The 230,686-nt window shown below is 41.3% G+C and carries 199 protein-coding genes, 3 tRNA genes and 2 pseudogenes (2 of these 204 running past the window's edge); 87 read left to right on the forward strand and 117 right to left on the reverse strand.

All coding sequences use genetic code 11. From position 1 onward, the window contains the following. Together MgSA37_RS16475 and MgSA37_RS16480 are read right to left on the reverse strand one after the other, a co-directional pair. Positions 1-188, reverse strand: the 5' portion of a protein-coding gene (locus MgSA37_RS16475; protein WP_002996718.1) for a DUF2795 domain-containing protein. It extends 34 nt beyond the left edge of the window; the window shows 188 of its 222 coding nt (coding positions 1-188); the start codon lies at positions 186-188; its stop codon lies beyond the left edge, outside the window. Positions 189-355: 167 nt separating this feature from the next. Continuing rightward, positions 356-904, reverse strand: coding sequence for a cob(I)yrinic acid a,c-diamide adenosyltransferase (locus tag MgSA37_RS16480; protein ID WP_096353437.1), 549 nt, complete (start codon positions 902-904; stop codon positions 356-358). Between the two features lie 251 nt (positions 905-1,155). Between MgSA37_RS16480 and MgSA37_RS16485 the strand changes: the two genes are divergently transcribed. Further along, positions 1,156-2,142 carry a chitinase gene (locus MgSA37_RS16485; protein ID WP_096353438.1) on the forward strand — a complete coding sequence of 329 codons (987 nt, stop codon included), beginning with the start codon at positions 1,156-1,158 and terminating at the stop codon, positions 2,140-2,142. 65 nt (positions 2,143-2,207) lie between these two features. Here the strand turns inward: MgSA37_RS16485 and MgSA37_RS16490 are convergent, their stop codons facing one another. Continuing rightward, positions 2,208-2,606, reverse strand: coding sequence for a hypothetical protein (locus MgSA37_RS16490; RefSeq protein ID WP_096353440.1), 399 nt, complete (start codon positions 2,604-2,606; stop codon positions 2,208-2,210). A gap of 206 nt (positions 2,607-2,812) precedes the next feature. On the opposite strand from MgSA37_RS16490, the gene MgSA37_RS16495 reads away from it, so the two are divergent. Then, positions 2,813-3,436, forward strand: coding sequence for a hypothetical protein (locus tag MgSA37_RS16495; RefSeq protein WP_157750605.1), 624 nt, complete (start codon positions 2,813-2,815; stop codon positions 3,434-3,436). A gap of 128 nt (positions 3,437-3,564) precedes the next feature. Here the strand turns inward: MgSA37_RS16495 and MgSA37_RS16500 are convergent, their stop codons facing one another. From MgSA37_RS16500 to MgSA37_RS16515, 4 genes are all read right to left on the reverse strand, one after another. Further along, positions 3,565-4,290 carry an ABC transporter ATP-binding protein gene (locus MgSA37_RS16500; RefSeq protein WP_096353443.1) on the reverse strand — a complete coding sequence of 242 codons (726 nt, stop codon included), beginning with the start codon at positions 4,288-4,290 and terminating at the stop codon, positions 3,565-3,567. Positions 4,291-4,545: 255 nt separating this feature from the next. Next, positions 4,546-4,857 carry an Asp-tRNA(Asn)/Glu-tRNA(Gln) amidotransferase subunit GatC gene (gatC, locus tag MgSA37_RS16505; RefSeq protein ID WP_096353445.1) on the reverse strand — a complete coding sequence of 104 codons (312 nt, stop codon included), beginning with the start codon at positions 4,855-4,857 and terminating at the stop codon, positions 4,546-4,548. After that, a complete protein-coding gene (locus tag MgSA37_RS16510; protein WP_096353447.1) occupies positions 4,857-5,585 on the reverse strand; it encodes a lysophospholipid acyltransferase family protein in 729 nt (242 codons plus the stop codon). Before MgSA37_RS16510 ends, gatC begins: the two co-directional genes overlap by 1 nt. A 66-nt stretch (positions 5,586-5,651) precedes the next feature. Continuing rightward, complete coding sequence (locus tag MgSA37_RS16515) at positions 5,652-6,404, reverse strand: lysophospholipid acyltransferase family protein (protein WP_096353449.1); 753 nt, start codon at positions 6,402-6,404, stop codon at positions 5,652-5,654. A gap of 37 nt (positions 6,405-6,441) precedes the next feature. Between MgSA37_RS16515 and trpS the strand changes: the two genes are divergently transcribed. The 9 genes from trpS (at position 6,442) to MgSA37_RS16560 (ending at position 16,719) form a co-directional block, all read left to right on the forward strand. Then, the gene (gene trpS / locus MgSA37_RS16520; protein WP_096353451.1) at positions 6,442-7,437 is read left to right on the forward strand and encodes a tryptophan--tRNA ligase; all 996 of its coding nucleotides are present in this window, start codon (positions 6,442-6,444) and stop codon (positions 7,435-7,437) included. A 221-nt stretch (positions 7,438-7,658) separates the two neighbouring features. After that, complete coding sequence (locus MgSA37_RS16525) at positions 7,659-8,273, forward strand: deoxynucleoside kinase (protein WP_096353453.1); 615 nt, start codon at positions 7,659-7,661, stop codon at positions 8,271-8,273. Positions 8,274-8,341: 68 nt separating this feature from the next. Further along, complete coding sequence (gene kdsB, locus MgSA37_RS16530) at positions 8,342-9,073, forward strand: 3-deoxy-manno-octulosonate cytidylyltransferase (RefSeq protein WP_096353454.1); 732 nt, start codon at positions 8,342-8,344, stop codon at positions 9,071-9,073. Positions 9,074-9,091: 18 nt separating this feature from the next. Then, positions 9,092-10,195 carry a hypothetical protein gene (locus tag MgSA37_RS16535; RefSeq protein ID WP_096353456.1) on the forward strand — a complete coding sequence of 368 codons (1,104 nt, stop codon included), beginning with the start codon at positions 9,092-9,094 and terminating at the stop codon, positions 10,193-10,195. Between the two features lie 37 nt (positions 10,196-10,232). Continuing rightward, the gene (locus tag MgSA37_RS16540) at positions 10,233-10,832 is read left to right on the forward strand and encodes a hypothetical protein (RefSeq protein ID WP_096353457.1); all 600 of its coding nucleotides are present in this window, start codon (positions 10,233-10,235) and stop codon (positions 10,830-10,832) included. Positions 10,833-10,862: 30 nt separating this feature from the next. Beyond that, positions 10,863-11,510 (forward strand): hypothetical protein, encoded by a 648-nt coding sequence (locus MgSA37_RS16545; protein WP_096353459.1) that lies wholly within the window; start codon positions 10,863-10,865, stop codon positions 11,508-11,510. 177 nt (positions 11,511-11,687) lie between these two features. Continuing rightward, positions 11,688-13,298: a CTP synthase gene (locus MgSA37_RS16550; RefSeq protein WP_096353461.1), complete on the forward strand. Its 1,611-nt coding sequence runs from the start codon at positions 11,688-11,690 to the stop codon at positions 13,296-13,298. A 21-nt stretch (positions 13,299-13,319) separates the two neighbouring features. Then, positions 13,320-15,152, forward strand: a complete 1,833-nt coding sequence (gene yidC, locus MgSA37_RS16555; protein ID WP_096353463.1) for a membrane protein insertase YidC — start codon at positions 13,320-13,322, stop codon at positions 15,150-15,152. 202 nt (positions 15,153-15,354) lie between these two features. Then, the gene (locus MgSA37_RS16560; RefSeq protein WP_096353465.1) at positions 15,355-16,719 is read left to right on the forward strand and encodes an exonuclease domain-containing protein; all 1,365 of its coding nucleotides are present in this window, start codon (positions 15,355-15,357) and stop codon (positions 16,717-16,719) included. 195 nt (positions 16,720-16,914) lie between these two features. Here MgSA37_RS16560 and pyrF read toward each other — a convergent pair whose 3' ends face one another. Next, entirely contained in the window at positions 16,915-17,757 is an 843-nt protein-coding gene (gene pyrF, locus MgSA37_RS16565) for an orotidine-5'-phosphate decarboxylase (RefSeq protein ID WP_096353466.1), read from the reverse strand. A 401-nt stretch (positions 17,758-18,158) separates the two neighbouring features. Here pyrF and rho point away from each other — a divergent pair, with 401 nt between their 5' ends. The 3 genes from rho to purS all read left to right on the forward strand — a co-directional run bounded on the left by rho (position 18,159) and on the right by purS (position 20,921). After that, positions 18,159-19,775, forward strand: a complete 1,617-nt coding sequence (gene rho / locus MgSA37_RS16570; RefSeq protein WP_096353468.1) for a transcription termination factor Rho — start codon at positions 18,159-18,161, stop codon at positions 19,773-19,775. Between the two features lie 101 nt (positions 19,776-19,876). Further along, positions 19,877-20,632, forward strand: a complete 756-nt coding sequence (gene pssA / locus MgSA37_RS16575) for a CDP-diacylglycerol--serine O-phosphatidyltransferase (protein WP_096353469.1) — start codon at positions 19,877-19,879, stop codon at positions 20,630-20,632. A 31-nt stretch (positions 20,633-20,663) separates the two neighbouring features. Beyond that, the gene (gene purS, locus MgSA37_RS16580; RefSeq protein WP_096353471.1) at positions 20,664-20,921 is read left to right on the forward strand and encodes a phosphoribosylformylglycinamidine synthase subunit PurS; all 258 of its coding nucleotides are present in this window, start codon (positions 20,664-20,666) and stop codon (positions 20,919-20,921) included. Positions 20,922-21,008: 87 nt separating this feature from the next. Here purS and MgSA37_RS16585 read toward each other — a convergent pair whose 3' ends face one another. Next, the gene (locus MgSA37_RS16585; RefSeq protein ID WP_096353473.1) at positions 21,009-21,386 is read right to left on the reverse strand and encodes an Hpt domain-containing protein; all 378 of its coding nucleotides are present in this window, start codon (positions 21,384-21,386) and stop codon (positions 21,009-21,011) included. A gap of 40 nt (positions 21,387-21,426) precedes the next feature. After that, a complete protein-coding gene (folK, locus tag MgSA37_RS16590; protein WP_096353474.1) occupies positions 21,427-21,888 on the reverse strand; it encodes a 2-amino-4-hydroxy-6-hydroxymethyldihydropteridine diphosphokinase in 462 nt (153 codons plus the stop codon). Positions 21,889-21,974: 86 nt separating this feature from the next. On the opposite strand from folK, the gene sppA reads away from it, so the two are divergent. Beyond that, a complete protein-coding gene (gene sppA / locus MgSA37_RS16595) occupies positions 21,975-23,741 on the forward strand; it encodes a signal peptide peptidase SppA (protein ID WP_096353476.1) in 1,767 nt (588 codons plus the stop codon). Positions 23,742-23,914: 173 nt separating this feature from the next. Next, positions 23,915-26,440 carry a hybrid sensor histidine kinase/response regulator gene (locus tag MgSA37_RS16600; protein WP_096353477.1) on the forward strand — a complete coding sequence of 842 codons (2,526 nt, stop codon included), beginning with the start codon at positions 23,915-23,917 and terminating at the stop codon, positions 26,438-26,440. 13 nt (positions 26,441-26,453) lie between these two features. On the opposite strand, the gene MgSA37_RS16605 is transcribed toward MgSA37_RS16600, so the two are convergent. The 3 genes from MgSA37_RS16605 to MgSA37_RS16620 all read right to left on the reverse strand — a co-directional run bounded on the left by MgSA37_RS16605 (position 26,454) and on the right by MgSA37_RS16620 (position 28,918). After that, on the reverse strand, positions 26,454-27,782 hold the full coding sequence (locus tag MgSA37_RS16605) for a sigma-54-dependent transcriptional regulator (protein ID WP_096353479.1): 1,329 nt from the start codon (positions 27,780-27,782) through the stop codon (positions 26,454-26,456). Positions 27,783-27,868: 86 nt separating this feature from the next. Further along, on the reverse strand, positions 27,869-28,177 hold the full coding sequence (locus tag MgSA37_RS16610) for a hypothetical protein (protein ID WP_096353480.1): 309 nt from the start codon (positions 28,175-28,177) through the stop codon (positions 27,869-27,871). A gap of 357 nt (positions 28,178-28,534) precedes the next feature. Beyond that, positions 28,535-28,918: a helix-turn-helix domain-containing protein gene (locus MgSA37_RS16620; protein ID WP_096353482.1), complete on the reverse strand. Its 384-nt coding sequence runs from the start codon at positions 28,916-28,918 to the stop codon at positions 28,535-28,537. Positions 28,919-29,049: 131 nt separating this feature from the next. Between MgSA37_RS16620 and MgSA37_RS16625 the strand changes: the two genes are divergently transcribed. The 7 genes from MgSA37_RS16625 to MgSA37_RS16655 all read left to right on the forward strand — a co-directional run bounded on the left by MgSA37_RS16625 (position 29,050) and on the right by MgSA37_RS16655 (position 34,666). Beyond that, positions 29,050-30,723, forward strand: a complete 1,674-nt coding sequence (locus MgSA37_RS16625) for a DNA polymerase/3'-5' exonuclease PolX (protein ID WP_096353484.1) — start codon at positions 29,050-29,052, stop codon at positions 30,721-30,723. Positions 30,724-30,913: 190 nt separating this feature from the next. Next, positions 30,914-31,099: a hypothetical protein gene (locus tag MgSA37_RS16630; RefSeq protein ID WP_096353485.1), complete on the forward strand. Its 186-nt coding sequence runs from the start codon at positions 30,914-30,916 to the stop codon at positions 31,097-31,099. After that, positions 31,099-31,896 carry a bifunctional heptose 7-phosphate kinase/heptose 1-phosphate adenyltransferase gene (locus MgSA37_RS16635; RefSeq protein ID WP_157750606.1) on the forward strand — a complete coding sequence of 266 codons (798 nt, stop codon included), beginning with the start codon at positions 31,099-31,101 and terminating at the stop codon, positions 31,894-31,896. Before MgSA37_RS16630 ends, MgSA37_RS16635 begins: the two co-directional genes overlap by 1 nt. Before the next feature lie 162 nt (positions 31,897-32,058). After that, positions 32,059-32,613, forward strand: coding sequence for a D-sedoheptulose 7-phosphate isomerase (locus tag MgSA37_RS16640; RefSeq protein ID WP_096353488.1), 555 nt, complete (start codon positions 32,059-32,061; stop codon positions 32,611-32,613). 9 nt (positions 32,614-32,622) lie between these two features. Further along, positions 32,623-32,985, forward strand: a complete 363-nt coding sequence (locus tag MgSA37_RS16645) for an adenylyltransferase/cytidyltransferase family protein (RefSeq protein WP_232010662.1) — start codon at positions 32,623-32,625, stop codon at positions 32,983-32,985. Between the two features lie 133 nt (positions 32,986-33,118). Further along, positions 33,119-34,081, forward strand: a complete 963-nt coding sequence (locus MgSA37_RS16650) for a glycosyltransferase family 9 protein (RefSeq protein ID WP_096353490.1) — start codon at positions 33,119-33,121, stop codon at positions 34,079-34,081. A 105-nt stretch (positions 34,082-34,186) separates the two neighbouring features. Beyond that, positions 34,187-34,666 (forward strand): SixA phosphatase family protein, encoded by a 480-nt coding sequence (locus MgSA37_RS16655; protein ID WP_157750607.1) that lies wholly within the window; start codon positions 34,187-34,189, stop codon positions 34,664-34,666. A gap of 235 nt (positions 34,667-34,901) precedes the next feature. Here MgSA37_RS16655 and dprA read toward each other — a convergent pair whose 3' ends face one another. Next, positions 34,902-35,999: a DNA-processing protein DprA gene (gene dprA / locus MgSA37_RS16660; protein ID WP_096353493.1), complete on the reverse strand. Its 1,098-nt coding sequence runs from the start codon at positions 35,997-35,999 to the stop codon at positions 34,902-34,904. Positions 36,000-36,430: 431 nt separating this feature from the next. Here dprA and MgSA37_RS16665 point away from each other — a divergent pair, with 431 nt between their 5' ends. From MgSA37_RS16665 to MgSA37_RS16675, 3 genes are all read left to right on the forward strand, one after another. Then, on the forward strand, positions 36,431-36,808 hold the full coding sequence (locus tag MgSA37_RS16665) for a BlaI/MecI/CopY family transcriptional regulator (protein WP_096353494.1): 378 nt from the start codon (positions 36,431-36,433) through the stop codon (positions 36,806-36,808). Continuing rightward, positions 36,805-38,745: a M56 family metallopeptidase gene (locus tag MgSA37_RS16670; RefSeq protein WP_096353495.1), complete on the forward strand. Its 1,941-nt coding sequence runs from the start codon at positions 36,805-36,807 to the stop codon at positions 38,743-38,745. The genes MgSA37_RS16665 and MgSA37_RS16670 overlap by 4 nt, the downstream gene beginning before the upstream one ends. A gap of 207 nt (positions 38,746-38,952) precedes the next feature. After that, complete coding sequence (locus tag MgSA37_RS16675) at positions 38,953-39,606, forward strand: hypothetical protein (RefSeq protein ID WP_096353497.1); 654 nt, start codon at positions 38,953-38,955, stop codon at positions 39,604-39,606. A gap of 54 nt (positions 39,607-39,660) precedes the next feature. Here the strand turns inward: MgSA37_RS16675 and rsmG are convergent. The 3 genes and pseudogenes from rsmG to MgSA37_RS16690 all read right to left on the reverse strand — a co-directional run bounded on the left by rsmG (position 39,661) and on the right by MgSA37_RS16690 (position 41,993). Further along, positions 39,661-40,286, reverse strand: a pseudogene (gene rsmG, locus MgSA37_RS16680) (16S rRNA (guanine(527)-N(7))-methyltransferase RsmG). Continuing rightward, complete coding sequence (locus MgSA37_RS16685) at positions 40,276-40,881, reverse strand: RNA polymerase sigma factor (protein WP_096353498.1); 606 nt, start codon at positions 40,879-40,881, stop codon at positions 40,276-40,278. Before MgSA37_RS16685 ends, rsmG begins: the two are co-directional and overlap by 11 nt. Beyond that, entirely contained in the window at positions 40,872-41,993 is a 1,122-nt protein-coding gene (locus MgSA37_RS16690; protein WP_232010663.1) for a glycosyltransferase, read from the reverse strand. Before MgSA37_RS16690 ends, MgSA37_RS16685 begins: the two co-directional genes overlap by 10 nt. Before the next feature lie 996 nt (positions 41,994-42,989). On the opposite strand from MgSA37_RS16690, the gene MgSA37_RS16695 reads away from it, so the two are divergent. Next, on the forward strand, positions 42,990-43,559 hold the full coding sequence (locus tag MgSA37_RS16695) for a hypothetical protein (RefSeq protein ID WP_157750608.1): 570 nt from the start codon (positions 42,990-42,992) through the stop codon (positions 43,557-43,559). A 33-nt stretch (positions 43,560-43,592) separates the two neighbouring features. On the opposite strand, the gene MgSA37_RS16700 is transcribed toward MgSA37_RS16695, so the two are convergent. After that, positions 43,593-44,444: a hypothetical protein gene (locus tag MgSA37_RS16700; RefSeq protein WP_096353502.1), complete on the reverse strand. Its 852-nt coding sequence runs from the start codon at positions 44,442-44,444 to the stop codon at positions 43,593-43,595. Positions 44,445-45,071: 627 nt separating this feature from the next. Between MgSA37_RS16700 and tgt the strand changes: the two genes are divergently transcribed. The 6 genes from tgt to MgSA37_RS29135 all read left to right on the forward strand — a co-directional run bounded on the left by tgt (position 45,072) and on the right by MgSA37_RS29135 (position 50,331). Next, positions 45,072-46,202, forward strand: coding sequence for a tRNA guanosine(34) transglycosylase Tgt (tgt, locus tag MgSA37_RS16705; RefSeq protein WP_096353503.1), 1,131 nt, complete (start codon positions 45,072-45,074; stop codon positions 46,200-46,202). After that, positions 46,203-47,309 carry an LptF/LptG family permease gene (locus MgSA37_RS16710; protein WP_172885333.1) on the forward strand — a complete coding sequence of 369 codons (1,107 nt, stop codon included), beginning with the start codon at positions 46,203-46,205 and terminating at the stop codon, positions 47,307-47,309. It abuts the gene before it with no gap. Next, the gene (locus MgSA37_RS16715) at positions 47,309-48,226 is read left to right on the forward strand and encodes a DMT family transporter (protein ID WP_096353505.1); all 918 of its coding nucleotides are present in this window, start codon (positions 47,309-47,311) and stop codon (positions 48,224-48,226) included. The genes MgSA37_RS16710 and MgSA37_RS16715 overlap by 1 nt, the downstream gene beginning before the upstream one ends. Positions 48,227-49,165: 939 nt before the next feature. Beyond that, positions 49,166-49,444, forward strand: a complete 279-nt coding sequence (locus MgSA37_RS16725) for a hypothetical protein (protein WP_096353508.1) — start codon at positions 49,166-49,168, stop codon at positions 49,442-49,444. A 3-nt stretch (positions 49,445-49,447) separates the two neighbouring features. Then, entirely contained in the window at positions 49,448-49,960 is a 513-nt protein-coding gene (locus MgSA37_RS29130) for an NAD(P)-dependent oxidoreductase (protein WP_232010664.1), read from the forward strand. Beyond that, entirely contained in the window at positions 49,897-50,331 is a 435-nt protein-coding gene (locus tag MgSA37_RS29135; protein ID WP_232010665.1) for an NAD-binding protein, read from the forward strand. The genes MgSA37_RS29130 and MgSA37_RS29135 overlap by 64 nt, the downstream gene beginning before the upstream one ends. An 83-nt stretch (positions 50,332-50,414) precedes the next feature. Here the strand turns inward: MgSA37_RS29135 and ispE are convergent, their stop codons facing one another. Continuing rightward, positions 50,415-51,218 (reverse strand): 4-(cytidine 5'-diphospho)-2-C-methyl-D-erythritol kinase, encoded by an 804-nt coding sequence (ispE, locus tag MgSA37_RS16735; protein WP_096353510.1) that lies wholly within the window; start codon positions 51,216-51,218, stop codon positions 50,415-50,417. A gap of 335 nt (positions 51,219-51,553) precedes the next feature. Between ispE and MgSA37_RS16740 the strand changes: the two are divergent. The 8 genes and pseudogenes from MgSA37_RS16740 to MgSA37_RS16775 all read left to right on the forward strand — a co-directional run bounded on the left by MgSA37_RS16740 (position 51,554) and on the right by MgSA37_RS16775 (position 59,685). Beyond that, a pseudogene (locus MgSA37_RS16740) lies at positions 51,554-52,379 on the forward strand (thymidylate synthase). A gap of 30 nt (positions 52,380-52,409) precedes the next feature. Next, positions 52,410-52,601, forward strand: a complete 192-nt coding sequence (locus MgSA37_RS29140) for a hypothetical protein (protein WP_096353511.1) — start codon at positions 52,410-52,412, stop codon at positions 52,599-52,601. Next, positions 52,598-52,978 carry a type II toxin-antitoxin system death-on-curing family toxin gene (locus MgSA37_RS16750; protein WP_096353513.1) on the forward strand — a complete coding sequence of 127 codons (381 nt, stop codon included), beginning with the start codon at positions 52,598-52,600 and terminating at the stop codon, positions 52,976-52,978. The genes MgSA37_RS29140 and MgSA37_RS16750 overlap by 4 nt, the downstream gene beginning before the upstream one ends. A gap of 6 nt (positions 52,979-52,984) precedes the next feature. After that, positions 52,985-53,464 (forward strand): dihydrofolate reductase, encoded by a 480-nt coding sequence (locus tag MgSA37_RS16755; RefSeq protein WP_096353514.1) that lies wholly within the window; start codon positions 52,985-52,987, stop codon positions 53,462-53,464. 266 nt (positions 53,465-53,730) lie between these two features. Next, a complete protein-coding gene (gene secDF / locus MgSA37_RS16760; RefSeq protein ID WP_096353516.1) occupies positions 53,731-56,724 on the forward strand; it encodes a protein translocase subunit SecDF in 2,994 nt (997 codons plus the stop codon). A gap of 83 nt (positions 56,725-56,807) precedes the next feature. Further along, entirely contained in the window at positions 56,808-58,124 is a 1,317-nt protein-coding gene (locus tag MgSA37_RS16765) for an NAD(P)/FAD-dependent oxidoreductase (RefSeq protein ID WP_096357549.1), read from the forward strand. Positions 58,125-58,218: 94 nt separating this feature from the next. Beyond that, complete coding sequence (locus MgSA37_RS16770; RefSeq protein ID WP_096353517.1) at positions 58,219-58,815, forward strand: hypothetical protein; 597 nt, start codon at positions 58,219-58,221, stop codon at positions 58,813-58,815. 27 nt (positions 58,816-58,842) lie between these two features. Next, positions 58,843-59,685 carry a hydroxymethylglutaryl-CoA lyase gene (locus MgSA37_RS16775; protein ID WP_096353519.1) on the forward strand — a complete coding sequence of 281 codons (843 nt, stop codon included), beginning with the start codon at positions 58,843-58,845 and terminating at the stop codon, positions 59,683-59,685. Positions 59,686-59,699: 14 nt separating this feature from the next. Here the strand turns inward: MgSA37_RS16775 and MgSA37_RS16780 are convergent, their stop codons facing one another. The 4 genes from MgSA37_RS16780 to fbaA form a co-directional block, all read right to left on the reverse strand. After that, positions 59,700-59,912, reverse strand: a complete 213-nt coding sequence (locus MgSA37_RS16780) for a type II toxin-antitoxin system HicB family antitoxin (protein WP_096353521.1) — start codon at positions 59,910-59,912, stop codon at positions 59,700-59,702. Continuing rightward, positions 59,902-60,162 carry a type II toxin-antitoxin system HicA family toxin gene (locus tag MgSA37_RS16785; RefSeq protein ID WP_096353522.1) on the reverse strand — a complete coding sequence of 87 codons (261 nt, stop codon included), beginning with the start codon at positions 60,160-60,162 and terminating at the stop codon, positions 59,902-59,904. Before MgSA37_RS16785 ends, MgSA37_RS16780 begins: the two co-directional genes overlap by 11 nt. Beyond that, complete coding sequence (locus MgSA37_RS16790) at positions 60,155-60,583, reverse strand: GNAT family N-acetyltransferase (protein WP_096353524.1); 429 nt, start codon at positions 60,581-60,583, stop codon at positions 60,155-60,157. The genes MgSA37_RS16785 and MgSA37_RS16790 overlap by 8 nt, the downstream gene beginning before the upstream one ends. 101 nt (positions 60,584-60,684) lie before the next feature. Further along, positions 60,685-61,764: a class II fructose-bisphosphate aldolase gene (fbaA, locus tag MgSA37_RS16795; RefSeq protein WP_096353525.1), complete on the reverse strand. Its 1,080-nt coding sequence runs from the start codon at positions 61,762-61,764 to the stop codon at positions 60,685-60,687. A gap of 313 nt (positions 61,765-62,077) precedes the next feature. Here fbaA and accD point away from each other — a divergent pair, with 313 nt between their 5' ends. After that, entirely contained in the window at positions 62,078-62,923 is an 846-nt protein-coding gene (accD, locus tag MgSA37_RS16800) for an acetyl-CoA carboxylase, carboxyltransferase subunit beta (protein ID WP_096353527.1), read from the forward strand. A 183-nt stretch (positions 62,924-63,106) separates the two neighbouring features. On the opposite strand, the gene MgSA37_RS16805 is transcribed toward accD, so the two are convergent. From MgSA37_RS16805 to glmM, 4 genes are all read right to left on the reverse strand, one after another. Continuing rightward, complete coding sequence (locus MgSA37_RS16805) at positions 63,107-63,340, reverse strand: hypothetical protein (protein WP_096353528.1); 234 nt, start codon at positions 63,338-63,340, stop codon at positions 63,107-63,109. 103 nt (positions 63,341-63,443) lie between these two features. Continuing rightward, positions 63,444-63,740 (reverse strand): hypothetical protein, encoded by a 297-nt coding sequence (locus MgSA37_RS16810; RefSeq protein ID WP_096353530.1) that lies wholly within the window; start codon positions 63,738-63,740, stop codon positions 63,444-63,446. Between the two features lie 90 nt (positions 63,741-63,830). Further along, positions 63,831-64,967 carry a cysteine desulfurase family protein gene (locus tag MgSA37_RS16815; RefSeq protein ID WP_096353531.1) on the reverse strand — a complete coding sequence of 379 codons (1,137 nt, stop codon included), beginning with the start codon at positions 64,965-64,967 and terminating at the stop codon, positions 63,831-63,833. 144 nt (positions 64,968-65,111) lie between these two features. Then, a complete protein-coding gene (glmM, locus tag MgSA37_RS16820) occupies positions 65,112-66,494 on the reverse strand; it encodes a phosphoglucosamine mutase (RefSeq protein ID WP_096353533.1) in 1,383 nt (460 codons plus the stop codon). 184 nt (positions 66,495-66,678) lie between these two features. Between glmM and MgSA37_RS16825 the strand changes: the two genes are divergently transcribed. Next, positions 66,679-67,251, forward strand: coding sequence for a phosphatase PAP2 family protein (locus tag MgSA37_RS16825; protein ID WP_096357551.1), 573 nt, complete (start codon positions 66,679-66,681; stop codon positions 67,249-67,251). Positions 67,252-67,307: 56 nt separating this feature from the next. On the opposite strand, the gene MgSA37_RS16830 is transcribed toward MgSA37_RS16825, so the two are convergent. From MgSA37_RS16830 to MgSA37_RS16875, 11 genes are all read right to left on the reverse strand, one after another. Further along, entirely contained in the window at positions 67,308-67,757 is a 450-nt protein-coding gene (locus tag MgSA37_RS16830; RefSeq protein WP_096353535.1) for a MarR family winged helix-turn-helix transcriptional regulator, read from the reverse strand. 29 nt (positions 67,758-67,786) lie between these two features. Next, positions 67,787-67,948 (reverse strand): DUF5522 domain-containing protein, encoded by a 162-nt coding sequence (locus MgSA37_RS28595; RefSeq protein ID WP_172885334.1) that lies wholly within the window; start codon positions 67,946-67,948, stop codon positions 67,787-67,789. A gap of 2 nt (positions 67,949-67,950) precedes the next feature. Next, complete coding sequence (locus MgSA37_RS16835; RefSeq protein WP_096353536.1) at positions 67,951-68,889, reverse strand: MBL fold metallo-hydrolase; 939 nt, start codon at positions 68,887-68,889, stop codon at positions 67,951-67,953. 115 nt (positions 68,890-69,004) lie between these two features. Further along, positions 69,005-69,598 carry a dephospho-CoA kinase gene (coaE, locus tag MgSA37_RS16840; protein ID WP_096353538.1) on the reverse strand — a complete coding sequence of 198 codons (594 nt, stop codon included), beginning with the start codon at positions 69,596-69,598 and terminating at the stop codon, positions 69,005-69,007. Beyond that, a complete protein-coding gene (locus MgSA37_RS16845) occupies positions 69,598-70,545 on the reverse strand; it encodes a YbbR-like domain-containing protein (protein ID WP_096353540.1) in 948 nt (315 codons plus the stop codon). Before MgSA37_RS16845 ends, coaE begins: the two co-directional genes overlap by 1 nt. A gap of 86 nt (positions 70,546-70,631) precedes the next feature. Next, a complete protein-coding gene (gene yajC / locus MgSA37_RS16850) occupies positions 70,632-70,955 on the reverse strand; it encodes a preprotein translocase subunit YajC (RefSeq protein WP_096353541.1) in 324 nt (107 codons plus the stop codon). Positions 70,956-70,970: 15 nt separating this feature from the next. After that, positions 70,971-71,387 carry a DUF1573 domain-containing protein gene (locus MgSA37_RS16855; protein ID WP_096353543.1) on the reverse strand — a complete coding sequence of 139 codons (417 nt, stop codon included), beginning with the start codon at positions 71,385-71,387 and terminating at the stop codon, positions 70,971-70,973. Between the two features lie 5 nt (positions 71,388-71,392). Further along, positions 71,393-72,340 (reverse strand): transcription antitermination factor NusB, encoded by a 948-nt coding sequence (gene nusB, locus MgSA37_RS16860; protein ID WP_096353544.1) that lies wholly within the window; start codon positions 72,338-72,340, stop codon positions 71,393-71,395. 50 nt (positions 72,341-72,390) lie between these two features. Further along, positions 72,391-73,476, reverse strand: coding sequence for a Glu/Leu/Phe/Val family dehydrogenase (locus MgSA37_RS16865; RefSeq protein WP_096353546.1), 1,086 nt, complete (start codon positions 73,474-73,476; stop codon positions 72,391-72,393). A gap of 170 nt (positions 73,477-73,646) precedes the next feature. Beyond that, the gene (locus MgSA37_RS16870) at positions 73,647-74,057 is read right to left on the reverse strand and encodes a putative toxin-antitoxin system toxin component, PIN family (RefSeq protein WP_096353547.1); all 411 of its coding nucleotides are present in this window, start codon (positions 74,055-74,057) and stop codon (positions 73,647-73,649) included. A gap of 3 nt (positions 74,058-74,060) precedes the next feature. Beyond that, the gene (locus tag MgSA37_RS16875) at positions 74,061-74,273 is read right to left on the reverse strand and encodes a hypothetical protein (RefSeq protein WP_096353549.1); all 213 of its coding nucleotides are present in this window, start codon (positions 74,271-74,273) and stop codon (positions 74,061-74,063) included. 208 nt (positions 74,274-74,481) lie between these two features. Between MgSA37_RS16875 and MgSA37_RS16880 the strand changes: the two genes are divergently transcribed. The 5 genes from MgSA37_RS16880 to MgSA37_RS29770 all read left to right on the forward strand — a co-directional run bounded on the left by MgSA37_RS16880 (position 74,482) and on the right by MgSA37_RS29770 (position 79,446). Further along, positions 74,482-76,269: an ABC transporter ATP-binding protein gene (locus MgSA37_RS16880; protein ID WP_096353550.1), complete on the forward strand. Its 1,788-nt coding sequence runs from the start codon at positions 74,482-74,484 to the stop codon at positions 76,267-76,269. A 119-nt stretch (positions 76,270-76,388) separates the two neighbouring features. After that, positions 76,389-76,727 (forward strand): DUF3276 family protein, encoded by a 339-nt coding sequence (locus MgSA37_RS16885; protein WP_096353552.1) that lies wholly within the window; start codon positions 76,389-76,391, stop codon positions 76,725-76,727. Positions 76,728-76,969: 242 nt separating this feature from the next. After that, the gene (ychF, locus tag MgSA37_RS16895; RefSeq protein WP_096353555.1) at positions 76,970-78,073 is read left to right on the forward strand and encodes a redox-regulated ATPase YchF; all 1,104 of its coding nucleotides are present in this window, start codon (positions 76,970-76,972) and stop codon (positions 78,071-78,073) included. Positions 78,074-78,217: 144 nt separating this feature from the next. Further along, entirely contained in the window at positions 78,218-79,108 is an 891-nt protein-coding gene (locus MgSA37_RS16900; protein ID WP_096353556.1) for an IS4 family transposase, read from the forward strand. A 53-nt stretch (positions 79,109-79,161) separates the two neighbouring features. Further along, on the forward strand, positions 79,162-79,446 hold the full coding sequence (locus tag MgSA37_RS29770; RefSeq protein WP_311732891.1) for a hypothetical protein: 285 nt from the start codon (positions 79,162-79,164) through the stop codon (positions 79,444-79,446). 159 nt (positions 79,447-79,605) lie between these two features. On the opposite strand, the gene MgSA37_RS29150 is transcribed toward MgSA37_RS29770, so the two are convergent. The 6 genes from MgSA37_RS29150 to MgSA37_RS16930 all read right to left on the reverse strand — a co-directional run bounded on the left by MgSA37_RS29150 (position 79,606) and on the right by MgSA37_RS16930 (position 85,937). Then, complete coding sequence (locus tag MgSA37_RS29150; protein ID WP_232010667.1) at positions 79,606-80,166, reverse strand: SMP-30/gluconolactonase/LRE family protein; 561 nt, start codon at positions 80,164-80,166, stop codon at positions 79,606-79,608. Then, complete coding sequence (locus tag MgSA37_RS29155; protein ID WP_232010668.1) at positions 80,111-80,485, reverse strand: SMP-30/gluconolactonase/LRE family protein; 375 nt, start codon at positions 80,483-80,485, stop codon at positions 80,111-80,113. The genes MgSA37_RS29150 and MgSA37_RS29155 overlap by 56 nt, the downstream gene beginning before the upstream one ends. Positions 80,486-80,546: 61 nt before the next feature. Continuing rightward, positions 80,547-82,061 (reverse strand): alpha-isopropylmalate synthase regulatory domain-containing protein, encoded by a 1,515-nt coding sequence (locus MgSA37_RS16915; RefSeq protein ID WP_096353560.1) that lies wholly within the window; start codon positions 82,059-82,061, stop codon positions 80,547-80,549. A 35-nt stretch (positions 82,062-82,096) separates the two neighbouring features. Continuing rightward, complete coding sequence (gene leuD, locus MgSA37_RS16920; RefSeq protein WP_096353562.1) at positions 82,097-82,693, reverse strand: 3-isopropylmalate dehydratase small subunit; 597 nt, start codon at positions 82,691-82,693, stop codon at positions 82,097-82,099. A gap of 38 nt (positions 82,694-82,731) precedes the next feature. Continuing rightward, positions 82,732-84,135: a 3-isopropylmalate dehydratase large subunit gene (gene leuC, locus MgSA37_RS16925; protein WP_096353564.1), complete on the reverse strand. Its 1,404-nt coding sequence runs from the start codon at positions 84,133-84,135 to the stop codon at positions 82,732-82,734. A 443-nt stretch (positions 84,136-84,578) separates the two neighbouring features. Then, complete coding sequence (locus tag MgSA37_RS16930; protein ID WP_232010669.1) at positions 84,579-85,937, reverse strand: sugar porter family MFS transporter; 1,359 nt, start codon at positions 85,935-85,937, stop codon at positions 84,579-84,581. Between the two features lie 445 nt (positions 85,938-86,382). On the opposite strand from MgSA37_RS16930, the gene MgSA37_RS16935 reads away from it, so the two are divergent. Further along, complete coding sequence (locus MgSA37_RS16935) at positions 86,383-87,747, forward strand: glycoside hydrolase family 27 protein (protein WP_197706014.1); 1,365 nt, start codon at positions 86,383-86,385, stop codon at positions 87,745-87,747. On the opposite strand, the gene MgSA37_RS16940 is transcribed toward MgSA37_RS16935, so the two are convergent. The 9 genes from MgSA37_RS16940 to MgSA37_RS16980 all read right to left on the reverse strand — a co-directional run bounded on the left by MgSA37_RS16940 (position 87,739) and on the right by MgSA37_RS16980 (position 107,945). Further along, the gene (locus MgSA37_RS16940; protein ID WP_197706015.1) at positions 87,739-88,761 is read right to left on the reverse strand and encodes an aldose epimerase family protein; all 1,023 of its coding nucleotides are present in this window, start codon (positions 88,759-88,761) and stop codon (positions 87,739-87,741) included. The two genes, MgSA37_RS16935 and MgSA37_RS16940, sit on opposite strands and share 9 nt — an antisense overlap. Before the next feature lie 90 nt (positions 88,762-88,851). Continuing rightward, complete coding sequence (locus MgSA37_RS16945; protein WP_096353569.1) at positions 88,852-90,180, reverse strand: vanadium-dependent haloperoxidase; 1,329 nt, start codon at positions 90,178-90,180, stop codon at positions 88,852-88,854. A gap of 2 nt (positions 90,181-90,182) precedes the next feature. After that, positions 90,183-93,581, reverse strand: a complete 3,399-nt coding sequence (locus tag MgSA37_RS16950; RefSeq protein ID WP_197706016.1) for a VCBS repeat-containing protein — start codon at positions 93,579-93,581, stop codon at positions 90,183-90,185. A 30-nt stretch (positions 93,582-93,611) separates the two neighbouring features. Next, positions 93,612-95,435 (reverse strand): glycoside hydrolase family 35 protein, encoded by a 1,824-nt coding sequence (locus MgSA37_RS16955; RefSeq protein ID WP_096353570.1) that lies wholly within the window; start codon positions 95,433-95,435, stop codon positions 93,612-93,614. A 31-nt stretch (positions 95,436-95,466) separates the two neighbouring features. Beyond that, positions 95,467-96,972, reverse strand: coding sequence for a glycoside hydrolase (locus tag MgSA37_RS16960; protein WP_096353572.1), 1,506 nt, complete (start codon positions 96,970-96,972; stop codon positions 95,467-95,469). A 93-nt stretch (positions 96,973-97,065) separates the two neighbouring features. Beyond that, on the reverse strand, positions 97,066-98,487 hold the full coding sequence (locus tag MgSA37_RS16965) for an RICIN domain-containing protein (protein ID WP_172885335.1): 1,422 nt from the start codon (positions 98,485-98,487) through the stop codon (positions 97,066-97,068). Positions 98,488-98,659: 172 nt separating this feature from the next. Next, complete coding sequence (locus MgSA37_RS16970; protein WP_096353575.1) at positions 98,660-100,342, reverse strand: RagB/SusD family nutrient uptake outer membrane protein; 1,683 nt, start codon at positions 100,340-100,342, stop codon at positions 98,660-98,662. Between the two features lie 11 nt (positions 100,343-100,353). After that, complete coding sequence (locus tag MgSA37_RS16975) at positions 100,354-103,545, reverse strand: SusC/RagA family TonB-linked outer membrane protein (protein WP_096353576.1); 3,192 nt, start codon at positions 103,543-103,545, stop codon at positions 100,354-100,356. Between the two features lie 278 nt (positions 103,546-103,823). Beyond that, positions 103,824-107,945 carry a hybrid sensor histidine kinase/response regulator gene (locus MgSA37_RS16980; RefSeq protein ID WP_172885336.1) on the reverse strand — a complete coding sequence of 1,374 codons (4,122 nt, stop codon included), beginning with the start codon at positions 107,943-107,945 and terminating at the stop codon, positions 103,824-103,826. A 337-nt stretch (positions 107,946-108,282) separates the two neighbouring features. On the opposite strand from MgSA37_RS16980, the gene MgSA37_RS16985 reads away from it, so the two are divergent. Continuing rightward, positions 108,283-108,354 (forward strand) — tRNA-Arg (locus tag MgSA37_RS16985). Positions 108,355-108,421: 67 nt separating this feature from the next. Here MgSA37_RS16985 and uxuA read toward each other — a convergent pair. Then, positions 108,422-109,612 (reverse strand): mannonate dehydratase, encoded by a 1,191-nt coding sequence (gene uxuA, locus MgSA37_RS16990; RefSeq protein ID WP_232010670.1) that lies wholly within the window; start codon positions 109,610-109,612, stop codon positions 108,422-108,424. 544 nt (positions 109,613-110,156) lie between these two features. Between uxuA and MgSA37_RS17000 the strand changes: the two genes are divergently transcribed. From MgSA37_RS17000 to MgSA37_RS17010, 3 genes are all read left to right on the forward strand, one after another. After that, positions 110,157-110,987 carry a helix-turn-helix domain-containing protein gene (locus tag MgSA37_RS17000; protein ID WP_096353581.1) on the forward strand — a complete coding sequence of 277 codons (831 nt, stop codon included), beginning with the start codon at positions 110,157-110,159 and terminating at the stop codon, positions 110,985-110,987. Positions 110,988-111,049: 62 nt separating this feature from the next. Beyond that, positions 111,050-111,499: an SRPBCC family protein gene (locus tag MgSA37_RS17005; RefSeq protein ID WP_096353583.1), complete on the forward strand. Its 450-nt coding sequence runs from the start codon at positions 111,050-111,052 to the stop codon at positions 111,497-111,499. Between the two features lie 6 nt (positions 111,500-111,505). After that, positions 111,506-111,952, forward strand: coding sequence for an SRPBCC family protein (locus MgSA37_RS17010; RefSeq protein WP_096353584.1), 447 nt, complete (start codon positions 111,506-111,508; stop codon positions 111,950-111,952). Between the two features lie 51 nt (positions 111,953-112,003). Here MgSA37_RS17010 and MgSA37_RS17015 read toward each other — a convergent pair whose 3' ends face one another. Further along, positions 112,004-113,275, reverse strand: coding sequence for a BamA/TamA family outer membrane protein (locus MgSA37_RS17015; RefSeq protein WP_096353586.1), 1,272 nt, complete (start codon positions 113,273-113,275; stop codon positions 112,004-112,006). Positions 113,276-113,617: 342 nt separating this feature from the next. Between MgSA37_RS17015 and MgSA37_RS17020 the strand changes: the two genes are divergently transcribed. Next, positions 113,618-114,832, forward strand: coding sequence for an MFS transporter (locus MgSA37_RS17020; protein WP_096353587.1), 1,215 nt, complete (start codon positions 113,618-113,620; stop codon positions 114,830-114,832). 390 nt (positions 114,833-115,222) lie between these two features. Here the strand turns inward: MgSA37_RS17020 and MgSA37_RS17025 are convergent, their stop codons facing one another. Both MgSA37_RS17025 and MgSA37_RS17030 read right to left on the reverse strand, forming a co-directional pair. Beyond that, positions 115,223-117,580 carry an ABC transporter permease gene (locus tag MgSA37_RS17025; protein ID WP_096353589.1) on the reverse strand — a complete coding sequence of 786 codons (2,358 nt, stop codon included), beginning with the start codon at positions 117,578-117,580 and terminating at the stop codon, positions 115,223-115,225. A 211-nt stretch (positions 117,581-117,791) separates the two neighbouring features. Next, entirely contained in the window at positions 117,792-120,200 is a 2,409-nt protein-coding gene (locus MgSA37_RS17030) for an ABC transporter permease (protein ID WP_096353590.1), read from the reverse strand. A 1,598-nt stretch (positions 120,201-121,798) separates the two neighbouring features. Here MgSA37_RS17030 and MgSA37_RS17045 point away from each other — a divergent pair. The 4 genes from MgSA37_RS17045 to MgSA37_RS17060 all read left to right on the forward strand — a co-directional run bounded on the left by MgSA37_RS17045 (position 121,799) and on the right by MgSA37_RS17060 (position 127,817). Beyond that, the gene (locus tag MgSA37_RS17045) at positions 121,799-122,161 is read left to right on the forward strand and encodes a BlaI/MecI/CopY family transcriptional regulator (protein ID WP_096353596.1); all 363 of its coding nucleotides are present in this window, start codon (positions 121,799-121,801) and stop codon (positions 122,159-122,161) included. After that, a complete protein-coding gene (locus MgSA37_RS17050; RefSeq protein WP_096353597.1) occupies positions 122,158-124,833 on the forward strand; it encodes a M56 family metallopeptidase in 2,676 nt (891 codons plus the stop codon). Before MgSA37_RS17045 ends, MgSA37_RS17050 begins: the two co-directional genes overlap by 4 nt. Positions 124,834-124,983: 150 nt before the next feature. Next, the gene (locus tag MgSA37_RS17055; RefSeq protein ID WP_096353599.1) at positions 124,984-126,588 is read left to right on the forward strand and encodes a hypothetical protein; all 1,605 of its coding nucleotides are present in this window, start codon (positions 124,984-124,986) and stop codon (positions 126,586-126,588) included. Between the two features lie 149 nt (positions 126,589-126,737). Beyond that, positions 126,738-127,817, forward strand: coding sequence for a hypothetical protein (locus MgSA37_RS17060; RefSeq protein ID WP_157750610.1), 1,080 nt, complete (start codon positions 126,738-126,740; stop codon positions 127,815-127,817). 170 nt (positions 127,818-127,987) lie between these two features. On the opposite strand, the gene MgSA37_RS17065 is transcribed toward MgSA37_RS17060, so the two are convergent. The 4 genes from MgSA37_RS17065 to MgSA37_RS17080 all read right to left on the reverse strand — a co-directional run bounded on the left by MgSA37_RS17065 (position 127,988) and on the right by MgSA37_RS17080 (position 130,735). Beyond that, entirely contained in the window at positions 127,988-129,010 is a 1,023-nt protein-coding gene (locus MgSA37_RS17065; protein ID WP_096353602.1) for a hypothetical protein, read from the reverse strand. 310 nt (positions 129,011-129,320) lie between these two features. Beyond that, positions 129,321-129,743, reverse strand: coding sequence for an Hsp20/alpha crystallin family protein (locus tag MgSA37_RS17070; protein WP_096353603.1), 423 nt, complete (start codon positions 129,741-129,743; stop codon positions 129,321-129,323). A 120-nt stretch (positions 129,744-129,863) separates the two neighbouring features. Further along, positions 129,864-130,169 (reverse strand): hypothetical protein, encoded by a 306-nt coding sequence (locus MgSA37_RS17075; RefSeq protein WP_157750611.1) that lies wholly within the window; start codon positions 130,167-130,169, stop codon positions 129,864-129,866. Positions 130,170-130,186: 17 nt separating this feature from the next. Then, positions 130,187-130,735, reverse strand: coding sequence for an RNA polymerase sigma factor (locus tag MgSA37_RS17080; RefSeq protein WP_096357559.1), 549 nt, complete (start codon positions 130,733-130,735; stop codon positions 130,187-130,189). Positions 130,736-130,836: 101 nt separating this feature from the next. Here MgSA37_RS17080 and MgSA37_RS17085 point away from each other — a divergent pair, with 101 nt between their 5' ends. Then, a complete protein-coding gene (locus MgSA37_RS17085) occupies positions 130,837-131,580 on the forward strand; it encodes a YdcF family protein (protein ID WP_096353606.1) in 744 nt (247 codons plus the stop codon). Positions 131,581-131,802: 222 nt separating this feature from the next. Here the strand turns inward: MgSA37_RS17085 and MgSA37_RS17090 are convergent, their stop codons facing one another. After that, positions 131,803-132,903, reverse strand: coding sequence for a PAS domain S-box protein (locus MgSA37_RS17090; protein ID WP_096353608.1), 1,101 nt, complete (start codon positions 132,901-132,903; stop codon positions 131,803-131,805). Between the two features lie 372 nt (positions 132,904-133,275). Here MgSA37_RS17090 and MgSA37_RS17095 point away from each other — a divergent pair, with 372 nt between their 5' ends. Both MgSA37_RS17095 and MgSA37_RS17100 read left to right on the forward strand, forming a co-directional pair. Continuing rightward, a complete protein-coding gene (locus tag MgSA37_RS17095) occupies positions 133,276-133,995 on the forward strand; it encodes a peptidase (RefSeq protein WP_096353609.1) in 720 nt (239 codons plus the stop codon). 140 nt (positions 133,996-134,135) lie between these two features. Continuing rightward, the gene (locus MgSA37_RS17100) at positions 134,136-134,981 is read left to right on the forward strand and encodes a transglutaminase-like domain-containing protein (RefSeq protein ID WP_096353611.1); all 846 of its coding nucleotides are present in this window, start codon (positions 134,136-134,138) and stop codon (positions 134,979-134,981) included. A gap of 59 nt (positions 134,982-135,040) precedes the next feature. Here MgSA37_RS17100 and MgSA37_RS28290 read toward each other — a convergent pair. After that, positions 135,041-135,111, reverse strand: a tRNA-Cys gene (locus tag MgSA37_RS28290). A 294-nt stretch (positions 135,112-135,405) separates the two neighbouring features. Here MgSA37_RS28290 and MgSA37_RS17105 point away from each other — a divergent pair. Next, positions 135,406-135,939: a hypothetical protein gene (locus MgSA37_RS17105; protein WP_172885337.1), complete on the forward strand. Its 534-nt coding sequence runs from the start codon at positions 135,406-135,408 to the stop codon at positions 135,937-135,939. 627 nt (positions 135,940-136,566) lie between these two features. Here MgSA37_RS17105 and tamL (MgSA37_RS17110) read toward each other — a convergent pair. Beyond that, positions 136,567-138,993, reverse strand: coding sequence for a translocation and assembly module lipoprotein TamL (gene tamL / locus MgSA37_RS17110; RefSeq protein WP_096353614.1), 2,427 nt, complete (start codon positions 138,991-138,993; stop codon positions 136,567-136,569). On the opposite strand from tamL (MgSA37_RS17110), the gene MgSA37_RS17115 reads away from it, so the two are divergent. From MgSA37_RS17115 to MgSA37_RS17125, 3 genes are all read left to right on the forward strand, one after another. Further along, positions 138,984-139,748, forward strand: coding sequence for a TrmH family RNA methyltransferase (locus MgSA37_RS17115; RefSeq protein ID WP_096353615.1), 765 nt, complete (start codon positions 138,984-138,986; stop codon positions 139,746-139,748). The two genes, tamL (MgSA37_RS17110) and MgSA37_RS17115, sit on opposite strands and share 10 nt — an antisense overlap. 30 nt (positions 139,749-139,778) lie before the next feature. Then, positions 139,779-139,849, forward strand: a tRNA-Cys gene (locus tag MgSA37_RS17120). A 31-nt stretch (positions 139,850-139,880) separates the two neighbouring features. After that, entirely contained in the window at positions 139,881-140,057 is a 177-nt protein-coding gene (locus tag MgSA37_RS17125; protein WP_096353617.1) for a spore protein, read from the forward strand. 176 nt (positions 140,058-140,233) lie between these two features. Here MgSA37_RS17125 and MgSA37_RS17130 read toward each other — a convergent pair whose 3' ends face one another. The 3 genes from MgSA37_RS17130 to MgSA37_RS17140 form a co-directional block, all read right to left on the reverse strand. Beyond that, the gene (locus MgSA37_RS17130) at positions 140,234-141,217 is read right to left on the reverse strand and encodes an ISAon1 family transposase (protein WP_096353619.1); all 984 of its coding nucleotides are present in this window, start codon (positions 141,215-141,217) and stop codon (positions 140,234-140,236) included. Continuing rightward, positions 141,210-141,566 (reverse strand): ISAon1 family transposase N-terminal region protein, encoded by a 357-nt coding sequence (locus tag MgSA37_RS17135; RefSeq protein ID WP_197705996.1) that lies wholly within the window; start codon positions 141,564-141,566, stop codon positions 141,210-141,212. The genes MgSA37_RS17130 and MgSA37_RS17135 overlap by 8 nt, the downstream gene beginning before the upstream one ends. Positions 141,567-141,692: 126 nt before the next feature. Beyond that, positions 141,693-142,736 (reverse strand): quinone-dependent dihydroorotate dehydrogenase, encoded by a 1,044-nt coding sequence (locus tag MgSA37_RS17140; protein ID WP_096353620.1) that lies wholly within the window; start codon positions 142,734-142,736, stop codon positions 141,693-141,695. Between the two features lie 161 nt (positions 142,737-142,897). Between MgSA37_RS17140 and MgSA37_RS17145 the strand changes: the two genes are divergently transcribed. The 7 genes from MgSA37_RS17145 (at position 142,898) to MgSA37_RS17175 (ending at position 157,860) form a co-directional block, all read left to right on the forward strand. Continuing rightward, positions 142,898-143,659 carry an SGNH/GDSL hydrolase family protein gene (locus tag MgSA37_RS17145; protein WP_172885338.1) on the forward strand — a complete coding sequence of 254 codons (762 nt, stop codon included), beginning with the start codon at positions 142,898-142,900 and terminating at the stop codon, positions 143,657-143,659. A gap of 204 nt (positions 143,660-143,863) precedes the next feature. Further along, a complete protein-coding gene (locus MgSA37_RS17150) occupies positions 143,864-145,789 on the forward strand; it encodes an ABC-F family ATP-binding cassette domain-containing protein (protein WP_096353622.1) in 1,926 nt (641 codons plus the stop codon). Between the two features lie 3 nt (positions 145,790-145,792). Continuing rightward, a complete protein-coding gene (locus MgSA37_RS17155; protein ID WP_096353623.1) occupies positions 145,793-147,169 on the forward strand; it encodes a type IX secretion system plug protein in 1,377 nt (458 codons plus the stop codon). 201 nt (positions 147,170-147,370) lie between these two features. Next, positions 147,371-152,506, forward strand: coding sequence for a translocation/assembly module TamB domain-containing protein (locus MgSA37_RS17160; RefSeq protein WP_096353625.1), 5,136 nt, complete (start codon positions 147,371-147,373; stop codon positions 152,504-152,506). Between the two features lies 1 nt (position 152,507). Then, complete coding sequence (gene tamL, locus MgSA37_RS17165) at positions 152,508-154,766, forward strand: translocation and assembly module lipoprotein TamL (RefSeq protein ID WP_157750612.1); 2,259 nt, start codon at positions 152,508-152,510, stop codon at positions 154,764-154,766. Positions 154,767-154,996: 230 nt separating this feature from the next. Next, positions 154,997-157,270: a PAS domain-containing protein gene (locus tag MgSA37_RS17170; protein WP_096353628.1), complete on the forward strand. Its 2,274-nt coding sequence runs from the start codon at positions 154,997-154,999 to the stop codon at positions 157,268-157,270. A 104-nt stretch (positions 157,271-157,374) separates the two neighbouring features. Next, the gene (locus MgSA37_RS17175; protein ID WP_096357563.1) at positions 157,375-157,860 is read left to right on the forward strand and encodes an aspartyl protease family protein; all 486 of its coding nucleotides are present in this window, start codon (positions 157,375-157,377) and stop codon (positions 157,858-157,860) included. A 45-nt stretch (positions 157,861-157,905) separates the two neighbouring features. On the opposite strand, the gene gyrB is transcribed toward MgSA37_RS17175, so the two are convergent. Beyond that, positions 157,906-159,864, reverse strand: coding sequence for a DNA topoisomerase (ATP-hydrolyzing) subunit B (gyrB, locus tag MgSA37_RS17180; protein ID WP_096353629.1), 1,959 nt, complete (start codon positions 159,862-159,864; stop codon positions 157,906-157,908). 443 nt (positions 159,865-160,307) lie between these two features. Between gyrB and MgSA37_RS17190 the strand changes: the two genes are divergently transcribed. Further along, positions 160,308-160,895: an OmpH family outer membrane protein gene (locus tag MgSA37_RS17190; RefSeq protein WP_096353632.1), complete on the forward strand. Its 588-nt coding sequence runs from the start codon at positions 160,308-160,310 to the stop codon at positions 160,893-160,895. Between the two features lie 91 nt (positions 160,896-160,986). Then, on the forward strand, positions 160,987-161,466 hold the full coding sequence (locus MgSA37_RS17195) for a nucleoside deaminase (protein ID WP_096353634.1): 480 nt from the start codon (positions 160,987-160,989) through the stop codon (positions 161,464-161,466). An 18-nt stretch (positions 161,467-161,484) separates the two neighbouring features. Here MgSA37_RS17195 and MgSA37_RS17200 read toward each other — a convergent pair whose 3' ends face one another. The 3 genes from MgSA37_RS17200 to MgSA37_RS17210 form a co-directional block, all read right to left on the reverse strand. Beyond that, on the reverse strand, positions 161,485-162,888 hold the full coding sequence (locus tag MgSA37_RS17200; RefSeq protein WP_096353635.1) for an undecaprenyl-phosphate glucose phosphotransferase: 1,404 nt from the start codon (positions 162,886-162,888) through the stop codon (positions 161,485-161,487). Positions 162,889-163,071: 183 nt separating this feature from the next. After that, on the reverse strand, positions 163,072-163,290 hold the full coding sequence (locus MgSA37_RS17205) for a hypothetical protein (RefSeq protein WP_096353637.1): 219 nt from the start codon (positions 163,288-163,290) through the stop codon (positions 163,072-163,074). 207 nt (positions 163,291-163,497) lie between these two features. After that, positions 163,498-163,890, reverse strand: coding sequence for an RNA-binding S4 domain-containing protein (locus tag MgSA37_RS17210; protein WP_096353638.1), 393 nt, complete (start codon positions 163,888-163,890; stop codon positions 163,498-163,500). A gap of 113 nt (positions 163,891-164,003) precedes the next feature. Between MgSA37_RS17210 and MgSA37_RS17215 the strand changes: the two genes are divergently transcribed. The 7 genes from MgSA37_RS17215 to MgSA37_RS17245 all read left to right on the forward strand — a co-directional run bounded on the left by MgSA37_RS17215 (position 164,004) and on the right by MgSA37_RS17245 (position 170,676). Further along, positions 164,004-164,819: a 2,3,4,5-tetrahydropyridine-2,6-dicarboxylate N-succinyltransferase gene (locus MgSA37_RS17215; RefSeq protein ID WP_096353640.1), complete on the forward strand. Its 816-nt coding sequence runs from the start codon at positions 164,004-164,006 to the stop codon at positions 164,817-164,819. Between the two features lie 88 nt (positions 164,820-164,907). Then, the gene (locus tag MgSA37_RS17220; RefSeq protein WP_096353642.1) at positions 164,908-165,936 is read left to right on the forward strand and encodes a glycosyltransferase family 9 protein; all 1,029 of its coding nucleotides are present in this window, start codon (positions 164,908-164,910) and stop codon (positions 165,934-165,936) included. Further along, positions 165,929-166,495, forward strand: coding sequence for an L-threonylcarbamoyladenylate synthase (locus MgSA37_RS17225; protein ID WP_096353644.1), 567 nt, complete (start codon positions 165,929-165,931; stop codon positions 166,493-166,495). Before MgSA37_RS17220 ends, MgSA37_RS17225 begins: the two co-directional genes overlap by 8 nt. 92 nt (positions 166,496-166,587) lie before the next feature. After that, entirely contained in the window at positions 166,588-167,997 is a 1,410-nt protein-coding gene (locus MgSA37_RS17230; protein ID WP_096353645.1) for a CCA tRNA nucleotidyltransferase, read from the forward strand. Positions 167,998-168,156: 159 nt separating this feature from the next. After that, the gene (locus tag MgSA37_RS17235) at positions 168,157-168,810 is read left to right on the forward strand and encodes an IS1096 element passenger TnpR family protein (protein WP_096353647.1); all 654 of its coding nucleotides are present in this window, start codon (positions 168,157-168,159) and stop codon (positions 168,808-168,810) included. 116 nt (positions 168,811-168,926) lie between these two features. Further along, positions 168,927-169,847 (forward strand): tRNA (adenosine(37)-N6)-dimethylallyltransferase MiaA, encoded by a 921-nt coding sequence (miaA, locus tag MgSA37_RS17240; RefSeq protein ID WP_172885339.1) that lies wholly within the window; start codon positions 168,927-168,929, stop codon positions 169,845-169,847. Positions 169,848-169,863: 16 nt separating this feature from the next. After that, positions 169,864-170,676, forward strand: coding sequence for a nitrilase-related carbon-nitrogen hydrolase (locus MgSA37_RS17245; protein WP_096353650.1), 813 nt, complete (start codon positions 169,864-169,866; stop codon positions 170,674-170,676). 300 nt (positions 170,677-170,976) lie between these two features. Here MgSA37_RS17245 and rfbA read toward each other — a convergent pair whose 3' ends face one another. From rfbA to MgSA37_RS17260, 3 genes are all read right to left on the reverse strand, one after another. Next, positions 170,977-171,837: a glucose-1-phosphate thymidylyltransferase RfbA gene (gene rfbA, locus MgSA37_RS17250; RefSeq protein ID WP_096353651.1), complete on the reverse strand. Its 861-nt coding sequence runs from the start codon at positions 171,835-171,837 to the stop codon at positions 170,977-170,979. Positions 171,838-171,845: 8 nt separating this feature from the next. Next, positions 171,846-172,706 carry a dTDP-4-dehydrorhamnose reductase gene (gene rfbD / locus MgSA37_RS17255; protein ID WP_096353653.1) on the reverse strand — a complete coding sequence of 287 codons (861 nt, stop codon included), beginning with the start codon at positions 172,704-172,706 and terminating at the stop codon, positions 171,846-171,848. A gap of 433 nt (positions 172,707-173,139) precedes the next feature. Beyond that, a complete protein-coding gene (locus MgSA37_RS17260) occupies positions 173,140-173,697 on the reverse strand; it encodes a WcaF family extracellular polysaccharide biosynthesis acetyltransferase (RefSeq protein ID WP_096353654.1) in 558 nt (185 codons plus the stop codon). A 740-nt stretch (positions 173,698-174,437) separates the two neighbouring features. On the opposite strand from MgSA37_RS17260, the gene MgSA37_RS17265 reads away from it, so the two are divergent. Continuing rightward, the gene (locus MgSA37_RS17265) at positions 174,438-176,342 is read left to right on the forward strand and encodes a glycosyl hydrolase family 28-related protein (protein ID WP_096353656.1); all 1,905 of its coding nucleotides are present in this window, start codon (positions 174,438-174,440) and stop codon (positions 176,340-176,342) included. Positions 176,343-176,449: 107 nt separating this feature from the next. Here the strand turns inward: MgSA37_RS17265 and MgSA37_RS17270 are convergent, their stop codons facing one another. From MgSA37_RS17270 to fcl, 20 genes are all read right to left on the reverse strand, one after another. Continuing rightward, positions 176,450-177,556, reverse strand: coding sequence for an acyltransferase family protein (locus tag MgSA37_RS17270; protein WP_096353657.1), 1,107 nt, complete (start codon positions 177,554-177,556; stop codon positions 176,450-176,452). A 127-nt stretch (positions 177,557-177,683) separates the two neighbouring features. Further along, positions 177,684-178,880 (reverse strand): glycosyltransferase, encoded by a 1,197-nt coding sequence (locus MgSA37_RS17275; RefSeq protein WP_096353659.1) that lies wholly within the window; start codon positions 178,878-178,880, stop codon positions 177,684-177,686. Positions 178,881-178,908: 28 nt separating this feature from the next. Beyond that, positions 178,909-179,940 (reverse strand): glycosyltransferase, encoded by a 1,032-nt coding sequence (locus MgSA37_RS17280; protein WP_157750613.1) that lies wholly within the window; start codon positions 179,938-179,940, stop codon positions 178,909-178,911. 148 nt (positions 179,941-180,088) lie between these two features. Then, positions 180,089-181,456 carry a hypothetical protein gene (locus tag MgSA37_RS17285; RefSeq protein WP_096353662.1) on the reverse strand — a complete coding sequence of 456 codons (1,368 nt, stop codon included), beginning with the start codon at positions 181,454-181,456 and terminating at the stop codon, positions 180,089-180,091. 14 nt (positions 181,457-181,470) lie between these two features. Beyond that, a complete protein-coding gene (locus MgSA37_RS17290) occupies positions 181,471-182,715 on the reverse strand; it encodes a glycosyltransferase family 4 protein (RefSeq protein WP_096353663.1) in 1,245 nt (414 codons plus the stop codon). A 10-nt stretch (positions 182,716-182,725) separates the two neighbouring features. Beyond that, complete coding sequence (locus MgSA37_RS17295; RefSeq protein WP_157750614.1) at positions 182,726-183,418, reverse strand: type 2 periplasmic-binding domain-containing protein; 693 nt, start codon at positions 183,416-183,418, stop codon at positions 182,726-182,728. A gap of 107 nt (positions 183,419-183,525) precedes the next feature. Further along, positions 183,526-183,861, reverse strand: a complete 336-nt coding sequence (locus MgSA37_RS17300; protein WP_096353666.1) for a hypothetical protein — start codon at positions 183,859-183,861, stop codon at positions 183,526-183,528. 1 nt (position 183,862) lies between these two features. After that, a complete protein-coding gene (locus MgSA37_RS17305) occupies positions 183,863-184,435 on the reverse strand; it encodes an acyltransferase (protein ID WP_096353668.1) in 573 nt (190 codons plus the stop codon). Next, positions 184,432-184,872: an acyltransferase gene (locus MgSA37_RS29565; RefSeq protein WP_311732888.1), complete on the reverse strand. Its 441-nt coding sequence runs from the start codon at positions 184,870-184,872 to the stop codon at positions 184,432-184,434. The genes MgSA37_RS17305 and MgSA37_RS29565 overlap by 4 nt, the downstream gene beginning before the upstream one ends. A gap of 180 nt (positions 184,873-185,052) precedes the next feature. After that, complete coding sequence (locus MgSA37_RS17315) at positions 185,053-185,823, reverse strand: glycosyltransferase family 2 protein (RefSeq protein ID WP_096353671.1); 771 nt, start codon at positions 185,821-185,823, stop codon at positions 185,053-185,055. A 61-nt stretch (positions 185,824-185,884) separates the two neighbouring features. Beyond that, complete coding sequence (locus MgSA37_RS17320) at positions 185,885-186,619, reverse strand: sulfotransferase (protein WP_096353672.1); 735 nt, start codon at positions 186,617-186,619, stop codon at positions 185,885-185,887. Then, on the reverse strand, positions 186,612-187,712 hold the full coding sequence (locus MgSA37_RS17325; protein ID WP_096353674.1) for a glycosyltransferase family 8 protein: 1,101 nt from the start codon (positions 187,710-187,712) through the stop codon (positions 186,612-186,614). Before MgSA37_RS17325 ends, MgSA37_RS17320 begins: the two co-directional genes overlap by 8 nt. Further along, positions 187,678-188,967: a lipopolysaccharide biosynthesis protein gene (locus MgSA37_RS17330; protein ID WP_157750615.1), complete on the reverse strand. Its 1,290-nt coding sequence runs from the start codon at positions 188,965-188,967 to the stop codon at positions 187,678-187,680. Before MgSA37_RS17330 ends, MgSA37_RS17325 begins: the two co-directional genes overlap by 35 nt. Before the next feature lie 76 nt (positions 188,968-189,043). Then, the gene (locus MgSA37_RS17335; protein ID WP_096353677.1) at positions 189,044-190,783 is read right to left on the reverse strand and encodes a GumC family protein; all 1,740 of its coding nucleotides are present in this window, start codon (positions 190,781-190,783) and stop codon (positions 189,044-189,046) included. A gap of 128 nt (positions 190,784-190,911) precedes the next feature. Next, positions 190,912-191,442: a Wzz/FepE/Etk N-terminal domain-containing protein gene (locus tag MgSA37_RS17340; protein ID WP_096353679.1), complete on the reverse strand. Its 531-nt coding sequence runs from the start codon at positions 191,440-191,442 to the stop codon at positions 190,912-190,914. Positions 191,443-191,448: 6 nt separating this feature from the next. Then, positions 191,449-192,237, reverse strand: a complete 789-nt coding sequence (locus MgSA37_RS17345) for a polysaccharide biosynthesis/export family protein (protein WP_096353680.1) — start codon at positions 192,235-192,237, stop codon at positions 191,449-191,451. Between the two features lie 540 nt (positions 192,238-192,777). Further along, a complete protein-coding gene (gene gmd / locus MgSA37_RS17350; RefSeq protein WP_096353682.1) occupies positions 192,778-193,893 on the reverse strand; it encodes a GDP-mannose 4,6-dehydratase in 1,116 nt (371 codons plus the stop codon). 401 nt (positions 193,894-194,294) lie between these two features. Continuing rightward, a complete protein-coding gene (gene rfbC, locus MgSA37_RS17355) occupies positions 194,295-194,849 on the reverse strand; it encodes a dTDP-4-dehydrorhamnose 3,5-epimerase (protein WP_096353683.1) in 555 nt (184 codons plus the stop codon). A 17-nt stretch (positions 194,850-194,866) separates the two neighbouring features. After that, positions 194,867-195,919: a dTDP-glucose 4,6-dehydratase gene (rfbB, locus tag MgSA37_RS17360; RefSeq protein ID WP_096353685.1), complete on the reverse strand. Its 1,053-nt coding sequence runs from the start codon at positions 195,917-195,919 to the stop codon at positions 194,867-194,869. Between the two features lie 40 nt (positions 195,920-195,959). After that, on the reverse strand, positions 195,960-196,901 hold the full coding sequence (gene fcl, locus MgSA37_RS17365; RefSeq protein WP_096353687.1) for a GDP-L-fucose synthase: 942 nt from the start codon (positions 196,899-196,901) through the stop codon (positions 195,960-195,962). 384 nt (positions 196,902-197,285) lie between these two features. On the opposite strand from fcl, the gene MgSA37_RS17370 reads away from it, so the two are divergent. After that, positions 197,286-198,581, forward strand: a complete 1,296-nt coding sequence (locus tag MgSA37_RS17370) for a cation:proton antiporter (RefSeq protein WP_096353689.1) — start codon at positions 197,286-197,288, stop codon at positions 198,579-198,581. Positions 198,582-198,642: 61 nt separating this feature from the next. Here MgSA37_RS17370 and MgSA37_RS17375 read toward each other — a convergent pair whose 3' ends face one another. The 4 genes from MgSA37_RS17375 to MgSA37_RS28295 all read right to left on the reverse strand — a co-directional run bounded on the left by MgSA37_RS17375 (position 198,643) and on the right by MgSA37_RS28295 (position 202,963). Beyond that, the gene (locus tag MgSA37_RS17375; RefSeq protein WP_096353690.1) at positions 198,643-199,902 is read right to left on the reverse strand and encodes a WcaI family glycosyltransferase; all 1,260 of its coding nucleotides are present in this window, start codon (positions 199,900-199,902) and stop codon (positions 198,643-198,645) included. Then, positions 199,895-201,010, reverse strand: coding sequence for a GDP-mannose 4,6-dehydratase (gene gmd / locus MgSA37_RS17380; RefSeq protein ID WP_096353692.1), 1,116 nt, complete (start codon positions 201,008-201,010; stop codon positions 199,895-199,897). The genes MgSA37_RS17375 and gmd (MgSA37_RS17380) overlap by 8 nt, the downstream gene beginning before the upstream one ends. A gap of 26 nt (positions 201,011-201,036) precedes the next feature. Further along, positions 201,037-201,921 carry a sulfotransferase family protein gene (locus tag MgSA37_RS17385; protein WP_096353693.1) on the reverse strand — a complete coding sequence of 295 codons (885 nt, stop codon included), beginning with the start codon at positions 201,919-201,921 and terminating at the stop codon, positions 201,037-201,039. A gap of 346 nt (positions 201,922-202,267) precedes the next feature. Further along, positions 202,268-202,963 (reverse strand): glycosyltransferase family 4 protein, encoded by a 696-nt coding sequence (locus MgSA37_RS28295; RefSeq protein ID WP_157750616.1) that lies wholly within the window; start codon positions 202,961-202,963, stop codon positions 202,268-202,270. 1,616 nt (positions 202,964-204,579) lie between these two features. Here MgSA37_RS28295 and MgSA37_RS17400 point away from each other — a divergent pair. Further along, positions 204,580-206,505 (forward strand): alpha-amylase family protein, encoded by a 1,926-nt coding sequence (locus tag MgSA37_RS17400; protein ID WP_096353698.1) that lies wholly within the window; start codon positions 204,580-204,582, stop codon positions 206,503-206,505. 170 nt (positions 206,506-206,675) lie between these two features. Here the strand turns inward: MgSA37_RS17400 and MgSA37_RS17405 are convergent, their stop codons facing one another. The 12 genes from MgSA37_RS17405 to MgSA37_RS17460 form a co-directional block, all read right to left on the reverse strand. Continuing rightward, positions 206,676-207,986, reverse strand: a complete 1,311-nt coding sequence (locus tag MgSA37_RS17405) for a flippase (protein ID WP_096353699.1) — start codon at positions 207,984-207,986, stop codon at positions 206,676-206,678. Positions 207,987-208,383: 397 nt separating this feature from the next. Next, positions 208,384-209,274 (reverse strand): sulfotransferase domain-containing protein, encoded by an 891-nt coding sequence (locus tag MgSA37_RS17410; RefSeq protein ID WP_096353701.1) that lies wholly within the window; start codon positions 209,272-209,274, stop codon positions 208,384-208,386. 120 nt (positions 209,275-209,394) lie between these two features. Further along, positions 209,395-210,831, reverse strand: a complete 1,437-nt coding sequence (locus MgSA37_RS17415) for an O-antigen polymerase (protein ID WP_096353702.1) — start codon at positions 210,829-210,831, stop codon at positions 209,395-209,397. Between the two features lie 116 nt (positions 210,832-210,947). Continuing rightward, positions 210,948-213,395: a GumC family protein gene (locus MgSA37_RS17420; RefSeq protein ID WP_096353704.1), complete on the reverse strand. Its 2,448-nt coding sequence runs from the start codon at positions 213,393-213,395 to the stop codon at positions 210,948-210,950. A gap of 24 nt (positions 213,396-213,419) precedes the next feature. Further along, the gene (locus tag MgSA37_RS17425; RefSeq protein WP_096353705.1) at positions 213,420-214,223 is read right to left on the reverse strand and encodes a polysaccharide biosynthesis/export family protein; all 804 of its coding nucleotides are present in this window, start codon (positions 214,221-214,223) and stop codon (positions 213,420-213,422) included. A 30-nt stretch (positions 214,224-214,253) separates the two neighbouring features. Further along, a complete protein-coding gene (gene cysN / locus MgSA37_RS17430) occupies positions 214,254-215,498 on the reverse strand; it encodes a sulfate adenylyltransferase subunit CysN (RefSeq protein WP_096353707.1) in 1,245 nt (414 codons plus the stop codon). A gap of 96 nt (positions 215,499-215,594) precedes the next feature. Beyond that, a complete protein-coding gene (gene cysD, locus MgSA37_RS17435; protein ID WP_096353709.1) occupies positions 215,595-216,503 on the reverse strand; it encodes a sulfate adenylyltransferase subunit CysD in 909 nt (302 codons plus the stop codon). Positions 216,504-216,507: 4 nt separating this feature from the next. Then, complete coding sequence (cysC, locus tag MgSA37_RS17440) at positions 216,508-217,110, reverse strand: adenylyl-sulfate kinase (RefSeq protein ID WP_096353710.1); 603 nt, start codon at positions 217,108-217,110, stop codon at positions 216,508-216,510. Between the two features lie 105 nt (positions 217,111-217,215). Continuing rightward, positions 217,216-218,022, reverse strand: a complete 807-nt coding sequence (gene cysQ / locus MgSA37_RS17445; protein WP_096353712.1) for a 3'(2'),5'-bisphosphate nucleotidase CysQ — start codon at positions 218,020-218,022, stop codon at positions 217,216-217,218. A gap of 462 nt (positions 218,023-218,484) precedes the next feature. After that, positions 218,485-219,588 (reverse strand): acyltransferase family protein, encoded by a 1,104-nt coding sequence (locus MgSA37_RS17450; RefSeq protein WP_096353713.1) that lies wholly within the window; start codon positions 219,586-219,588, stop codon positions 218,485-218,487. Between the two features lie 110 nt (positions 219,589-219,698). Further along, positions 219,699-220,010, reverse strand: a complete 312-nt coding sequence (locus tag MgSA37_RS17455; protein ID WP_096353715.1) for a DUF3467 domain-containing protein — start codon at positions 220,008-220,010, stop codon at positions 219,699-219,701. Positions 220,011-220,126: 116 nt separating this feature from the next. Then, positions 220,127-221,434 (reverse strand): nucleotide sugar dehydrogenase, encoded by a 1,308-nt coding sequence (locus tag MgSA37_RS17460; protein WP_096353716.1) that lies wholly within the window; start codon positions 221,432-221,434, stop codon positions 220,127-220,129. Between the two features lie 753 nt (positions 221,435-222,187). Here MgSA37_RS17460 and MgSA37_RS17465 point away from each other — a divergent pair. After that, positions 222,188-223,618, forward strand: coding sequence for an AAA family ATPase (locus MgSA37_RS17465; RefSeq protein ID WP_096353718.1), 1,431 nt, complete (start codon positions 222,188-222,190; stop codon positions 223,616-223,618). 308 nt (positions 223,619-223,926) lie between these two features. After that, complete coding sequence (locus MgSA37_RS17470) at positions 223,927-225,288, forward strand: hypothetical protein (RefSeq protein WP_157750617.1); 1,362 nt, start codon at positions 223,927-223,929, stop codon at positions 225,286-225,288. A 114-nt stretch (positions 225,289-225,402) separates the two neighbouring features. On the opposite strand, the gene MgSA37_RS17475 is transcribed toward MgSA37_RS17470, so the two are convergent. The 4 genes from MgSA37_RS17475 to MgSA37_RS17490 all read right to left on the reverse strand — a co-directional run bounded on the left by MgSA37_RS17475 (position 225,403) and on the right by MgSA37_RS17490 (position 228,358). After that, a complete protein-coding gene (locus MgSA37_RS17475; protein ID WP_096353721.1) occupies positions 225,403-226,143 on the reverse strand; it encodes an abortive infection system antitoxin AbiGi family protein in 741 nt (246 codons plus the stop codon). Between the two features lie 320 nt (positions 226,144-226,463). Beyond that, positions 226,464-226,802, reverse strand: a complete 339-nt coding sequence (locus MgSA37_RS17480; protein ID WP_096353722.1) for a hypothetical protein — start codon at positions 226,800-226,802, stop codon at positions 226,464-226,466. Next, entirely contained in the window at positions 226,795-227,472 is a 678-nt protein-coding gene (locus MgSA37_RS17485) for a hypothetical protein (RefSeq protein ID WP_096353724.1), read from the reverse strand. The genes MgSA37_RS17480 and MgSA37_RS17485 overlap by 8 nt, the downstream gene beginning before the upstream one ends. A 283-nt stretch (positions 227,473-227,755) precedes the next feature. Beyond that, a complete protein-coding gene (locus tag MgSA37_RS17490) occupies positions 227,756-228,358 on the reverse strand; it encodes a DUF4145 domain-containing protein (RefSeq protein ID WP_096353726.1) in 603 nt (200 codons plus the stop codon). A 452-nt stretch (positions 228,359-228,810) separates the two neighbouring features. On the opposite strand from MgSA37_RS17490, the gene MgSA37_RS17500 reads away from it, so the two are divergent. Further along, on the forward strand, positions 228,811-229,356 hold the full coding sequence (locus tag MgSA37_RS17500) for an REP-associated tyrosine transposase (protein ID WP_096353730.1): 546 nt from the start codon (positions 228,811-228,813) through the stop codon (positions 229,354-229,356). Positions 229,357-229,380: 24 nt separating this feature from the next. On the opposite strand, the gene MgSA37_RS17505 is transcribed toward MgSA37_RS17500, so the two are convergent. The 3 genes in view from MgSA37_RS17505 to MgSA37_RS17515 are tightly spaced (at most 5 nt apart) and all read right to left on the reverse strand, a layout consistent with a single transcriptional unit that may run on beyond the window. After that, the gene (locus MgSA37_RS17505; protein WP_096353732.1) at positions 229,381-229,905 is read right to left on the reverse strand and encodes a hypothetical protein; all 525 of its coding nucleotides are present in this window, start codon (positions 229,903-229,905) and stop codon (positions 229,381-229,383) included. Next, positions 229,898-230,680, reverse strand: coding sequence for a TIR domain-containing protein (locus MgSA37_RS17510; protein WP_096353734.1), 783 nt, complete (start codon positions 230,678-230,680; stop codon positions 229,898-229,900). The genes MgSA37_RS17505 and MgSA37_RS17510 overlap by 8 nt, the downstream gene beginning before the upstream one ends. A 5-nt stretch (positions 230,681-230,685) precedes the next feature. Next, a protein-coding gene (locus tag MgSA37_RS17515; RefSeq protein WP_096353736.1) for a toll/interleukin-1 receptor domain-containing protein crosses the window boundary here: on the reverse strand, position 230,686 shows a 1-nt sliver of it. Its footprint extends 557 nt past the window's final position; only 1 of the gene's 558 nt is visible here; the start codon falls outside the window, past its right edge — the gene reads right to left on this strand; its stop codon straddles the right edge of the window (only 1 of its three bases is visible, at position 230,686).

Consider the following 230,686-nt stretch of genomic DNA (forward strand, 5'->3'; position numbering starts at 1 on the left):
TTTGTAGGGTAATCAGGCCATATCTCTTCGATATTCTCATATGGCTCACCGTCATCCTCCAATGCCTGCAAGTTTTCAATAACCTCAACAGGCGCTCCGGAACGGATCGCGTAATCAATCAATTCATCTTTTGTTGCGGGCCATGGCGCATCTTCTAGGTGCGATGCAAGTTCAAGTGTCCAATACATATGTTCTTATTTAGTGTTATCAGGTAAATTTACTTTTTCGCAAAAGTATAATATTTTTTATTTGATTATCAAATTTTTCATTAATATGATTTGATTTTTTTTGGCCATACAGCTATCACTGCCGGTTTTATTTTTTTTGGCAGCAACTTCCGGTTTTTCCAAACTAATCAAACTCTCGGTATCCACTGATTTTCAGGAACTTTACTTTCGTTACCAATCTTTCTTGCCAGGGTAAACAGATAGTCGCTCAGCCTGTTAAGGTAAATGGTTACCTTTTCATCCACCGTGCTCTCTCCGGCAAGGTGAACGGTTATCCTTTCGGCCCTCCTGCATACACAACGCGCAATATGGCAATAAGATATGGCATTACTCCCGCCGGGTAAAATAAAATGACGCAATTCAGGCAATTGCCCGTTCATCGTATCCATTTCCTTCTCAAGCAATTCAATATCCTCCGCATGCAGATCGGGGATGATCATCCTTGATTTCTCCGGATCAGATGCCAACGATGACCCAATGGTAAATAACCTGTCCTGTACCTGTTTCAATATATCCTTATGGTGAACGGCAATTTCCTGGTCGATAATAAGCCCCACATAGGAATTCAGCTCATCTACGGTTCCATAACTTTCAATCCGGATATGCGATTTCGGGACCCTCGTGCCCCCTATTAATGAGGTAAAACCCTTGTCGCCTGTTTTGGTATATATTTTCATTGTATTTCGGATGTCGGAATTTCGTCCCGATAGCTATCGGGATCGGATTTAGCTTTAGAATTATTTAAATTACAGAAACGCTCAAAATCTACTTAATGCTGATTTTGACTTTCGAATTTATTGTTTTGATTTGGCATTTTGATTGTTCATTTTCGAAATATATTATTCAAACATATAAACAGTGTGTTAATTATAGCGTTATTATTTATAATACATTCCGAAATCGAACATCCGACATCCGAAATTAAAAAATGAGACCAATCCTATTATCATCCAAAATAAGTATTATCGTTTTATCAGTTACGCTATTAAGTTTAAAATGCGATAAACCGGCAAATGCAGACGCAGGTCTAACGGCCAATAAAACTTCGGTTGCCGCCATGATCACCGAAAAGCAATTCAATGATTTATTCCCCATGCGGGATAAGTTTTATACTTACGCCGCCTTTATAAAAGCCGTTAAGGACCTGGCCCTGGTAAAAATAAAAGTAGTAAAACGCACGGGGAATACCTACCAGTTTACCCGTACAGATAAAAGCACAGGTAAATCAACCGTTATACGCCAGGATGAGGACTTTGATGAAGATTGGGCAAAAAAGAAGCCAGATAGCACGTATTTGATAGATTATGGATCTTTTTGTGCCGAAAAGGACCTGGCCACCAATAAAAAAGAATTAGCTGCTTTTTTTGCACAAATAGCCCACGAAACCCGGCATGGCGAAGACGGGCAATACAATGACGGCTTGATGTATCTTTATGAAAACGATACTTCAAACAGCTATACAGCGCCAAATGACGTGTACCCGGCCGTTACAGGTAAAAAATATTACGGCCGCGGCCCGATGCAGCTGAGCTATAATGGTAATTACGGCTATGCCTCCGACTGTATTTTTGGAAATAAACATGTTCTGCTCAATAATCCGCAACTGGTAACCGGCGATGCGGTAGTTGCTTTTAAAACAGCGATATATTTTTGGATGACGCCCCAGGCCTTAAAACCTTCGGCGCATGATGTAATGATCGGCAAATGGCAGCCCAATGCGACAGATAAAGCTGCCGGCCGCGTTCCGGGCTTCGGGATGACCATCAACATCGTTAACGGCAATGTGGAATGTAACCAGGGCGAAAACAATTATGGGATGAAAGACCGCATCGGTTTTTACCGGCATTTTTTACAAAAACTCGGCGTAAGCGACCCCAATTGCGCATGCTCCTGCGGGAAGATGAAACCGTATTGATTTCGGATTTCAGATGTTCGATTTCGGAATTTAAATGAAGAGTCTCCATTTCATCTGCTACCCACTTAATTTGTTTTGTAAACAACTTTAACACCGTTAACGGACTGTTCCATTATAAAAGTTCTTAGACGTTTATCGTAACTGATTTCAATGTTGTTGTCTGTTAACCATTTGAAATTTATTGAGGCTGGGTATAGCCTTGCTTTGCCATGATCATCGTCAACTGTAAAGGTATTACCAACTACCGTTGTATCAAATGCACTTTTACAGTCTACAAGACTAACCTGGTATGAGTCACCAACCGTTGCGCCACCTTCCCTTAAAAACAAAATCGCCTTTTTAGTATGTATTTTATTAGCGCTTTCCTTTATTAACTTATTTGACTCATCATCGCCCAAAGTAAGGCAGGAACTTAATACACTCATCAAAATGAATATTGAAAGGGTACCAATGAATCGCTCCATTTATGAATTGAGGTTTAATGTTTAACGCAATAAATCTACATTTTCATGTAGCAATAAACTGAAGTGGTCAAAAATAATGATATTAAAGTTTGAGTTCGACTTTTGTGCAGGTCAAAGTATTCAGTTTTTGTAGTAACAATTGCTTTATTACCGTTTTGTTGGTTTATTTACATTGATTAATGCTTTTTATAAAAACGATTTGTTTAATGGAAAATTACCCCTTTGATACTACCGGCCTTACCAGCGATACGATTGACCTGTTCAATGATACCTATATGGCGCTAAAGGCCAAATTCGATATCCAGGTAACCGGTAACATTGATTTCCAGCTGGAACAGTTTGAAGTATTCAGCCAGTACGATGACGTAAACATCAGGGGTTCCTATGCCCTCAAGCATGAAAACGGCAACGACTGCTACGTTATTTTTGTGGAAGCACATTCCAGCGTAATGGGTAAAAATCAAAGATTTCATTATTATCAATACCAAACCTGGGCAGTAGCCTATGTGAAAAGCGATTTTGACCGCGTATTAATCAGGCGTGAAACGCTTACTGACAAAATTATTGAATTGGTACACCCTGTCGAGCTGGATTTTGAGGAAGACAAAGCCTTTAGTGATACCTTTTATGTGCTGGTGAATGACCGCGACAAGGCGACACGCAGCATTGACCGCAATTTCCGCAACGCCGTGATGGACATCCGGGAAGATGGTTTTGTGGTAGAAATTATGGGGCATACGCTGATCGCGGGTAGTCAGGACCCTGTAATGCCAGGGATGGCCGTACACCTGGCCGAGTTTGCTGAGAGGGTTTGTAAATCGTGCTCGTAACCTGACCTAATTGATGATTTGCAACTTTGGTAAGAGATTGATGGCTGAAATTTACTAAAAGTAACATTGAGTGGTTGATGAACAACTTAATCCACCTAATCCAACCCAATCAACCTATCAACCAAACCCTATTCAGCCACAACCTTACTCCTATCCACTTTATGGATATTTTCATTCGGATAATCGTTTTCTATTAATCCATCACGCATCCGGACGATGCGGTGCGCATGCAAAGCGATATCCTCTTCGTGTGTTACTAAAATGATGGTATTGCCTTTAGCGTGGATGTCTTCTATCAGCCCCATTATTTCAATGGAGGTTTTGGTATCCAGGTTACCTGTAGGCTCATCCGCTAATATAATGGACGGATTATTGATAAGCGCCCGGGCAACGGCTACACGCTGGCGCTGACCGCCCGAAAGTTCATTAGGTTTATGGTCTACGCGGTTACCTAAACCAACGTTCTCGAGGTTTTTCCGGGCGCGGGCCTGCCTGTCGGCTTTATTGACGCCTGCATAAACCAATGGCAGGGCAACATTGTCTAAAGCCGTATTGCGCGGGAGCAGGTTAAAGGTTTGAAACACGAAGCCGATCTCTTTGTTTCTTACTTCTGCCAGCTCGTTATCCGTCATATGGCTCACATCGATACCGTTGAGGATATATTCACCTTTAGTAGGTGTATCCAGGCAACCCAGAATATTCATCAGGGTTGATTTCCCGGAGCCCGAAGGACCCATTAAAGCCACAAATTCACCTTTTTTGATAGTTAACGAAACTGATTTAAGGGCATGGATAATCTCCGTACCAATAACGTATTTACGCCCGATATCTTTTAAGATGATCAAAGGCTCCATGGTCTTTTTAGATGAAGTATCCTTTGAGGTAATTAGTGGCTCCATATTTTTCTTGGTTTGACGCTAACTGCCGGATTTTGTTACAGATTATTTTGAGGAAGTCCGAAACCTGCCTGCCGGCAGGCAGGGTCAGTAAAGACCGAAAGTCCGGAAGATTTATTTTGTCTTTTGCGTAAATATTATTGCAATTAAAAGCATTGCCTGCGAAATATTGCTCAAGCCTATTCTTTTTTCTTTTCAGTCTTTCGGACTTTACTAACTTTCGGACTTTTCAGACTTCAAATCAATCACTTTAGCCACCAAAAAATATTCTTCGTCGTGTTTTGGAGCATTTAATAAAGCCTCTTCATGGGTAATCTCCTGCTTAACTACATCTTCACGCATGTTATTCACTTCCGATGTCATATACACCAGAGGATCAACGCCCGTGGTATCTATTTCGTTCAGTTTATCCATAAAACCGAGGATCTTGTTCATATCCTCAATCATGTGCAATTTTTCTTCACCGGTAAGTTCAAGCCGCGCCAGGTGGGCTATTTTTTCAACGGTTTCTTCGTCAATGGTCATTATACTCCAAGTTTTTGTTTAATCACTTCATAAACCTCATCGCGTAACGCATCTGCATCATCCAGTGTTAAATGAGCTGTTTCAATGGGTTTGTGCACAAATATATCACAAATGCCGGGCCTGCTGCCATATTTACTGCCGGTATTCCATAAAACTTTCCAGGTATTAAGCGAAGTTACAGGCAATACAGGAACTTTCAATTCAATTGCCAGCCTGAAAGCGCCATTTTTAAACGTGCCCAGTTTTGGCGGATATTCGAGCGGGATAGTTGCTTCCGGAAAAATAACCACACTTACGCCGTCTTTCAGTTTTTCGCCTGCCTTTTTAAATGCTTTAAACGAGGAAATTTTACTGTCACGGTTTACGGTAATATCAATTGTCCGGAAAAAGAAGCCAAGTACGATATTTTCCCTGAGTTCTTCCTTGCCGATGAAGGAATGGTTATTTTTTGCAGCAATGCAAATGGCCGAAATATCAAGGTTGGAAGTATGGTTGCCGCAAATTATATAAGTTCGGCTCCAGTCAATCTGTCCCTCATATTTCACCCTGAAAAATATTCCCGAAACAAGTGTACTCGACTTAATGATAAAACGCCTGAACCCGTTGATATATTTATATCGTTCGGTCCTGCGCGACAGGTAAAATAAAACGGGCCAAACCAAAAGGAAAAAAAAAGCGACGCTATACCGGTAAAATTGGGTATGGATTCTTTTCAATAAGATTTTCATGGCTCCCAAAAATAGCAAAAAGTTGCGTAGACACGCAAAACTTTGCGTGTAAGCAGAAAATCATATTCATGCAATCTCCAACGCCATATACCCCAGCTGTAATTGCCGGCCGATGATGCCGTAAACCTCATCACGCAGCGCGTCCGCATCGGCCGGGGCAAGATGTGCCGTTTCTATCGGCCTGTGCACATGGTAATGGCAAATACCGGGCTTTGTGCCATATTTGGTGCCATCGTCCCAAAGTTTCTTCCATGTATCTGAGGTCGACACAGGTATAATCGGGATCTTTAAATCAATAGCTAATTTAAACGGCCCGTTCTTAAATTCATGCAGGGTTGGGGGATAATTATCGGCGATGCCCCCCTCGGGGAAAATAATGAGCGTATAGCCGTTATTGAGCCTTTCGGCGGCCATTTTAAACGCCCTGTAGGATGACATTTTACTTTCGCGGTTTACCGGGATATCCACCGTTCTGAAAAACAGGCCGGTCACCAACCCGTCCTTTAATGTTTCTTTACCCATAAAGCAGCAATTGCTTTTTACTAATACGCACATGGCAGCAATATCAAGGTTTGAGGTATGATTGGGGCACACAATGTAGGTTTTGCTCCAGTCGATGGGTTCCTCGTATTCATACTTAAAAAGAAAGCCTGCAAAGCCGGAACTTAAAAAACCCCAGGCGCGCCTTAGTTTATTCATGCCGTAATAACGCGATGGATTGCGCGAAAAATAATACAGCATGGGCCAGCATAAAAAATAGGTAAAGGCCACGCTGGCGACATATAAATAGACGTGGATTTTCTTCAATAGTATTTTCATCTCCCTCAAAAATATAAAAAATCCTTACTTTCGCGCCATGGAAACTGTTGTTAGTGGGATCCGTTCAACCGGAAAACTACATTTGGGAAATTACTACGGAGCGATACAAAACTTTGTAAAAATGCAGCATGAGTATAACTGCTATTTTTTTATAGCCGACCTGCATTCATTAACCACCCACCCTACCCCTGCCGATCTTCATGGTAATATTAAACAGGTGCTGGTTGAATACCTTGCAGCCGGCATCAACCCTGAAACTGCGACAATCTATTTACAATCAGATGTCCCCGAAATATCCGAGCTTTATTTATACATGAACATGAACGCCTACCTGGGCGAGCTGGAACGGGCCACGTCATTTAAAGACAAGGTTAGGGCAAACCCCGATAACGTAAATGCCGGCCTTTTAACATACCCGGTTTTAATGGCCGCGGATATCATCATCCACAAAGCTACTAAAGTACCGGTAGGTAAAGACCAGGAACAGCATTTAGAGATGGCGCGCACCTTTGCCAACCGATTTAACAGGTTGTACAGTAAGGAAGTTTTTCCGGAGCCCTATGCCTTTAATTACAGCGAGAACCTGGTAAAAATTCCGGGCCTGGATGGCGCCGGCAAAATGGGAAAATCAGAAGGTGAAGGAAACGCTGTTTTTTTATCCGATTCGCCGGAAGTGATCCGTAAAAAGGTAATGCGCGCCGTTACAGACAGCGGCCCGACTGCCGAAAACCAGGAAAAACCGGTTGAAATACAAAACCTTTTCGATATTATGAAAGTGGTATCAACGCCGGATACCTACACCCATTTCGATAATTTGTACAACAGCTGCCAGGTACGTTACGGCGACCTGAAGAAACAACTGGCCGAGGATATTATTATAGCGACCACCCCTATCCGCGAAAAAATAAGCGATATTGCCAATGATGCGCCTTACTTACGGCAGGTAGCCAAACACGGCGCCATTAAAGCCCGTGAAAGCGCCCAACGTACCCTGAAAGAAGTACGGGAAACTATTGGTTTCAGGAGCTTCTGAGGGAGTTCATAGTTCATGGTTCATAGTTCATAGTGGCTGCCGGTTGATATTTGACAGCGTATTTTCAGTTCGTTGTTGATAGTTCATGCTCCATAATGTATATTAGGCGGAGTTTTATCATGATTTAGTTACACTAATGGTTGGCTACGACTTAAGAACTCCCGCTATGAACTATGAACCATGAACTATGAACGAAAACAACTATTAACGATCAACTAAAAATGCACATTGCTATTGTAGGAAACATAGGCGCCGGTAAAACTACGCTGACCGAATTGCTGGCCAAGAATTATGGCTGGGACCCTTTGTATGAGGCTGTTGACAACAATCCCTACCTGGAAGATTTTTACAGCGACATGAAACGCTGGAGCTTTAACCTGCAGATCTACTTTTTAAATGCCCGTTACCGCCAGATCATGGATATCCAGAAAAGCGGTCAGGACCTGATCCAGGACAGAACCATTTACGAAGATGCTTATATTTTTGCCGAGAACCTGCACGATATGGGCCTGATGACGACGCGTGATTACCAGAACTACCAGGCGATATTTGATAATGTTATCGAAAACATAAAACCACCAGATCTGCTCATCTACCTCAAAGCTTCGGTACCTACGCTGGTAAATAATATCCAGCGCCGCGGCCGAGAATATGAATCAGGCATCCGGCTGGATTATTTATCCAAACTGAACGATAAATACCAGAAATGGATAAATGGTTATAAACTGGGCAAACTGCTGATCATCGATAAAGACAATATTGATTTTGCCAATAAAACCGAGGACCTGGCTACGATTGTACAAATGGTGGAGCGGGAAATACATGGGTTGTTTTAATTTTAGAAGTACGATTTACGATTTACGATTTAACAGCAATCGTAAATCGTAAATCTAAAATCGTAAATATGAAGATCCTCGGCATCATCCCCGCCCGCTATGCATCCACCCGTTTCCCGGGTAAACCCTTGGTTGATATTGCCGGCAAAAGCATGATCCAAAGGGTTTATGAGCAGGCAAAAAAATGTGCGCATTTAGCTGAAGTGGTTGTTGCTACCGACGACGAACGCATTTATAAGCATGTGCATGATTTTGGCGGCGTGGCCATTATCACCTCGCCTGATCACCAGAGCGGTACCGACCGCTGCGCCGAAGTGGCGCTGAAGCATCAGCAATATGATGTAATCATTAACATCCAGGGCGATGAACCTTTTATCGACCCGGAACAGATCAGCAAACTGGCAGCTTGTTTTAACGATAAGGATACCCAGATCGCTACGCTGATTAAAAAAGTGCTTAGCGCTGAAGAATTGTTCAACAGCAATTCGCCAAAGGTGGTACTGAATAAATTATCTGAAGCGGTTTATTTTTCCCGCTCTCCCCTGCCGCATATCCGCGGGCAGGAGCCGCAAAACTGGCTCAGCCATTTTACTTATTTTAAGCATATTGGTATTTACGGTTACCGGGCGGATGTTTTGCAGGAAATCACCAAACTACCTGTATCGTCCCTGGAAAAAGCCGAAAGTCTTGAGCAATTGCGCTGGATTGAAAACGGCTATCATATAAAAGTTGCGGAAACTGAGCTGGAGACGTTTGCTGTGGATACGCCGGAAGATTTGGAAAAGCTAAAATTTAACTAACCCAAAACCAACCTTATTGTGAAGATAATAATTACAAAAACGTTAATTTTTATTGCGGTAACTACTTTTGCGTTTACCGTTAAGGCCCAGAGTGATTATGTAATAACCGTTGGAGGTGATTCGATCTCCTGTAAAATCATCGCTCCTGCTTTTGGCCCCATTAAATATCAAAGCGCCGCAATGGATGCACCGAAAAGGATCAAGTCTGATGAAATAAAAGAATATTATCTTTCGGGAGACCGTCAATTATATCGGGCTGTTTTTATCAATTATGACAAAAGGGCTACCTATTTAAATGTTATTGAAAATGGAAAAATCAGCTTGTACGAGGTAATCAATACCACTTATAGTAGCATGACTATGGCATCAATAACGACTAAAGTTTGGTATATCGGTAAAGGTACAAATTACGTTAAAGATTTTAAAAGCAATGGCCTGTTTAATAGCAGAAGCAGGAATGAACGAAAGGACGGTTTTGCTGAAATGTTGGAGGATAACAAAAACATTTACGATAAATATCGAACCGAAGATAAATTCAGTTTTGAACAAATTAGAAACCTTATCCATCTATATAATACAGGTAAACCATTGGGACAATACGCCCAGGACTACTTTATCAAAAAAACAAAAGACACTATTTTTTGTGAAATAGAACTAAGTAAGCATTACAATAACAGCAGGTACAGGTTAAATAAAAAGGACAGATTTACTAATATGGATACCTCTGTTACAGAGTATTTTATAGGCGATAACAATGTTACCGTCGTAAAAAAAATTATTCCTGGTGAAAAAGCAAGTGTTTATGTTAGGCAGATTAAAAAAGGAAGAATAAACCTATATGAACAAATGCCAATCGGCAACCATGAAGCAGCAACATCATATATGTATGCCAATAAGGGCGATGGCCCCTTAATATTGATCAATGCAACCAGATCAGTTCAGGCTGATGCAGGAGAGACAAATAAGGAACAAAAAGCATTTCTTGAATTGTTTGCAGATAATCTGACACTACGAAAAGAGTTGATTGAAACGATGAAGCATGATTATAACATTGACACAATTACTGACTATATTAGTCGTTACAATCTGGCCTACTTAAACAATACTTCATCCAACAGATAAACAGTTTCTGATAAAAATTATCTAAACCGTAGCAACCATGAACCTGAAAACTATCCTTTTTACCATCCTGTCGCTTGCGGCATTGTCATTAAAAGCGCAGAACCCTGACCGCGTGATTACCGACAAACACGACACCATACACTGCAAACTTTCGCGGGGGTGGATGGGGGTAGTTAAATATAAAACGGATAAGGGCGATCCTATTAAAATAGAATTGGGTAATGTGCGGGAATTCTATTCTGAAAACAAAAAAATGTGGGTGAGGAGGGTTTATATTACCAGTTCACGAATCCCATGTTTTGTTGACGTACTGGTAGCGGGCAAACTAAATCTATACGAAATGAGCGGCAAGCTTGCCTTTTATGACGGCTCGCTCACCTACGCCCGTGTAAACCCGATGTCTACGTCGTACGTGCCACCAACCAAAACCCAAAATTTCGTAGCAAAAACAACCGATACAGCCGAAGTGGTAATGGACGATGATATTTCGCGCGGCAAAAACAAGGAACTGCTTGATGCAAAATTTGTCCCCATTATCCAGGACAATAAAGATGTTTACAGCCGCTATCAGGCAGAAGGCCACATCAGTTTTGGTGAACTCAAAAAACTGGTTGAGATGTACAACGCGGGCAAGTGAATTTAACCAATCCTAAAGAGATAATTGCAAATGAAACCTTTTAACACCTTATTTATTACCTTCAGTTTGATAATTTCATTTTGCTGTGCATTCGGGCAGAATAAATTTGCTAAAATAAGTTATAAAGACGATTCTCCGTTTACAGGCTATATTATCAACGAAAAAGGAGACACCGTAAAATGCGAGTTTAAAAAACCAGCTTTAGGCCCCTTAAGATACAAACCGGTTAATTCAACAGACAAGTTCAAAAAACCGTCTCCTGATGCAGTAAAAGAGTATTTTTCAACTTATGATTCCTGTACTTATGTAGCCCTTTATGCTGACACCAATTCCTCCGATATGACTTATTTAAAAAGACTTGAGAATGGATTATTGTGTCTTTATGAGCAAGTCGTCATCGTTAACCGAGATATTTATATGAACGGCTATTATTATGGCAGCAGTAACAACATTTACGTTTACGTCAACAAAGATAATGGCACGTTAAGAGAAATAAAATCGAATACCTTGAACATTGCCGGTGAAAGCAGAAAAAAACGAAAAGCATACCTGCTCAGCCTGATTGCCGACGATGCCGACCTGGCGAAACAATTTGATGCCGAACAGGATTACGACATCAAAACGCTGAGACATTATATTCATGCTTATAATGTATTCAAATCAGCTGCGGCTAAATGATCAATGAAAATTAATTAACCAGCATTTTCAAATTTTCAAATCCTCAAATTTTCACATTAAGACCCTTTTTCCACATTTAAAACTTCTTCGTTCTAAGCCCAAAATTTTTCTTACTTTTGTATCCCGTACACAAACAATTTGTTTCGGCCCAAATGCCGGTTCAAAAGCAAAAAAATCATGACTAAATACATTTTTGTTACGGGCGGCGTTACCTCGTCGTTAGGGAAAGGCATTATATCAGCCTCCCTTGCAAAACTCCTTCAATCGCGCGGTTACCGCGTAACCATTCAAAAGTTCGACCCCTATATCAATATCGATCCGGGTACATTAAACCCATACGAGCATGGCGAATGCTATGTTACTGAAGACGGCGCCGAAACCGATTTGGACCTTGGCCACTACGAGCGCTTTTTAAATACCCCTACTTCGCAATCCAACAACATTACTACGGGTCGCATATATCAGAATGTGATCAACCGCGAACGCCAGGGGGATTTTTTGGGTAAAACCGTACAGGTTGTACCGCATATTACGGACGAGATTAAAAGGAATATCCGCCTGCTGGGCGAAAGCGGTGAATATGATATCGTGATCACTGAATTGGGTGGAACAGTTGGTGACATTGAGTCGCTGCCCTATATTGAAGCGGTTAGGCAGTTCAGGTGGGAAATTGGCTCGGGTAATTCCCTGGTGATCCACTTGACATTAATACCGTTCCTGGCGGCCGCCGGCGAATTGAAAACCAAACCAACACAGCACTCTGTAAAAATGCTGCTGGAGTATGGGATCCAGCCGGATATCCTGGTTTGCCGTACAGAGCATCACCTCAATATGGACATCCGTAAAAAGATAGCTTTATTTTGCAATGTAAATATCAACGCGGTAATTGAATCTATCGATGCATCCACCATTTATGATGTGCCATTACTGATGCTGAAAGAGCAGTTGGACAAAACCGTTTTAACTAAATTAAAACTCCCCAACAAAAACGAGCCGGACCTTGAAAACTGGAAAGACTTTTTGGGCCGCCTGAAAAACCCTACCTCCGAAGTTCGTATTGGCCTTGTAGGGAAATATGTAGAACTACCTGATGCCTATAAATCCATCAGCGAGTCGTTTATACACGCAGGCGCTAAAAACGAGTGCAAGGTAAAAGTTGAATATATCCCTTCGGAAATGCTAACACCCGGTAACGCGGTTGAAAGGCTGAAAGGCCTGCACGGTGTTTTGGTAGCGCCCGGTTTTGGCGAGCGTGGTTTTGAAGGCAAAATAGAAGCCATCCGTTATGTGCGCGAAAACAATATCCCCTTCTTTGGGATTTGCCTGGGCATGCAATGCGCGGTGGTTGAATTTGCCCGCAATGTACTGGGGCTGAAGGATGCCAGCAGCACTGAAATGAACCCCGAAACACCACACCCGGTAATCGGGATGATGGAGGACCAGAAGAAAATTGTTAATAAAGGCGGTACTATGCGTTTAGGCGCTTATGTATGCGATTTGAAAAAAGGCAGCAAAGCCGAAAAATTTTATGGCAAACCCAGGATCAGCGAACGCCACAGGCATCGCTATGAATTTAATAATGCCTACTTAAAGGAATACGAAAATGCCGGTTTAACGCCGTCAGGATTTAACCCGGAGAACAACCTGGTTGAAATAGTTGAGCTTAAAAATCATCCGTTTTTTATTGGTTCGCAATTCCATCCCGAATTAAAATCAACAGTTGCAAATCCGCATCCACTTTTTATTAACTTTGTCGCCGCTTCGCTGGCCTATGCCCGTAAGCAATAAAAATAGAACGAAAATATAGTAATGGATAAAAATACGTTTACAGGCTTATTCCTGATCATGATCATAATGGGAGCTTCCATTTTCTTCATGAAACCTAATGATGCTGATATAAAGAAAGAAGCCATCCGCATGCACGCCGATTCGGCGAAAAAAGGGCTGCTGCCAAAAACAGCTATTGCCGCAACGAAAGCTGCCGACACAACAAAAGCAGCAGCGAATGTTAAAGTGGATTCGGCAATTTTAAAAAGCCCCTTCGGCGCCGCAACAGTAGGTACCGACAAATTGATCACACTTGAAAACAAGGACATCATTGTAAAGCTGACCACACATGGCGGCCGCGTTTATTCGGTTGAATTAAAAGACTACAAAACTTTCAATAAAAAACCGCTTGTATTGTTTGAAGGCGACAAGAACCATTTCGGTTTGAATTTTACCGCAGGTAATAACAGCATCAATACTGATAACCTTTATTTTACCCCAAGTGCCAACGCGCTCATCGTTTCCGGTAAAGATTCCAGCACGGTTACCATGCGTTTGAGTTATAGCGCAACGCAATATATTGATTACATCTATTCACTTAAAGGGGAAGGCTATAAATTAGGTTTAACTATAAAACCAACCGGGTTAGACCAGGTTGCCAATACAAACACCATCAATGTTAACTGGGCCGCAAGTATGCGCAAACAAGAAAAGGATATGGACCAGGAACGCAGGTATTCCACCATATTCTTTATGAATACAGATGAAGGTGTTGATTATTTGAGCGAAACCAAAGATGATAAAACCGATGTGAATGACAAAAAGCTGCAATGGGTATCCTACCAGGCGCATTTTTTCTCTGACGTGCTGATCGCAAAAAAAGGTTTTGATAAATCAAGCCTGTCTATCAGTACCGATGTAACAGATACTACACACTCAAGGCAAATGAGCGCCGCGCTTACCGTTAGCAAAAATACCGACGGTACCTACCCGCTTGAATTTTATTTTGGCCCGGTTAAATATAATTTCCTTAAAACACAGGGCTATCACCTGGAAAAACAGGTGTATATGGGCTGGGGATTCCTGGCGTATATCAACCGTTTTTCGGTGTTACCGGTATTTAATTTTTTGAGCCAGTTTACCAGTAATTATGGTTTGATCATCCTGGCTTTAACCCTTATCCTTAAACTGGTTTTATCTCCGCTTACTTATAAGTCGTACTTATCAATGGCTAAGATGCGGGTATTAAAGCCGGAGATGGACGAAATTAAGGGAAAAGTTGGCGAAGATAATCCTACCCTTTTACAACAGGAATACCTGAAACTGTACAAAAAAGCGGGTGTTAACCCACTGGGAGGCTGTTTACCACTGGTGATCCAAATGCCGATCGTATTTGCCTTCTTCCGGTTTTTCCCAAGCTTGTTTGAGTTACGCGGACAGGGATTTTTATGGATGCACGATCTCTCTACGTATGATGCGCTGATCACCTTCCCTACCATTCCTTTTATCGGCAACCACTTAAGTATCATGTGTTTGCTGATGACGATCTCTACACTGATCTATACTTATTTCAATAACCAGATCTCGGGCGCAACCGGGCAAATGAAATATATCGGATACATCACCCCGGTTATTTTCCTTGGCGCGCTGAACAGCTACCCATCAGGTTTGAATTATTATTACTTCCTGGCTAACATGCTTACCTTTTTACAGCAATACATTATCCGTTTGATGGTTGACGATAAAAAGATTCATGCCCAGATCCAGGAAAACAAAAAGAAACCAGAAGTTAAAAAGAAACAAAGCGGTTTCCAGGCACGCATGGAAGAAATGATGCGCCAGAAACAACAATTGCCGCCGGCGAAGAAGAAATAATTCTTTGGAGTCAATGGTCGATAGTCCATAGACCATGGTAAAAAATAGAATAATAAAGGCTGAAATCGTTAAACGGTTTCAGCCTTTGTTATTCTATCCGGTTTAACCACCTTATTTTTTTGCTATCGACCATGGTCCATGGACCATGGACAAAAAAACAAATCACTAAAAATATTAGTATTATTTTACTACATTTACCCCCATGTATGCTATTGTTGATATCGAGACTACCGGGGGGCATGCCAGCGCCAATGGCATTACTGAAATAGCTATATGCATACACAATGGTAAAAAGGTTATTGAACGCTATTCAACCCTGGTTAACCCGCGCAGGGAGATCCCGGTTTATATCAGCGCCCTAACCGGCATCACCAATGAAATGGTGCAAAATGCGCCGCCTTTTGAGGATGTGGCGCACGATGTATATCACCTGTTGAACAATAAAATTTTTGTTGCCCACAATGTAAATTTCGATCATTCCTTTGTGCGTTACCATTTGGCGGCAGCAGGTTATGAACTGAATTGCAGTAAACTTTGCACCGTAAGACTGGGGCGTAAAATAATACCCGGGCTTCCCTCCTACAGTCTTGGCAAACTATGCCGGCATTTGGGAATCGATAATGAGAGCCGTCACCGCGCTGCGGGGGATGCAGAAGCGACTTCTCAGCTATTTTCGTTATTGCTGCAGAAGGATATCAATAACCATATCCCGCAGGCATTAAAGCAAAATTCCAAAGAACAAGTTTTGCCGCCAAACTTACCCCGAAAGGACGTGGATGCTTTGCCATCATCGCCGGGTATCTATTATTTTCACGATGAAAAAGGGAAAGTTATTTATGTTGGCAAAGCAAAAAACTTAAAAAAACGGGTAAGCAGCCATTTCGCCGGCAATAACCCCGGCCCGCAACGGCAGGAGTTTTTACGGAATATCTGCCATATCTCTTTTCAGCTTTGTGGTACCGAGTTAATTGCTTTTGTATTGGAAGCTGTGGAAATCAAGCGCCTTTGGCCCAGGTATAACCGTTCCTTAAAGCGGTTTGAGCAGGCTTACTCCTTATATGCTTTTGAAGACCAGCGCGGCTACCTGCGACTGGCTGTGGATAAGCACAGAAAAATGACCGGCTCCATTTACAGTTGCAACACGCTATTTGAAGCGCGTAGTGTAATACTGCAATTGATCGATACCTTTGAGCTTTGCCCGAAACTTTGCTTTATTCAAACCAATACAGAACCTTGTATAGGAGTAAACCGCGAAAAATGTGCGTGCGAAGGCATTGAACCACCCGAAGCCTATAACAAAAGAGTAAATGCTGCCATTGATGAATTAAATAACGCCCTGCCCACCTTCGCTATCAGGGATGCAGGCCGTACGGATGAGGAACATAGCTGCCTGCTGATTGAAAAGGGCAAATTTTATGGCATGGGGTTCATCTCCCACTACTTCGATGTCGACAACCTGCAGCAATTAAAAAATCACCTCACCCCCTATCCCGGTAATGATTACATCAAAGGGATGGTGGCCAATTATGCAACCAAGTTTCCGGAACGGAAAGTGGTTTTTGGATAACGCAGGAAAAACTTATCCGAAAAAGAAACAATACTTAATCGCAAGGAAGTGTTAGATTGGTTTGGCGGACTCGAACGTTTTGTTGATCATCATAAAACGATGATAGATGAGTTACTAGTTCGCAAACGCTTGAAAATATAAAATCAGTATCAGACTTACGAAGTTTTTGAAAACTTCGTAAGTCTTTCATAAGGATTAAATAATCCCTGCCTTTTCCAACTCATTTTCCATCTGCAGCTGGATCTTCAGCGCTTCGGCCCCTGCCGCTTCGGCAAAGTCTTTGCCGTTGGAGGCATATATAATAGACCGTGAGGCGTTTACAATCAACCCGCAATCCTTTGTCATACCGTAGCGACAAACCTCTTCCAGGTTACCTCCCTGTGCGCCTACGCCCGGCACCAGTAAAAAATTATCAGGTGCAAATTTGCGGATATTGGTAAACTCGGTGCTTTTGGTAGCGCCCACGACAAACATCATCCTGTCGGCCCCTGCCCAGGTATTGGCTTTTTGAATAACAGTTTCGTACAAAAAGCCCTGGTTGGTTTCCAGGTATTGAAAATCTTTACTCCCTGCCGATGAGGTGAGCGCCAGCAGGATGACCCATTTGCCGGGATATGATAAATAGGAGTTCACTGTATCTTGCCCCATATAAGGCGACACAGTAATGGCATCAAAGCTCATCCCCGAAGCATCTTCATTAAAAAATGCTTTGGCGTACATATCAGACGTATTGCCTATGTCACCGCGCTTGGCATCAATAATATTAAGGCAATCCTGGGGCAGATATTTCCAGGTATCAATTAAGCTTTGCAGACCTTTTATCCCACGTGCTTCATAAAAAGCTGCATTGGGTTTATAAGAAATGCACAGATCCTGCGTTGCATCAATGATCCGTTTGTTAAATTCAAATACCGGGTCGGGGTATTCTTTTAAAAACGCTGGTATTTTTTCGATGTCGGTATCAAGACCTACACACAGAAAAGATTTTTTTGTTTGATCTGTTCTATTAGCTGCTTTCGGGAAATCATCAGGGAAGATTGTTTTATTCGAGGCACAAAAAAACTAAAAATAAAACTAAGTGTTGAGCTTAAAATGATATTTTTTAAATAATTTGAATTTTTTAAATAATTTGAGTAGAATTGCAATGTTTTCCGTTGAATTTTTCTTGCACTAAAGAAACAATTTAAAACTCCAGGTTATTTTATTAATTATTTACATGGGTTTAGATGTTGCATAAACAAGTTGCAAATAAAATCTTTCATATAAAAACATCCTCCATGTATATCAATATTAAAAGGATTTGCTAATACAAATAAAATTCTTTCTTAACGCCGGGCAGCTTAACAAAAAGCTTAACTGCCCTATAATACCAGTGAAAAATACAAAAGCATCACAAAAGATATTCTAATTAAAAATCTCCTTGAACTATAATATATAATATGTTTGATACAAACGAATTGAACGACAAACTCGTTTCAGAGTTGCGCGATATTGCCAGAAACTTAGGTATTGGTGAAGCTGACGACCTTAGGAAGGCTCAACTCATCAGTCGGATTGTTGAACAGGAACAGCTGATAGAAGCAGCCCGTGCACAACAAAGTACCGTAAATACCATTTATACTCCCAAAGGAGCTGAACCCGCCGAGAGTACCGAAAAAACACGTAAAAGAATACGCACCGTAAAAACAAGCAACAAGCCCCGCATAGAAGTGCCTTTGGATGATACCAATTTATTTGATGAGCCAGATGATGACGTTTCTGCTGACGAGGATAGCGAAGTGCCGTTAATGAACGGTGACGATGCCGAAGCTGCGCAGGACGGTGATGCTGCCGCGAAAGCAGATGATACCATAACAGAAGGACGCAACCCTAAATTTGAACGCAGGGTAAATAACCAAACCAGCCAGCAAAAAAGCCAGGAGCCACCCATTAACCTTGATTTTGACAATGTAATTGTAAATGAAGGTGTTTTGGAAATTATGCCCGACGGATATGGTTTTTTAAGGTCATCAGATTATAACTATCTTACTTCTCCGGATGACATTTATGTTTCGCAATCACAGATAAAGCTATTTGGTTTAAAAACCGGTGATACTGTTCGCGGAAGCATCAGGCCTCCTAAAGAAGGTGAAAAATATTTCCCTTTGGTACGGGTTGAAGCCATTAACAGCCGTATCCCTGCCGAAGTTCGCGACCGCGTGCCATTTGACCACTTAACACCGCTTTTCCCTTCCGAGAAATTGAGCCTGTTTACTGATCCGGGTAATTACTCAACCCGTATTATGGACCTTTTCTCACCAATTGGTAAAGGACAACGCGGTTTGATTGTCGCCCAGCCTAAAACAGGTAAAACCATGCTGTTAAAGGATGTGGCCAATGCCATCGCCAAAAACCATCCCGAAGTTTACCTCATCATCCTTTTGATTGATGAACGCCCGGAAGAAGTAACAGATATGGCCCGCAGTGTACGTGCGGAGGTTGTATCATCAACCTTTGATGAACCGGCTGAACGCCACGTTAAAATTGCCAATATCGTTTTGGAAAAAGCAAAACGTATGGTAGAGTGCGGTCATGACGTGGTTATTTTGCTCGACTCGATCACCCGTCTTGCCCGTGCTTACAATACCGTAGCCCCGGCATCCGGTAAGATATTATCTGGTGGTGTTGATGCTAATGCCCTGCACAAACCGAAACGCTTTTTCGGTGCTGCCCGTAATATTGAAGACGGTGGCTCATTAACCATCATAGCAACAGCGTTGACAGAAACGGGCTCAAAAATGGATGAAGTAATTTTCGAAGAGTTTAAAGGTACCGGTAACATGGAACTTCAGCTCGACCGTAAATTATCCAACAAACGGATCTTCCCGGCTATTGACATTACCGCCTCAAGCACACGCCGCGATGATTTACTGCTCGACCGCGAAACCCTGCAACGGATCTGGATTTTACGTAACCACCTTGCGGATATGAATTCGCAGGAAGCAATGGAATTTTTACAGTCGCAGATAAGAGGTACAAAAACAAACGAAGAATTTCTTATCTCGATGAATTCGTAATAATTTAGTATTTATGAAGTTTTAATTAAGGTAACACTAAATTTAGAACTTCATAAATACTACAGAATTACTTCAACAAACATTGCTACCTTCATGCCGGAATGAAGAATCGAGTTAAAAAACACTTACCAAATGCAATAACCTGCGCAAACCTGTTTAGCGGCTGTGTGGGTATTGTATTAGCTTTTAAAGGTGAACTGGTTGCAGCTGCCTACGCTATATTTTTGTCGGCTATATTTGATTTTTTTGACGGACTGGCCTCCAGGGTACTCAAATCATTTTCGGGTATTGGCAAGGATCTTGATTCATTAGCAGATATGGTGAGTTTCGGGGTTTTACCCGCCGTTATCATGTACCAGATATTTTTACAGGCCCCCCAAATCGCTCAAATTAGCGGATGGTTAAACTTTATCGCTTTTTTAATCCCTGTTTTTTCGGCTTTACGGCTTGCTAAATTTAATGTAGATACCCGCCAGGCCGAGAATTTTATTGGTTTGCCCACACCTGCAAATGCGATATTGATTGCCTCTTTCCCCATGATCATTGAGCATCATGATCGTTTTTACGAACCTTTTTTATCAAATCCGTATGCACTACCAATTTTTGTGATTGTTATGTGCACGCTGTTAGTTTTAGAAATGCCTATGATGTCGTTAAAATTTAAAAACAGCGACTTTAATCAAAATATTTATCGGTATTTATTACTGTTATTCTCGGCTATTCTGATACTATTTTTTAAATTTGCAGCAGTTCCGGTGATCATATTGATCTATGTCATCTTATCCATTATCCAATTCAAATTTGCCAATGAGCCTATGGTCGGTGTCGCCCAAAAAGAAACAAAAATTCACCGATAATAGATTCGTTCGCTATTAAAACTTATAATTGATGAAAAAATTCCAGGCTGAAATAGATGTAATGCCGAAAAAAGAAATACTTGACCCACAGGGGAAAGCTGTAACAGGAAGCATGAAAAACCTTGGGTTAGCTGAAATACACAATGTACGCATCGGCAAACACATCACCCTTGAGATAGAAGCCGACAGCGCCGAAACTGCTCACAGCAAAGTTGACCTTGCCTGCAAAAATCTTCTTGCAAACCTAATCATGGAAAGCTATAGCTTTAGTGTATCGGAAGTTGCGTGATAGAGATTGGTTAATCAGAGGTTAGAGATTAGTTGGAATTTCAATCAATCTTTACAATTTGGCATTTTTCTGCCTAATCTCCAATCACTATAATTGAGTTTCTTTTTCTGCCTTTATTTTGGCGAGAGAAATCAAGTTTTCTGCAAGGATTGCCTGTACTTCGCTGAATTTTTGTTTTAACAGCTCAGGGTCCTGCGCACCGCCCTTTGCCATAATCTCAACTTCCTGGATAGTAGCCTGGCTGATCGGCATTCCAAAAAAACCCAGATTTGGTTTCAATTTATGTGAAGCTGAAGCCACAGTTGTCCAATCACCGGCGGCAATACCGGTAGCAATCATCTGCAATAATTCGGGGGTTTGCTGCATGAACATTTCAATTGATTCAACGATAAACTCGTTGCTCCCGTCAGCAATATCCAGCAAAAAAGAAAGGTCGAGGTCCTGTGGTATAGAATTATGAGACATAAAAGGGTTTATAAACTTCAAAATTATATCTTTTTTACGTTCAATTCATCAATAAGTTCGAATTTAAGTTGTAAAATATTTTTTTTAATACCGGGTGCATCGTGTCCGCTGCTATTTCTGCCAGCGGTTCAAGCGTAAACCTTCGTTTTTGCAACTCAGGATGTGGAATAATAAGCCCGGGGTCATTTATTATTTGCTGATCATACAATAATATATCAATATCAATCGTACGCGACCCCCATTTTTCCTCCCGCCGCCGTCCGAGTCTATTTTCAATATTTAATACCTTTTCAAGAACCTCATTTGGATTAAACGCTGTTTTTAATAATATCACCTGGTTCAGGTAATCAGGCGCATCGGTTTTTCCCCATGATTGCGTTTCATAAACCGACGACTTTTTTAACACAGGGGCTATTACAGATTCTATTTGATCAATAGCTTGTTTCATAAACAACTGCCTGTCTCCCAGGTTACTCCCCAACAATAAAAAAACCTCATGCATGTTGTAACAAATATTATAGACAGTGCTCTTAATGTTATCAGTTGCGAATTACTAAGTTTGCATAGTTAAAAGATTTAAAACACTTAATGAAACAATTCTTCAAATTTGTGCTGGCCAGCATGGTAGCGATAATTATTTCGGGTATCATTTTCGTAATCCTTATTATTGCAATCATAGCATCCTCAAGCGATAAAACGGTTGAGGTTGACGCTAATTCAGTTTTACATATCCAGTTCACCAAATCGATTGCTGAACGCACCCCGGAAAACCCGCTTAAAGATTTACCGTTTTTAGGATTGGACCAGGACGAATCAATAGGCCTTAACGATATCCTTTCGAACATCAAAAAAGCAAAAAACGACGCTAATATTAAAGGCATATTCCTGGATGAAACTGAAATACCTATAGGGCAGGCCACAGCCGAAGAAATCCGTAATGCACTGATCGACTTTAAAAAATCCGGCAAATTCATCATAGCTTACTCTGAAATATATACGCAGGGTTTTTATTACCTTGCTTCGGTAGCCGATAAGGTTTATTTAAACCCCAAAGGGATATTCCTCTTCCATGGATTTAACCAGCAGATCACCTTCATGAAAGGGGCACTTGACAAGTTGGGTATTGAAGCGCAGATTATTAAAGTAGGAACATATAAAAGCGCAGTTGAGCCATTTTTCCTTACCAAAATGAGCGATGCCAACCGTTTACAGGTAAACTCCTATTTAGGTTCGCTCTACAATAATTTTTTAGCAGGCATTGGCAAAAGCCGGAAGATTAGCAAAGACACTTTATTTAGCTATGCAAACAACCTGAAAATACGTTTTCCGGAAGATGCACTTAATTTCAAATTGGTAGATGGGTTGAAATACAAGGACGAAGTTTTAAATGAACTTAAAAAACGTACAGGTATTGAAACTAAAGATGACCTGAAAATAGTTGAGCTTTCTGATTATTCAAAAAGCATTCCTAACGGAGACGATCGTAAAAAGGAGTCCAAAAATCAGATCGCAATCATCTACGCATCCGGAGAAATTAACGGTGGAAATGGTGACGACAATACCATAGGTTCCGAAACGGTGTCAAAGGCGTTGCGCGAAGCGCGCCTTGACAATAAAGTTAAAGCCGTTGTTTTAAGGGTTAATTCGCCAGGAGGAAGCTCGCTGGCATCAGATGTGATCTGGCGCGAAGTAATGCTTACAAAAAAGGCAAAACCGATGATCGTATCCATGGGTGATTACGCGGCATCTGGTGGTTATTATATTGCTTGCGCAGCAGATTCCATTTTTGCTGAACCAAATACGATAACCGGCTCTATAGGTATTTTTGCCGTTTTACCCAACATGCAAAAGTTTTTTAATGACAAGTTGGGCATTACTTTCGATGGCGTAAAAACCGGCAAATATGCCGACCTTGGCGATGTTTCGAGGCCATTAACTGCTGAAGAACGGGCAATATTGCAAAACCAGGTGGACCATGGTTATGATGATTTTACCAAAGCAGTTGCCAGCGGCCGTCACAAAAGCCAGACCTATATTAATAGTATTGGACAAGGCCGTGTTTGGACCGGCGAACAAGCCATCACAAATGGGCTGGTTGACCGCCTGGGTAATATCAACGATGCCATCAAATCGGCAGCGAATATGGCCAAAATCAAAAACTATAAACTAAAGGCTTACCCTGACCAAAAAAGCTTTCTAAATAAATTCGGTTTGGATATGAGCGCCAAAATGAGGGCTCACTTTGTAAAATCCGAACTGGGTGAGAATTACAAATATTACGACCAGATTAAAAGCGTTACCCAAATGATGCGCACCCCCCAGGCCAGGTTGCCTTATGATATTGAGATAAATTAATTTTTTGCGATATATTTTGATTGGAGAGCCGTATACTAATTAGCATACGGCTTTTATTGTTTTACCTTACTGCGCTTTTATTTAATTAATACAACACCTTTGTCTTAAGAAGAAAATTTCCAAACACATAATTGCTCTTTTTGCGTTTAGATGTAAAACAAAACCACGAATAAATGCATGTAAGCAAGTTTTTCGGGTCAGTAAAGGGCAAAATAATTACAGCTTCAATATTGGCATGTTTTGCTGTTTTGATGGCCTGGGTCACCAGTAAAAGCTCCTTTCAGGCTTTGTTGGTTGCCTTTGAAGATGTTTCGGCCCCGAATGAGAAGTTACGGATCATCAATGAACTCTCGAGGAATGTCGTCCAGGTGGGGCAATCTCAGGAAATACCGGATATCAACAATCCTGACCGCTTTTATCGTTTCTTCAATGAAACAAAAAAGCTTAGCCGCAAGATTGATACCCTGAAAAATCTTTACGCAAACTCACCTGATCAGATAAAAAGACTCAATATCCTGAAAAAGCTTTTACATGACAGGGATAGGCTTTTTATAAACTATTTAAAGGTTAGGAATGAGCTGGTTAGCAATAAAACCTTTCACGCACAAATGCATTCTTTAAATGACATGGTAAGTAAAAAGGCCGGCCTTACAGATAGCATGGTTACCACGACCGAAAAAAAAACATCCACCACTACAATTTACCCTATTACAAAGGCCACGGATGAAAGTCATTCAAATGGCTTTTTCAGTAAGCTATTCAGGAGAAAAAAAGAGAGCCGGGAGAATAAGAATAGCGGCATCCCCTACCAGGTGGTAGATGAAGAATCATCTGTAAAACACGACACCCTTTCGAGGGCCGTAAAAGACAGTATGCTTAAAGAATTTGGTGCAACTATTCATCATTTGGAAGCTATCCAGCAAAGAAAAAGTCTTTCGTTTTTAAGCAGGGAAGCTATTTTGTTGAAATCAAGCTCGAAGGTGATGCATCAAATCCTGACGATCCTCAGGCAGGTTGAGACAGACGGGCTGACACAATCAACATTAAGCAACCGGCTTGCAAAAAACATGGTGGATAGCAGTATTAGGCGTATTAGTTTAATTATGCTGGCATTTTTTGTGGCAACTACTTTATTATTGTACCTCACTTTAACAGATATATCAAAGATTAACCGGTACCGCAAACAAATAGAACTGGCCAAAGAGGAAGCAGAATATCACAGCCTTGCCAAACAACGGTTTTTGTCAAATATGAGCCATGAGATCCGAACCCCCCTGCAGTCTATCATCGGCTTTGCTGAGAAAATGAACAAACAAAAAACCGGTACTGAAAGCGGCGATATTGATGCTATCTACAAATCCTCGGCGCATTTAATGCAAATTGTAAACGAAGTGCTTGATTACAACCGGATTGTATCCGGAAAATTCACTTTTACCAACCAGGTATTTAATTTAATGGAATTGCTGGACGAAGTAACCTCAGTTATGCAACTGCAGGCCGAAAAAAAGCATATTGAACTAAAAGCGGCCTATGATGCTCCTGTTTCTGCATTTGTAAATGGCGATCCTTTCAGATTAAAACAAATACTCTACAACTTACTGGGCAACGCGATAAAATTTACGCCGGAAGGTAAAGTTTTGTTGTCAGTTAAAGGCACCCCCGGTGATAATTCCATACATTATAATTTCGATATTTCGGATACAGGAATTGGCCTTTCAGACCAGGACATTGAACGGATATTTAATGAGTTTGAACAGGCAGATAACAATAACAAGCATAAATATTCAGGATCAGGGCTCGGGCTCCCTATAACCAAAGAACTTATTGAAATGCTGGGGGGCAACATCAGCGTTAAAAGCCGGTTAGGTAAAGGAAGTATGTTTTCTTTCGACCTTAAATATGAAAAAGCCTTAAAGCCGGAGACTATGGCCCGGGGGAAAACAGTACCAGTACAAACGCCCGACCGGGACATCATCTGGCTGGTTGACGATGACCCTTTTATGCTTGAATTATATGCCGGTATATTTGACAGATACCATAAGTGTTACCGCTGCTTTACTTCGCCGTTTGAGCTTTTGAATGCTGCTCCTGGCAGTGAAGTAAATTATATATTGATGGATATCAGAATGCCTGAAATGAACGGCATTGAACTTTGCAGTTTATTGCGCGCCAAACTTCCTGCAACTGTAAAATTATTTGCAGTAACTGCCCAGGCCCTACCCGAAGAACGTTCTTTGATTTTAAAGCAAGGCTTTGATGGCTTGCTTATGAAACCCTTCAGAGCGCATGATTTAATTAACATGATAACAAAAGGCGGGCAAGTTGCTGACGATAAAATTTCAATTGCCGGTATTGATATGAGCCTGGTTGAAAAAATGACCTTTGGCGATCCGAAACAAACCTTTAGTGTACTAAACAGGTTCGCGGAAGACAGCCTTAATGATATCGAACAACTTAATGATGCTATTGAAATAAAAGACAGCGAAACCGTTTTATTGATAACCCACCGTATCGCCGGCAGAACTGCCCAGGTAGGCGCCAAAGTATTGGCGGGAAATTTCAGGATTGCTGAAATGGATCTGGAAAAAGATAAAAAACTAACAGCAAATAAAATCAATCACCTCGTCGCTCTTACAGACAAACTACAAGAACTGGCCAGTGCTGTTAAAGAAACAAACAAACTTGAAACTCCTGCCTAAGCCTTTTTCAGTGTCAGGTATCGAGCCCGTACCGTTCGATTTTTGAATAGAGCGTTTTTCGGTCGATATTAAGCAGTTTGGCGGCTTTTGATTTATTGTATTTTACTTTTTGCAGGGTACTCTGAATCAAATTTTTCTCGTTTACCTCGTTTTGTGCCTTAAGATCCGTCGTTGCCACCTGGGCAAGATGATGGGTAATGCTGAATAACATTTCATCGGGCAACGTTTCTATACCGGCAATTTGTTCGGTACTCAGCAAAACCATGCGTTTAATTACGTTTTTAAGTTCACGTAAATTACCGGGCCAGTCATAATTATAAAAAGCAGTTTTAACTTCTGCAGCTATATCGTTTAAATCTCTCCCAAGTTCCAGGTTAGCCTGCCCGATAAAATGCCTTATAAATAAATCAAGTTCGTCTCTGCGGTCTCGTACAGGGGACAATTGTATCTTAAATTCATTTATCCGGTGATAAAGGTCCTGTCTGAAATTTCCTGCGCTTACGCTATTTAACAAATCATCATTTGTAGCTGTAATAAACCTAACATCAATGGGAATAGTCCGTCCCCCTCCTATTGGCTGTACTACTCTTTCCTGCAGGGCACGCAGCAGTTTTACCTGCACATCATAACTAAGGTTTCCCACCTCATCTAAAAAAAGCGTTCCGCCTTCTGCAATTTCAAAAAGTCCTTTTTTATCTGCGGCGGCACCTGTAAAAGCACCTTTTACATGCCCGAATAACTCACTTACCGCCAAATCATTGGATAGTGTACCACAGTCAATAGCAACAAACGGCTTGGCGGCTCTTTTGCTTCGGCTATGAATAACCCTTGCCACATATTCTTTACCTGTACCGCTTTCGCCCTGAATCAATACCGACATATTGGTTGGTGCAACAAGGCCGATATATTCATGAAGCTTAGCTGCATATTTGCTGTCGCTTTTTATAAATGCGATGTTTTCACCCGGCGAATACACCGGCTTTTTACCACCCAGGGCAATGTCCATTATCATCAATAACTCGTCGGGGTTTACCGGTTTGATGATATAATCCAAAGCTCCCGATCTAATAGCATTGATAGCCGTACGCACATCATTAAAGCTGGTCATGATAATTGCCGGAGTAGTCTGCCCGTTTTCCCGTACCTTTTTTAACAGATCCAGGCCGGTGCCATCGGGCAAACGATAGTCGAGCAGAAGCAAATCAAATAGTTCTTTTTCGACTAATTTGAATCCCTCTTTGGTGTTTTGAGTCGACTGCACCTGATGCCCGTGCTTATGTAAAAAACCGCGCAGCATCTGCGAAAACGTCAAATCGTCTTCAACAAGCAATATTTTTGCCATAATATGTTAATCATAGATATGGCAAAAATACAAAAGCCGGAGCTAAATCCGGCTTTTGTATTAATATATGATGATTTGGGCAATTATTATTGCACTATTTTCCCATCCTTATCAAGTTTGATCACCTGGGTCTGGGTATCTTTTTTAACAGTTATTTCATAATACCCGGTACTCCCGGATTTAACATAAAAAGCTTCAGTTGGCGTCCACTGTTTCACCGGATCAGTGGTTAAAGTGGTTTTTACTGCCGGCGGAAGTTCATCCAGTTTTATAGGTGTTTTTTGGGCGGTGTCCGCTACAGCAATAGTAGTAATTGATCTTTTGTTTTGAGTTGAGGGGCCAGCTTTCACCATGGTGAAACCTGCAATACCTAATGCCGCTACGGCTAAAATCATTTTTTCATGGTTATAATGTTTTGTTTTATAGTAACCCTATTAAACACAACCATGCCAAGTTGACTATCAATGCCGTATTTATCATGAAATCAAATACTTACAAACTGACCAAACAAAACAAAACTGTTGATTTATTCCACACGTTGAGGGGAACAGCAACAATTATTGAAATATCGCTGTTGATTGATTTCCCAAAAATATTAAATTATGACTGGCCGTCCGTCCGGGAAAGGTTTAGAGAAGCAAATATTTAAAAAAGCTGTAGTCACACTCAGAGTCGTAAGCCAACCTTCGATACATGAGCTGACCAAATAAAAATGCATTCTTAAATCGGTTTGGGTCAAAGGTTCGAAAAAACTAAACATTTTCTAAAATGACCTTGGGATCTAAATTCAGTTTCCGATACAATGCCTTTAAAAATAAAACATCAGGCTGACGTTCACCTGTCAATATCTGTGATAATTTAGGCTTACCTATACCTAACTTACCGGCCAATTTAGCCTGAGAGAGCTTATTTTCGAACATAAATAGCTCGACTACTTCAGATAAAGATGTCGGCTGTTTAACAGGCTTAAGGTGTAAAACTTCATCTTCGTATTTCTCAGCAGCAATTGTCATTGCCTGCAAATGTTCGATTTCTTCTTCAGAAAGATTTGCTTCACCCTTATTCATTAGGTCATAAATAGCCAGCATCGCGCCATGATAGTTTTTATTCGAATCTATTAAGAATTCATTTTTCATCTCGATGTTTTTTAAGGCTGCCCAAATTGCTCAAGTCACAAAAATAGCGGAATAATTATTATCGTATAAAATAACATTCACAAAACATCCCCATTCCATCCCTCTTTTGTATTTTTGCGCTTCAATCAATTATGGAAAACAAACCCATAGCCCGAAAGCTTCGCCTGTTATCGCAACTGATGGAACTGCATGAGGTAAATCCCTTTAAGGTAAAGTCGATGGCGAATGCTGCTTTTAAGGTAGATAAACTCCCCTTCTCCGCTAAAAATAAAACCACCGAAGATCTTGAAAAAATTGATGGCATTGGTAAAAGCACTGCCGCTAAAATAACTGAATTGCTGGAAACCGGCACCATGGCCGAGCTGGAAGAAATGCTGGATAAAACCCCGGCTGGTGTGGTGGAAATGATGGGCATTAAAGGCATTGGCCCTAAAAAGGTAGCGATCATCTGGCGCGACCTGGCCATAGAAAACCTTGGCGAATTATACTATGCCTGTAACGAAAACCGCCTGGTTGAGGCTAAAGGCTTTGGTTTAAAAACACAGGACGAGATCCGTAAGGTTATTGAGTTTAATATGGCCAGCAATGGCAAGTTCCTTTACGCCAAAATTGAAGAGGAAGCCAAAAATCTGCTGGATAAAATCAAAGCAATTTTACCGGATTCTTTAATTGAATTTGGCGGCGAATTCAGGCGTTGCTGCGAGATCATTAATAACCTGGTAATTGTTTTGGGTGATAATGACATGGATACCGCATTTAATTCAATTGCGGAATCTGGTATTATTCTCCAACCCATAGTCACCGGAAAACAGCTTAGCGGCGAGCTTGAAAATGGCTTGAAAATCGAATTGTTTTTTGTAGAAAAGCGTTATTTCTATCATGAATTATTTGTTCAAACAGGCGATACAGAACATATAAATGCAGTTTTAGCCCTTGCCGGTGATGTAATTGATCACCCGGAAAGTGAAGAAGTGATCTACAAAACTGCGGGCCTTGAATATATTCCGCCTGAGTTAAGAGAAGGAACAACCTTCATCGAGAAAGCTAAAAACAAGGCCCTACCTATATTGATCCAACTACCCGACCTGAAAGGATCGTTACATAACCACAGCACCTGGAGCGATGGCATCAACACCGTTGAAGAAATGGCGCTTTATTGCCGTGACGAACTGAACCTGGAATACCTGGGCATGTGCGACCACAGCAAAAGCGCTTTTTATGCTAAAGGTTTAAGTATTGAACAGGTGATCAACCAGCAGGAAGAAATTGATCACCTGAATAAAAAGCTGAACGGCTTTCATATTTTTAAAGGAATAGAATCGGATATATTATATGATGGTTCGCTGGATTACCCTGAAGAGATTTTAAAACGCTTTGATTTTATCGTAGCTTCCGTGCACTCCATCCTTAAAATGGATGAGGAAAAAGCAACTTCGCGCCTCATCAAAGCGATTGAAAACCCATATACTACTATATTGGGCCACCCAACAGGAAGGCTGTTACTGAGCCGCAGCGGCTACCCAATCAACTATAAAAAAGTAATTGATGCCTGCGCCGATAATAATGTAGTGATAGAAATAAATGCCAACCCGCTGCGTTTAGACCTCGACTGGCGCTGGCACCAATATGCCCTCGAAAAAGGCGTTTGGCTATCCATCAACCCGGATGCACACCGCAAGGAAGGCTTTTTGGATATGTATTATGGTATATTAGCCGGAAGAAAAGGCGGTTTATACAAAGAAAAATGCCTGAATGCATTATCATTGCAGGAGATAGCCTCTTTTTTTGCAAAAAAGAGGCAGTGATTGGAGATCAGTGATTAGAGATTAGCCCGAAAGTCAGTAAAGTCCGGAAGTCCGAAAGAAGCTGCAACTGACGTTTCGGCAATAATAACCTAATAAGTTATATAGAAGGAATAAAGAATATTGGAACGATCTGCATACCCTGCCACGCCAATGAACTAATGAACTAATGAACAAATGAACTAATGAACTAATGAACTTAATAAGTAAAGTACGTTCCATACAAGCAGCACAAAAAAGACCATCGGTACTGGTAATCGGCGATTTGATGGTTGATCATTATATATGGGGTTCGGCAACCAGGTTATCGCCTGAGGCGCCTGTGCCTGTAGTAAATGTAAAAAAAGAATCGACCACGCTGGGGGGGCAGGTAACGTAGTGCAAAACCTGGTGGCTTTGGGAGCACAGGTATCGGTTGCCGGCGTTATCGGTATTGATGCCTCCGGCAGGCAACTGATTGAAATAATGGCAGGCGAGGGTGTTAAAACTGACACGATTGTTGAAGATGGTTCACGTTCCACCACCATAAAAACCCGCATATTGGTGGGCAGTCATCAATTGGTGAGGGTTGACAGGGAAGTTACTGAACCTATTGCTGCTGAACTGGAAGAAAAACTGATTGCCGGCATTGTCGCAAATATTAATAGCGCAGATATTGTATTGTTATCAGATTATAACAAGGGATTGTTTGCGCCCGGACTTACTCAACGAATTATAAATATTGCCAATGAGCATCAAAAGAAAGTAGTAATTGATCCAAAAGGATTGAATTATGAGAAATATAAAGGTGCCTTCATTATCAAGCCAAACCGTAAGGAACTGGCGGAAGCTGCCAAAACAGAGAAAATAAGCAACCTTGCCGACCTGGAAAATGCAGCGAAAACCATTTTCCTGCAAACAGGTACCGATTACCTCATTGTAACGCTGTCTGAAGAAGGTATGGCGATTATTACCGAGCAAAGCAGTAAACTAATGCCCGTAAAGGCTACCGAAGTTTTTGATGTAACCGGCGCAGGTGATACCGTAATTGCCGTAATTGCCTATTTTACAGCGCTTGGCTTATCCGTTGAAGAAGCCTGCGAACTTGCCAACCACGCCGCAGCAAATGTAGTAAAGCATGTGGGCAGCGCAACAACTACTATTGATGAGATCATCAAAGATATGGAAGGGTATTAGGTTATTGGGTCATTAGGTCATTGCAATGATGGTGATGAAGTGTCCGTCCGTTATACATACGGCCACTTTGGGACAGAGCGGACGGGCTTCATTGGGTCATTAGGTCATTAAAAAATAAATCCGATCCGCCCATTGGCGGACGAAATCCGAAATTCTACTAACATGGTTATAAAAGAATTAAAAGATCATCAGCAGGTAATCCAAAAAGTGATTGACCATTTGGGTGGTGATATTGAAGCAGCTTGTATGATGATCACTGCTGTAATTCAAAAGGGCAATAAGGTGTTGCTGGCAGGCAATGGCGGCAGCGCTGCTGATGCACAACACATTGCAGCGGAATTGAGCGGAAGGTTTGTGAAAGAACGACGCGCTTTACCCGGTATCGCTTTAACAGTTGATACTTCTGCCCTAACCGCTATTGCCAATGATTACGGTTACGAACACGTATTTTCGCGGCAGGTAGAAGCGCTGGCGCAACCCGGTGACCTGTTTATCGGCATTTCAACAAGCGGCAACAGCCAGGGTATTTTAAATGCTTTTGAAGCAGCTACCAAACTGGGTTGCAAAACTTTAGGCTTATCCGGCAGGGATGGCGGCAAGATGAATGACCTATGCGAATTAAACATTGTAGTCCCATCGAATATCACCGCCAGGATACAGGAAATGCATATTTTAATTGGGCATATCCTGTGCAAGGCGGTTGATGATTTATTTTAGATTGATTTTATGCGCACCGATATAGAAAACACCCTTTTAAATAAGATATTGGATCTTCCCTCTATCAAAAACCATGTGCTTACCTGGCAGGCTGAAGGGCAAAAGGTTGTTTTTACCAACGGCGTTTTCGACCTGCTGCACATTGGCCATCTTACTTATATGGCAAAGGCAGCGGAGTTGGGCGACAAACTGATCATCGGCCTAAACTCGGATGCTTCGGTAAAGCGTATTAAAGGTGATGACCGGCCTGTAAACGACCAGAATAGCCGTGCAGCACTATTGGCAGCTTTATTTTTGTTGACGCGATCACCATTTTTGAGGAAAATACCCCTGCAGATCTCATCAAAACATTACTGCCTGATATACTGGTAAAAGGCGCTGATTATGCTATTGAAAATATTGTGGGCGCCAAAGAAGTACTGGCCAACGGTGGCGAAGTAAAAACCATCAATTTTGTAGAGGGCTATTCATCCACCTCTATCATCAATAAAATCAGGAACAGGACATGAAGATTTTGGTGATCAGGTTCAGTTCAATGGGCGATATCATTTACACAACGCCCGTAGTGCGCTGCCTTAAGAAGCAATTACCTAATGCCGAAATTCACTTTTTAACCAAACCCGCGTTTAAATACATCTATGATAACAACCCCTATGTGGATAAATTGCTGTTATTAAAGGATAAGCTTGCCGGTACTATTAATGAGATAAAAGCAGAAAAATACGATTATATCATTGATCTGCATAATAACCTGCGTACAACGCTGATCAAATTCAATGTGCGGGTTAAATCATCCACCTATAAAAAACAGCGGATACAAAAGTGGCTGAGTTTAAAATTCAAACTAAAACTGGTACCGCCGGTGCATTTGGTCGACCGTTATTTAAAAACGGTTGCATTTTTAGGGGTTAAAAATGATGAACAGCCCATTGATTATTATATCAAAGCCGATCATAAATTAAGTAAATTACTGCCGCCATCCTACCGGGATGGCTATATTGCTTTCATTATAGGGGCCACGCATTTTACCAAAAGAATGCCCAACAGCAAGATCATCAGCATATGCAATCAGCTAAAGCACCCGGTTGTTTTGCTTGGCGGAAATGACGTGAAAGCAAATGGCGATGAAATTGCCGCTCAGTCAGATAATGTTTATAATGCCTGTGGCATCACTACCCTTGACGAATCCGTATTCCTGGTATCAAAGGCAAAAAGTGTGATAGGTTTCGATACCGGATTAACCCATATTGCCGAAGCATTTGATGTTCCTATTGCTTCTGTTTGGGGTGGCACGGTGCCCGAACTATTAGGTGTTCAGCCATATAAAGTAAAAGAAGTGCTGATTGCCGGGATCGATCTTGATTGTCGCCCATGCTCCAGGTTCGGGTTGGAAAAATGTCCGCTCGGGCATTTTAAGTGCATGAATGATATGCCTGAGAGGCCTATTGTTGATTTTGCCGACCGGTAAATACCCTTGCCCGCAAAAACTATCCATCTATCTGTACGTTAATAATAAAGCGCGAAGTATATTTAAATAAATCTTCGGTAATTGGGCTTATTTTATTTATTTTACATGATGAAAAAATTGATCCTGATACGGCATGCCAAAGCGGAAAAAGATTCGTTCGGGAAGGATTTTGACAGGCCCCTAAAATACCCAGGTATCCAGGATGCAAGGTTTATGGCCGATCGTCTTAAAGAAAAGGCGATTATACCCCAACTTATCGTAACCAGCCCGGCTTTACGTACCAAAACCACTGCTGAAATATTTGCCGATACTTTTCATTTGCCCGATCCAACTACCAAAAAATCAATTTACGAAGCCAGCAGGGAAGCCTGGTTGAAAGTAATCAACGGATTGCCAGATGAATATGATACCATAGCCGTTGTGGGGCATAATCCCGGCGTTGCCGAAATTTTGAGATATTTAACCGGCGAAGGCAGGGAAGTGCATACTTCTACCACGGCCCTGGTTGAATTTGACATTGATAATTGGGCTGAAGTAACCGGGGATACTGGTAAACTGGTTTTTTATAGTTCGCCAAAGGAGTAGGCATTGGGTCATTGGGTCATTAAGTCATTACAAGGTGGCAATCATGTGTCCGTCCCAAGTTCAGCCAGCCACCTTGTGGACAGGTCCGACCGCACTCTAATCACCCTGTCATTGCGAGCGTAGCGTGGCAATCTCTTCGTTGATAGGTAAACGGTAGTGCAATAGCGACGAGTTTGCTTCGTCGTTCCTCCTTGCAATGACAAATTAGAACTAATCTCTAACCTCCAGTCTCTAATTAACTAATGCAATACGTTTTCCCAGGCAACGACCTGATATACCCCTGCATTTCCATGTTTAAAAGGTTCATTGCAAGTAAGCTTGTAGGTAAATTGGCTTTTATGGTGAGGTCGTCAATAGCAACAGGTGTGCTGCTTTGTTTCAAAATATCAAATATCAATTGCTCTTCCGCCGAAAGATCTATCGGCAGCATAAATTGTTCCGCTGGTTTCAGGTTATCTGCTTTTTCCCATCCCAGGCTATATGCCAGGTCTGCCACACAGGTAAGCAGTGCTGCTTTATTATTACGGATCAGGAAGTTACATCCCTCGGAGTAATCGTCTCCTACCCTGCCCGGGAAGGCAAACACATCCCGGTTATAGGAGTTGGCAATTTCCGCTGTAATTAATGCGCCACCTTTTATCCCGGCTTCAATCACCACCGTTGCATCTGCCATGCCGGCAACAATGCGGTTGCGTTGCGGGAAGTTTTCCCTGTCGGGGATGGTGCCCGATAGGTATTCAGATAATAATCCGCCGTTATCAAGCATTTTTTCGGCTGTTGCCCTGTTCTGGCTCGGATACATCCTGTCGAGCCCATGCCCCAGTACGCCTACGGTCGGTACATTCAGCTTTACGCACTCTTTGTGCGCTGTAACATCAATCCCCAAAGCCAAACCGCTTACTATGAGTATATTGTATTGCTTTAGCTCTTCTACCAGCTCACGGCACAGGTGTTTGCCATATTCGGTGGCGTTACGGGTGCCAACAATACTTATAACATGCTGCATGTTTAAATTGGCATTCCCCTTCGAGAATAACAAAATCGGCGAATCATTGCAGTTTTTCAGGCGTTTGGGATACCTGCCATCCGTATAAAAAATAATATCTATCCCGTTCTTTTCCACAAATTTTAATTCTGCTTCGGCTTTGGTAAGCGATTCCTTAAAGTTAAGCTGGCTGATGGTCTTCTCGCCGATACCCGGTACACGCAGCAATTTATAGTTAGGTGCGTTAAAAACATTTTCGGCATCGCCAAAATGACTAACCAATAGTTTTGCCAGTGATGGGCCTATATTATTTAAAAGCGTTAACGCAACCTGGTGCAATTGTGACATAAGTAAAGATATATGGCACTAAAATATAAAAATCCTAAGAATTTTAGCAAAAAAAAGCATCCAAATGCCCTTAAAGTAACCAAAAGAACATTTGAGTGAAATTGCCGTGTAAAGGCGGCTCCTGACGGAGCCTACAATTTCAGATGGACAATTCTATAAACAGGCGACTCCTAACGGAGTTAACCAAACGCCTCACCAATTGGATATTGGCTTCAGCGAAGCCACCTGTTTATAGAAAAATGGCTAAAAAGGTTTACGGCTCCGTTAGGAGCCTCCTCCTACCGACCGTTTTGAAGCGACTTTTAATACGTTTGCCTCGAGGAAAATTCCTTATCTTTTTATTGTTCATTCATTTTCAGAAAAAACTATAAAAATAGTTTGCAAACTATAAAAATAGTTTTACCTTTACTTAACTATAAAAATAGTTTGCTATGCATATTAAAGAATTAACAAAAGCCGAAGAGCAGGTAATGCAAATTTTATGGCAATTAAAGGAAGCCATTGTGAAAGACATCATTGAGGAAATGCCTGAACCAAAGCCTGCCTATAACACCGTTTCAACCGTGGTAAGGGTATTGGAGGGCAAAGGATTTATCGACCATAAAGCCTATGGCAACTCCCACGTTTACTTTCCGGCGGTGCAGGAGGCTGATTATAAAAAGTTTACGTTTGATAAGATGATGAAAAACTATTTCAACAACTCTTACCAAAGCCTGGTATCCTTTATTGCCGATGAAAAAAAGCTTGACCTGAATGAACTTGATGAATTAACCCAATTGTTAAACAACCTTAAAAACGAAAGATCATGAACTGGCTGCAATACCTGCTGGAGGCTAATTTATACCTGGGTGTATTTTACCTTGTTTATTGTTTGCTTTTAAACAGGGAAACCTATTACCTGTTTAACCGCGCTTATTTGCTGTTTAGCTGCGTAATCTCCTTTGTTTTACCGCTGGTGCAGCTGGGCTTCCTGCGGCGCGACCAATCTGTTCAAACTGTGTCGTACGTTATTGCTGCACACGGCGCCAATAACTATGATAAAGCGGCACAATTTGCCTGGGCAGATTATTTTACTTTGCAAAACTGTGTGTTGGGCGTATACCTGTTGGGTGCAGTTATTTTTACTGTCCTGCTCATCATTAAACTTACCCGTTTGTTCAGGCTTACCCGAAGCAGGTCGGCTATGGTTGATAAGCAGTATAAACTGGTGCATATTAATGACTCCAACTCGGCTTTCTCGTTTTTTAATTACCTGTTCATCGGCACAAAAGCAATGGATGCGGAGATTATTATCCGGCATGAGCTGGTGCATATCCGCCAAAAGCATTCATTTGATATTATCCTGCTTGAACTTTTACGGATCATTAATTGGTTTAACCCGCTCATTTACCTGCTGCAAAACAGCCTGAAAACCGTACACGAATACATTGCCGACGAACAAACAGCATCCTACAAAACCAATCCCCTCGCCTATTCCACCTTCCTGGTAAACAATGCATATGGCATCGGCGGGCCATCTGTTACGCATTCATTTTTCAATTATAACCTTTTAAAAAAGAGAATCATTATGCTTAATCAAAAACGATCGGGTAGTTTGGCAAGGCTAAAATACCTGTTAACGGTGCCCGTATGCGCCGGGCTGCTCTGTGTTTCCACACTGGGGTTCAGTAAAACGTACGGCTGGGTGGTATTGGCGCCAAAAATGTCGTCCGCCATCAATTCAGTCCAAAAAGTAAAAACCCTGAAATTAACAGAGGGCGACATTGTGGGTTACGGTGATAAAATGACCGTACATGGCAAGCTTTACACAGTAAATAACGTTACCGATGCTGACGAGGCTTATTTGCTGAAAACCTATAAAATAAAGCTTGAAGTGGTAGAGATTAAGGGTAAACCAGGGCAGGCAACTCTATTTTTTCCTTCAACAGGGACAAAAGACACCGATAAAAATTCATCGGGCGTAACTTCCAAAGGTTATAAGTACAGGCAGGCAGGCTATGTGGTCAACAACAAATCAGATATCCTGGTCATCATTACCGAAAAAAATGGTGAAGAAAGAGGGTATTACCGAAACTCCCTCACCCCGGCACAGGTACATTTTTTGAAGGAAAAATATGGTTATACCTACCCGAAAATGGCAATTTTTGCGAAGCTCCCTCCCCCTCCTCCCAGGCCAGTTGCTCCCGTAGCTAAACAAGCCAAACTTACGCTGCCAACAGTAAAGGCTGATGTTACAATTGTTGAACCTGTTGCACCGGTGAAGCAAAAATTAGCGCTGCCTGGTAAACCTGAAAAGCCTGCACCACCAGTAAAGGCTGAAATTACCATTAATGAGCCGGTTGCTCCCGTTCAGGTTAAATTGATGCCACCACCACCGCCAATGGCACCGTACATGCCTTTAACCAATGCGTATGCCGCGCTCGAAAAATACATTGCTAAACATGTAAGATACCCGGCGGTTGCGCGTGAAAATAAAGTAACGGGTAGTGCTGTTATACAATTTGATTTAAACGCTGATCATAAAATAACAAATGTTGCCCTTATCAAGGGAATAGGAAACCGCTGCGATGAAGAGGCAATGAGGGTATTAAATGAATATAACGACGCTATTGACGCAAAGACGGGCACCTATAAAGTTGCCGTAACTTTTTTAATTGATGGCCTGCCGGCGCCTAAACCTGCCAGCGAAACATTAAGCAACGACCCGTCATTTATCGGCGAAGTGGTGGTAGAGACCTATTTATAGTTAAAATAAATCAGTGTAATCACCCACAACCATCGGTGCAATCATATTTAAATAATCGGTGTAATCATGTTTTAACATAAATCACCTGCTTGGTTTCAAAAAACTCCTCATCAAAGTAATCTTTGAGGTAATATTGCTGAACGGCTAAACCCGCTTCGGCAATTTCCTGTTCAAGGTCTTCAGAAATAATTTAATAAGTTTGAGCTTATGATCGACAATATACCAGGTTTTAACCAGCCGAGGCTCACTATGGCTTTTATTAAGGCCGATGTAACTGAAATACAGGAGGCGCTGATAAATTGGCAAACCCCACTTGTTAAGAGGAATAATAATTCACTTTCTTCAGAAGAAGTAACCGGCGATTTTAATTCAGCCTATGAAAAGCTTTTCCCAATGACAAGCGGGGAAATTAGAAGATACCTTCTTCTGCCCACCACAAGCCAATGGGTGGGCTTTATTGATAATATATGGACAGGAACTGATCGAACTTGTCCCTGGGTGTTGGCTGAACGATTAAAAACAGAATATATACACTTGGTTTATAACAATACTTCCGCGGAGAGTTTGGTAGATTATCATAGTTTTATGGCGGCCGAATTAAAAACAATCAGAACTGTGGGCGTAATAAAAGAAAATGGCTGGAAATTTCAGCAATACGGAAAGCCATTAAAATTTGAACAGACAGAAAATTATAATAACAGAATTGTTAAATCCCGGTTTACTTTTGATCAACTATGTCAATTTTTGAATTATTTTGGCATTAATGCGTTTGATATTAACTTTTACATGCCTGAAAAATCTGCGATTTTAATCAAAAAGATGGGGCCTTATTTTCCTGCTACGAGGGAAATTAGCCAATAGTATGGTTGGCCCGTTTGCTAAAGTTATGAGGTTTCCTGAATGGGTGATCACCCTTTAACATAAAACATAAATCACCTGCTTGGTTTCAAAAAACTCCTCATCAAAGTAATCTTTGAGGTAATATTGCTGAACGGTTAAACCCGATTCGGCAATTTCCTGTTCAAGGTCTCCCCCTTTTAAATACAGGATCCCGTTAGGTAAAATATTTTTGGATTGCTTGTTAAACTTGCCTTTTACCCAGGGATAAAACTCCTTTAAGCGGGTAACCGCCCTCGATACTACAAAATCAAACTTTTCATCCACCTGCTCGGCCCGCCGGTGCGATGCCCGTACATTGGTTAGCCCCAGGGCTTTGGCCACTTCCTGCACTACTTTTATTTTTTGCCGATAGAATCAACCAAATAAAACTCCGTGTCCGGAAATAATATGGCTAAAGGGATGCCCGGAAAACCGCCGCCGGTACCTACATCCAGCACCTTTTCGCCGGGTAAAAAAGGCATTACTTTGGCTATGCCCAATGAGTGCAGCACATGGCGCTCATACAGCTGCTCAATATCCTTGCGCGAGATTACATTGATCTGGTCGTTCCAGAACTGGTATAATCCGGGTAAGCGATTAAATTGCTCAAGCTGCTGAGCCGTTAGGGATGGAAAATATTTGGTGATCAGATCAGATGTCATCCCTGTTAAAGCGGTTGATGATATTGCCAAGCAAATACCTGGCCCTGAACAACTGCGCCTTAACGGTACCTAAAGGCAAATCCAGCTGCTGGGCAATTTCTTCGTAGGATAATTCGTCAAAATAACGCAGGGTGATGAGGTTACGGTAACGCGATGGCAAACTTTCAATCAGTAATTTAAGCTCCTGGGTTTGTTGTTTTTTAATGGATGTTTCTTCCGGATTTAACACATCGGCTTTTATCTGGAGTTGTTTTTCCTCGCCGTCGTCATCCATCATCCCGTGGATCGACATGGTATTCAACTTTTTTTTCCTGATAAAATCGATACAGTTATTGGTAGCAACCCTGAATAACCAGGTGCTGAAAGCGTAGTCGGGTTGGTATTTGTCGAGTTTTTCAAAGGCTTTGGCAAAGGTTTCAACGGTAAGGTCCATCGCATCTTCCTTATTGTTCACCATCTTCAGCACCATAAAATAAATGGAATCTTTGTAACGGTGCATCAGGTCGGCATAAGCTTTCTGATCGCCCTGGCGCGCTCTTACAACAAGGTGAAAATCGTTCTTAGCATTCTCTGTAAAATTCGAATTTATTTCCATTTAGTAGTTTTTATAAAAGTGCCGATAAGGCCGAAAGTGTTTAAGTAAAGGTAATAAATCATATCTAAAAATGGCAAATACCATATTAAATCCCTGCCACTTAAACGCTTAAATAGTTTGTTATAAACAATAACCTGAAAAATCAATCTAAACATAAACAAACCTGCGGCTAACAGGGGCTCAAAGTTGAAAACTAAGCATAATGTTAATAAAATATAGAACAGGAAACCGCTTAATGCATCCAAACTCAACATGCGTTTATGCCTGGCCTTATAAATTTTACCCACGCCAAAGTGCCTCTTTTTTTGCCTGAACCAGGCCGACCAGCTGTCCTTTGCATCGGTATACACAAAGGAATCTTCATGGATCTCAATCACCGTATTATCAGGCGTAGCATTTTGGTTTACAAACAGGTCGTCGTCGCCGGATAGGACGTGCATGTGCGCCGCAAAGCCCTTGGCCCCAAAAAACAAAGTCTTGGTATAGGCCAAATTCCTGCCGATGCCCATGTAAGCATCGCCATTAATGGCTGATGAAAGGTAATTAATAGCCGTTTTCAGGGTCTCGAACCGGATAAAGGCATTTAAAAAACCTTTAGCTTTAATATAAGGCGAGTAACCCAGCACAAGTTGCGCATCAGGGTTGGTAAAGTTGGCTGCCATACGGGCTATCCAATCTGCCGATGCCGGCGCACAATCTGCATCAGTAAATAAAAGGTGTTCGTTTTTTGCTGCTTTGATGCCTAAAGTAAGGGCAAACTTTTTGCCGGTTTTAAAGCGCACGTGCTCGGTAATGGTAACTACCTTTAAACGGGAGTAGCTTTTTTCAAACTCTTCCAGCACCAGGTCCGATTTATCATACGAGCAATCATTCACTACTACAACTTCAAAATCGGGGTAGTTTTGATTCAATATGGCAGGCAGGTTTTCGCTTAAGTTCCTGGCCTCATTACGCGCGCTGATGATCACCGAAACGGGTATGCCCGCGGGCTGCAGCTGCTCCATGGGTTTATATTCGGTTAGCCTGCTTTGGTTATTTACAAGAAAATATAACTGAACAATAAATGCTAACTGGAATAAAATGAATAGTGCTTCTTGAATATACGTTTCCAAACCCCTGGTATTTATAAGGTTGCAAAGTTGTTAAAAATTGTTGGAATGTGGGACGGTTGCCATGTTGAAAAGTTGTAATGTTGAAAAGTTGAGGATGTGGATGTTGGAAGGTTGGACGGTTGTATTGTTTTATTGTTGGGAGGTTTTATTGTTGGGAGGTTTTATTGTTTTATTGTTGGGCAGTTATACCCAGCAACCGGCTTTGGACTAAAGACTCAAGACTTTAGACTTTAGACTTAAAACAAGGGCGTTACCCCATTGGTAGAAATGGGGTCGCGTCGTTCGCTCATACGCCAAAGGCCTTAAGCGCGGGCCGGTATCCGCTTCCACCGCTAACGCAAGCGCTGTTAAAGCCATAAATGTCGCCAAATTAAAAGTGGTACCCAAAACGCATTTTGGGTATCATATTTTTGGCCAATTCCGAAGGCTAAACGCGTTTCGGGTACCAATTTTTCGCCCAATTCCGAAGGCTAAACGCGTTTTGGGTACCAATTTTTTGCCCAATTCCGTAGGCTAAACGCGTTTTGGGTGTCAGGGCAAAATCGACGTTTTATTTAATAAAATATTGCTAATCAACAAAATATGAAAAACACGTCAAAGAACAGTTGTAAAAAGCGGAAAAATCACGCTATAATTTTTTATGCTAAAAAAAATGAGAAAGATGTTTTTTGGGATAGACCCCAATATAACGATTTTTTGGGAGATAAGCAAATTTAACCAGGCTGATACGGAAAATTATAGCTCAAAATTATAACAGTAATTATAGCCGATCCCCTTTGCCCCGAACGTTAACGGCTATGCCAAATGGCATGATAAAGCCCGCCAACTAAACAGCAAACTCCCCAACGCATGCTTCATCGTTGACGATACCCTGGAGCGCACCGCAACAGATGCAGAACGAGAAATGGGCATTGATTTGGCGGATAGGTGGATTGGGGGGGGGATATTTTAACTGAGACAAACAAAAATTTGATTTTGATTTTGTTAACTTTCCAAATGATTTTGGATATCAATAATTTTGGCTCTTTTTCGTCGGAAGTTTGGGGTACTGTATCGGAGTGGGCGATGGTTGGAGTTACAAGCTTGACAGCATTTTACTTATTTAAGACGCTCAAATCTCAACAAGACGTTCAGCGCACTCAAAATGAGTTATTTAAAATTGAAAGCTTAAGGTTTAAGGAAAGCATCAAACCAATATTAAAGTATTCCGGATATATTGATAAAGGGAAACTTAGTGATGAAAATAAAAAGATCTTGACAATAGAAGTGATGAACGAAGCAAACAGCACAGCGTTAAATATTTCAAAGATTGTTTCTGAAAATAAACAGACCCATCAAATTTTTATCCCCAAAGGCTTTTCTGATATACGCGATCATTTAGTTAAAGGTGACAGCCCTATAATGTTTCACTTTTTGATTGAGGCCGATTCACGGAAATCTAATTTTCTTGTGTTTAATGTAACTTATCAGGATATTTCAGGAACGAAGTATAAACAAGGAGTTTTTTGCATTTGCGATCACTACGGACTGGAAATCCACCCTTATTTACCGGAAATGGAAATGTAATATCTTATCTAGTAAGTATTTAAGAGATGCGAACTATTGTTTTTTAACAATCCTTTCCAACTCAAAGATGTTCCCACTACCATCGCGACCTTTTAAGTAATTCCAATTATTGTTTATATTAAATTGCAATGTTTTCCAGTTACCGGTTGCTGTTGGTGGAGACATAATTATAACCAACATATTTAAGTTACTTAGATAGTATTGGATATTGTATGTATCAACAGGCTTGTTATTTTTTAAAAAAAACAGGCTTTGGTTGTTTATTTCAATCTTATCTCCAAGTGAGAAATCCTCCACCTCTAAAGTAACGTTTCCATATTGGTAAGTTTTATATTTCCATTCTCCGTACAAGATACTTAAAGAATTATAATTTGTATATTTATCTAACATATCTTTTATGTCATTTTTCTCGCTCTTAATAATTTGTAATTGATGGTTTAAAGTGACGTTTTCCTGATTTGTTAGACTTTCATCACTAATCACCTTAATCAGATTTTCATTTAAAGATTTGTATTTGGACCTTAACTGGATATATTTTTCGACACCAATAGACCCATCCTTCTGAATCTTTAACGTCCAATCGACTCCCCATTTATTAATCCATACACCAAACGCTTGTATAATATTTCTTAAAAAGGGGAAAATAAAAGTGTAAAATAAAGCTATTGCCAAAGGCCATATTAAGTTATTTGTTAAACTGATATTTTTCTCAATCAAATCAAAATAAGACTTATATCCGTCAAGGTTTAAGTCCTTAATTTTATAAAACACAAGGCCAACGACAATACGCCAGTTAGCTACTAACCAAGCGATTAAGAAAGATGAAATTAGCGGACTTGAAAGCCGTTCTCTTAGCTCTTTTAAAAAATCAGATATTTTTTCCAACGGATAAAGTTTTACCGAAGGTAATTAAATCCATTCGTTGTGACAAGTAACCCCTGCTTACAAGTAGCCCTTGATTTGATGTGCAGAGATTGCTTCGTGCCTCGCAATGAGCGGGTGGAGAGTGAACATTGTCTGAACTCGAATTTATAGAATTTAAGAATTTATCGAATTCTGTTAATTCTTTAATTCCATAAATTCCGGTTCAGACAAAAGGCAATGAGCGCGTGGCAATACGCCGCCAAACATCCTACAATCCTTTAACGGCGAAGCCTTCTTGAACGCCATTAAAAACAAACAATATGTGAAAAATCCTACGAATCCGGGTTCAGACAAAAGGACGATGAGCAAACATGTACCCAGTTTGTCATTTCGACGAGGAACGAGGAGAAATCTATACATATGCATTCCAACATGCACGGCGTATAGGCGCATGTATAGATTTCTCTCTATCGAAATGACAAAAGGGGGCTATGCCGAATCAAGCTTACCCTGTCCGCCCGGCCATTTACTGTCGCATCGTGTGACGGACGGACACTAATACAGCAACATACCCATCTGCCTACAAAAAACATTCTTACGGACTTTACTGACTTTTCGGACTTTCGGACTACATTTGCATCCTTAATAATGAAATTCAACTTAACAGCACAGGATCCGCATTCAAAAGCCCGGGCGGGTGAGCTCATCACCGATCACGGCACCATACAAACGCCTATATTTATGCCTGTGGGTACCGCAGGCACGGTAAAAGCCGTTCACCAGCGCGAATTACGGGATGATATTAAAGCACAGATCATCCTGGGCAATACCTACCACCTTTATTTAAGGCCGGGACTGGATACGATTGAAAAAGCCGGTGGCCTGCATAAATTTAACGGCTGGGAGAAGCCGATATTGACCGACAGCGGCGGCTACCAGGTATATTCGCTCACGGATGTGCGTAAAATTAAGGAAGAAGGCGTTACCTTCCGCTCGCATATTGATGGATCGAAACACCTGTTTACGCCGGAAAACGTGATGGATATCCAGCGCATCATCGGCGCCGATATCATCATGGCTTTTGACGAATGTACACCCTACCCCTGCGATTACAACTACGCCAAACGGTCAATCGAGATGACGCACCGCTGGCTAAAACGCTGCTGCGACCGCTTTGACAGTACCGAACCAAAGTATGGTTACAGCCAGACGTTGTTCCCTATTGTGCAGGGCTCGGTGTATAAAGATTTGCGGATACGCTCAGCCGAATTTATCGCATCCATGGACCGCGAAGGCAATGCCATAGGCGGTTTATCTGTTGGCGAACCGGCAGAAGAGATGTACGCCATGACAGAAATTGTTTGCAATATATTACCGGAGCAAAAACCGCGTTATCTAATGGGCGTAGGTACGCCTGTTAACATATTGGAAAATATAGCCCTGGGAATTGATATGTTTGATTGTGTAATGCCGACGCGGAATGCGCGTAACGGCATGCTTTTTACAAAAAACGGTATCATCAACATTAAAAATGAAAAATGGAAGAACGATTTTTCGGCCATTGAAGAAGACAGCGACCTGTTTTCGGATACCGCTTACTCAAAATCGTATTTACGCCATTTAATTCATTCGGGCGAAATGTTGGGCGCACAAATTGCTACCTTGCATAACCTCCATTTTTATTTATGGCTGGTAACCGAAGCACGGAATAAGATCATAGCAGGCGAATTTTATAACTGGAAAAACATCATGGTAAACCGCCTGGGGCAACGACTATAAATGAAGGCATTTTTTTACAGGCATATCAAGGTAATTGACCGGTATATCATCAAAAAATACCTGGGCACTTTTGTATTTACGCTGGGCATCTTCCTGGTGGTAATGGTAATTTTTGATGTTTCCGAGCATTTGGATAACTTCCTCAAATACCATTCTTCCCTGCATGATATTGTTTTTAAATACTATGCCGGGTTTATCCCTTTTTACCTGAATTTCCTGTCGCCGCTCATCAACTTTTTAGCAGTAATTTACTTTACTTCCAAAATGGCCAACCAAACGGAAATTGTGCCGATTTTGAGCGGCAAGGTAAGTTTCAACCGTTTTTTAAGGCCCTATTTTATATGCGCGGGGTTGATATTTACGGTATCCTTTTTAGCCAACATTTTCCTTATTCCCTATACCAATAAGCTGAAGATCTCGTTCGAAAACTCGCATTCTTTTAACGGTGATGATCCAACAAAAAGCGAGGTGCATATCCAGCTGGATAAGCATACCTATGTGTATGTGCAATCGTACGATAACAGCATCCACACCGGCTACCAGTTTGTGATGGAGAAATTTGATGGCGATGATTTAAAGGAAAAACTGGTTGCCAATACCGTAGTTTATGATTCGTTGAAACGTAAATGGACCATTACAGGCTATACCATCAGGTATATTAACGGGTTAAAAGAGAAGTGGGTTGATGGCATCACCAAAAAAATTGATACCGTTTTGGATATGCGCCCAACAGATTTTATTGTATACGATAACCAATTTACCGCCATGTCGACCAGCGACCTGGCCCGGAATATTACCAAGGAAAAGATAAGGGGCACCGGGCAAATCAAAGAAATGCGGTATGATTATGACCAGCGTTTTGTATATCCTTTTTCGGCTTTTGTGCTTACATTGATAGCCGTTTCCATATCGTCAAGAAAGGTGCGCGGAGGGATAGGACTGCCCCTGGGGATCGGTATCTTCCTTTGTTTTACCTATATTGTGGTGGACCGGTTCGCCTTTGTATTTGCCGTTAAAGGCGATATGCCCGCCATCATTGCGGTATGTATCCCGAATGGGATCTTCGGCCTCGTCGGCTTATATTTACTTAAACAAGCACCCAAATAATGCAACCGGCAGGTGCCCAAAAAATAGTAAATAAAAACCTGTTGCTACTGCACGGAACAGTGATCATATGGGGCTTTACAGGCACCCTTGGCAAGCTCATTTCCATACCCGCAACAGGCCTTGTATGGTACCGCGTACTCATCGCATCGGTATCCTTATTACTCTATTTTATCGCCGTAAAAAAGGACTTCAGGGTGAGTAAAATTACCTTGTTAAAGTTTGTTGCCAACGGCGCGCTGGTAGGTGCGCACTGGATATTATTCTTCGCCTCCATCAAATTATCTACCGTTGCGGTAACACTGGTTTGCCTGTCATCCATCACTTTATTCACTGCCATATTTGAGCCGGTCATCAACAAAAAGAAAATTTCGAGGCTCGAAATTATGGCAGGCGTATTGATCATAACAGGCATCATCCTGATCTTTAAATTTGAAACCAATTACACTAAGGGCATCATCGCAGGCTTACTGAGCGCGGTGTTTGCAAGCCTTTTTGCCATCATCAACTCCAAACTGGTGAAGGACCACCAGGCCCCGGTGATTGCATTTTACGAACTATCGGGCGCCTTTTTATGGATCACTATTTACTTATTTGCATCCTCGGGGTTCAACCAAAAAATGGTTCCGGATACTGCCGATATCGGTTACCTGTTTTTGCTGGGCACCATCTGCACCTCCCTTGCCTATGTTGCCGGGGTATACGTTATGCGCGAACTTTCTGCCTTCAGAGTAGCCCTCATCACCAATCTTGAACCCGTGTACGGCATCCTGATCGCCTTCTTTTTCTTTGGCGATCTGAACAAAATGACCGCCGGTTTTTGGGCGGGTGCGGTCATTATTTTATCAACCATACTGCTGTACCCGGTCACCCAAAAGCAGCTCAACAAGCGCAGGCAGCGCAGGATAGCTAAGGCATAGCCGCCAGACCAATCGCTTTACATTCACATTTTCATTCCTGATCCGGCCTGCGATTGATCGCACCTGCAGCATTTCTTCCCCGGGGTAGGGCATGGCGCCACGTCAAATCGAGGCATTTTAAAGCCCTGTAACGAATTTTAACTTTCAATCACACTCCATCATTCCCAACTAAAAAATCGCTCAATTCAGGGGCTTTTTACCTGTCGGTCTAAGTGTATCAAACACAGAAATAAAAAATACTAAAGCATGGTGCTCTTCGGCAAAATACCAGGGAAAATTTCACTGTTTACAACATTTAACGGTTCTTATATGAATTCATCAAGCAACTGTAAATCAAATAAATAATATCTTTATAGAAAGTAATAATTTAACATTATAAAATTATCGGAATTATAAAATGCTAATTTTTTTGGCAAAATAAAATATTTACCGGATTTTTGTATTTTAAGTATCTATTTATCAATTATATAAATTATATTATATCAAGCATTAATTTACATGTAGTATTTTTTGAAAAACTGGCAGGCAAAGTGTACTGGTATGCCTCATTCCGGAAAAATTGAGAATTAAAAATTTTGCGGGGATCGTATACAAAATACTTTTTTGACGAAAAAAACAACCTTCCTGAGCGTGGCAAAACAGGCTCTGGGGCATTCCCGCTTCCCCACTCCTGCCCCCCTGAAATAATTGCATAAAAATTAAAGCCCGGCCCGGAGATGACCTGATGAAAAATGAATTCAAGAATTAACCACACAGCGATTGCCAATCATCCTGAATAGTGTGAGGTACTTTTATTATTGCCGCCTATTGTGCCAGATCCATCCACGACGGGCAGCTACCCTATCCGGGTCAATTTTCAAATTAAAAATACGGCGAGCAATTGTATTTTATTCGTGGGATAAAAAACGGATATTGTACTAAATGTAAAAACGAAATACCATGCGCATTAAAACAATCGTTATTATCCTGATCGCCGTTTTGCTTACCATAGTGATAATGCAAAATACGGACGAGGTTTGGTTCAAGATTTTATTTTTCAAAATCCACGTTTCAAAGCTCAGTGTAATGCTGCTTGTGGCAGTGGTGGCGTTTATTTTGGGATGGCTGGTTGGGCGCCCTAAAAGGGTGATCCGCCTGGGTGACACCATGGGCAGCCACGATCCGGACGACGACGAACCCGGTACACTAAGTAAGGAAGACAGGGAATACATCAACTAACTAATGGATACAAAAATTGGATTTATAGGCCTGGGGCATATGGGTACCCCAATGGCTAAACACCTGCTGAACGCAGGCTATCATTTGCAGGTTTACAATCGCACTTTATCAAAAATTGATGAGTTGGGCGAAGGGGCAATTACCAAATGCAAATCCCCTGCCGATGCTGCCGATGGCGCCTCAATGGTGATTACTATGCTGTCGGAAGACGAGGTGTTAAAAGAAACGGTTTTGGGCGAAAATGGGATTCTGAAAAAACTACCGAAAGGCGCCGTCCATATCTCAATGAGCACTATCGCTCCGGACACCGCGCAGCTGCTGTCAGACGCTCACAAAGCAGCCGGGAACAGCTACCTGGCGTCACCCGTTTTGGCAGACCAGAAGCAGCAGCCGCTAAGAAATTATGGATTTGTGTATCGGGAGACCAGTACGCAAAAGACCTGGCAAAACCAGTGCTGGAAAACCTTGGCCAGGGCATTGTTGATTTTGGCGAAGGTGCGGGCGCCAATGTGGTAAAGATCGCCGGTAATTTTATGATCATGGCATCAATGGAAATGATGGCAGAGGCTTATACCCTGGCAGAGAAAAGCGGTGTGGACCGTTTAAAGGTGGCGGAGTTTTTTGGCGCTACCTTGTTCAATGCTCCCATCTTTCAAAACTACGGAAAGCTCATTGCCAGCAAACAATATGAACCGGTTGGCTTCAAGTCGAAATTAGGCCTCAAGGACGCACGCCTGGCATTTAAATTATCGCAGCAAACAGAAACCCCCATGCCGGTAGTGAACACTGTGCACAACCGCTTATTAAGCGCAGTTGCCAAAGGCTGGGGCGAAACAGATTGGGTAGAAGGCGTAGGACGCGGCGTTTGTGAAGATGCAGGGGTGTAAAGAATTTACGAATTACGAATTCAGATTTACGATTTAAGGTTTTCGCGAAGGCTATTTGCAAATCGTAATTCGTAAATCTAAAATTATAAATCAGTAAACACCTGGTTGTGGCTCTTCAATTCCCCGAGATCCGGTGTTTCATTAAAGATCGCGAAAACGGAAGCACCGCTGCCACTCATGCTGGCGTATATCGCGCCGGCTTCGTACAGGGCAGCCTTCACCCCTCTTATAACCGGGTGGTTTTTAAAAACCGAGATTTCAAAGTCGTTTTTGATGTGCTGCTTCCATTCCGTTACCGGAAGTTCGATCAGTTCCATTAACGATGTTTTTACGGGCGCAGGTTTTACACCTCCGTAAGCTTCTCCTGTTGACACGTGGACCGGTGGCATCACCAGCACAATTTTGTATGCAGAAAGATCAAGTTTGATGGGTTCAAATTCGTCGCCCTTATCGAAAGCGAACACCGGTTTATTTTTGATAAAGAAGGCACAGTCGGCGCCTAGTTGCCTGGCGTAGGCAATCATCCGGTCGTCATTTAACCCCAAACTAAAATAATCATTGAGCAGTTTAATGAAAAAAGCGGCGTCGGCAGAGCCCCCTCCGAGCCCCGCTCCAATTGGAATATGTTTATGCAGGTGAATTTTTATGGGCGGCAGGTCGAAATCTTTTTTGAGCAAATGGTAACCCTTTATGCAAAGGTTATCCTCTACCCTGCCGGGTATTTCTAATCCCGATGACTCAAAACTTAGCTTATCTGATTTAATGATCTCCAGCGCATCGTTTATTTTGATGGGATAGAAAATGGTTTCCAGGTTGTGGTAACCGTCTGGACGGCGCTCCGTAACGTTAAGGCCGATATTTATTTTTGCGTTGGGGAATGATATCATGTGTTGCAAAGGTAGCAACCAATTTATTAATTTCCGTAGGGGCGATCCCTTGTGGTCGCCCCTAATGGGTTATATCATGCTGTTGATTGGGTAACCACAGTAGATCGGGTAACCACAAGGGTTACCCCTACGTTGCAGGCCGTTCAAGAGCCGCCATGTTTAAAACGATTAACAAAGCCCTATTTTTGCACATCGGTAGGATACCAGCATTAGTTTATTTTTATTTGTATTTTCTTAGGTTAAAAATGTTGTAAACGTTATAAAGGTTGCAGAGGTTAATTCTTTCCAACCAATTACAACCTTTACAACTTATTACAACTCTTACAACAACCACCATGAAACAATACCTCGATCTGATGAGCCATGTAATGCAGAACGGCGCGCAAAAGCACGACCGCACCGGCACAGGCACCCTCAGTGTTTTCGGCTACCAGATGCGTTTTAACCTGCAGGAAGGCTTCCCGATGGTGACGACAAAAAAACTGCACCTTAAATCTATTATTCATGAATTGATCTGGTTTTAAGCGGCGATACCAATATCAAATATTTAAAAGATAACGGTGTTCGCATCTGGGACGAGTGGGCAGATGCGGACGGTAACCTCGGCCCTGTTTACGGGTACCAGTGGCGGTCGTGGCCAAAACCGGACGGCGGACACATCGACCAGATCAGCCAGGTAGTAAACCAGATCAAAACCAACCCCGACTCGCGAAGGATGATGGTATCTGCCTGGAACGTTGCAGATGTAAACCAGATGGCTTTGCCGCCATGCCATAGTTTGTTCCAATTTTACGTGGAGCCCCCGCCCCCGGCCCCCTGAAGGGGGAGCAAAAAGGTAAGTTGTCATGTCAGTTGTATCAAAGAAGTGCTGACATATTTTTGGGGGTACCGTTCAACATTGCTTCATACGCACTGCTTACCATGATGATGGCACAGGTATGCGACCTTGACTACGGCGACTTTGTACATACCTTTGGCGATGCCCATATTTACAACAATCACCTGGAACAGGCAACACTACAACTAAGCCGCGAACCAAGGGCATTACCCACCATGAAGATAAACCCTGAGGTGAAAGATATTTTTGCCTTTAAGTTTGAGGATTTTACGTTGGAGAACTATGATCCATGGCCGCATATAAAGGCGGTAGTTGCGGTTTGATGTATTTGATAAGATTTTGTAAATTTGTATATGACAACGATACAATTGAAAACTGAGATACAAAAGAAATTAGATCAAGTTGATGAGGATGTATTACTACAAGATATACTAAGCTATATAGAGCAAGTTCAACATAAATCGCCCAGTCAATTGAAACGATACAAAAATTTCAAAAAGATCCTTGAAGAGGATGATAAACTTTTTGAAAGACTTGCCAAATGATCGATCTGAATGAAGTTTTAGATTTCCACAATGAGCTAATTGATAAACATGGTGGGGCTAACGGAATAAGAGATAAAAACCTGTTGCTTTCTGCGTTGGCCAGGCCCTATATGACTTTCAATCAGCAAGAGTTATATTCCACTCCCTCATTAAAGGCCGCCGCGATTTTTGAAAGCATTGTTATCAATCATCCATTTATGGACGGCAATAAACGCACTGCCTTTTTATTGCTAAGATTAATTTTGCAAGATTATGATTACGATATATCAGCCGGAGAAGATGATAAGTATGAAATGACTATATCGGCGAGTATGGGTAATTTAAGATTTGAAGGGATAGTCAGTTGGATTGAAGAAAGACTTATAATTAACAAATAATAATCAATGATAGTTTCCATCGTCGTCGCTATTTCAGAAAACCATGTTATCGGCAAAGACAATAAATTGCTTTGGTACCTGCCAAACGATTTAAAGCACTTTAAAGAGATCACCAGCGGCCATACCGTGATCATGGGCCGGAAAACCTATGAATCGGTTGGGAAGCCACTTCCCAGGCGCCGGAACATTATCATTACCCGGCAGGCAATTTCGATTGATGGTTGCGAAGTAGTAAATTCCATTGAAGCTGCCCTGGCGTTGTGCGCGGACGAAGAAGAAGTGTTTATTGTTGGCGGCGCCGAGATCTACAAACAGTCGATGCATTTAACCGACCGGATCTATCTTACCATTGTGCACAAAGATTTTGAAGGTGACAGCTTTTTCCCGGAGATAAATAAAAGTGAATGGAAAGAGGTTTCCAGCGAAGACCACCAGCCTGATGAGAAGAATCATTTACCTTACTCTTTTATCACACTTGAACGATGAGGTAAAAGGTGAAAGGCAAAAGGTAAAAGGCAAAACATGCATTGACTAATATTTTATTCGGCGGTAGGCAACGATGAGATGGTTAACATCAGTCAATTTTATGACTGAAATTCAATTAGTTACGAAAAAAAGCTTTCGCCTTTCGCCTTTCACCTTTCACCTTCCCACTTATTTCAATTAAAAATTTCATGCTTACATATTTTTATTAGATTTGCCGTCTTATTTAAAAGGCTTATAAACTAATTAATTACATATTTTGATTCAAAATGCAAGGTAAAGGGGTTGTTAAATTTTTCGCCATATTACTGGCAATCGTATGCTTATACCAGCTTTCATTTACTTGGGTAGCCCATAAAGTTAAGGATGACGCGAAGGTATATGCCAAGGGTGATACTACAAAAGAGAAGGCTTACCTGGATTCTATCGCAACGCAACCGGTATATCCCATACTAAAACACGATTATCAATACGTTAGCCAACGGGCACTTGCCTTAGGGTTGGATCTTGAGGGTGGTATGAGTGTTACCATGCAGATCTCCCTGGATGAGTTGGTTAAAAAGCTATCTAACGATAATACCGATGTTTACTTTAACCAGGCGATAGCACAGGCCAATAAGGATATCATCACCAGCCAGACGGATTACATCACACTTTTTGTGAGTGATTATGAAAAGATAAACCCCCAGGGTAAACTGGCTACTATCTTTTCAACAAAAGACAACCAGGACCGCATTAAATTTAATGCGACCAATAGCGAAGTAGAAACGTACCTGAAAGACAATGCAAAATCTGCTGTTACACAGTCCTTCACTATCCTGAACACCCGTATCGACCAGTTTGGGGTTGCTAATGCCAACATTCAGCAAACCAGTGCCGATCGGATCCTGATTGAATTGCCAGGCGTTAAAGAGCCGGAACGTGTTCGCAAGCTTTTGTCAGGAACTGCAAAAATGGAGTTCTACCAAACTTATGACAACAGCCAGGTTACGCCGCTGCTATCAAATTTAAACAGCATCATCGCTGCTGAAAATAAAGCAAGCAAAAAAGACACCGCAAAAACAGCCGCTGCTGCAAAAACGGATACAACTAAAAAGTTAGCCTCGGCAAAAGCTGATACAACTAAAGAAAAAGGCGCTTTGGCTTTATTAAATAAAGTTCAAAAAAGCGGGGCCAAAGATACTTCATCATTGAGCAGTAAAACTAAGGGCAGCGACCTGTACCCATTATTCGATGTTTTAAAACCGATGATGTACCAGGGGCAAAACGGACAAACTGAAATAGCACCGGGTCCTGTTGTCGGTCGTGCCGATGTAAAAGATACGGCTAAGGTTGACAAATACCTGCGCAGCGTAGCTGTTAAGTCGGCTATTCCGCAAAGCATGAAATTTCTTTGGGGTGTAAAGCCGATGGCCAAAACCAAAACGTTTGAGCTTTATGCAGTAAAACTGGTGGGCGCCAACAATGGCCCTGTTTTAACAGGCGAGGTGATCACAGATGCATTCAAAGATGTTGACCAGAAAGGCAGCCCGGAAGTGCGCATGATCATGAACTCTGACGGTGCCGAAAAATGGAGCGAGATAACCACTGAAGCTTGTAAAGACCCCAACAATCACCAATCTATTGCGATTGTACTGGATGATAACGTATATTCTGCACCCCGTGTAGATAATCCTATCCCCGGCGGAGTTTCCTCTATCTCAGGTAATTTTACTACCGAAGAAGCAGGAGATTTAGCCAACGTATTAAAAGCAGGCCGCTTACCTGCGCCGGCGCACATTGTTGCCGAAGCAGTTGTAGGCCCGTCATTAGGTAAAGAAGCTGTAAACGCAGGTTTATTATCAAACATTGTAGGTTTACTGGTAGTAATGGTGTTTATGATCGCCTACTACAACCGTGCAGGTACCGTTGCTGTTGTTGCGGTATTAATCAACATCTTCTTCCTGATGGGTGTTTTAACCAGCCTTGGCGCAGTGTTAACCATGCCTGGCGTTGCAGGTATCGTACTAACCTTTGGTTTATCGGTAGATGCCAACGTACTGATCTATGAGCGTGTACGTGAAGAGCTGGCGCTGGGTAAATCGCTCAAAATAGCCGTTGCCGATGGCTTTAAACATGCATTATCGTCCATCCTCGATTCAAACATCAGTACCTTCCTTACCGGTTTGATCCTTTATGTATTCGGAACAGGAACTATCCAGGGTTTTGCAATCACCTTAATGATCGGTATCATCACTTCACTATTCTGTTCATTACTGATCTCGAGGATCATCCTTGAGTATATGATAGAAAAAGGCTGGGATGTTAAATTTTCCAATCCATGGAGTTCACATACCTTTAAAAACGCAAATTACGCTTTCGTAAAAAACCGTTTTAAATATTATATCTTCTCTGGTTCTTTTATTTTACTGGGTATAGGATCAATGGTAACCAGGGGCTTCAACTACGGCGTTGACTTTGTGGGTGGCCGTACTTACGTCATCAGGTTTGATGATAAAAACGTTGGTGTGGAACAGGTTCGTACCATCATTGATAAAAACTTTGGCTCGGGTAACGAGGTTAAAACCTTCGGTTCTGACATAAGCGTTACCACTAAATACGACATCAATGATAATGCGCCTGACGCGGACGCAAAAGTGGAGACAGCGGTGATTAAAGCACTTGATTCAACCCCGCAAACCCATATTACTGCGGCAAATATCAGGAGCCAGCAAAAGGTTGCGCCGACGATTGCCAACGGATTAAAGAAATCTGCAACTTTAACAGTGTTATTCGCCATCATCATCATTTCGGGTTACATATTTATCCGGTTCCGTAAATGGCAATTCAGTTTGGGCGCTATGATAGCAACCGCGCACGATGCGTTGATGGTATTATCGTTCTTCTCTATATTTAAAGATGTGCTGCCATTTTCGCTGGATATCGACCAATCCTTTATTGCGGCGATATTGACGGTAATAGGTTATTCTATCAATGATACAGTGGTTGTATTTGACCGTATCCGCGAATTCCTTAACCTGCACCATGCCAAAACTGATGATCCGAAAGCGGTTATCAACGATGCTATCAATAACACCCTAAGCCGTACTATTATAACTGCGCTTACCGTGCTAATGATATTGTTGGTATTATTCATCTTTGGTGGTGATGTTATCCGTGGCTTCTCTTTCGCCTTGCTGATCGGGGTATGTTTCGGTACTTACTCTTCTATTTGCGTGGCTACACCGGTTATCATCGATTTCGGTAAGAAAGATCTCAGATAGAAAAAATCAAAAATTTATATCAAGGCCCCAAAGAACATTTGGGGCCTTTTTTGTTTTATCCTATCAGATCAAAACAAAAAGATATGAATTTAAAAGATGGATCAAAGTTCCCAAGAGTAGTTATCATAGGCGGCGGCTTTGGCGGCCTGCAGGTTGCTAAAAAGCTGGGAGATAAACCGGTTGAAGTTTTAATGGTTGATAAACACAACTACCACACGTTTCAACCACTGCTTTACCAGGTAGCGACCGGCAGCCTTGAAGCCGACTCCATAGCATTTTCATTAAGAAAAAACTTTTCGGATCAAAAAAACTTCCGGTACAGGAATGCTGAAGTAACTAAGATAAACCCAGAAAAAAACACCATTGATACCACTATTGGCGAATTACCTTACGATTACCTGGTAATAGCTACCGGCTCAACCACCAATTTTTTCGGCAATAAGGATATCGAGCATTTTGCTATGCCCATGAAATCTATTCCCGAAGCGCTTAACCTGCGTTCGCTCATCCTGCAAAATATTGAGGAAGCGGTTTTGCTTAACACAAAGGAGGATAGGGAACCCTATCTTAATTTTGTACTGGTGGGCGCAGGCCCAACGGGCGTTGAACTTGCCGGTGCACTTGCTGAGCTGCGCAATAACATCCTAACCTGCGATTACCCCGAGTTAGAAAAAGAACATATGAGCGTTTACCTGGTTGATTTTTTACCGCGGGTACTGGGCGCAATGTCTCAGGAAGCCTCAAAAGGCGCAACTGATTTTTTAACCAAAATGGGCGTTGACGTACTCACAGGGGTAAAGGTAGAGAGTTATGACGGCTCCGTGATTAAATTTGAAGGTGGCAGAAGCATACGGACCAAAAACGTGATATGGTCTGCTGGAGTAATGGGCGTTGTGCCAGCGGGGATAAATAAAAATATTATTGAAAGGGGCAACAGGATCAGGACGGACAGTGTTTGCAGGGTTGCCGGCTTTTCGAATGTTTTTGCCATTGGCGACGTTGCCGCCATGATTACCGATGAAACGCCTAAGGGACACCCGGGTGTAGCACAGGTGGCGATACAAATGGGTAACCACACAGCTAAAACCATTATACAGCTCATCAATAATGAACCAACAGAGCCATTCAAATATTTCGATAAGGGATCATTAGCCACCATAGGCAGGAACAAAGCGGTAGCCGACCTCGGTAAACTTAAGTTCCAGGGTTTTTTTGCCTGGATGATCTGGATGTTCGTGCACCTGATTTCCCTTTTGGGATTCCGTAATAAGATCGTAGTTTTTATAAACTGGGTGGGTAGTTATCTTACCTATAACGGGGGAGCACGGTTGATCATCAGGCGCTATGTAACGGAAGCAATACCCGAAAAAACAGCCTATTTGCCAAAAACAGATGGATAGGCTGTGCCCGTTTTGCATTTATTAGCGATATTTGATTCCGTGAGTGCCGTTTCTGCACAATCTGTTATATTCGTCCAATAATCGCTACCGTATCATGAAAAATTTAATCTTTTGTTTTGCGCTTGTAATGTTTGCAATAACATCGGTTTTTGCTGAAAATATTACTAATTCCAATACGTCCGTCAGCCCCGATTCCGTTAAATTGACGATTGAAGGCAATTATGCCTTTTACCAGGGTAAGGTAAAAGTGGATAGCCTCCCTGAAGGCCTGATGTATATCAGGGCGGTACAGTTTATGGCTGCAAAAAACTTCCAGCAAAACTATGGCTACCAGGAAGAAGGGAAAATGATTTACTTCACCACCCAGGACCTTAATGTGAACGCTGTTTATGTGGGCGACGATGACGATGCCCTGAATCCCTACACCGTTCAGTTTTCAATAACCCTTGACCTGAAAAATGGAAGCTACCGGTATACTATTAATAATGTTGTATTTTTTCGCCCCGAGGGTAATGGCAATAAAAGAGAAACGCTGTTTGATATGTACCTTAAAGCAACCAATACCAATTCACGACGAATAGCAAAGGATGCACGAAAACTGCTCGATTCCTTCGAAAAATATTTAAATGCGCTTACCGGCGAATTATATGACGGGATTGAACAAAAACCCTCGATATATTCAAAATTCTAAATCGAAATAAATTAAATGCTCCCAAAAATGCAGATCACTGAATGCCCGCGTGATGCCATGCAGGGTATTCACCGGTTCATTCCGACTGAAATAAAGGCTGCTTATATCAATTTACTGCTTCAGGTGGGCTTTGATACAATTGATTTCGGAAGTTTTGTTTCCGCTAAGGCCATACCGCAGATGCAGGATACCACCGGGGTGATGCGAAAACTTGATTTGAACAACTCAAGGTCGAAATTGCTTGCCATAGTTGCCAACTACCGCGGTGCAGAAGAAGCTGCGCAGCATCCCGAAATAAGCTACCTGGGCTTCCCATTTTCCATATCCGAAACATTTCAGCAACGCAACGCCAATTCGGGAATTGATAAAGCTTTTCAAACTGTACAAAACATACAGGAACTATGCGGTAAAACAAATAAAAAACTGCGGATTTATTTATCGATGGGTTTTGGGAACCCTTATGGGGATGAATGGAGCATTGAAATCCTTTTAAAGTGGACAGAAAAGCTAATTGCTTTAGGTATCGGGCATATCTATGCCGCAGATACTATCGGCATCGCCACGCCCCCACAAATCGCCGAAATAATGCAAAACCTGAATGGATTTACCAATATGCAGTTCGGGATGCACCTGCATTCAACGCCTGATACCTGGAAAGAAAAAGTCGAAGCTGCTTATAACAACGGTTGCCGAATGTTTGACACTGCGCTTAAAGGGTATGGCGGCTGCCCGATGGCCAAAGACGAGCTTACAGGCAATATTGCAACCGAAAACCTGATTGGATACCTTAAATCTCAAAACGAGCACCTTGAGCTTAATTTGGATAAACTCAGTGAAGCAATGGAATATTCGGGGAAGGTGTTTGGGTGATTAAGAAGGCCTGATTAAGCGTACATTAATTTCCCTTTTGGTAAAGGAATCTCTCTCCCTAAATCCTTTGCAGTTTGTATCCACTGCTCTATGACAACTTCAATGTTTACCAGCGCTTCCGTATAGTCAGATCCATCAGCCATACAACCTGAAAGTTCAGGGACTTCGGCGATCACAGCATTATCCTCTTTACTCCAATACAAAATTATTTCATATTTATTTTCCATCGGTAATCATTTTATATTTTAAAATAATTTGCCTTACTTGCTTAACCTGATAAGGTTTCGCTTTGCCCCCTATTGGTTGTATATTGATAATTTCTTCTATTCCATCTTTATAAAATATCCTATGGCTTCCTCCGGTCGTCCTTTCTATAAAATCAAAATGATATAAAATATTTCTTAAATCATCAAAGCTAAAATTGTTATCCGCATTGCCGGATAATAATTTCAATTGCAGCTTTTCAAATTTACCCATTTTTTATCATTTTAAAGTGCCTTATCCCCGCTTCTTCAAATTCATCGCCAATTTTTACGAAGTTGAATTTTTCATAAAGCGGCACAGCCTGTATTTGGGCGTGCATATAAACATAGGCAGCATCGGTCGGAAGATCAGCTAAAACAGCTTTTACCAGCTCCTGCCCTACGCCTTTTCCGCGAAACTTTGCCAATACGGCAAAACGTTCAAGCTTATACCCTTTGTCAGTTTTGCGCCAGCGGCAGGCCCCGGCAGGTTCGCCGTCAACAGTAGCCAAAAAATGGGTGGATTCATCTTCAAACTCCCATTCCAGTTCGGGCGGGCAGTTCTGCTCAACAACAAATACCTCCCTGCGTATAGCAAAAACATTTTCCAGGTCGGCCGGGGCAGTTACTCTGCTTACTTGTGTCGTATGTTGCATGTTCAGAAAAGTGAATGGTTGATTAAGTTGACTTGGAGAGGGGTTGCATCATTTACAACTCAATCAACCTAATCCAACTCAATCAACCAAAAACTAATTTATTATAACTTATCGTTCACGTTAAGGCAATTCAAATCGCCAAAGGCAACTGTTAATCGCTTAACAAACGTTTCTTCGCCTTTGCGTAACCAAACGCGCGGATCGTAATATTTTTTATTCGGTGAATCTTCGCCCTCAGGGTTACCGATCTGGCTTTGCAGGTAAGCTTCTTTTGATTTATAATAATCTTTTATGCCTTCCCAGTATGCCCATTGCATATCGGTATCGATATTCATTTTGATGGCACCGTAAGAAATTGCTTCCCTGATCTCTTCCTGGCTTGAGCCCGAACCACCGTGGAATACGAAATTGATGGGCTTTTCTGCATCAAGGTTGAATTTTTTCTTTACATATTCCTGCGAATTGTGCAAAATTACCGGTTGAAGCTTTACGTTGCCTGGTTTGTAAACACCATGAACGTTACCAAATGCAGCTGCAACGGTAAAACGATGGCTTACTTTTGATAGTTCTTCGTATGAGTAGGCAACATCTTCAGGCTGGGTATATAAACGGGAGCTGTCAACATCTGAATTATCAACGCCGTCTTCTTCGCCGCCGGTAACGCCTAATTCAATCTCCAGTGTCATTCCCATTTTTGCCATACGGGCAAGGTATTTGGCAGAGATTTCGATATTTTCGTGTAAAGGCTCTTCTGAAAGGTCGAGCATATGCGATGAAAATAAAGGCTTTCCGGTTTCAGCAAAAAACTTTTCGCCATAATCAAGCAAACCATCTATCCACGGTAAAAACTTCATAGCAGCGTGGTCAGTGTGCAATATAACAGCGATACCATAATGTTCAGCCAAAAGATGAACGTGCCTGGCAGCCGATACTGCACCCAAAATACAAGCCTGTAGTTTCGAATTATCTAACGATTTGCCCGCATAAAACTGCGCGCCACCATTTGATAACTGGATAATTACCGGTGAATTAACTGCTTTTGCAGTTTCCATAACCGCGTTGATGGTATTTGTACCAATAACGTTTACAGCCGGCAAAGCAAACTGGTGCTTTTTTGCGGCCTCAAATAGCTCTTGCACCTGTTCGCCGTGAAGAACTCCTTTTATATTTTTTAAACTCATTTAGCTTTAAATTGCGTTTGCGAATTTAGCTAATTATCTGATTACGAAAACAAATAGTTCACATTTTAGAGTTTTACGATTTAGCCCCGTCAAATTGCACTAAGTAGCAAAAACAAAGCTTAAAATAACCCTAAAATTTTAATATTGATAATTCAGTCCGAAAGTCGGGAAAGTCAGAAAGTCCGAAAGAAATAGCACCATTTGTTTAAACCCAAAGAGACCTACTGATCTTTCCCCACTTTCGGACTAAAAATAACCTCATATCTAAAATATTTCGTTTCTTTGTATCCAATTGAAAGAGTTAGACATTGATATGGCTTGGTTTAAACGTGAAATCAAAGGGATAATTACGACCACTGAGGAAAAGAAAGAAACCCCTGACGGAATCTGGAATAAATGCCCCGAATGTAAAAAACCTCTTCACTATTCTGAGCAGGTTGAAAATCAATATGTATGCCACTATTGCGGCTATCATATGCGCATCGGCTCCAAGGAGTACTTCTCGATATTGTTTGACAATAACGAGTTTACTGAACTGGATGCAAACCTGATATCGGGCGATCCGCTCCATTTTGAAGACACTAAAAAATACACCGAACGCCTGGTGGAAACCATGAAAAAAACCGGCTTGAAAGATGCTATCCGCTCCGCACACGGAACGATGGGCGGTCAGCCATTGGTTATTGCCTGCATGGATTTTAACTTCATAGGCGGTTCAATGGGATCCGTTGTTGGCGAAAAAATTGCGCGTTGTATTGATTACAGTATTGAGCACAGAGTGCCCTTTTTAATGATTTCCAAATCTGGCGGCGCCAGGATGATGGAAGCGGCCTTTTCGTTAATGCAAATGGCTAAAACTTCGGCTAAACTGGCTTTACTGGCACAGGCTAAGATTCCTTATATCTCTTTATTAACTGACCCTACAACCGGTGGGGTTACTGCTTCTTATGCCATGCTGGGCGATATCAATATCGCTGAACCCGGTTCATTAATTGGTTTTGCCGGCCCAAGGGTTATTAAAGAAACCATTAAGAAAGATTTACCCAAAGGTTTCCAAACCGCTGAATTCGTTCAGGAACATGGTTTCCTTGACTTTATAGTCGATCGCAGGGAAATGAAGGAACGGCTATCTTCGTTTTTGAAGATGATGGTGAGTTAGAGATTAGTTAATTAGTGATCAGAGATTAGAGTTTGGCCCTGCCAAAAGAGCATTCAGCGCTTGTTTTTCTCTCTATATAACTTAGATTATTTTTGTCGGGACCTCAATTGCAGCGTCTTTCGGACTTCCAGACTTTACTGACTTCCGTACTAATCTCTAACCTCCAATTAAACAATCTCTAATTTACTTAAAAACACCGGCAACCGAACTGGTGTCTCCGTCAGCGCCTTCGCTCAATTTATCATAATTGGGTCCGTTAACGGTTTTTTTACCGCCTTTGTAGTTTTTTGAACGTCCATCTGTTGCCACATATGCACCGTTTTCGTCCGTCTTGTTGATTTTACTTGCATCTTCTTCAGATGTGTGCTCAGTTTCCGGCTGCCCCTTGTTTACTGACTCATTTTCGTATATTTTCATAATCGGGTATTTTTAAATAAATATCGACAGAAAGGTCATCGGTAGCGATCACCTTTCTGTCGTAAAACATAAGTTTGTTTAATTGAAATTTAACACCCTGTGGTTACCCTTCGGTACCTGGCTCATGACCAATCATTCGGCCCGTAGTGCGGCCCTGTTTACGGCTTACAAAATCAGTTTTTGCATTGCCGTATGATGGAAATTCATGTGGACGTGGCGGAGTAACGTCTATTTGCTCACTGTAGGAGGCATCGTTACCGCCCTGTTGCTCCTGTAACTCAGTTTGATGAGGGTAGCCAGAACCTTCCTGGTGCGACTGTCTTTCGCCGGGATTTTCTTGAGGAATATCATTTCCTTTACGTTCCTTGTTTTTCCGCGAATTTTTATTACTTGATTCCATTGTTTTATTAATTTATAATTAATCAAACAACAAAATTCATGCCTATTTTTAATTTATACAAAAAAATGGTAGTAAAGTATCTTTAATCAACTATGCATTTACCAAACAAAGTTCGCGTAATTTGGCGACGGTAAAATCAATTTCCTCTTTGGTGTTGTATTTCGAAAAAGAAAACCTTACCGAGGGCCTGGACGGGTTTGCCCCAATAGCGCCAAGAACATGCGACCCAATGTCTGTACCTGAACTACAGGCACTGCCCCCTGATGCCGAAATTCCGGCAATATCAAGGTTAAATAGTAGCATATCGGCCATTTCCATTTCGGGGAAGGAAACATTCAGCACGGTATATAAACTTTTAGCAGGGTCAGTTTCGCCGTTAAAGCTGATGCCCGGCACATTTTCGGTCAACTGGTTGATCATATAGGTTTTTAAGCCCTGGATATGGTCCTGGTGCTGTCCCATTTCAGCGTACGCTATTTCAAGCGCCTTAGCCAGGCCTACAATGCCGTAAAGGTTCTCGGTCCCGCCACGCATGTTACGTTCCTGCGAGCCGCCGTAAATCATTGGTTTTATCTTAATCTTATGGTTCACATGCAAAAACCCTACACCTTTAGGGCCATGCAGCTTATGGGCAGCACATACCATAAAATGCAGCTTTAGCTTGCTCAGGTCGTGGGCATAGTGGCCCATGGTCTGTACCGTGTCGCAATGGAAAACTGCGTTATATTGCTCACAAATATCCCCTACGCGGGCTATATCAGTCAGCGTACCTATTTCATTATTGGCGTGCATCAAGGACACAAAACTACGCTCATTATCCTGGAGTAATGTTTCCAGTTGCTGCAGGTCAATATTGCCCCTGCTGTCGGTATCAACAAAACTTAGCTTAATAATTCCATTTTTTTGCATAGCTTCCAGCGTATGGATAACTGCATGGTGTTCCAAACGGCTGGTAATAGCGTGCTTAATTTGTTTGTCGATAATACCACAGCGTATCGCGGTATTATCCGCCTCGGTGCCGCCGCTGGTAAAAAATATTTCAGCCGGAGAACAATGTAACAGGTTAGCGATGGTCTTACGCGACCTTTCAATCAAAGTCCTTGCCTCCCGGCCATGACCGTGTATCGAAGACGGGTTACCATAAGTATTTTCCATTACCGCATACATTTGCTTCAATACTTCGGCATCAAGCGGTGTGGTAGCGGCATTATCTAAATAAACACGCATTTTGTAGTTTTTAGTCCGAAAGTCGGAAAGCCCGAAAGTCCGGAAGATGATTTTACATATCTTAGTTATTAGTGGGTAGATCTTATAGCCTTTATTCGCCCGTTCTTTTTACTTTCGGACTTTACTGACTTCCGGACTTTCCGACTAATTTAATATCTCTTTTATATCGGCTATAATCTTATTAGCTAAGTTATTCGCCACTGTTTCTGAATTACCTTCAGAGTAGATCCGGATAATAGGCTCTGTATTTGACCTCCGCAAATGTACCCATTCTTTATCAAATTCTATTTTCAAGCCGTCAATAGTGCTGTATGGTTGTTTTTTGTATTTGTCTTCCACTTTTAGCAGCAGGGCATCAATATCCATGTCAGGTGTGAGGGTGATCTTGTTTTTGGAAATGAAATATCCCGGGTAGGTGCTTCTTAAATTTGAAACAGATCTGCCAAACTTTGCCAGGTGGGTAAGAAATAAGGCAATACCAACAAGCGCGTCCCGGCCATAATGTAATTCAGGATAGATCACTCCCCCATTACCTTCGCCGCCAATAATGGCATTCACTTCCTTCATTTTAGTAACCACATTCACTTCGCCTACCGCTGCAGCATGGTATTCACAACCCGCTTTTTCGGTAACATCGCGCAACGCGCGGGTGGATGACAAGTTGGATACCGTATTGCCAGGGGTATGCTTTAATACGTAATCAGCAACGGCAACCAGCGTATATTCCTCGCCAAACATATTGCCATCCTCGCAAACAAAACAAAGGCGGTCAACGTCTGGGTCGACCGCTATACCCAGATCGGCCCTCTTTTGCAGCACCTCTTTTGATAGCGCGGTAAGGTTTTCGGGCAAAGGCTCCGGGTTATGCGGAAAAATACCATCAGGTTCGCAAAACAGTTCATAAACGGTTTTAACACCCAAAGCCTTTAATAAAGCCGGAACAAATATCCCACCGGTTGAGTTAACGCAATCAATAACAATTTTAAAGTCAGCTTTTGCAATGGCTTCAACATCAACCAGCGGCAAAGCAAGGATCTGATCGATATGCTCTTTAAGATAATTTTTATCAGTATAAACCTTTCCAAGGTCGTTTACTTCAGCGTATTTAAAATCACTGTTTTCGGCAATTTCAAGTACCGCTTTGCCTTCCGCATCATTTATAAATTCGCCATCAGCATTCAAAAGCTTAAGCGCGTTCCATTGTTTTGGATTATGGCTGGCAGTTAAAATAATGCCGCCTGCAGCTTTTTCTGCCGGTACAGCTATTTCAACGGTTGGTGTGGTTGAAAGGCCAAGGTCAATAACATCTATTCCTAAACCCTGTAAAGTGCCTATCACCAGGTTGTTTACCATGTCGCCCGAAATGCGGGCATCGCGGCCAAGAACAATTTTTTTTATACCTGTTTTGTTTATAGCCCAGGTGCCATAAGCCGAAGTAAATTTCACAATATCCAACGGGGTTAAGCCTTCACCCACTGTACCACCGATGGTACCCCTAATGCCCGAGATTGATTTAATTAATGTCAAAGCGTAAATGTTTTATACCGCAAAAATAAAAATATTTAACCGAAGCAACATATAAGTTGCATTGTTTTAGGCCGCTATTTATTATTTATATTTGGCGCTGTTTAATGTATATTTTCTTTTTTTCTGTTACTTACAACGTTTTGACACCAGCATAGCTGATTGTTTAAAAAATATTAAAAAAACAATGCCTGATTTTCTTTTGCAGCTTGACCGGCATTTATTTTATTTCATTAACCACGACCTGGCAAACCCTTTTTTCGATTGGATAATGCCATGGCTGCGCAATCCTCCAACCTGGATACCGCTTTATATTTTCATTATTGCATTTTGTATATGGAAGTATAAAAAAACCGGTCTTATCATTGTCGTCTTAATGGCGCTGTCGGCAGGATTTGCCGACTTTACCAGCGCCCGCATAGTTAAGCCGCTTGTGCACCGGCTTCGCCCCTGCCAGGATCCGATTGTATCAAAAACCGATATCTTGCGGGTACCTTGTGGCACGGGCCTCAGCTTCCCTTCTACCCATGCCACAGACCATTTCGCAATGGCATTTTTTATTATCTTGTTGTTTTGTAAAAAATGGCGATGGATTTGGTTTTGGGGAATTTTATGGGCTGGCTTAATATCGTTTGCCCAGGTGTACGTGGGCGTGCACTTCCCTATAGATGTTTTTTGCGGGGCTATTTATGGAGCGTTCGTGGGATGGCTTTTTGCAATGTTGTTTAAGAAATTGCAGCCAGATTTCAACCTGTTATAATTCTATCACCCGAAATAAAAAGTCGTAATTCGTAATTCTAAATTCGTAAATCACCATCATCCTCTTAATTTATCCAGCAAATCGCTTAAATGGGTAGCTTCTTCTTCGGTAAGGTTTTTTTGCAGGTAATCCTTCGCTTTGAATTCTTCGTCCATCGTATTCAAGATTTCGAGCCCGGTATCGCTTATACGTATATCAACTGCACGGCGATCCTTATTATTGGTACAGCGCGATACAAAGCCTTTTTGAACCAGCCGATCAACAATACGCGATGCATCCGACATCTTATCAATCATGCGCTCCTTTAATAAATTTATGGTAGCGGGGTTTGGGTATTGCCCGCGAAGAATCCTCAATATATTAAATTGCTGTTGTGTAAGGTTATGCTTTTCGAATTTACAGCGAAATAAATTGCTCAACCAGCCTTCTGTATAGGCTATATTGATAACCAGTTTATGGTAGTTATCTTCAAATTTGTTGCTTTGTATTTCGTCGTCTATCTTCATAACATATAGCCCCTATACTGCAAATATCTTTATTTATTTTTAACATTTTTAGATTGCACTGTTTTTCCATAATCCCACGGACAGTGCAGGCATTTGTTTTTGCAGCAATATCCGCGCTTTAAATGGTATTCGCGTGTAAAAACAAAGTTACCATCGGCGTTTATATAAAAATCAACATTTTCAACCAGCATTGCTATAATAGTTTCACAAAAATATCATTTCCGAATTGCTTTTTTAAATATTGGCCGTTACCGTGTAAGGTCCATATTTGTTGCGGATCGGTTTGTTTAATTGTTAAAAGGATGTCATTCCAATCCACATGATCCGAAATAAATAAGGTATCCTGCTCATTTGCCTGCAGGTTTTTCCAACCTGAGGCAAATAAACGTTTTACACCTGTGGCACGTATATAGGCATCAAAGGTAAAGGGTGGTACTATATATACAAATTCTTCCTGGTTCTTCATCAGTTTTCGGCTGTAATGCTCACATTTACCCGGCGGAAAGCCCATTTTCTCATAAATCGCATTAATGGGTGCAATCTTATAGTGTACCAATATCTTTTTTTGAGGCGCATATTGATTGATCATGCTGATCAGCCGCTGGCTTTTGCCAAGCCCATAGGCCCCCAAAAGGATATTTATTTTGATCTCATTAAGTTTTTTTATTTCGCTAACAGGATCGGGGTGTGTTATTTCAGGGTTTGCAAAGGTGCTTTCAGTGATTAAAACATCGGTTTTTACCCATTCAAGCGGCTCGCAGGTATTATCGGGCTGTAGTTTGTAATCGCCGGTATATAAATATTTAACCCCTTCATACTCCATTAAAACCTGTGCCGAGCCAAGCATATGCCCTGCCGGCACCAGCGTAATTTTGACATTGCCGACAAAGAATGACTGGTCATAAGCAATGATATGGCTTTTAACAGCGGCATTTTTACCATAACGTAGCTGCATAAAACCATAAGTAGCCGCCGTGCAGTACACCATATGATTATTGCTTTTAGCATGATCGGCATGGGCATGCGAAATAACAGCATTTTTTACCGGCAAAATCGGATCGATATAAAAATCACCGTATTTGCAGTAAAGGCCGTTTGTATCGAAATAAACAAAATCTTCCCTTATGTTCATTGGTTCATTAGTTCATTAGTTCATTAGTGGACATTGTTTATTTATCAGGGTGATTAAAGGGAGTTTCAAATTAACAGAGGAGCCAGCCAATACGTAAAACCAATGAACCATTGAACTAATGAACCAATGAACAAATTTTTTCATGCAACGCCAAAACCTGGGGTATTACTAACTCGCTACCGTCGTTCTTTATTACAAAGTCGGCTAATCCGGATTTCTCTTCTTCGGAGAACTGGTAGCTTTCGCGTTTTTTAATTTCTTCGCGGGTAAGCCCGTCCCTTTTTATCACACGTTCTACCCTGCTTTCAAATGGAGCCTGTACCATGATATTATAGTCGCACATTTTAAACGATGCACTTTCAAATAATAGGGCTGCTTCCTTCAAAACATAAGGCACATTGCTAATTGTTTTAACCCATGCATCAAAAGCCCTGAAAGTTGCGGGGTGAACAATAGCATTTAACCTGGCCAACTGCTTGTCATTATTAAAAACAATAGCTGCAATATGTTTACGGTTTAAAGTTCCATCGCTAAAATAGGACTCATTACCAAAAGCCGCCTTAATTTCAGTTATCAGTTGCTGATCGGCCACCATTACTCTTTTGGCCGCATCATCTGCATAAAAAACGGGAATGCCCAAAATTTCAAAAATTTTGCTTACTGTGGTCTTTCCGCTGCCGATGTTGCCTGTTATGCCGATTTTGAGCATTATTCCTTGACGATAAAATCAATATTCCGTGGTTCGATCTTTATGATATGGCAGTAATCCGGGATCTTTGAAAACACTACAGGTAATGTCTTATAGCCGTTTTTTTTCCAGAGATCAAGGTCCGCTGTCGCTTCAAAAAAATCCTCGTCAACTTCTGCGTACCTGCTTAATGAAGTTGTAAAAGTTACCTTAACTTTTTGAGGAAATATCTTCACCTCGCCTATATTCCGGCCGTTTAAAACCCTAACGGGTATCTCCAAAACCTTTTCGGTGAATTCATCAACAGGGATACTGGCTTGTATGTTTTTGGGGTATAAGCTCAAATTCCCTTCTTTAACCGGTTGCATGTTTATACGGGTAACAACACTTTCATCAATGCTGTCCAACTTTAAAGTATCCGTATTCCATGATGTTATTTTATCGATAACACTCGCCGGGCCGTTGATGATCACATAAGCCGGGTTAAGGGTGACCGGCCCTGATTGAAAAAACTGGCGCTGGTATCTTACCGCACTTATCAAATGCACCGGTACCCTTTTCTCCTTCCTGTTAGAAAAATCAAAATAAAGCGTATCAGGATTAAAAGCGATTATTTGCTGGTCACTTTCCCTTTTACTGTTGATCTGGTCTTTCTGCGAGCTTAACACCACATAGCTTTTACTCTCCAGTGTGTGAAGGTCAATGGTAATGGCTTTATAGGCGGAGTTCATTTTTGAAAACAGCATATCCCAACCTGTGCCATTGATGGTAACATTAACCGTATCGGACTGCAGCGGCCTGAATGCGCGTTTTTGAGGGGTATTCCTGAATTCCAGCACCTCTTTTACCACGTAAGGCTTGGGGTTTGACAAAACAGTTATTATCCATGCAGCAAAAGCCAATACCAGGCATGTAAAAAATGCCGATAATCTTCTTCGCTCTGTTACAGATAATTTTATTATTGCCATTTTTTAGGGTAAAAAGTAAAAGGTGAAAGGTGAAAGGTTAACAGCGTTCAAACCTTTTGCCTTTCACCTTTCTCCTTTAACCTAAATCAGGATTTAGTAACAACCGGCGGTGCATTTAATGCTCTCGATGCCTCCAAAGATATCGCAGATTTATCAAAGCGAATCTTTCCGTTATCAATTTCTATCAAAAAAGTGGTATCGTTAATTTCCAGTATCCGGCCATGGATTCCCGCAGTGGTTACCACCTTATCGCCCTTTTTCAATTCAGTTACAAATTTCTTCTGGTCTTTTGATTTTTTTACCTGAGGCCGGATCATAAAGAAATAAAACACCAGTGCGATCAATCCAAAAACAATTATTTGTTGTGTTCCAAAACCGCCTGCGGCCTGTAATAAAATAGTAGCTATCATTTTTTTATATTATTTTTAATTTACAAGTACTTCGCCAATTAAATGCACCACGTTTTGCGCGGGAACTGTGTTGGCTGTTATCGTGATCATTTTATCCTGGAGACCCATTTTACCCTTACTGTCAAACCTAACGTGAATGGTACCGCTTTCTCCCGGTTTGATGGGGGCGCTGGGCCAGGTGGGCTTGGTGCATCCGCACGAAGCATAACCATCCGTTATGATCAATGGCGAACTCCCGGTATTGGTGAATTTAAAATCGTAGGTAACAATATCCGCCACCTTGATCTTGCCAAAATCATGTGTTTGCTTTTCAAACTTCATCACAGGGGCATTCCCTGCATTGCCGGTAGTACTGGCCGATGATTTTTCGACGTGATTACAGGCCGAAAACAATATTACGGCCGACATTAAGCTAAAAAAAAGATTCTTCATTGTTGCTATTCAATTAATCCCCTGCCTATTTTATTTATTTTATTTTGAGTTTTTAATTCGGATAAAATCTTGTCTAAGATACCGTTAATAAACGAATTACTTTTCGGTGTACTAAACTCCTTCGAGATCTCCAGGTACTCATTTATAGTAACTTTTACCGGTATCGACGAAAAATTCATAAATTCTGCCAGCGCCATTTTCATCAGCAAAGTATCTATCATGGCTATCCTGTCGGGCTCCCAGTTTTGCGTTTTATTAGTGATCAACAGCTGGTATTCGTCGTTATGCCTGATAGTTTCCTCAAAAAGGTTTACTATAAACTCCCGGTCTTCTTCCCAATCGCCGGTAACTTCGGCCAGTTTATTTTGCTCATCAATGTCAAAAGCAAAGTTTTTAAAGGTTTTTGCAATTAAGGCCTGTAAAACATCTTTATCAACCGGCCAAAAAATAAACATATCCTCAAAAACCTGCTCGGCTAATGACGATTTTAAGATCACTTTTTTGAAGATGAATTTGATGATGTCTTTGTCAGAATGCAGCGTGTCACCTGTTTTTTTCAGGTACTCTTTGTATTCTTCGGAGTTTTTCAGCACAATAAACAACGACTTAATTAACTCAGGCTCAAAATCCCAGGCAATCTTATACTTTTTTAACGCTGTTAAAAACTCTTTATTTTTTTGGAGGGAAAGAATAAACCTGTTACTTAATATTTTAACATCTGCATTAAGGTCTTCGGCTGTAGGGAGGTGTTTATTTGCCCTTTCTTCAGCGTCTGTTGATGCATAGGCTGTGACTTCAGAAATTAATGACAGCATCCAGATATACATTTCATATACCTTATCAATGCTTTGTAATAGGTTTTTTTCGTGTTGTTTTAAATCTCCGCTATGCGACTGGCTATAGGCATATAATGATTGTAAAACTTTTACCCTGAGGTGTCTGCGATTTAACATGTTGTAAGAACGATTTAGCCCGGCCCAATCATGGGCACAGGTATTATTAATTAATAGGTTGATTTAACTTTTTTGATATCTGCAATTCTTTTTTCAGCAATTTTATTTGCTGCTTCAGTAGTTGAAATGTTTTCGGCTTTTGAAAGCTTTAAAACATTCCGGGTAGCTTCATATATATTTTCCGTTAGCTGCATGGTACGCTTCTTGCTAAAACCCATTAATTCTGAGTAACAATTTATTATTCCGCCGGCATTGATCACATAATCAGGGGCAAACAAAACACCTCTGTCCAATAACATCCGGCCATGCACCGTTTCATCCTGCAATTGGTTGTTTGCCGATCCGGCAATGATATTACATTTTAATTTTTTTATTGTTTCACTATTTATCGTAGCCCCTAAAGCACAGGGCGCATAAATATCTGCATCAATATCAAAAATTGAATTGTTGGATACCGCCTGGGCGCCATATTTTTTTGCGATCTGCCCTACCGCGTCCTCATTTATATCACTCGCATAAACCTTCGCGTTTTCGTCCCGCAGCAGTTTAATCAATTTTTCACCGACGTGGCCCGTACCCTGTACTATAATTGACTTGCCGGTTAAACTATCATTACCGTAATATTCCTTTACACAAGCTTTTATGCCCATAAAAACGCCTAAAGCAGTGATGGGTGAAGGATCACCGCTCCCGCCGATGGTTTCTGGCACGCCGGTAACATACTGTGTTTCCATCCGGATATATTCCATATCCCTTGGGTTGGTGCCCACATCTTCGGCGGTTATAAATTCGCCGTTCAGGTTTTTTATAAAACGCCCGAATTTACGCAGCAATGCTTCAGATTTATCCTTATGAGAATCGCCAATGATGACAGCTTTTCCACCGCCCAGGTTAAGCCCTGCAATGGATGATTTATAGGTCATCGCTTTGGATAACCTCAAAACGTCTTGCAAAGCGTCCTTTTCAGTTTTATATGCCCACATACGTGTTCCGCCAAGCGCAGGCCCAAGCGTGGTATCATGAATCGCTATAATCGCCCGCAGACCTGTTTCAGGGTCGCTGCAATAAACGATCTTTTTGTGACCGTATGCCTCAAGCTGGCTAAATATTGAATCTTCGGATATAGATGCAGGCATCAAATATGAAAAATATGTTTGTTCCGGGTATCCGACAAAAGTATGTGTTTTTTTTATAGCGACAAAGAGAATTGTTTTTTATGACGAGGGCGGCACTATGGAAGGATAAAAATGTTCAAAGAAAAAACGGTTTCAGGTTATTGATAATGATAAAGTTTAATTAGAGCCTCTTATATAGTTCGGATGATTTCCAAAAATCTGTCTATCGTGATAGCTGTAAGGGATGGAAAAGGGATTTTTTGTAAAACATCAAAATGTTTATCTTCTGTAATAATGTAATCAGCCTTTCCGGCTATAGCACAATCACAGTATTTATTATCGTCAGCGTCGGCGCTGATTAACTGCCATTGATAATGAGGATAAGTATAGTGCACGTTTGCTAATTCTGTTAATAGCGTTATTAGTGTATGAGCTGTAACAACGCCATATTTATCTTGTATTATCTCTTCGTATTCGAGTATAATATCAACGCTTACTGCAAGATGGAATTTACCTGATATTAAAGATTTATAAATTTCATGATATGGTGAGCGGGAGGTCAAACACATCACGAAGATATTACAGTCAATTACAACGGTCATGGTTTAAGCTATTTTCCGAAAATGTTCCTTTTTCCATTTTTCAAAAATGGAATCAGAGTAACCTTTCTCGTCAAATGCTTTATCGGCCTCCATGGTTACTTTATCAGCAAGATAGGCGATAAGTAATGACTTAATTTCCTGTAGTTCTTCCTCGGACTGATCATTCCTGAACAATTTGAGGATTTCCAATTGTGTATTATTGAGTGCAACTGGCATATAATGTTTTTATCAAAGATAAAAAAAACGTTTCAACTATAAAAATCTACTGTTCCCCGTTACAGATTCATACAAATAAAATGACTTTATCCTAATTAAACCTCCGCATTTCAGCTTGCTGACTTTACTACTTCTTTGTACTTTTGATCTTTCGGACTTCCGGTCCCTGCCTGCTGGCAGGCAGGTTTTGGACTTTCGGACTAAAAACATGAAAGACCTCGCTTACTTAAATAAATTCTTTTACAAATATATCTGGCGGCTGATACCGGGCGTAATTTTCGTTATTATTTCCAATATTTTCGGGGTATTGCCGGCACAGGTTATCCGGATAGCGTTTGACCTGGTGACCGAAAACATTAACACCTACCAGCTATTTTCGGGTTTTCACCGGCAGGATATGATCTACCAGATCTTTGGTTCTAGTTTATTGTTATTCGGGATCCTGGTTTTGGTACTGGCTTTATTGCGCGGCCTGTTTTTGTTTTTTATGCGGCAAACTATTATCGTGATGTCGCGCCATATTGAGTACGATCTTAAAAACGAGATCTATCATCACTACCAGGAATTATCGCTGGCCTTTTACCGTCGTCATAATACCGGTGACCTAATGAACAGGGTAACCGAAGACGTAAGCCGGGTACGTATGTACCTTGGCCCCGGCATTATGTACACCATCAACACAGTAGTGCTATTTATAATGGTTATCTATGCAATGCTTACTGTTAATGTAAGGCTTGCTGTATTCTCTGTTCTGCCATTGCCCATCCTGGCCGTGCTGATCTATTATGTGAATAATATCATCCACTACCGGAGCGAGAAAATACAGGAGCGGCTATCGGGCCTTTCAAGTTTTGTGCAGGAAAACTTTTCGGGAATAAGGATCATTAAATCCTACGTGAGGGAAACATTTGTGCGCAAAAGCTTTGCTGCCGAGAGCGAAAACTACAAAACCCACTCGATGGAACTGGTAAAGGTACAGGCGCTGTTTTACCCCCTTATGCTGATGTTGGTTGGCTTAAGCAATATTATTACCGTATACATCGGCGGCATCGAGGTAATGAAGGGTAACATTACTTCGGGCAATATTGCCGAGTTTATCGTTTACCTTAACCTGCTTACTTTCCCTGTTATATCATTGGGCTGGGTTACCTCGCTTATCCAGCGGGCGGCGGCATCGCAAAAAAGGATCAACGAGTTTTTGCAGGAAAAATCCGAGATCATCTCCCCTAACGTTGTAAAACAAAACATCAAGGGCAAAATAGAATTCAGCAATGTTTCGTTCACTTACCCTGATACCGGCATTAAAGCATTAAAAAATCTTTCCTTTACAGTAAACCCCGGCGAGATGGTTGCCATTATCGGGCGCACGGGTTCCGGGAAATCAACCATTGCCAATTTGATCCTGCGGATGTATGATTGCACCGGCGGCGAGGTGTTGGTTGATGGTCACCCAATAACATCACTTAACCTGGAAGGTTACCGCTCGCAAATTGGCGTTGTGCCGCAAGACGTTTTTCTTTTTTCGGATACTATTGCCCACAATATTGCTTTCAGCGCTGATGTGCTGGATATGGCGCGCGTTGAACAGGCGGCCAGGGATGCTGCTGTTTACAGTAATATTATGGAACTTGAAAAAGGATTTGATACACTGATAGGCGAACGCGGCATTACACTGTCCGGTGGCCAAAAGCAGCGGGTGTCCATTGCAAGGGCAATTGCAAAACAGCCGCAGATCCTTATTTTTGACGATTGCCTTTCGGCAGTAGACACCCGTACCGAAGAAGAGATCCTTAACAACCTGGGCCGGAATATGCAGGGCAAAACAAGCATTATTATTGCACACCGTATTTCCACCATAAAAAATGCAGATAAAATATTGGTGATGGATAAAGGTGAGATTATTGAACAGGGGCACCATCAATATTTAATGGACAAAAAAGGCATATATTTTGAATTATACGAAAAGCAATTGCTTGAGGAAGAGGAAAACGTATGAAAAACCGTTCGAAATAAAAATAAAAGGCCTAAAAAGCTCAATAATATTCGATTTGATACTTGTACTTTGAAAATTTATTTATATTTATGCCAACCAAAAACTAGTTAGAGCAATTTTATATGGGAGAATTTGACAACAGAGAGCGTGAAGAGGTTTTTTCAAAGAAGGTAAGAGCCGGGAAGAGAACTTATTTTTTTGACGTAAAGGCCACCAGATCAAACGATTATTACGTTACTATTACTGAAAGTAAAAAGCGTTTGGAAGATGGTGTTTTTATTAAACACAAGATTTTTTTATACAAGGAGGATTTTGAAAAGTTTGCGGAAGGCTTAATGGGCACCATTGATTACATCAAGGCAAACCAGGACGTAGTTGAAAAACGCTACGAATTTAATGAAGCACCGGAAGTAGCGAATACAACTGCGACTACCGATGATGATTTTTCTTTTGAAATATGAACCAAACAATCTAAACTAATTACTAAGTGAAAGCCTGCCATAAGCAGGCTTTTTTGTTGAATGTTATGCCCCTGCGTGCTGAGCTTTAAATTTTCAATTTACAGGCCATTTTTTATTTTATCTTTGCGCAAAATTGAAGAATGGTTGATTGGGTTGAATAAGTTGATTGAGTTGTTATATTTAATTGACTATTCTTCTACTAACTTAATCAACCGCTCACAAAATCAACTTAATCAACCAATATGGGTTTACAATGTGGTATAGTAGGTTTGCCGAATGTGGGCAAATCAACACTTTTTAATTGCTTATCGAACGCCAAAGCACAGGCGGCGAATTTTCCGTTTTGTACTATCGAGCCAAATGTAGGAGTGATCACCGTTCCGGACGAACGACTGAACAAACTGGTTGAAATAGTAAAACCCAAAAACACGGTTCCCAACGTAATTGAAATTGTTGACATAGCAGGGTTGGTGAAAGGCGCCAGCAAGGGCGAAGGACTGGGCAACCAGTTTTTAGCAAATATCCGGTCAACCAATGCCATTATACATGTGCTGCGTTGTTTTGATAATGATAACGTGATCCATGTGGATGGATCTGTCGACCCTATCCGCGACAAAGAGATCATTGATACAGAACTGCAACTAAAAGATCTCGATTCGATCGAAAAAAAGATCCAGAAGGTGGAGAAGATGGCCAAAACCGGCGGTGACAAAGAAGCGAAAAAGACTTTTGATGTTTTAACTGTTTACAAAAACCACTTGCTGGCAGGCAAGTCTGCGCGTACTGCCCCGGTTGCAGAAGAAGATACAGAATATATTGCCGATATCTGGCTGCTTACCGCAAAACCGGTGATGTACGTTTGTAATGTTGACGAGGCTTCTGTAAATACCGGCAATGCTTATGTAGACAGGGTTAAAGCTGCCGTGAAGGAAGAAAATGCGGAAGTGCTGATCATTTCGGCACAAATTGAATCGGAAATTGCACAAATGGATACATACGAGGAACGCCAGATGTTTTTGGAAGACCTTGGCCTTGCCGAATCAGGCGTAAACAAACTCATCAAAGCTGCTTATAAACTGCTTAACCTGGCCACTTATTTTACTGCCGGTGTTCAGGAAGTAAGGGCCTGGACCATTACGCAGGGGTTTACTGCACCACAAGCAGCGGGTGTTATCCATACCGATTTTGAAAAAGGCTTCATCCGCGCCGAAGTGATCAAATATGAAGACTTTGTAAAATACAACGGATCAGATGCTGCCATCAAAGAAGCCGGTAAACTGGGCGTTGAAGGAAAAACCTATGTCGTGCAGGATGGAGACATTATGCATTTCAGGTTTAACGTTTAGCCCCCTGGCCCCCTAAAGGGGGAAATTGAATATCGAACGCCGAATAATGAACTATGAATCACTGTTGTCCGGTAAAAATAAAAAAACAGGGGCGTAAGCCCCTGCATAGTTTAATTTTGAATTACCACACTCAAAAATTAGACGATGAGCAAAAGTACATTTTTTACCGGACAGCCGGTGTTCAATCAATTACTTTCCAACATTTCGCGATCAACCGTTACTACGCTGGCAAAAAAGCACAATGCCGACCATTATTGTAAGAAATTTAAAGCATTTGATCATTTGGTTACGATGCTTTTCTGCTGTTTTCATCATTGTACATCGCTTAGAGAGCTTATAACGGGGATGCAGGCAAACGCCCACCGGCTTCATCACCTGGGGATGAAGCATACTCCGCGCAGGAGTACGCTTGCCGATGCCAATGAGCGGCGTACAGCAGATTTTTTTCAGGACATGTATCATAAGTTATTCCGACATCATTTCGGGGTTTTACCGGACAGCCTGCCTAAGGGGCGTATCCGGGATAACATATTCATCGTGGATTCGACGACTATAACCTTATTTTCCGATGTTTTTAAGGCCTGTGGCAACGCGAATGCTAACGGAAGAAAGAAGGGTGGCGTTAAAGCCCATATACTGATCAGGGCTAAGGATGACATGCCACATTTTGTGCATATTACAGAAGCTGCAGTCAACGACAAAACGATTATGCCCAAACTAAGTCTGCCTAAAGGTTCAATACTGGTCATGGACAAAGGCTATAACAGTTATTTACCTATGGCCAACTGGACCAAACAGGGAGTGACATGGGTAACCAGGTTGAATAAAAGAGCCCGCTGGGAGTGTGTAGAAGAACGGCCGGTGGATGAAAAAATGGCTGCTAGCGGTGTTCGCAGGGACCGGTATATCTTATTAGGCAATCCGGAAAAAGCAAAAAAAGTACCCTTGCAGCCAGCACGGCTCATTACTTATTATGATGAAAAAACGGGCAAAGAGTTTGAGTTTCTCACTAATAATAAAGAGTTGGCGCTTTAACCATTGCAGGCATTTACAAAAGAAGATGGCAGATAGAAATACTTTTCAGGCGAATCAAGCAAAACTTCCAATTGAGTAATTTCCTGGGTGACAATCAAAATGCCATTAAAATCCAGCTTTGGTGCACACTGATTGCCGACCTTTTGGTCAAAATAGTTAAGGATAAAGCCGATAAACAAAAAAACAACAAATGGTCGTTCGCCAATGTCGCCGGCCTCATCAGACAACACCTGGGCACTTATATAGATTTGATCAAATTCCTGGTAAATCCTGAAAAAGCGCTCATCGGTTATCAAATTGAAACACGAAATAATCAACTGGCTCTTTTTAAAACCTAAAATAAGGGGGGCTTACTTTCAAGTCTCATCCCAATAATGCCCCCTATTTATCCTAACAGTTGATTTTTTAATTATTCGTATTTTTACCGGACAACAGTGAACTATGAATATTGAGGTTTTACTTCGAAATTCAAAGTTCATTATTCGATATTTTCCCTTTTATTGACTTCCGAATTGAAATGCCGGGAGTCCCTTGTATCCGATGTTTTTTATAACGAACAGGGAGCCTGCCAGCGGCTGGCTCGCCAACTGATCATTATTTAAGCCTATTTTGGCCGAGGTGATGTAAAGATCTTCCAAATTATCGCCGCCAAATGCGCAGGAGGTTATCCTGGCCGCGGGAAGCGGGATACTCAGCAGCTTTTTTCCTGTATCCGGGTTCCAGCGGGTTATTTGCCAGCCGTCCCAGTGCGCTATCCATAGCATCCCCCCGCTGTCAATGGTCATACCATCCGGCGAGCCATCTTCCTTTGGAATATTGATAATAATCCTTTTATTGCTTATTTCTGCTGTTTTTTTATCAAAATCATAAGCCACTACTGTAAAGGTTGGCGTATCGATGTAATAAAATATTTTGTGATCAGCGCTCCAGGCCATCCCGTTTGAAATGGAGACATTGCTCATCTTTTTTGTTACCGAGTGATTGGTATCCAAAACATAAAAACTACCTTTCTCCGGCTCGTCGGTATGCGACATGGTTCCCAGCCCAAAATCTGCCATCGGGGCCGCATTTACCGTCATTAAACCTGTTACCGGGTATATGACTTTCAGGATCTGCCAGCATATTCACTTCGCCGTTTTCCCGGTTCACCAACCCAAACCCGTTTTTCAATGCTGCCAAAAAATTACCGTCACGGCAAATTACGGCCGCACCGATCATTTGATTTACGGGAATAGTTTTATGTATTTTTGACTCCGGTGAGTATTCGTGAATTTCGCCGCTTAAAATATCAACCCAGCAAATAACGCCACGATTTGAATCCCAAACCGGGCCTTCACCCAACAGGCATTGATGTGTAAGTACAACTTCTGCTTTCATATTTCAATCAGATTAAGCCATAATAACAACAATAAAACAGGCCTGATTGATAAAAGCCTGTCTATATCTGGTTAAGCATTTTTTGGGTGGCCTTGATAGCCGAAACTGTTTGGTCGCTATCCAGACCCCTTGTTTTAAATTCATGGCCCTTATAGTCCCAGGTGATGATGGTTTCGCATAAGGCATCTGATTTACCACCCGGCGGGATCCGTACGGCATAATCAGTTAAAACAGGCAGTTCGCGGCCTTTTTTGCAGTAGATCATTTTTAGAGCATTCATAAAAGCGTCATACTGCCCGTCGCCCTGTGCATGCTCTTCGAACAACTCTCCTTCGATACTTATTTTAAGGGTAACAGAAGGCCGAAGATCTTTTGAATGTGTTAATACGTAATTCTGCACATTGATCTTTTCTTCAATAGCGCTGCTGTCCAGTATGTCGGAAATGATATAAGGCAGGTCCGATTGTGTAACTACTTCCTTTTTATCACCCAGGTCGATGATCCTGTCAGTAACCTTCTTCAGGTCTTCCTGCGATAAAATGATCCCCAACTGCTGCAGGTTATTTTCAATATTGGCCTTGCCGCTGGTTTTGCCTAAAGCATATTTGCGCTCGCGCCCAAAGCGCTCCGGCATCAGTTTATTAAAATATAAGTTATTCTTTTTGTCACCATCGGCATGGATACCTGCGGTTTGAGTAAACACGTTCTCCCCTACCACCGGTTTATTTACAGGCACCCGGAAACCCGAGAACGTTTCAACCAGCTTGCTAACCTTATACAGCTCCTTTTCATCCACATTGGTTTTAACCTCTTTTACATAGTCGTTTATAACGGCTATAGCGCTGGCCAGCGGGGCATTGCCCGCCCGTTCGCCCATGCCATTAATGGTTAAATGCAAGCCCTTTACACCGGCGTATATCGCTTCCAAAACGTTGGCGATACTGAGGTCGTAATCGTTATGTGCATGAAAATCAAAATGAATATCCGGATATCGCTGAATGATTGGCCTTAAATAATCCCGTGTTTCCGACGGGATCAAAATACCCAAAGTATCAGGCAGCAAGATTCTTTTTACCGGCTGGGTTGATAAAAAATCAAGGTATTCGTATACATATTCCTGCGAACTGCGCATACCATTGCTCCAGTCTTCCAGGTAAACATTTACTGCGATATCCTTATCAACAGCATAGGCTATGGATTCGGCTACATCCTTAAAATGCTGCTCAGGCGTTTTTTTGAGCTGATAAGTTAAGTGGTTTAACGAACCTTTGGTAAGCAGGTTCATCACCTTTGCACCCGTTTCAATCATCCAGTCGATGGAAGTTTTGCCATCGGTAAAGGTAAGCACCTCTATTTTATCAATAAAACCGTTGGCCCTGGCCCAATCGGTAATGCCTTTTACCGCTTTAAATTCCCCTTTAGAAACCCTTGCTGAAGCCACCTCGATGCGGTCGACTTTAACTTCGGTTAATAAAAGCTGCGCTATGGTTAATTTTTCGGAAGAGGAAAAGGATACACCGCTGGTTTGTTCACCATCGCGCAGGGTGGTATCCATTATTTCAATAAAAGGCTGCATTTGCGTCAAAAAAATGAGATCTGTATTTATAAATCCTAATAGAAACTTTTTTCAGAAAAAGCTGCTATTTCGCCCTTCATCGCCTGCAGATAATCAATATCATCAAAACCATTCAGCATATTGTGCTTTTTGTAGCCATTAATCGCAAAGGACTCTTTTTCATCGGTGCCCGCAATAGCAATAGTTTGCGCAGGCAGGTCTATTTCCAATTCTGTTTTTGGGTCGGCCAGTACAGCGGTAAAGATCTTGTCCAGAAATTCAGGGCTAACCTGTACCGGAAGGATCCCGATATTGAGGGAATTGTTTTTAAAAATATCCGCAAAAAAACTTGATACCACGCAACGGAAGCCATAATCGTAAATGGCCCATGCCGCATGTTCGCGGCTGCTGCCGCTGCCGAAATTTTTACCCCCTACCAGTATTTTACCTGAGTAGGTGCCATCATTCAAAATAAAATCCTTTTTAGGTGTATTATCTGGATTATAGCGCCAATCCCTGAATAAATTATCGCCAAAATCTTTGCGCTCTGTAGCTTTCAGAAATCGGGCCGGAATGATCTGGTCGGTATCCACATTCTCAATCGGCAAAGGCACCGCAGTACTTCTTAATACTGTAAACTTATCGTAAGCCATTTTTAATACTATGCTTTGTAAAATATGATCTTCAATTTTTATAAAAACTCTCTTGGGTCAGTAACCACACCGGTAACGGCAGCAGCAGCAGCAACGTAAGGGCTTGCCAGCAATGTCCGGCTTCCGGGGCCCTGTCGGCCTTCAAAGTTACGGTTGCTGGTGCTTACCGCGTATTTACCAGCTGGAACTTTGTCATCATTCATTGCCAGGCAAGCAGAGCAGCCGGGCTGACGTAATTGAAAGCCTGCTTCAGTAAGAATATCCAGGATCCCTTCTTCTTTGATCTGGCTTTCAACAATATGCGATCCGGGAACCAGCCACGCGGTGATATTATCGGCTTTCTTTCTGCCTTTAACAATAGACGAGAATGCCCTGAAATCTTCAATGCGCCCATTGGTACAGCTGCCAAGGAATACATAGTCCACCTTTTTTCCAATGATCTGCTCGCCCTCGGCAAAGCCCATATAAGCCAATGATTTTTTGTAAGAAGATTCACCTTCATTTAAATCAGCAGCGGTTGGGATATTTTTGGTTATAGCAGTGCCCAAGCCAGGGTTGGTTCCGTAGGTAATCTGCGGTTCTATATCAGCAGCATGGTAATGCAATTCTTTATCAAAAGTTGCATCAGCATCTGTTTTTAATGTTTTCCAGTATGCCAAAGCGGTTTCCCATGCGGCGCCTTTGGGCGCTTTTTCCTTACCGTTCAGGTAGGCAAAAGTGGTTTCATCAGGAGCTATCATGCCACCGCGTGCACCCATTTCGATGGAAAGGTTACAAACGGTCATTCTGCCTTCCATGCTCATTTGTTCAAAAACTTCGCCTGCATATTCAACAAAATAGCCGGTTGCGCCGCTGGCGGTGATTTGCGAAATGATAAATAAAGCGACATCTTTTGGCGTAACGCCTTTACCCAATTTACCATCAATCAAAATCCGCATCTTTTTTGGCTTCGGCTGCATGATGCATTGCGAAGAAAGCACCATTTCAACTTCGGAAGTACCGATGCCAAATGCTATAGCGCCAAAAGCACCATGGGTCGAGGTGTGCGAATCGCCACATACGATGGTCATGCCAGGCTGTGTAATACCGTTTTCGGGACCGACAACGTGTACAATACCGTTTTTAGGGTTGTTAAGCCCCCAGTGTGAAATACCGTATTTGGCCGAATTATCTTCCAACGCTTTTAACTGGTTGGCCGAAAGCGGATCCTGTACAGGTAAATGTTGGTTAATAGTTGGCGTATTATGGTCGGCAGTTGCAAAAGTTTTTTCGGGGAATAATACGGGTACACCCCTGTTTTTTAAACCCAGGAATGCTACCGGGCTTGTTACTTCGTGAATAAAATGCCTGTCGATATAAAAAACATCCGGTCCATCTTCAATTTTTTTGACTACGTGCGCATCCCATACTTTATCAAACAGGGTCGTCGGAGTGGTACTCATCTTTATATATTTTAATTTAATAGTAATAGAAACAAACGGGGGTGCAAGTTGGCAAAAAACATTGCTAACTCAATAGTTTTTTTTCATATTTATTATTGATTATTAAAAATTTAGCTTAAAAACGGCAGAATTAAGACTAAAAACCAATTTGGACTACCTACACAGTTAAGATAAAAAACAACCCCGGTGCAGCGTCTCCATTTTGGCGAAAAGCCGGCTAAGCTGAATAACATTTATTCAAAAAAATAAGGGGAGCTTAATTGTACTTCAATCATTCAACAATTTTGTTGTTAAGTAATGCGCTACTTTTCATCCATAATTATACCATAAATCAACATTTTCAATTTTTACAGACAAAAAAAACTGTCTTTATTAATTTATCCCTCAAACAAATAAAGCGGCAAATCGAAATGGTTTGCCGTTTTATTTGCTTTTCCATGCGATCAATGCCGGATCAAATTCTGCTCTAATTCCTCCAGTGTCCGGCCTTTTGTTTCTTTTACTTTGAATTTTATGAAGAAAAAACCAGCAAGGCAGATGGCTGCATATAAATAGAATGGCCCATAGGTGCCTAAATATTCGGCTAGTATGGGGAAAGTAAACACAAGGATAAAATAGGCGATCCAAAGGCTGACAACAGCAACAGACGACGCTGTTCCCCGAATATTATTAGGAAAAATTTCAGAAATAATTACCCAGGTTACCGGCGCCAGTGAAGTTGCGTATAATCCAATTGCGAGCAATACAAAAACCGAGATGGCAATAATGCCTGATTGTTGCATAAGCAAAAATGCTAAAACCACGTATACTACCGACAAACCCAGCGAACCTATCAGCATTAACGGGCGCCGCCCTAATTTATCTACCTGCCACATCGCCAGTAAAGTAAAAAGCGTATTGACTATGCCGATGGCAACAGTCTCCAGCAATTGCTTATCAAGGTTAGCCCCGACGGATTTGAAAATTGTAGAGGTGTAATTAAAAACCACATTGATACCACAGAACTGTTGAAAAACGGCCAATGTAATGCCCACCACGACGGCAGGCCGCACAGCTTTGGCGAAAACAGCGCTATACGAACCTGTTTCGCCCTGTTTTACCATTTTTCCGATCTCAAGCAGTGATTGGTTTACAAATTCAGGTGACCCGATCTTTGTAAGGATGGCCGTGGCCTTTTGGGTATGCCCCGCTTTTAACAACCAACGCGGACTTTCAGGCAGGAACAAAACACCAAATAAAAAAAGGGACGATGGTATAAACCCAAGGCCAAACATCCAACGCCAGGTAGCGGTACCGTTGCCAGCCAGCATATAATTCACCAGGTTAGTGATTAAGATCCCGAGCACAATAGTTAATTGATTGATGGCTACATTCCGTCCACGCACATTGGCCGGCGAAACTTCCGCAATATAAAGTGGACTTAGCATCGAAGCCATTCCGACCCCTATCCCCGCCGAAAAGCGCATGATTAAAAACTCCGGCAAATGCGGAGAAAACGCCATCCCTAAAGAGGAAATCGCAAAAATTGCCGCCGAAATGATCAATCCAGGCTTTCGTCCATAACGATCGGCTATATTACCAGCCAATAAACATCCTGCGATACAGCCTAACGCCAATGTCCCGGTTAAAAACCCCTCCCACGCCGGTGACAAATGAAAAGCTGTCCGCAAAAAGGGAAGTGCGCCGGCAATCACGGCAAAATCAAAACCAAAAAGGTATCCGCCAAGTGCCGAAACAAAGGAAATGCCCAAAATGTAAGGTGTATTGAATTTAATACCGGTTGCCATGGAGCTATTAATCATATTAGCTGAAGTTTATAATTGCAGGACTTAAATTTACGTAAGAATTCTTGTTTGCGACTATTCACTTTTATTTTGCTCTCCCGGCAAAAAAACAACAACATTTATTCTTTCGATACTAAAATATCTTTTTAAAAGAAGAAAAGCAGCATACCAAATTAAAACATTTAAAATATTTTCCGCATCACTTGTTTTTTATAAACAATAAGTGTTATTTTAACAATTATTATAAAACCAATAAGGATACTGGCAGCAGCCAAATCTTTTACCAGGGCAAAACAGGCGACGAAGTTTTTAAGGGCACGGTTCCGGAATCTGTTGCCGGGAGGCTTTTTCTTTGAACAAATATGTCCCGAAGCATAAACATTTAAATCGACATTGAGAACCATTAAAGAAATTAGAACCAGGCGTCAAATTGATAACCATAACTAAACATAACGCTGTAAAAATGAAATTCAGATATCTTTTGCCATTTTTCTGCATGGCAGTTTTAAATATTTACGCACAAACCGCAACCCCGGCGGCAACTCCTCCAATGGGATGGAACAGCTATAACTGCTTCGGCTCTGCAGTGCATGAAAATGAAGTTAAAGCAAATGCCAGTTATATGGCCAAATATTTAAAGCCGTATGGCTGGCAATATGTAGTGGTAGATTTTTTATGGGCCTATGATAACCCTCCGGGCAGTAATATTGGTAACCCCTATCAAAAAAACTTACAGGATGGCTCGTTTGTTCCATGGTTAACCATGGATAAATGGGGACGCCTTTTGCCTCAAACTGATAAATTCCCATCGGCATTTGGGGGGCATGGGTTTAAACCGTTAGCTGGTTACGTTCACCAACATGGATTAAAATTCGGGATACATGTAATGCGGGGCATTCCGCGCCAGGCTGTTTGGGCAAAATCGCCTGTTTTAGGCACCAACGGGATTACGGCGGATATGATAGCCGACACCGGCTCAAAATGCGACTGGCTAAACCATATGTATGGTTTAAATATGGACAACCCAGGGGCGCAGGCCTACCTGAATTCTTTGCTGAAGCTTTATGCATCCTGGGGTGTTGATTTTATTAAGGTTGATGATATTGCGAGGCCCTATCACAAAAAAGAAATAGAAGGATACCGCAAAGCGATTGAACAATGCGGAAGGCCAATCACTTTAAGTATTTCGCCGGGGGAAACTCCGGTAAGTGAAGCAGAACATGTAACTAAAAACGCCAATATGTGGCGGATGGCCGACGATTTTTGGGATAACTGGAAGGAAATACTGCACATGTTTGATTATGCCAAACGCTGGGAAGGAATTGGAGGCAAGGGACATTGGCCTGATTGTGATATGCTGCAAATTGGCAAATTATCAAAACGGGGGCCCGTTGGTAACGAACGTTACAGCAGGTTTACTGATGACGAACTTTATACCCACATGACTTTCTGGTGTATTTTTCGCTCGCCGCTAATGATTGGGGGGAATTTGCCGGAGAACCGGCTGATTGAGCGAAAATTGTTTACCAATGCCGAAGTGCTTGCTGTTAACCAGCAAGGTATTGACCCAAAGCAATTGTATAAAAAAGAGGATAGTATGGTTTGGTATTCGCATGTGCCCAATAGCCACGATGTTTATGTTGCTTTATTTAACACCGGTGACGCCGCACAAGATGTGACTATCGATTTTGCCTCGGTTGGGCTTAAGGGAAACGTTAAAGTACGGAATCTTTGGGAAAAACAAAATGAGGGCGTCTTCAAAAACACCTATGCTAAAACTATTAATAAGCACGGGGCGGCGTTATTACGGCTTACTCCGTCAAACTGAATCAGCTATAAATCGATATATGGTTTGAGCTTTGTATTCTTTACCCCGGGATAATAAAGTTGAAGTTAATAATGGCTTGTTAGGTGGATCGGGGAAGTGCTGGGTTTCCATGGAAAAGGCAGTACGATACCCGTCTTTTCCCCCTCCTTTCAATATATTCTTCCCCCTCATAAAGTTGCCGCTGTAAAACTGCAGCCCCGGCTGATCGGTAAATACTTCCATTACTATGCCGCTTTTATCGCCCTTTACCCGCGCTACGGGCGTATGCATTGCGTGTTTGTTAAGCACAAAATTATGATCGAATCCTTTACCGTTCTTTAGTTGTCCGCTATGGTCGTTGATACGCGACCCTATTGTCGCCGCCTTCCGGAAATCGAAAGGCGTGCCGGTAACATCTTCTATATTACCCGTTGGTGTCAATGTGCTGTCAACAGGCAGGTAATTATCCGCCTTGATTTGTACCTGGTGATTAAATATAGTACCACTGCCTTCGCCGTTCAGGTTGAAAAATGTGGAATGAGTAAGATTTACTACAATTGGTTTATCCGTCGTCGCCGCGTAATTTATTTTTAAACTATTGTCTTCGGTTAAGGAGTAGACGAGTTTCACTTTCAAATTACCCGGAAATCCTTCCTCCATATGTTCGGAAAAATAGTAAAGCTCTATCCTGGAATTATCAACATAAATAACATCCCACACCACATCGCGGAAGCCTTTTTTACCGCCGTGCAGCGCATTGGGCCCGTTATTTTTACATAGGGTATATTCTTCGTCTTTAATATTAAAGGCTCCATTTGCCATGCGGTTACCATAACCGCCTATGATTGCTCCAAAACGAGGTTGAGTAGAATGCCGGTAACTATCTATGCTCCCTAAACCGATCACAACATCTGTTAAAACGCCATTTTTATCAGGTAAAAATAAGCCAACCACACAACCACCGTAATTGGTAATCAGCACTTCCATTCCGTTTGTGTTTTTCAGTTTGAATAGTGCCGTCTCTTTTCCTTCCACTACTTTTTTAAATAAGTGAGGATTTATTAACGGTCGAGTAGGCAATAACCTCTCGTTCATACTCTTTGTACTACACTCATTTGTATGTTATTACTTTGATGCTTTTGTCGTTTTGGCTAAAACCCAATCGCCGACTTTAGTACCCTGGGAAATGCCGTTGTCAATAGCGTCCATAAAATGAATCCCTCCCCAAAAGCGCGATATAGCCGCCTCTTTTGCAGCCTGCTCAAATGAGCTGAACTTCCTTGGGGGGACTCCAAAGGCTATTTCAACATTATCGGTGTAATGAAAATTACTGCCGAAATAATGTGTAAGAATAACTGCAGACAGGGTTGACACCACTGAATGCCCGCTGATATACTCCGGGAATGGAGGTGTCTGCAGCAATGGCTTCCAGTTGGGGTCGATATATTTACGGATGGCCGTTTCCGGGCGGATGCGGTTGGTGCGGTATTTATCTTCCCAGCAGCAGATGAAACCATCCATCATGCCAATGGCCAAAATGGCATTTACTTCGATAGTTTTTGAGAAATCTGCATTTGTTTGTTTACAGGCAATGGCAGCAATACCCATCCAGTGTGCGCCCGGCGAAATCTTTTTTAACCCTATCAGCATATGCCCGTCGTCCTGAACCGCAAATGGGTTACAATCCCAAAAATTGGCGATGTTCTTTTGCTCCTGCGTTAAGTCTTTCCCGCTTTTTGCATAGCTCAATAATAAAAACTTGTAAAAAGCAGAGTTTTTATTGGTAGAAAAAGGAATCGGCGGGTCAGGTACAAACTGTGCCGCGGAATCAAGTGTCAACGGACGGATGGTATTAAAATACGGCTCAACAGGCACCATATAAGCCGGGGGCGTTGGCTCCCAGCTTCCGGGTGTGCCCTTTAGCTTATAACGCGGATAATTGCTGATCCGGTTATATCTGTCCTTTTTGGCATAGGCCAGTATTTTTTTGCTGATGATCTGCCCATAATGTTTTGAGCTATCAATTACATCAGCATCAAAACCAATCAGCTTGCATGAGTCGGCTAAATTTTGTTCGAATTGTATAATCTGTGTTCCCGATGGTTGCAGTTTCGCAGCCGTTTCTAACATGGCAAAAACGGCGCTTAAACGATAATCATATCCTGATAAACTTTTAGGTTTGCCAATCACAGGGTACTCATTTAAAGCGCCACGAAGGCTTTTAACATTTTTATCATTTTCTGACAAGACCTCATACCCGGCCAAACAGGTATAAGCAAAAAACCGGGCAGCTAATGGCGGGTTGGTGGCATCGTGGATCATCACATTAGTCATCGCGGCGACGACCTTATGCACATCCTGGTTGGTGAGTGCGGGTTGTTTATTACTGCGACGGCAGCCATTTAAAATTGCAGACAGGACAAATATTACAGCGATGAAAAACACCTTCTTCATTGTTAATTCGTTTTATATTTGTAAGCCTTTATGCCGTTTTGATTAATACTGAAAAGCAGCGTATTATCTACCTGCAACACGCTTCTAACGTCGCCCTGTAGTTTGAAACCGCTTTGTTGCTGGGAGATATAGGAATAATGCCCATTGCCATCGCCTTTTAGCAGCACCCCGTAATTTGCATCATATTTGCCAAAGCGGATGCGCGTATTTTTAATATTGCCGCATAGCAGTAAGTCATCCTTCCCATCGTGATCGTAATCCAGCATAGTGATTGTATAAACCGGTGAATACTGCGCCTGCAAAGGCAATGGCGCTTCATGCAGCTGACCTTTTGCATTACTTATAAAACAAGCGGTAGAAAGATAGTTGGCCGAAAGGTGCTTTGCCCCTTTCATCTCATCCGGGGTGAATACCTGGTCGAGGGTGGCATCGGCATAGCTTTTATAATCAGGAAAACGGCCGCGCATCATGCTGATTTGGTCTAACAGTTCGTCGCGGGTTACAAAAGGGTAGCTTTTATCCTGTATGTAAAAACATAGTATAGGGTCCACAGAGCCGTTATCATCAAAATCCTTATAATACATTTCTACGGGTTCGTTATCAGAGGCTTTGCATTGCGAATTCAATCCCAGGTTGCCGGCAATGATGTCCGGATGCCCATCGTGATTGATATCACTTACCTGCAAACAATTCCACCAGCCGGAATACTTTTTGTCAAAATATTTAGTGGTTGCATCCACAAGCTTTCCATTTGTATTTTCAAAAACGGTTATAGGCATCCATTCCCCAACAACAACAAGGTCGGGCTTTTTGTCGCCATTCATATCCACCCAGGCAGCGTCTGTTACCATCCCAATATTTTTAAGTGAAGGATTATATCGCGTGGTTTGATCGGTAAAGTGCCCTTTACCATCGTTGATCAGGATATAGCTTTCGGGAGTTTCAGGATAGCGGCCGGGTATCACCCTTCCTCCAACAAACAAATCAGTATAGCCATCCCCGTTTATATCGGCCACTTTAACACAGCTTTTACTGCTTAACATTTTGGGCAAAGCATTTTTCGATTTAACAAAGTTTCCTTTGCCATCGTTAATGTACAGCCTGTCCTGGAACAAAGGGTCGTCAGGCGTAAAATCGCCATATCCACCTGAGCAAACATACAGATCAGGCTTGCCATCGCCGTTGGCATCAAAAAATATCGCTGCGGCATCGGTACTTGCTTTATCTGACTCAAAGGCAGCTTCTGTTTTCAACACAAAGCCCCCTCCTTTCTGACCGATATATAAACTGCCCGCTTTACCGTTTTCGCCGCCCAGGTAGATATCTTCCACCCCATCGCCATTTACATCTCCTTTTACCATACACGGACCCGAAAAGGAAAGCGGGTTTACCAGTAGCGGTTGCCGCTTAAAATCATTGATCGTGTTCGCAGGTTCATGATAAGCAATAGGTGACTTCACTTCTTTAAATAATGGCTTTTCTTCCTTTGTTTGTGTATTGGCGACAAAAGCAGCATCCTTTTCATCTAATACGATTTGCTGATCGGCCTTTACCTTTTGCAGTAATTGCGTTTTACCGCGCTGCCAGATTACCCGGAGGGAGTCGATCTGCCTATCCTTCCCCAAACCGAAATGCAGGATAGGTGATACGCTGGATTGGTAGCCCCTTGTAGGCATCTGCTCTAAATACTGCTTTTTACCGCCTGCGTAAATCAACACCTTTGCACCTATGCCCTGCGTGTTTTTATCAGCCCCTTTAAGATTTATCGCCAGGTACCGGTTATCATTTTGTTTGCGGGCCTCGTTCTTGTAAATAAAGGCCGGCTGATTAATGTTGTTTACGACAAGGTCCAGGGCGCCATCGTTATCAAGGTCGGCATAGGCGGCACCGTTGCTGTTTGATGATTGGGTAATGCCCCAATTGGCACTCGTATTGGTAAAGGTTAAATCACCATTGTTCCTGAAAAAATAGCTTTTTACCTGGGATGACGGAATCTGGCTGACAATATTTAACAAATCCTGGCGCATTACCCTCCTGTCGCGTAAATTATCGCCCATGTATTTTATAAAATCCATGTTGGTATAGTCGCGGGTAAAGCCATTGCTAATAAAAACATCTTTCCAGCCATCATTATCATAATCAGCAAACAAAGGCGCCCAGCTCCAGTCGGTATTTGAGATCCCGGCCAGCTGGCCAATCTCGCTGAAGGTGTTATTTTTATTATTGATGTGCAGCATATTACGCATGTACTGATAATAAAATCCCACTTTTACGTTCAACGCAAACGACTCGTAGTTATCGGCACCAAATAATAGCTTTTGCCTTTTATTACCTTCGGGGAGCATATCAAGGGTAAAAATATCCGGAGACAAGTCGTTATTAATATCGGTAATATCATTTCCCATTGAGTAAAAAGAGGTATGCCCCACCTGTTTTTGCAGTTCATCTGTGAACGTGCCATTGCCCCTGTTTATATACAACCTGTCGGGCACGCTGTAATCGTTTGAAATATAAATATCCGGCCAGCCGTCGCCGTTAATATCCGCTACCCCTGCAGCCAAACCATAAGATAAGGAGGTATTGACGATTCCAGCCTCTTTAGTAACATCATGAAAATGGCCGTTATCATTTCTCAACAATCGTATGCCGGCTTCATCATCATGATTAGCCATTAAATTTTTAACAGATATGTCATCCAAAACACTTATGCGCTGCGGGTTATGGTTCACCAATAACAGGTCCAGGTCTCCATCGCGGTCGTAATCAAAAAAGTAGGCTTGCGTACTGTATGACGGGAAATCGAGGCCATAATCTGCCGCCATTTCTTTAAAATGAGGAATGCCATCGCTATCATTACCCTGGTTAATAAATAGCTGGTTAATCCGCTTTTCCGGCCTTATTTTACCCGAATAACATACATAAATGTCCAGTTTACCATCGCCGTTGATGTCAACAAAAGTCACCCCCGTTTTCCATGGCCCCGGGCGACCGGCTACGCCGGCAATATCGGTAATATCCTTAAACTGCATGTGCCCCTGGTTCAGGTACAATTTATTATTGGTCATGTTGCCGGTAAAGTAAATGTCCTGCAGGCCATCGCCGTTTAAATCGGCAACTGCTACGCCCCCGCCGTTATAAAAGTATTCATACATCAGCACGTTGGTATTCAAACCTTCAGTTAAGGTATTGCTGAAATCAACATGGGTTTGTTCCGCAGGCAATAATTTAAATAAAGTATTTGTTGTGTCTGACGTAATATTGTTTGACACAGGTGATTTGCAGCCATAAAACCCCGAACAGGCTATAAGCAACCAAAGGCCGCAACGGAAAAAGAATTGAAACTTCTCTTTACTTGCGCTCCTCAATTGGCAAAAAGCCCCGGGGTATTTGTGTACCATCATTTTATAAATTTCGATTTAGAACAGATCTGCTCATTGCAACTTATCCAGCACCGGTGTCTTACGGCTGCTTATAACGCTTTTTTTACTATTCAACAGCTCAAATACCACGATATCATTTTTCCCTTTTTTTAGCCATTCGCCCGGCAGGTAAAGTGTTTGCTGCGGCCCAACGGCCCAATATCTGCCCAGGTTGTGCCCATTAACCCAAACTACGCCCTTACCCCATTGACTCATGTCGAGGTAAGTATCGGCTGCTTTGAATAAATTAAAAGTTCCCTTTTTAACAATTGGCTGTTCACCCACTGCTTTAGCAGCGTATGAAATGTTATTTACACGGCTAAATGGCAAACTATACATCGCCCAGTTGTAAACCTCTTTGCCGTCAAACTGTACACTTTTGGTTATTCCTTTTTTGTTTTTTAGCAGGTATGGCCCAAAATTGATACGGCCCAGGTTTTCCACTAAAATATCCAGCCTTACTTTGCCTGCCGGTAAGTTTAGCGAAAGGCTATCCTGTTTGTGGCGGCGGTCTAAAACACCCGCCCGTTTGCCATTTACCATTATGACGGCATAATCGCGCAATTCATTGAGCTTGAGCGTACCTGTTTTTCCACCGGTTATAGTACTTCGATATAAAACAAAGCCATAATCCTGGTTCAAATCCTCAAAAGTTAAGGGCGTTTTATTCAATACTGGTTTGGGCAATATGCTTAACAATCCGGCAGCCTGATTTAGCTTAATTAGCGGTATGGCGATGGATGGTTTGGCAGCAGGCACCTTGGGCAGTGTTTGCCCTGCGGGCAAATGTTTGGCAATAGCTTTCCTGAATAACATAAATTTAGGCGTAGCATTACCGGCTTCATCCAGCGGCGCGTCATAATCATAACTGCTGATCTGCGGCTCAAAGGGATCTATATCGTTATAGTTGGCGCCGTTCATAAACCCGCGTGTGGTACCGCCGTGGAACATATACATATTGATAGAAAGACCTGCGGCCAATACGCCATCAAGCCTGGCGGCGTAATTTTCGGGAGGTACGGTATGGTGCTGGGTTCCCCACCAATCGAACCAGGCCGGGTACCATTCCGCAATGAAGAAGGGCCCTTTGCCCTCATGGTTATCTCTGACCATCTTTTTTACTTGTTGCGGGTCATCAATACCATTTATGGCGGGCAGTAAACCTGGCAAATTCCCTTTCGTAAAATCTTTTGCCGGGTCGCAGGTATAAAGCAGGCCATCAAAACCAGCTTCCTTAAACAAGCGTTGGTTAATAGCCAGGTATTCCCTGTCGCTGCCATAGGAGCCATACTCATTTTCAATTTGTACCATCAGGATATTACCACCGTGGTTTATTTGCATGGGCGCCAATTGCCTGCCTACTTCTTTTATGTAAGTTTCATATTCCTTCAGATATTGAGCCTCTTTGCTGCGCACAACCAATCCTTTTTCGTTTTGCAGCCAGTATGGATAGCCGCCAAATTCCCACTCGGCGCACACGTACGGACTCGGCCTTAATATCACCCATAAGCCTTCCTCGCGAGCTATTCTAACAAATTCCGCCACATCATTATTACCGGTGAAATCAAATTTGCCTTTTTGCGGCTCATGCAGGTTCCAGAAAACGTAGGTGCCAATGGTATTTAGCCCCATGGCTTTTGCCATTTTCATGCGTGCACGCCAGGCTTCACGCGGTACACGCGGATAGTGCATCTCGCCTGAGATGATCTGTAAAGGCTTGCCATCCAGCATAAAGGATGAATCACTGAGTGCAAACGTATGGCTTGTTTTTTGGGCTTTAACACCAAAATGAAACAGTAGAATTATTGATAGTGCAACTAGTTTTTTAAAATTCATGAGTTAATTCGTATAATATGATGGGGTAAGCTTATTTTAAAATACCGGTTATTGTAGTTACCGAACCTGGCGCAACTAAAATGCCGTTTTTAGCGCCTGTAATTTTTTCGGCCTTCAGCTCTTCAGTCGACGAAGTCGTATAAGATTTTGTTAATACGAGTTTAGCATCACTTGTATTTAAACTAACCCATACCTTATCCGTATTGTTGTTAATGATGACGGCGGTGAAATTTTTGCCATTTTTAAAGGCTGAAACAAGCAATGGCTTGTTTATTGCTTTTTGGTTGGTTACAGCAGCATAAACTCTTATAGCGCCGGGTCTTACAAACCTGCTATAATTACCCAATGCCCAAAGCATTTTGCTTGGGTAATAATTACCATCCGTTTTATTTTTATCTACGTAGATCAGGCCGTCCTTATAATCATAGGCTGAGATGGCGGTCCACCATTGCCAGGCGGCGGCATTCGCAGTTGTCAGATCTGTATGAATAACCTTGGCCAAATACAAAGCGGCGTCAATACCCAAGTCCCGTTTACTGCCATTGATCTCGCCGGCATTATCGCCCAAAATACAGTATTCGGATTGCCAGAAGTTTAAACCCGGGATAGCAGCAACCGAATCAGCCAGTACGTGGCGCATTTGTATGGCCGTTGTCGCAGGCGAGGTGGTAAAATAACTGTGCCCGGCAACGATTTTGCTCACACTTTGAAGATTGCCTATATAATTGGGTGAACCTGGTTTAAAAAAATCATTTACCTGGTTGCCTTTGCCCGGCCTATCGCCGGCTTTAAATAAATATTGAATGCTCCCGGCCTCGGCTAATAAAATGTGTGATTGGATATGATCTTTAACGAATGCAGAATCAATGGATCGCGCCAGACCAGCTATTTCGGTATTATTATAAGGACAGCCTTCCTGGGTCGCGTCGCTCCAACTCCATTGCGGTTCGTTAAGCGGGCTTATATAATTAAGTTTCACCTTACTAACACGTTCAACACCTTTTACAACTTTGGAAATATAATTTGCAAAAGCGGCATATTGACCAGGCTCGATATTTGTTTTACTGCCGCTGGTATAAGCCTTACCATTTAAGGTAAATTCTATGGGCGGGCTATTGGCAAATCCAAGAAATTGTTTCAGGCCCCTGGCTTTGGCTGCTTTCAAAAACCACACCTGCCCGGCTTGTTTCCTCCAGTCATAACTGCCATCAGCGTTTAAAAACGATTCGGCGCGGCGCCATTCATCTTTTATACCGCTTTGAGCACCCTGCGCGGCACTGCCTGCGCCGATATTAAATCGCCATAACGACAAAGCGATGCCCCTGGGAGAGCCGTTAGCGAGGGTATCATCACTAAAAAGCAGATCAGCAATTTTATTCTTTTTTCCGTCCGGCCATTTGCCGATAAACTGGCAAGACCATGCATCCGAGGCGCCGAAGTTATCGATATGCTGATACGTTTTTGCCAGATCAATATTCACAGAAACCACCGAATCCTGGCCTCTGGCAAACCCGCTGTATAAAACGAACAGCACCATCGATGAAATAACTTTTTAATATTTGTGTTCAGTCTCATTATGCCTAAAATACCCCGGGCATTACAATTTATAAGGCCGGGGCTATAAATATTTTTATTGTTGCACTATGGTCCATTGCTGATTGTTGGCACCACTCCACGTCGATTGAATTAAACCTGCACCACTGGCAGTAGATGCGCCATTCACATCAAGCGCCATCCCGCTGTTACGGTTAATCACTTTATAAACACCTGTTGACACGGAAGTAAGTTGCCATTGCTGATTGCTGGCGCCGCTCCATGGCCATTGAATTATACTGGCTCCACTAGCCGTTGAGGCACTATTTACATCCAGTACATCGCCACTGTTGCGGTTGGTAATTTTATAATAACCGCCGCCATTATCAGTGATTATCCATTGCTGGTTATTCCCTCCGTTTTGTGGCCACTGTATAATTGCTGCGCCGCTCGCTGTAGAGGCGCCGTTAACATCCAACGCATTGCCGCTGTTCACATTAAGGAAACGGTAGTACGCACCTGCATAAAATACATCGGTACCACCTGTACCCACTCCCCAGGCATACTGCAACCGGCTTAACCCGGAAGCATTGGTGGTGGTAACTGTTGGACTGGCGGCGTTACCGCCTAACTGTTGTAAAGCATAAGTATCGCCGTTGCGTATCCCCGGCCAGTAAACCGCACCCATATTTAACGCCCTTACTTCATTGGTTAATCCTTGTATCGAGGCTATATCGGCACTGCCTCCAATTGCGACGGTATAGTTGATCCCGCTATTCATAACGTCGCCAAACTCTGTGAGTATAGCCCTGTTGGCGTAGTTGCCTACATTGGCTTTTAACCTGGCTTCCCATTGTGCGGCAGTAGTAAGGCTGCCGTTACTAAAGAAGGCATAATCATGGATAGACAATAAACATTTGGTAAGTCGGCTGTCGGCTCCTACTCCTGTAAGGTCCTGGGCATAAGATGTGCCATCAACCAAAACATGTGTTTGGGAGGCTGCCGGGTATTTGCTCAGCCAATTTGCACAAATGGCTGTCCAATCGGTAAGTGTATAGCCGTGTGGCTCATTAAATATCTCAAAAAAAACATGAGGGTTACTGCTATACTTATTAACAATGATTTGCCACATGGACCAAAACTGCGCAGTATTATCAATTTGGCCATCTTTTGATGACGCCCCCTCCCAGTAACCCAATATTACATTCATGTTCTTTGCTATGGCCGCGTCAATAACGCCTGTATAGGAAGCCCACCAGCTTGTTGTTACTGTGGGATAGTTAACCGGGATACGAATAGTATTGGCCCCTGTATTGGTTTGTATCCCCGAAAGTATACTATTTGATTTGGAAGTAACAGTGGCGTAGCTGTCTGATGAGGACAATCCGCTTAATACCAAAATCCCATCGCTAAAGTTATCACCATCACACGCCCAATTTACTCCCCGGAGCGAATCAGCAGGAACGGCAGGAAATGTCCCTGGTATTACTACTGTTGTATCCGGGGGTACAGTTACCATATTTTTTTGACTAGCCTCTTTTTTACATCCCGTAATTAAAAGCCCGGTGCAGAAAATAAAAAAAATGACGCGTCTCATGATTTTTTAAAGATTGATTTAAAACCGGACAAAACATGGTCATAAGAAAGCCTGGTGAGCTTTCTTATGACCTGTTGACAATTGTTTATGCCGCTCAGTATCCCGGGTTTTGCTTAAGCTGCCCGTTTGATGCCTGGATCTCGGACAATGGTATAGGTAACCAATACTCCCTGTCGTTAAACGAACGGCTGGCGAGCGCTACCTTTTGCGCATAGAGATAACCGGTTTCGCTACCGCTATTTACAGTGACAGAAGTACCATAAGCCGGAACATTTTCAGTTTGTGAAGCGATCTTCCACCTGCGCACATCATAAAAACGATGTTCTTCAAAAGCAAGCTCAACGCGTCTTTCATACCTGATCGCATTTCGCATATCGCTTTGAGACAATCCCACCAAAGGTGGCATATTTACAGATGTACGCTGCCTAACGCTGTTAATGGCCTGGTAAACACTGGCGTCTGGGCCTGCTGCCTCATTTTGCGCTTCGGCATAGTTTAACAGGATCTCTGCATACCTGAAATAGATCCATGGCTGTGCACCGGCAACGCTCCATGGGTTATCAATCGGATATGCGTCATTCATAAATTTCCTTAAATAGTAACCGGTTAAGCTGGTATTCCAGTTTGATGGCCCCTGGTTGCTATCCTTACCACCGGGTAAATAAACGTCGACAGTACTATTTCTGTAAGGCGCTTTGTTGTAAAGTATAGTGGCATAAAAACGCGGATCGCGGTTAACATAAGGGTTTTGCGCATCATAGCCGGAGGTTGCATCAGTAATCGGCTTACCATTATCCATTTCATAATCGTCTACCAAATTCTGCAGTGGTGTGTTGCCACCCCATCCGTCGTAACCGTTGGGGCCGTTGGCTATTTCCAAACGGGTGTGGGGCGCTGTATTAGGGTAGTATAACCTTTCAAAAATTATTTCATTGCTATTAGGGCTTAAAAATAATTTACTGTATCCTCCCTGATCAAGGCTGTATTTGCCTAAATCCATAACCGCTTTGGCTGCTGCTGCTGCATCGGCCCAGCTACCCACATTATATAACGGGCTTGCTGCGTAAAGTAATAGTCTTGATTTAACTGCTAATGCCGCACCCTTGGTAGCCCGGCCTAAAGCCCAGGTGGAACTGTTATCCAAGGGAAGCTTGGAAGCTGCATCATCCAATTGAGCCGTAGCATAAGCAATTGATGCTGCAAGGGTAGCACGGTTGAAAAGGCTTGGATCCTGTAAATTGCTATTCAGTTCAGTCACCTTATCTCCCATCAATACCACTCCCCCGTAATTACGGATCAGGTCATGATAGCGAAAGGCACGGATAAATTCAAGTTCGCCAATAAGCCTGTTTTTGTGACCTGCACTCAATGGCAGCCCGTTAATAATACTTAAAGCATAATTACATTCGCGGATGCTACGATAGCTGCGCGCCCAGATGGTACCCGCAATACCGGTATTGTCAGCTGCCAGCTGGCCCTGCTGAAGCACCCATGAACCATCGTTATTAGTGTAAATTGATTCATCAGTAACTGAGCTCCACAGGGCATATTCAAAGCCCCGGCCAAAACCCGGAGGCGAACCGTCTCCTTCTTTAGATTGTAATGTAACCCCCAGGTATCGGTTGATCACATAATCTTCAAATAATGAGGTATCCGTAAGGATGGAAGTTCCGGATAGTTTGTCGGTAGGGTTTAGGGTAAGGAAATCTTTTTTACAGGCCGATAGCGCCATGCTTAACAGCAGGAAACAGCCAAATATATATTTTGTCGTTTTCATGTTTTCTCTAATTAAAATTTGACGTTTGCACCTATGTTAATGATTCGCTGTTCAGGATAAAACTGTCCGCTGCCGCTTGTTCCCTCAGGATCATAGTCTTTAACCCTGGTGATGGTGAACAAATTGAAGGCGCTGACAAATACCCTGAGGCCGCTGATGTGTAAACTGCGCAGTGCCGGCGCCGCAAGGTTATAACCCAATTGCACATTTTTTAACCTCAGGAATGAGGCGTCGTTCAACCAGAAAGTGCTGTTGTACAAACCACCGCTTACGGCACTTGAGGCACGGTCAGATACTTTTGGATATGATCCGTTAGGGTTGGTTGGGCTCCAGGCATTATTGGCCCAGCTACTGAAATAGTTACCAATAGTTCCTGATTCTGGCAGTACATACTGGCTCACTTCCGCCTGTCCGGCAAATAACACCGACAGGTCAAAGTTTTTATAGCCTGCATTAAAGTTAAATCCATACACAATCTGCGGAATATTGCCATACTTGCTCCTGGTTTGATCAGCGGCGGTAATCAGGCCATCATTGTTTACATCCGCATAAATAAGGTCGCCGACCTGTGCCCCGGGCACATGCGGTGTATTATCCAGTTGAGATTGAGACCTGAAAATACCAATGGATTTATACAATAAATAAGTATTTAAAGGGTGACCAGTTTGTGCCTGGTAAGGGATTGTTCCGGCAGCCTCATCTATATAAATGATCTTGCTTTTGGCAAAAGTAAAATTACCTGCCAGTCCCCAGGTAAAATTGCCCGGATGGTTATAGCCTAACGTACCTTCAAAACCGCTGCTGTTTACCTTACCTATGTTCTCTGCGGGAACGAGGGGCGTTCCGCCATAAGGGTTAACAATTCCTGATGTACCCGGAAGCGACCCGTTGCGGTATTCAAGAATGTTTGATCGTTTTTGATTGAAATAAATAGCTTCTAAAGTAAAGTTCTTCAGGAAAACCGCGTTAATACCAATATCGGTCTTTTTAGCAGTTTCCCAGGTGATATTAGGGTTGGCTATTTTGGTTAGGTCAATCCCTGATTGTACTGCGGCCCCAGAACCGTTATCTAATACAACATAATTGTTAAATGAATAATTATCAAAATATTGATAAGCGGAGATAATATCATCCCCTAACACGCCATAAGAAGCCCTGATCTTCAGGTCATCAAAAAATTTAACTTTGTCGCTAAACCATTTTTCTTTGGAGATGCGGTAACCTGCGGATACCGATGGGAAGTATCCCCATTGGTGGCCCGGCGCAAAAAGCGATGATCCGTCTGCACGAAACTGCCCCTCAAGCAGGTATTTCTCTTCATAATTATATGCCAGCCTGCTGATCACGCTGCGACGGTTATAATTGTAATTTCCGTTATTGTCGCTGCTGGTGCCGCCGTTAGTAGCATCGCTGGCTGCTGTGCCACCTTCTGAAAGTTCAGGAGTGGTGGGAGTTGGAAAGTCGTTGCGCTGGGCCCAGAAAAAATCGTAGGTATGCTGGCTTTGTTCGTAGGCTACAAAGGCATTGATATTATGCCCTCCAAATTGCCTTACAAAATTCAGTTTAATGTTTGAAGTGATTAATGACTGGTTTAGCTGCGCTTCATAAAGGGAAGCTAAACCATTTGCGCCGCCACCTTCGATGCTGGGGTTATAGGTTTGCGCTGCACTGTTGTAAGTATACACCGTATAAGGAGTATAAAAGCTTTTGGTAAAATTGCCTGATTTATCCGCAGCAAAAAAACCGTCAAGAGATAAGCCTTGTATGCCTGGAATGTCATAACTGGCTTTCAGAATGCCGTTAAAATACTGCGCCGGGTTTTTTGACACACCACCGATATTGGTGACTGCAAGGGCGGGATTAACCTGGTCGATACCGGAAGTTGGCAGCCCGTTTGGATAGTAGGCTGCACTGGTTGGGTACGAGCGATAGATAGTTCGGAAAATGCTTCCCGCCCCAGTTTCAGGATATTGACGATCTTCTTCTCTTCCGGCAAGTGACAACCCTACCTTCAACCTGCTGGTAATGGTTGCGTCGACATTTGCGCGAAAATTGTATTGGTTATATTTTGTGGCGCCGTTTTTATAGATCCCATCCTGGTAAAGTGTTCCAACTGAGGTAAAATATTTTACATCTTCGTTGCCTCCGCTAACGGTCAGATTTTGCTGGTTCTGCATCGCAAAATTCTTTAAAGTAACTTTTTCCCAATTGGTATTCGGATAATTCAGCGGATCTGAGCCATCTTTAAATTTTTGGATCTGGTCAGCACTGTAAACCTGGTTCATACCACCGGACGGTGAATCATAATAACTGATATCGTTTACAATTTGTGCGTAAGTAGCGGCATCAGCCATTTTCGGCAACCGGGTTGGCGAACTAAAGCCCTCGTTAAAGCTATAAGAAACCGATGCTTTACCTGTTTTACCGTGTTTGGTAGTGATCAGGATAACTCCGTTAGCCGCACGGTTACCATATACGGCTGCAGATGCGTCCTTTAGCACGGAAACACTTTCAATATCGTTAGGATCCAAACGTTCCAGACCACCGATTTGCCCGGGGATACCATCCACAACCACAAGCACGTTGTTACTACCCGTAGTTGCTATACCACGTATTAAAATATTTGAACCATCATAGCCAGGTTCACCTGAGGTGTTATTGGCTATAACGCCCGATATACGGCCTGCGAATGAATCGGATACGTTAGGCTGCGGGCTTTTAATGATATCGCCCCCTTTGATAACAGAGATGGAACCGGTTAATGTTGCTTTCTTTTGCGTACCATAACCTACTACAACTACCTCATTTAAATTTCTGGTATCTGGCAGCAGGGTTACATTAATGTTTTTTTGCCCATTTAAAGGCACCTCGTGGCTCAGGTACCCAATATAAGTAAATACCAATGTGGCAGTACCTGCATCAGGAACAACAATGGAAAAGTCGCCGTTAACATCGGTAACAACGCCTGTAGTGGTACCTTTAACAGTAACGGTTACCCCTGTCAATGCTGCGTTTTTCTCATCGGTAACCTTACCTGTAACCCGGGTCTCCATCACCTTCTGCGTTACCTTATTTACATCTGAGGCGTAGGAAGGCTGCACGCAGGTAACCCAGCACGCTGTCGCCAAACATGTAAGCAACAGTAATCTGCCGGGAAATTTTTTCCTTTGGGGGGAATACTTGATTTGTAATTTTGGTTTCATATAATTTGGTTGTTTATAATTTGCTTTTTATAGCTCGCGGCCTTCATAATACCGGGGTCAAAAAAAGAATGATTAGCAGACGTAAAAATCATGCTATACACTTTAATAATTTGATGCCGTAAATAATGGCTTACGATAATTGGTTAATTCGTGAAGCTAAAATGGATCAATTTAAACAGATAAGTGAGGGGTAAACTCTGCAATAAGGCGGGGGTATTTAAGCAAAAAAGTCAAATAAATGTCTATTTAACGGTTTTATCAGATCAGCTAAGGGTTAACTAATCTTCTTTGATAATATTCCTGTTCATATTTTGATCCCTGTGAAACGCATTCCGGTATTTTTTAATATAGTCCGAAGGGTTTAATCCAAACAGTTTACTAAACTGCTCCCTGAAATATTTCAGATCATTTAAACCTACCTTGTAGGCCGTTTCATAAACCGTGCTGTCTGTTTTTAAGAAGATCTCGGCGGCCTTTCTTAAACGGATAAAACGAATAAAGCCATTAGCCGACTGGCCCGAAATGGATTTAATTTTCCGGTAAAGATTAGAGTGGCTCATCCCGATTTCATTCGCCAGGGTTTTAATGCTAAAATCAGGGTCATTAAGATGCTGCTCAACGATGTCTATACATTTTTGCAAAAAGTCTTTATACTCCTGGGATATTTTCAGGTTATTTGGTTTTAAGGTAATTTCATTAAAAAAATAGCGCTGAAGGTTGTTTCTGCTCTTAAGTATACCTTTCACACGCGCCATAAGCATTTCCTTTTCAAACGGTTTGCTGATGTAGTCATCCGCCCCTCCTTCTATCCCTTTGAGTTTAATTTCGGGCGAAGTGATGGCAGTAAGCAATATAACAGGGATATGATTAAGGTCCGGATCATCTTTAATGCGTGCGCAAACCTCAATCCCGCTCAGGCCCGGCATCATCACATCACTAATAACGATATCGGGCATAACTGCCGAAACCATTTTCAGGCCTGACTCGCCGTCATCAGTTTCATAAACAATATAATCAGCCTTAAATATTTGATTTAAATACTCCCTGATCTCTTTATTATCTTCTATGATCAATATAGATTTAAAATCAGAAGACATTGCTGTGGAGCTTGTTGAATTCATTTCCAAAAACACTTGCTGATCGGGAACATCCTCTTCCATCAGCTCCTTAAAAAATACTGAACTGACGGGTGCCTCCTCAATAACGGTTGTTGACTTAAAATGACTCCTGCCTTTTAATAGCTGCACATAAAAAGTTGTGCCCTGCCCTATCTCACTTTGGTAACTTATTTCTCCGCCATGGCGCTCCACGTAATTTTTAACCAGAAATAAGCCTATCCCCAGCCCCCCCGCTGCGGGGCTATTATATTGGTACTCCTGGTAAAATTTATTAAAAAGCTTTTCTCCTGCAGTCTGCATTATTCCGCAACCTGTATCCTCAACCTGTATATGAACGAATTCGGGTGTCTGCGTAATATGCAATTTAATACGCCCGCCTTTTTCAGTGAATTTGATGGCATTAGACAGTAAATTAAAAAGAACGATCTCTATTTTTTCGTGGTCGGCAATTAATTCGATATACTCGTCCTGGCAGACGTATTCAAACTGCAGGTTTTTTACGCCGGCCTGGTGCGAAAAGCATAAGAAAACCTCTTTACTTAAATCAACGATATTAATTTTTGCCAATTTAAGGTCATCAGCTTCCGCATCTGCCTTTCTGAATAACAATAACTGGTCAACCAGGCTTAACAGTCGTTTGGCGTTACGATTGATAGTATTGAGGTTTTGCCGGTCCATATCGCTGCCACCAGCATATAAAATATCCTTTAACGGATTAATAATCAAAGTTAATGGCGTCCTGAACTCGTGGGAGATATTGGTAAAAAAAGACAGTTTCTTTTCATGGAGCTCTTTTTCTTTTTCACTTTCAATATGGGCCAGCTTAATCTCATACTTTAATTTTGCCTGCCTGTTATTATAAACAATATAACCATATACGGCCGCTACAAATAACGAAATGTATATGAGGCAGGCCCACCAGGTAAGGTACCAGGGAGGAGTAATAACTATTGTTAATGATCTTCCGCTATTATTCCATACGCCATCATTATTTGAAGCTTTTACCCGAAACGTATAAGTACCCGGATTTAAATTTGTGTAGGTTGCCTTGCGCTGCGGCCCAACGTAGTTCCATCTTTTGTCAAACCCGTCAAGTTTGTAGGCATAGTTATTCTTTTCGGTGTGGGTATAATTCAGCGCCACAAATTCAATTGAAAAAACGCTTTGATCGTAATTCAGCACAATCTCTTTTGCATTTTGAATAGGCTCTTTTAGTACACTGTTAGCACCGGGTACAACCGATTTATTAAAGATCTGGAAGTCGGAAAAATAAACCGGGGGCGCCTGCTTATTGTAATTAATATTTAGCGGGTTAAAAGAAACAATCCCCTTATTGCCTGCTAAAAACATTTGATCGTCATTCTGTTTAAATATCGCGGAGCTGGCAAACACGCCATCGTCTTCGTCAAAATTCTCAATTTTCATGGTCCCGGGGTTTAAACTGGAAACTCCTGTTTCCGTTATCACCCACAAATTGCCATTATTATCTTCCGTTATTCGTTTAAACACGTTGCTGGCAAAACCATCTTTTGTTGAATAGGTTAAAAATGAGTTGCTGCTTCTAACATATTTATTTAAGCCATCCTGTGTACATACCCAAACATTTTTATGGGAATCTAAAAAAATATCATGGATTGTATTACTGCTTATCGTTGCGCCTTTTTTTCCGTTGGCCTGGTAGTTGGTAAACCTGTGTGTAACCTGGTCAAAACGATCTAAACCGCCGCCCTGCGTTCCGATCCAGATTTTATTGTCCGCATCTTTTAACAAACAGTAGAGATGGTTATTGCTTAGCGAATAGGGCTTGTCCTTTTGATTATAATAATGGGTAATTGTATTGGTTTTGCTATGATAAATTTTTAGCCCTGCATCTGTTGCCAGGTAGTACTCATCCAGATTCACTTCCAAAATATCCCGAAATACATCTTCGTTAAAAAGGCTTCCCAAAGTGGAATGATGCGAATGGTGAGTAAATTTGCCGGTTTTATCGTCGTATTCATTAAACCCAAATTCTGTTAACACCCATAACTTCCCTTTAGTGTCCAGGTATAGTTTGTTAATGTCGTTATTCCCAATGCTTAGCGGATCGCCGGAATGTAAAAAAGTGGTCGTTTTGTGATTATTCAACTGTAGTACGGTAAGGCCGTTGTTAGTGCCAATCCAAAGCGAATGGTCTTTAACAATTATACTTTTTACGGCCCGTTTCGTATCAGAAAAAGGGAAAAACGAAAACTTATATTGCTGTTTATCCAGTTTGGTTAACCCTTCCATTGAACACAACCAGATGATGCCGCTTTTGTCCTGAAATAAGCCTGCCTGCTGAAAGCTGGTGAAATTATTAATTTGCTGCCATGAATTATTTAACGAATTAAACCAGAAATATCCCTCATTTCCGTCCAGCAGCATCAGGTGATTGCCCAAATTTAAGATCCTGAAAACGGCATGATTATTATAATAAGGCGATTGAAAAGGGGTGAACGCCTTCGTCTTCATATCAAATCTAAACAAGCCTTCCCAATAAGTGCCCACCCATATTTTCCCATCCTCATCCAAACTAAGCGTCCAAACATCGTTTGGATTTCTATCATTATTCCTTTGTGGTTGGGGGAAATTCAAAAATTTCCTGGTGTGTTTGTTGAACATGTTTAAACCGCCGCTCCAATTCCCCAACCAAAGGTTGTTATTGGCGTCTTCAATAATCGCATTAACAGATTTACCTTTTATGGCGTTAGCATCGCGGGAATCCGGCTGATAAACATCGAAGTTCTGGGTTTTCTCAGTATACTTATTAAAACCGTCGTCTGTACCTACCCATATATTGTTTTCCCTATCGGCCAGTAAACACCAGATTTTATTGTTACTTAACGACCTGGGGGTTCGTTCCTGATGGATAAACCGCTTAAATTTTTCGGTATACGGGTCCAGCAAGTTAAGGCCGTCTAAAGTACCAACCCAAATTCTTCCTCTTTTATCTTCAACTATAACATTGATGTAGTTATTGGTAAGGCTGGTACTATCCCCGGGAATATTTATAAATGTTTTGAACGTATAACCATCGAACCGGCAGAGGCCGTTCTCTGTACCTACCCAAAGGAATCCATTTTTATCCTTAATAACACAGGTAGTGCTATTTGATGGTAGGCCTGAGTTATGGTTATAGGTTTTTATGGCATAATTTTTCAACCCGGGGATATACTTTCCCTGAAGACTGTCTATCTGACCATAACCCGAATGGCTATAGAAAACCGTCATCAAAAAGAAAATAATATTAAGGCTTCTCATATTGAATATATACAACAACAATAATAAACGCATTTAAGGTAACTATTGTCTTTTAATTGATTTTTAGATAATAAATCATCCTACGGGCTGAAATTTAATTATCAGGGTCGGTAAAGAAACAAAAAAAACTGATTAAATATCCCGCAATACCCGACCATTCCATGACGCGCCAAAGTGCAAAAAACATTTTTCAAATTCAGAAAACAAGTGTAGCCAGTGTTTCAATAGCTCTGTATCAGCTAAACCATAGCACTATAGGTTATGCTAAAATAATCTTTACAAGTAATTGAACTTGATATTACATAAACAGGGAAATAAGTTATATTTGCAGCAAAATGCTCCCGTAGTTCAACGGATAGAATTATGGTTTCCGGTACCATCGATATGAGTTCGAATCTCGTCGGGAGCACAAAGCGGGACAACGGCACATTTGCGTCAGTTGTCCCGCTTTTTTCTTATTATCAGCTACGGTTAAGTTATCCCATTGACTTAAAAACCCCCATTTCCAAACCCCGCAATTCAGCCAGCCCCCTTAGCCTGCCGATAGCCGAATATCCCGGATTGGTTTTCTTTTTTAAATCATCAAGCATTTGGTGCCCATGGTCAGGGCGCATCGGTATATTCACTTTTCTATCCTGCATCAGGGATACAATTGCCTTTACAACTTCATACATATCCACATCCCCTTCCAGGTGGTTGTCCTCATAAAAATCGCCAAACTCATTTCGCCTGGTGCTCCGCAGGTGCAAAAAATGAATCCGGTTACCAAACTGTCTAACCATTTCGGGCAAATTATTATCTTTCCTCAGGCCAAAAGAACCTGTACAGAAACAGATGCCGTTATTCAATGACGGAACGGCATCAATCAGCGCCTGTATATTAGCTGCCGTTGATATAATACGGGGTAAACCCAGAATACTGAAAGGAGGATCATCCGGATGTATCGCCATTTTTACGCCTGCGTCCCCGGCAACCGGAATAACCTGTTGAAGGAAATAAATCAGGTTTCTGCGAAGCGCAGCCTCATCAATATTAGCGTAAGCATCAAGCGCCGACCGGAATTTTTCCAATGTAAAACTTTCTTCGCTGCCGGGTAAGCCGGCAATAATATTTTGCTGCAACGAATGTTTTTCGCTGCTGCTCATTTTTTCAAACAGTGTGCGGGCCCGTTCTATCTCCGTAGTGGTATAATCCTGTTCCGCATTAGTTCTTTTTAAAATAAAAACGTCAAAAGCAATAAATGCCGCACGCTCAAAAAACAACGCCAGCGAGCCATCTTCAACCTCATATGCCAGGTTAGTTCGTGTCCAGTCGAGCACTGGCATAAAATTATAGGTAATTACATCTATACCACAGGCTGCGAGGTTTCGTATAGTCTGTTTATAATTTTCAATAAAGAGTTCAAAATTGCCCGACCGCGTTTTTATGGCTTCATGTACAGGTACGCTTTCCACCACATTCCAGCTCATTCCTGATTTTTCAATTATCTCCCTGCGCTGATTAATTTCACTTACCTCCCACACTTCGCCATTCGGGACCTGGTGCAATGCTGTAACCACACCTGTACAACCTGCCTGCCTTAAATCATTAAGTGAAACCGGATCGCCCGGCCCGTACCAGCGCATGGTTTGTATCATCTTAAATCCGGTAGCGACGTTATTTTTCATGGGTATTAATATAGTTTTTTTCGTAATGATATTTCTATAAAGTAAATTACAATCCTTTCGGTTAGTCTACGTGTCTTGAAGCCTGCATTTGCCTGGCGAATCCTGCTGGTAAATACCCAACCTGCCCGCATTTATCAAACTTGCATAATTAATATATTTTTTCATTCCATTTGACCGCATTAATATATTGCGATTTTTTTAATTTTTTATGACAGATAATCTGCAGCGTTTTACCACCCGGAAAAAACTGCAAGCAACCTTTTCCTTTTAAAATCAATGATCGAACAAGATCATTAACTGACTAATGCCCCGGATATTTTAAAAAGCGGTATTTGCGCTCCATTGTAGTTGCCTTTCATAGTTGAAACCAGCGTAAAGTGACGAAAGCAAAATATTTTCGCCTGTAAAATCAATAAAATTTACGAAAACCTTGGATTTCAAAAAGATGGGGTAAATATTTGCCGGCATTTGCCCAATAAAAATTGGAAAAATCTTTTTCTTAGCCTTATCTTTAATTTGCATTATTAATTTGCAGCAGACGCGAATGACAGCATTCCGGTTCAATCCAGTCACACCTCATCCTTTACTAAGCCCATACGTTGCTAAAATGTGGGTATTCGAAAGCAGCGGCCGGCTCCCTGCCGGGGATAGAAAACTGATTGTTCCAAATGCAAATTTCAAATTAACGCTTACCTACCGTAACGGGATCGTGGCCCGCGTTGGCGACAAGGATTTCATTCAAGGCGAAAATAAACTAAGTTTAACGGGTTTAATTGATGCACCTGTCATTCTTGATTCGCAGGAAGACGCTCAGACCGGCACGATCATCATTGAATTTAACCCGCTTGGCGCCTATCGTTTTTTTCATTTATCATACGCCGATGTGAAAAATCAAATTGTGACAATGGAAGATCTGATCGGTAACCACGCCAAAAGCCTTCAATTGCAACTGGCTGAAGCAAACACGCCGGCGCTAAAATTAAGGCACCTGCAGAATTTTCTGATCATGCAATTGGAAAGAACCTCAGCTGACCCAATTTACGACTATTGCATTGGCCGCATATCGAACACCAATGGTATGGTTACCGTAGCAAAACTCGAAAAGGAAACCGGCTACAGTTCGCGCTGGCTTCACACAAAATTTTCGGAACACCTGGGCACGGGGCCAAAAAACCTTTCCGAAATAGTCCGGTTCAAACAATTTTACCAGGCGTATTCAAACGGTATTCAATTGGATAGCTTAAAAGAATATATTTACCATTACTATCACGATCAATCGCATTTCATCAGGGCATTTAAAAGGTTCACCGGGGCCACCCCCACCGAACTTAAAAACAGCATAAATGAACTCAGTAAAAAGAATTTCACCAGCTGAATTCCGATTTGTACAATGCATGCGAATGCCATCCCTCTATCTTTGATTAAAAAAACAGGAAAATGAAAAAGAACGATTTTAACTGCAGTATCGCTGTAAATATCAGCGCAGTAGAGGCGATCAAAAAGATTAGCAACGTACCCGGGTGGTGGGGAATTACCTTTACCGGTAGCGCCGAAAAACAAAATGATCGGTTTATAGTAAACATGGGCGGAGATTCCTTCTTCAACTTCACCGTATCAGAATTGATCCCCGGCAAACGGGTTGTTTGGTTGGTTGACGATTGCAATATGCCCTGGTATAACGACAAAAAGGAATGGGCCAATACCAAATTGATTTTTGATCTGACCGAGAATAACGGTACAACTGAGCTGACTTTTACACATGAAGGCCTTACGCCTAATGTGGAATGCTACAAGGATTGCGAACCCGGTTGGACGCACTGGATCAAAACGAGTTTGTTTTCTTATCTTACTACCGGAGAAGGCGTTTTTAGGCCAGCCACAAAATAAAAAAAAATGAATGATCGAAGCTATACAGCAACGATTGAAGTTGCGCGCGCCCCGCAGGATGTTTTCAATTGCATCAATGCTGTACCCAAATGGTTTAAGGACAAAGGATTTGAAGGCAGCAGCACCAAACTAAATGATGAATTTATTTTTTGCTATGGAGATGGCGATCATGCCCATTATTCAAAACAGAAGCTGGTGGAATTTATTCCAGGTAAAAAAGTAGTGTGGCTAATTACCGATAGTAAGATCAATTGGATCGAAAAGAATAAGGAAGAATGGAATAACACAAAGGTCGTCTTTGAATTAAGCACCAAAGGCGACAAAACCATCCTGCATTTTACCCACGAAGGACTTGTACCTGAACTGAATTGCTATTCCAACACCGTGCTGGGCTGGAATATGATCATTAAAGATTGGCTATTTAACTTTATTACTAACGGTAAATCGATATAACTTACTTTATCACCATCATCTGATTTTTCTGCCGGAAGCGCGTTCAGTTTATTAAAACACCTCCCCAACGGCAATAAATACGCCTCGTGAGCCTTCGCGGCCTAAGCCGTAATCAACACAGATATTGGTTTTTGAGATGGTATTTAATTTTAAGCGGAGGCCGGGACCGTATCCGGGCTGAATGCCTTGCAGCCTGGTGCCCGGGGCAGCAGAAAATGATTGCCCGTTCAAAAAAAACACGCCACCCAGCAAGCCGTTAGCCGTAATTTTGAAACGGTATTCAGCCTCGCCATAAACCATTTGTGCACCGCGAAAACGGCCCTGTATGTAACCCCTGCCGGTAACGCATGAAATATCCCACTGGGTGCTCGGTAGTTCAAGGTACGATGGCCTGCCATTTAGGATCAGCCAATCATAGTTCCAAAATGCAAGCACATTATCTGATCCTTCAGGAAAGTTGAAATATTTTCTAACGTCAATAATCAAAGAACTCCAGGGAGTGCTGCTTCCTAAAAATGATAAATTATCCCGGTATTGCACAGACACATAGCCGCCCCTGGACGGATTAATAGCATTATCGCGTGCGTCAACCAAAGCATTAAGGGTGAACCCCGAGGCAATATCGTGAGACGTTTTGCCATATCGCGAATAATCAGAAACTGTTCCATCCAGGTTGCCTTTGTCGGATACATCCCAGTGATCATCCAAAATATAACCCGCCCCTAAATATATATTCCCGGTAATATGGCGTAAAACTGTTTGATAAAACTGGTAATACGAATAATCCATAGGATCTTCATTTTTAATATCCGAACTGCTGCCAAGGCCAAAAGTACTTTGTGGATATTTGTAATACCTGTAATCGCCTACAAAATTGTAGTTATTATCCTTACTCCAGATATTGCTTTGTACCGGGAAGGTAAACTGTTTATTTTCGGTAATGGCAGTACTTGCCGTAATGGTAGATATACGTGAGTGGGGCCCGGTGCGGAAAGCCATATTACCCGACAATACAAAGGCCAGCCGCGTAACCAGCGTATAACCAATAGCAGGCACAATAGTTAAAGATGGCTTTGTAGTAACTGTATCAGGTTTTTTTTCCGGGACAACATTAAACAGCAATTCAAGAGCATCTGTAAGGTCCAGCTGCCTTACGCCTTTTTTATTGCTTATTACCGAATCTCTTTTATAAATAGTACTATCGCCTTTTTTATTTTTTACAGGGATAGTTTTTAGCGGCACCGGATTATTCTCCTGTGCAAGAGCATTTAAAGTAAATAATGATCCAAATATTAGCAGGGTAATTTTAAAAAACAAGTTCATTTGTCAGGTATTAAAAACCCTGTAACATCGTTGTGATTATTAATGTTAAAGTGATATTATTTATGGATTTGATTATTTGCCCGAAAGTAAGCATTCTGCTACAAACGATAAAAAAATATTGCCGATGGAATTAGTTATGACCAGAAAATGGCAATATTCAACCGGCAGTTAGATGTAGTAGTTTGCGATGCAAATAGCCTAAACCAGCATTATTGACTCGCTTTTTGTATTTAAAAAAACGCCAACTCCAAACCCTCAGCGGCAAACCGGATAAAATTCCGGCGAAATGTTGCATTTTTGCACAACCAGTATCAACCCCGGCTTACCAATTTATCTTTTTAAATGGAATCAACAATTAACCAGGAACCCAAACAAGCAGTTCAACGAACAATTTTCGGCGTTTTAATTGCGATCAGTATGGGGCATTTTATTAACGATTTGCTGCAATCTATCATCCCATCGGTTTACCCTTTGTTAAAGAAAAACTTCCATCTAAATTATACGCAAATCGGCCTCATTACTTTTACTTTCCAGATCACGGCTTCCCTGTTACAACCTATTGTAGGTACGGTGACAGACCGCAAATCGCGCCCCTATTCATTGGTAGCCGGCATGATCCTTACCTTAACAGGTGTAGTTATTCTATCTCTTGCCCCTAATTTTATAGCCCTGCTGTGCGCGGTTGCCGTAATGGGCATCGGCTCATCCATCTTTCACCCTGAGTCATCAAGATTGGCGCGGGTAGCTTCGGGAGGTAAAAAGGGACTCGCTCAATCTATTTTTCAACTGGGTGGCAATGCCGGCAGCGCAATAGGGCCGCTGCTGGTAGCACTTATCGTGGTAACACGCGGGCAACATTATATTTTGTGGTTTACATTAGTGGCGCTGCTGGGCATTATCCTTTTATCAAAAGTTGGCCAGTGGTACCAGGGGCATTTAAATATGCGTGCGGCCAACCCTCTGCATAAAGAAGAAGTTCATTCTCATTTATCAAAAGCTAAGGTTACCATATCGTTAATAGTTTTGCTGCTGCTCATCTTCTCCAAGTTTTTTTACCTGGCCAGTATGACCAATTATTTTACTTTTTTCCTCATCGGTAAGTTTCATATATCCATGCAGCAATCCCAGCTATACCTGTTTGTGTTTCTCGCCTCTGTAGCGGCTGGCACCCTTATAGGCGGCTTTTTAGGCGATAAATTTGGCCGTAAGTATGTCATATGGTTCTCCATATTGGGCGTGGCGCCTTTTTCGCTTATGCTGCCTTATGCCGACCTGCAATGGACCATCGTTTTAGCTGTACTCATTGGCGTCATCCTCTCCTCGGCATTTTCGGCGATAGTTGTTTACGGGCAGGAATTACTTCCCGGCAAGGTGGGCATGGTATCCGGCCTGTTCTTCGGGTTGGCTTTTGGAATGGGTGGACTGGGCTCGGCCTTCCTCGGATGGCTGGCCGATCATACCAGCATCAGCTATGTTTTTTCGGTGTGCGCATTCCTTCCGCTTATTGGCATCATCACCGGGCTGTTACCCGACATCGAAGGCCGGAAAAAGAAATAATTTATCCCACCTAAATACCGGACTGAACAAAAGGTTAGACCGGCACAGAAACCTGTGCTTGCCCTAAGCGTTCCATTTTTACACGGAACACCGCGGAACACTATGAAACATACTCATTTTCAGCATGTTTCATCTTTTAACAAATTACCACACTATCTAAAGCACTGATAATCAACACATATAAAGTAAGACCATTGTCCGTATCGATACAATTTACTGATAATCAATCATTTCCATTTTTAACTTCTGTGTGTAAACCTATTTCAGGACTAGACACAGGCTGGTAAGTAAAGGATTGTTAATTTTTAGTCAGCACTGTTTCGCCTTTCCTAGTACTTCTTCCTTTCCTCCCATTAACCATGAACTGTTAACCATGAACGTTTACCTCGCTCACTCTGAGCGAAGGCTCTTCACCGGGTTCATCAGCGCGGCTTTGATACTCTGAAAGCTAATTGTAGCAAACGCTATAACTACCGCCATCAAACCGGCCAGGGCAAATACCCACCAGCCTATATTTATCCGGTAGGCATAAGCTTCCAGCCATTTATGCATGGCAAACCAGGCCAGCGGCGTGGCAATTACTATCGCTATAAACACCAGTTTAATAAAATCCTGCGCCAGCAGGCCAACAATCCGGCCTACGCTTGCGCCCAAAACCTTGCGTACGCCTATTTCGCGGGTGCGTACCTGTGCGGTGTAGGCGGCAAGGCCAAGCAGGCCCAGGCATGATATAAATATGGCGATGCCTGCAAAATAAGTAAACAAAGTGCCCTGGCGTTGTTCCCCCTGGTAAATGTTATTAAAAATATCATCCAGAAAAGCATAGCCAAAGGGGTATTCGCCGTTGTATTGCTTAAACGCCTTTTCGGCGGCAGCCAATGCTTTGGGAGCATCCCTGCGGGTTGTTTTGATGTACATTTTGTTCAAATACTCCGGCTTGTACCAAAAAACCGCCGGCGCTATTTTCTCCTTCATCGATGCATAATGAAAATCCTTTACCACGCCAATGATCTGCCCCTCAATCCCTTCCATCTTAAATCTTTTACCGATGGCGTCCTTCATTCCCATTTCCTTAATTGCTGCTTGGTTTAAAACAAAACGGGCCGTATCCGTTTTTGCGCCGGTGAACATTGTGCCCGCAACCATTTTCATTTTAAAAAACGATATCACGTCCTTATCCACTACTATCGGGTGCACCATCAGGTTATCTTTTGGATCTTTCCCATCCCATTGAACATCGCCCGTAAAACCCTGGAAACGCACAATATTCTGGTTCGTCCGGGTCACTGCCAACACTCCCGGCTGTTTCAACAATTCGGCTTTCGCCGCTTCATAATGCGGCGCCATATCACGCATCCAAACCGAAATTACATCCGACTTGTCGTAGCCCAAATTTTTCGACCGCATGTAATTCAGCTGCCCGGTAATAATGATGGTGCCGATGATGAGTATGATTGAAAATGTAAATTGCGTTACCACCAGTATCTTGCGGAACAATACATCGCCAATACCGGCAGATATTTTGCCCTTTAAAGCCTTCAATGGCTCAAAAGACGACAGCAGCAACGCCGGGTAAATGCTTGAAGCGGCCAGGGTGCCGGCTACTGCAACTAATATCACCAGCCAGATATGATAATCGCCCGGGTTAAACACCAGTTGCTTACTTGCTACCTGGTTAAACAGCGGCATCAGCAGGTAGATGAGCCCTATGGCTAAAAACGTAGCCAGCGAAAACAGCAGCGCGGTTTCAACAATAAATTGAATAAAAAGCTGTGCTTTACCTGCCCCCACTATCTTGCGCATACTTATTTCTTTTGAGCGCAGCATCGAACGGGCGGTTGAAAGGTTTACATAATTGATGCAAGCGATCACCAGTATCAATATGGCAATGATGATGAATATTCTGATAGTTGAGATCCCGTTATCACTCATATCTGCATTATACAAATGCATTTTCGACAGTGGTAGCAACAGGTATTCTGCATCCGTATCATCAGCTTTATGATTCAAATGGATCTGCCGTATTTTGGTGGCCAGGCTCTTCAGGTCACTGCCAGGCTTCAGCAGCAAAAAAGTTTCGTAATTAAAAAAGTTAAAGTTATTGGTCATGTCGTTCTTTTGCGCCAGCATCATTTTCATGTGCAGGCTCATCGGCATGATCATGTCAAAATTCAGATCGGAATTTTTCGGAAAATCATCGATCACACCGCTCACTGTAAAGTTTGCTTTATTATCGGCCCGGATGACCTTGCCGATCGGGTTCAATAGGCCAAAACATTTTTCAGCGGTAGATTTGGTGATCACTACAGAATTATCGTCCGAAAAAGGTTTTGCCGGATCCCCTTTTACTAAATGAAAATCAAAAACCGAGAAAAAAGAAGGATCAGCATAAACCGCGTTTTCATCACCAAAAACCTTATCCTGGTATTTATACAACGAATAATCGTAATTGCCGGTAATGCGTACCTGGTCGAGTACGTCAGGCAGTTGCTGTTTGGCCAGCGGGCCAATCGGCGCTACGCCTACCGTAAATATTTGCCTGCTTGCGCCTGTACCGCCAAAAAGTTCAAGCCGGTAAATATCGGGCGTATTTTTATGAAAACTGTTAAAACTCAGTTCATCCTGCACCCACAATAAAATAAGTATGCCGATAGCCAGCCCGGCAGTTAAACCGGCAATATTGATAAGGGAATAAAATTTGTTTTTTAACAAATTTCTCCAGGCGGTTTTGATATAGTTTTTTATCATTTTATTTGGTCATTGAGTCATTTGCTTCGCGTCATTGGGTCATTTTTTTTGCGTCATTGGGTCATTTGCTTCGCGTCATTGGGTCATTTTTTTTGCGTCATTGGGTCATTTGCTTCGCGTCATTGGGTCATTTGAGTGGATTGCGTATATTGAGAACCCTTCCAATGACTTAATGACTTAATGACTTAATGACCCAATGACTTAATGATTTTCATTCTGTTTTCAAACTCCTCACCGGGTTCATCAGCGCTGCTTTAAAAGTAAGCCATGATACCGTTGTAAACGAGATAAACAAAACAACAATAAACGGCACGGCAAATAAAATCCAGCTGATATCAATCCTGAAGGCATAGGTTTGCAGCCATTGGTGGATGGCATACCAGCCGAGCAGGGCGGCTATTACAAATGCGATCATTACCAGCAAGGCAAAATCCTTATAAAGCAACGTTAGTATGCTGTTTACTGATGCGCCCAGCACCTTACGGATGCCGATCTCCTTGGTGCGCTGTACAATAGTGTAGGACACCAGGCCAAATAAACCCAAACAGGCAACAAAAATACCTATGCCGGTAAAGGTGGCAAATACCTGCCCGAATTGCCTGTCGGCATGGTATTGCTCATTAAAATGCTGGTCAAGGAAAAAATAATCGAACTGGTCGCCGGGAAAAAAAGCTTTCCAGTTGCTTTTTAAGGCTGCGATGGTGCGCGGTAAGTTATCGGTACTTATTTTTACTGATACGTTACCCCGTACATCAGGTATACAGCGAAAAATAAGCGCATCGTAAGCATCATGTAACGATTGCTGGTGGAAATTTTGCACCACGCCAACAATGGTGTACACCTGCCCCCAAAAATCAATTTCCTTGCCAACGGCTTGTTCAGGTTTGTCGAAACCTAATTGTTGCACCGCTTTTTCGTTAAACACCACCCCATGCGGGTCGGTGCTGAAGTCTTTCGAAAACAACCTGCCTGCCAGCAAGTGCGCACCATAAGCCTTCAGGAAATCATAATCGCCGCCTATGATGCGGTATTGTTTGCCCGTTGCCTGGTCGGTGCCTTTCAGCTTGATGCCGCCGGCATTCCAGCCAACCGGGTCGCCGGGTATATTGGTAGATACTGTTATACTTTTAACAGACGCATCGCGCAGGCTTTCGTTTTTAAAAGCGCTCATGCTGCGGTAAAACGAATCCACATGAGCAAGGGGCGGTTTTATCACCAGCGTTTGGTCGATATTGATACCCAGCTTTTGTTTTTCCATAAAATTGACCTGCTTGTAAACGGTAAGCGACCCTATCAATAAAAAAAACGATGCCGCAAACTGGAAAACAACCATCACCTTGCGCAAGATAATGCCCCGGGGCGAAGCTGATAATTTTCCTTTCATCACCTCTACCGGCTTGAAATTAGATAAAACAAGTGCAGGGTAAAAACCTGAAAAGAAGGAGCCGAGCAAAAACAGGCTGACAACCGCCAGCCAAAACACCGGCTTTACCAGTAAAGTAAGGGTGATATTTTGGCCGGATATGGCCGAAAAGATGGGCAAAAATACAATGATCATTACAATGGCCAACACTATGGCCAATCCGTTTAGCAGCATAGCTTCCAGCATAAATTGTGCAAGCAACTGGCCCTTGTTTGACCCCAGGGTTTTGCGCACGCCTACTTCTTTTGCCCTGCCTATACCGCGCGCAGTAGCCAGGTTGATATAATTTATCCAGGCGATAATGATCACAAATATGGAGATCCCTGCCAGCAGATAAACTGATTTACCATCGCCGTGAGGTTCTGCCTCCAGCATCAAATTGGGCGAAAGGTGAATTTTTTCCAACGGCAGCAAATGATAAGCAGCAGTAGCTCCCGACCAGTTTATTTTTTTGTAAACCCCATCTACATACGGAACAAACTTAGCTTCCAGTGCTTTGGCATCTACACCCGGTTTTAGGAGCAGGTAAGTCAAACATCCGTCATTCAGCCAGGCAGTTTCAAGGTTATTTTTGGGCCCCGCAAATTTTAACAAGGTAGCGTATGACATCAGCAGGTCGCTCCTGAAATGGGTATTTTCCGGGTAGTCTTTCATTACCCCGGTTACTTTTAACAGGTTAAGGTCGAATTTAAAGGTCTTGCCAACCACGTCAGTGGTACCAAAAAGCTTTTTAGCCACAGTTTCGGTAATAACGGCCGAATTTACATCACGCAGTGCAGTTTTCGGGTCGCCGCTGATGAGTGGGTAACTAAATAAATTAAAAAACGAAGGCCCGGCAAAATAGGTTTTTTCTAAGGTAATCCGGGTATCATTATTTACGGCCAGTAATGATCCGTTGTCCACCACTTTTACATAATCTTCCACCTGGGGAAAATTATTTTTAAATGAATTTCCCTCCGCAAATGCACCGCCGGCCCACTGGGTGCTTAGTTTACCATGTTCAAAACGATCCTGTGTTACACGGAAAACCCGGTCTTTTTTGGCATGGAAATTATCAAAGCTCAACTCAAACGTTACATATTGAATAATGAGCAGTGCAGCTGCCATACCAATAGCCAGCCCGGCAATATTGATAAACGAGAAAGCCTTGTTCTTTTTTAAGTTTCTGAGCGCGATGAGGAAATAATTTTTGATCATGATGCAAGCGGTTAGGCCAACACTGCTACCAAGATTGTGCCACTTTTGTAATTAACTACATATGAGCAATTTATGAAGAAATTAAAAATACTAATTCGTTCGGATTTGTTATAGTGATTGTCCGCAGGCGGACGGTAACCTTTGCCTGCCAAACTCTCGCAACCTGCTCATTGGAAACACGGTGTAAATCGCTGTTTTATTTCCCGCCCTCGCTGATGTTGGCACTACAACAGTTCGGAAGATCTGAATTATTGCCACCCCATTGGCCACCGCGTATCCACAAGTTTTTATGCGCCGTAGGTGCTACCTGTTTGTAGAAATATTAATAATAAAAATACCAGCTCCGTAGGTGCTGCCCTCCGCAAACCAGGCAAACAGGCATTAATTTATAAGGGTAGCCGCTATGCGGCACTAAATTACCTTTGTTTTTATTTCTACAAACGGGTGGCCCCCGAGAGGGGCAGATTGGCCACATGGATCATATTTAACAATGGGGTACAAGGCAGCTTCCGTCAGGAGAGCGTTTTGGCCACCGCGTATCCACAAGTTTTTATGCGCCGTAGGTGCTACCTGTTTGTAGAAATATTAATAATAAAAATACCAGCTCCGTAGGTGCTGCCCTTCGCAAACCAGGCAAACAGGCATTATTTTATAAGGGTAGCCGCTATGCGGCACTAAATTGCCTTTTGTTCTTATTTCTACAAACGGGTGGCCCCCGAGAGGGGCAGATTGGCCACATGGATCATATTTAACAATGGGGTACAAGGCAGCTTCCGTCAGGAGAGCGTTTTGGCCACCGCGTATCCACAAGTTTTTATGCGCCGTAGGTGCTACCTGTTTGTAGAAATATTAATAATAAAAATACCAGCTCCATAGGTGCTGCCCTCCGCAAACCAGGCAAACAGGCATTAATTTATAAGGGTAGCCGCTATGCGGCACTAAATTACCTTTGTTTTTATTTCTACAAACGGGTGGCCCCCGAGAGGGGCAGATTGGCCACATGGATCATATTTAACAATGGGGTACAAGACAGCTTCCGTCAGGAGAGCGTTTTGGCCACCGCGTATCCACAAGTTTTTATGCGCCGTAGGTGCTACCTGTTTGTAGAAATATTAATAATAAAAATACCAGCTCCGTAGGTGCTGCCCTTCGCAAACCAGGCAAACAGGCATTATTTTATAAGGGTAGCCGCTATGCGGCACTAAATTGCCTTTTGTTCTTATTTCTACAAACGGGTGGCCCCGAGAGGGGCAGATTGGCCACATGGATCATATTTAACAATGGGGTACAAGGCAGCTTCCGCCAGGAGGGAGTTTTGGCGATAATTCAGATCTTCAAAATATCTGGGGGGAATTCCAACCAGGGCCAAAACGAAGCAATCGCGAACTATACCTTGAGGAAATGACTATTGGAATGTAATAGCGGTTGCGCAAAGTTCGCGATTGCCTCCGCCAATGGGCGGATCGCAATAACAAATACTTTCACAATAAATTTTATCGTTGTAAATCAATACTTTACAAAATATTTCACACAAATACTAATCAATTAGTTGCAATCCTAATAAATTAGTATCACATTTGATTTAAAATTATTTCATTATGCAAAAACTGGCAAAAAGAGAAGAACAAATAATGCAGGCCTGCTGGCAGCTGGAGAATGCTTTTATTAAAGAGATCATTAATGAAATGCCCGATCCCAAGCCGCATTATAATACCATTGCTACTATGGTGAAGATTTTGGAAGATAAAGGTTTCCTGGCGCATGAAACTATTGGTAACGTTTTCCGCTATTATCCGGTCATATCAAAAGACGCGTACCAGAAGCATGCCATGAACGATATAGTAAGCCAGTATTTTGATAATTCGTACCCTAACATGCTGATGTTTTTCGCCAAAGAGCAAAAAATCTCCGACGAAGAATTGAATGAAATTATAAACCTCATTAAATCGCAAAAGAAATGATCCCCTATATCCTGCACGTAGCCCTGCTGATAACGGTTTGCCTTTTGTTTTACAAGCTATTGCTGCAAAAGGAAACATTTTACCGTTTAAACCGCATCATCCTGGTTTTTTGCCTGGCGCTGTCGTTTATCTTGCCGCTGATCCCTGTTCCGCAGCAATGGGCGCTGAGGGCTCCGGCTAAACCAACCGAAGTGCAGGATCAGCCAATAGTGGTGTCGCCACAGATTGCTGATGTACCGCAGATCAATACGGTAACAAACCCGGGCAAAACAAAGCAAGCGCCTGCTACAGCTACACCGGGAACACCTGCCAAACCAGCACCTGCCGCAACTATACAACATACGGTACAAACAATTACACCATCGGTACCTGTGATACAAACCGTATTTAAATGGCTGTTTTATTTATACTGGATAGGCGTAGCCGCATTTGGGCTCAACCTTTTATTACAGGTAGTAGTATTGCTTTTCCAGGCCTATACCAAACCGGCTATAATAGATGGCAAATTCCGTATTGTTGAACTGACAGGCGATAAGGCACCCTGCTCTTTCGGTAATAATATTTTTATCAACCCCGAAAAATACGACTGGGAAACCTACAGCCAGATCTTGCTGCATGAAAAGGTACACATCGAACAACGCCATAGTTTTGACATCCTGTTTGCCGAGCTGATGCTGGTATTGCAATGGTTTAATCCCTTTGCCTGGCTTTACCGTAAAGAGGTAGAAAACAACCTGGAATTTTTAACAGACGATGCTGTGTTAGGGCACGAAGAAGTGGAAAAGTCCACTTACCAGATGAGCCTGCTGAAAGTATCGGCCCCTCACCTGTCGCTGGGCATCACCACAAACTATAACCAGTCGCTGTTAAAAAGGCGCATCATGATGATGAACGCCAAACGCTCAAACCTCCATATCATGTGGAAATACTTTTTCCTGGTTCCGCTACTTGGCATTTTGGCCTGCGCTTTAAACAGCCCGGCGGCTTACAGCGAATCTACTGCGGATGCTTCGGCCAATGCAAAGGCATTTGTTAAAATGAACCCTGTTGTTAAGCCGAAGTTTAATTTCAATTTTAAAGACGATCAAACCGAAGGCTCGTGGTTTGCCAATATTAAAAACGACAAGGTGCGCATGGAGTTTAAAAGCGAGGATGACGACCATAACTGGTCGAGCAACTCGGATTTTAAACTCAGCGAATTTTCGGCTATCCCAAGAGATAAAAAAGCAGACTTCACCATCAAAAGGGAAGCCGGCACTATCCTGTTCAACGGCAAGTTTGATGGTAACGACGGGTACGGTCACTATAAATTTACTGCTGATCATCAGTTCAATGCCTTCCTCGGCGAACACGGCATAACCGGCGTTGAAGAGGGCGATGACTTCGCGTTCTTTATGTTCAATATCAACAAAGCCTACGTGGCAATGCTGGAGAATAACGGCTATAAAGGTTTGTCAAAAAGCGACCTGGTCTCGATGGGCGCCCTTAAAGTTGATGATACTTATATCCGTTTCTGGAAAGAATCGGGCTATAACCACCTTACAGCTAACGAGCTGGTTGCCGGGAAAGCATTAGGCATAACCGCCGAATATGTTAACGAGATCCGCGAGGCAGGCTACACGCACGTTACTTTCGAGCAATTGCAAAGCTTTAAAGCAACCGGCGTTACGGCTAAATACATCGCCGGCCTGCACGGGGCTAATGTTAAACCCGGCAAAAAACATGATAACGGTGCTGACCCCATGACAGCAGAAGATGTAGTTTCGGTAAAAGCGATGAATGTGGCTTCCACTTATATCAATGCTATTCAAAAAGCGGGGTATCCTGATATTACGCTGAATGAACTCACCAGCATGAAAGCCGTAGGCGTTACACCACAATATATTGATGAACTAAAGCTTGCCGGGTATATAAATGTCCCCATTCAGCAACTGGTATCCCTTAAATCAGTGGGCGTAACACCCGAATACGTAAAAAGTATGGTGGCCCTGGGCTATAAAAACATCCCGGCAGAAGCATTAACCAGCATGAAGGCGGTAGGCATTACACCCGAATTTGTGGCAAGTTTCAAAAATTCAGGCTATACAAATATACCGGCTAACGGATTGGTTTCCCTGAAATCAGTAGGCGCCACACCCGAATTCGCCAAAGGTTTTGCGAGCCTTGGCTACAAAAATATACCGGCACACCAACTGGTAAGTATGAAAGCCGTAGGCGTAACCCCCGAATACGTTCAAAGCCTTAAGGCAGCGGGATATGATAACATTTCGGTTAATGACCTGGTTTCCCTGCGGTCGCAAGGCATCACCCCTGATTTTGCAAAAAGCTTTGAAAATGCGGGTTATAAAAATATCCCGATCCATGAGTTAATTACCCTGAAAGCAATGGGGATTAGCCCCGGGTATATCAAAAGCTTCCAGGATGTCGGCTATAAAGATATTTCAATCCACGAATTCTCAGGGTTAAAAGCCCTGGGTGTTACCCCGGATTTTATCGAAAGTTTCAAAAAAATAGGCTATCCCAATATATCCTTAAATGAAGTCACTTCGCTAAAGGCAACGGGCGTAACCCCCGAATATGTTAACAAAATGCGCGAAAAAGGCTTTAAATCGCAGGACCTTAATAAATATATCCAACTAAAAAACAATTTCGGAGACGACGACAATAAGTAAATAAAGGACCCTGATTAATAGTTTTTGGCTTTGTAAAAGCCTCGTTAATTACCCTTCAGTGGAATGCTATGCAAAAAATTTAATTCAAAAAACATACATAAACAATTGTAAATCAACACACCTGCTATTAAAACCAAAAAATCAATCCATATGAAATCAAAAAAAATAAATACAGGCGCCCGGAAGTACTTCTTCCTGTTGCCACTGCTGGGAGCGCTCACCTGCCCTGCTTATAGCCAGGTGGTGGTAACGCCTGTAGTTACCCCGGTGGTAAATTCAAATGTCCGCTCAATCATTAACGCCACTATTAACCCAATCGTAACAGCAACGGTTAATGCAAATGTTAATCCTATTGTGGCCGCAACAATTGATGCAAATGTTAGCCCGGTGGTTAATGCAACTGTTAGCCCTATTGTAAACGCAACGGTTAACCCGATTGTAAATGCCGAGATTAACGCAAATGTAAACCCTGTAGTTAATGCCGAAGTAAACGCTGAAGTAAACGCCGACTTGAACATTGCGGATGGCGACAGAAGCGAAGGCAGCTGGTTTGCCGAAATAAAAGGCGACAAGATCAGGTTTGAGTTCAGGGGCGATGACGATGAGCATAATTGGTCGAGTAATTCGGATTTTATGCTGAGTGATTTCCCTAGCCTGCCAAAAGAAAAAGGTGAATTCATTTTAAAAAGAGAATCGGGAACCATGGTATTCAATGGTAAGTTTGATGGCGACCTGGGTTACGGCCATTATAAATTTACGGCCGACAAATCGTTCAGTGAATTTTTAAAAAGCCAGGGCGTAGCCGATATGGACGAACGCGATGTGTTCTCCTATTTTATGGTCGATTTAAAAAGGTCCTATGTTGAAATGGTGATCCGCAATGGTTTCAACGGTATTACCCGCAGCCACCTGGTAGCCATGGCGGCACTTAAGGTTGATGAGCCCTATATTAAAATGTGGAAGGCGAACGGTTTCAGCGAAATAACACCCAATAACCTGGTTGCCGGCAAATCAATGCATATTACGGAAGCTTATATCCGGGAGATCCAAAATGCCGGGTATAAGGACATCAGCTTTAGCCAGCTCATCGCTTTTAAATCGCAGGAAATTACCGGCGAGTATATAAAAAGCCTGCGTAAAGAAAAAAATGGTAATGGCGAAGAGGAATTGCCCCCTGCACACCAGGTGGTAGCTTATAAGTCTATGCATATTGATGGGGCGTATGTCAACTCTTTTAAAGCTGTGGGCTATGAAAACATTTCTTACCGGGACTTAACCGCCATGAAATCCATGGACATTACGCCGGAATTTGTAAAGGGCTTTCTGGAACTGGGTTATAAAGATATTCCCGCACATGAACTTATCGCCCTAAAATCCATGAACGTGGATGCCGCTTATATCAAAAGCTTTGAAGCTGCGGGCTTTAAAAACATTGCCGTTCACGACCTGGTGGCCCTCAAATCGCAAAACATCACTCCTGAATATATCAAAGGCTTTGAAGACATCGGCTATAAGGACATTGCAGTTCACAGCCTGATCCCTTTAAAATCATTAAATATTACGCCTGAATATGTTAACGGCTTTAAAAAATTAGGCTTCACCGATATCCCTTTAAATGAATTGCCTGCACTAAAATCAACCGGCGTAACGCCGGAGTATGTAGCTGCCATGCGTGAAAAAGGTTTCAAATCAGATAATTTAAGGAAGTATATCCAGTTGAAAAGTTCGTTTGGGGAGGATGATAAAGATAAATAACGATAAAAAAGGGTGTCACCCTGAGGCTCTCGAAGGGTGAGCTCAATGGCCTGTCCCGTGTGTATAGCATGGCGTTAAGGCCTTTGCCCGCATGGTTCGAGTGCCTCACCATGACACCCTCTGCATCATTAAACATTAAAAAAATAGTTATGAAAAAAACATTAATCGCCTGCCTGTCTGCCGCCCTGTTGCTTGGGGTGTGCATGGTATCAGCGCAAACAAAAGTTAAGGTAAAAGTAAAAACCACAACCCGGCATGATGGGGACAGATGGGGTTTTGGCGGAAACCATGTGCCGGGTACCTGGGTAGCCTATATCGAAGATGCAAAAGTCCATATAGAATTTACGGGCGAGGATTGGAACACCGGTCGTTCCTTCTCATTATCAGAACTGGGCACGCTGCCTGAAGGCAATGAAGGTACCTTTAAAGTAACCCGCGAAGCCGGTATAGTAACCTTTAAAGGCCAGTTTGAAGGCGGCAAAGGCCGGGGATTTTATTCCTTTGCCGAAAACCCCACTTTTAAATCCTACCTGGAGCAAAAAGGTTATTCGGCGCTGGATAAGCAATTAATGCTTGATATTTTCTTTACGAATATCAACAAAGGCTATTTTGATTTTTTGAAAGAGCAAGGCTACAGCGCCGTCAACAACGAAAATTTAAAGGACCTTGCTCAGCAGGACCTAAACCGCAAAGTACTGGAAGACTATTTCGGCCTGTTTAAATCCGAAAGCTGGGGCCATCCACCGCTCGATAAAATTGTAGAGCTAAGGGAACATGGCGTAAATGCCCGTTTTGTAAACAGCTTTCATACCATGGGCTTTAAACAAAATATCCCGTTAGACAATGCGCTTGAATTACGGGACCATGGCGTTACCCCCGAATTTATTACCAGTATCCAAAAAATGGGTTATGAAAAAATAACGCTGGACCGTGCCGTTGAATTAAGGGACCACGGCGTAAATCCCGAATTTATTCACAGTATCCAGGAGCTGGGTTATAAGGACATCACCCTCGAAAAAGCCCAGGAACTCCGCGATCATGGCGTAAACCCCGAATTTATCAGGAGTATCATCGAATTAGGTTTTAAAAACCTTACCCTTGATAAAGCACAAGAACTGCGCGACCATGGCGTTAATGCCGCGTTCATCAAAAAGGCGCGCGGCAAAGGCGTTAAAGTTGAAACCCTGGATGATTATATCAGGCTGAAAGATACTGGGTTTAACGACTAAGATTCGTCTGAACTAAGATTCGTAGGATTAAAGGATTGTAGGATTTTAATGTAATAAATCAATCTATAGTTCTAGAGACGCCTTTCAGGTCGGGGCGTCTCTTTTTCTATTTCCAATCGATCCGTCGCAAAACCAATGACCTAATGACTCAATGACCTAATGACCATTCCTCACCCCTCATGCTCCATTTCGTAATAGTCTTTTACCAATTCCACGTCTTTTGCATTTGGCTGCAATATGCCCCTGCAAATTTTAGCAATATTAGCGGCAGAAGCTCCGTCATTTTGTATGGGTGCCAAACGTTTTAACTCATCAAGGTTAAAGTAGGAATGCACTTTTTTACCAAGCGCCAAACCAACATAAACTACAGTTGAATATTGGGTGATCAGCTCGCAGCAGTTGGCAATCATTTGATTGGTGTTGCCGCTCCGGTAAACCAGGGTACCCTCCGGGGCGTATTTCCGGATCTCAGCTTCCGCTCTTTCAAATTTCTCGTTAGGGTGCAGCTTAAAAAGTAACCGGCGGCCGTCAGCAATTTCAACGGCCTTTTTTATAAACGCCGCCCGGTTCTCGTACCTGAAAGTCTCGCGCATGTCCGTGGTAGCCACCATCACATAATCCCTGTACGGAAAATCGTTATCTTTAAACTGCGCTATATTATCATAATTAGGGATGCCTGTTACTACTATCTTATCTGCATCGGTGCCAAGCCTTGTAAATTGCGCTTTATACCCTTCGGAGCCGGCGCAGTATACGTCGCAAATATTGGAGGTGCCGTTTAAAGAAGTCCCGCCGCTAAAACCCGGAGACAATTTAAGGGCTTTTACTATTCTGCTTAACAGCGTAAACTTATCGGTCATCCCCTCCTGCACCCACACAATTTTGTTTTTGCGCATCCGCTTGGGGATATGCAGGTCCGAACAATAAACTACCAGGTCGTATTCGTTCTTTTTGGCCTGGTAATCAATTTGCAGGCCGTTATTCTTCAGGTATTTTTCGGAGTTTTCTTTAAACTGCCCCCAAAATATAGTGCCATTAAACAGCGGCGTATGTTTCATCAGGAAATTGGCCCACTTCAAATCGGTAAAAAACTGGCTAAACCAGCAGTCATACTCATCCAGCTGCCTTGCTATCTGGTGCATTTGCCATGTTTGGTTCATCGAACCGGTGATAAACAATACTCTTTTTCTCATCGGGGAGTAAGATTAAGATAATATTAAATATGCAAGCCGATATTAAAGTTGCGATATTTTAATTAAATACGAAAATAAAATATTGTGGTTTGAAACAACCTCACCCGATTGTAAAAATTTACCATTTGACTAAAATAGTACGCAGGTCAATAATGTGTCGAATTGACAGTATTTTTCGTGATAAATATTTAAGCAAAATAAAAAAATCCGGTCTTAGTGTTCTTGGTGAAACCCCTCGTGCCCCTTGTGGTTAAAATTTCATCACAAAGCACACCAGGGATTTCACAAGGACACTATGATTTTTTAAGGACTAATTAACCGGAATTTCCTGCGACGGCTTCTGCGCTCCGGCATTTTTGGGTAAGGTGATGATAAGCACCCCATCTTCCTGTTTCGCGCTGATGGCGGCAATATCTACCTGCCCGTTTAAGTTCAGCATTCTTTCAAATGATTTGATCGGGTATTCCTGTTTGCTGAAGTTCGGCAGGTTTTCTTCGTCAACCGTACGTGTGCCGCTGATGTATAGAATATCATCCTGCACCGATAACCTGATGTTTTCCTTTGCATAACCAGGTGCATAAACATAAACCTCAAAATTGGTTTCGTTATCGGCGATGTTTATTGGCAGGTTATATTTTGGCCGGCGAAAATGCTCACCCCTAAAACGGCCGTGTTTTCCAAATGCATGGCCGCAACCTTGTGCGCCCCTTGCTGAATTATAATTTCCAAACATATTGTCTTTCTTTTTGTCGAACGGCTTTATTGCCCTTCTATTAGTGAAGACGTATATGGGTTTTAAATTACTTTAAGAAAAATTGATTTTATGTTCAGGCGTACAATTGACGGTTACTCCCTATCGGCCGCACCTCTTGCGCCATTCCTCCTTAAATGCAGCTTTGTCCGCCTCGTCCATCGTCATCAGCTTATCCTTCAGTATATCGGCACGCCCCTCACCTTTATACTTCCCAAAGAGCCCGCCGAAAAAGAGCCTGCCAAATAAAATGCGGCTTAAAACGGTTAAGCCCAGGGCCTGCCAGTAGTTTATTTTTGCCAGGTGGGTAAGCTGCGGCAAAATGAGATTCCATAAAAACATTACCCCTCCACTTAAGCATACAAACACTGCAACAAAAAAAAGCAGGTATAATAATTTACGTTTCATTTTCCCGGGCTTGCGCATTAATAGTCTAAAAATTCATTATACAACGTTTGCAAACGGCTGCGCAAATATTTAACCGCATATCCTTTCCTGGAGATGATGGTTTTTAACCTCTCCCCTGTTTCATCCGCAATTTGCTGCAGTGTTTTATCTTCAAGTTCGTTCCATATAAAAACCTGTTTTTGTTTTTCGGGCAATTCGTCCAGCGCTTCAAACAATTCCTCCCAAAACAATTCTTTCAGGTAAACCGATTCCGGGTCGTCATCATCCGGCAGCAATATATCCGCAAAATCAACATCATCTTCATCCTCAGTTTTAACAAGGTCGTCTATCAGTTGTTCGGTTTTTTTTCTGCCTTTGTCAATTATCTTATTTCGTGCTACCTTAAACAACCAGCCGCGCAAAGATAAAATTTCGTCCTTGTCGTCAATATTACTTAATTGATACCAAACTTCCTGCAAAATATCTTCCGCGTCAGCTTCGTTAGGTACTTTTCTCCGTATAAAGTTAAAAAGTCCCTTGCCATAATCGCTAACCGCTTTCACAATATTTTTTGATCTTTCAATCATTCGTTCATCTTTCCTTTTTTTAGGCAGACGAATGAAACCAGTATTTACTTTAAGTATTATCTTAGCAAACAAAAATCACTTTAGCAAAACAACATCATCCTATGTTTTTTTTCTTCTCAAAAATCCTTGAATTTTTCATCTACCCATTAACCTGGATCCTGGCATTGTTAATAGCGGGCATCATTGTAAAAAAACAAGCCCGTAAAAAATGGTTGTTTATTGCAGCAACAGCGCTGCTCCTTATCTTTTCAAATGATTTTTTATTTAATGAGTTTGCCCGCAGCTGGGATGTTCAACCAGCACCACTAACAAACACCACCTATAGTTGCGCCATTGTTTTGGGTGGATTTTCGTCCGAAGGAAAAAATAAACAGGCGTTTTTTAATATCTCGTCCGACCGTTTTATACAAGGGCTTAAGTTAATTACTACGGGCAAAGTTTCGCACCTATTGATCACCGGGGGAAATGGTGGGCTGATACATGATAGTTTCGAAGAAAGCGATTGGGTAAAAACCCAATTAAAAACATTTAAAGTTCCTGATAGCTGTATTTTGGTTGAAGACAGGAGCCGCAATACTATTGAAAATGCTGCATTTACAAAACCAATACTGTTGAAAGCGCACTTAAAGCCCCCTTATTTATTGGTCACTTCGGGGTTTCACATGCGTCGTTCGCTGGGTATTTTCAAAAAGGAAGATATACCTGTAATACCTTACCCCTGCAATTATCTTGGCGGGCAGGGTAATCCCTCGCCCGTCGACATCGTTCCGGATGCCTATGTTTTTGGATTGTGGAATTACTACGCCAAGGAAGTTGTAGGCACGATGGTAAATAAATTGAGATAAAGCCTATTTTAAGATCATCAACCTGATCTGCTGTTTCGTACAATTTACAGCCTTTGTAAAAAAAGCCGGCTTATTTTGCTTTATGATCATCTTTTGATTCAAAGCCTTTTATTTCAGCAGCACACGGAAGTAAAAAAACTGATGTACCGGTAGCAACGGATATTGAAGCCGGTGCGGATGATTCTGAATCGCCGGTGTTTGGTAGTAATAGGAATCTGATTATTAAGCTACGCGCACGGGTGCCATTTGGGGGCTTAAATCCCGTGTCACTTTTGTAAATCCAATAACCTCGTTTTTTTCGTTATGGATAGCGGTAATGACAATCTTGCCCCAAAACATAGTACCATTTTTCCGGACCCGCCATCCCTCATCTTTGGCAACGCCAAATTCAGCCGCCTCAGCGATCAGCTTTTCAGGTTTTGAATTGCTCCTGTCTTCCTGGGTATAAAATATTTTAAAATTTTGCCCTATAGCTTCGGTAGCGATATATCCCTTCAACAGTTCGGCGCCTTTGTTCCAATTTTCGATATAGCCGTTTTCATCCAGCATCAGGATGGCATAATCCTCTATTTCCTCAATCATCCTGTTAAAACGAATGAGTTTTAAATCCTTATCTGACATTGACTCTTTTACAATGGCCTTTATTTTGCCGTCCAGGTTATTTGTTGATGCGGTCATCATCTCCAACCATTCCGTGTCAACAGCATGCAGGTTCTCCTGTATCAAGCTAACCAAACCCATTATTATAGTTAAAGGCTGCCTCACGTCATGTGATTGCATATAAGCAATTCTTATCAAAGCTTCATTTTTCACTTCTGTTTCTGCTATCTGTTGCTTTAACTGCTGTTTGCTTAATTCCAGTTCCATCAAAAACGCCGCTTGTCTTGAAAGCACTGTTAACGCTTTTTGCTGAAGTGAATTAAGGCTATTAGGTTTGAAATCAAACAAACAAAGTGTGCCGAGTTTAAACCCATTATTTAGTACCAGCGGAGCGCCTGCATAAAACCGGATGTGGGGATCGGAATGCACCATCGGGTTATCGTCGAAACGTTTATCATTTAAGGCGTCCCCAACGACCATAACATCGTCCTGCTGGATACTGAACTGGCAAAATGAGGTATCCCGCGGCGCAACTTCTATATCACCCCCCGACCGTACTTTTAACCAGTTTACGTCTTCATCCAATAAAGTTATCAGGGCTATAGGTTTATCGCATATTTCTGAAGCCAGATCAACAATGTCCTGAAGCTCCTTTGATTTGTTTAGATCAAGTTTTAAGTATTTATGAACCTCCTCAATTCTTTCGCTCTCGTTATTTATCATGTCGCCGCTAAAATCTTAAATAAATAAAGATTAAAAATAAATGTTTTTTGTTTCCCTCAACTGCCATGGAATATTACTGAAAATCAACCGTTTGTTTACTTAAAGGAATGTAATGGATATTTGTTTGCTATTTGTTCAAACATGCTGCCCTCTCTCCGGTAAATAAAGCTGGTACCCTTTGATGTGCCTGATCTCCGTCAGTGAAAACGCTGATCTTAAAAGCGTGCAGGCCAGGCTTTCATTCCCTGCTTGTTAAAACCTGAAATTTGATTAGGCTGAATTATTTGATTAAGTTATCTTAGCCCCCTAATTTGGACTCAATCAACTCAATCAACTCAATCAACTCAATCAACTCAATCAACTCAATCATAAATGACCTATTGCTTAGGAATAAAAGTTAAAGAAGGCTTGATCGCTTTGGCAGATACCCGTATAACATCCGGTACAGAGATCACTACCAAAAAAAAGATCACTATTACACAGAAGGACAATTTTTCCCTTTTCATCATGACCAGCGGATTACGTTCGGTAAGGGATAAGGCAGTTGTTTATTTTAACGAATTACTGGAAACCAAAGAATATAATAAATTGTACAAAGCGGTAAACGCCTTTGGAGAACAGGTAAAAAGGGTTGCCAAAGAGGATAAAGAGTCATTAGAAAAAGCCGGCTTTAAATTTGACTTGAACACCATTATCGGCGGCCAACTCGCCGATGATGATGAACATAAACTTTTCCAGTTATACCCCGAGGGTAATTGGGTAGAACTCGGGCAGGGGGCGCCTTATGTGATTATTGGTAATTCGGGACACGGAAAGGCCATTTTAAATCGTATCTTAGATGAAGATTCGAGTTTAAAGTTGTCTCTTAAAACAGGGTTCCTTTCTTTTGACTCTACCCGCGTAAGCGCTAACAATGTTGATTTTCCGATTGACGTCGTAGTGTACCATAAGGATAGCTTTCATATTATTGAGAAACGTTACGAGAAAAAGGACCTGGAGTACATCTCCACCCAATGGGCCGAGGAATTAAAAGCCGCCCTCGAACATATATCAGAAGAATGGATGGATACCGCTTTTGACGAACTGGATTAGTTGTGGGATGTTGTAAAGTTGAAATGTTGTAAGGTTGTTTTATTGCCAATCTGTGTAATATTTAAAACTCTTTAAAACATTTACGGTGCTTATAACTTTACAACTTTGCAATATTAAACATTACAACTTTACAAATTTCAATGAAATTCAACGTCCTCGCTGAAATGGAATATTCCGCCCGGTCGGCCGGGACAATTATATTAAATATCCATGCGCTGCGAACGCCGCATCAAACGGTTATTAGTGAAACGTTTGCCACCGATCCCTATATCAAAGTTGAAGAGTTAACCTCCGTACATGGCGAAAACAGGCTGATGCGTTTTGAAATTGAAGAAGCCGGCACCATAAAAGTTAATTACCAGGCTACAATTGATAATTTGTGCGAGGTAAAGGATTTTACTGAGGTAACTGAGGTACCAGTGGCACATATGGATCATACTATTTTCCCTTATTTATATCCCAGCAGGTATTGCCAGTCGGATAAGTTATACCGCCTTGCCCACAACCTTTTCGGCCATATTTATAATCCGTTTGAAAAAGTGGCTACGCTCACCAACTGGATCCACAGGAATGTATTGTATTTAAGCGGGTCAACCAATTCGCAAACATCCGCATTTGATACCGTTACCGAACAAGCGGGTGTCTGCCGCGATTTCGCACACCTGGGCATTGCTTTATGCCGTGCTTTAACTATCCCCGCCCGTTATTTTACAGGGTATGCCTATCAATTAAAACCTGCTGATTTTCATGCCTGCTTTGAGGCCTATATCGGTAACGAATGGGTTTTGTTTGACGCCACCAGGCTGGTGCCGCTAAATGGCCTTTTAAAGATAGCCTCCGGCCGCGACGCGGCGGATACAGCTATCGCCAATATATTTGGCGATGTGCTTTTTACCTCCATGCTGGTAAGCTGCGAATTAGCCGAAGACGGCTTCACCCCTTTTTACTATGAAGATGGTCAGTTGAAGGGCTTGTCCTATTTATAACACAACTAAATATCATCCTCCACCCTACCCAATGACCTAATGACAAATGCCCAACCCAGACGTCGCGGGCAGATTCGAACTGCCGTTGGGGGTTTTGCAGACCACCACCTATCCTCTCGGTCACACGACTTTATAAAAACTAATTAATCTCTGCTGCAAATATAATTATATAAACTATAATTCCTATAGATTTTATATACTAATTATAAACCCCTATTAACTAACCTCTTGCTTTTATATACCCAGGGTAATTATTTCACCCCGTGAAAACCAAGTCGGTTTGATTTGGTTATTAATTCATTATTAGCTACAAATTCCTTTTGTTAATTTACTGTGTTAATTATTTAACCATGCATCGCGTAAAATCACTATTTTTATACAGGTATGCTGGTATTCAAAAAATTATGCTGATCATTATACGGCCATGAAAAAATTGCTTTTTATTTTTTGTCTAATAATGGCGCCGGCAGCTTGTGTTTTTGCCGGCGACATTGCGATCAACCATTTTGTAATTAAAGAAAATCCTTTTGCCAAGGACGAAGTAGCCATTATCGCCACCGATTCAGTCGGAAACATTCGTGAAAATGTAAATGGCATGTTTAGCTTTACGGTAAACGGGTTGGAGGATACCCTGCGGTTTGAAAAAGGGACGGCATTTTACAGGCATAAAATAGCGAGGTCAACGTTTCTGTATGCCCGCCACCAAAACGAGAGCGGCACACATTCCATCCTTTATTATGTTTACCGTACGGATGATAAGCTAAGCCCGTTTCACATCAGTTGGGTGCTGTTAGTGGCCATCCCCTGCGTATTGTTCCTGCTAGCCTACATGTTTAAAAGGTTTATTGTCGTCGCCATCATCATCTTTGCCATATTTGTTTATTTTAATTACCACAACGGGCTTAGCATCCCAACATTTTTTGAAAGCATTATTGACGGATTAAAAAATATATTTTAGGCTTATATTTTTTGTAATTTTTTGAGAAGGAATTTTTTCAAATATCATTAAACACCCTGGTATTTTATAGCAGGGTTTCTTTTTTTACTTCCTCCCTAAGGAGATATCAACAAAACCCTGTAACTATTTTTTTAAAAAAGGGCGCAATTTTCATAATAATTTAAAAAATCATATATTAAGATATTGAATAATAGCACTAAAAAGCAGGATTACACTGGTTATTAAATTGTAATATCATAAAAAAAATAACTATATATATAGTTTTCAACATCTATTTGATACAAAAAAGTGCATTTAAAGTTAAATCTTGAGGTTATTCCCGGCAGCTCTGAACTCAATGCGTCCTTTTTACACAATTCTTTTTTAATTAAAATATTTGCCTTATATTTGTTGCTTCATATGGCAGGTTTCTACACTTGCCTTTTGTGATAAGGTTTAGGTTAAAGCCCCCGAACTGCGAGAGTAAGGGGGCTTTTATTTTTTTTAAAAAAAGTCCGAACGCCGGGAAGACCGAAAGCCGGAAAGATTTATTCCCTTAACACATTAACTTATCCTTAAAAAAAATTTGCTTTCGGTCCCGATAGCTATCGGGATTACTGATTTTCGAACGTCCGGACTTTCCCCCCCTCAAAAAGGCATTCCGATGCCAAAATTAAGTTGCATAAAGTTATAGGTATCGCCGGTGTTGTTTATCTTGTAAGCGGCTTTAAACGGCCCTGTATGAAACAGTTCGTTGAAATGATTGACAAGTACCCATTGCTCTGATCCGTCAAATTGGGGGTCCTTAAATTTAAATGCTGCATCGAGCCTGAACACAAAGAACGCCAGATCGAACCTTAAACCCGTACCGATATCCAAAGCAGTAGCAGGTAAAATATTATTCGCCCTGAATTCAACATCAGGAGCATTTGTTTGCGCATGAAGACGCCAGATATTGCCGGCATCCATAAATAAAGCCCCTTTCATCACCGAACCAAAAAAATTATCAACAAGCTTGTACCTGTATTCCAGGCTCGAAATAATTTTTATTTCACCAAACTGGTCAAGATATTTTAACCGCCCGCGCAACACATCCCCTTTTGAAAGCGCATCAGGATTTCCGCTGGAAGGCCCATAAAACGTGGCCCGGTTAAACTTGCCCGGCCCTAAGGTACGCGGCAGCCAGGCCCGCATATCATTTGCGCCGCCTGCATAAAACTCTTTTTCAAAGATCAACCCGTCAGTAAAAGTGGTATCGGCAAATTTCAGCTGCCTGCTATTACCATAAGGGATGCCAATACCGGGGTTTAAACGGAACACCAGTTGCTTTTGCCCCCCAAAACTATGGTATACCCGCAAATCTGTTTCGGCTTTAGCATATTGGGCAAAAGTTCGCCCGAATATGGTACGCTCTCCTGTCGAATCGCGTGGCGAGTTTAACACATTGGCGAGCAGCGCAAGGGTATTCCCCCCCACGTCAAGGCTTCCCCTGAAATAAATAAAATTTTCGTAAGTATTTAACTTATTCGCATTGTATTGGTAGGTATACTGACTGCCTGCAGTAAATATGGTACGGCCTATCAGATAACTGTATGCATAAAGTTTATTTAAAGCTAATTCGGCCTGTGCGGCGGGGTTGATGATCCCTTTGGAAAATTCAATATTAATAGGCGTAACCGTATGTGTTTTTTGAGCGGTTTCTGCAAAATCATAGGTAATTGAATTGATAAAACTGGTACGCTGTACCAGGCCCTGTTCATAAAACAATTGGTAATTGGTTGAAAAAGTGGTATGCGGCACACCGTATTTGCCCAAAATTGGCAGTCTTTTAAATGGCGAAATAATGCGGGGATAAATTACGTTTGCACCAACGGTAAGGTCCTGGTTTGATATACCGTTGGGATTGCTTACACTGCTGCTGTTATCAAACAAAACGCTCCAGTTTAATTTCACCTGCAATATGGCTGCGTTTTTAAATAAATCCCTGTCTGTAAACGTATTGCCCAGGTTAAATCCGTATTGCCCTGCATTAAAAAGAAACTCACCCTCAATCCTGTTGGACATTTGCTTTAACGGAACGATATCGATCCTGGTGTCAAGGCGATTGGTGCTATCGGGCAGCCTGGTATAAGTAGGGTTCGGCACATTACGAAATACATTTAGCTCCGAAAGTCTCGAGGTGGTGAGCGTCTGCCGGTCAATATCATAAATCTGCCCCTTACGCTGAAAAATATAGTCTGTTGCCACCCGTGGTTTAAACTTGTGCGAATAATCAACAAATTTGAACTGCGAATCTACTTTTAGCGTATCCGCTTTACCCGGTGTGCGGCCTTCACTATTTGATACTACGATAAGCGTGTTATTGATCTTGAAAACCGGGTGGGCAGATTTCCCCGCCGGATTATCAATGATCATCTTAATATCCACTACGCTGCTCCTGAAAGTAGAGTCATAGGTATAATTAATATACTGCCGGTAAAAATCGTAATAGCCATTACGCTTCATGATCAGGTAAAACTCATCCCTGTCATAGGCTAAACTGTCTGTATCAAAACGTCCTCCCGGCTGTACGTGCGAAAACCGCGGCCGGTTAACCCGGTATAAGTTTCTTACATTTTTGTCGGCTATACTGTCCTGAATTTTACGGATTTTAAAAAGCGGACCTTCCACCGCTGTAAATATCAGTTCGGCCTTTTTATCTTTTATTTTAATGCTGTCGCTAACTTTTGCTTTCAGATACCCTTTGTTTTGAATAAAACGCTCAATTTGTATCCGCGAAAACTCAACCAGGTTACTGTCTAAAATTGCCGGGGGATCGCCGATGTCCCGCTTTCCATGCCTGCTAAAAAGGTAATAAAACTGCAGGTTGAGCCAGTTATTCGGCTGTTGCTCTTTATCCACATAGTTAGTGGCCGGTACCGCGAATTCTTTTTCGATCCCTTTTATTGTAATTTTACGAACCAGTGCCTGCCCTGGCTGAAGCCTGCGGGTTAAACTACAGCCGCAGACCAGAAAGAGCAGAAGAATACTTAATATTGCAGAACGGTTACTACCAGGGCTTGTATATGCTTTCAAAATCTCAAATCAGTTTACTAAGGTCCCTCCAATCAAAAAAAGATCGTTTGGAACACGGTTTGTTTATGGTTGAAGGCTATAAATCAGTGCTTGAATTTATTAATTCTTCATACCAGGTTGATGCCATTTACCATACGGCCTCTTTCGACCCAAAAATGCTGAAATTATCCCGAAATATAAACTTATGTGAAATTTCCGTTACAGATATGGAAAAGATCAGCAGTTTAAAAACTCCACAGGAAATTAGCGCAACAGTAAGGATCCCTTCCTGGCCTGTACTCAATAACGCAAAGCTTCAAAAAAAGTTCACAATAGTTTTAGATGGTATACAAGACCCGGGCAATATGGGCACCATCATCCGTACTGCCGATTGGTTTGGCATCGCACAAATCATTTGTTCAGCCGATACAGTTGATGTGTATAACGCAAAAGTAGTACAGGCAAGCATGGGTTCTTTATCGCGGATCAATGTTTACTATGCCGACCTCGCTTCAGTTTTACCCAACCTTGGCCTGCCCGTATTTGGCGCTATGCTGAACGGGGAGAACATTTATAAAACTAATTTCGGGCAGCAAGGCCTGATTGTTATGGGAAATGAGGGGAGTGGAATACGCCCGGAAATTGCCCGCCTAGTTACAGCAGCGGTAACCATTCCGCGTAAGGGCGAGGCGGAATCGCTGAACGTTGCCATTGCAACCGCACTTTTTTGTTCGGAAATTAGCAGAAATTCACAGAATAAAGTTGGCGGTCAATAAATAATTGCTATTTTTGCAGCCTTGAAAAACGGTCGGGTGGCCGAGTGGCTAGGCAGAGGTCTGCAAAACCTCCTACAGCGGTTCGAATCCGCTCCCGACCTCAAATATTAAAAACATTAAATAGACAACATCATGGGCGTTACCCGTTTAAAAAGAAAAGACAGAAAAAATAAAACTACTTCAAGGTTAGAAGTACAATTTTTAAAACTGGCCACCAACCTTGAGCTTGGAAGCCGTTCTGCTGAGCCAAAAAATAGCCAGATCGCAAAAAACAATGCTGCTTTATTAAAAGCTGCTGCTGCTAAGTAATTTTAGCTGATTTTTGCTTTTAAGATAGTTAAATCCTGCTGGTTTTAAACCGGTGGGATTTTTTTGTTTGCAAATTTTTTTGGCAATAGGGTATAGGAGACGCGAAGCATCGCGTCTCTACGAAATCACCTGTTCAATATTTCGGATCATGACGAAAAGTTGGGGGATAAGTACTTTTAGGCATATATTTTAGCGAGTCTAAACAGAAAGAAAGTAGTATCTCTTACGCCCCTTGAAGTAGCCCTGAAAGCTTTGACTTTTGCATTGAAGGATTCGGCAGAAGCATTTGTACTTCTGTTATCGAAGAAGTTTAAGATGGATTCATAATGCTGATGAACGGATCTCGCTACCGTTTTAAAGGCATCAATACCTGCAGCCTCCACATCGTTATACCAGATTGCCAGCCTTTTAAAGGCGACCTGCTTACTTTTGCAGATCGTAAATATTTTACCCAGTCTGATAGCAAGGTTATAAGCTTTCAACAGTTCCGGATACCGTGGAAAAAGCAAATCGGCCCTTTCCTTTTGAGAAGCAGTCCATTTAGACTCATGTTTGAATAACAGATACCGGCTTCGGGCCAGTAATTGCTTTAACGTATCTCCATTGCTGAATACTTCGGGCTGAAAGGATTGTTTGTTTTTCCGGGCTTCCTCAATCGACTGGCTTTCTGCGTCAAGGGCTTCCCAGCGGTATTTTATTCTTGCTTCCTGTACAGCATCATAGGCTAATTTTTGTACATGGAAACGGTCAATTACACGGATGGCGTTATTAAAGCATCTCCTGACAGCTTTGATCATATTTGCCGCCATGTCCATTGTCACCTCTTTTACCCGGTTTCTTTTTCGGACAGGTATGCGTTCCAATACAGCTATGATCTGCTCTGCCTGTGTACCTTTCAGCATCGCTACAATAGCTTTTTTACCACCTTTAGCTTCCTTATTGGTTACAATGGTATATAGCTCACCATTGCTAAGGGCTGTTTCATCTATACTAAGCGAGGGACCGATGTTATCTTCAAACAACATCCATTCATCCGCATGGTCTTTCTGCCCCCAGCTATGGAAGTCACTCAGGAAATCTTTGTATTGCTGCTGCAACTGTTTGCCGTCAACTGTATATAAACGGCCTAATAAATGGCAGCTGATCGGGTTATTATCCAAATATACCTTTTAAAAAAGTGCCGAATTCCGTTGTCATTCGCGCCCCTTTTCTTACTAAATTCCAGTCTCTTGTAATAATCTCACCGCTTGCTTTTACTTCCCACCTCCGCCTTTTAATGCATAGCGCTACTTTATGCCCGCGGATAGGAAAGTCCTGAATGCTCACTTCAGGCAAAAAACCTTTTGATTCCAATTGCGATTTTTCGTAACCCGCTGGCGGAAGGTTCTTTTCTTCCAGGTATATATTCAATTGTCCGCTATCTGATGAACGGACATCATTAAGTTCAAAGTATTCTAAAAGCCCTTCGGGAAGAATCAGACGGACTAGCGTTTCGTATGCAGTTGACAAGTGTTATTGTTTTTTATTCTTCCTGCAAAACAAATACTTTTTAATCAATCCCCCAATTATTCTGCTTGACCCAAAATTTCCCCTCAGACGGTGCCAACCAGTGAAATCCAAAAATCAAAAAAAAAATCAGTTATCCAGTAGCCTCTTATTGATCCTCTTAATCAATCCCGGGCCTTCATAAATAAAGCCGGTATACAATTGAATAAGCGAGGCGCCGGCCCTGATTTTTTCTAAAGCGTCCTCCGGGGAGTGGATCCCTCCCACGCCGATGATCGGGAATGCCCCTTTTGATTTTTCGTGCAGGTAGCGGATCACTTCCGTCGCCCGTTGTGTTAATGGTTTGCCGCTTAAACCTCCGGTTTCATTTTTTACGTCGCCTTCTATTGTCAACCCTTCCCGGCTAATGGTGGTATTGGTAGCGATAACCCCCGCTATCCCTGTTTTTTGAACAATTTCAACAATGTCATCCAGTTGTTCGTTGGTAAGGTCCGGCGCAATTTTTAGCAGGATGGGCCTGCTGATACCATTTTTTAAATTTCGCTTTTGCAGGGTATCCAAAAGCTCCATCAAAGGCTCTTTTTCCTGCAAAGCGCGCAGGCCCGGTGTATTCGGAGAGCTTACATTCACCACAAAATAATCAACCACATCAAACAGGCGGTCAAAACATTTGATATAATCGCTTACTGCATCTTCGTTAGGCGTTACCTTATTTTTACCAATATTGCCCCCAATAATGATGCCTTTTTGATAGCTTTTAGCATTCCGCCTGAAAGCTGCAATACGTTCGGCAACCACATCAACCCCTAAATTATTAAAGCCCATCCGGTTGATCAGTCCGCCATCCGGGGGAAGCCTGAACATCCGTGGCTGCGGGTTGCCGGGCTGCGGCAATGGCGTTACCGTACCTACCTCAATATAACCGAAGCCAAGGTTAGCCATTTCGCCAATAAACTCACCATTCTTATCAAACCCGGCAGCCAGGCCGATCGGGTTTTCAAACGTCAAACCAAATACCTTTTTTTCCAACCGAGGGTCCTTCATGTGCCATAAGGCCCGGCTAACTGCCGCACCTCCCGGAAAACGGTTAAAGCGCCTGAGACCCGCCGTTACCAGGTGATGCACCTGCTCTGGGTCGAACTTAAAAAGTATGGGTTTTAGCAAAAAATACATGCGGGCGAAGTTAGTGGTTTTGGTTCATGGTTCATAGTTGGGAACTAATTGTGGATCAAAAAATGCCAAGGATCACTTAATTTTATTTTTGACGAAAAAAGATTTTCTATATTAGCAACACAAATCGTTTTTGGCATAAAATCTGCCATGAACCATCAACTATGAACTTCATCCAAAATTCCCGTCGTAATTTCATAAAAAATGCCGCCGTCGGCGCTATTGCGGGCTTAGCCATGCCTGAAATTGTAGCAGCCGCTATTAAACCCGGCAGCATAAAAAAAATAAAACTTGAAAAAGACAATGTGATCTTATTCCAGGGAGATTCCATTACTGACTGGGGTCGCAGCCACGATGCCAAAGCATCCAATGCCAGCAATACCCTTGGTTCGGGTTATGTACTGCTAACAGCCGGCCACCTGCTGCTGGATTTTGCCGGTAAAAACCTGCAGATCTATAATAAAGGCGTCAGCGGGAACAAAGTTTATCAATTAGCAGAACGCTGGGACAGCGATTGCCTGCAGTTGAAGCCGGATGTATTAAGTATTCATATTGGCGTAAACGATTACTGGCATACCATTACCAACGGGTATACGGGAACCATCGAAACCTATATCGCTGATTACCATAAACTGATCAACCGCACCAAAGAAGCATTGCCCAATATCAAAATCATCATCTGCGAGCCGTTTGCCACCAAAGGCGTTAGAGCGGTTGATGACAAATGGTATCCAACTTTTGACCTGTTCAGGAAAGCGGCACATGATATAGCCAGCGAATACCGTTTTCCTTTTGTCCCTTACCAGTCGGTATTTGACAAGGCCCTGGAAATTGCCCCTCCCACTTACTGGAGCCTCGACGGCGTACACCCCAGCGTAGCCGGCACAGCGCTGATGGCGAAGACGTGGATGGAGATAGTGGGATAGAGATTAGAGGCTGGAGATTAGAGATTAGTTTAAACGTATAGCAAATCGACAAAATTAGTTGGCCAAAATTTAGGCTTTAATTTCAAAATATGCCTATGAATTAGTCGCGCTATGATAGAGATGAGTTGAAAACTACCACAAACTGACAAAAAACTAATCTCTAATCTCTAATCTCTAACCTCTAAACCCTATCTTTGCGCCCAAATGATCGCTATAAATAACCTCACGTTCGAGATTGGTGCACGGGCCCTGTATGATGAAGCAAACTGGCATATAAAACCAGGTGAAAAGATAGGCCTTATCGGTGCCAACGGAACCGGAAAAACTACGCTGCTAAAAATTATTGTTGGGGATTATACCCCTACCTCGGGTACTATATCCATGGCTAAGGATATTGCTATTGGCTACCTTAACCAGGACCTGCTCTCCTACTCGTCTGACAAAAATATACTGCATGTGGCCATGGAAGCCTTTGAGCGCCAAAACCAGCTGCATGATGAGATTGAAAACCTGCTGCAAAAACTGGAAACAGATTATACTGAAGACCTGCTGCACAAGCTGAGTGACAAACAACATGAGTTTGAAGTGCTTGACGGTTATAATATTGAATATAAAGCGCATGAAATTTTAGCCGGCTTAGGTTTCACCGAAGCTGATACACACCGCAAGCTGAGCGAATTTTCCGGCGGATGGCGCATGCGGGTGATGCTTGCCAAAATATTATTGCAGGCACCTGATATCCTGTTGCTGGATGAGCCTACCAACCACCTCGACTTACCTTCTATCCAGTGGCTGGAAGATTATTTAAAGGCTTTTGACGGCGCAGTGGTAATCGTGTCGCACGATAGGTGGTTTTTGGATAAGGTAATTAACCGCACCGTTGAATCCCGCAAAGGAAAGCTGACGGTTTATGCCGGTAATTACTCGTTTTATTTAGAAGAAAAGGCCCAGCGTGAAGAAATTCAAAAGGGTGAGTTTAAAAACCAGCAATCAAAAATAAAGCAGGAAGAACGTTTGATCGAGCGTTTCAGGGCAAAAGCATCCAAAGCTAAGATGGCGCAATCCCGCATCAAAGCGCTTGATAAACTGGAACGTGTGGACGATGTGGATGATGATAACCCTTCGGTAAATTTCAGCTTCCGGTTTTCAAAACAATCAGGCCGCCACGTAGTAACACTGGAAAATATCACCAAAAAATATCCTGCAATAGATATATTGGACCATACCGAAGCGATCATCGAAAAAGGTGATAAAATAGCGCTGATCGGCGCGAACGGTAAAGGAAAATCAACATTGCTCCGCATTATTGCCGGTGCAGATACAGATTATACCGGTAAATCCGAAACGGGCCATAATGTAACGCAAACCTTTTTTGCGCAGCACCAGCTGGAGGCACTGCACCTTGAACACACGGCATTACAGGAATTACAATCCTTTGCGCCCAAACATACAGAGACGGAACTGCGTACCATTTTGGGTTCGTTTTTGTTTACCGGCGACGATGTATTTAAAAAGATAAAAGTACTATCAGGAGGCGAAAAATCGCGTGTGGCGCTGGCAAAAGCGCTTACTGCTGATGCTAACTTCCTGGTACTGGATGAGCCTACCAACCACCTGGATATACAATCTGTAAATATCCTGGTACAGGCATTACAGCAATTTGAAGGCACACTGATCGTTGTTTCGCACGACCGGTATTTCCTTGATAATGTGGCCAATAAAATCTGGTTTATTGAAAACCAAAAGATTAAACAATACCCGGGCACTTACAGGGAGTTTGATGAATGGTACGCCAAACGCAAAATTGAACCAAAGGCCGCCGCTGCTGCCCCTGCGCCAAAAAAGGAAGAGAAAAAAGAACAAGCGCCTGCTAAGCAACAACACTCAGAAAACAAGTTTCAGCAGCTGAAAAAACTGAACCAGGACCTGGGCAAAATGGAAGAACAAATTGCTGAACTGGAAAAAACCATCAAACAACTGGAAGCGCAACTGGCTGACGAAAAACTGTACAATGATGCTGCCAAAATGAAACAGGTAAACAGCAGCTACGAAGTAAAGAAGATGGATCTGGGTCATTTACAATTAAAATGGGAAGCCCTGGCTGAACAAATAATGGAACTTGAAGCATAGTATATGATACACGTCATTGCGAGGCACGAAGCAATCTCTAAACAGGACAGTCCACCAGCGCATGGCGGTAATGTAAAGTTCAGAGATTGCTTCGTACCTCGCAATGACGCGAGGGTTATCGGTACTATCGCAATTATATTAATCCTGCTAATTTTAACTTCCATTTCTTTCGCCCAATCCCCCTATACCGATTCCGTTTACCATCCCGAAATAAAAAGCGTTGAATTTTACAACACCAAGAAACAGGCTTCATTTCCATTGATCACTTTGGGTTCCGGCGAAAAAGTAATGCTGGCATTCGATAACCTTCGCGGCGGTAGCGAGGAGTATTATTACACTATTGAGCATTGCGATGCCCTTTGGAATTCCTCAAATATTTCAACAATAGAATACCTTCAGAATTATTCGGACGATAAGATCATCAACTATACCTACTCACTGGGAACGTTTCAAAAATACACGCATTACGAGCTCACGCTCCCAAATGAAAATATCTCACCAAAAATACCCGGCAACTACATTTTAAAAGTTTATGAAGATGCGGATCAAAGTAAACTCGTATTAACCCGGCGCCTTTATGTGCTGAATCCTAAAATAGGTATCAGCGCAGAAATGATCCCTTCGGTTGACAATTCAACGCGGGCAACCAATCAAAAGATCAATTTCACGTTAAATTACGGGAACCTTCCGGTTCAAAACCCCGCAACGAATCTGCGGACCATGATCATGCAAAACAACCGCCCGGAAACAGGGATCCTGAACACGCAGCCTACCTATATCCGCGGCACCGAATTAATTTTTAGTGATGTAACCCAGAATGATTTCCCAGGGGGGAATGAATTCAGGCATTTTGATACCCGTACTTTAAAGCTAAATTCCGAGCGTGTGCTCCGGTTGATGCATGATACCGCCAACACCGTCATCATGTTAACGGACGCAGATCAGGGTCAGCTACCCAACTACAGCTTTCAATACGATTTGAACGGCAGTTTTTATGTCCTGAACCAGGATGGCACCGACCCGCGTACGGATGCTGATTATGCCCACCTCTATTTTACCTTTAGTTCCCCCAAAAAGCCTGCAGAAGGCACACCATATTTGGTTGGCCGGTTTAACGATTTCAAACTGGATGAAAAAAGCAGGATGCATTATGACGCTGCTAACAATAAATTTGCCATCGCGCTGCATTTAAAACAAGGGGTGTATGATTATACCTATGTTTGGGTTGATAAAGCCAGTAACAAGGCCGATGATACCGCTTTGGAAGGCAGCCATTTTGAAACAGAGAACGACTACCAGATACTTGTTTATTACCGCCCGCCCGGCGCGCGCTGGGAGGAACTGATAGGTTACAGGCTGCTGAATACCGCGAAAAAATAATAAAGCACGCTCATTTATCCCCGCCCATACCCTGGAATGTACCTGATCCCGAAGATTAATCTGTTTAATCAGATAATCAGCTTCACCAGTGGTTCATACAAAAGAAGAATTTTAAAAAAATCCATCTTTCGCCAAAACATTTAGCCGCTATATTTCATTATATTTAAATATCATACATTAATATTTGAAAAACTTATATCCTTGGCACGATTTGGACGCATAGCCCTTAAAACAATTCTCTGGATGCTGGGAAGCATCCTCTTTTTGGTACTGCTCATTATTATTTTGATCCAGGTACCGTCGGTGCAAAATTTTGTAAAAAACAAGGCGGTTACCTTTATACAGGGAAAAATCCATACCAGGGTTAAAATCGGGCATATCACGCTTGGGTTCCCCAAGATGCTTGTACTGGAAGATGTTTACTTTGAGGACCAGAAAAAAGACACGCTGATTGCAGGCGACAAACTGAAAGTGAATATTGATATGTGGGGATTGCTCCACCATAAGGTTGACGTAAGCGAGATTGACCTGGATGGCATTACCACCAATATTAACCGTGGCGCCGACAGTGTTTTCAACTTTCAATATATCCTCACGGCATTTGCCGGGGAACAAAAAAAAGCGGTAAAACCTGCCGATACAACGGCCGCCATGAAATTTTCTGTCGGAAAAGTTGTGCTGGACAAGATCAATATATCCTATAAAGATGTAATTACCGGCAATAATGTCAAATTCATTCTGGGCCATTTTGATACCCGCATCACGGACTTCGATCTGGACAAAATGAAATTCACCATTCCGAAGATCACGATTGCTGACGTGGACACGCGAATCATCCAAACAGCAGTGGAAAGCCCCGCCGAAAACGCAAAACCGCCGCTTGACACCGCGGTGAAACCTATTAATGTTACCTTGAATTTGGGTAAAATAGATATCTCAAAGATAAAAGCAGATTACCGCGGCCCTCAAATGTCCACCAATATAAATCTCGGAGCTTTGCTGGTCGAAATGGATAAAATCGACCTGAAAAATCAAAAGGTCGGCATTAAAAGCATTGAGCTCAATGATACCAGGGCAGGGCTATCACTGGCGAAACCACAGCATTTAAAAACTGAATTGGTAAAGGCAGTTAAAAAGTTAGATACCTTGGTTGCCTCGCCGCAAAAGTCCATTGGCTGGCATGCAGTGATAAATAAAATAAGCTTTAGCGATGACAATATTAAGTTTGATAACGAAGTGCAAAAAGCCTTGCCAAAAGGCCTGGATTTTGGCCATATGGACGTTCGCAACCTGAACACGGAAATAGAAAACTTAACCTATAGCCCTGATACCATTTCCGGAAAAGTAAAGTCGTTCGCCTTCCGCGAGAAAAGCGGGCTGGTGATCAATAAATTCCATGCCACCTTTTTATATGGGCCAAAAAGCTCGTACCTGAATGATTTGCTGATTGAAACACCACAAACGCACCTCCAAAAACAAATACAGGTAAGTTATCCTTCTATTGCATCCCTGAGCAGCGAACCGGGCAAGCTATATGTGAATGCCAATTTAGATGGCAGCCACCTGGGCTTTAAAGACATTTTATTGCTGATGCCATCGATGGCAACGATGGATCCTTTTAAACGTGCACCCAATGCTGTTTTCAGGATCGATGGCAGAGTGATCGGCAAAGTAAATAACCTTAGTATCCCAAGCCTCGAGATCAGCGGGCTCAGTAATACCCATATCAAAGCATCTGCTACCCTCGTTGGCTTACCCAACATGAATAAAGCTTACTTCAACGTGAGTCTGGCGGATTTTAATACCAATAGCGCCGATATTGCCAAACTGGTTTCTCCGGGGACGATCCCGGCGTCGGTTAGTATGCCGGCCAACCTTAATCTTAAAGGCACCTTTAGGGGTGGTATGTACAATTTTGCAACAAAGCTGGGCCTGCGCACCACCTATGGCGCACTTGACGTGGATGCCGTAATGAAGAACGGTAACAATAAAACAACGGCATCCTATTCGGCCAATATTAAAGCAAATAATCTTAACGTGGGTGCGCTTACCAAACAGCCCCAAACCGTCGGCAATATTTCATTAACAGCTACGGTTAAAGGCACAGGCCTCGACCCCAAAAAAGCTGACATACAATTTAATGGGGATGTGGTGCAGGCTTACGTAAAGGGTTATAATTACCAGCACCTGGTACTTTCGGGCACCGCCCATAACGGCAGTTATACAGCCATTGCCCGCATAAAGGACCCAAACATCAACTTTTCACTGGACGGCAGGGCGGATTTGAATAAAAAATATCCGTCGGTAAACGCTACGCTGATGATTGATAGCATCAACCTGCAGAAGTTAAAATTAACAACCGGTGAAATGCGGGTTCATGGCAAAATAGTGGCAGATGTACCTACTGCTGACCCAAATTATCTGAACGCTAATATCAAAATAACCGACCTGCTCATTTACCAGCCAGGAAAGCTGATCCGCCTGGATACTATCAGCCTGTTTTCCACCGCCAATGCGGATAGCAGCACCATCAAACTAAAGGCGCCTATGCTGTATGCGCACATGGGCGGCAAATATAAATTGACCGAAATTGCCCCTGCCCTTCAGGATGTTTTCAATAAATATTACAATACTGCAATGGCAAAACCGGTGGTTAAAGTAAAACCAACCTATTCGCCGCAGCATTTTAATTTTGATGTACATTTGGTTAAAACCCCGCTCGCTGCAGAATTTGTGCCCGACCTGAAAACGCTTGAACCGGTGTTAATAACCGGGCAATTTGACAGTCAAACCGGCAGCCTGGTAGTCAACGGCGCTATGCCCCGGGTGGTTTATGGTACAAACACGGTTAACAACCTGAAACTGGCGATAAACACAGGCAACAATGCTTTAAATTACAGCTTAACAGCAGACGAAATTAAAGCGGGTTCTTCAATAGATCTTTTATATACCAGCGTTACCGGCAATGCACAAAACAATAAACTGAATATCAGCCTGCAGGTACGTGACGCGGCCAAAAAAGAACGGTACCGGATGGCAGGCGTATTCAGCGTAATGCCGGATGAATACCAATTTAGCTTTTTGCAGAACGGGTTGATGCTGGACTATAATAACTGGACGGTAGCTTCGGACAACGCACTTCAATTTGGCGGAAAAGGATTATTGGCGAAAGATTTCTCGATTTCCAATGGCGGGCAGGTATTAAGTGTGAACAGCGATGCGCAAACGATGAACGCACCACTTACGGTAAACTTTAAAAATTTTAAAATAGAAACCCTTACCCGCGCGGCTGAACAGGATTCGCTGCAGGTTGGCGGGGTGATTGACGGCAACGTGCACCTGGCCAACCTGCAAAAGTCGATGACTTTTTCTTCCGACTTAAACATCAGGGATTTTAATTTTAAAGAAGATACAGTCGGTAACATCGCCGTGAAAGTGAACAACCAAACTGCCGATGCGTATGCTGCAGATATCACGATCAGCGGCCGGGGTAACCAGGTAAATATGAAGGGGCTGTACTATACAAATCCGACCGGAAAGTTGGACCTCGACCTGAACATAACCAGCCTGAATATGAAAGGGATTGAAGGGTTTAGCTTTGGAAACCTCCGGAATGCCAGCGGCACCATTAGTGGCGACCTTAAGATTGGCGGTACAACAAGTGCTCCGCAAGTACGTGGGGCCGTAAGCTTCAATAAAGTAGGATTCAACGTAGCTATGCTGAACTCCTATTTTACGATGCCGAATGAAAACCTAACGTTTAATAACGACGGCATCCTGTTTAATGATTTTACCCTGGTTGATTCCCTGGGAAATAAAGCCGTAGTGGCCGGTACGCTTTACACCAAAAACTATACAGACTATAGCTTCGGGCTTGATATCACCGCAGACAATTTCAGGGTCATCAATTCAACCCAGGAAAATAATAAGCTTTACTACGGTAAGCTTTATGTCGATTCGAGGGTAAAGATCCGGGGTACAATGGTAAAACCGGTAGTTGATGCTACCTTAACGGTTAATGACAAAACCGATATGACCATTGTTTTACCCGAAGATGATCCTGGTATTGTGGACCGGAAGGGCGTAGTGGAGGTAATTAATCCGCATGAAAACAAGGAGGATTCCCTGATCCTGGCCAGGCAACTTGATTCATTAAGAAAATCAGGGTTGAGAGGGCTTGATGTTTCTGCAACTATAAAAATAAACAAGGGTGCAAATTTTACCATGGTGGTGGATGAAAGAAATGGGGATGTGGTGCAGGTAAAAGGCGATGCGCAGCTAAACATGACGATTGACCCCAGCGGAAAAACAAGCCTTACCGGAACCTATACGGTTGAGCAGGGCTCCTATAATTTATCTTATGCAACGGTAAAACGAAAATTTCTGTTCAAAAAAGGGAGCTCGATAACCTGGAACGGCGACCCAACCCTGGCGAACGTTGATCTGACAGCCATTTATGTTGCAAATGTACCGCCGATAGACCTCGTGAGCGACCAGTTGGGAAGTTCGCAAAACACGATCCAGTACAAGCAAAAATTGCCATTTAACGTAAACCTCAGCATGAAAAGCCAACTGTTAAAGCCCAATATCAGCTTTGACATTGTATTGCCCGATAGTAGTTATTCGGTTGGGCCAGAAGTAATTTCTACTATTAATTCCCGGCTCGACCAGGTGCGGGCGGATACCAACGAAATGAACAAACAGGTACTGGGGGTTTTGGTATTGGGCCACTTTATTGGCGATAACCCGCTGCAAAGCCAGGGCGGCGGCACAACTTTAAATGGCGCTATACGGGGTAGCGTTAGCAGCTTGTTATCCGATCAGTTGAATAAACTTGCGGGTAACCTTATCGGCGGTGTTCAGCTAAGTTTCGATCTTACTTCGGGCGCCGATTACTCAACCGGGACGGAACAAAACCGGACCGATTTGAATGTGGGCCTGTCCAAGCAATTCCTCAACGACCGGGTAACGGTAACGGTAGGCAATAACTTTAACCTGGAGGGGCAAAACCAGCCGGGGCAAAAAACAACAGATATTGCCGGCAACGTATCCGTCAATTATAAATTAACCAAAGACGGGCGTTACCTGGTACGCGTTTACAGGCGCGACGAATATATTGTAGTTGAAGGGCAGATAGTTGAAACCGGCGTCGGCTTCACCATCACCTACGACTTTAACAGCCTGAAGGAACTATTTGCAAAAAAAACAGCGAAAGAAAAGGCAGAGGAGAAAAAATATAACCAGGACCAGAAAAAGAAGAATGAAGCGCAAAAGGCAGCCGATAAAAAAGCGGACTCAACATCCACTGTTAATCAGCCGGCAACAAAATCAAATTAATATGGCAAGGATCAGATACCTGTTTGTTTTCATAATTGTACTTATCAGTGCCTGCAGTACTACAAAATACCTGGCGCCGGGCCAAAAACTGTATAACGGGGCGCAGATAAAAATCACTGACAAAAACACCAGTAAAAGCGAAGCACATGCCATCACCGAGGAATTAGAGGATTTGCTTCGGCCAAAACCCAATAATAAAATATTAGGCCTCAGGTTTAAGCTTTATGAATACGAAAAAAACAAAACCAATAAAAAAAAGGGGTTAAAACACTTCCTGATGACCAAGCTGGGCGAACCGCCAGTGTTATTAAGCAGTGTCGATATCGTTAAAAATGCCGGTATCCTGCAAAACCGCCTGCAAAATGAAGGGTACTTTTTGGCACAGGTATCCGGCGACACTGCAAGCAAAAAAGACCATAAAATTGCTGAAGTTATATATTCCATACAAACCGGCCCAGCGTATCACTACCGGAAAATAACCTTCCCGACCGAAAATGACGACCTGGATACCGCCATTACCGGCACATCCAAACAAACCTATTTAAAAGTTGGCGATAAATTCAACCTGGATGTGATCAAAAACGAAAGGATAAGGATTGACGCACGCTTAAAAGAAGAAGGCTTTTTCTATTTCGCGCCCGAGGACCTGATTATGCGTTACGACAGTACCATTGCGGGTCACCAGGTGGATCTGTTTGTGAAAGTGAAAGGCGAAACGCCCGATGAGGCCCGCTGGATTTACAGCGTACGAAACATTTACGTGTACCCCGATTACAAATTGCGGGATACCGCACTAAAAATGGATTCGGCCGTAAAATACCGCTGGTATAATGTTATCGACCCAAAGAAAACCTTCAGGCCCTTTACCTTCAAAAACAGTGTATTACTGCACCCCGGCGACATTTACAACCGCACGGAGCATACCAACTCGCTAAGCCGGTTTATTGAGCTGGGACCCTTTAAGTTTGTAAAAAACAGGTTCGAGGATGTAACCCCCGACTCAGCCAAGTTGGATATTTACTACTTTTTAACCCAGCAGCGTAGAAAATCATTACAGGCAGATATTGTTGCCCGGCAAACATCGGCGAATTACAACGGCACGCAAATCGATGTAAATTTCAGGAACAGGAATTTATTCAAGGGCGCCGAATTGTTTACCCTCAAATTTTTCGCCAGCCAGGATATCCAATTCGGGTCGTACAATAACGGCTACAATGTTTATCAATATGGTGTTGAGCCATCTATTTCATGGCCGCGGTTTGTAGGGCCGTTTAATTTTAATTCAGATAACGCTTATATCCCGCGCACAGTTTTGTCGGCAGGATATACCATTGTTAATCGCTCAAAATTATATTCATTAAATTCGTATAACGCTTCTTTCGGGTACCAATGGAAACCAAACGCGCACGTACAGCACCAGCTCGATCTGGAAGATGTTACTTACGTAAACCCCAGGAATGTAACAAAGACTTATACCGACAGCATTCAAAAAACCCGGAACCCTACCCTGGCGCACGTCATTAATGCACAGTTTACCTTCGGTCCATCGTACAGTTATACCTGGACCAATACCATGGAAACCAATAAGCCAAACACGCTTTATTATAACGGCAAGGCAAGTCTGTCTGGGAATATTTATGGCTTGCTCACAGGCGCTGATACCCCACGACGAGTAAGCAAATTATTGGGTACTACATTTAACCAGTATGTAAAATTAGAAAACGAGATAAGGTTTTATCATAAACTGGGGCTTAACAGTAAACTGGCTGCCCGTTTTATGCTGGATGTAGGTTTGGCCTACGGCAATTCAACCGTACTACCCTATTCGCAGCAGTTTTTTATTGGCGGATCGAATAGTTTACGTGGGTTCCAGGCGCATTCCATCGGGCCGGGCGCTTATATCTTACCGCCAGCCCTGGCAACGGGAACAGGCTTTCTGCCGGATGAATCAGGGGATATAAAAATTGAAGCCAATATTGAGTATCGCCCAAAATTATTCAGCATAGTTGAGGGCGCGCTGTTTATAGATGCCGGAAATATCTGGCTGTTAAACAGTAATAAATTTTTACCAGGCGCAGCCTTTGGTAAAAGTTTCCTGAGCCAGATAGCTGCTGATGCCGGTGTTGGCCTGCGGTTTAATTTCAATGTATTGGTTTTGCGCACCGATCTGGGTTTTCCATTTCTGGAGCCTAACCCCGCCATACCTGTTCACTTTGGGCAGCATGGTGTATTTAACCTCGGTATAGGCTATCCGTTTTAGGCTGCAGCGGAATTGTTGCATTTGTTTTTTATTGAACTGGTATTATTAATGCCTTTTCGTTATCATTTTCTATTTCATACTTTCCTTCTTGTTACCTTTGCTTTTTAATTAATAGCGGAGGATTTACTTTTGTTCGTTTTTGTAATATCTTTAGGAAGCAAACCGTATCTGTTCAACAGGTGTGCGCCCGCCAAAAATCTTAACAAATTTAACCCAATCTATTTTTTTTAATGGAGCAAGGACAAAAAAATAGAACAATTATTATTACCAGCCTGCTTACTATAGTTGCGGGGATCGTAGTAATGGCAGGCTGGATATACGATATTCCGGCACTTGAAACCATGATACACGGCTTTGTAGCCATGAGTTTTAACAGCGCTCTTTGCCTGGTTTTATTTGCGTGCGCGCTATTGATTACACAATACCCCCCTGGAAAACACAGCAATTTAATATTTTTTATATTATCGCTGCTGGGTACGTTAATCGGCCTGGTTACCCTATCACAGGACCTGTTTCATTATAATTCCGGCCTCGATCAGCTATTTGTAACTGATAAAACCAGGCCATCCTATGATTTTCCATATCCGGGCCGGATGGCATTTAATGCTTCTATCTGTTTTACTTTGCTTGGGCTGGGTTTTATTGCTCTCATCCCCAAAAAACGAATATTTAACCTGTTATCGCAAACGTTCTTTCACCTGGTTACTATTCTGTCGGCCACTGCGCTGATAGGTTATTTGTACGGCGTTTCATTTTTTCGGGTCGTTTTGTACAGAACATCAATGGCCACACATACCGCTGTTCTTTTTTTTATTTTGTCAATAGCGGCTTCGCTTTTAAACCCCGAAATCGGTATAACACAACTGTTTACCGGCAAACGGGTTGGTAACCAAATGGCCCGGAGGCTGTTTACTTTAATGATATTGATGATCATCGTTTTCGGATCATTAACGAACCAAACACACCGTTTCCAGGCATTCTCATCACTGGATATAGGGGTTTCTGTCCTTGCCGTTTGTTTCCTGCTGGTTAGCCTTTTGCTGATCTGGAATACAGCCAATTGGTTAAATAAGGTCGACAAACAACGCTCAAAAGCGGAAGAGGAAGTGAAATGGATGAATCTTGAACTTGAAAAAATAGTGGAAGAAAGAACTGCTGAGTTTCAGAAAAGTGAAGAGAAATACCACTCGTTGATAGAGCAGGCCTCTGATGCCATTTACGTGCTTGATTTTAGGGGAAATTTCGCCGATGTAAACGCCAGTATGTGCAAAATGATGGGGTATACCTGCGAGGAATTATTACATATGCAGATCGAAATGATCATTGATCCGGAAGAATTAAAGCACGACCCTATTCCTGCCCGGATAAAGCACGCTGCCCAATCAACCATCCGCGAAAGACGTTTTATCCGCAAGGACAGATCTGTGTTTACAGCAGAGGTGAATGTGAAGAAGTTTGCCGATGACCGCACCATGGTTATCGCCCGTGACATTACCGGCCGTAAGAAAATGGAAACAGAACTCAGGGAAGCGGAACTTAAATTCCGGACAATAGCTGACAAATCAATTGTAGGGGTTTATATTGTCCAACGTGGTAAGTTTGTCTATATAAACCCCCGCTTTGCCGAAGTTTTTGGTTATGAGCCGGAAGAATTGATCGGTACATTCTCAGTTGAAACGATTATTCACGAAAGCTATCGTCAAACGGTTACCGAAAATGTACGGCTCCGGGTAGAAGGTGATGTTGAAAGTGTACATTATGAGGCATTGGGCTTGAGAAAAGATGGCACCACCAACTGGGTTGAATTTTATGGCACCCGAACAATATTAGGGAATGAAATTACCATTATCGGCTCATTGATTGATATAACTGAGCGTAAAAAGACCGAAGAGGAATTAAAAACCTCCGAACAAAAATACAAACTGCTTTTTGAAAGCAACCCCTCCCCCATGTGGATGATTGCCAAAGACGACCTGTCCATAATCGCGGTTAATGATGCTGCTGCAAGATTATACGGTTATTCAAAAGAGGAGCTTTTGTGTATGAATGTTTCGGCCTTCAGAACAAAGGACGACCTCGAAAGCCTGCCTGAACGTTATCGCCGCGACACCGAGGGTTATGTAGAGCCGCTGGTGATAAAACATATCAAAAAAAACGGCACCACAATGTTTGTGGAGATTATAGCTTACGATATTGTATTTGAGGGGCGGCCGGTACGGCTTTCACTAACCAATGATATTACGGACAGGAAAAATGCCGAAGAAAATTTAAAAAAAGCCTATGAGCGGATCCAAAGCCATATTGAAAGTATTAAAGATATGGCCTGGAAACAATCGCACCTGATACGAAGCCCGCTGGCTAATTTAAAAGGACTTACTTCCCTGCTAAAGGAAGACCCATTGGAAACAACGATATTTGACCACATACAAACTGAACTTAACAGAATGGATACTATCCTCATCGAAATGGCAGATGAGGCATCCGATCATGATTTTGATGATTGATGTATTAATTTTCAAATCAGGGAAGTACTGAATGATGGATTGATCGCGCTGCCAATTAATTTGAGTATTCTTGCATTTCCAGTGGTCAAATGCTGCTGAAAATAATGAAGAATAACAATAAAAAAAGCGCCGTTACCGGTGGAGCGTCAGCGAATGCCGGGATAACGGCGGTTATCCCGCTGCGAATCATCGACCTTCAGCAGGATGGCTTTCATCCCCTGGTTAATATTACACTATTCGGTAAACCATTTATACTGGTACTTGATACCGGTGCATCCAAAACGGCATTTGATGAAATCCTGCTGCTGCAGGCGCATGAACATGCAGTTTTAACCACCAGCGACAAGCTTTCAACCGGCTTAGGGACAAATACGATGATTTCTTCAACCGCGGTGATCAATGATCTTTATATCGGCAGTTTTTTGGTTGAGACTTTTGAGGTCGCTGTTTTAGATCTATCCACCATCAACATTGCCTATAGCCAATTAGGCCATCCCGAAGTTTTAGGGGTGCTTGGCGGAGATATTTTAATGAAATATAAAGCGGTAATTGATTATGGGGAGGGAGAACTTCGGCTCAAGCCGGAATAAAGATTTGTCAACTCCATTAGAGTTGACAAATCTGATGATACCGGACTAGGTGTCTATCCTTGCGTATTTGGCATTCTTCTCAATAAACTCGCGGCGCGGGGCAACTTCATCGCCCATCAGCATTGAGAAAGTGTGGTCACATTCGGCTGCATTATCAATGCTGGCGCGTTTTAAAGTGCGGGTGCGTGGGTTCATAGTGGTATCCCATAACTGCTCTGCATTCATTTCGCCCAAACCTTTATAGCGCTGTATATGCACGCTGTCTTCTTTCCCGGCACCTTTAAGGCGTTGTACTGCCGCATCGCGCTGTTCTTCTGTCCAGCAATATTCAAACTCCTTACCTTTTTTTACCTGGTATAAGGGCGGCGAAGCCACATAAACGTACCCATATTCAATTAACTCTTTCATGTAACGGAAAAAGAAAGTTAATATCAGGGTGGTAATGTGCGAACCGTCAACGTCAGCATCCGTCATGATCACAATTTTATGATACCGCAGTTTGCTGATGTTTAAAGCCTTATCATCCTCGGGTGTGCCAATACTTACCCCGAGGCCGGTGAACATATTTTTTATTTCCTCGTTCTCATAAATCTTGTGCTCCATCGCTTTTTCGACGTTCAAAATTTTACCCCTCAAAGGTAAAATAGCCTGGAATTCGCGATCGCGGCCCTGCTTGGCAGTACCTCCCGCCGAATCCCCTTCCACAAGGTATAACTCGCAAAGCGCAGGATCAGAATTCGCGCAATCCGAGAGCTTACCCGGCAATCCCGATCCGCTCATTACATTTTTACGCTGAACCATCTCGCGGGCCTTGCGTGCCGCAGCGCGGGCCGTAGCTGCAAGAATTACCTTGTTGACGATCATGCGCGCTTCGCGCGGGTTTTCTTCAAGATAATTGCCGAGTATTTCGCCCACTGCCATATCTACGGCACCCATTACCTCGTTATTACCCAGTTTGGTTTTTGTCTGGCCCTCAAATTGCGGCTCGGCCACTTTTACCGATATTACAGCGGTTAACCCCTCGCGGAAATCATCACCTGTAATTTCAATCTTCATGTTTTTAAGCAAACCCGATTTATCTGCGTACGCCTTCAATGTTCGTGTCAACCCTCTGCGAAAACCTGCAACGTGGGTACCACCTTCAATCGTATTGATGTTGTTTACATACGAATGTACATTTTCTGTATAGGTATCATTATACTGCAACGCCAGCTCAACAGGGATCCCCTGTTTATTGCCGTCAATATAAATTGGTTCGGGTATCAGGCTAGCCCTGGTACCGTCAAGGTATTTAACAAACTCGCGTAACCCGCCTTCTGAATAAAATTCCTCTGTAGTGTGGGTTCCATCTTCGTTGGTTTCCCTTTCATCAGTTAAATTAAGGCGGATACCTTTATTTAAAAATGCAAGTTCGCGTAAACGTGCGGCAAGCGTTTCGTATTTATACTCTGTAGTAAGCGAAAATATTTCCGCGTCGGGCTTAAATATGATCGTAGTACCTCTTTTATCGGTATCGCCGATGATTTTTACATCATATAAAGGCTTCCCTTTTTCATATTCCTGGGTCCATATTTTACCATCCCTGTAAACAAGGGCAATTAAATGGATAGAAAGTGCGTTTACGCAACTAACACCCACCCCGTGCAACCCGCCGGAAACCTTGTAGGTATCCTTATCGAATTTACCGCCGGCATGCAAAACGGTCATAACCACTTCCAATGCCGAGCGCTTCTCTTTGGTGTGAATGGCGGTTGGAATACCACGGCCGTTATCGGAAACCAGAATTGAATTGTCTTTCTGTATGATAACTTTTATGGTGTCGCAATGACCGGCAAGCGCCTCGTCAATGGAGTTATCTACTACTTCATACACCAGGTGATGGAGACCTTTTGAACCCGTATCCCCGATGTACATGGAAGGGCGTTTTCGCACCGCCTCTAAACCCTCTAAAACTTGTATATTATCTGCCGAGTAATTTGATTTGTCCTGATTTTCTTCGCTCATATTTGGTTAAAAAAACAACTTACAAAACTACGATTTTTACCCCGGATTACAGCACTTGTTGATAAAAAGGATACGTAATTAACATGTGTGGGAAGATGTGCGGGTAGATGTGCGGATATGCAAATGTGCAGATGTGCAAATGGGATCAATGCAGCCGTGTACCAATGGGCACGCAAGCCATTTTTTGGAGCTTTTTGTTGAATTTTCCCTTTTAAATGGTTACATTAAAATGAACATAAAACATACTTATCAGGAACAGGAAGGTTAACATTGCATCATCTGCACATCGATCCCATCCGCAAATGTGCACATCAAAATGAGTGTATTCAATAAATTAGGATACTTCCTTCGAAACCTTATCTTTGTCAAAATTTTTTTACGTCAAAACAATAAAATAATCAAAGCCTGCCGGGGATGGCAGCAGAATAAACCAATTAAATTCAATGAAAACTCAAGCTACTTTTCTTACAAAAATTGCAACCGGCCTGTTGCTTGCAACAACAATAATTGCCTGCAATAAACCAAAATCTGACGACAAACCGGCTGTTGCCGCACCTAACAATAAAGAGACCATCGTATTTATAAACCAGGACACTTTATTAAGCAAGTATAATTATGCTAAGGACGTAACCAAGACCATGCAGGATAAGGGCAAAGCTGCGCAAAGCGACCTTGCATCCCGCGGTCAGGCTTTTCAGCGCGAAGTGGCTGATTATCAAAAAAGCGCGTCAACCATGCCCGCCGACCAAAGACAAACAACTGAACAAAACCTGCAGCGGAAGCAACAGGATTTGCAGGCTTACCAGCAAAATGCTACTGCCCAGTTTCAAACAGAACAAGCAAACGAAGGCAATAAGGTATATGATAAAATTGCTGACTTTGTTAAAGGATATGCCAAAGAAAAAGGCTATAAACTGGTATTAACTTATTCAAAAGCTAACCCAACTGTTATATATGGTGATGCAGGACTGGATGTTACCGCTGATGTAATAAAAAGGCTTAACGATGCTTACACCAAAGACAAGAAATAAACGCTGGGCCCGTTAACAATACAGCAGGCTTTGCATGATATTTATCAATTAAAAACCCCAATTTTGAGTTGGGGTTTTTCTTTTTATAACAATGGAAAAAGAGGCAATTGAAAAATTTATGAGGATGGCCATAGCGCTGTCTGAACAAAACGTTAAACAAAACCTTGGCGGGCCTTTTGGTGCGGTTGTTGTTAAAGATGGTAAAGCTATTGCGGCCAGTGCCAACAGGGTAATTTCGGAGACCGACCCCACTGCCCATGCAGAAGTATCGGCTATTAGGTTGGCTTGCAAAGAATTGAACACGATTGACCTTAGCGGTTGCGAAATTTATACCAGTTGCGAACCATGCCCCATGTGCCTTGGGGCGATTTACTGGGCACGGATTGAAAAAATATATTATGCCAACACCCAGGCAGATGCAGCCCGCATTGGCTTTGATGACCAACTCATTTACCGGGAACTTAGTTGTGATATGGCCGAAAGGAAACTCGCGTTTGAACAGGTGCTGCGCAATGAAGGGCTTGCCGTATTTAAACTATGGGAAACATCGGCTTTTAAAAAACAATACTAAATAGTTTGCTATAGCCTGCTAAAATGCGTTTTCATCACCCTTAAGGGAATTCCATACGGTTAGCATGATAATCCGGAGATCGAGCAAGAACGACCAGTTTTCCAGGTACCATACGTCGGCTTCAACGCGCTTCAGCATGGCGTCAACTGTTTTTGTTTCGCCCCTCAACCCCTGAACCTGCGCCCAGCCGGTAATACCCGGTTTCAAAAAATGTCTTACCATAAACCTGTCGATCAATTGCGAATATTGCTTGGTATGCTTGATCATATGTGGCCGGGGCCCTACTACCGACATATTTCCCTTTAAAACATTAAAAAACTGGGGGAGTTCATCAAGACTTGTACGCCTTAAAAAGGCTCCGATCCGGGTAATTCTGTTATCGTCCCGTGATGCTTGCTTATGATCCGAATCGTTGTTTACCTTCATACTTCGGAATTTATAGCATTTAAACGGATGATTGTCTCGGCCCGAACGCACTTGAGTGAAAAACACCGGGCCTTTTGATTCAAGCTTGATCAGGATAGCCAATATCGGGAAAAGCCAGCTGAAGACAAAAAGAATGACAAACAACGCAAAAACGCAGTCAAACAACCTTTTTATTGATCTGTTCAGCAAGCTTTCAAGCGGCTCCGTTCTGAAAGAAATAACCGGGATATGCCCTAAACTTTGAATAATGGTCGTTTTTTTGGAGTAATCGTAATACTCAGGCACTGATTTAAACCTGATCAGGTTTTTGTCAGCGTCAAGCATCAGCTTCTCTATTGTCTTCGCTTCCGAAACCGGTAAGGTGCAAAATATCTCATCTACCTTATTTTTGATAACGTAGTCTATACAATCTTCAGTTCCTCCCAGGTATAGCTGACCTTCTTTTACATTTTTGGGATTATCATCAAAAAAACCAAGTGTTTTGTACCCTTTATCAGGATTATGTTCAAAAAAATGAAACAGGTCGTACCCAATTCTTCCCGCTCCAATAATAATAACATCCCTGGTATCAACCATCGACTTCCAATCGGCCCGCCTGATCAAAAGAAAAATGAGCTTCCATAAACCAAGCAAAAAGCCAAAAAGAGCAAGTGAATAAAACAAATACTGGCGGGTAATAAAATAGGCCTCTGTACCTATCAGTATCAAAATTGTAAAACAAATGAGGCTTACAAAAATGATATAAGTTCTGATAACTACCCTGTAGGTTTTTATGGAATCCTTATTGAGTACCTGCTCATAAAGGCCGGATATATTTGCTGCAAGTAACCATATTAAATTAAACACCAGCACAATGGGAAGATACCTCCTGTTATTGCCAAAATATATGCTTGCCCCATCCTCAATAAAGTAGATAGATATCATGCTTATATTTAAGATGATATAATCAATAGCGAGGTTTAACGCTTTAAAAAATGTAGTATGCCGATTTATCATTTATAAACAAAATAACTAATTAAACATTTTCAATTCCTTAAACTCAGATCTGATAATGTTTAAGATGGAATAATTTCCGGGCAATTATTATGGGTCTTTTTAAGTCTTTTAAAACAACCCCGGGGTATTAATAATTTCACTAAAATAACCGGAGGATAACCAATTACTTTTTGTTTAATTTTTCTAAACAGGTGCTAAAGAAACCGTCGGCGAAAGACTGTTGACCTGCGACACTATATTCGACTTAACCCGTACCAACACGGGCTGATTTACACCAAAAATATCATTATTTAATATGACGTATTTTATAAGCTGATAAACAGGCATTTCACAAAATACCTGTTTTAAAAATTGCGAAAGAACCGGGAATAAAAAAACATTCGGGTAGAATTCTTTTTTCATAATTTTAATTTTTGCAGCGCAAAATTGTTTTTTTTACAAGTTATCATTCAAAAATATGAATTTAATTAAATTTAACGAAATGAATTATTTCAAATTTGTCTCTCCCCTGCAATTTCAGGCAATAAAATTATTAATTTAGCTATACCTGTTTTCAAACGGAAAACACTTCAGCTGTTTGCCTATTTGAAGTATAAAAATATTTTTCTTTTAGTTAAAAAAATCGTCTTTCAATTCATCTATTTCTCTTCTATCCCTTTTGGTCGGCCGCCCGGCTCCCCTGTCCCGTTTTAAAATCGGCGCATGAAACATCGATTTAAAGGCCTGCGTTTCTTCCATCGGGGTAATATCTTCATAAAAATTAACGGCCGTTTTGGCATCCACGCGATTTTCAAGCAAACCGGTAACCTTCAGTACCCGGCGGTCGGGGCCTTTGGCAACATGGTACACTTCGTTTATTTTCACCTCACGGGATGGCTTTACATTTTGCCCGTCTAATTTTACACGGCCTGCTTTACAGGCATCAGTAGCCAGTGTACGTGTTTTAAAGGCCCTAATGGCCCATAAGTATTTATCTATCCGTAATTTTTCTTTTTCAGGCATAACAAAAACAAACTTACAAAGTCTTCAAGACTTCGGCGTAAGTTTTAGGTTCAATTTTCATAGGCTAACAATTTCCTTAAAATTCCTTTAATTTGCCTAAATTTTATTTACTGATGCAAAACCTGAAAAAATTAATTGAAGCAGCCTGGGAAGACCGTACCCTTTTGCAATACACCGAATATGTAAATGCCATTGATACCGTTATTGAAAAACTGGATAAGGGCGAGTTCCGCGTTGCCGAACTGATCGGCACACGCTGGCACACAAACGACTGGATAAAAAAAGCGGTGATCCTGTATTTCCCTACCAGGCACATGGAAACCATCGAAGTAGGTCCTTTTGTTTTTCATGACAAGATGAAACTGAAAACCGATTACGCGCAAACCGGTGTGCGCGTGGTACCGCATGCTATTGCCCGTTATGGTGCACATTTAGCAAAAGGCGTTATTATGATGCCATCGTACGTAAACATTGGCGCTTATGTTGATGAAGGCACCATGGTTGACACCTGGGCCACCGTTGGATCATGCGCGCAGATAGGTAAACACGTGCATTTGAGCGGCGGTGTTGGTATTGGCGGCGTATTGGAACCTGTGCAGGCTGCACCGGTTATTATTGAAGACAATTGCTTCCTGGGTTCCAGAGCCATCGTAGTAGAGGGGGTTCACCTGGAGCGTGAAGTGGTTTTAGGCGCAAACGTAGTATTAACAGCTTCTACTAAAATTATTGACGTTACCCAGGAAAAACCTGTTGAATATAAAGGCCATGTTCCTGCCCGTTCGGTAGTGATCCCCGGTTCATACACTAAAAAATTCCCTGCTGGTGATTACCAGGTTCCCTGTGCGCTCATCATCGGTCAGCGCAAAGAATCAACAGATAAAAAAACGTCCCTGAATGATGCATTGAGGGAAAATAACGTTTCGGTTTAGATAGATGTGAGACGTGAGATTTGAGATATGAGATAAGAATTTAATTAAATGGGTCTTAGTCACATCTAATTTTACAAATGTTATTACCATGCTAAAAGTCTCAAATCTCAAATCTCAAACCTCAAATCTCAAAATTCTCATCAGGCTTCCAAATTGGCTTGGCGATGTGGTAATGAGTACCGCGTTCGTTTCGGCAGTGAGGGAGCTTTACCCGGCGTCATCAATTGATGTAATCATCAAAAAGGAATTAGCTGGAATAGCTTCACTTGTACCAGGCTTGCGTAAGGTACACTCTTTTTCGAAACAGGAAAACAAAGGCTTAGCGGGCGTTTTCAGGTTTGGAAAAAAAATGAGAACTGAACAATACGATCTGTTTTTCAACCTGCCCGAATCGTTGTCGTCGCTTGTAATGGGATGGGCCACCGGAGCAAAACAACGGGTTGGGTTTGGGAAAGAAGGCGGCTTTTTTTTATTGACCCATCATTATAAAAAGCCAAAAAACATTCACCGGGTTGACGAATACATTTCCTTGCTGGAGCAATTTACCGGCAAAACAATTAGTAACAGGCAGGTTAGTTTGCAGGTGCAAAAACCCGGCAAACCGATTACAGATTGGGTGCTGGTAAACTTCAATTCCGAAGCTTCTTCGAGAAGGATGCCTATAGAGAAGGCTAAATCGCTTCTTAATTTATTAACCAATCATTTTAAAGAAGTTGAATTCACGTTTGTAGGAGCGCCAAAAGAGGCTCCTTTTATTGATGAAATTATCAACGGCGCTGAAAACATCGGAAGGATAAGAAACTTTGCCGGTAAAACAGACCTGGTATCTCTTACCCATTTGATGGCAGGTTGTACGGCTATGATAACAACAGATTCGGGGCCTGCGCACCTGGCAAATAGTGTAAATACACCTGTCATTGTACTATTTGGCGCAGGCAATGAGCACAATACAGCCCCTTATAACACACACAATTTAACCGTTTTACGTGCCGGAAAACTCGATTGCGAGCCCTGCGTTAAAAACACCTGCAAGCTGTATGGCATACCAAAATGTATGCAACTGTTAGATGACTTGCTTATCATTAATGCTTTGAGCGTATATTTGCCCCATGCTTAGAGACGAAGTTGCGAAAGCTTTTAAAATTATTCAGGACGGCGGGATCATCCTCTACCCCACCGATACCATTTGGGGTATAGGCTGCGATGCGACCAATACCGAAGCCATCAAAAAGATCTATAAACTAAAACAGCGGGACGAAGCAAAAAGTATGATCATTTTGCTGGACACCGAAAATAAACTGGAAAGCTACATCAGCGACATGAACCCTTTGGCTTATGACCTGATAGAATATGCCGAAAACCCATTGACATTAGTAATGCCTGGCGCAAAAAATATTTCGCCGGCATTGATCAGCAGCGACGGCAGCATTGGTATCCGGATATCAAAGCATCCATTTTGCCAGCAGTTGATTCAGAGAATGAAAAAACCGCTGGTTTCTACCTCTGCAAACATCAGCGGTAAACCATCGCCGCAATATTTTTCGCAAATTGACGACGAAATAATAAACGGCGTGGATTATGTGGTTGACCTGGATCAGCACAGCATGGAAATAAAAAACCCATCAACCATAATGAAATTAGCGCCAAACGGAAGTTTTGAATTTCTGCGGAGATAATTTGATTTACGATTTCAGATTTACGAATTACGATTTGGTACTTCGTTGAAAAAATCTAAAATCGTAAATCGTAAATCGTAAATCGTAAATTTTTGAAAAAGCACCTTCAACACCCTATATTTTCAGTCATCTTAAAACTGGCTGCGGAGCAAAATGTACAAGTTTTCGCTATCGGGGGATTCGTGCGCGACCTTTTCCTCGACAGACCTTCCAAAGACATCGACATCGTCGTAATCGGCAATGGCATTTCTTTTGCCGAGCGTGTTGCCCAAAAGCTGCATGTGAAATTGGCGGTGTTTAAAAACTTCGGCACAGCATCGCTTAAATATAAAGACCTTGAGATAGAATTTGTAGGCGCCCGTAAAGAATCGTACCGTTTGGATTCAAGAAAACCAATAGTGGAGAACGGCACGTTGGAGGATGACCAGAAAAGGCGCGATTTTACGATTAACGCCCTTGCCATTTCTTTACACCCGGATACTTACGGCCAGCTTTTAGATCCGTTTAACGGCATTGCCGACCTGGAACAAAAACTGATCAGGACGCCTTTAAATCCAATTGAGACTTTTTCAGACGACCCGCTGCGGATGTTGCGTGCTATCCGTTTTGCTTCGCAATTGAATTTTAAAATAGATGATATCGCGGTAAAAGCTATTGTTGAAAATGCTCACCGGATCGGCATTATATCCCAGGAGCGCATCACCGACGAACTAAACAAGATCATTTTATCGACAAAACCCTCCATTGGTTTCAATTATTTATTTGATACCGGCCTGCTGCATAAAATATTCCCGCTGATGACGGCACTTTATGGCGTCGACTATATCGATGGTAAAGGGCATAAAGACAACTTTTACCATACCCTGCAGGTTTTGGATAATATTTGCGACACTACAGATGACCTTTGGCTACGCTGGGCCGCCATATTACATGATATTGCCAAGCCCGCTACCAAACGTTTTGAACCCGGGCATGGCTGGACATTCCATGGACACGAAGACAAGGGCGCCCGGATGGTGCCAAAAATATTTACCCAGTTAAAGCTGCCGCTGAATGAAAAAATGAAATTCGTTCAAAAAATGGTACAGCTGCATCTTCGGCCTATTGTGCTGGCGCAGTCAATCGTTACTGATTCGGCTGTGAGGCGTTTACTTTTTGAAGCAGGTGAAGATATTGAAAGCCTGATGTTGTTGTGTAAAGCAGACATTACCACCAAAAACGAATATAAGGTTAAAAAATACCGGCAAAATTTTGAGCTGGTGCAGCAAAAGTTAAAAGACGTGGAGGAACGCGACAATATGCGCAACTGGCAACCACCGGTAACGGGTATTGATATTATGGCATTATTTGGCATTAAGGAGGGGCGCGAGGTTGGAATTATTAAAAACCAGATTCGCGAAGCCATACTGGAAGGAGAAATACCCAACGAGCGGGAAGCGGCCATAAATTATACCATAAAAAAGGGCGAAGAAATTGGCCTGAAAGTTGTTGGGAAGGACTAACGATTTACGATTTACGATTTACGATTTACGATTTCAGATTTACGATTTCAGATTTTGGCAGTAATTAAATAGCTTTATTCTCCATCCAAATCGTAAAACGTAAATCTAAAATCGTAAATAAAACTAAAACATTATTATTTTTGTAAAAATCTACTAAAAATGGCACTATACAGGTTCAGGATCACCTTTGAAGACTACGATGATGTTTTAAGGGAAATAGATGTAAAATCTAACCAAACATTTGAGGACCTTCACAGGGCAATCCACCAATCTACAGGGTATAATCCCGAATATCCTTCTTCCTTTTATATCAGTAACGACCAATGGATAAAAGGCGAAGAAATTACCTATATGCCTAATCAAAAAAGGATCGACCGTGGCGTGGCGCTGATGGATAAGGTAAAATTGTTAAGTTATATTGACGACCCTCACCAAAAATTCTACTATACATTTAATTTTGACCGTCCCTTTGATTTTCACGTTGAATTAATGAAGATTATTTTGGACGAAACGCCGGGCACCACCTACCCGGCCGTAATTAAATCAGTGGGCGAGGCGCCTAAACAATTTGGCAATGTGGTAGCTCCTACTGCTGCCCCGGCTGCCAGCGATGATTTTGATTTCTTAAATGAAATGTCGTACGGCGAAGAAGATGCCGAAGACTTTACCGAAATTGCAGATACGGATGAAATTGGTGAAGAAGATAAAACAATTGCAGTAGAGGATGAAGAAGAAGATGAATTCGGTAGCGAATTTTCAGACGACGAAGGCTTTGAAGACGACAGCAAGCTGTCGCATGGGGATGATTATTAGGTAAGTTTGAGTCCATGGACCATGGACGATAGTCCATAGTTAGTAAAGCCAATAATAAATTTATAAGCCGCTTCCTTTGCCATGGACTATGGTCTATGGACTATCGACTATCATCCATGAACCATGAACTAAAGACCCTCATCGTAATTGCCGGCCCAACTGCTTCGGGAAAAACTGCGGCAGCTATTGAGTTGGCAAAGCACTATAACACGGTGATCGTATCGGCTGATTCGCGGCAGTTTTACAGGGAGATGTCCATCGGTACAGCAAAACCTGCTGACGATGAACTGGCGGCCGCCAAACATTATTTCATTAATTCACATTCCATTACAGATCCTTTTTCTGCGGGCGACTATGAGAAGCAGGCGCTGAATTTATTGGATGAGCTGTTTAAGGTTCATGACAAAGTGATCCTTGTGGGCGGCTCCGGGCTGTTTATAAGAGCGGTGTGCGAAGGTTTTGATGAGTTCCCGGACGTGACCCCGGGCATCAGGGAAAAACTAAACACGGAGCTTGATGAACAGGGGCTACCGTTTTTACAGGAAAAGTTAAAACTGGCCGATCCTGAATATTATAATCAAGTCGACCTGAATAACCCACAACGTGTCATCAGGGCATTGGAAGTTTTTGAAAGCACGGGCCAATCCTATTCATCGTTCAGGAGCACAAAGGTCAATAAACGGCCATTCCGGTCTATAAAGTTCGGTTTAACCCTGCCAAGGGAGGTTTTATACCAGCGCATTAACCATCGGGTTGATGAAATGGTAAAACTGGGCCTGGTTGAAGAAGTAAGATCACTATTGCCATACCGGCATATAAACGCCCTCAACACGGTTGGATATACTGAACTGTTCGATTATTTTGATGGGAAAACCAACCTGGACGATGCTATTTCGGCCATCAAACAAAATACCCGCAGGTTCGCCAAGCGGCAATTAACCTGGTTCAGGAAAGATGAAGAGATAATCTGGCAGCAGGCCGATAAAAAAGAACTGATTACTGATATGATTTCCGCTGTAGCTGCTATCTTAGCATAAAGATAAATCTGTCAGCATGGTAAATTTGAGTATCGTACAATTCACGCCAGTTTGGGGTGATAAACCGCATAACCTTCATCAAATTACCACACTGCTTAAAGATCTTAAGGCTGATATCATTGTATTGCCCGAACTTTGTACCACCGGGTATTCATTCTTAAACCAACAGGAAGCTTTGATTGGCGGCGAAGATGAAACAGGTGAAGGTGTTAAGCTCCTCCGTCACCTGGCTGTTCAATTGCAATCAATGATCGTTGCCGGTTTTGCGGAAAAAGCTGGCGATAAAACGTATAACTCCGCTTTGGTTGCGTTACCTGATAATACCTTCAAAATATATCGTAAAACACATCTTTTTTTCAAAGAAAAACTTTGCTTTGAACCCGGCAATTCAGGCTTTTTTGTGGTTGACCACCCACTGGCGGATTGTAAAGTTGGGATAATGGTTTGTAACGACTGGCGGTACCCCGAAGCGGCCAGGAGCCTTGCTTTACATGGAGCTGATGTGATTGCCTGCCCAAGCAACCTGGTTTCAACTTTATGGGGCGTGGGCATGCCTGCACGGGCACTTGAAAATAAAGTATACCTGGCAGTAACCAACCGCTGCGGCACCGAAAAAAGAATACTGGAAGACGGCAGCGAACAAGCCTTAACATTTAACGGCGGATCGGTGGTTTACGATTTTAATGGCGCACCATTGCTCCAGGCAGGTAAAGAGGAAGATGCGGTATTAACGGTTCAAATTGATCCGCATTTAACGCGCGATAAATCATTTAACGCCTACAACAACCTTTTTACAGACCGAAGGCCGGGTATGTATTCTCTCGATTAAAATCAGTCCCAAACCACGGTCTTGGAAGAAACTCAAACCGGGAAGCCTCACTTCATACGCGCATTAAACCTGCCAACAGGAATTTTACTGGTTGCCGGTATCCTGATCGGCTAAGAGGTATTTAAAAAATTGTGCAGATAGCGCAAACTTTGCGCAGCGGGGATTATATTTTGTTACCCGGGATAGTTTCCGGGTTCAAAAAGCAAAGGCTCCATGAGAGCCTCATTTTAATGCAATTACGAAACGTCTTCCATGAATGCTGTTAACTGCACAGCCACCCAATAGTATTAAAAGGCTTGCTTAATCCAACAGCGACTGCAAATAAATGCCGTACCCGCTTTTGATATATTTGTTAACCAAAACCACCAACTGTTCATCGTTAATAAATCCGCGGCGGTAGGCCACTTCCTCAATGCAGCCTATTTTTGTAGCCTGCCTTTTTTCAATTACCCTTACATATTCAGTAGCATCGCTCAATGAATCAAATGTTCCCGTATCCAGCCAGGCTGTTCCTCTGTCCATCACCCCCACGTGCAGGTTACCCTGTTCCAAATAATATTTATTCACGTCGGTAATTTCATATTCGCCCCGGGGCGAAGGTTTAAGCTCTTTGGCGATTTTTATTACCTGGTTATCATAGAAATATAACCCGGGTACTGCATATTTTGATTTGGGGTGAACCGGTTTTTCTTCTATTGAAAGCGCCGTAAAATGCTCATCAAATTCCACAACGCCGTAACGCTCGGGGTCGGCAACTGCGTAGGCAAATATCGCAGCACCTTCAACATTGTTAAAACTGCGGATCAATTCATTAAAGCCGGTGCCATAAAATATATTATCACCCAAAATTAAAGCAACCTTATCATTGCCAATAAATTTTTCGCCTATTACAAAGGCCTGCGCAAGACCATTTGGTTTTTCCTGTATGGCATATTCAAAGTTACAGCCCAGTTCGCGACCATCGCCCAGCAAGCGTTTAAAGCTCTCGTTGTCCTCCGGTGTTGTAATGATCAAAACCTCCCTGATATCCGCCTGCATCAAAACAGATAAAGGGTAATAAATCATCGGCTTATCATAAATGGGCATCAGTTGTTTACTAATGGCCCTGGTTATCGGATAAAGCCTCGTGCCGGATCCGCCGGCTAAAATAATTCCTTTCATGTAGTGGTTTATTTGGTTTTTAATCTGTCAACACAAATTGACAAGCTGTCCCTCCAATAAGGAATTTCCAGATGGAAAGTCTGTTTTATTTTACTTTTATCCATTACCGAATAAGCCGGTCTTGTTGCTTTTGTAATATATTCTGACGTTTTTATTGGCAGCGTTTTAACTTTGGTACCCGACAGATCAAAAATAGCCTTAGTAAAATCATACCATGAGGCCACCCCTTCGTTGCTATAGTGATAAGTACCATAGTCCTGGCTGTTTACGCTGATAATATGCATTATACAGGCGGCAAGGTCCATTCCGTAAGTCGGTGTTCCGGTTTGGTCAGCAATGATTTTCAATTCGTCTCTTTCTGCACCCAGTTTCAGCATTGTTTTTACAAAGTTGTTACCATATTCTGAATAAAGCCAACCTGTACGAATGATGAAATGTTTACTCAAAATCTCTTTAAGAGCCAATTCGCCCTGCAGTTTGGTTTCACCGTAAACACTAATTGGTTCAGCAATGTCGCCTTCATTCCGCGGTGTCGGCTGATCGCCTTTAAAAACAAAGTCTGTTGAAATATGTATGAGCGCAGAACCATTTGCTGCACAATGCCTGCTTATATTCTCCACTCCTGTTTTATTGATCTTGAACGCCAATTCCCGGTCATCTTCAGCCTTGTCGACTGCCGTATACGCCGCACAATTGATGCTAAAGGAAGGTTTATAGGTATCAAATACCTTTGTCAAAGCATCATTATCAAGGATATTTGCTTCAGTTTCGGTCGGGAAATAAACTGATGAGATTTTATTTTTTTCAGCAAAGTCCTTTAAACAGTGCCCTAACTGACCAGATGCACCAAAAACAACAATATTATTCATATAGAATAGAAAGTTTAACTACTCACAAACATAACATGTATTTAGCATTTTTTTGAGTTTATTTTCTGCAATTGTTCGCGTTAAAAGATGAACAAGAAGCTATCTTTAAGTGCGCTCTTGCTGCCATTTGGGTCAAATTGCAGATGGTTTTTTTGATCAAAAATAACTAAAATGCCTGGTTCGCCTGTATTAGCGGTAAATTACGCATTCTATAAATGAGCGATATTAAAATGAATTAAATATACCAATATCGCATGATTACGAAAGCTGCATGATTGGAGTTATCAAACTTAAATCGGGTTTTGATGGAAGTTTTTTAGAAACGCTTTAAGGTAATTTTATTATGCATAAATCAGGCGTCAATGTTTATTGTATAATTTTTTTAGTGATAAAAGCGGCTGTTTTTTTGAGATACATTTATATGTAATACCAATTAATCCCATCTCTTTTTTACAAATTCTGCCGGGTTACCTTTATATATACCGTTAGCTGATACGCTTTTGGTAACTACTGACCCCGCAGATACAACAGCATCAATACCAATAACAACATTGGGCCCTATAAAACAAGAGGCACCTACCCACGCACCGTCACGAACAACAATTGGCCCGTTACGGTACATAAATCCGGGATCAAGATAATCGTGGTTGCCACCACATAAAAACGCCCTCTGTGATATACACACGTTGTTTCCAATTGTTACTTGTTCGAAATTGAGTATAAAGACTTCTTCACCAATCCATGCATAGTCGCCTATTTCTATCCTCCATGGCATGTGGATATTTACTTTGGGTTTAATTATAATGCCTTTTCCTGCTTTTGCGCCAAATAATTTTAATAAAAAAACTTTCAGGCCGCTTGGATAGGGCACTGAAGTAAGAAAAAAAAGCCACTTTATTACGTACCAACCTACTATAGTAAGGTAATTTGCACCTTTACTATATCCTTTACCCGAATCGAAATTTTCAAGTCTTATTTTTGAATCTAACATTTCTAGCGAGTCGAATTTAAATTTTTAACCATAAAGTAATAAAATCACCATAGCATAACCAAACAAAATAACACTTAAATGATTGCGTATGCCTATAAATTTTAGGGTTTTCAGGCAAAATGCCCCTCCAAAGAACGAATTATTTAATAAAATTCAGTCAAAGCGAAAAATTATTGGCTAAATAGCCAAAATAGCTGAAAAATCTTTTGTGTTGAGTAGTAAAATACAACGAGAGGTTGCCTAAACTAAAATAAAATTTCAACTTAAGCCTTTTTGGGACTCAAAACAAATAGAAAAAAATCGATTCTACAAACTAATCTTGTCATTTTTAACAAATTATCAGATAATTGTCAGTTAAAAAAACAACTTACTATTGCTCTCATTACAAAAGTAAACAATTATTCTTTAATTATAGAGAAATTTGCAATTTATTTAACGCTTGAGGCATTTTGATATAACAATTACAAAATTTATTCACATTCCCCACTATTTTGTTATTTTATTGCAAACATCTCCTTTTACACCACAAATTGCAAATATCTGCCAAAACTCCAAGGGTAACATCAATTAAGCTGCATTGTTTGCAACTGGAATTCAGCTGAACTACTATGCTTTATATTTTTACGGACACGTAATTGCAACTTTCTATAAAAAAAATGTTGCAATATTAATGCTATCCACCGTTTAATTAATGTTACCTTGAAGCTATATATGTTTATCCATTCCAAATTTCTATCCATATGCTGCAATCGAAAATAACGTGTGTTTTCCTGCTGGCCAACTTGTTGTTTGCAGACACAAGTCTTAAAAAAAAGAGGTGCACTAACTTCTTTCCGATGAATCCGGCTATTGAATATGTTTCATCCGCAGTTGTCGCAAAAAATAGAGAAAGCGAAAAAGAGCACCCGGAAAAGTTCCATAGAAAAAGTCAGGAGAAAATCTCCATAAATATTGAATCGTTTGGTGGAAAGGGAGATGGAATTACTGATAACGGGCCGGCGTTTACTAAAGCGCTGGCCGCACTACCTAACGGCGGTATCATCAATTTTGGTAAAGGTGTGTTTACCAACCATACCAGATGGCTTATCAAGCAATCAAATATTACGATTAAAGGGCAGGGGCCGGGTAATACGGTCTTAACAGCTGACTCATCTGTTGCCAGAACTTTTGATATTGGCCTGGAAAGAGGACACGAAAACATTTTCCAGGAAGGCGCTAAAGGAGATTCCTCCGTTATATTTCCTTTTGTGAATAAGACTAAAAAAGGCGATGATTATATTGAATTAAAGAATAAAACATGGATCGAAAATTTCCCGGTGGGCCAAAAGATATTTATCCGGGGAGGAGCGAGCTATTATGACCAGGATTTCGGGGAAATTAATGTTGTTGTAAAAAAGTATGGCAATAAACTTTATTTGAAATATCCCTTATCAAGAAACTATGACTATGAAGGTGAAAATTGGTTTGGGGCGTTGCTAAAGGACTTTAAACCGCCTAAAGTTGGTGGCATTGCAATGGCAATAATTCAACATGCACCTCAAAAAAAAGGCATGCCCATATCTATCGGTAATGAAATCTATTCTGTCGTAAGCGAAAAAGGCGATACCGTTTTTTTATTAAATCCGGGTAGGGCAAACAGCACAAATGTTATCCCTGCGGGCACCCATGTAACTAAAGGCAGACAAGTGATCATTGACAGAGGGCCATCAAACGACACCATCGATGGGTTGACAATACAGGGAAAACAGACAAGGGTTTTTTCTGCCGACAATACTTTTAACACATTAATTGTTAATTGTGTAATTACCCGGGATCCAATTATCAGGGTGCCAGGTCCGTTCATTTTTACAGTAGACCGTGCCAGAAATGTAAGATTTAAAAATGTAGTATTTCAAGCACCGGACGTTTTACCCTCAACTGGCCAGATTTCGCGTTCAAGCGGAGACATTTCCTTTTCAGAATGCGTTTTTAAAAATGTTTCGACGGATTTTTCTGAATTTTGTTTTAATAGCCTGGTAGATAGTTGCACTTATGATATCATCAATCAAAAATTTGCAACACGAATGGGAAAGACGGCTTCTAATTGTATTGCCACAAATACGAAATTTAAAATCAAAGGCGGTTCAGAAGCTATTAGTATGGATGATATTCAGGGGTTTAAGAACAGTCAGCGCAAGGGTTGTATCGTCAATTCTTGTTATTTTGAATTTGACGGAACTAACACTGTTATACAAAATATGGGTGAAGGGACGAATGCGTTTACGAACAATGTAATAACAGGGAACTTTAACGCAATATGCCTAACATTGAGAATAGAACACCCTGATATTGACGAAAACAAACAAACTATTCTTTTATTCAAAAAAAACACGATCAGGGCGACAATAAATAGACCACTTTTTAACGAAGGGAATGCTGACATTGAAGACAATAATTTCACCTTATCAGGGAACCCCGCTCATGCTGATGCTGGTATTATAGTAGCAAATAGCGTGAAAGATACCAGCCTGGTTTTTCATTTGAAATTAAAGAATAACAACTTTAATAACTGGCTGAAAAAGGAAAATAAAATTTCGAATTATGACGATAAGGCAAACGGATCAAAAATGCTCGAGATAAGTAACAATGTTTTTAACTACAAATAACCTATAATTCATACGCTTAAATAATGTAGTGTATGGTAATGCTTATCAGTTATTGGTTTTAAATAGTAACCTGCATAATTTAAGCCAATTACAATATTATATTCCCGCTATACCATTTTATCGGCCAGTATTACCGAATTAAATTTACGCTTGTTGTACAAACTCAATATTAAAGTTTTAGCAGGCTTTTCGATACTGAAATATGCCAAACCGCCTACTGATATTAAAAACAGCATGTAGTAAAACAGCGAAAGCCCACTGTTAATAGTTAAAATATAATGGGTGAAGAAAACGTAAACAGGGTATTGCAGAATATAAATTCCATAGCTTATATCTCCCAGGAAAAGAAAAACCCTGCTATTAAATAAACGGGTTTCCTGATTACCAAAGCTTGTTATACTGGTTACAAGCATATAGTATACGGGAGCCAATAAGCCACTTTGCACCAAGCCAAAACCAACTAAGTAGTATTTTGCAATAAAAATGGTAACAATACTTAAAACAATACAAATTCGATTATTCCATTTATTGTAAAAAAATGCCGTTTTATTATCAACGTAATTTCGTCCGCATACCATCCCAAAAAGAAAAACTGACGTCAGGAACACTGGATGTAAATATATGGTATTAACAATCCCCACTCCTTTTACATTTGATGTTTTATGTGCCAAAAAGCTTAGAAAAACGCCAATAACAAGTGTTATAATGTAATATACAAAAACAGCCAAGTTAAACCTCCTGACATTTTTCTCCATAAATACGAAAGCGTATGGAAAAATTAAATAAAATAAAAATTCGGCGGAAATTGTCCAACCCGGGTAGTTAAAAGAGCCCTTATAAAGCCACCTTTGAATGCAAAGTGCTTCAAATGGCAACCTATACTTCACAGTGCCGGTATCAATTGGCTGAATAAAAAAATGAAAAACGGCCAGAGCGAGCAAAGCCGTTATATAAAGCGGATAAATCCTGGCGAAGCGTTTTATATAAAATTCATTCTTTGAGAAATATTGTATGTCATTTTTCATGAATTTTGAGTTTGCAATTATCATTACAAAGCCAGAAATAAAAAAGAAAAAATTCGTAGCCTCCCCACCGTTTGATATGAAAAATGAAGTAAAAAATGAAATATGCCTGCGCGGAGCATAATGATACATAATAACCATGATCGCAGCCACAAATCTTAAAATATATAAGGTGTTGGTGTTTCTTTTCATTCTTTCCTATTATTAATAATCTTGTCTGTGTCCTGGTTAAACTATTATCAGGCGCCTGGCTTGCTGAAAAAATAGTACAATTTTTCTGCTCCCCCGCCCACTCAGCATTCAAATAAAGCCAGAGGAGCTACTGCTCAAAAATAGCTTCAGCCATTCTTTTAACAGATTGTTCGATCTCGAAATTTATTTCAAAACACTTCAAGGCGTTTTTCTCCATTTGCTTTTTATTTTCGTTTGACATTAATACCCATGCCGAAAGCATTTCAGTTATGGATGTTAAGTTGTCTGTGGATATTAATCCTGCTTTGCAATCTATTATTTCCTGCCAAATGTTAATTTTATTTGATATTAGCACAGGTTTGCCGCAAGCCAATGCTTCTACAACAGCGATGCCGAAATTTTCCTGGTGGCTGGGCAATACAAATGCTTCGCATCCATAAAACGCGCCCCATTTTGCATCACCTGTTATCATGCCCAGAAAAATGATATTTTTGCTTTCAGACGCCAAAACCCGCATTTTTTTGCCATAATCGGTTTCAAGCCCGGGTCCGGCAATCACCAGCTTTGCTATAGGAATATTGCTTTCCTTTTCAATCCGCAGATATGCCAATATCAATAAGTCGATGCCTTTTTTTTCATTTATCCTGCTCAAAAACAGCATATAAGGAGAGGGTTCTACCAAATTGCAAACATTGGCAAAGGCTTTATCCATATTAACATTGAATTCAGGTGGCGAAACAATGCCGTAACCTATATTTATTTCCTTCGCTGGTTTGTAAGGCCGGAAAGATTCACGGGCTAACCTCAATTCTTCTTCGCAGGTAAACAGCACGGCTTTAGCGCTGTTAATTAACCTGCCTTCTACCAATTTCCAGTATATCCAATTTCTTATTGCTTTTAACCGCCTGCCTTTTGCTTTCTGAAAATAGGGATCCAGCATGCCGTGTGGCATTACATAGAGTGCCGGCAATGGTTGAAATTTCCCGGAAGAGGTTTTTTCATTGCTCTTTAGTTTGCTAAAAGCCAGTTTAACCGCATAGGAATAATATTGCCACAGCCCATGTACAATTACCACATCGTACTTCAAAATATTTGACAGCAGCCAGGGTAGTAAATCGGGGTTGTAATTCCAGGGGCCTTTTCCCTCGCCCAAAGCATGAATAATGAAATCATCTTTATCCAAAAAACCGGCGGACGGATCGTTAAGACAAACCACTTCGTTTTCCATCCCTAATTTTGCTGACTCGGGAATTGAACTCCGCAGCCCTTGACATGGCCCACCGTATTTCGGATCCATACTTGCTATCACTCTAAGTACTCTCATAATTGTAGATTCAAATATTCATGTTAGCTTATCTTAGTTCAGAAAGCGTTTTTAAATATAACTTATGATATTCATTAGCAATATTATCGCCGTCAAACCTAAGTCTGTTTAATCGTCCGTTTTCGATTAATTTATTTCTATAATCATGATCGGCAATAAGCCGTTCAAAGCCTTCTCTCATCGAAGCTACATCAAAGGGATCAACCAGGCAGGCGGCATTGCCTGCCACCTCAGGCATTGATGATACATTACTGGTAATCACAACCCGTTCCACACAATTCGCTTCAATAATGGGCATTCCAAAGCCCTCAGATGTTGAAACAAAAGACATTATATCGCAATCGATATACTTTTGATAGATTTCTTCCTGAGATAAGTTATAACTGTTACTATAGTCGATCCCTTTGGCATTTAACGCTTCAATATGCCCTGGTGAAAGTTCACCAACTATTGATAAGTGGCAGCTAAGCCCCTCTATAGCATCCAACAGTCTGAATATGTTTTTATTATATCCCAGGCCAATATGCAGGATAGTTGGCTTTAGGGTATTAAATTCTTTTTCAGATGGTTTGAATATAGGGTGGACTGCAACGGGTATTACAAGCACTTTGCTCTCTGCACATTTGGAATACTTAACAACTTGATTTTTTGTAAAAAGCGATACACAAGTAATATACTTAGCCCGTTTAACCGGCCAGCAGAGGTATAAGTTTTTTATCAATAATCTTGACAAACCCTGCTTCCTCTCTACCATATTGCAATCATGAATTGTTAGAATAACGTGATTTTTCCTCATAAAAAAATTCAGAAAATGCACTTCACCTATAATATGATTGATCCCTTTACCCTGCTTTATACCAGCTTCAATGATGTTATATAACTTTACGGGTAAAACATCGTTAAAATATTTGGAAATCTTCACGGTAGCAGAAATTTTTCCAGCCAATCTGTTTCTTACATCGGAAAAAATATACTCCATGCTAAAATTAAACCCCGGTCTTGGTTTACGCTGAAAAAAAATAACGTCAATTTTATTATCTAAAGAGTTGGTTTCTAACATCGTATTCATCTGAGTCCCGTTATAAAATATTTAGTAGTTATTGCAATGAAACAATGCGCTTAAAGCTCATTTGTATAAATGTTATTAATATGTGGCCGCTATTTTCAAAAAATGTCCCTTTCGGCTGTTCGATAAAATTTTACTTTTCTTAATTTTTCTGCCTGTTTGCCCTGCGTGACTTCAATGATGCCGCCAATAATCCGCCTGCTATAATTCCGAAACCCAATTCAGCCGGCTGTCCCCATTGGCCCTGAACTATTTGCAGGAATCCAAAACTAACTAACATCCAGGGTAGCGGATCACTGTCTTTAAATAGCTTTTTAAATGAAAGGCTCGTCAAACGGATAGCTAACGTCACCCGCACAACAATAAACCCACCCCCCAATAAAATTCCCATTTCGGCAATTAGCCTGGCCCACTCTATTTCGCCCAATTGAAATCCGGCATTTCCTGTTGCTATTTTGGCACCAGCGGATGTACCCAATCCCATCCCTAATCCCCAAAATGGGTGATTTGCGGCGTTTCCGATCGCCTTAGACATCAGGCCCAAAAATCGCCCCACTATGGTTCCTTCTACCCCGCCTTCTGATTTACTTGCGGTGCTGAAACGGGTGGTTAACGCGTCGGAGGCAGTAGAGAAAAAAGACAAACTACTCAGTATTGCCAGTACAATTACTACCCCTAGTCCGCCTAATAACACAGTTTTAATATACTTTGGTCTTTTTGCTAAAATGACCAATGCGAACAAAATTGTTATACCGGTTTGAAATATTAAGGTCCTGCTTATGGAAACTGGTAACGAGGTAATTAAAGCAATTGTAGCACAAATTAAAAGCGCGAGTTTTATTTCTTTTAAACTGAACCAAAAGTACAGTACATATGCGCCTGCAAAACCAAAGAACAACGTATTGCCGATAGTAAAAGAAAAAGTACCAGGCGGCCTGTAAAGCCCAAGCGCACCCTGAAAGCCGGCTCCAATACTATCGCTGTTTACACTATGATTTACCCAGGCACTTTGTGGACTATGTAGTTGCAAGACGATTAAAATTGCCATAGGTATAGATAACCACAGCGTAAATTTCCCTATCTTAATTACATCTTCTCTATTAAAAACCCTACCAATTATAAATATTAACGGAAAATGGACCACAAAAATTCTTAATCCATACACTGCTACTACCACATTGCCATGGCCAAAAAGAAGGGCGGTAATAAAACCCACCGCGCCAATTATTAGGGTGGAGGTTAAAAAAACACTTGTTTTAAGATAGCCGCTATTTATTGCAACAACAATTAATACGATTGCAACTGGATCCCTTATTACGAGCAGAGGTGTAGCTAACCCGGGTAAAACCCATTTGCGCAATGCCCCTTCAAAAATTAATAAAATGTAATACAACCATATGCCGCGTTTTAAAAAAATATGAGTTTTCTCCTGCTTGGTGAGTCTCCTCGAATGAACACCCGGGGCTGTACTTTTTTGTTCCAGGGGAACGGCAGAATTAAATTCTTTCATATTATTTCCTGACGTTAATTTTTCTTTTCACAAATTTTCAATACAGCTGCAGCCAACTCATTGCCATAAAACTCCCAGGGGCGCCGCCTTGCCGCTTCTATTGCCTCTATACCGGCTTTCATCACCAAAGAAGGCGACGATAAGATATTTTGTAAAGCAATAATTAACGATTCGGTCGTCCCTGCTTCTACTAACCATCCATTTTCTTCATTGGTTATCAAATCAGGCCCAGCCGTCCGATCTGTTGTAATCACTGGTGTTCCCTGGGCCATCGCCTCTGTGATGACGAGCCCAAATCCTTCAAAGAGTGATGGAAAAATTAAAACATCATGGGCGTGCATCAATTCCAGTATTTCGGAATTAGGTAATGATGGTATCCAGGTGTTTGACTCCAAGCCTTCATTTAGCGGAGCGCAATCACCAGACATTTTTTTCCCAACAATAGTAAGTTCAATATGCGGTTTTAAATATTTCGCTGCTTCAAAAAGATAGGACAATCCTTTTCTTTGGGTTAGGCCTCCAACAAATAACACTTTTAAAGGCCGCTGCCCTTTATAGTCATAAACTTTAATTGGCCCGGGCGTTGGAAAACCATAGGGTATAATATTGATTTGTGGTAAATTACCCGGGAAACTGGCAAGTGTTTTTGCCGTAAAAGTACTCGCTACAAATATATGGTCTGCCAATCTCAGCTCCTCATCTTTTTGATGGAGTTTTCTGTTTGAATCGCTAAGCCCTGTTAATGTAGGAGTCCAGTCCGGATATTTTTTCATTTCTAAAGCCAATAGTTCACGGGCAACCCGCCAGTACCCTATCGGCAGATCATACAGGCATGCAATATTGTTTTCCTTTGCAGTTAAAAATGTTTGTATCGCCCCGTCTTCGTAGGCGTAAACAGCGGCAATTTCATTTTTTCTTTTTCGTACTACTTTAGATACTTTGTGATCAAGCGATTGATAAACGGCGTCAATTGAAAACATCCCGGTTTCATGCTTTGTTAAAGACCTTAATCCGGCCTTTGAAGCTACCATTCGTGCTACTTCCTTAAATGGATTGGTTTGAGTTGAGTAACGAAACGAAGGATCAAAAGTTCTTCGGCGAATTTCCGAGAAACCGGGCAGCCGTGATAACTGGTGTATAAACGATCCGGGGAATGCAGCAACAGAGGTATTAAATTGAATTTCCACGCCGGCGTCGACCAGACCTTTAACGGCAGCCCTAACATTTTGATTCGCAGTAGGATGTGAAATTATAAGCATAAATCCATGGTTAGGTGTGAAGTTCAGATTCAGGTTGAACACTATTAACAAATAACCTGGTAACGGCTGACAAACCATTACCTGCGGGTTGTTTTTCTGATTGAAACGTGATCCCGCCGGTTATAATATCAGCAAAACTCATCGCCGGGTAATTAAAAACGCCGTGTGGAGGCTCAAATCTTACGTTCCTGGGGGTCCACTGTCTGGCGATGCAAATTACAGGTAAATCATGTTCTCTCATGGCAGCGAAAGCGCCGCTTTTCTCCATTTGCGCCAACGGGGTTGAAGACAAGCCAAAATCAGCCCCGGAAAGAAGCATAGAAATTGTTTCAGCAGTTTGTTCACCAATGATTTCAATCGTCAAGCCTGATGTTTCAATAACAGATTTCCATTCAACTATTCTGGCACCCAGCCGGCCTGCAAATAATATAGAAATGGGCCGTTTGTTTTTTATTGAATATTCAGCAGCATCATTGGCAAATTCCTTTATAAAACAGCGCTCCTGGATAATTCCAAAAACTATTATTTTAAGCACATCTCCGGAAGATTTTGTTCCCGTTAATTTTCCGTCACGTTTGATGTTCGAAAACAGCGGTAATAGTTCAGGCTTATAACCCATTGCAATTAACTGCGCCTTGTACACCTGTGTTTGTGTGTGGATGAAAACCGGGTTTAATTTCCTTATTAAAGAGTTAATCAGCATTTTTTGTAAAGCCCCCCAGTATGTATGTTTAATTGAGCTTTCCTTGTCCATTCCAACCCACAATTCATGAAACATTATATGCCATTTATTTCCGGTACTAATTGACTTTAGTTTTGTGCCAAAAAGAATGGCAGCCCCTTTAAATCAAAAGCAAACGGAACATATTGCAGACTTATAATTTCCGGGGAAAACTCCAAAATTGTTTTCTTTAGCAGACTGTAACGAACGTTATCCGATATTCCGGAAGGTATTCTGGTGACTTCAATTTGGTTCTTCAATTCAAACTGGTAACCAGTATATACCTCATCAATATTTCTGTCTTTTATAGCAACAATCGCAGTCTTATGGCCCTCCAAAATCAATTGGCCCGCCATTAGCCTGGTATAATCTCCTACCCCATCCCTGCCTGGTTCAATAGAACCACAAATAAATAGAATATTCATTTTATTTTCTTTCTCCTATTTTTTTTGCGGGCACGCCGGCCCAAATTTCGTTTGGCAGTACTGATTTGGTAACCACTGCGCCGGCTGCTATTATGGCGCCGTCCCCAATACCAACCCCTTTCAGTACAGTTGTATTACATCCTATCCAAACATCATTTCCAATTACTATCGGTCCGTGTTTAGCAGGTTGCTGGCGCATTAGCTTGTTCAGTTTAGTTCCATGGTCATGATCTATAAACCTGCTTCCCGAAGCTATTAAACAATCATTACCAATAGAAATAGACTCACTGATATTAAACTCGCAATTAGCACCGATAAATACATTGTTTCCAATAACAATAGCCGGCCCGGCTTTCCAGATGCCGTCGAATTTAAAATATACGTCCTGCTCAATTTTACAATTATGTCCGATGGCAACCTGGTGCGGCCAGGTTACGTGGAGCTTTGGTATGAATGTACCCTTACCTATTTTCATACCCATCACCATCCAAAATTTCCTTTTCAGCCAGCTGCTCACTTTCTTTAAATATCGAAAGCGCAAAACAAAAATAGTTTGATCAAAAAAATAGCTCATTGAAAAAGCCTTTTATATGAAGCCGTATAGGTAAAGGCCCCGTTAACCGGGCGCTCGCCTATTTTTTTTGCAGGAATACCCGCTACAACTTCAAACGCGTTAACATTACGGGTTACAATACTTCCTGCGGCAATAACGGCTCCCTCGCCAATGGATACGCCCGGAAGAATCATTGCCCTGGTGCCTACCCAAACATAATTTCCAATTGATACCGGTTTGTTTCTGCCGCTCATATCCGAAGTGCTTATGTCATGATCTGCTGTCAGGATCACAACTTCACTTGATATGGATACATTTTCGCCTATCGTTATTCCACCCCGTGTATCCATCCGGCATTTTCCGTTTATCACCGAGTTAATGCCAATAGACAGATCATTCGTTTTGTCAAAGGTGCAGCCCATAAAAATATAACTGCCCTTTGCAATATTAAATCCCATGATCTTTTTATAAAAAATCAATCTTAAAGAGTGACTGGGAATTGACCTGATTATATAATTGCAAATATACAGCCGCAACTCCGATAGGATTTTCCACATAAACTATACTGTTTAAATAAAAGTTTGTTAATACAAACCCTGGTTATAAAAAAACCATTAAAACGTTAAACCAAATTTTTTCTAAAAAAAACCCAAACCTTTAAATGAATATTTGACCAAAAGGGCTGAAGATGAAAAAAATTGGTTTATCAATATTTTAATCCTGAGAAAACGAAAAGATTTATCAACTTTAATATTATGTTTCGCCATGAAATACCTGTTTGAGAAAATCCATTTTTTGTATCCTTTAAAAGGTTTTACAATTCTCCAGGGGTGGATTACTTTGGCACCAGGTACAAACACTATTTTTTCTTTGGACTTTACGCGGCGATGAAAATCAAGATCTTCCATGGCCGCGAATGGAAATTCTTCGTCGAAGCAGCCGACTTCGTAAAATAGTTTTTTTTCAATTGCGAAATTACACGACCAAAGACAACCACCATGTAAATTTAAAGGAGACTCCTCGTCAAATCTTTTTCTTGGCCTTTCGGCATCCGTTAAGCCTTCTAAAACTTTAGCAGCACCTGATTTAATTTCATTGCTATACGCACTTATCCAGCGATCAGTTGGTAAACAATCATCATCGGTAAAAAGCAGCCATTCACCTTGTGCCACTTTAACGCCATTGTTCCTGTTTGCAGCAGGGCCCATTTTAGGCCCCTCAACCCATTTAACCCATGGAAAACTATCTTCTATGAGTTTTTTGGTTTGGCTATCGGTATTATCATCACTTACAATAACTTCGTAATCATTTAGGGATAACAACTGAACTTCAGGAGCCAAACAGTTAAGGCAGTTGGATAACAAATCATTTCGGTTGTACGTGGGGATTATAACTGATAACCTTGGCATAAATTAATATTTTTATTTTCAGTTTATATATATTCTATAATTATTACCTTGTGTTTAGTAACTATAAATTAATTTTTTTAAGCCGTTTAAGCAGAAAATATAGAGGTATATGTCTATTGAAAAAATAATTCACTCTATTTCTAAAACTTATTCCTTTTTTTTCATTAGCACGGGGGAGTGTGGTTTCGGTAGTTTCGATATTTAAAAACGCGCATAGTTTATTAAAAGATTCATCACTTTTTTCAATATCGATGACTATCAGTTGCCCGGGTTTGTCCTTAAAAAACTCGAGTACATCTTGCTCGTGCTTCTTATATGCGGCAACCAATTTCCCCTTGTCAAACCTTGTAGTTTGATAGGCACTATATAACATTTCATCATTCAAATAGCCCCAATTCCAAAGTACGCATCCATCATGAAGCATCCATTTCATGCTTTTGAGCCATTTCTCCAGCGGCCTTGTCGTATAAATAAATTTACTTCCCGGAAATACGTGATATAACTCCTTATAATATTGCGGGATTGGAAGATCCGAAAATGCATCGTATTTGTTCAACAGCTCATTTGGCGGCTCCGCGGACGCCAGCACTTTTCTTTCCTTCGACGCCCTCCACTTGCTGTATTTGGTTTTAGTTACGTTAAAACTGAATTTATAATTGCTGTTGACAACATCAGGGAAAGCAAATAACGACAAAGGGAAATGAATAGATTTTATTCCCACCGACTGCAGAAAATGATCGATAGAGGTTGTCCCGGTTCTGGACAAGCCGATACAGAAAATCTTTTTATTATCCATTGCAAATCATTTTAGTTTTAATCTTTATTTCCCAATCATACATCAATGTGGCAATCGTTTCTTGTTCCCGGTGTAGCGCAGCATTAATTTTATTAATATTTTGCCAATGTGCCGAAGCATTTTTTAACCTATCCAAAGCATTTTTATTTTTCAGGACCCGATAAAAAACCATCTTTGCCCTATAATATGCCAGCAGTGGATTTAAAAACTTAAGCTTAAATTCGTAGGCTCTTTTATCAGTGGTATACGTTTCAAAATTCTGTAACGGAAAACCAACAATTTCCAATATCCGTACAAACATTTGGTATTCAGGCTGCATATAAAAAAAGAGCCATGGTTTATCTTTAGTAACAAAATGTAAATTGATCTCGAATTTTTTTAATTTTTCAAGTACAAGCACAGGGTTAAATACTTTTTTGTGGGATTGCACATTCCACGATGAATCTAAATATTTAACCTTATTGTAAAGGATTACATTTAATGCGCTTTGATCGAATATTTTACAGTGTTCGTGGTAGTCTTTTAAATAGGTAAAGGATTTTAATGCTATTTCATCCACCCTGAATTTCTTTAAATTCATCACCATCAAACCAGAATTAAAATGCGGTGCATCGCCGTTGATACCAAGTTCCTCATATATGGCACAATCGTTCTTTATAGTGCATATGAGTGTTTCAAGGCAAACGGCAGCATGTTCTTGAAGTTCCATCTCCCACAATTCAGCTATGTCTTTTAATACTAAAATATCAGCATCTATGTAAATTACCTTATCAATTTTTAGCAACGAGGGTAAAAGCAAGCGTGCATAGGCCATTTTACTGTCGAAAAAGAAAGCAGGGAAATCAGAAAATTCGTTTGTGTTGATTTGAATAAAATCAACTTCAGCCGAATGCTTGAAATTTTTTATAACGCTTTTAAACTTCGAAACTGAAGATGCCGTTATTCCTCCATCCAAAATGTGAAAAACATAATGATAGGATAAATCTGCACTGGCAAGCAAACTGGAAACAGTGCCGAGTAATCCCGGAAAATAACGCTCATCACACGATAAAGCGACATCAATCCGTGGCAGGTTGTTTTCTTGTAAATCCATAAATAGATACTATTATTCTGACTAGTAACGCATAAGTTGAAACAAAAATGGCCATCAGTAACACGTTGTATGAAACCGATAAGTCGAACTTGATTATAAAAAAAACCTGAACAAGGATAATGCCCGGTATCGACACTGCGGGCATCCAGGCATAAAGCCATTTTCGGGCCGAGTTCATATTCCATACCAGGGTATTTAAGAATACAATGCCCGAATCATATATTACCAAACGAACTTCCGGCTCCAGCCCGTAATAATTTTTGCCTAGCAGCAATAAAAAAACACCAGGATAAAAATAGCCAAAAAGGTCAAGCAGCAAAACACCGAAAGCAGCCATAAGAAAAACCAACAAAAACATTTTCAGCAGCTTGCTCTGCGGTTGCCGGGCAATCAGCGGCGTAACGATGATACTTGCACCAATATTTAAAACAGAAAACAAACTGGATAACCGGCCCAGTGCCCCTATTTCAGCAATATGGGCGGTTTTTCCAAACACGCTTATTATTAAAATGGTTATTTGTGATTGAAAAGCGGCAAAAACCATCCCCGGGATAACGGGTTTAATATATGCCAGCATTTCTTTTTTGGTATGTGCCGACGGACGTTCGGGTTCATCAACATATTCTCTTGCCAGCCTTTTATAGATCAATCCATTGAACAACATTAAGGCAGAAACAATATACGACGCTACTGAGCTTGTTAAAACTTTGCATAAATAGGCAAGGTAAGTTGCTATACCCCTTAAAATATTCCCGGCAACTTCAAGCTTGTAAATTGTGCCTAATTTTCGATGAATCTGAAAGGGAGGTTTGTAATACGATATCCAGCCACTAAAATAGGAGTTGGTAATTATGGAGCCCAATAATAACAGGATAACACTCCAGGGCCAATGCTGGTTTCGTGCAAGGATTGGGTAGCAAATACAGCAAACAATGCTCACGATGATAAACAGCTTATTGCGGTACGACATACCGGCAACAATGTATTCGCCTAATACCCGCTTGTCGTTTACCCTGGTGCCCACCAGCGCTATAATAGCACCGGCAAAACCAAACTCAATAAACATTTGGGAGGTAGCCTGGAAGGCAAGAGCCATGCTGTATTGCGCATATTCTACTTTCGACAGGGCTCTTAAAATAAAAATGCCAATGATTAAAGTCGTTAACTGGATCAAACCTTGCCCAACAAAAAATTTGGACATCAAAACCACTGAGGTACGTATTCTGCTTTTATGTTTAACGTATAGTTTGATCAAAATTATTGAATTTAGATAAGTGCAACGTTTTTTTAGAACTGAGGTTTTTTGTTATTTGCCTTAAACTGCAAAAAACCTATTTTCCGAACAATTTGCCAATCCATGATTGTTTTTTCGGTTCATTACCGTCATAATAGCCATAACCGTATCCATATCCATAACCGTAACCGTAACCGTAACCGTAACTTGATTTCGATTCGGAAATATCGTTTACTACAATACTTATCCGGCGCATTTTACCTGATCTGTACAATTCATCTGCTATATTTAATTGCCTTTTATAGGTAAACTTTTGCCTTACAACATAAATAACCAGGTCAGCGTACTTTTCTAATAGTTGAGCATCAGCAACTAAACCGATTGGCGGCGTATCAATAATTATGTAGTCAAATTCCTTCTTCAGGGCTTCCATAAAAGCAGGGGTCTTTTCACTCAACAGAATTTCAGCGGGATTTGGTGGTACCTGGCCCGAAGATATAATGAAAAAATTTTCGTGATAAGTAGTTGGCTTTATAATGTCTGCCAGTTGAATTTTATTTGAAATAATGTATTCAGAAAAACCGTTTGCATTATCAATTTCCAACTTCTTCGATAGCCCGGGTTTTCTTAAATCCATTTCCATTACCAATACTTTTTTACCTAAAATTGCCAAAGCCATCCCTAAATTCAATGATAAAAATGATTTCCCCTCACCTGATGCACTTGAGGTAAATAACAAAACCTTTTCATTTTCATTTTTCAGGTAAAATTGCAAGTTTGTACGCAGCGCCCTGAATTGTTCAGCTATTGCCGACCTGGTACCCTGATTTACAACAATTACCTCTTCGGTATTTGTGCCGCTATTTGAGATTTCCCCAATAATTGGTATTTGCGTTTTCTCTTTGATATCGTCCCGGGTAATTATCCTGGTATTTAACAAATCGATTACAACAATGAGCAGAACCGGCAAGATGAGCGCTAGTATAATTACTACATTATAAACTGTGCTTTTTAACGGGCTTATAGGAAGCATGCTTGCTTTGGGATAGTCTATCAGTTTTGAATTGGCAAAATTTGCGGTTCTTTCAATGGCTGTTTCCTCTTTCTTTTGCTTTAGAAAAACATAAAGCTGTTGCTCAACCATTTGATCGCGCGTTAGTCCAAGGAAGGTGCGTTCCGCAACAGGTACATCCTGCACATTATTATGAAAGCCACCTATCTGTGATTGCAATTGCTGCCTTGTGGTGATTAGCGACCTTAAGTAACTATTGATGTTATTGATCATTTGCGATCGCAGATCGCTTATTTGTGTGTCTAAATTTTGGATATACGGATTATTTTCCGTGTTAGAAAGCAATTGCCTGGCACGTTCCTGCAGCAGCTGGTTGTAACGATCGGCTAAGCCATTCAGGCTTAAATCAGATGTTAACGCACTCGGGAATATGCGTTGACTATTTTTTTCATCTTTCAGATAATCTCTTAATTCAGTCAGGATCTTAATTTGTGTTTCATTTTGTACAGCCTGGTTGGTAGAGGTGCTGTAGTTATCCATTAAAAGACGGGATTGTTCAGTTATATCCGCAAGATTATTGTGCTGCTTAAAGTTTTGAATGCGCTGCTCAACTGCTGCTAATTCTTGTCCTACACCAATAACACGGGCATCAATAAATTTAATTGTGCTGTCATTGGTTTGGTTTTTATCTTTTATATTTTCCTCCTGGTAAATTTTAACCAGTTGGTTAAGTATGGCTTCCGTTTTCTCACGTACGGGATCATTAATGGTTAACTGCAGGATGGTTGATTTGGGATCACCGGACATTACTGAAAGATTCGCCATATAATATTCAACCACTGAATCGAAGTTGCGGATTGAAAACGTATATTTTCCAGGTTTAAGGCTGAGGTTTGAAATACGATGGATTGTTACTATGCCCAGTCCGTTGCAATAAAACGGTTGCTCAAATTTTACATTTTTTTTATTTTGCCATTTGAAAACGTTATAGTGCCCCTCTTTTCGATTAAAACCCCATAAGAAGAAGGCTTGATATCCGAAATTTTGGCAGTATAATCTATTTTAAACGGAGGGCGGTATAATTCTGATGTTTTAACGGTACCTTCAAATGTGTAAACTTCCTGCAGCATTAAACTGCTTACCACCTTATCCATGATAAACCGGGTTTTAAGGATGGCTATTTCATTTTCTACACCGTTATCTGTATTAAACACGCTACTGAGATCGACAAGTGCAGACGAGGCCGCACCGCCACCACCCAGACCCGGGCCACTTGCATTGTTTTTTATTAAAAGCTGCGCCGATGCTGTATATATTTGTGTTGCAAAACGCAGGTAGGCAAATCCCGATAACATACAGATTACAAAAGATATTAAGAACCAATGCCACTTTACAAGCATTTTTAAAAGTAACCGGTTTATAACCCCGTTACCTTTTTCAATTTCCGGTTCTAATTCTGAAGTGTTGGTGGAAAGGCCTGACATATTTGTTTATTTGAATCTGATTAAAATTAGCGTTAGCACTGTGATGACAGAAAGCACGAGCTGGATGTTTTGTCGTTTAGTGGATGCCTCTACATCCGATTTTATTTTATTGGGCTCTACGTAGATCAGATCATTGTTTTTTAAATAAAAATAGCGCGATTTATAAATGTTTGTCGACAGCAAATTCAAACGAACAAATACTTTTTCACCCAAACTGTCTCTAACCAACAAAATATTATCGCGTTTACCATTAATAGTAAGGTCGCCGGCCAAACCGATCGCGTCCATCACAGAAAACCGCTCGTTCGGTATTACATAACTTGAAGGATGAGTCACCTCACCCAGAACGGTTACTTTATAATTTGCAAACCTGACCTGAACCGACGGCATTTTTAAAAAATACTTGGCCTTTTCGGCAATTAAGTTACTTGCCTCGGTTGTTGTAAGGCCTGAAAGCTTAATCTTGCCGATCATGGGAATTTGAACCATACCTTCGCTATTCACCAAATAGCCGCTAATAATTTGTTGAGTACCCTGGTTTGCTGCGCCAAATGAACTTGCAGCTGCCTGGTTAACCGGAAGACTTGCAAGTGGATCTACCGTTTGGATGGTTATTGACAAAATATCATCTGGCTCAATCAAAGGAGCTTTAAAATTGGGGAGTACGACATGCTTTGATGCGCCACTATCAGGAAAATCCTCAAAATATTTGGTCCGCACGTGAGGGGAACAAGAACTGAAAATAATTGCACCTGCAAAAAAAGCCAGAAGGTGTATGTAAAAGTTATTTTTCATATAAACTTATAAGCTGGGAATATTATGACCCGTTTTCCAGAGCCAGGTATAAACCATTAATAAACCGACCGAATTCAAGGAAATAAATAATGATATTCTCAATATTTGATAAAACACCCAAATAAGAGGACATCACTTTTTAATTAAAACCTAATACCCTAATTATTTTGTGCAATGTGTATTAATTGGTCAGTCTTTTAAACCGATAAACATGCACTCTGTTTTAAATAACGTACCGCGCCAGTAACATTTCTATTTTATAACGCACGGAATGAAACAATTCAAAGATATAAAAAAAGCATAAAAAGGTAATTTTTTTGAAATATTTTTAATAAAACATGCAATAAACCATAAAAAAAACAATCAAAATGATAATTTATTAATAATAATATAAGACATCAAAAAACAGGAGGTGCTTCGTAAAACGCATCTCATCAATACCCAACTCTTATTGCCAACACAATTAAATAACTGAAAAATTGCATATTTCGATGAAAGACAGCGGGAAATTTCCAGCAGTTTATTTCTAATGGCACTCAATTATTCGTACTGGTTTTTTATCCCATAACCCGCTTCTTTTAAAAAGCTATCTCTCAGAAAAAGTTCCAGGTCTGCGGCCACCATCTCTTTAACAAGGCCCTGTAAATCGTATTTAGGTTGCCAGCCAAGTTTTGACATTGATTTTGCAGGATCGCCTATTAATAAATCAACCTCCGTCGGCCTGAAGTATTGAGGGTCAACTGCGACTATTTCCTTGCCTATTTCTAACTGAAAATCGGGGTTACTGCAATACGCTACATATCCTTTTTCATCGGCCTGGTCACCCTTAAAAACCACTTCTATCCCAAGCTCGGCAAATGCTAACCGGACAAACTCTCTCACACGGGTAGTTACGCCGGTTGCAATAACAAAGTCTTCGGGGGTTTCCTGCTGCAAAATCAAATACATCGCTTCAACATAATCTTTGGCATGGCCCCAGTCACGTTGGGCATCAAGGTTACCCAAATAAATTTTATCCTGTAACCCCAATGCTATTTTGGCTACGCCCCTTGTTATTTTACGCGTTACAAATGTTTCGCCGCGTAAGGGGCTTTCATGGTTAAATAAAATGCCATTACAAGCGAACATACCATATGCTTCACGATAATTTACAGTAATCCAGTAGGCATATAACTTCGCAACCGCATATGGGCTACGGGGATAAAAGGGAGTGGTTTCGGATTGCGGGACAGCTTGCACCAAGCCATAAAGTTCAGAAGTGGAAGCCTGGTAGATCCGTGTTTTTTTTTGAAGGCCCAGTATGCGGATAGCTTCGAGCAAACGCAGGGTGCCTATACCGTCGGCGTTGGCAGTATACTCTGGTGTATCAAAACTAACTTTTACATGCGACATCGCTCCGAGGTTATAAATTTCATCGGGCTGAACCTGCTGAACAATCCGTATCAGGTTTGTTGAATCGCTCAGATCGCCGAAATGCAGGATCATATTGGTTTCGCCCTCATGGGAATCCTGATATAAATGATCAATACGTTCGGTATTAAACAATGAAGAGCGTCGTTTTATACCGTGCACTTCGTACCCCTTCGATAACAATAATTCTGTAAGATACGCTCCGTCCTGGCCGGTGACTCCGGTAATTAAAGCTTTTTTTTTCATAGATAGAAAATTTCCGTATTAAACATTCATTAATAAAACATTAATTTCAATGTTATATTTTTAAATAATACGCTGTAAAGCTTCTAAATTAGCAAAAAAAATAAAGAAACCAATAAAAAATTAAAAATTGAAATAGTTACATGCACCCGCACTAAAATCTTTATTCCTTTATTTATTTATAAATCAAATATTAACCGGCCGTGAAGCGGCCCTTTAATACCTTTATAAAACCTGGCGGGAGACATGTAAAAAAGAAAAATCAGGAATTTCCATTGTTCAACAGGATACGGTAGATTAATTCCAAAGTCCTTTACAAAATTTTAAATAAATAAAAATTTTACCCCCGGGGCTTTACAGGGTCGGACGCATAAAAAAGAAAAGTGGTGGTTTTATTTGATCATTTAAAATCCGAAGTCGGGTGCATCTTTTAAAAATGGCAGCTCCTTATCTTTATCAGAAACCAATAATTCGTTAAATGGCATGCCCCAATTAATATCCAGATCCGGGTCGGCATAATGAACCCCCCCTTCTGAGGCTTTATGATAATAATTATCGCACTTATACTGAAAAACGGCTTCATCGCTCAGCACAATAAAGCCATGCCCGAAGCCACGTGGTATAAATAACTGCCTGTTATTCTGTTCTGATAATTCTATTGAAAACGTTTGTCCGAATGTTGCCGATTTTTTTCGAAGATCAATAGCGATATCCAATACAGCTCCCCTGGTCACCCGCACCAGCTTGGATTGGGCGTATTCACCTTTCTGAAAATGAAGCCCTCTTAAAACGCCCCGGGTTGAAAAAGACTGGTTGTCCTGTACAAAAACAATTTCAGCACCAACCCCCTCGTTAAATGTTTTTGCATTATACGATTCAAAAAAATAGCCCCGGCCATCGTTAAATATACGTGGTTCAATAATAAAGCACCCTTCAAGCGCAATTGGTATAAATGTCATTTCAGAGGTGTAACTGGTTATCTGTTTTCGTACTGATGGTCATAATAGCTGGCATAAGCGCCGCTGGTTACATTGTTTAGCCAGGTTTTATTATTCAAAAACCAGTCAATGGTTGCTGAAAGGCCTTCTTCAAATGTTACCGAAGGCTTCCATCCCAACTCTTTGTTTATTTTGCCGGCATCAATGGCATATCTTCTGTCGTGCCCGGGCCTGTCTTTAACATAAGTGATCAGTTGCTGGCTGGTGCCTGGCTCCCGGCCCAGTTTTTCATCCATTTGTTTACACAACAGCATCACCAGGTCAATGTTTTTCCACTCGTTAAAACCGCCGATATTATAAGTATCGCCAATTTTACCTTCATGAAACAACAAGTCGATTGCAATAGCGTGATCTTTTACATAAAGCCAATCGCGTGTATATTTTCCGTCGCCATAAACTGGCAGCGGCTTATTATTGATGATGTTGTTGATACTAAGCGGAATTAATTTTTCAGGGAAGTGATTTGGTCCGTAATTGTTAGAACAATTGGAGATGATGGTTTTTATACCATAAGTATCATAATAAGCACGCACAAAATGATCTGATGCGGCCTTGCTGGCACTGTATGGCGAATGCGGATCGTACCTGGTTTCTTCGGTAAACAAGCCTTCATCGCCCAATGCGCCATAAACTTCGTCCGTTGAAATGTGGTAAAATAAATGACCAGTGTAATCAGCCTTCCATTTTTCCTTCGCCACTTCAAGCAAATTTACCGTCCCGATAACGTTGGTATAAACAAAATCCATTGGGCTCAGTATCGATCGGTCGACATGCGATTCTGCCGCCAGGTGAACAATATCTGTTACGCCATACTTATCAAAAATAGCGCTGATCGTCGTCTTATCCTTAATGTCCGCTTTTTCAAAAACGTAGTTTGGCTTGTCTTCGATATCTACAAGGTTCTCCAGGTTGCCCGCATAGGTAAGCGCATCTACATTAATTATTAAATATTGGGGGTACCGGTTTACAAAACGCCGTACAACATGCGACCCAATAAATCCGGCACCACCGGTAATAATTATTTTTTTCATTTACTTTTTTTATACTTATACGTAGCCAGGCGTTGGTTGTTTAGCTTATTGCAATATTTTCTTTTGACAAAAAGTCCCGGTATGCTAAAGTTATTCCCTCTTCAAGTTCAATTTTATGTTGCCAGCCTTTATGATGTAATTTACTCACATCCATTAGTTTACGTGGTGTTCCGTCAGGCTTTGAAGCGTCGAAATTTATTTCGCCCTCATAACCAACGATCCTTTTTATCAACAAGGCAAGGTCTTTTATAGTAACATCTTGTCCTGTACCAATATTCACCAGACCAGGCTCATCATAATTTTGCATTAAATAGTAGCATGCGTCGGCCAGGTCATCAGCAAATAAAAATTCTCTTTTGGGCGATCCTGTTCCCCAAATAGTAACGGCGGAAGCATTTTGTTCCTTAGCCTCATGAAAACGCCTTATTAAAGCGGGCAGCACATGCGAATTTTGGGGATGATAATTATCGTTATACCCATATAAATTTGTGGGCATTACCGAAATAAAGTTACAACCGTACTGGTCGCGATAAGCATCGCACATTTTTATGCCGGCAATTTTTGCAATAGCATAAGGTTCGTTGGTGTGCTCAAGGGGGCCTGTGAGTAAATATTCCTCCTTCAGCGGCTGAGGCGCCATCTTCGGATAAATACAGCTGGATCCTAAAAACATCAGCTTTTTAACATTATGCAGGTATGAATTATGGATAACGTTGTTTTGGATCTGTAAATTATCATATAAAAATTCGGCCCGGTAAATGTTATTCGCCATTATGCCACCTACCTTGGCAGCAGCTAAAAAAACATAATCAGGTTTTTCAAGTTCAAAAAATTCAGCTACCTGCCGCTGGTCACGTAAATCAAGGTTTGCCGAATTCCTGGTAATAAAGTTGGTAAAACCTTCATTTTCAAGTTTTCGATGAATAGCCGATCCAACCATTCCCCGGTGTCCTGCTATGTAAATCCTTGCTGATCTATCCATATGGTTCTTTTTTTTATAAACAAATATAGGTTTTTAAAATCCCGCTTATTAAGAATATCTTCAATTTTACTAATAGTTAAACAAGTGCTCGCCCTTTTGCATTCCGATGGAAAAAATAACGGGCTATTAATTATTAAATTATCGCGGTAACTCCATTTTGTAGCAAATTTTATAAATTAAACAATAAAAAATTGCCAAAATGTTTGCAATGGCGGTAAAATTATGAAAAATATTCAATCAAAGTCAACGCTTTTCACATTTGCTTTGTTATTAATCTTTCGGCAAAATCCGGCTTATTAAAAGCTGAACCTGAACAACATAACAATAAATTGATTAAAAAGTTTATATTTGCTATTATTCCTATGTATTCAGTTCTAAAATAATATGGTATCAAAACTCAGTTCTGCCGAAGTACTTCATTTTCTTATAATTTTTACTATTGTTTTGGTTTTTGCACGTTTACTTGGTGAATTATGCAGAAAATACAAACAGCCGGCTATTATAGGCGAAATCCTTGCAGGCGTAATTTTGGGGCCTACCATCCTGCAGCATTATTTTCCGGAGCTGTTTAAAAATATTTTCCTGGCGGTACCCAGGGCTTACGGCGCTTTTGACGGGCTTGCTAACATCGGCATCATATTGCTCATGTTTGTTGCAGGCTTTGAAGTTGATCTGAAGCAGATTCGCAGGGATGGCAAACACGCCCTATCCATCAGCCTCACCGGAATTATTTTCCCTTTTATCGTGGGTTTTATTGCTGCGTGGTTTTTTTACCAGCGTATTTTCTCTACCGGCGCCAATAACCAGTTTATTTCGGCGATGTTTTTTGGCACCGCACTATCTATTACCGCGCTTTCAGTTATCACTAAAATATTAATGGACCTTGATATTTTAAGGACCAAAATTGGCAACCTGGTGCTTACCTCAGCGATGATCGATGATTTTTTGGGCTGGATCCTATTCTCTATCATTATGCAGTTGATGAATTCCGGCAAAAAAGAAGGCTCATACATGTCGGTTATAGTTGTTTTGCTATTTGCAGTATTTATGATCACCGTTGTGCGCTGGCTAATCAACAAACTGCTTTCCGTTGCCCATAAAAACCTAAAGATAGGGCGTGTGATTACACTTGCTATCTGCCTATGCCTGGTGAGCGCTATCATAACTGAATATTTGGGCGTACGTGCGGTTTTCGGAGCATTTTTAATGGGTGTAGCTATCGGCGATTCAGAGTATTTTACCGAGCGCCACAAACTTATTTTACATCAGTTCACAGTAAATATTATCGCGCCGCTTTTCTTTGCATCCATCGGGCTCAGGTTGAATTTTGTAGCCAACTTTGACCTTGAAGTAGTGGTGATCATCCTGGCCATAGCTTGCATTGCTAAATTGATTGGCGCCGGCATCGGCAGCCGGATAAGCGGATTAAACCGGAACGAGTCTATCGCCGTAGCGTTTGGTATGAATGCCCGCGGTTCGCAGGAGATTGTGTTGGGTTTATTGGCCCTGCAGGCAAAGATAATTGATGAAAAGGTTTTTGAAGGATTGGTTGTGATGACTGTAGCAACTGTTATCGTTTCGGGACCCGTGATGAAATATTACTTTTTAAAGGAAGAAAGAATTAGTTTACCCGGCGAAAAAACCGATGATTTAGCACCATCTATTGTAATAGAGGAATAGTTGCTATTGCCAACCAAAAGCACTATTAACAGCAAACTGGTATAATACACTTTTAAGCGTATTATACCATACCTACGTCATTAAGAAAAGTATTCATTACATTATCAATGTTCAGGTATTTTAATGCATAGGCGCGGGCGTTCTGCCGCATTTCATCCAGATTTTTATTTAAACAATTTTTTATTGCTGATGCCAATTCATCATTATCATCGGACGAAATGACAATACCAACATTATGATCGCTGATAACCTGGTACAATGAAGTGCCGGTTGCTGCAGTAGCAATACAAGTACCACCAACTGCAAGTATGGTTGTTAATTTAGAAGGCATAACCAGGTCACCTGCGTTGCCTTTTTGAATGATAAGGTGAATATCTGCCATATTCAAAAAGGCGTTAAAATTTTCCTTATCCTGGATGGGGAAGAAAAAAACATTGGTAAGCCCTGCTTCTTCCGCCAGCCTTATCAGCTCTGCCTTATAGGGCCCGGTACCCGCGATAACAAACTTTATTTGTTCGATACCGCGCAAATTTTTGGCAGCCTGTATTATACTTTCAAGGCCCTGTTTTTCGCCAATACTGCCTGAGTAAAGGCAAATAAAGTCATTTTCCTTAAAATCCCATTTTTGCTTAACTTCTGCCCTGTTTGCTAACGGGTAAAAAAAAGAAGTATCCGCCCAATTCGGAAAAAACAACACCTCTCTGTCAACTTTCCCCTTCACCTTTTTCACCATTCCGGCGGATATAGTGCTTACATAATTGGATTTGCGCAAAATATACCCTTCAACCTTATATAAAAATCTGAAAAGCTTAGCGCCAACTACTATATTTAGCTGGCGGGCAGCCTCAATTTGCAGGTCCTGTATATGGTAATTTACTTTCCCTCCCCTAAACCGCCGGTATAAAAAAGCCATCAACGCCAAATGAAACGGAGGGGCGATGGTAATCAGCAAGTCATGCTTTTTTTTAAACAGTATATGGTTCAAAACCGGCCATAGTTTTGAAGGCCACAATAACATATCCTGGATCATCCGTTTTTTTCCGGTAGGGAAGTTGGGTATGTATATAGGGCACCTGTGAATTGTCATAGTTGCGCCAGTTTCCGGGTAGGTTATAATTTCCTTTTTATACCACCAATTCGTATAGGGAGCCTGCACCTTCCAGAATGGATAATATGGAAAAGTGGTAATTATGGTTGTATCATAACCGTTATTACAGAACCAATTCATCATTTCGCCATTATATTTTCCGATACCTGTCGGTTCGGGCGAAAAATTATGGCTGAGCAGTAAAATGCTTTTCCGGCGCGCTGGCTTATTCAAACTGATTTTTAATATAGTATCCCGAATCTTTTAAAAGTCTTTCTCTCCTGAATAACTCCAGGTCGGCCGCCACCATTTCTTCAACCAGGGCGGCAAGGTCATACTTTGGCTTCCAGCCGAGTTTTGTGTTTGATTTTGTGGGGTCGCCAATAAGCAGTTCCACTTCGGTTGGTCTGAAGTAAGCCGGATCAACGGCGATAACTTCTTTACCAATTTCCAACTGGTAATCAGGAGACGCGCAGGAAACTATGTAGCCACGTTCTTCTGCACCGGAACCTTTAAATTCGATAGTGATGCCTACCTCTGCAAATGACAATCTTACAAATTCCCTTACTTTCGTTGTTATCCCTGTGGCGATTACAAAATCCTCGGCAACCTCCTGTTGTAATATAAGGTACATGGCTTCAACATAGTCCCTGGCATGGCCCCAATCTCTTTCAGCATCAAGGTTTCCCAGATAAAGCTTATCCTGTAACCCCATTGCTATTTTTGCTGTTGCACGGGTTATTTTACGCGTTACAAAAGTTTCGCCCCTTAACGGACTCTCGTGATTAAACAAAATACCATTGCATGCATAAATGCCATAAGCCTCGCGGTAATTAACGGTTATCCAATAGGCATAAAGCTTTGCAACTGCATAAGGCGAACGCGGGTAAAATGGTGTGGTTTCTGATTGCGGTACGGCTTGTACCAAACCGTATAATTCAGATGTCGACGCCTGGTAGATACGTGTTTTTTTGGTTAAACCTAATAAACGCACCGCTTCGAGTATGCGTAAAGTACCAATACCATCGGCATTTGCTGTATATTCAGGCGTGTCAAAACTCACTTTTACGTGCGACATTGCACCCAAATTGTAGATCTCGTCAGGTTGTACCTGTTGTATGATCCGGATTAGATTGGTACTATCGCTAAGGTCGCCATAATGCAGAAACAAGTTTTTATTTGTATCGTGCGGATCCTGATATAAATGATCTATTCTGTCAGTATTTAACAGAGAGCTTCTTCTTTTTATACCATGAACTTCATATCCCTTTGACAATAACAACTCTGTCAAATACGCACCGTCCTGCCCGGTTATCCCTGTTATTAAAGCTATTTTTTTCATTTTTAAATTTTGGTAGTATAATTCCTTTAATGTTCAATAAAGAATTGGGATTGCAAAAGTGCGATAATTTCATTGTCAATGGCATTCGACTTTATTGACTCAGTGACGCGTTTTGTATCAAATGAACTGTAGATATTTTTGACCAGGTCTTCTGTAAAAGGAATATTTACAAACCTGAGCAGGCTTTTAGTTTGTTCAGGATCATTCATAATCTCTTCCATTTTAAATACCTTAAAATTGTCGCCATATAAATCTTTATAAATCTCCTTACATTTCATCGACGCCATATAAACATCAACATGATATGCAAGTAGCCCCTTTGTTTTTACAATATTAACAAAATTTTTGAGTTTGGGGCCAAACGGCAATAAGCCTTTTCTTCGTAAACTAAACATACGTATAGTATAACGCACAAAGTCGGGCAGGTCAGCCACAGCCAATTGCTGAAAAAGTTTACGATCACTTATTGCCCCGGAAAGATCATGGCTGCCCGTGTAAACAAAATATTTTTTTAAAATTAGTGATAGTTTGAATGAATCCTTGTGTACTGATCTGATATAGTTTGAATAAATACAGCGTACGGGGTCGCGGTCAACATAAATAATTTTAGCATCCGGAAATACGGCATGTACCATTTCTGGTCGTAACGAATTTATCGGCGATTTTTCAATTAATGTCTTTCCGTTCAGGTCTTTCGTAAATTTCGATCTGATACGGCTAACTATCTCATCAGTAATGTCAAACTCTACATCACTCAGGTATTTAAAGTTTCCGGTTTTCCATAGTGCATGTGGTTCAATTTCAATATGCACATTTTTCGTGCTTCCGAAAATATGCGACACCAAAGTGGTACCCGACCGGGCCATTCCAACAATTAAAATAGGCGGATTTGGTTCTTTGTTTTGGTTCATTAACAGTTTTTTGCAGATAAATTAATAAAATTAACAAGGTTGTTTTGCATTCTTTATTAACAACCCTTGTTAATTAAAAACACCCCGGTTCGACGGATCAAATTGATTACATTTTAAATTGCCCCACCAGGCAAGTATTAACTAATATTGCGAATTCCATAAAAATAATGCTTAAAATTAATAATTATAATAAATACCAACTAATTGCAATTATTTTTTAAACCCTGTTAACGGCAATATTTTATATGATTCATTTTTACATTTCATTAAAATTAAAATTGGTTACCTGACTCATGTTATCAACCCTGTACCTTGTTTAACCGAAAGATTTACAAAGCAGATCGTTTCAGTAAGGTGCACTCCCTAAAAAAATATGTTTTATTTTGGGTATGATAACAGGTTGATCGTAATTTGATTTATAACTTTCCCTGGCCGTGACAGCAGTTTTCATCCATTTTTCCCTGTCAGTTAGCTTTTGCAAAGCAGCCGCTATAGCCACTGTATCCTTCGGTTGAACCAAAAATCCATTTGAATCGTTTTGAATTAAATCAGGAATAGAAGCGTGGTAAGTACTTATAACCGGCGTAGCTGCATTTAGTGCTTCTATTATTGAATATGGCTGAGCTTCAATGGGGTAATAGGTTGGCAAAACAAAGACATCCGCGAGCAAAAAAAAGTCTTTTAACATTTTTCTATCCACAACTGATCCATAGATTTTTACATTATTTTCCATGTTGCCTGTAACGAGTTCACTTTCAAAATCTGCCCTGATTTTTTGTGATGGCCAGCCCCCAACCAAATGAACGGTGAAATCGTTTTCAGGATCAGTTTTTTTGAAAAGCTCTGCTGCTTTTACTAAATCGCTATACCCCTTTTCGGCTATCATATTACTTATATAGAAAATATCAAAATGGCTTTTTCGACTTTTTCTTTCCATTTTTTCTTTTATCTCTTCATCCGTACAAATAATGTCAGACGAAATCATATTTGGTAAATAAGCAGTTCTGCTAGCCGGTATCTTATCCCCTATCCTGTTAAGCATAGGGCTCGAAAATATCAAAACATCCACGCGGGAGAGCAACCAGGGAAAAATACGTTTCGAAAGCCCGTTTTGAAAATTGTCACCATAATTCCCTGAATGTAATTGCGCAATTAATTTAGCCTTACTAAAGGTTTTTATAATGAAAGTATAAAAAACATCCCTTATAAGTGAAAATTTGGTTGACCCAAAAACTACATATACTGTTTCATAATTATTAGAAATGGTTTTTGTGAATAAACTGAAAATGTGCCCCAATAATTTAATGAGATGCGATAAACTAAAATCGCCTGACTTTCTGCTCAATCTATTCTTATCAACAATATTTATTTTGTCGGCAGTGCCTATGCACTCGTTAACACATTCAAAAGTTAGTTTAGTACCTATAGTTTGTCCTGTATTGGGGGGCGGGAAAGTGCAGAAAAAAAGAATTTTATTTTTTGTATTGCTCATGAAGAATAGCATGTATAATTATAATTTCACAAATCACCTAAGTTAAATTATTCTCCTTTTTTCAGAGAACCGATATTTTGTTTATTGTAATTCAAAACAACTATCGGCAATCGAATTATCTTTTTACAAGTTATCGATTTTTTGCTTTATACTTTCACCGGGGTATAACACCAGCAAATACCTCCATGGTAATTAACATGGTAAGCCTATAAAAACCGATTTTTTATTTTAACAGAACTCATCTATTTCCGACCTGAAAATCAGGCAATCTATATGACTCTTCTGAAACCGCAGGGTATTTAAAGTGCACAGGCCAATTCCGTTCTGATCCGAATAAGGAGCAGATCAAATCAATAAAGGAAGCGTAAAACAGTTTATGGATCACCCTTTTATCAATACAAAGGTTGCGCTGTACAGATAATCTTCCAAAATTTGCATTGGTTTCGATTTCAGAAATCCTAAAATCAGAAAAGCTAAAATCCCGGCGAGTTACGTTCCGTCCCGGGTTATCAAGTTTCCTTTTCAATAATTCTTACAAATAAATTAATATTCACTCTGGTTTCCCAAAAGAGAGAAACAACTTAACTACAGTTAGTATTAGTATAGGGGTATTTTTGAATAAATCTGTATTAAAAAAGTGGCCTCGTTAGAGCGTAATATTACCAATATTTCTATCAGCGGTACTTTATCCAATCTTTTTTACCCCGCTAAGATAGCGATTTTCCACTCTATTTTTTCATCGAATAATGAAATTTAACGCGTAAACTCCAATTCCTAACCCGATTATAAAAACCCGGGCCATCAATTATTAATGAAATAATAACCGCATTTTCGACAATAGGTTGTTAATTGCAAACATGCCTGGTTAATAAATTGTTAAATAGCAGCAGATCCCCGGGCGAATATATTTCAAACAAGGATTACCGGGCCGCCGCCAGGTAAACCGCGTGAGCGATAAAAATAACAATCGCAGAGCGATTATATCAGCTTAAAAATTTTATAAAAACATCTCACCATTAATAATGTTAATTATTCTTACAGGTTGAGCAATATTTTATGTAATCTTTATATTTGTGATTCACGATTGAACTATCACCTTAACTGCATTTATAAATCAGGTAAAAAAACAAAAAGTGTTTTTTTTAAATAAATACCAAGTCCATTGTATGAAAAACATCCTGTTCGCAGCCATAATTTTTTTATTTTGTTGCTGTATAAATACCCCATCAAAAAAAAATCATACTAAAGAAAAAAATATTAAAAATAACGGTACGCCGGCAAAATCAACGACCGGCTCATCCTCAGAAAACAGTAATGGCAATAGTTTACCGGCGGAAAGCAAACGCGGCCTGCACAGTTATCCTATCAGTATACCAGAATGGTACTTAAGCAACAGGATTCAAGTTTACACGGACAGGCTCAATTTAAGGGCACTTGATTCGAATAGTTTTTTTGGATTCCCGCAAACGTTAGCGCAAAATGGAGCTACAGTTTTAACCAGAGCCATAAAAGCACGTGATGAAGAACCCTGGTGGCCCTCAAAAGTTGGCAAATTGAATCCTCAAACCATGCAATTTAACGCAAACGGGGGTAATCTTGCCAAAAAAATCATAGATCAAATTCATGATTTGAATATGAAAGCCATTATTTATTACAGGCACACTGAAGATGCTGAACTGCTGGAGGAACATTCCGATTGGGCAGCAAGAGATATAGATGGCCAATTGGTAAATAGTACACGTGGTATAGCAATGTCGCTTAATTCGCCTTACAAAAAGGCGTTAATCATCAGAATTCGTGAATTGGCTTCTTATGGCGCAGATGGCTTTTATTTTGACTACATGCATATTCCCTTAAAGGCCGATTTTTCAGAATTCTCGCAAAGGCTTTACAGAAAAACCTATGGTGTTGATATGATTAAAGATTATCAATCGGGTAATATTTTGCGATATTATGAATTTCGCAATAACACGATCAGTCAGTTTTTTACTGAATTAAGAGATAGTTTAAGTAAGGATGGTAAATCTCCGGTTTTATTAATAAGTGGAAACACCTGGCCCAAGCTTATAGATTTGCATATGAACAGCGAATTTTTCCATAATTTTATTCTGAAATCTGAATTAACCATTCCTATAACCGACATAACCAGTGCCGGTACTTTTGAAATGCCTGCAAATTTAAAAAATAGCATTTCGCCATTTTATTTAAATGCCTTTTGTTTCTCGTACATGCGGGATAATACCGCAGGACCGCCACATATTTGGTGTACCGGACTAAATAATCCGGAAGAAATAAGTACTGTTTCATCCGGTTTAATATCGCTGGGTTGTATTGCAAATCTAAACATAGATCCTAATTCAAATATTGCGGCATTTGGCCCGGTTTTACAATGGAACAAGAAATATGGCAATTATTTTAAGCAGTTGGTTCCGTATACAAATGTTGGTATATTAGTGTCTGAAAACCAAAGAAATTCTTATTTGTCCAACCCTACGGAAGCATGGAATAATGTGTTAACACCCGCATACAATAGCTTTTTACAGTTATATAGAATTGGCGCCCCTGTGCAACTTGTTTCTGATGCAGGCCTTACAACTTATAACATAGCTAAACTGAATGTTGTTTACTGTAATAAATCTATCACTAAAATCCCGGAACGCCTGCAAAGTGAAAAAAGCAAATTTGTTAATTTTTCTGAACTTAATAACAATGATGGAAAGAAGCTTGCCATGGCACTTAATCTGCCGGTTTTTTGCCTCAAGGATAATGAAAACGAACATGTTAATTATTTCACCGGGGCAACAAACAATTTGTTTATAGTTTGTGGCGGTGATTTTAGTAGCAGCGTTAAATTTAAAAACCCCAGGCTTACCTCCATTTTAACACAATGGGCAGCTAACGAAAACAATAGTTCAGTAACAACTTTACACCTTTATATCAAAAAGGACAGGTTTTTGGGTAATCCGCAAATTGAGGATGTTATAGATTCAAGAGTTATTACTTCGAACAAATTGGATAATGACTACTACGAATTTGATATCAGGAAAAAGAGTAATACGCTTGGGATGTTAGAAGTTAAATTCAAAGAATAGCAACATTTTAAATAATCTGCCAAAGGTTAAGCCTGGCGGATATTGATTTGCTTATTGCTATAATTTTAATTCAGCAACCATATATCAGTTGTAATTTGATTGGCAGCAACCATTACAATATCGCGTATGGTCTACAATTTACCCCGGCCGCTAAAACTTACCTGGTTTATTTATTTGGATAAACCCAGGGCGCTCATAATATTAAACCCGAGCCGCTTTTTAACATATCCTACAGCCATCAGATTTGAGATGGCTACAACTATAGCTGTCGCCATGGCGGAACCCACGGCACCAAATAGCGGATTGAGAATAAATGCTAATACGATAGCCAAAATACCGTTTATAACGTTGATAGTTAGCATATCCTTTTCATTCCCACTCATCATTAATAAATAGGCAACTGACCCTGTAATTACGTTTATATACTGCCCTACAGCCAAGATTCTTAATAGCCAGATCCCCTGGCTAAAATCCTTTCCGAATAATGACATAATAAACCCGGGGAAAATCCATATAAAAATAACAACTGGTGTGCCAACAAGTGTCATAACCCAGGTTGTATTTCGTGCATACCGTCTTAATTCATCCATTTTCCCCTGGTTATACATTGCGGCAAACCTGGGCGCACTTACGTAATTAATTGCCGTCATAATAAAAGTAATTAAAACTGTAGTGTTACGCGCCACGGCAAGCTGGGCAAGTTCAGCCGGAGAATTGTAAATACCTGCGACAAATTGTCCTCCCCACATAATTACCTGCTGCATAATCGATCCAAGCCAAAGCGGTAAGCAACTTGCCCATAGCAATTTAAAATCGTAATTATTACTTTCACCGGCAGGAACGCTCTTATACCACCAAAAGTATGCAAGTGCTACCGTTAAAATACTGGTAATTGTATAAAACATTGAAGCAATTGTGCTGTTTTTTGGCGAAAAAATAAACATTAGAATCATCAGGAGCAGCGGCGAGGCAATTTTCAATACTGTAACTGAAAACAAGACCTTTCTTCTGCCCTGCAGGGCCATCGCCAGGATATTATATACGGCAAAAAAGGGCATTGAAACAGAAATCCAAAAAAGCGGCCAGGTAAGTTTCTCTTTATGAAATAAGTGGATAGATAATGTTTTAGAACATACACAAAAAATCACAGCTATTATTGATGTAAAAATCCAAATTCTTTTCAAAATGCTTTTCATCAATCCATGCACATCATCCCACTCCTCTTTGGCGCTATGCACACTTACAAATTTAAGTACAGCATTATCAGCACCTATGCGCCCAATCATTGTTACAATTGTTGAAACCGTTATGGCGAGGAAAAAATATCCGGCCTCCTCGGCACCTAAGTAGCGGGCTACTATTATATTCATAATGAAGGCAGCTATGGCCCCCCCTCCTCTTGCAAATAGCGCAACAATTGAGTGTATAATAAGTTCCTTATTCGCTTCGTTCTTTTTGAAATTTAATATTTTTTTGTACATGAACTACTTTTGTAAACTTTTAAACGAATGCCATTTCAATTTTCAATAGCAACCTACCCATGCTTAATTGTTTTGACAGACTATTTTTTAACTACCCAAAAAATAGCGATAGATATTGCCGCTTTAAACGTTGTTTTTCAAGCATGGATTATAATGATCCAGCCATTAAACTAAAAATTCAATTTTCTTCAGCGAGCGAATACAAGCCTGAATTAAAAAGCTGTTTCAAATTTAGTTTTAGGCCAGCTGAACCAATTCCTTTCTTACCTGAAATACTGACGTTAACCAATTAAATTACTGAATTACCTGCAAGAGATTTAATACAAACAATGAGGCCTTGCTTCTGCCTGCCTGCATCAACATTGTTAACGCCCCGTTAATAACAACTTACAGGATATCATATTTCATACCCCAATTTCAACATTGACGAATAAAAAAGTTTATTTAATGCATCAATAGTTTCCGGTTTTAATTTATTCTTGTGATCCCCCGGTTTTATATTTCTTATAAAAGAATTTTTATCCTCTTTTTTTACAACAAATGAGGTTTCACTTATAATTTTATTTAGCACGTCCTCTTTATCAATAGGAGTTAAAAAAGCTGTCAATTTTCGTAACCAGGAAGGAAAACTCCCTACCATGTCTTCATATTTAAGCAGCAGTACGTTTTCCCGCGGTAGCAAATAATTACAGTAATCCTCATATTCCGCAGCTAATTCAATAGCATACTTTAAAACAAATTCATCAATTGATAGCTTACTGTATTTTTCCCTGTCTTCAATTACTTCTTTTCTACTCAGGGGATGATTAAATAGTGTCGAAAAATAATGAGACGTTAAAACATCCCGCGGGTCTCTTAACACCAACAGTATTTTAAATTTGTCCAAATTCGGGAAATCATTATAGGACCTGAAAATGTAATAAAAACCCCGTTCCTTTAAAACCTTGCTCATCAAGGCTTTGTTATTATAGTGTTTGGCCTGATCGTCTAATGAAAGCAAACCGCCTAAATTAATAGGAACAAGCTCCTTACGGCCGATAATTTTAATAATTGTGTGTTTTATAAATGTAGAAGCACTTTTGTGTACCGTAAAAAATAAAATACTTTGCTGGCTGCTACTGCTTTTTCTTTTTAATCCTTTAAGTAAAAGAAACTCGTCACTAAAATAAATGGGTCTTAATTGGGTCAACAAAAAAGAATAAGTTTTAAAATACAACGAGTTTTTACTTTTTGTCTTTGCTGTTTTCTCAAGCTTTCTTTGAGTTGATTTAATAAATTCCTTTATCATAGAGTATGTCGTTTTGATCAAAAATTATAATATCACATAAAAATTCCGCTTGATCTGCTGTTAAATATTAACTTTCATATACATGCTTTAAATTGTTGCAATCGCCAAAATTGTCAAAGCTTATTTTAGAAATTTTAAAACAAAATAAAGGGGAAGAAAATCAATCAGGAATTGAACAGCGGCACTTCCAACACTAAATCCAATCATGTTGAATCCGAATTGATAACAAAAGAAAAAATAAAGCAAAACCGAATAGCTTTGGACGGAGTTGCTAAAAACGTTAAACATGTAGGCCATAAAATAGCCGTAACAAAACATTAAACCTATCACCCCGATAAAGCCAAATTGCAAATAGCCTTCGGCCGGCAGCCCGGGTGGTACCGAGCCGCTTGCACCTAATGGGCCGGTAAATAGCGGCTGTATCCTGGTTTCAATAGCAGTTATAGGCTTGTTTACCCAAATCGATCTGGGGATTGGGGCTAAAAAGAAATCAATAAATGAAAGGCCGTATTCCAATTGAAATTTATTTCTCTCAACAGCATCATAAAGCACCCCTGTCTTGTCGGCGCTTAAAAGATTACGGTTACCAAAAACCTTGTCAATAAAACTATCGCCGGTGATGGATAAGTCCTCTTCACTAACATTTCTGCCCGATTGTCTTAAAGCGCCGATGATTACAATTACCAACGCAACAATAACAAAACTGGATGTGACTTTGAACCATGGAAATTTCTTTTTTTCCTGGAACATTAATGAAAGCATCATCCAATAAAATATGTCCCAAATAATCGGGAGTCTTGAACTTAAAAAGAGATTGGGAGCATTTCCAACAATAAAGAAAAAAATTAAAAGTATACCATGCCAACTCATCATTTTCTTACCTCTGGCATAAAACCAGGTAATATAAATCAGAAAAGCAGTTTTACCCTGCAGCAATAAATCCCGGGGAATACCTAAGGATGTCCTGGATAATTGCCCCTGGTCATCCGAAACAAGCTCATATTTTTTGGTGAACGACGTAAAAAACTGGACACCAAAAATCTTATAAAAAATAAAAAGACCTATTGAAGATAAGACGAGCAAGGCCAATAAAACAGGTACCAGCCTTTTTTCCTTTTTAAAAAAACTTATTGTAAAAAAACCTTTTTTCCACTTGCTTAACTTTGTTACTCTTTTTCCAACAACATAACCAACCATCATTATAGCAAGTCCCAGAATATTTATTATACCACCATTTATGGCGATTTGTATCCCTCGTCCGAGCAGCAAAAACTCCGTAACGTTTGGTCTGTCAGGAAAAAAAAACATGTATACCAACCTGCAGACGGAGCCGCCAAATACGTCGAGGAAAATAAAGTTAATTGGCTCTAATAAACTTGTGTTTTTGTTTAAGCTATAATAAATGCAAAAAAGCCCCCAGGTTGCTCCTGCAAGCAGGAGGTACGAATAACTCGGATCGAAAAAAACACCAATAAAACCTATAAAAAGCAGTATTCCGGCGATTAAAGAAAAAATGAAATTTATCTGATTGTTTATGTAAAAGGTTTTAATTTTCATTTTATAATATTACATGGTACAGAAAATCAATCCAGCTTTTATTTTTTCTTATAATATAAAATAGTCAGATACCTTTCAAGCGGTCAGTCATTTTAGTTAACCTGTATTATCTCAGGCTATGCTTTTTTGCTTTTTCTCTTAAACAGCTTCGCAACAAATGACTTGGGTTTGTTGTCATCGCTGTAATAACCATAACCGTAGCCATAACCATAGCCGTAGCCGTAGCCGTAACCATAACCATAACCCTGGGTAGTCAAAATATCGTTAACAACAATTGCAATTTGTTTCATTTTCCCGGTTTTATGCAAATCAAACGGAATTTTCAGGTGCCCTTTTAACGTGTATTTCTGCCTAACCAGATAAAGAGCCAGGTCAGCATATTCATTTAAAAGTTGTGCATCGGATACGATACCTATAGGAGGTGTATCGATAATTATATAATCAAATTGTTTTTTTAATTCGTCCATTAATATTTTCATCTTGCCATTGAGCAATGTCTCCGCCGGATTTGGCGGAACGGGCCCTGATGTAATGATAAACAGATTTTCATTTATCGAGGTAGGCAAAATAATATCGGATATTTTTACATCTTTTGAAATAATGTAATTGGTAAAGCCAAAATCATTTGCAATACCTAATTTGGATGATAAATTAGGTTTTCGCAAGTCAAGTTCCATTAATAAAACCTTTTTATCAGTAATGGCCAGGGCTGCACCCAGGTTCACCGCAGTAAACGATTTTCCTTCTCCGGCTATACTTGACGTCACGATGATCGTCTTTTCCGATTCCTTACTCAGGAAAAACGAAAGGTTTGTTCTTAAAGCCCTAAACTGTTCGGCAATTGCGCTGCGATTATTACTGGTTATTGAGATATTATTCATTGATTCACCATGGCTGATCTCACCAATTATTGGTAAACTACTAAGCCTGGTGACATCATTCCTTGACATCACCTTCTTATTTAATATCTCCTTAAAGTAAATAGAGGTGGCTGGGATAACAATGGCACAAAGAAAAGCAACCACAATAACCAAGCTTTTCTTGGGGAAATATGGCAGGAAATCGGCCTTTGGAGGGTCAATAACTCTTGAGTCGGCTATGTTAGATGTCTTTGAAATTGCAGTTTCTTCCTTTTTTTGCAATAAGTATAAATAAAGTTGCGAAGCAATTTCTTTTTGACGGTTTAAATCAAGATAAGTACGTTCCTGTTTAGGCACTTGTTTAATTTGGCCTGTTATTGTATTTTGGGTATTTTTAAGATCACGCTCAGTAGTAAGCAGCGTCTTTTTATTATTTTTCAAATACTGAATCATATTCTTCCGCAGCGTCTCAATCCGCGAATCAAGATTCTTGATATATGGATTGGTTTCTGTTGAAGTTAACAATTGCCGCTCACGTTCAAGCAGGTAGTTATTGTAGGTATTTACCATACCGCCATAAATAGGATCGTCTGATAAGATGGTAGTAGGTACAACATGCTTGTTATCAACGTCATTATTTAAATACGTATAAATCTCCTCCAATACATTTAACTGATTTTCAACCTTTAACAATTGGGTTGTATAATCCTGGCTATTATCAACAAGTAATTTACCTTGCTCATTAATATCTGCTAATTTATTTTCCTGTTTAAATGTTTGTATACTACCCTCCGCATTGCTTAATTGCGGGCCCACACTTACCAGCTGACGGTCAATAAAAGCAATTGTACTATCCGCTACCCTGTCTGAATTACTTTTTTTATCTTTTAAATAAATTTCTATCATTTTGTTTAAAATATCCTCGCCTTTTTTAGGTATAGTATAATTTAAACTGATATCCAGTGAGGTAGCGTTTGCATCCGGAATTACCAGACTAATATTGGACGCCAAATCGTCTATTAATTCGCTTACATTTTCAATAGTAGCGCTGTAATCACCCGCCATATTTTCAAAGTAAGGGTAATTTCTTTCAAATTTGATCAGGCCGACACCCGGTACGAAAATCTGTTTATCAAACGGAACTGTTTTAAAATTGAATGACCCACCCTTTGAGCTGTAAGTACTTAAAATTACGCCGCTTTTATCATTACTAAGGGTAACGTAGAATTTAGTATCCAATACCGTATCAACCAGTTTTACCTGTTGAATGATAAACGGCGAATGATACATTTCACTACCACCGAAAGTGCTTATTGAACTGATTATACCCGGCGAATAATATCTGATGTTCAACTTCATTTCGTTTATCGTACGCAACAGCAGATAATCGGTTTTAAGCACCTGTACCTCATTATCAACATTACTTTTAATGTCGAAGATACTTCCCAAACTACTGAGGGTGGAAGAAATGCTGGAAGCCGCGCTGGAGGCACCGGAATTACCGCTATCGTCCTCCACTAAAATAGAAGCGTTTATACTATAGGACGGCGGCGCAAAAACAATAAATAATACAGCTGCGATGGCCGATACCATTATTGAAATAGCAAAAACCCACCATAATTTTTTTAGCTTGCCCGTAAACTGTTTAAAATCGAAAACTTCAACTTTTTCCTCGAAATTTTCGCTTTCTAAATTTGTATCCATAAATATCTTACGTAGTTAAATTTATTATTTAAATCTGATCAATATGAGCGCAATTGCAGTAAGCACAGACACGCCGATTGTAAATAGCTTTGTTTGAGTAGCATCTGATGCTACCAATTTAGATTTGGTGGGTTCGACGTAAATAACATCGTTCTGTCTTAAGTAAAAATAAGGAGACTGCAAAGTCTTTGAGGAATTTAAATTCAACCTAACATATACTTTACTATTTAAACTATCTCTGATTAAAAGCACATTATCCTTTTTGCCGTATATAGTAATGTCCCCGGCCAGCCCTAATGCATCAAGCACCGTATTTTTTTCGTTTGGTAAGATATAGGTTGACGGCCGGGCAACTTCGCCCAATACAGTCACTTTAAAATTGGCGAAACGAACTTGCACGTTAGGATCCTTGTAAAATTCAGCTACTTTGTTGCTTATTAATTGTCTTGCTTCGGTGGTTGTTAAACCAGCGATCTTCACCTGCCCGATTATTGGTAAAGAAACATTACCATTTTTATCAACCAGGTAACCATTGATTTGTTGCATTGACACAGAAGCGCCCGGCAAAGCCCCCTGGGGCGCAGCCTGGCCCTGATTTATTATCGCGGCGGTCTGAGGGTCGATAGTTAAAATAATTATCGATAAAATATCATCAGATTGAATAACAGGATCTTTATATTTTGCGAGTTGGGTAGTTCTTGTCTGCAAACTATCAGGAATATCTTTAAGATATAATATTTTGTTATAGTCAGTACACGATGAAAATAGTGCTATCGAAGCCAGAATGAGCAGAAATATCTGAATTCTTTGTCTCTGTTTATAATTCATATATTGAGAATTTTATCAAATTTAGGTTTATCAACTGTGAATGGTTCCGGCTGCAACGGTTTCATTTGTGGCCTCGTCAATAAGTATTAATGAGCCAGTAATACGGTTTCTTCGGTATTCGTCAAAAATCAATGGTCTTGTGGTACGCATCTTAACCCGGGCCATATCATTCATCCTGATATCATTGTCCTGATCCAGCCTTTGCATCGTATTGATATCAATTTTGTAAATCACCTCTTTTATTATCGCCATCACCTCCCGGCTGGTGCTTTTTAAATAGTATTTCGCCCCTGGCCTCGGTCCTTTAGCCGACATCCAGCACATTAACACATCCAGATCCTGACTAACTTGCGGCTGATTGTTGTTTTTTACGATCATATCGCCCCGGCTAACATCGATATCGTCTTCCAAACAAATCGAAACAGACATCGGCGGAAAAGCTTCTTCAACGGGCCCGTCAAAAGTGTTTATCAGTTTTATTTTTGAGGTTAGCCCTGACGGAAGTATCGTAACATTGTCACCTACACGGAAAATCCCCCCCGCAATACGGCCCGCATAGCCCCTGTAATCGTGATATTCATCCGCATGTGGCCGAATAACAGTTTGTACGGGGAACCTGGCATCTAAATGGTTTTCGTCGCTGCCGATATGAAGGGTTTCTAAAGTGTCAAGCAGACTTGCCCCTTTATACCATTTCATATTTTCAGAGTGATTAACAACATTGTCGCCATCTAAAGCACTGATTGGAATATACCTTATATCTTTAATATCAAGTTTACTTGCAAACTCATGATATTGCTCAACAACTTTGTTAAACACTTGTTCAGAATAATCAACAAGGTCCATTTTATTGACACAAACAATAATGTGGGGGAGTTTTAGTAACGAGGCTATAAATGAATGCCTGCAGGTTTGTTCAATCACTCCATGCCTGGCATCAATCAGCACCAATGCAAGGTTAGCTGTTGATGCTCCTGTTACCATATTCCTTGTATATTGAATATGACCCGGAGTATCGGCAATTATAAATTTACGTTTGGGTGTTGCAAAATATCTATAGGCAACATCAATAGTTATGCCCTGCTCTCTTTCGGAACGTAAGCCATCAGTAAGCAGCGACAAGTCAACATGTTGAAGTCCCTTTCTTTCACTCGATTGTTTTACAGCTTCTATCTGATCTTCAAAAATTGATTTTGAATCATATAACAATCTTCCGATAAGTGTACTTTTCCCATCATCAACACTGCCGGCAGTGGTAAAACGCAGTAATTCCATAATTTAGTGTGGCGAATATATTGATAATTATTTAAAATTCGAGTTATTTATTGATTGGCAGAGTTACTGGGTAAATAGCATTTTTAAAATATTTTCTTAAAAATATCCTTGTTTTTTTCTATCTTCCATCGAAGTATCCGAGCGTTTGTCATCACTCCTCATGCCCCTCTCAGTACTTCTGGAGGCTGAAACTTCCATTACTATTTTTTCAAGCGTATCGGCGTCTGATTCAATGCCTCCAGTGATGGTAATGTCTCCCAGAGTGCGGAACCTCATATATTTTAGTTCGATTTTTTCGCCTTCCCTTAAAACCAAAAATTCCGAATTTGGCAGCCAGGTGCCATCCCTGTAAATTGCTTCACGGTGATGGGCAAAATACAATGAGGGTATATCGAGATTTTCGTGCAAAATATAATTCCAAACGTCCATTTCCGTCCAGTTACTTATAGGGAAAACTCTAAAGTGTTCGCCCATTCTTTTGCGGCCATTAAAAATGTTCCATAACTCAGGCCGTTGATTTTTCGGGTCCCATTGGCCAAATTCGTCTCTATGTGAAAAAAAACGCTCTTTAGCCCTTGCTTTTTCTTCGTCCCTTCGCGCGCCACCCATTGCTGCGTCAATTTTATTTTCTTCAATAGTATCGAGCAACGAAACAATTTGCAATTCATTCCGGGTGGCGTTGATGCCTCTTTCTTCAACAGCCCGGCCTTTGTCTATCGATTCCTGAACTGATCCTACAATGAGCTGTATGCCAAGTTCAGCTACCAGCTTGTCTCTGAATTCAATAGTTTCTGAAAAATTATGGCCTGTGTCGATATGCACAAGAGGCATTGGTATTTTGGCGGGCCAGAAGGCTTTCCGGGCCAGGTGGGTTACTACAATTGAGTCTTTCCCACCAGAAAATAATATGGCGGGCCTATCAAATTGCGCCGCAACCTCCCTGATCACATATATCGCTTCTGATTCTAGTTCCTGAAGATGATTGAGGTAATATTTATTATGCATATATTTAATTAGCTGATTTAATTCTGGGCAACACACCCTCTAAAACCAAATTCACACATTGTTCCAAAGTTTGATTTGTTGTATCAATATACAATTCAGGCGAAACGGGATGCTCGAAAGGAGAACTGATACCTGTAAAATTACTTATTTCTCCGGCCCTTGCTTTTTTATATAAACCTTTAACATCGCGCTGCTCACATATTTCAATTGGCGTATCAACAAAAACTTCAATAAACATATCGCCTAATAGTTCGCGTAACGATTGGCGCTGTCGCTCCAACGGTGTAATAAACGTTGCAAGCAAAACCAAACCGGTATCGCACATAAGCTTGGCAACTTCTCCAATTCTCCTTAAATTTTCCGACCTGTCTTCGTCCGTAAAAGTAAGCCCCTTATTTAAACCTTTTCGAATATTGTCTCCGTCAAGCGTATAGGTTCTTATCCCTTTACTATAAAGTTCTTGTTCAACCACATTCGCTATAGTGCTCTTTCCGGAGCCTGAAAGCCCTGTAAACCAAACACAGGCTGCTTTATGTCCGTTAGCCAGTTCACGGTCATGGCGGGTTATGCTGTAAAGCTGTTCAACTATGTGCAGTTTCTCTTTCATTAAAATGTTTCAATTCCTATTTTTCAAACAGCTTATAAATCAACAACACATTAATACAATTACTAAAATGGTGCTTATAAATATTGTTTACAGGTATATCTGATATTAATTAGTATGGCCTGCAACTACAAACCATGGATTGAGCATATTTTCTTTATTATATTTCAATTCATGGCCTGTTTCATAGTTATAAACTTTGCAGTCGGAATAAGTCGCCACTGCATGGCCAGCTGCTGTATCCCACTCCATTGTTGGTGCCAGTCGGGGATATATATGAGCTTTTCGTTCGGCAACCAAACATAATTTCAATGAACTCCCCGCACTTATTAACTCAACATTACCCAGCTCCTCCTCTTTTTTGCGTAAAAATTCTTCTGTTTCCCTGGTCGAGTGAGACCTGCTGGCCACTATGGTGTATATTTCGGGGTATTGTGCGCCAGTTAGTGGCTCAGCCTGTTCAACGAGACTAACAAGCTCACCTTCGTTAAAATCTTTACCAATCTGCATTTTAAAGCTGCCGGTTTGTTCTGAAGCGAAATATAAAACGCCGGTAACCGGCACATAAACCACACCCAAAACAGGGGTATCCAGCGCAATCAATGCGATGTTTACAGTAAATTCACCGTTCTTTTTTATGAATTCCTTCGTACCATCAAGGGGATCTATCAGCCAAAATAACTCCCAGCCCGAGCGGTCCTGGTAAGGGATAGATTTACCTTCTTCACTTAAAACCTGTAAACCAGATTCCTTTAATCCTTCCACTATCGCCAAATGCGCATTCTTATCAGCTTTCGTTAAAGGGCTGTTGTCCGACTTAAATTCAACATCGGGCGCCTCTTCATTATAAACTTTTAATATCTCTTCGCCGGCATTAATTGCCGACAAGATTGCTAAGCGTAAATTTAGATCCATAGGTATATGGTAGATATACTTTTTTAACAATTATTATAATAAAAGGCTAAATTATAAAAAAAAATGAAAAAAATATAAGAATTTTAATTTTTTTTAACGAATTAATACTAATAAGCACCATTTATTACAATTGAGATTATGCATTATTAATTATTAATAATCAGCCCGACCTACTTTACAAACAATTACCAGCGGTTGACTGTAATTTTCACCAACAGCAAAACTACAGCCTTTTGATAGTTTCGCCTATTTATAATTTTTCAATAAGCGAAAGATCGCATACCTAAAATTAAAGAATAATTATTCACTTAACGATCCCGGAATAGGAGTTCCATTAATTGAAACTACCCAAGCCAGCCTCATATAACCTAAGAATTGATCATTTTCATTATCGCCGGCCAAATTAAATGTAAACTATCCTTTCATCACTTTCTTAAAGGTTTTCAAAACATATATATTTTCTCAATAACCTTTTTCAAAAACAGGTTGATTTTTTTTAGATCGGCTGGGGAAATATTTTTCCCTTATGCTGATAATCGGGTATTCAATAGACTTACTTATAATTATACCCACAATAAACGCTGAAGAAAAATAAAATAAGTAATAAAAAATTCCACCATTTTTAAATGCATGTATGGCAATATTATCAAAAAGGCGATGAAATAGATAAATGGAATAAGAATATGTGCCTATATAAGCTAAAGGGGAAATCACTTTCAAAAAAGCTCCTTTATCAATATGAATAATTACTACCATTAAATATCCATAGCAAATCGGATTGAATGCTAAATTGAATACTGATACAATATGATAATGCTCGCGGTCAAAAATAAAATTAGTAGAAAGTAATATTACTGATAAGATAACAAAGAAGATCTTGTATTTGTGATTCAAAATGTATGTTATAAACTCTTCTTTAAAATTAACCAGATAAGCTATCAGTACGCCAAAGAAAAGTGCATCAAATCTGAAATGACTTTTGGTATAATCCCTGGGAAAATCATAATCCGAATATGTAAAGTAATTATATAACCTAAAACCGATGCCAATTACCAAAAGAAATATATAGATGAGCACAAATGACTTCAGTTGTACTTTTTTGTATTTGAGCAACAGCAAAAAAACTAATGCCAGAGCGAAATAAAAATGTTCTTCAACACTTATGGACCACAAATGGCTATTATTCAAACTAAAATAATTCGCCACAAAGACACTCTCATGAAAAAGGCCTGCTAAGGTTGGTTTGTGAGTAACACTTTTGGAATAAATCCCTAAAAAGAAGGAAAAGAGTATGAAAATATAATAGGTTGGATAAATTTTGAATCCCCGGCGGATTAAAAATCTTGAGGCGTTAAAAGACCCGTAAAGCTTATGTTCTTTTATAATCAATCCCGAAACCAAATATCCGCTCAGAACAAAAAATAAATCCACGCCAGACCAACCGCCAACGCGGATTACCTTGAAGACATTATCCAGGATACTGTCTCCTTTAACGTAGATGTGATTTACCATCACTAAAAAAACCCCTACAAATCTTAAAAAATCCAGTTGTACATTTCTCTTCATATGCCGAATTACTAATTCCGTAAAAACATGATCGGATATTCAAATATTAACTTTTGCCTGCTATTTGAATAAACAACCGCGATGTAAAACCAAGATATTTTTATTGCCGGCTATGCCTGCCCCATAGTGCCGCCAAAATTCATTGGGAAACCGGATGGGTCCTGCTGGATTTTAATACGACCATGGGCTGTTTCAAATTTCTCTAAATTATCTTCCAGCGCTGTTAGTAGCCGTTTTGCGTGCTCCGGAGTTAAAATTACCCTTGATTTTACTTTAGCTTTTGGCACGCCAGGCATAACCCTTATAAAATCAAGCACAAATTCCGAACTTGAATGCGTAATAATTGCCAGGTTTGAATAAATTCCCTCTGCTATTTCCTCAGAAAGTTCAATATTCAACTGATTCTCATTTTGTTCTTCCATCCCGCTAAAATAACAAAGCCTTCCTATTTACACGAAAGCTTTGTAAAATAATTGATCTGCATCCGCTAAAAATTATGGCTATATGCAAACGCCAACCGTAAATCTACCAAATTCTATTACAGCCGGCCATCAACAATTGCTCTGTTCAACACAGCCTTGGTATCAAAAACCACGGTTTTTGAAGTAGAAATGCTGCTAAATTTAATTTCGTTAAACCCAGCATGTGACACAGCTAATATTATCGCGTCATATGATATATTATTTATATATATATCTTCAATATTGCCTATTAAATCTATAGCATATTGTTCCTTTACTTCAGCTTTACCTGCAAACGGATCATATACATCAACAGCCAGGCCAAACTGTTCCAATTCTTTATAAATATCAATAACCTGCGAATTGCGGATATCCGGGCAATTTTCCTTAAAGGTAATCCCCAAAATCAACGCCCGCGAACCGGCGATACTATGCCCCTTTTTGATCATCAGCTTAATCACCTTATTTGCTACAAAAACGCCCATATTATCATTCACCCGCCGGCCCGACAAAATAACCTGCGGCTGGTAGCCCAGCGACTCCGCCTTGTGCGCTAGGTAATAAGGGTCAACCCCGATACAATGCCCCCCTACCAGGCCGGGTTTATACTTTAAAAAGTTCCATTTGGTTGCAGCGGCGGCCAGCACATCATTGGTATCAATGCCAATCAGGTCGAAGATCAGTGCCAGCTCATTCACAAATGAAATATTGACGTCGCGCTGCGCATTTTCAATTGCTTTCGACGCTTCGGCAACTTTAATACTGGGCGCCTTATAGGTACCGGCTTCAATGATGGTGCGATACAGCTCGTCCACAAAGGCGGCCACGTCCGGTGTCGATCCCGACGTCACCTTCATTATTTTGGTGAGCGTATTTACCTTATCCCCGGGATTAATCCTCTCCGGGGAATATCCGCAGAAAAAATCCACATTAAATTTCAACCCGGAATATTTTTCCAGCACCGGCACGCAATCCTCTTCGGTGCAGCCCGGGTAAACCGTCGACTCATAAATAACAATGTCATTTTTTTTCAGCACCCCTCCTATCAGCTCCGAGGCATATAACAGGGGCTTCAAATTCGGCGACTTAAAATGATCCACCGGCGTAGGTACGGTGATGATAAAAATGGTACAATCAACAAGGTCTTTGGCCGACGAAGTAAAATGCAGCCCATTTTCGCCGGGCATATTCAAAACGGCATTCAACTCCTCAATATTCGCTTCGTTGGTATAATCCCGGCCATCAAGTAAATCGCGGATCCTTCCCTCTTTGATATCAAAGCCCGTTACCCTATATTTTTTGGCGAATTCAATCGCCAGCGGCAGGCCCACATAGCCTAAACCCACTACGGCAATTTTTGCGTCCTTTAAATCAAATTGGCCCATTAATACCTGTTTTGGTGGAAATTATACATCACCGCCAAATATAAAGTTAATTGTTCATTCTGTTAATACAGGCCAGGCGTTCCGTTTTTCCGCGCGGAACACCCGGAACGCTATGAAACACACTCATTATCAGTTTGTTTCAACATTTTAACAAACCATCAAATTTAGCTAAGCAACTGATAATCAGCAGACACAAGATTAGTTTTTCCCGCAACGACCGTACAATAAACTGACTATCAATAATTTCATAATCCAGGGCAATACTGACGTCCTGAAATGTGTTTATACTTTTTAATGATTACTCCCGATTTTATGTCGTTTACTTAAGAAAGGAGGCAAATCTTAAACGCCGTTTTTCGCCTCACCCCAACCCTCTCCAAAGGAGAGGGAGAAAAAAAACACCAAAATTAACCGCATTGCATTTCAAAGTCCTCTCCTTTGGAGAGGATTTAGGTGAGGCGAAGATGCCAGCTCATTTGAGTTCCCACTACTGACAAAACAGTGTCAGCACTTTAACCGCTGCCATTGCTTATATTTGTGATAATCGTTCCCAGCTCCTATTGGCGCTCCAACAGTTTACTCACCCCGCCTGGCTTCGCCGGCACCCCTCTCTCCGCCACAGGCGGAAAGAGGGGAACTACGGTTCCTCTACAGCCTTCTTCCCCCTCTATACGAAGTAGAGAGGGGGTGGCCGAACGTAGTGAAGGTCGGGGGTGAGTTTACCCGCCATGCCCGCCATAAATACCAACAACCATGTTAACCACCCCTCCCACCGCCCCCTTCATCCCAACTTCCGAGCGCCCGCCCTTCATCGAACAGCTGCGCGCCGAAGTCCGCGGACTGCCGTACCGGCCTGCCAAACGGAAAAAACGCGCCGACCCCCTGCCGCCCGCACACGACGACATCCACAGCCAGTTTACCGTTGAAAGCGGCAGCCGCTGGATGGAACTGTACCGGCGCGAACCCAAAGCCAACATGCTGCTGGGCGAACTCTGGCACCAAAACGAACTCTGCATTATGTTTGCCGATACCAATACCGGCAAATCGGTGCTGGCCGTGCAGATTGCCGACAGCATTGCGCGTGGCCAAAGCATTGGCCCCTTCACCTGCAAGGCCCCACCCGCCCGGGTGCTCTACCTCGATTTCGAGCTGGACAACAGGCAGTTTGGCCTGCGCTACAGCCATGGCGACGAGGATCACCCCTTCTCCCCCAATTTTTTTCGCGCCCAGTATAATTTCCTCCCCGACCCGCCGCCCCACACCAGCGAAAACGACCTGCTCATCGCCGCCATCGAATATAAGATCCAGCGCGTTAAGGCCACCGTGCTCATCATCGATAACATTACCTGCCTGCGCGGCGGCACCGAAAATGCGGCCGTGGCCCTCTCGCTCATGAAAAGCCTCAAAGCGCTAAAAACCGACCACAACCTGTCCATCCTGGTACTGGCGCATACCCCCAAACGGCGCAACCCCACCCAGCCCATCAGCGCCGACGACCTGCACGGCAGCAAACTCCTCATCAACTTTGCCGACAGCGCCTTCGCCATCGGCAAAAGCACCGCCGAAACCGGCCTGTGCTACCTCAAACAAATCAAACAACGCAACACCAGCCAGCGCTACGGCCCCGCAAACGTATGCCTGTGCCGCATCCAAAAGCCCGGCGCCTTTTTGCACTTTAAGTTTGAAGGCTACAGCGCCGAACACCCACACCTGCTCAGCCGAACCGCCGCCAGCCGCCAGCAATTTGCCCATACAATAGCCGACCTCTCCGCCGCCGGCCTCAGCCAGCGCGACATCAGCAGGCAGTTGGGGATAGGGTTGTCTACCGTAAACCGGCTTTTACGCTTTGCAGATCCCCCAATGACCAATGACCAAAAAGGGGAATTTGAAAATTTGAAGATGTGTAAATTTGAAAATGAAGGAGGATTTGCGGATAAGGCGGAGGAAGAAAAACGGGCAGATTACTCAATGACTAATGACCTAATGACTAATGACCAACCAAACCCAATGACTAATGACGCAATGACCAATGACCAAAAAGGAGAATTTGAAAATTTGAAGATGCGTGAATTTGAAGATGAGGGAGGATGTCCAGAGGTTGCAGATGAAGAAAAATGGGCAGATTATCCAATGACCAATGACGCAATGACTAATGACCAAATATACCCGGAAAAGCCCGGTTGAACAGGAGTGCAAACCGGATTTTTGACTTAAGACTTTTGACTTAATAAGGGCGTGCCCCGGTTGGTAGAAACCGGGTCGGGTGCTCTGCTCTTACTGCACAGGCCTAAGCCACATGGCCGGTATCCGCGACGCCCCCTCACGCGGACTTACGGGTGTGATTTGGAAACTTCGCACAGCAGTTGAATTTGTTAGAAACTCGAACAGCAAATTGAGATGTTCGTTAGGTATATTTGTTTATGCCACGGATTTATTTCGATACAAACGTTTTCAGTAACCTTCGGAACAACAAGAAAGAAAACTTCCAGCAATTGAATCAGTTGCTGGAAGTTTATAAGGACAGACTAAGCTTCTTCTTTTCTTATGCACATATCCGCGATAAACGTAAAGACCTTACAGATATAAAGTTTGAGGATTTTAATTTCATGGAAACCCTCGTGCATGATAATTATCTGGCCTATCATCCGCTCGAAAAATACACCTCTTTTTATTTAGCAACGCCATTGATGGTCTACGATGACAATCCTGAAGATGACCTGAAATATCTGCTTCATTTTTTTGAATTACAGGAAGAAGATGACGATGCAATAAGGACAATGAAAGTGTTGATTAAAAGTTTGTATTCTGCTATTCCGTTACCGATTCATACCCCTGATATTAAATCCCTCCCTCAGAATCAACAACAATTGATGATTGATTTATTAGGGGAAGACAAGCCGGAAAGAACCTTTTTCGACCTCATGGCAAATATGTCCACTTTTACCATGCGTTTATTTAAAGAGAGCAATCTGTATAAAGAACTCAGGAACATGATTTATGAAGGTATTAACAAAGGAACGATGACGCTTAATCCTGACCTTGACTTTAATCAAGCATTAAAAAACACTCAAGTAAAAAAAACATTTCTTGAATTTGTACATGATAACTTAAGCAGGATAGGAAAAACCGAAGTTCCTTTCTACGATTTCTATTTGTCAGCATATAACATGCTTGATGTATTTGGTATCAATAAAGACAAGGTGACTAATAAAAATACACCCGATAATATTATGACTGATGGGATACATACCTACTTTGGTCAATATTGTGATTATTTGGTGACTGATGACGCGACAATTACGATAAAAGCTAACGCGATGTATAAGCTTTTCGACTTTAGTACGCAGGTACTTTCAGTCGATGAATTCATTAAAACTCTTCCTGATATGCTGATAGATTGGCCGGAAGACAATGATTGGTTTATAAGAAAATTGGTTTATGATCTCCAAAATAGCGAAAGGTTGGACCCTATTGAAAAAGATGGTGTTACGATAAAACGTTTGGCAAAAAATCATTTATATTTTGATTTTTTTGATACCGTGCTTGAGGTCAATTCTCATAATGCATCTCAAATAGTGATTTGCAAAAGCGATTCTAACCAACTATCCGAACCAAACTTTTTTGAAGTCTCGCAGCTAATAGGACGCGCGCTTATAATATTTGGTGATGATATCGATAGGAAACAAAGTTTTGATCATCATAGTCATAAAAAAGGCCAACAACATCTAGCGGAACGACGGTGGCAGTTTGACAACCTCAAGATCGAATTGACTCAATTTGAGTTGATTAATAAATATGCACTGGTAATAACGCTTGAAAAAACTATTGACGACGATGATAAAATGGAATTATAACCCTGCTGTCCGAAGTGTTCCACTTCGGATGAACTATGCCCGGAGTCTCTGACTCCATTATCTGGTCCCGCTCCGACACGAGCGCCAGGTTAGAGTTCTCACTTAGCGATTCATTTAATAGTCACTTAAAATCTGCTCTGTTGATGATATCTTACTAAACAGGATATCCAATTCCTGAGCAGTGCATCTATTGGAATATTCCGACCTCAATTTGTTAATAATTTGCGGAATTTCTTGGGTTTTGTCAACAATAATGTATGATATATCATTGGGCATAAACGTAAATCTCATATCCTTAATTTTGTCATTGTAGTCATCTTTTTCCTTTTCGTAAGCACTCAAACTAACCGAGAATTTGGCCCCGTCCAACTGTTCAGCCTCGGGAACCAAACGCCATTCACGTTCGTCGTAAAACCGATAATTTTTCTCATTCATTTCTTTCCGTTTCAACGGCCCAGAGTAATTTTTGGTGAAGCATTTTATTCTTAGAATCTCGTCTTTTTGTACATCCGTTAAATTTGAATCCTTTTTTCGTCTCTCTGTTATCAAATTCTTTATTGTCTTACTGATCGACGATTTCGATTCGATATAAAGCACCGGGTTGACACCCATATTGTTTGCCCAAGTTTTAGACAATCCTATACCGTACTTGCCATATGCACTAAAATGTTTGTATGATTGAGATAAGGGTACGTCACAAAATGAAATCATCGGATGAGCAGCATGCGAATGGGATTCTCCATGAAGTGCTAATTTTTCGGCGCAATATTTAATGCCCAAACCTTCAACTAATATCGCCTCCAATTTTGCAATAGTATCTGTATAGTGAATGATGGAATTTGTACTTATTGGCATGGGTTGATTGTTTGAGGTAATTGATGATATTAATTATTCATTTCCCTGTTTGCCATTATTCGATTTATTTAAATAAATGATCTAAAGTTGAATTTAATAAGGCCTAGCTTAAGCGTGTAAATTGCACGTAAGGCTTAGGTTAATTTTATCTAAAGATATAATAATTCAAAAGACATTTCAAAACTAATAACTATTCCATGCCCCCGCTTTCCGAAGTGTTCCACTTCGGATTAGCTATGCCCGGAGTCTCTGACTCCGTTACCTGTCAACGGGCCACAAACCGGGAAAATCGCGGTAACTAGCGAAGGGTAAGAAACCATTTAATTACCAATTTGGGACATAATATCGTCTGCTTCCTCAAAAAAGCTTCTAATTTCCTGATCGACCGTATCGTCATAACTTGAAAGAATTGACCTGAAATAGTTGACAACGTTTTGCTCATCAATTTCGATATTATCAATTAAAAAGAAGATTTCTTGTACTTCCTTTCCATCAGGCCTACGCTCGTGATCTAAAAAGATATTTTTATAAATCAATTTTGCAATTGTAAACAATTCCGGAGACGAGTTCGAATTAAACCTCTCCGGATATTTTGCTAATAACTTTTGAGTTACTGCAACAGCATTTTTGTTATGCATTCTTTTTAGCAGGTCAAACATAATATTTTCTAATTAATTTTATTGTTAAAAATATCGTGCAACATACTAGCAGGCCTTCTATTAGGTAAAATACCCCGCTAACTTTATTTTTTGATGTATAGGTAATATAAATTAAAAATAGAGTATCAGAAACAATAAGTAAAATCCAAATTATAACACTTTTTACCAATTCTTTTTTTATTTCCCTATCGGACATAAATCTATATTTCGAACTAAAAAAGATGCTGAAAAATCCGACAGTGTTTGAAGTGGTCTCGCCAACGTTCAAGGTGTCGGAAAAGGAATCTACTCCTGCGTCCCGCAGCTCTGCCACACGTTCTACAGATTCAATATTTCGGCCGGAAATAATTTCACTTTTAAAGCGGTAATATGCATTCTTGTATATTTTTTCAATGTCAGCGTGGGAGTTTAATATTTCGAAAAGATCTTGCCTAATTATATCTTGTGAACTATTTTTTGAAAGCGTGTCTTCAAGTTTTGACATTGCGACGTCGTCGTCAGTATTCAACTCAATATAGGCTTCCATCAATTTACTTATAAATTGCTCATAATGCGTCAACAACTTTTTTTCGAACTGTTTATCAGCACTGTCCAAGAATAAGTCTGTTGCTATAATTTTAAGAACGGGGACTCCATCTTTGAATAACAAATTATTTTTAAACTCAAGCATCTATCTATTGAAATTTCGGTGGCATAAAATGCTCCACGCTAAGATTTAGATTACCACCACAATGAACATATTATTCCTTGATAATCTAAGGTTATCGGTTATATTGGTTAATTAAAATCAAATATAAATTTGATATTTGAGAATATCAAGCATATTTCACAATATATCTTACTATTTTTCAATTGGTTAGGCCTCCTTGGCCCCCTTGTTGTTCGATTCTCTGAACGGACAGCAGAGTGAGCCATTGTGCTACATTGACAACACCAACGGAAAGTCTTAATATTTACGCTTTAGCAACACTTGAAGCATCCAATCCTTTGGACACTTTAGAAGGTAGAACAAATAGCAGTTCTGCAAGAGTTTTGGTAAACTCTATTGCCTGTTTAGCATCATCTATGGTTGGCAAAGCCGCATCTTCATCCGAATGGCGTTCATCATTAGCACCTATTCTAACCTGATGCGCCCACTTTGCCATATCAGGTGTTATAATACTGTCTTTAACTGCTGTTTCAATTCGTTTATATAAGCTACCTTCTTTATAACCTTTTTCTTTGAGCATTGCATCAACAGCACTTGCACAAAGAATTGTTGCTCCTGAAGGTGCAAATGTACTGTCTATAGCTTGTTTGAGGTACTCCCGAACTCGTAAAGGCAGAATGTCGTTAACTGTCTGCGAATTTGGATAAATTTCACAAATACCATAGCCGGGCATGCCACCAGCTAAAACTGGGCCTCCGCACCTTTGACAAACATACACTCTCCAATCACGACGGTTAGTTTTGGTGTCGTCAATTGTCCCAAACTGTGCAGAAACTGCCATTAAATGCGGTTTGTCAATGGAACAATGAGGACAACGCTGCAATTGTAAAGTATCATGTAAAGCCATACTCAAATTTAAGTATTAATAATGACTTTATCGTGCTCCCACTGCCCGCTGTCCGGAGTCTCCTTGGTGGGGCAATTTTAATCATATACGTTCGGTTACTTCTACCGTATGTCCGTTTGGACATTCGTATTTTGATACCACCACTTTGCCCTTTTGTACTTGCGGCCCCACGCTCCCGCAAGCAATTTTTCGCTGCCGCAAGCCCCCCTGCTCCCGCAAGCATTTTTTCGCTGCCGCAAGCCTCCCGGCTTGTGGCCCACATGCTAAGTAACCGCCATACAGGCTAACCATGCGCTATTTTTCCAATATCAAAGCATCGTGCATAGTTTGTTACCTATCAGCGGGCCACAAGCCGGGAGGCTTGCGGCAGCTATTGGCAGTAATGGGAAACGATAAAAAATGTAGTGGAAATCATCTATTGATTGCATTAAAACAAAATACTACCTTTAAGCATGAGCCGTAATTACAAGTTCGCCGATCCCGAAGGTTTATATTTTGTAAGTTTTGCCACCGTTCACTGGATAGACGTGTTTGTACGCCGCATGTATTTTGATTGCCTGGTTGAAAACCTTAACCATTGTGTAGAAGAAAAAGGCATGGAGATTTTTGCGTGGTGCATTATGCCTAGCCATGTGCATTTGGTTTTCAGGTCACTGAAAGAAAAACCGGAAGATTTGATCGGTGCGTTTAAATCGGTTACATCGAGGAAATTGATCAAACTGATTGAAGAAAATCCGCAGGAGAGCCGCCGCGAATGGCTGCTGAACGCTTTCAGAAAGGCCGGTGAAGCCAATTCCAATAACTCCAAAAATCAATTCTGGCAACAGCATAACCATCCCATTGAATTGTGGAGTCTGCCGGTGATTCAGCAAAAGATTGACTATACACATGAAAATCCGGTTGTTGCCGGATTTGTAGAGAATGACCACGAATACCTGTATAGCAGTGCAAGGGATTATTGCGGAATTAAGGGATTGGTGAAGGTGATAGTGGATTAGCGGCTCGTTTAACCGGCAAAGTGGTTACTTAGCATGCGGGCCACAAGCCGGGAGGCTTGCGGCAGCGGGGGGGCAATCATGTAATAATTCAGTTTTAATTTTTTTTATGGCCTTGTCAACATGTTTTTTCTTTTCAAAGTCTAATTTTTTACCAAAAAACTTTGTGGCATCAGTAAATTGAAGTGTACTCAAATTACATCCGATGGAATACGCTTTATCAAAAAGAGAAATAGGGAAAATTCGATTGTTATCGTCTATTTTGCCAGCAATTTCTTCAGTGTATTTTTTGAAGTTCTCGTCAAGAAAATATTCCTCATCAATTAGCAATACGATGGCATTCTTTTCTGCATTTTTTACATCTATGCTTAAAGGTTTATTGTCTTCAAAAATGACGCTTCTAAAATATACAGGGATACCAATTCCTCGAGATAGCGGATTTTTATAATCTCTACAAAACGTAGAATAAAGGTCTTCAGCAATTTCTCCACAAACTGGAGAGTTTGGATGCCAAACGACATAAATATTTAGTGGATATTTGATTCTATTCATTGGTATTTTCAGTCATTTGTTTTCTTGAGTTATCTAAATTGTCTATATGAGTAGTTCGTCTTTCAAAAGCGAGCTCGATATACTCCTGCATCTTGATTCTATTGTCAGTCCAGTCTCTTATAATTGCGTAACCTGATTTTAAATTATCCGATAAGCGTGCCGGCAATAAATCATAATGGTAATAACCGGTTCCGTAATCAGGGTGAGTAGGTAACATTAATCCTAAAAGTCCCGAATATTTATCACCCACTTTGTAGTTAAGAGCTCCCGAAATTTCCCAATCAACGTGTTTTCTATGTTTAGTATTGGGCCCGATTAACACGATTAATACCGTGGTATCATGTAAATATCCTTGATGTATTAATTGCTTAATATATTCGTCAGAGTTATCGGAATCAATATCACCATCTTCAACTGATTTATGTACAATCAAGTCATCAAATAAGTTATTGAACTTCTCCTTGTATTCCTGGTCGTCGTAATGGTAATAGCTTTTAAAGGTCTTTCTTTTAGCAAGATTTTTTGGTATTGTAAACCAACTAAATATGCTTCCATCGTAAGAAAAATCTCCAATTTTATTCCATCGGCCATTTTCTTTCTTTTTAATCGCACAAAAAGTTTTTCCTTCAAACACTTTATTCACCATCCATTGCCTATTCTGTTCGGTTGCATCTGCACCTAACGAATCCCCTAGATCGTCATAATAAATGACATTATCAATCATTCCATCTTCGGTTAACGTTAACTTACTAACGCAATAGTCAGCCCATTTCATAATAGT

This window comes from Mucilaginibacter gotjawali, assembly GCF_002355435.1.
GTDB classification, from domain to species: Bacteria; Bacteroidota; Bacteroidia; order Sphingobacteriales; family Sphingobacteriaceae; genus Mucilaginibacter; species Mucilaginibacter gotjawali.

Coding starts and splice junctions, on each gene's coding strand:
- MgSA37_RS16970 (WP_096353575.1), bottom strand. CDS start 100,342: ATGAAAACGACAAAATATATATTTGGCTGTTTCCTGCTGTTAAGCATG.
- MgSA37_RS17015 (WP_096353586.1), bottom strand. CDS start 113,275: ATGAACTTGTTTTTTAAAATTACCCTGCTAATATTTGGATCATTATTT.
- cysQ (WP_096353712.1), bottom strand. CDS start 218,022: ATGGATCTAAATTTACGCTTAGCAATCTTGTCGGCAATTAATGCCGGC.
- MgSA37_RS17290 (WP_096353663.1), bottom strand. CDS start 182,715: ATGCTTATAATTTCACATCCTACTGCGAATCAAAATGTTAGGGCTGCC.
- MgSA37_RS17505 (WP_096353732.1), bottom strand. CDS start 229,905: ATGAATAGAATCAAATATCCACTAAATATTTATGTCGTTTGGCATCCA.
- coaE (WP_096353538.1), bottom strand. CDS start 69,598: ATGCTCAAAATCGGCATAACAGGCAACATCGGCAGCGGAAAGACCACA.
- rfbA (WP_096353651.1), bottom strand. CDS start 171,837: ATGAAAGGAATTATTTTAGCCGGCGGATCCGGCACGAGGCTTTATCCG.
- MgSA37_RS16670 (WP_096353495.1), top strand. CDS start 36,805: ATGAACTGGCTGCAATACCTGCTGGAGGCTAATTTATACCTGGGTGTA.
- MgSA37_RS16915 (WP_096353560.1), bottom strand. CDS start 82,061: ATGCAGCCTTTTATTGAAATAATGGATACCACCCTGCGCGATGGTGAA.
- MgSA37_RS17100 (WP_096353611.1), top strand. CDS start 134,136: ATGAAATTCAACGTCCTCGCTGAAATGGAATATTCCGCCCGGTCGGCC.
- MgSA37_RS16625 (WP_096353484.1), top strand. CDS start 29,050: ATGGAAAACAAACCCATAGCCCGAAAGCTTCGCCTGTTATCGCAACTG.
- MgSA37_RS16775 (WP_096353519.1), top strand. CDS start 58,843: ATGCAGATCACTGAATGCCCGCGTGATGCCATGCAGGGTATTCACCGG.
- MgSA37_RS17105 (WP_172885337.1), top strand. CDS start 135,406: ATGAAAAAATTGCTTTTTATTTTTTGTCTAATAATGGCGCCGGCAGCT.
- sppA (WP_096353476.1), top strand. CDS start 21,975: ATGAAACAATTCTTCAAATTTGTGCTGGCCAGCATGGTAGCGATAATT.
- MgSA37_RS17405 (WP_096353699.1), bottom strand. CDS start 207,986: ATGTACAAAAAAATATTAAATTTCAAAAAGAACGAAGCGAATAAGGAA.
- MgSA37_RS16525 (WP_096353453.1), top strand. CDS start 7,659: ATGCACATTGCTATTGTAGGAAACATAGGCGCCGGTAAAACTACGCTG.
- MgSA37_RS16645 (WP_232010662.1), top strand. CDS start 32,623: ATGCGCACCGATATAGAAAACACCCTTTTAAATAAGATATTGGATCTT.
- MgSA37_RS17280 (WP_157750613.1), bottom strand. CDS start 179,940: ATGTTAGAAACCAACTCTTTAGATAATAAAATTGACGTTATTTTTTTT.
- leuD (WP_096353562.1), bottom strand. CDS start 82,693: ATGGCTTACGATAAGTTTACAGTATTAAGAAGTACTGCGGTGCCTTTG.
- MgSA37_RS16955 (WP_096353570.1), bottom strand. CDS start 95,435: ATGAATTTTAAAAAACTAGTTGCACTATCAATAATTCTACTGTTTCAT.
- MgSA37_RS16480 (WP_096353437.1), bottom strand. CDS start 904: ATGAAAATATATACCAAAACAGGCGACAAGGGTTTTACCTCATTAATA.
- MgSA37_RS17065 (WP_096353602.1), bottom strand. CDS start 129,010: ATGAGAAAAAGAGTATTGTTTATCACCGGTTCGATGAACCAAACATGG.
- MgSA37_RS16675 (WP_096353497.1), top strand. CDS start 38,953: ATGATCGACAATATACCAGGTTTTAACCAGCCGAGGCTCACTATGGCT.
- MgSA37_RS17455 (WP_096353715.1), bottom strand. CDS start 220,010: ATGGAAGAACAAAATGAGAATCAGTTGAATATTGAACTTTCTGAGGAA.
- MgSA37_RS16900 (WP_096353556.1), top strand. CDS start 78,218: ATGAGCAAAAGTACATTTTTTACCGGACAGCCGGTGTTCAATCAATTA.
- MgSA37_RS16790 (WP_096353524.1), bottom strand. CDS start 60,583: ATGCAACATACGACACAAGTAAGCAGAGTAACTGCCCCGGCCGACCTG.
- MgSA37_RS17370 (WP_096353689.1), top strand. CDS start 197,286: ATGGTATCAAAACTCAGTTCTGCCGAAGTACTTCATTTTCTTATAATT.
- MgSA37_RS17150 (WP_096353622.1), top strand. CDS start 143,864: ATGATCGCTATAAATAACCTCACGTTCGAGATTGGTGCACGGGCCCTG.
- MgSA37_RS16495 (WP_157750605.1), top strand. CDS start 2,813: ATGGAAAATTACCCCTTTGATACTACCGGCCTTACCAGCGATACGATT.
- MgSA37_RS29155 (WP_232010668.1), bottom strand. CDS start 80,485: ATGAAAGCAGAAGTTGTACTTACACATCAATGCCTGTTGGGTGAAGGC.
- MgSA37_RS17425 (WP_096353705.1), bottom strand. CDS start 214,223: ATGAATTATAAACAGAGACAAAGAATTCAGATATTTCTGCTCATTCTG.
- gyrB (WP_096353629.1), bottom strand. CDS start 159,864: ATGAGCGAAGAAAATCAGGACAAATCAAATTACTCGGCAGATAATATA.
- MgSA37_RS17320 (WP_096353672.1), bottom strand. CDS start 186,619: ATGGATAATAAAAAGATTTTCTGTATCGGCTTGTCCAGAACCGGGACA.
- kdsB (WP_096353454.1), top strand. CDS start 8,342: ATGAAGATCCTCGGCATCATCCCCGCCCGCTATGCATCCACCCGTTTC.
- MgSA37_RS16770 (WP_096353517.1), top strand. CDS start 58,219: ATGAAAAATTTAATCTTTTGTTTTGCGCTTGTAATGTTTGCAATAACA.
- MgSA37_RS17085 (WP_096353606.1), top strand. CDS start 130,837: ATGTTTTTTTTCTTCTCAAAAATCCTTGAATTTTTCATCTACCCATTA.
- MgSA37_RS16830 (WP_096353535.1), bottom strand. CDS start 67,757: ATGAAGATAGACGACGAAATACAAAGCAACAAATTTGAAGATAACTAC.
- tgt (WP_096353503.1), top strand. CDS start 45,072: ATGAAATTCAACTTAACAGCACAGGATCCGCATTCAAAAGCCCGGGCG.
- MgSA37_RS16545 (WP_096353459.1), top strand. CDS start 10,863: ATGAAACCTTTTAACACCTTATTTATTACCTTCAGTTTGATAATTTCA.
- MgSA37_RS17315 (WP_096353671.1), bottom strand. CDS start 185,823: ATGCCAAGGTTATCAGTTATAATCCCCACGTACAACCGAAATGATTTG.
- MgSA37_RS16950 (WP_197706016.1), bottom strand. CDS start 93,581: ATGATGGTACACAAATACCCCGGGGCTTTTTGCCAATTGAGGAGCGCA.
- MgSA37_RS16630 (WP_096353485.1), top strand. CDS start 30,914: ATGAACTTAATAAGTAAAGTACGTTCCATACAAGCAGCACAAAAAAGA.
- MgSA37_RS16750 (WP_096353513.1), top strand. CDS start 52,598: ATGATCGATCTGAATGAAGTTTTAGATTTCCACAATGAGCTAATTGAT.
- MgSA37_RS16785 (WP_096353522.1), bottom strand. CDS start 60,162: ATGGGTAAATTTGAAAAGCTGCAATTGAAATTATTATCCGGCAATGCG.
- MgSA37_RS16825 (WP_096357551.1), top strand. CDS start 66,679: ATGCCTGATTTTCTTTTGCAGCTTGACCGGCATTTATTTTATTTCATT.
- MgSA37_RS16550 (WP_096353461.1), top strand. CDS start 11,688: ATGACTAAATACATTTTTGTTACGGGCGGCGTTACCTCGTCGTTAGGG.
- MgSA37_RS17215 (WP_096353640.1), top strand. CDS start 164,004: ATGCAAAACCTGAAAAAATTAATTGAAGCAGCCTGGGAAGACCGTACC.
- yidC (WP_096353463.1), top strand. CDS start 13,320: ATGGATAAAAATACGTTTACAGGCTTATTCCTGATCATGATCATAATG.
- rho (WP_096353468.1), top strand. CDS start 18,159: ATGTTTGATACAAACGAATTGAACGACAAACTCGTTTCAGAGTTGCGC.
- MgSA37_RS17335 (WP_096353677.1), bottom strand. CDS start 190,783: ATGGCGAATCTTTCAGTAATGTCCGGTGATCCCAAATCAACCATCCTG.
- MgSA37_RS17000 (WP_096353581.1), top strand. CDS start 110,157: ATGACAGCATTCCGGTTCAATCCAGTCACACCTCATCCTTTACTAAGC.
- MgSA37_RS16815 (WP_096353531.1), bottom strand. CDS start 64,967: ATGCGTGTTTATTTAGATAATGCCGCTACCACACCGCTTGATGCCGAA.
- MgSA37_RS17475 (WP_096353721.1), bottom strand. CDS start 226,143: ATGCCAATAAGTACAAATTCCATCATTCACTATACAGATACTATTGCA.
- MgSA37_RS16725 (WP_096353508.1), top strand. CDS start 49,166: ATGCGCATTAAAACAATCGTTATTATCCTGATCGCCGTTTTGCTTACC.
- MgSA37_RS28295 (WP_157750616.1), bottom strand. CDS start 202,963: ATGCTTAACAGGATAGGGGATAAGATACCGGCTAGCAGAACTGCTTAT.
- MgSA37_RS17270 (WP_096353657.1), bottom strand. CDS start 177,556: ATGAAAAGAAACACCAACACCTTATATATTTTAAGATTTGTGGCTGCG.
- MgSA37_RS29130 (WP_232010664.1), top strand. CDS start 49,448: ATGGATACAAAAATTGGATTTATAGGCCTGGGGCATATGGGTACCCCA.
- MgSA37_RS16515 (WP_096353449.1), bottom strand. CDS start 6,404: ATGAAAATACTATTGAAGAAAATCCACGTCTATTTATATGTCGCCAGC.
- MgSA37_RS16665 (WP_096353494.1), top strand. CDS start 36,431: ATGCATATTAAAGAATTAACAAAAGCCGAAGAGCAGGTAATGCAAATT.
- MgSA37_RS16810 (WP_096353530.1), bottom strand. CDS start 63,740: ATGGAATCAAGTAATAAAAATTCGCGGAAAAACAAGGAACGTAAAGGA.
- MgSA37_RS17325 (WP_096353674.1), bottom strand. CDS start 187,712: ATGGATTTACAAGAAAACAACCTGCCACGGATTGATGTCGCTTTATCG.
- MgSA37_RS16845 (WP_096353540.1), bottom strand. CDS start 70,545: ATGGCAATAATAAAATTATCTGTAACAGAGCGAAGAAGATTATCGGCA.
- MgSA37_RS16975 (WP_096353576.1), bottom strand. CDS start 103,545: ATGAAACCAAAATTACAAATCAAGTATTCCCCCCAAAGGAAAAAATTT.
- MgSA37_RS16875 (WP_096353549.1), bottom strand. CDS start 74,273: ATGCCAGTTGCACTCAATAATACACAATTGGAAATCCTCAAATTGTTC.
- MgSA37_RS17075 (WP_157750611.1), bottom strand. CDS start 130,169: ATGAAACGTAAATTATTATACCTGCTTTTTTTTGTTGCAGTGTTTGTA.
- MgSA37_RS17055 (WP_096353599.1), top strand. CDS start 124,984: ATGAAATCAAAAAAAATAAATACAGGCGCCCGGAAGTACTTCTTCCTG.
- MgSA37_RS17235 (WP_096353647.1), top strand. CDS start 168,157: ATGGCACTATACAGGTTCAGGATCACCTTTGAAGACTACGATGATGTT.
- MgSA37_RS17265 (WP_096353656.1), top strand. CDS start 174,438: ATGCTGCAATCGAAAATAACGTGTGTTTTCCTGCTGGCCAACTTGTTG.
- MgSA37_RS16805 (WP_096353528.1), bottom strand. CDS start 63,340: ATGAAAATATACGAAAATGAGTCAGTAAACAAGGGGCAGCCGGAAACT.
- MgSA37_RS17345 (WP_096353680.1), bottom strand. CDS start 192,237: ATGAAAAATAACTTTTACATACACCTTCTGGCTTTTTTTGCAGGTGCA.
- MgSA37_RS16600 (WP_096353477.1), top strand. CDS start 23,915: ATGCATGTAAGCAAGTTTTTCGGGTCAGTAAAGGGCAAAATAATTACA.
- MgSA37_RS16715 (WP_096353505.1), top strand. CDS start 47,309: ATGCAACCGGCAGGTGCCCAAAAAATAGTAAATAAAAACCTGTTGCTA.
- MgSA37_RS17295 (WP_157750614.1), bottom strand. CDS start 183,418: ATGCTGATTAACTCTTTAATAAGGAAATTAAACCCGGTTTTCATCCAC.
- MgSA37_RS17300 (WP_096353666.1), bottom strand. CDS start 183,861: ATGAATATTCTATTTATTTGTGGTTCTATTGAACCAGGCAGGGATGGG.
- MgSA37_RS17465 (WP_096353718.1), top strand. CDS start 222,188: ATGTTAACCACCCCTCCCACCGCCCCCTTCATCCCAACTTCCGAGCGC.
- MgSA37_RS16965 (WP_172885335.1), bottom strand. CDS start 98,487: ATGGTAACTGTACCCCCGGATACAACAGTAGTAATACCAGGGACATTT.
- MgSA37_RS17050 (WP_096353597.1), top strand. CDS start 122,158: ATGATCCCCTATATCCTGCACGTAGCCCTGCTGATAACGGTTTGCCTT.
- trpS (WP_096353451.1), top strand. CDS start 6,442: ATGGAAACTGTTGTTAGTGGGATCCGTTCAACCGGAAAACTACATTTG.
- MgSA37_RS17260 (WP_096353654.1), bottom strand. CDS start 173,697: ATGTTAGATTCAAAAATAAGACTTGAAAATTTCGATTCGGGTAAAGGA.
- MgSA37_RS17200 (WP_096353635.1), bottom strand. CDS start 162,888: ATGATAAATCGGCATACTACATTTTTTAAAGCGTTAAACCTCGCTATT.
- MgSA37_RS17190 (WP_096353632.1), top strand. CDS start 160,308: ATGAAAACTCAAGCTACTTTTCTTACAAAAATTGCAACCGGCCTGTTG.
- cysD (WP_096353709.1), bottom strand. CDS start 216,503: ATGCATAATAAATATTACCTCAATCATCTTCAGGAACTAGAATCAGAA.
- MgSA37_RS16540 (WP_096353457.1), top strand. CDS start 10,233: ATGAACCTGAAAACTATCCTTTTTACCATCCTGTCGCTTGCGGCATTG.
- MgSA37_RS16980 (WP_172885336.1), bottom strand. CDS start 107,945: ATGAGAAGCCTTAATATTATTTTCTTTTTGATGACGGTTTTCTATAGC.
- MgSA37_RS17490 (WP_096353726.1), bottom strand. CDS start 228,358: ATGGCTTTACATGATACTTTACAATTGCAGCGTTGTCCTCATTGTTCC.
- MgSA37_RS17045 (WP_096353596.1), top strand. CDS start 121,799: ATGCAAAAACTGGCAAAAAGAGAAGAACAAATAATGCAGGCCTGCTGG.
- MgSA37_RS17205 (WP_096353637.1), bottom strand. CDS start 163,290: ATGAAAAAAGAATTCTACCCGAATGTTTTTTTATTCCCGGTTCTTTCG.
- MgSA37_RS17115 (WP_096353615.1), top strand. CDS start 138,984: ATGCTTTCAAAATCTCAAATCAGTTTACTAAGGTCCCTCCAATCAAAA.
- nusB (WP_096353544.1), bottom strand. CDS start 72,340: ATGTTAAATCGCAGACACCTCAGGGTAAAAGTTTTACAATCATTATAT.
- MgSA37_RS17245 (WP_096353650.1), top strand. CDS start 169,864: ATGGTAAATTTGAGTATCGTACAATTCACGCCAGTTTGGGGTGATAAA.
- MgSA37_RS16655 (WP_157750607.1), top strand. CDS start 34,187: ATGATGAAAAAATTGATCCTGATACGGCATGCCAAAGCGGAAAAAGAT.
- ychF (WP_096353555.1), top strand. CDS start 76,970: ATGGGTTTACAATGTGGTATAGTAGGTTTGCCGAATGTGGGCAAATCA.
- MgSA37_RS17010 (WP_096353584.1), top strand. CDS start 111,506: ATGAATGATCGAAGCTATACAGCAACGATTGAAGTTGCGCGCGCCCCG.
- MgSA37_RS16765 (WP_096357549.1), top strand. CDS start 56,808: ATGAATTTAAAAGATGGATCAAAGTTCCCAAGAGTAGTTATCATAGGC.
- leuC (WP_096353564.1), bottom strand. CDS start 84,135: ATGAGTACCACTCCGACGACCCTGTTTGATAAAGTATGGGATGCGCAC.
- MgSA37_RS17145 (WP_172885338.1), top strand. CDS start 142,898: ATGAACTTCATCCAAAATTCCCGTCGTAATTTCATAAAAAATGCCGCC.
- MgSA37_RS17195 (WP_096353634.1), top strand. CDS start 160,987: ATGGAAAAAGAGGCAATTGAAAAATTTATGAGGATGGCCATAGCGCTG.
- MgSA37_RS17125 (WP_096353617.1), top strand. CDS start 139,881: ATGGGCGTTACCCGTTTAAAAAGAAAAGACAGAAAAAATAAAACTACT.
- MgSA37_RS16835 (WP_096353536.1), bottom strand. CDS start 68,889: ATGAACATAAGGGAAGATTTTGTTTATTTCGATACAAACGGCCTTTAC.
- MgSA37_RS29150 (WP_232010667.1), bottom strand. CDS start 80,166: ATGGCAGATTTTGGGCTGGGAACCATGTCGCATACCGACGAGCCGGAG.
- uxuA (WP_232010670.1), bottom strand. CDS start 109,612: ATGAAAAATAACGTCGCTACCGGATTTAAGATGATACAAACCATGCGC.
- rfbD (WP_096353653.1), bottom strand. CDS start 172,706: ATGAATAATATTGTTGTTTTTGGTGCATCTGGTCAGTTAGGGCACTGT.
- MgSA37_RS16560 (WP_096353465.1), top strand. CDS start 15,355: ATGTATGCTATTGTTGATATCGAGACTACCGGGGGGCATGCCAGCGCC.
- dprA (WP_096353493.1), bottom strand. CDS start 35,999: ATGTCACAATTGCACCAGGTTGCGTTAACGCTTTTAAATAATATAGGC.
- MgSA37_RS16870 (WP_096353547.1), bottom strand. CDS start 74,057: ATGACCGTTGTAATTGACTGTAATATCTTCGTGATGTGTTTGACCTCC.
- MgSA37_RS16605 (WP_096353479.1), bottom strand. CDS start 27,782: ATGGCAAAAATATTGCTTGTTGAAGACGATTTGACGTTTTCGCAGATG.
- MgSA37_RS17485 (WP_096353724.1), bottom strand. CDS start 227,472: ATGCTTGAGTTTAAAAATAATTTGTTATTCAAAGATGGAGTCCCCGTT.
- MgSA37_RS17305 (WP_096353668.1), bottom strand. CDS start 184,435: ATGAGCTATTTTTTTGATCAAACTATTTTTGTTTTGCGCTTTCGATAT.
- MgSA37_RS17210 (WP_096353638.1), bottom strand. CDS start 163,890: ATGCCTGAAAAAGAAAAATTACGGATAGATAAATACTTATGGGCCATT.
- MgSA37_RS17480 (WP_096353722.1), bottom strand. CDS start 226,802: ATGTTTGACCTGCTAAAAAGAATGCATAACAAAAATGCTGTTGCAGTA.
- MgSA37_RS17510 (WP_096353734.1), bottom strand. CDS start 230,680: ATGAAATGGGCTGACTATTGCGTTAGTAAGTTAACGTTAACCGAAGAT.
- MgSA37_RS16865 (WP_096353546.1), bottom strand. CDS start 73,476: ATGCCTGCATCTATATCCGAAGATTCAATATTTAGCCAGCTTGAGGCA.
- gatC (WP_096353445.1), bottom strand. CDS start 4,857: ATGACCATTGACGAAGAAACCGTTGAAAAAATAGCCCACCTGGCGCGG.
- MgSA37_RS28595 (WP_172885334.1), bottom strand. CDS start 67,948: ATGCTGGTTGAAAATGTTGATTTTTATATAAACGCCGATGGTAACTTT.
- miaA (WP_172885339.1), top strand. CDS start 168,927: ATGAACCATGAACTAAAGACCCTCATCGTAATTGCCGGCCCAACTGCT.
- MgSA37_RS16685 (WP_096353498.1), bottom strand. CDS start 40,881: ATGGAAATAAATTCGAATTTTACAGAGAATGCTAAGAACGATTTTCAC.
- MgSA37_RS16640 (WP_096353488.1), top strand. CDS start 32,059: ATGGTTATAAAAGAATTAAAAGATCATCAGCAGGTAATCCAAAAAGTG.
- MgSA37_RS29565 (WP_311732888.1), bottom strand. CDS start 184,872: ATGGGATTTAATATTGCAAAGGGCAGTTATATTTTTATGGGCTGCACC.
- MgSA37_RS29140 (WP_096353511.1), top strand. CDS start 52,410: ATGACAACGATACAATTGAAAACTGAGATACAAAAGAAATTAGATCAA.
- MgSA37_RS16585 (WP_096353473.1), bottom strand. CDS start 21,386: ATGTCTCATAATTCTATACCACAGGACCTCGACCTTTCTTTTTTGCTG.
- MgSA37_RS16490 (WP_096353440.1), bottom strand. CDS start 2,606: ATGGAGCGATTCATTGGTACCCTTTCAATATTCATTTTGATGAGTGTA.
- gmd (WP_096353692.1), bottom strand. CDS start 201,010: ATGAAAAAAATAGCTTTAATAACAGGGATAACCGGGCAGGACGGTGCG.
- MgSA37_RS17415 (WP_096353702.1), bottom strand. CDS start 210,831: ATGAAAATTAAAACCTTTTACATAAACAATCAGATAAATTTCATTTTT.
- folK (WP_096353474.1), bottom strand. CDS start 21,888: ATGCATGAGGTTTTTTTATTGTTGGGGAGTAACCTGGGAGACAGGCAG.
- MgSA37_RS16885 (WP_096353552.1), top strand. CDS start 76,389: ATGGGAGAATTTGACAACAGAGAGCGTGAAGAGGTTTTTTCAAAGAAG.
- MgSA37_RS16500 (WP_096353443.1), bottom strand. CDS start 4,290: ATGGAGCCTTTGATCATCTTAAAAGATATCGGGCGTAAATACGTTATT.
- MgSA37_RS17090 (WP_096353608.1), bottom strand. CDS start 132,903: ATGATAAATAACGAGAGCGAAAGAATTGAGGAGGTTCATAAATACTTA.
- MgSA37_RS17420 (WP_096353704.1), bottom strand. CDS start 213,395: ATGGATACAAATTTAGAAAGCGAAAATTTCGAGGAAAAAGTTGAAGTT.
- MgSA37_RS16755 (WP_096353514.1), top strand. CDS start 52,985: ATGATAGTTTCCATCGTCGTCGCTATTTCAGAAAACCATGTTATCGGC.
- MgSA37_RS16485 (WP_096353438.1), top strand. CDS start 1,156: ATGAGACCAATCCTATTATCATCCAAAATAAGTATTATCGTTTTATCA.
- MgSA37_RS16930 (WP_232010669.1), bottom strand. CDS start 85,937: ATGATTAATAGCTCCATGGCAACCGGTATTAAATTCAATACACCTTAC.
- MgSA37_RS17385 (WP_096353693.1), bottom strand. CDS start 201,921: ATGAACCAAAACAAAGAACCAAATCCGCCTATTTTAATTGTTGGAATG.
- MgSA37_RS17410 (WP_096353701.1), bottom strand. CDS start 209,274: ATGATAAAGGAATTTATTAAATCAACTCAAAGAAAGCTTGAGAAAACA.
- cysN (WP_096353707.1), bottom strand. CDS start 215,498: ATGGAATTACTGCGTTTTACCACTGCCGGCAGTGTTGATGATGGGAAA.
- MgSA37_RS16945 (WP_096353569.1), bottom strand. CDS start 90,180: ATGAAGAAGGTGTTTTTCATCGCTGTAATATTTGTCCTGTCTGCAATT.
- MgSA37_RS16855 (WP_096353543.1), bottom strand. CDS start 71,387: ATGAAGAATCTTTTTTTTAGCTTAATGTCGGCCGTAATATTGTTTTCG.
- MgSA37_RS17070 (WP_096353603.1), bottom strand. CDS start 129,743: ATGTTTGGAAATTATAATTCAGCAAGGGGCGCACAAGGTTGCGGCCAT.
- purS (WP_096353471.1), top strand. CDS start 20,664: ATGAAAAAATTCCAGGCTGAAATAGATGTAATGCCGAAAAAAGAAATA.
- MgSA37_RS16710 (WP_172885333.1), top strand. CDS start 46,203: ATGAAGGCATTTTTTTACAGGCATATCAAGGTAATTGACCGGTATATC.
- gmd (WP_096353682.1), bottom strand. CDS start 193,893: ATGAAAAAAAAAGCTTTAATTACCGGAGTCACCGGCCAGGACGGAGCG.
- MgSA37_RS17030 (WP_096353590.1), bottom strand. CDS start 120,200: ATGATCAAAAATTATTTCCTCATCGCGCTCAGAAACTTAAAAAAGAAC.
- accD (WP_096353527.1), top strand. CDS start 62,078: ATGGCTTGGTTTAAACGTGAAATCAAAGGGATAATTACGACCACTGAG.
- MgSA37_RS17340 (WP_096353679.1), bottom strand. CDS start 191,442: ATGTCAGGCCTTTCCACCAACACTTCAGAATTAGAACCGGAAATTGAA.
- MgSA37_RS16780 (WP_096353521.1), bottom strand. CDS start 59,912: ATGGAAAATAAATATGAAATAATTTTGTATTGGAGTAAAGAGGATAAT.
- MgSA37_RS16620 (WP_096353482.1), bottom strand. CDS start 28,918: ATGAAAAATGAATTCTTAATAGATTCGAATAAAAACTATCATGGCGCG.
- MgSA37_RS16695 (WP_157750608.1), top strand. CDS start 42,990: ATGATTTTGGATATCAATAATTTTGGCTCTTTTTCGTCGGAAGTTTGG.
- MgSA37_RS17060 (WP_157750610.1), top strand. CDS start 126,738: ATGAAAAAAACATTAATCGCCTGCCTGTCTGCCGCCCTGTTGCTTGGG.
- secDF (WP_096353516.1), top strand. CDS start 53,731: ATGCAAGGTAAAGGGGTTGTTAAATTTTTCGCCATATTACTGGCAATC.
- MgSA37_RS17460 (WP_096353716.1), bottom strand. CDS start 221,434: ATGGGCCAATTTGATTTAAAGGACGCAAAAATTGCCGTAGTGGGTTTA.
- fcl (WP_096353687.1), bottom strand. CDS start 196,901: ATGGATAGATCAGCAAGGATTTACATAGCAGGACACCGGGGAATGGTT.
- MgSA37_RS17005 (WP_096353583.1), top strand. CDS start 111,050: ATGAAAAAGAACGATTTTAACTGCAGTATCGCTGTAAATATCAGCGCA.
- MgSA37_RS16510 (WP_096353447.1), bottom strand. CDS start 5,585: ATGAAAATCTTATTGAAAAGAATCCATACCCAATTTTACCGGTATAGC.
- rfbC (WP_096353683.1), bottom strand. CDS start 194,849: ATGACATTTATACCAATTGCGCTTGAAGGGTGCTTTATTATTGAACCA.
- MgSA37_RS16880 (WP_096353550.1), top strand. CDS start 74,482: ATGAAAGACCTCGCTTACTTAAATAAATTCTTTTACAAATATATCTGG.
- MgSA37_RS17140 (WP_096353620.1), bottom strand. CDS start 142,736: ATGTATTTTTTGCTAAAACCCATACTTTTTAAGTTCGACCCAGAGCAG.
- rfbB (WP_096353685.1), bottom strand. CDS start 195,919: ATGAAAAAAATAATTATTACCGGTGGTGCCGGATTTATTGGGTCGCAT.
- MgSA37_RS17095 (WP_096353609.1), top strand. CDS start 133,276: ATGACCTATTGCTTAGGAATAAAAGTTAAAGAAGGCTTGATCGCTTTG.
- tamL (WP_157750612.1), top strand. CDS start 152,508: ATGGCAAGGATCAGATACCTGTTTGTTTTCATAATTGTACTTATCAGT.
- MgSA37_RS17025 (WP_096353589.1), bottom strand. CDS start 117,580: ATGATAAAAAACTATATCAAAACCGCCTGGAGAAATTTGTTAAAAAAC.
- MgSA37_RS16960 (WP_096353572.1), bottom strand. CDS start 96,972: ATGGTGCTGTTCGTTTTATACAGCGGGTTTGCCAGAGGCCAGGATTCG.
- MgSA37_RS17175 (WP_096357563.1), top strand. CDS start 157,375: ATGAAGAATAACAATAAAAAAAGCGCCGTTACCGGTGGAGCGTCAGCG.
- ispE (WP_096353510.1), bottom strand. CDS start 51,218: ATGATATCATTCCCCAACGCAAAAATAAATATCGGCCTTAACGTTACG.
- MgSA37_RS16935 (WP_197706014.1), top strand. CDS start 86,383: ATGAAATTCAGATATCTTTTGCCATTTTTCTGCATGGCAGTTTTAAAT.
- MgSA37_RS17225 (WP_096353644.1), top strand. CDS start 165,929: ATGCTTAGAGACGAAGTTGCGAAAGCTTTTAAAATTATTCAGGACGGC.
- MgSA37_RS16610 (WP_096353480.1), bottom strand. CDS start 28,177: ATGATTTTAGCCGTAGCGGCATTAGGTATTGCAGGTTTCACCATGGTG.
- cysC (WP_096353710.1), bottom strand. CDS start 217,110: ATGAAAGAGAAACTGCACATAGTTGAACAGCTTTACAGCATAACCCGC.
- MgSA37_RS17080 (WP_096357559.1), bottom strand. CDS start 130,735: ATGATTGAAAGATCAAAAAATATTGTGAAAGCGGTTAGCGATTATGGC.
- MgSA37_RS17220 (WP_096353642.1), top strand. CDS start 164,908: ATGCTAAAAGTCTCAAATCTCAAATCTCAAACCTCAAATCTCAAAATT.
- MgSA37_RS17020 (WP_096353587.1), top strand. CDS start 113,618: ATGGAATCAACAATTAACCAGGAACCCAAACAAGCAGTTCAACGAACA.
- fbaA (WP_096353525.1), bottom strand. CDS start 61,764: ATGAGTTTAAAAAATATAAAAGGAGTTCTTCACGGCGAACAGGTGCAA.
- pssA (WP_096353469.1), top strand. CDS start 19,877: ATGAAGAATCGAGTTAAAAAACACTTACCAAATGCAATAACCTGCGCA.
- MgSA37_RS17155 (WP_096353623.1), top strand. CDS start 145,793: ATGATACACGTCATTGCGAGGCACGAAGCAATCTCTAAACAGGACAGT.
- MgSA37_RS17400 (WP_096353698.1), top strand. CDS start 204,580: ATGAAAAACATCCTGTTCGCAGCCATAATTTTTTTATTTTGTTGCTGT.
- yajC (WP_096353541.1), bottom strand. CDS start 70,955: ATGATAGCTACTATTTTATTACAGGCCGCAGGCGGTTTTGGAACACAA.
- MgSA37_RS17170 (WP_096353628.1), top strand. CDS start 154,997: ATGGAGCAAGGACAAAAAAATAGAACAATTATTATTACCAGCCTGCTT.
- MgSA37_RS16650 (WP_096353490.1), top strand. CDS start 33,119: ATGAAGATTTTGGTGATCAGGTTCAGTTCAATGGGCGATATCATTTAC.
- MgSA37_RS17285 (WP_096353662.1), bottom strand. CDS start 181,456: ATGAAAGAATTTAATTCTGCCGTTCCCCTGGAACAAAAAAGTACAGCC.
- MgSA37_RS17500 (WP_096353730.1), top strand. CDS start 228,811: ATGAGCCGTAATTACAAGTTCGCCGATCCCGAAGGTTTATATTTTGTA.
- MgSA37_RS17450 (WP_096353713.1), bottom strand. CDS start 219,588: ATGAAGAGAAATGTACAACTGGATTTTTTAAGATTTGTAGGGGTTTTT.
- MgSA37_RS17275 (WP_096353659.1), bottom strand. CDS start 178,880: ATGAGAGTACTTAGAGTGATAGCAAGTATGGATCCGAAATACGGTGGG.